The 173,419-nt window shown below is 41.2% G+C and carries 148 protein-coding genes, 2 tRNA genes and 1 rRNA gene; 75 read left to right on the top strand and 76 right to left on the bottom strand.

All coding sequences use genetic code 11. The features are described from left to right. Positions 1–191: 191 nt before the first annotated feature. The 3 genes from AC1F2U_RS13350 to AC1F2U_RS13360 all read right to left on the bottom strand — a co-directional run bounded on the left by AC1F2U_RS13350 (position 192) and on the right by AC1F2U_RS13360 (position 1,990). Entirely contained in the window at positions 192–569 is a 378-nt protein-coding gene (locus tag AC1F2U_RS13350; protein ID WP_480261550.1) for a hypothetical protein, read from the bottom strand. Between the two features lie 55 nt (positions 570–624). Next, positions 625–1,401, bottom strand: coding sequence for a CFI-box-CTERM domain-containing protein (locus AC1F2U_RS13355; RefSeq protein WP_480261551.1), 777 nt, complete (start codon positions 1,399–1,401; stop codon positions 625–627). Between the two features lie 466 nt (positions 1,402–1,867). Further along, the gene (locus tag AC1F2U_RS13360) at positions 1,868–1,990 is read right to left on the bottom strand and encodes a hypothetical protein (RefSeq protein WP_480261552.1); all 123 of its coding nucleotides are present in this window, start codon (positions 1,988–1,990) and stop codon (positions 1,868–1,870) included. Between the two features lie 128 nt (positions 1,991–2,118). Here AC1F2U_RS13360 and ilvC point away from each other — a divergent pair, with 128 nt between their 5' ends. Continuing rightward, on the top strand, positions 2,119–3,114 hold the full coding sequence (gene ilvC, locus AC1F2U_RS13365; RefSeq protein ID WP_480261553.1) for a ketol-acid reductoisomerase: 996 nt from the start codon (positions 2,119–2,121) through the stop codon (positions 3,112–3,114). Positions 3,115–3,223: 109 nt separating this feature from the next. Here the strand turns inward: ilvC and AC1F2U_RS13370 are convergent, their stop codons facing one another. From AC1F2U_RS13370 to ovoA, 5 genes are all read right to left on the bottom strand, one after another. Continuing rightward, positions 3,224–3,706, bottom strand: a complete 483-nt coding sequence (locus AC1F2U_RS13370; protein ID WP_480261554.1) for an SET domain-containing protein — start codon at positions 3,704–3,706, stop codon at positions 3,224–3,226. Positions 3,707–3,794: 88 nt separating this feature from the next. Next, positions 3,795–4,640: a DMT family transporter gene (locus tag AC1F2U_RS13375; RefSeq protein WP_480261555.1), complete on the bottom strand. Its 846-nt coding sequence runs from the start codon at positions 4,638–4,640 to the stop codon at positions 3,795–3,797. A 200-nt stretch (positions 4,641–4,840) separates the two neighbouring features. Then, entirely contained in the window at positions 4,841–4,978 is a 138-nt protein-coding gene (locus AC1F2U_RS13380) for a hypothetical protein (RefSeq protein WP_480261556.1), read from the bottom strand. 290 nt (positions 4,979–5,268) lie between these two features. Continuing rightward, a complete protein-coding gene (locus AC1F2U_RS13385; RefSeq protein ID WP_480261557.1) occupies positions 5,269–6,120 on the bottom strand; it encodes a sterol desaturase family protein in 852 nt (283 codons plus the stop codon). A gap of 38 nt (positions 6,121–6,158) precedes the next feature. Then, the gene (ovoA, locus tag AC1F2U_RS13390) at positions 6,159–7,496 is read right to left on the bottom strand and encodes a 5-histidylcysteine sulfoxide synthase (RefSeq protein WP_480261558.1); all 1,338 of its coding nucleotides are present in this window, start codon (positions 7,494–7,496) and stop codon (positions 6,159–6,161) included. A 531-nt stretch (positions 7,497–8,027) separates the two neighbouring features. Between ovoA and AC1F2U_RS13395 the strand changes: the two genes are divergently transcribed. Further along, entirely contained in the window at positions 8,028–9,044 is a 1,017-nt protein-coding gene (locus AC1F2U_RS13395) for a glycerophosphodiester phosphodiesterase (protein WP_480261559.1), read from the top strand. A 35-nt stretch (positions 9,045–9,079) separates the two neighbouring features. Further along, complete coding sequence (locus AC1F2U_RS13400) at positions 9,080–10,255, top strand: DUF3466 family protein (RefSeq protein WP_480261560.1); 1,176 nt, start codon at positions 9,080–9,082, stop codon at positions 10,253–10,255. A 153-nt stretch (positions 10,256–10,408) separates the two neighbouring features. On the opposite strand, the gene AC1F2U_RS13405 is transcribed toward AC1F2U_RS13400, so the two are convergent. From AC1F2U_RS13405 to AC1F2U_RS13420, 4 genes are all read right to left on the bottom strand, one after another. Further along, positions 10,409–11,104, bottom strand: a complete 696-nt coding sequence (locus AC1F2U_RS13405) for a class I SAM-dependent methyltransferase (RefSeq protein WP_480261561.1) — start codon at positions 11,102–11,104, stop codon at positions 10,409–10,411. Between the two features lie 217 nt (positions 11,105–11,321). Then, positions 11,322–12,419 (bottom strand): iron-containing redox enzyme family protein, encoded by a 1,098-nt coding sequence (locus AC1F2U_RS13410; RefSeq protein ID WP_480261562.1) that lies wholly within the window; start codon positions 12,417–12,419, stop codon positions 11,322–11,324. A gap of 234 nt (positions 12,420–12,653) precedes the next feature. Beyond that, positions 12,654–14,492, bottom strand: a complete 1,839-nt coding sequence (locus tag AC1F2U_RS13415; RefSeq protein ID WP_480261563.1) for a peptidoglycan D,D-transpeptidase FtsI family protein — start codon at positions 14,490–14,492, stop codon at positions 12,654–12,656. Positions 14,493–14,636: 144 nt separating this feature from the next. Further along, complete coding sequence (locus AC1F2U_RS13420) at positions 14,637–15,317, bottom strand: hypothetical protein (RefSeq protein WP_480261564.1); 681 nt, start codon at positions 15,315–15,317, stop codon at positions 14,637–14,639. A 489-nt stretch (positions 15,318–15,806) separates the two neighbouring features. Between AC1F2U_RS13420 and AC1F2U_RS13425 the strand changes: the two genes are divergently transcribed. The 5 genes from AC1F2U_RS13425 to AC1F2U_RS13445 all read left to right on the top strand — a co-directional run bounded on the left by AC1F2U_RS13425 (position 15,807) and on the right by AC1F2U_RS13445 (position 24,613). After that, complete coding sequence (locus AC1F2U_RS13425; protein WP_480261565.1) at positions 15,807–16,022, top strand: hypothetical protein; 216 nt, start codon at positions 15,807–15,809, stop codon at positions 16,020–16,022. A gap of 515 nt (positions 16,023–16,537) precedes the next feature. Beyond that, positions 16,538–16,870, top strand: coding sequence for a hypothetical protein (locus tag AC1F2U_RS13430; RefSeq protein ID WP_480261566.1), 333 nt, complete (start codon positions 16,538–16,540; stop codon positions 16,868–16,870). A gap of 303 nt (positions 16,871–17,173) precedes the next feature. Beyond that, the gene (gene glgB, locus AC1F2U_RS13435) at positions 17,174–19,465 is read left to right on the top strand and encodes a 1,4-alpha-glucan branching enzyme (protein WP_480261567.1); all 2,292 of its coding nucleotides are present in this window, start codon (positions 17,174–17,176) and stop codon (positions 19,463–19,465) included. A 509-nt stretch (positions 19,466–19,974) separates the two neighbouring features. Further along, positions 19,975–22,011 carry an NAD-dependent DNA ligase LigA gene (ligA, locus tag AC1F2U_RS13440; RefSeq protein WP_480261568.1) on the top strand — a complete coding sequence of 679 codons (2,037 nt, stop codon included), beginning with the start codon at positions 19,975–19,977 and terminating at the stop codon, positions 22,009–22,011. A 454-nt stretch (positions 22,012–22,465) separates the two neighbouring features. Beyond that, positions 22,466–24,613: a hypothetical protein gene (locus tag AC1F2U_RS13445; protein WP_480261569.1), complete on the top strand. Its 2,148-nt coding sequence runs from the start codon at positions 22,466–22,468 to the stop codon at positions 24,611–24,613. Between the two features lie 362 nt (positions 24,614–24,975). Here AC1F2U_RS13445 and AC1F2U_RS13450 read toward each other — a convergent pair whose 3' ends face one another. The 5 genes from AC1F2U_RS13450 to AC1F2U_RS13470 all read right to left on the bottom strand — a co-directional run bounded on the left by AC1F2U_RS13450 (position 24,976) and on the right by AC1F2U_RS13470 (position 31,845). Continuing rightward, positions 24,976–25,752: a hypothetical protein gene (locus AC1F2U_RS13450; RefSeq protein ID WP_480261570.1), complete on the bottom strand. Its 777-nt coding sequence runs from the start codon at positions 25,750–25,752 to the stop codon at positions 24,976–24,978. A 104-nt stretch (positions 25,753–25,856) separates the two neighbouring features. Next, a complete protein-coding gene (gene glgP, locus AC1F2U_RS13455; protein WP_480261571.1) occupies positions 25,857–28,070 on the bottom strand; it encodes an alpha-glucan family phosphorylase in 2,214 nt (737 codons plus the stop codon). A 636-nt stretch (positions 28,071–28,706) separates the two neighbouring features. Beyond that, positions 28,707–29,090 (bottom strand): type II toxin-antitoxin system RelE/ParE family toxin, encoded by a 384-nt coding sequence (locus AC1F2U_RS13460; protein ID WP_480261572.1) that lies wholly within the window; start codon positions 29,088–29,090, stop codon positions 28,707–28,709. Beyond that, positions 29,087–29,317, bottom strand: a complete 231-nt coding sequence (locus tag AC1F2U_RS13465) for an addiction module protein (protein WP_480261573.1) — start codon at positions 29,315–29,317, stop codon at positions 29,087–29,089. The genes AC1F2U_RS13460 and AC1F2U_RS13465 overlap by 4 nt, the downstream gene beginning before the upstream one ends. A gap of 77 nt (positions 29,318–29,394) precedes the next feature. Then, positions 29,395–31,845 (bottom strand): hypothetical protein, encoded by a 2,451-nt coding sequence (locus tag AC1F2U_RS13470; RefSeq protein ID WP_480261574.1) that lies wholly within the window; start codon positions 31,843–31,845, stop codon positions 29,395–29,397. Positions 31,846–31,929: 84 nt separating this feature from the next. Here AC1F2U_RS13470 and AC1F2U_RS13475 point away from each other — a divergent pair, with 84 nt between their 5' ends. Next, a complete protein-coding gene (locus tag AC1F2U_RS13475) occupies positions 31,930–32,346 on the top strand; it encodes an ABC transporter substrate-binding protein (protein WP_480261575.1) in 417 nt (138 codons plus the stop codon). Between the two features lie 158 nt (positions 32,347–32,504). Here the strand turns inward: AC1F2U_RS13475 and AC1F2U_RS13480 are convergent, their stop codons facing one another. Then, positions 32,505–33,242, bottom strand: coding sequence for an SDR family oxidoreductase (locus AC1F2U_RS13480; protein ID WP_480261576.1), 738 nt, complete (start codon positions 33,240–33,242; stop codon positions 32,505–32,507). A 220-nt stretch (positions 33,243–33,462) separates the two neighbouring features. Next, on the bottom strand, positions 33,463–34,128 hold the full coding sequence (locus AC1F2U_RS13485) for a phosphoribosyltransferase (protein ID WP_480261577.1): 666 nt from the start codon (positions 34,126–34,128) through the stop codon (positions 33,463–33,465). A gap of 802 nt (positions 34,129–34,930) precedes the next feature. Here AC1F2U_RS13485 and AC1F2U_RS13490 point away from each other — a divergent pair. Further along, positions 34,931–35,434, top strand: a complete 504-nt coding sequence (locus tag AC1F2U_RS13490) for a hypothetical protein (protein ID WP_480261578.1) — start codon at positions 34,931–34,933, stop codon at positions 35,432–35,434. A gap of 381 nt (positions 35,435–35,815) precedes the next feature. On the opposite strand, the gene AC1F2U_RS13495 is transcribed toward AC1F2U_RS13490, so the two are convergent. The 5 genes from AC1F2U_RS13495 to lepA all read right to left on the bottom strand — a co-directional run bounded on the left by AC1F2U_RS13495 (position 35,816) and on the right by lepA (position 45,605). Next, the gene (locus AC1F2U_RS13495; RefSeq protein WP_480261579.1) at positions 35,816–36,865 is read right to left on the bottom strand and encodes a cyanophycinase; all 1,050 of its coding nucleotides are present in this window, start codon (positions 36,863–36,865) and stop codon (positions 35,816–35,818) included. 331 nt (positions 36,866–37,196) lie between these two features. Continuing rightward, the gene (locus AC1F2U_RS13500) at positions 37,197–39,062 is read right to left on the bottom strand and encodes an alpha-amylase family glycosyl hydrolase (RefSeq protein WP_480261580.1); all 1,866 of its coding nucleotides are present in this window, start codon (positions 39,060–39,062) and stop codon (positions 37,197–37,199) included. Between the two features lie 286 nt (positions 39,063–39,348). Then, entirely contained in the window at positions 39,349–40,536 is a 1,188-nt protein-coding gene (locus AC1F2U_RS13505) for a glycosyltransferase family 4 protein (RefSeq protein WP_480261581.1), read from the bottom strand. A gap of 194 nt (positions 40,537–40,730) precedes the next feature. Continuing rightward, the gene (locus AC1F2U_RS13510) at positions 40,731–43,406 is read right to left on the bottom strand and encodes a PAS domain S-box protein (protein WP_480261582.1); all 2,676 of its coding nucleotides are present in this window, start codon (positions 43,404–43,406) and stop codon (positions 40,731–40,733) included. Positions 43,407–43,793: 387 nt separating this feature from the next. Continuing rightward, positions 43,794–45,605: a translation elongation factor 4 gene (lepA, locus tag AC1F2U_RS13515; RefSeq protein WP_334843968.1), complete on the bottom strand. Its 1,812-nt coding sequence runs from the start codon at positions 45,603–45,605 to the stop codon at positions 43,794–43,796. A 579-nt stretch (positions 45,606–46,184) separates the two neighbouring features. Between lepA and AC1F2U_RS13520 the strand changes: the two genes are divergently transcribed. The 4 genes from AC1F2U_RS13520 to AC1F2U_RS13535 all read left to right on the top strand — a co-directional run bounded on the left by AC1F2U_RS13520 (position 46,185) and on the right by AC1F2U_RS13535 (position 51,426). Beyond that, positions 46,185–46,421 (top strand): hypothetical protein, encoded by a 237-nt coding sequence (locus tag AC1F2U_RS13520; RefSeq protein ID WP_480261583.1) that lies wholly within the window; start codon positions 46,185–46,187, stop codon positions 46,419–46,421. Positions 46,422–46,600: 179 nt separating this feature from the next. Further along, the gene (locus AC1F2U_RS13525) at positions 46,601–48,364 is read left to right on the top strand and encodes a sensor histidine kinase (RefSeq protein WP_480261584.1); all 1,764 of its coding nucleotides are present in this window, start codon (positions 46,601–46,603) and stop codon (positions 48,362–48,364) included. A gap of 518 nt (positions 48,365–48,882) precedes the next feature. Then, entirely contained in the window at positions 48,883–49,113 is a 231-nt protein-coding gene (locus AC1F2U_RS13530; protein WP_012408256.1) for a NifU family protein, read from the top strand. A 78-nt stretch (positions 49,114–49,191) separates the two neighbouring features. Further along, positions 49,192–51,426, top strand: a complete 2,235-nt coding sequence (locus tag AC1F2U_RS13535; RefSeq protein WP_480261585.1) for a glycoside hydrolase family 57 protein — start codon at positions 49,192–49,194, stop codon at positions 51,424–51,426. A 396-nt stretch (positions 51,427–51,822) separates the two neighbouring features. Here the strand turns inward: AC1F2U_RS13535 and AC1F2U_RS13540 are convergent. Continuing rightward, a tRNA-Ser gene (locus AC1F2U_RS13540) sits at positions 51,823–51,907 on the bottom strand. 106 nt (positions 51,908–52,013) lie between these two features. Here AC1F2U_RS13540 and AC1F2U_RS13545 point away from each other — a divergent pair. The 7 genes from AC1F2U_RS13545 to AC1F2U_RS13575 all read left to right on the top strand — a co-directional run bounded on the left by AC1F2U_RS13545 (position 52,014) and on the right by AC1F2U_RS13575 (position 57,343). Continuing rightward, the gene (locus AC1F2U_RS13545; RefSeq protein ID WP_334928644.1) at positions 52,014–52,382 is read left to right on the top strand and encodes a 2Fe-2S iron-sulfur cluster-binding protein; all 369 of its coding nucleotides are present in this window, start codon (positions 52,014–52,016) and stop codon (positions 52,380–52,382) included. 67 nt (positions 52,383–52,449) lie between these two features. Next, on the top strand, positions 52,450–52,995 hold the full coding sequence (locus AC1F2U_RS13550; RefSeq protein WP_480261678.1) for a thermonuclease family protein: 546 nt from the start codon (positions 52,450–52,452) through the stop codon (positions 52,993–52,995). Positions 52,996–53,081: 86 nt separating this feature from the next. After that, positions 53,082–53,909, top strand: coding sequence for an inositol monophosphatase family protein (locus tag AC1F2U_RS13555; RefSeq protein ID WP_480261586.1), 828 nt, complete (start codon positions 53,082–53,084; stop codon positions 53,907–53,909). A gap of 74 nt (positions 53,910–53,983) precedes the next feature. Then, on the top strand, positions 53,984–54,940 hold the full coding sequence (locus AC1F2U_RS13560) for a J domain-containing protein (RefSeq protein ID WP_480261587.1): 957 nt from the start codon (positions 53,984–53,986) through the stop codon (positions 54,938–54,940). After that, complete coding sequence (locus AC1F2U_RS13565; RefSeq protein ID WP_480261588.1) at positions 54,940–56,154, top strand: ATP phosphoribosyltransferase regulatory subunit; 1,215 nt, start codon at positions 54,940–54,942, stop codon at positions 56,152–56,154. Before AC1F2U_RS13560 ends, AC1F2U_RS13565 begins: the two co-directional genes overlap by 1 nt. A 158-nt stretch (positions 56,155–56,312) precedes the next feature. Then, positions 56,313–56,537, top strand: coding sequence for an indolepyruvate ferredoxin oxidoreductase subunit alpha (locus tag AC1F2U_RS13570; protein ID WP_334728522.1), 225 nt, complete (start codon positions 56,313–56,315; stop codon positions 56,535–56,537). Positions 56,538–56,614: 77 nt separating this feature from the next. Next, entirely contained in the window at positions 56,615–57,343 is a 729-nt protein-coding gene (locus AC1F2U_RS13575; protein WP_334843948.1) for an ABC transporter ATP-binding protein, read from the top strand. A 372-nt stretch (positions 57,344–57,715) separates the two neighbouring features. On the opposite strand, the gene AC1F2U_RS13580 is transcribed toward AC1F2U_RS13575, so the two are convergent. After that, the gene (locus AC1F2U_RS13580) at positions 57,716–59,248 is read right to left on the bottom strand and encodes a SagB/ThcOx family dehydrogenase (protein ID WP_480261589.1); all 1,533 of its coding nucleotides are present in this window, start codon (positions 59,246–59,248) and stop codon (positions 57,716–57,718) included. Positions 59,249–59,557: 309 nt separating this feature from the next. Between AC1F2U_RS13580 and AC1F2U_RS13585 the strand changes: the two genes are divergently transcribed. After that, positions 59,558–60,406, top strand: coding sequence for an alpha/beta fold hydrolase (locus tag AC1F2U_RS13585; RefSeq protein ID WP_480261679.1), 849 nt, complete (start codon positions 59,558–59,560; stop codon positions 60,404–60,406). Between the two features lie 119 nt (positions 60,407–60,525). On the opposite strand, the gene AC1F2U_RS13590 is transcribed toward AC1F2U_RS13585, so the two are convergent. Continuing rightward, positions 60,526–60,696, bottom strand: coding sequence for a hypothetical protein (locus AC1F2U_RS13590; protein ID WP_480261684.1), 171 nt, complete (start codon positions 60,694–60,696; stop codon positions 60,526–60,528). Here AC1F2U_RS13590 and AC1F2U_RS13595 point away from each other — a divergent pair. Both AC1F2U_RS13595 and AC1F2U_RS13600 read left to right on the top strand, forming a co-directional pair. Then, positions 60,631–62,331 carry a protein kinase domain-containing protein gene (locus tag AC1F2U_RS13595; RefSeq protein WP_480261680.1) on the top strand — a complete coding sequence of 567 codons (1,701 nt, stop codon included), beginning with the start codon at positions 60,631–60,633 and terminating at the stop codon, positions 62,329–62,331. The two genes, AC1F2U_RS13590 and AC1F2U_RS13595, sit on opposite strands and share 66 nt — an antisense overlap. A 252-nt stretch (positions 62,332–62,583) precedes the next feature. Continuing rightward, positions 62,584–62,898: a YkvA family protein gene (locus AC1F2U_RS13600; protein ID WP_480261590.1), complete on the top strand. Its 315-nt coding sequence runs from the start codon at positions 62,584–62,586 to the stop codon at positions 62,896–62,898. Between the two features lie 104 nt (positions 62,899–63,002). On the opposite strand, the gene AC1F2U_RS13605 is transcribed toward AC1F2U_RS13600, so the two are convergent. Next, a complete protein-coding gene (locus tag AC1F2U_RS13605) occupies positions 63,003–63,380 on the bottom strand; it encodes a GxxExxY protein (protein ID WP_194047259.1) in 378 nt (125 codons plus the stop codon). 41 nt (positions 63,381–63,421) lie between these two features. Beyond that, positions 63,422–66,628, bottom strand: a complete 3,207-nt coding sequence (locus AC1F2U_RS13610; protein WP_480261591.1) for a phosphorylase b kinase regulatory subunit alpha/beta — start codon at positions 66,626–66,628, stop codon at positions 63,422–63,424. 1,373 nt (positions 66,629–68,001) lie between these two features. On the opposite strand from AC1F2U_RS13610, the gene AC1F2U_RS13615 reads away from it, so the two are divergent. Then, positions 68,002–69,123, top strand: a complete 1,122-nt coding sequence (locus tag AC1F2U_RS13615; RefSeq protein WP_480261592.1) for a glycosyltransferase — start codon at positions 68,002–68,004, stop codon at positions 69,121–69,123. Between the two features lie 554 nt (positions 69,124–69,677). Continuing rightward, positions 69,678–71,030 carry a magnesium transporter gene (gene mgtE, locus AC1F2U_RS13620; protein WP_480261593.1) on the top strand — a complete coding sequence of 451 codons (1,353 nt, stop codon included), beginning with the start codon at positions 69,678–69,680 and terminating at the stop codon, positions 71,028–71,030. Positions 71,031–71,116: 86 nt separating this feature from the next. Here mgtE and AC1F2U_RS13625 read toward each other — a convergent pair whose 3' ends face one another. After that, on the bottom strand, positions 71,117–71,335 hold the full coding sequence (locus tag AC1F2U_RS13625; RefSeq protein ID WP_480261594.1) for a hypothetical protein: 219 nt from the start codon (positions 71,333–71,335) through the stop codon (positions 71,117–71,119). Here AC1F2U_RS13625 and AC1F2U_RS13630 point away from each other — a divergent pair. Next, positions 71,309–72,322 carry an aspartate carbamoyltransferase catalytic subunit gene (locus tag AC1F2U_RS13630; protein ID WP_480261595.1) on the top strand — a complete coding sequence of 338 codons (1,014 nt, stop codon included), beginning with the start codon at positions 71,309–71,311 and terminating at the stop codon, positions 72,320–72,322. The two genes, AC1F2U_RS13625 and AC1F2U_RS13630, sit on opposite strands and share 27 nt — an antisense overlap. A gap of 172 nt (positions 72,323–72,494) precedes the next feature. Continuing rightward, complete coding sequence (locus AC1F2U_RS13635; protein ID WP_480261596.1) at positions 72,495–72,935, top strand: pentapeptide repeat-containing protein; 441 nt, start codon at positions 72,495–72,497, stop codon at positions 72,933–72,935. Between the two features lie 65 nt (positions 72,936–73,000). On the opposite strand, the gene AC1F2U_RS13640 is transcribed toward AC1F2U_RS13635, so the two are convergent. The 7 genes from AC1F2U_RS13640 to AC1F2U_RS13670 all read right to left on the bottom strand — a co-directional run bounded on the left by AC1F2U_RS13640 (position 73,001) and on the right by AC1F2U_RS13670 (position 81,406). Continuing rightward, a complete protein-coding gene (locus AC1F2U_RS13640; protein WP_480261597.1) occupies positions 73,001–74,341 on the bottom strand; it encodes a TldD/PmbA family protein in 1,341 nt (446 codons plus the stop codon). Positions 74,342–74,473: 132 nt separating this feature from the next. Further along, positions 74,474–75,946 carry a TldD/PmbA family protein gene (locus tag AC1F2U_RS13645; protein ID WP_480261598.1) on the bottom strand — a complete coding sequence of 491 codons (1,473 nt, stop codon included), beginning with the start codon at positions 75,944–75,946 and terminating at the stop codon, positions 74,474–74,476. Between the two features lie 310 nt (positions 75,947–76,256). After that, positions 76,257–77,081, bottom strand: a complete 825-nt coding sequence (locus AC1F2U_RS13650) for a glycosyltransferase family 2 protein (protein WP_480261599.1) — start codon at positions 77,079–77,081, stop codon at positions 76,257–76,259. Between the two features lie 45 nt (positions 77,082–77,126). Then, entirely contained in the window at positions 77,127–78,431 is a 1,305-nt protein-coding gene (locus tag AC1F2U_RS13655; RefSeq protein ID WP_480261600.1) for an NAD(P)/FAD-dependent oxidoreductase, read from the bottom strand. 81 nt (positions 78,432–78,512) lie between these two features. Then, positions 78,513–78,869: an EamA family transporter gene (locus tag AC1F2U_RS13660; RefSeq protein WP_480261601.1), complete on the bottom strand. Its 357-nt coding sequence runs from the start codon at positions 78,867–78,869 to the stop codon at positions 78,513–78,515. Between the two features lie 18 nt (positions 78,870–78,887). Then, complete coding sequence (locus AC1F2U_RS13665) at positions 78,888–79,277, bottom strand: EamA family transporter (RefSeq protein ID WP_480261602.1); 390 nt, start codon at positions 79,275–79,277, stop codon at positions 78,888–78,890. Between the two features lie 1,910 nt (positions 79,278–81,187). Next, positions 81,188–81,406, bottom strand: coding sequence for a hypothetical protein (locus AC1F2U_RS13670; protein WP_480261603.1), 219 nt, complete (start codon positions 81,404–81,406; stop codon positions 81,188–81,190). Between the two features lie 536 nt (positions 81,407–81,942). On the opposite strand from AC1F2U_RS13670, the gene AC1F2U_RS13675 reads away from it, so the two are divergent. The 4 genes from AC1F2U_RS13675 to AC1F2U_RS13690 all read left to right on the top strand — a co-directional run bounded on the left by AC1F2U_RS13675 (position 81,943) and on the right by AC1F2U_RS13690 (position 85,450). After that, complete coding sequence (locus AC1F2U_RS13675; protein ID WP_480261604.1) at positions 81,943–84,102, top strand: Tex family protein; 2,160 nt, start codon at positions 81,943–81,945, stop codon at positions 84,100–84,102. A gap of 13 nt (positions 84,103–84,115) precedes the next feature. Beyond that, complete coding sequence (locus AC1F2U_RS13680; RefSeq protein WP_480261605.1) at positions 84,116–84,469, top strand: 2Fe-2S iron-sulfur cluster-binding protein; 354 nt, start codon at positions 84,116–84,118, stop codon at positions 84,467–84,469. 263 nt (positions 84,470–84,732) lie between these two features. Further along, entirely contained in the window at positions 84,733–85,128 is a 396-nt protein-coding gene (locus tag AC1F2U_RS13685; protein ID WP_335187480.1) for a phage holin family protein, read from the top strand. Between the two features lie 130 nt (positions 85,129–85,258). Further along, positions 85,259–85,450, top strand: a complete 192-nt coding sequence (locus AC1F2U_RS13690; protein ID WP_100898558.1) for a YqaE/Pmp3 family membrane protein — start codon at positions 85,259–85,261, stop codon at positions 85,448–85,450. A 446-nt stretch (positions 85,451–85,896) separates the two neighbouring features. Here the strand turns inward: AC1F2U_RS13690 and AC1F2U_RS13695 are convergent, their stop codons facing one another. Beyond that, positions 85,897–86,697, bottom strand: a complete 801-nt coding sequence (locus AC1F2U_RS13695; RefSeq protein WP_480261606.1) for a histidine kinase — start codon at positions 86,695–86,697, stop codon at positions 85,897–85,899. Positions 86,698–86,888: 191 nt separating this feature from the next. On the opposite strand from AC1F2U_RS13695, the gene AC1F2U_RS13700 reads away from it, so the two are divergent. From AC1F2U_RS13700 to AC1F2U_RS13710, 3 genes are all read left to right on the top strand, one after another. Then, entirely contained in the window at positions 86,889–87,113 is a 225-nt protein-coding gene (locus AC1F2U_RS13700) for a hypothetical protein (RefSeq protein WP_480261607.1), read from the top strand. Between the two features lie 55 nt (positions 87,114–87,168). Further along, the gene (gene petJ, locus AC1F2U_RS13705; protein ID WP_480261608.1) at positions 87,169–87,504 is read left to right on the top strand and encodes a cytochrome c6 PetJ; all 336 of its coding nucleotides are present in this window, start codon (positions 87,169–87,171) and stop codon (positions 87,502–87,504) included. 111 nt (positions 87,505–87,615) lie between these two features. Continuing rightward, a complete protein-coding gene (locus AC1F2U_RS13710; protein ID WP_480261609.1) occupies positions 87,616–88,635 on the top strand; it encodes an aldo/keto reductase in 1,020 nt (339 codons plus the stop codon). A gap of 366 nt (positions 88,636–89,001) precedes the next feature. Here the strand turns inward: AC1F2U_RS13710 and AC1F2U_RS13715 are convergent, their stop codons facing one another. Together AC1F2U_RS13715 and AC1F2U_RS13720 are read right to left on the bottom strand one after the other, a co-directional pair. Next, the gene (locus tag AC1F2U_RS13715; protein WP_480261610.1) at positions 89,002–89,328 is read right to left on the bottom strand and encodes a hypothetical protein; all 327 of its coding nucleotides are present in this window, start codon (positions 89,326–89,328) and stop codon (positions 89,002–89,004) included. A gap of 45 nt (positions 89,329–89,373) precedes the next feature. Then, positions 89,374–89,847, bottom strand: a complete 474-nt coding sequence (locus AC1F2U_RS13720; protein ID WP_480261611.1) for a DUF4385 domain-containing protein — start codon at positions 89,845–89,847, stop codon at positions 89,374–89,376. A 75-nt stretch (positions 89,848–89,922) separates the two neighbouring features. On the opposite strand from AC1F2U_RS13720, the gene AC1F2U_RS13725 reads away from it, so the two are divergent. From AC1F2U_RS13725 to AC1F2U_RS13735, 3 genes are all read left to right on the top strand, one after another. Then, positions 89,923–90,390 (top strand): VOC family protein, encoded by a 468-nt coding sequence (locus AC1F2U_RS13725; protein ID WP_480261612.1) that lies wholly within the window; start codon positions 89,923–89,925, stop codon positions 90,388–90,390. A gap of 36 nt (positions 90,391–90,426) precedes the next feature. Next, a complete protein-coding gene (locus AC1F2U_RS13730; RefSeq protein ID WP_480261613.1) occupies positions 90,427–91,005 on the top strand; it encodes a Uma2 family endonuclease in 579 nt (192 codons plus the stop codon). 79 nt (positions 91,006–91,084) lie between these two features. After that, positions 91,085–91,381 (top strand): hypothetical protein, encoded by a 297-nt coding sequence (locus tag AC1F2U_RS13735; protein WP_480261614.1) that lies wholly within the window; start codon positions 91,085–91,087, stop codon positions 91,379–91,381. 38 nt (positions 91,382–91,419) lie between these two features. Here AC1F2U_RS13735 and AC1F2U_RS13740 read toward each other — a convergent pair whose 3' ends face one another. Continuing rightward, the gene (locus AC1F2U_RS13740; RefSeq protein WP_480261615.1) at positions 91,420–92,133 is read right to left on the bottom strand and encodes a Uma2 family endonuclease; all 714 of its coding nucleotides are present in this window, start codon (positions 92,131–92,133) and stop codon (positions 91,420–91,422) included. 65 nt (positions 92,134–92,198) lie between these two features. Continuing rightward, positions 92,199–92,948, bottom strand: a complete 750-nt coding sequence (locus AC1F2U_RS13745) for a class I SAM-dependent methyltransferase (RefSeq protein ID WP_480261616.1) — start codon at positions 92,946–92,948, stop codon at positions 92,199–92,201. A 6-nt stretch (positions 92,949–92,954) separates the two neighbouring features. On the opposite strand from AC1F2U_RS13745, the gene AC1F2U_RS13750 reads away from it, so the two are divergent. Together AC1F2U_RS13750 and AC1F2U_RS13755 are read left to right on the top strand one after the other, a co-directional pair. Next, the gene (locus tag AC1F2U_RS13750; RefSeq protein ID WP_480261617.1) at positions 92,955–93,773 is read left to right on the top strand and encodes a class I SAM-dependent methyltransferase; all 819 of its coding nucleotides are present in this window, start codon (positions 92,955–92,957) and stop codon (positions 93,771–93,773) included. A 177-nt stretch (positions 93,774–93,950) separates the two neighbouring features. Then, entirely contained in the window at positions 93,951–96,215 is a 2,265-nt protein-coding gene (locus AC1F2U_RS13755; RefSeq protein ID WP_480261618.1) for a cation:proton antiporter domain-containing protein, read from the top strand. A 301-nt stretch (positions 96,216–96,516) separates the two neighbouring features. Here the strand turns inward: AC1F2U_RS13755 and AC1F2U_RS13760 are convergent, their stop codons facing one another. The 6 genes from AC1F2U_RS13760 to AC1F2U_RS13785 form a co-directional block, all read right to left on the bottom strand. Further along, the gene (locus tag AC1F2U_RS13760; protein WP_480261619.1) at positions 96,517–97,929 is read right to left on the bottom strand and encodes a TolC family protein; all 1,413 of its coding nucleotides are present in this window, start codon (positions 97,927–97,929) and stop codon (positions 96,517–96,519) included. Between the two features lie 117 nt (positions 97,930–98,046). Further along, positions 98,047–98,718, bottom strand: a complete 672-nt coding sequence (locus AC1F2U_RS13765; RefSeq protein WP_292725985.1) for an ABC transporter ATP-binding protein — start codon at positions 98,716–98,718, stop codon at positions 98,047–98,049. Positions 98,719–98,755: 37 nt separating this feature from the next. Beyond that, positions 98,756–100,036, bottom strand: coding sequence for an ABC transporter permease (locus AC1F2U_RS13770; protein WP_480261620.1), 1,281 nt, complete (start codon positions 100,034–100,036; stop codon positions 98,756–98,758). Positions 100,037–100,058: 22 nt separating this feature from the next. Further along, entirely contained in the window at positions 100,059–101,678 is a 1,620-nt protein-coding gene (locus AC1F2U_RS13775) for an efflux RND transporter periplasmic adaptor subunit (RefSeq protein WP_480261681.1), read from the bottom strand. 100 nt (positions 101,679–101,778) lie between these two features. Further along, positions 101,779–102,309, bottom strand: a complete 531-nt coding sequence (locus AC1F2U_RS13780; RefSeq protein WP_480261621.1) for a hypothetical protein — start codon at positions 102,307–102,309, stop codon at positions 101,779–101,781. Between the two features lie 383 nt (positions 102,310–102,692). Beyond that, positions 102,693–103,313, bottom strand: a complete 621-nt coding sequence (locus AC1F2U_RS13785; RefSeq protein WP_480261622.1) for a TetR/AcrR family transcriptional regulator — start codon at positions 103,311–103,313, stop codon at positions 102,693–102,695. 145 nt (positions 103,314–103,458) lie between these two features. Here AC1F2U_RS13785 and AC1F2U_RS13790 point away from each other — a divergent pair, with 145 nt between their 5' ends. Continuing rightward, on the top strand, positions 103,459–104,352 hold the full coding sequence (locus tag AC1F2U_RS13790) for a tetratricopeptide repeat protein (RefSeq protein ID WP_480261623.1): 894 nt from the start codon (positions 103,459–103,461) through the stop codon (positions 104,350–104,352). Between the two features lie 218 nt (positions 104,353–104,570). Here AC1F2U_RS13790 and AC1F2U_RS13795 read toward each other — a convergent pair whose 3' ends face one another. Further along, on the bottom strand, positions 104,571–104,975 hold the full coding sequence (locus AC1F2U_RS13795) for a response regulator (protein WP_289796406.1): 405 nt from the start codon (positions 104,973–104,975) through the stop codon (positions 104,571–104,573). A 285-nt stretch (positions 104,976–105,260) separates the two neighbouring features. Here AC1F2U_RS13795 and gyrA point away from each other — a divergent pair, with 285 nt between their 5' ends. The 4 genes from gyrA to AC1F2U_RS13815 all read left to right on the top strand — a co-directional run bounded on the left by gyrA (position 105,261) and on the right by AC1F2U_RS13815 (position 108,725). Further along, entirely contained in the window at positions 105,261–107,771 is a 2,511-nt protein-coding gene (gene gyrA, locus AC1F2U_RS13800; RefSeq protein WP_480261624.1) for a DNA gyrase subunit A, read from the top strand. A 9-nt stretch (positions 107,772–107,780) separates the two neighbouring features. Continuing rightward, positions 107,781–108,029: a hypothetical protein gene (locus AC1F2U_RS13805; protein ID WP_480261625.1), complete on the top strand. Its 249-nt coding sequence runs from the start codon at positions 107,781–107,783 to the stop codon at positions 108,027–108,029. An 11-nt stretch (positions 108,030–108,040) separates the two neighbouring features. Continuing rightward, the gene (locus AC1F2U_RS13810) at positions 108,041–108,232 is read left to right on the top strand and encodes a GNAT family N-acetyltransferase (protein WP_480261626.1); all 192 of its coding nucleotides are present in this window, start codon (positions 108,041–108,043) and stop codon (positions 108,230–108,232) included. A gap of 307 nt (positions 108,233–108,539) precedes the next feature. Continuing rightward, the gene (locus AC1F2U_RS13815) at positions 108,540–108,725 is read left to right on the top strand and encodes a chlorophyll a/b-binding protein (RefSeq protein ID WP_322669477.1); all 186 of its coding nucleotides are present in this window, start codon (positions 108,540–108,542) and stop codon (positions 108,723–108,725) included. Between the two features lie 144 nt (positions 108,726–108,869). Here AC1F2U_RS13815 and rpoD read toward each other — a convergent pair whose 3' ends face one another. Next, a complete protein-coding gene (rpoD, locus tag AC1F2U_RS13820; protein ID WP_322669476.1) occupies positions 108,870–110,039 on the bottom strand; it encodes an RNA polymerase sigma factor RpoD in 1,170 nt (389 codons plus the stop codon). A gap of 889 nt (positions 110,040–110,928) precedes the next feature. On the opposite strand from rpoD, the gene AC1F2U_RS13825 reads away from it, so the two are divergent. After that, the gene (locus tag AC1F2U_RS13825; RefSeq protein ID WP_480261627.1) at positions 110,929–111,111 is read left to right on the top strand and encodes a hypothetical protein; all 183 of its coding nucleotides are present in this window, start codon (positions 110,929–110,931) and stop codon (positions 111,109–111,111) included. 450 nt (positions 111,112–111,561) lie between these two features. On the opposite strand, the gene AC1F2U_RS13830 is transcribed toward AC1F2U_RS13825, so the two are convergent. Beyond that, a complete protein-coding gene (locus tag AC1F2U_RS13830) occupies positions 111,562–112,191 on the bottom strand; it encodes a fasciclin domain-containing protein (protein ID WP_480261628.1) in 630 nt (209 codons plus the stop codon). Between the two features lie 297 nt (positions 112,192–112,488). Continuing rightward, entirely contained in the window at positions 112,489–114,426 is a 1,938-nt protein-coding gene (gyrB, locus tag AC1F2U_RS13835) for a DNA topoisomerase (ATP-hydrolyzing) subunit B (RefSeq protein ID WP_480261629.1), read from the bottom strand. A 251-nt stretch (positions 114,427–114,677) separates the two neighbouring features. On the opposite strand from gyrB, the gene miaA reads away from it, so the two are divergent. Further along, positions 114,678–115,580, top strand: a complete 903-nt coding sequence (miaA, locus tag AC1F2U_RS13840; RefSeq protein WP_480261630.1) for a tRNA (adenosine(37)-N6)-dimethylallyltransferase MiaA — start codon at positions 114,678–114,680, stop codon at positions 115,578–115,580. A gap of 60 nt (positions 115,581–115,640) precedes the next feature. On the opposite strand, the gene AC1F2U_RS13845 is transcribed toward miaA, so the two are convergent. Further along, positions 115,641–116,327, bottom strand: coding sequence for a Uma2 family endonuclease (locus tag AC1F2U_RS13845; RefSeq protein WP_480261631.1), 687 nt, complete (start codon positions 116,325–116,327; stop codon positions 115,641–115,643). 132 nt (positions 116,328–116,459) lie between these two features. Between AC1F2U_RS13845 and AC1F2U_RS13850 the strand changes: the two genes are divergently transcribed. From AC1F2U_RS13850 to AC1F2U_RS13880, 7 genes are all read left to right on the top strand, one after another. Continuing rightward, positions 116,460–117,524: a protein kinase domain-containing protein gene (locus tag AC1F2U_RS13850; protein WP_480261632.1), complete on the top strand. Its 1,065-nt coding sequence runs from the start codon at positions 116,460–116,462 to the stop codon at positions 117,522–117,524. A gap of 66 nt (positions 117,525–117,590) precedes the next feature. Further along, positions 117,591–117,722, top strand: a complete 132-nt coding sequence (locus AC1F2U_RS13855) for a hypothetical protein (protein ID WP_480261682.1) — start codon at positions 117,591–117,593, stop codon at positions 117,720–117,722. Between the two features lie 329 nt (positions 117,723–118,051). Then, entirely contained in the window at positions 118,052–119,524 is a 1,473-nt protein-coding gene (gene glcD / locus AC1F2U_RS13860; RefSeq protein WP_480261633.1) for a glycolate oxidase subunit GlcD, read from the top strand. 238 nt (positions 119,525–119,762) lie between these two features. Continuing rightward, complete coding sequence (locus AC1F2U_RS13865) at positions 119,763–121,001, top strand: glycoside hydrolase family 10-like protein (protein ID WP_480261634.1); 1,239 nt, start codon at positions 119,763–119,765, stop codon at positions 120,999–121,001. Next, positions 121,001–121,564, top strand: a complete 564-nt coding sequence (locus tag AC1F2U_RS13870) for a hypothetical protein (RefSeq protein ID WP_480261635.1) — start codon at positions 121,001–121,003, stop codon at positions 121,562–121,564. Before AC1F2U_RS13865 ends, AC1F2U_RS13870 begins: the two co-directional genes overlap by 1 nt. 340 nt (positions 121,565–121,904) lie before the next feature. Next, the gene (locus AC1F2U_RS13875; protein ID WP_480261636.1) at positions 121,905–124,154 is read left to right on the top strand and encodes a GAF domain-containing protein; all 2,250 of its coding nucleotides are present in this window, start codon (positions 121,905–121,907) and stop codon (positions 124,152–124,154) included. Positions 124,155–124,217: 63 nt separating this feature from the next. After that, positions 124,218–124,289: transfer RNA gene (locus tag AC1F2U_RS13880), tRNA-Lys, on the top strand. A gap of 1,339 nt (positions 124,290–125,628) precedes the next feature. On the opposite strand, the gene cas12k is transcribed toward AC1F2U_RS13880, so the two are convergent. Then, a complete protein-coding gene (cas12k, locus tag AC1F2U_RS13885; protein ID WP_480261637.1) occupies positions 125,629–127,566 on the bottom strand; it encodes a type V CRISPR-associated protein Cas12k in 1,938 nt (645 codons plus the stop codon). Positions 127,567–127,643: 77 nt separating this feature from the next. Between cas12k and AC1F2U_RS13890 the strand changes: the two genes are divergently transcribed. The 7 genes from AC1F2U_RS13890 to AC1F2U_RS13920 all read left to right on the top strand — a co-directional run bounded on the left by AC1F2U_RS13890 (position 127,644) and on the right by AC1F2U_RS13920 (position 132,418). Further along, positions 127,644–128,072, top strand: coding sequence for a MerR family transcriptional regulator (locus AC1F2U_RS13890; RefSeq protein ID WP_480261638.1), 429 nt, complete (start codon positions 127,644–127,646; stop codon positions 128,070–128,072). 86 nt (positions 128,073–128,158) lie between these two features. Beyond that, the gene (locus tag AC1F2U_RS13895; protein WP_480261639.1) at positions 128,159–129,694 is read left to right on the top strand and encodes a type I restriction-modification system subunit M; all 1,536 of its coding nucleotides are present in this window, start codon (positions 128,159–128,161) and stop codon (positions 129,692–129,694) included. After that, positions 129,694–130,137: a hypothetical protein gene (locus AC1F2U_RS13900; protein WP_480261640.1), complete on the top strand. Its 444-nt coding sequence runs from the start codon at positions 129,694–129,696 to the stop codon at positions 130,135–130,137. Before AC1F2U_RS13895 ends, AC1F2U_RS13900 begins: the two co-directional genes overlap by 1 nt. Positions 130,138–130,363: 226 nt before the next feature. After that, on the top strand, positions 130,364–130,663 hold the full coding sequence (locus tag AC1F2U_RS13905; RefSeq protein ID WP_334856330.1) for a type II toxin-antitoxin system RelE/ParE family toxin: 300 nt from the start codon (positions 130,364–130,366) through the stop codon (positions 130,661–130,663). Between the two features lie 25 nt (positions 130,664–130,688). Continuing rightward, positions 130,689–131,771: a HigA family addiction module antitoxin gene (locus tag AC1F2U_RS13910; RefSeq protein ID WP_480261641.1), complete on the top strand. Its 1,083-nt coding sequence runs from the start codon at positions 130,689–130,691 to the stop codon at positions 131,769–131,771. A gap of 25 nt (positions 131,772–131,796) precedes the next feature. Next, a complete protein-coding gene (gene darG / locus AC1F2U_RS13915) occupies positions 131,797–132,267 on the top strand; it encodes a type II toxin-antitoxin system antitoxin DNA ADP-ribosyl glycohydrolase DarG (RefSeq protein WP_480261642.1) in 471 nt (156 codons plus the stop codon). Further along, positions 132,236–132,418, top strand: a complete 183-nt coding sequence (locus AC1F2U_RS13920; RefSeq protein WP_480261643.1) for a hypothetical protein — start codon at positions 132,236–132,238, stop codon at positions 132,416–132,418. The genes darG and AC1F2U_RS13920 overlap by 32 nt, the downstream gene beginning before the upstream one ends. Positions 132,419–132,440: 22 nt before the next feature. Here the strand turns inward: AC1F2U_RS13920 and AC1F2U_RS13925 are convergent, their stop codons facing one another. Next, positions 132,441–133,265 carry a hypothetical protein gene (locus tag AC1F2U_RS13925; protein WP_480261644.1) on the bottom strand — a complete coding sequence of 275 codons (825 nt, stop codon included), beginning with the start codon at positions 133,263–133,265 and terminating at the stop codon, positions 132,441–132,443. A 211-nt stretch (positions 133,266–133,476) separates the two neighbouring features. Between AC1F2U_RS13925 and AC1F2U_RS13930 the strand changes: the two genes are divergently transcribed. After that, entirely contained in the window at positions 133,477–136,656 is a 3,180-nt protein-coding gene (locus tag AC1F2U_RS13930) for a type I restriction endonuclease subunit R (protein ID WP_480261645.1), read from the top strand. Next, positions 136,653–137,351, top strand: coding sequence for a M48 family metallopeptidase (locus AC1F2U_RS13935; RefSeq protein ID WP_480261646.1), 699 nt, complete (start codon positions 136,653–136,655; stop codon positions 137,349–137,351). Before AC1F2U_RS13930 ends, AC1F2U_RS13935 begins: the two co-directional genes overlap by 4 nt. On the opposite strand, the gene AC1F2U_RS13940 is transcribed toward AC1F2U_RS13935, so the two are convergent. From AC1F2U_RS13940 to AC1F2U_RS13970, 7 genes are all read right to left on the bottom strand, one after another. Next, a complete protein-coding gene (locus AC1F2U_RS13940) occupies positions 137,348–137,497 on the bottom strand; it encodes a hypothetical protein (protein ID WP_480261647.1) in 150 nt (49 codons plus the stop codon). The genes AC1F2U_RS13935 and AC1F2U_RS13940 overlap by 4 nt on opposite strands. A gap of 34 nt (positions 137,498–137,531) precedes the next feature. Then, positions 137,532–138,629, bottom strand: a complete 1,098-nt coding sequence (locus AC1F2U_RS13945) for a tetratricopeptide repeat protein (RefSeq protein ID WP_480261648.1) — start codon at positions 138,627–138,629, stop codon at positions 137,532–137,534. A 53-nt stretch (positions 138,630–138,682) separates the two neighbouring features. Then, on the bottom strand, positions 138,683–140,002 hold the full coding sequence (locus AC1F2U_RS13950) for a tetratricopeptide repeat protein (RefSeq protein ID WP_480261649.1): 1,320 nt from the start codon (positions 140,000–140,002) through the stop codon (positions 138,683–138,685). Positions 140,003–140,089: 87 nt separating this feature from the next. After that, entirely contained in the window at positions 140,090–142,288 is a 2,199-nt protein-coding gene (locus tag AC1F2U_RS13955; RefSeq protein WP_480261650.1) for a CHAT domain-containing protein, read from the bottom strand. Positions 142,289–142,348: 60 nt separating this feature from the next. Then, on the bottom strand, positions 142,349–144,646 hold the full coding sequence (locus tag AC1F2U_RS13960) for a caspase family protein (RefSeq protein ID WP_480261651.1): 2,298 nt from the start codon (positions 144,644–144,646) through the stop codon (positions 142,349–142,351). A 244-nt stretch (positions 144,647–144,890) separates the two neighbouring features. Next, positions 144,891–147,917 (bottom strand): CHAT domain-containing protein, encoded by a 3,027-nt coding sequence (locus tag AC1F2U_RS13965; RefSeq protein ID WP_480261652.1) that lies wholly within the window; start codon positions 147,915–147,917, stop codon positions 144,891–144,893. Between the two features lie 193 nt (positions 147,918–148,110). Beyond that, positions 148,111–150,789, bottom strand: coding sequence for a CHAT domain-containing protein (locus AC1F2U_RS13970; RefSeq protein WP_480261653.1), 2,679 nt, complete (start codon positions 150,787–150,789; stop codon positions 148,111–148,113). Positions 150,790–151,105: 316 nt separating this feature from the next. On the opposite strand from AC1F2U_RS13970, the gene AC1F2U_RS13975 reads away from it, so the two are divergent. Both AC1F2U_RS13975 and AC1F2U_RS13980 read left to right on the top strand, forming a co-directional pair. After that, positions 151,106–151,390, top strand: coding sequence for a type II toxin-antitoxin system RelE/ParE family toxin (locus AC1F2U_RS13975; RefSeq protein ID WP_480261654.1), 285 nt, complete (start codon positions 151,106–151,108; stop codon positions 151,388–151,390). A 14-nt stretch (positions 151,391–151,404) separates the two neighbouring features. After that, entirely contained in the window at positions 151,405–151,713 is a 309-nt protein-coding gene (locus AC1F2U_RS13980; RefSeq protein WP_480261655.1) for a HigA family addiction module antitoxin, read from the top strand. A gap of 138 nt (positions 151,714–151,851) precedes the next feature. Here AC1F2U_RS13980 and AC1F2U_RS13985 read toward each other — a convergent pair whose 3' ends face one another. Beyond that, positions 151,852–152,028, bottom strand: coding sequence for a ribbon-helix-helix domain-containing protein (locus tag AC1F2U_RS13985; protein ID WP_480261656.1), 177 nt, complete (start codon positions 152,026–152,028; stop codon positions 151,852–151,854). Between the two features lie 172 nt (positions 152,029–152,200). Here AC1F2U_RS13985 and AC1F2U_RS13990 point away from each other — a divergent pair, with 172 nt between their 5' ends. The 3 genes from AC1F2U_RS13990 to AC1F2U_RS14000 all read left to right on the top strand — a co-directional run bounded on the left by AC1F2U_RS13990 (position 152,201) and on the right by AC1F2U_RS14000 (position 153,361). Further along, positions 152,201–152,713 (top strand): hypothetical protein, encoded by a 513-nt coding sequence (locus tag AC1F2U_RS13990; RefSeq protein WP_480261657.1) that lies wholly within the window; start codon positions 152,201–152,203, stop codon positions 152,711–152,713. Beyond that, positions 152,706–153,011, top strand: a complete 306-nt coding sequence (locus tag AC1F2U_RS13995; RefSeq protein WP_480261658.1) for a helix-turn-helix domain-containing protein — start codon at positions 152,706–152,708, stop codon at positions 153,009–153,011. The genes AC1F2U_RS13990 and AC1F2U_RS13995 overlap by 8 nt, the downstream gene beginning before the upstream one ends. A 152-nt stretch (positions 153,012–153,163) precedes the next feature. Beyond that, positions 153,164–153,361 carry a hypothetical protein gene (locus AC1F2U_RS14000; protein WP_480261659.1) on the top strand — a complete coding sequence of 66 codons (198 nt, stop codon included), beginning with the start codon at positions 153,164–153,166 and terminating at the stop codon, positions 153,359–153,361. Between the two features lie 32 nt (positions 153,362–153,393). Here AC1F2U_RS14000 and AC1F2U_RS14005 read toward each other — a convergent pair whose 3' ends face one another. From AC1F2U_RS14005 to petH, 5 genes are all read right to left on the bottom strand, one after another. Continuing rightward, a complete protein-coding gene (locus AC1F2U_RS14005) occupies positions 153,394–153,897 on the bottom strand; it encodes a TniQ family protein (RefSeq protein ID WP_480261660.1) in 504 nt (167 codons plus the stop codon). Further along, positions 153,897–154,733 (bottom strand): TniB family NTP-binding protein, encoded by an 837-nt coding sequence (locus tag AC1F2U_RS14010; protein WP_480261661.1) that lies wholly within the window; start codon positions 154,731–154,733, stop codon positions 153,897–153,899. The genes AC1F2U_RS14005 and AC1F2U_RS14010 overlap by 1 nt, the downstream gene beginning before the upstream one ends. 3 nt (positions 154,734–154,736) lie before the next feature. Next, positions 154,737–156,320, bottom strand: coding sequence for a transposase (locus AC1F2U_RS14015; RefSeq protein WP_480261662.1), 1,584 nt, complete (start codon positions 156,318–156,320; stop codon positions 154,737–154,739). Positions 156,321–156,414: 94 nt separating this feature from the next. Further along, a complete protein-coding gene (locus tag AC1F2U_RS14020) occupies positions 156,415–157,701 on the bottom strand; it encodes a homoserine dehydrogenase (RefSeq protein WP_480261663.1) in 1,287 nt (428 codons plus the stop codon). Between the two features lie 142 nt (positions 157,702–157,843). Continuing rightward, on the bottom strand, positions 157,844–159,190 hold the full coding sequence (petH, locus tag AC1F2U_RS14025) for a ferredoxin--NADP reductase (RefSeq protein WP_480261683.1): 1,347 nt from the start codon (positions 159,188–159,190) through the stop codon (positions 157,844–157,846). A gap of 1,208 nt (positions 159,191–160,398) precedes the next feature. Between petH and AC1F2U_RS14030 the strand changes: the two genes are divergently transcribed. Both AC1F2U_RS14030 and metK read left to right on the top strand, forming a co-directional pair. Next, entirely contained in the window at positions 160,399–161,403 is a 1,005-nt protein-coding gene (locus AC1F2U_RS14030) for a phosphoribulokinase (RefSeq protein WP_194044767.1), read from the top strand. A 261-nt stretch (positions 161,404–161,664) separates the two neighbouring features. Further along, a complete protein-coding gene (gene metK, locus AC1F2U_RS14035; RefSeq protein WP_480261664.1) occupies positions 161,665–162,939 on the top strand; it encodes a methionine adenosyltransferase in 1,275 nt (424 codons plus the stop codon). A 205-nt stretch (positions 162,940–163,144) separates the two neighbouring features. On the opposite strand, the gene AC1F2U_RS14040 is transcribed toward metK, so the two are convergent. Both AC1F2U_RS14040 and AC1F2U_RS14045 read right to left on the bottom strand, forming a co-directional pair. Beyond that, a complete protein-coding gene (locus tag AC1F2U_RS14040) occupies positions 163,145–164,329 on the bottom strand; it encodes an anion transporter (protein ID WP_480261665.1) in 1,185 nt (394 codons plus the stop codon). 36 nt (positions 164,330–164,365) lie between these two features. After that, positions 164,366–164,530 carry a hypothetical protein gene (locus AC1F2U_RS14045; protein ID WP_480261666.1) on the bottom strand — a complete coding sequence of 55 codons (165 nt, stop codon included), beginning with the start codon at positions 164,528–164,530 and terminating at the stop codon, positions 164,366–164,368. 227 nt (positions 164,531–164,757) lie between these two features. Between AC1F2U_RS14045 and AC1F2U_RS14050 the strand changes: the two genes are divergently transcribed. Further along, complete coding sequence (locus tag AC1F2U_RS14050; RefSeq protein WP_480261667.1) at positions 164,758–165,615, top strand: sulfite exporter TauE/SafE family protein; 858 nt, start codon at positions 164,758–164,760, stop codon at positions 165,613–165,615. A gap of 236 nt (positions 165,616–165,851) precedes the next feature. On the opposite strand, the gene AC1F2U_RS14055 is transcribed toward AC1F2U_RS14050, so the two are convergent. Together AC1F2U_RS14055 and AC1F2U_RS14060 are read right to left on the bottom strand one after the other, a co-directional pair. After that, on the bottom strand, positions 165,852–166,307 hold the full coding sequence (locus tag AC1F2U_RS14055) for a pentapeptide repeat-containing protein (protein ID WP_480261668.1): 456 nt from the start codon (positions 166,305–166,307) through the stop codon (positions 165,852–165,854). Between the two features lie 306 nt (positions 166,308–166,613). Then, positions 166,614–167,477 carry an alpha/beta fold hydrolase gene (locus AC1F2U_RS14060; RefSeq protein WP_480261669.1) on the bottom strand — a complete coding sequence of 288 codons (864 nt, stop codon included), beginning with the start codon at positions 167,475–167,477 and terminating at the stop codon, positions 166,614–166,616. A 208-nt stretch (positions 167,478–167,685) separates the two neighbouring features. Between AC1F2U_RS14060 and AC1F2U_RS14065 the strand changes: the two genes are divergently transcribed. The 3 genes from AC1F2U_RS14065 to AC1F2U_RS14075 are packed head-to-tail and all read left to right on the top strand — an operon-like array spanning position 167,686 to position 170,133. Further along, positions 167,686–168,504 (top strand): DUF1206 domain-containing protein, encoded by an 819-nt coding sequence (locus AC1F2U_RS14065; protein WP_480261670.1) that lies wholly within the window; start codon positions 167,686–167,688, stop codon positions 168,502–168,504. Positions 168,505–168,537: 33 nt separating this feature from the next. Then, a complete protein-coding gene (locus AC1F2U_RS14070; protein WP_480261671.1) occupies positions 168,538–169,692 on the top strand; it encodes a glycoside hydrolase family 10-like protein in 1,155 nt (384 codons plus the stop codon). 12 nt (positions 169,693–169,704) lie between these two features. Continuing rightward, the gene (locus tag AC1F2U_RS14075; protein ID WP_480261672.1) at positions 169,705–170,133 is read left to right on the top strand and encodes a C6orf136 family protein; all 429 of its coding nucleotides are present in this window, start codon (positions 169,705–169,707) and stop codon (positions 170,131–170,133) included. A gap of 221 nt (positions 170,134–170,354) precedes the next feature. Here the strand turns inward: AC1F2U_RS14075 and AC1F2U_RS14080 are convergent, their stop codons facing one another. Beyond that, complete coding sequence (locus AC1F2U_RS14080; RefSeq protein ID WP_480261673.1) at positions 170,355–170,627, bottom strand: hypothetical protein; 273 nt, start codon at positions 170,625–170,627, stop codon at positions 170,355–170,357. Between the two features lie 496 nt (positions 170,628–171,123). Between AC1F2U_RS14080 and AC1F2U_RS14085 the strand changes: the two genes are divergently transcribed. Next, positions 171,124–171,585: a DUF7980 family protein gene (locus AC1F2U_RS14085; protein ID WP_480261674.1), complete on the top strand. Its 462-nt coding sequence runs from the start codon at positions 171,124–171,126 to the stop codon at positions 171,583–171,585. A gap of 166 nt (positions 171,586–171,751) precedes the next feature. Here AC1F2U_RS14085 and AC1F2U_RS14090 read toward each other — a convergent pair whose 3' ends face one another. The 3 genes from AC1F2U_RS14090 to rrf all read right to left on the bottom strand — a co-directional run bounded on the left by AC1F2U_RS14090 (position 171,752) and on the right by rrf (position 173,409). Next, positions 171,752–172,561 carry a prohibitin family protein gene (locus tag AC1F2U_RS14090; protein WP_480261675.1) on the bottom strand — a complete coding sequence of 270 codons (810 nt, stop codon included), beginning with the start codon at positions 172,559–172,561 and terminating at the stop codon, positions 171,752–171,754. 201 nt (positions 172,562–172,762) lie between these two features. Further along, positions 172,763–172,963 carry a hypothetical protein gene (locus AC1F2U_RS14095; protein ID WP_480261676.1) on the bottom strand — a complete coding sequence of 67 codons (201 nt, stop codon included), beginning with the start codon at positions 172,961–172,963 and terminating at the stop codon, positions 172,763–172,765. 328 nt (positions 172,964–173,291) lie between these two features. Beyond that, a 5S ribosomal RNA gene (gene rrf, locus AC1F2U_RS14100) occupies positions 173,292–173,409 on the bottom strand. Between the last annotated feature and the right edge of the window lie 10 nt (positions 173,410–173,419).

A 173,419-nucleotide genomic window follows, 5' to 3' on the forward strand; every position in this document is an offset into this window, starting at 1 on the left:
TATCTTAAGCAGAAACAATAGATACTAAAATACAGGTTATTTGTAAAACAGCTTTACCTACGAGTACGCCGTGACGGTTGCGCTCGAATCGCTGTGATAGCTATGCCAACAGGCTAAAAACTAACTAAGGAGAAATGGAAAATGACTATAAGTTTTAGACAATAAGATTTACTTTATAAATAGTCTCTAACTTACACTAAAATTTCTCTCAACTTACTAAACAACTTCTCTGACTTACTTGATATTAAAGCGTTTATTAGCTGCTTTATAATTTCCCTGTCAGGTGATTCCAAAATAATGTTGACTATGTATTGATTATTTCGTACAACTGTTTTCTGAATATCTAATACTTGTGCTGTAAACGAGAAGGTTTGTTTTCCTATTTCTATTCCTTCCTGATGTTCATTTATAACACTAGTCTTCCAGTTTTCAATGTTTACAACATCACCCTTCTCTAATTGAGGATTAAAGTTATAAGTATCTATAAGTAAGTATCCACCCTCTTCTGTATCACTTAAATTAATCTTTAAGCAAAGTTGATAGTACATTTGAGTAATAATCTTATTCATGATTTAACTTCTAAATAAACAATCACTTATTTTATATTTTTAAAAACACAATTTCTTAGATTTTTCTCAGAAATCTCGCAAAATTAGATAGTAAATTTCTACACATGATCTGTAGACTTTTATTTCTTTTCACATATTTAGCTAGCCTTGGCCCTATCTTGTAATATAAAGCAACTAAAAATGTTCCGAAAGAATTACTGAGCAATACACTATCTCTAAAGTTTCTAAAAGTATCTAAATCAGGGTGTTCTGTAGATGAATAAGCTGCTGTGGCAATAAAGCAATCTCCTTGCTGTGAATTAGTAGTCTGTGAATTGGTAGTCTGTGAATTAGTAGTCTGTGAATTGGCAGTCTGTGAATTGGTAGTCTGTAAATTAGTAGTTTGTGAATTAGTAGTTTGCGAATTAGTGCTTACATTTGTAAGATTTTTATGAGAAGAATTCTTACTCTTATAAATATCCCTAAGTCGAGAAACATCTGGATCATTTTCTAGTACAAATTTAGCTTCATAACTACCTAATTGTTCAGCTTTAATGAGGTCTTGAATAAAGGTATTTTCTTTCTCTAAACTAATATTCTTATCCCCATACTCTTGAATTACTTGAGATCCACGAGCAATCATATTCATAAATAATTGGCTACATGATGCTCTACCAAAATATGCTTCTGCCAAGTATGGATCTACCTCAATAGCTTTTGAGCATAGTTCAAAAGCCTTGATTGCTCTTTTCCAATCAGCATAAGAATAAGAAGGATTTGTTAAAGAAATCAGTGATAATACCCCTTGTGATTGTAGGATGTACTCTTTTGCTTGGCTTTTGCTATAAGTCATATACTTTCGAGTAATTTTAGGTTGATTATCCTCTATCTCTCACATTGCACCAACCGTAGATACCCGTAAAAAGCAGATAAACAAGCCTTTGGTAGTGTAGAATTTATTCATGGTATCCGTCGTCTTAAATGACAGCATATATAGCTGCTTCACTCATTTTTGGGAGACGCGATAAATAGCCTCTTATGAGTTGGAGACCCACAGGTATCTGCTCAATGTTGGGTTAACTGTGAACGCAGGGTTCTCCCCAATACGTAGTAATCGCTGGAGCGAAAACCAAAGAGTCTTTTGTCGATGCTGGTTGGCAAATATACTTAGCTCGATTTTCTATAGCCAGTATTCTGTCGGTATCCCTAAACGTAGAGTGGTACTATCATTTCCCTTTGTTCCAAAAGTTCGGACAAACCAATCTGAATTTCCCGTCCCTGATGAAATAATGCACGCGCTGCTTTTTCTACCATTCTTGCTAGTTCAGCACCATTACAGTTGATGGTTTTGTTGAGAATAATCCGCCATTCTTTCTCGGTAAGGCGATCGCCACCATTGCAGTATCGCTCATCAACTTGGCCTTTTTCTCGATTATTGCCATCGTAAACACTCCCCCTGAGTTCAAACGGATAAATTTAATGGTTGACAGTTAATCTGTGGTTACTCAATTTGAGGTACAATCGTAAGCCTGCGAATTAATGACGATGCTTGCTGACAGGAGATGCTTCTATGGCCCGGATGTACTATGACGAAGATGCCAATTTAGACCTTTTGGCTGGAAAAACTATTGCTATCATCGGCTATGGTTCTCAAGGTCATGCCCACGCTCTCAATCTCAAAGATAGTGGTTTGAATGTGATTGTGGGACTATATCCGGGTAGTAAGTCAGTAGCAAAAGCTGAAGCTGCTGGGTTAACTGTGAAGAATGTCGCAGATGCTGCCAATGCTGCTGACTTTATCATGATTTTGTTACCTGATGAAGTCCAAAAAACGATTTACAAAAACGAGATTGAACCAAATCTGCAAGAAGGGAATGTGTTAGCCTTTGCCCACGGCTTCAATATTCACTTTGGGCAAGTTGTACCACCGGCTAACGTAGATGTGGTGATGGTAGCACCAAAAGGGCCGGGGCATTTGGTACGGCGGACTTATGAACAGGGTGAAGGTGTACCAGCGCTGTTTGCAGTTTATCAAGATGCCAGTGGTCAGGCACGCGATCGCGCCATGTCTTATGCTAAAGGTATCGGTGGTACTCGCGCCGGTGTTCTCGAAACTACTTTCCGCGAAGAAACTGAAACCGATTTATTTGGCGAACAAGCGGTATTGTGCGGTGGTTTGAGTGCTTTAATCAAAGCCGGATTTGAAACTTTGGTAGAAGCTGGTTATCAACCAGAATTGGCTTATTTTGAATGTCTGCATGAAGTCAAGCTGATTGTTGACTTGGTTGTGGAAGGTGGTTTAGCCAAAATGCGCGACAGCATTTCTAACACGGCTGAATATGGCGATTATACGCGTGGCCCGCGGATTGTCACCCAACAAACCAAAGCTGAAATGCAGAAGATTCTCAGCGAAATTCAATCTGGGCAATTTGCACGAGAATTCGTTCTCGAAAACCAATCTGGTAAACCAGGATTTACCGCCATGCGTCGTAAAGAAGCTGAACACAAAATTGAGGAAGTTGGTAAAGATTTACGCGCTATGTTTAGCTGGTTGAAAAAGGCTTAAGCAAAAAAATAACATCAGACATCTCCAAAAAAAGTAGAGACGTAGCACTGGTTACGTCTCGACAAGGGTTCTGGTTACGGCATATTTAATTTCTGGAGATGTCTAAACATTATTTGCTTTGAGTTTTGAGATAATCTGCAACGTACTCTCCGTAGCGATCGCGCAGTATTTGTTCCCGGAATTTGAATCCTAATGTTTTTCCTCGACAAGATGGAGATTCGCACAAGCACCCGAAGACAACAATTAATTCATATTCAGTGGTTTCATAGTCCCAGGTAATTTCTTCATCTGCTTCGATATCGCACAAAGCAACGAAGTCATATCCTCCAAACTGATTGTTCCTTACCCCAGTATTTGGATTACAAGAATGGTTAATAATCCAAGAAGGCTCATCTAGGTGGACATGTAAATTAAAATCCATCTGAAATGTATACATTGTTCGTTCAGGAACTGCTTCAATTTGCATACCCACCACGACAGTTTCCCCTTGGACAAATTTTTTGCTAGCAAATACTCCTCGTCCTTTTGCTGTTTCCTGAATCGTGACATGAGAATTGAGCTTTGCAGCTGAAATCGACTCCACTGTAGTCATAGATAAAAACCCACTATGTTTTAATTTCTTGCAACTTCCAAGTTTCAAACTTGGCTTAGTTAAATTTCACTTTCGAGGTAACAGTCCGTTAACCGCTCTGTACCTCAACTTTTCCTTCCGGCTCAATCTTTTGAGAGCTTTGGCTTAGAACCAGAGCAACTAAGACAAGAATCGCGCCAATTAAACCGCGTATTCCCAGATGTTCTCCAAGTAGCCAAAACGAGAAAATTGTGGCGAACAATGGCTCAAGTGTAAAAAGTAAAGCAGCTTCGTCAGATGAAACCCATTGCTGTGCCATTGTTTGAAGCCAGATGACAGCAGCAGTCGCCAACAGCCCTAAGTAGAGAATCGCTCCCCAGTGCTGGCGAATTACTTCAAATTGGTTAAAGATTTGTGTGTTACTCCAGAGTACCCCTACCGTTGCAATGAACAAAAGTTGAACGCTAGTAAGTGTTAAAGTCGGGTGACGGGGCGCAGCTCGCTCTAGGAAAAGTATGTAGGCTGCATAGACAAAAGCATCAACGAACATCAACAGATCGCCAATTCCTACTTCTCCCCCTTCCCAAAACATCACACCAATGCCAATTACAGCTACTCCAGCAGCTAGGAAAGTTCTCAACAGTACGCGCTGACCACTAAGCCATTCTAGTAGCGGGACGATGAGCGTGTTCAAACTGGCAATGAATACCGCTCGGTTTGCTGGTATAGTCTTGAGTGCAATTGTTTCTATAGCTAAGTAAAAGAAAAGCAAAAGCCCTAGTACTGTACCATCACGAAGTAAAAGTTTATTAAGATTACGTAAATTTAGGGTAAAAAATGCTGCGGCAATGATAAAGCGGCTGGCAATCAATACACTGGGTGAAAGGTTACTAACGATGTCTTTAGTCAATGGAAAAGTTGTAGCACCGATTACATTAACAAGGATAAGTAGCATTATTCCTTTGAAACGCAACGTATTTTCAGATTGCATTAAAGTAATTGATTGAATAATGTTTCTTTACATCCATAGAGAATGCGATCGCATAAATAATATTGGTTTTCCGTCCTGTCCGTACCTTCAGAATCTAAGCATCTTAGTTGGCGAAGTTCTAGTAACTCAATTTTCATAATTTCATATCTTTTTCCACATTGCAATTAAAAAGTAAAGGAAGCTCGTATTAATCCAATCAAAATTGGATTGTTAGCTGTCTTATATTCAGGATTTGTAATCACTAAAAATCCGGGATTAACAAAAACTATATCATTAAATGGGTAGCAACTAGATAATTCCAAATGTAAGGAAGCATCTCAAACGCGGCGTTTGATAATATCATTTTTTGTCATTTTAAGAAGTATCCTAAAGACAAAATTTAATTGATTGCCTAATTTGCCCAAATCTGCTAACAATGCCGTAATTACTCAACTCCAGATATTTGCATGAGAACTGTGAGAGCCATTGACTAATAGTCTCTGCCAATTAGTTGTGTATATATAGGGCATAGGGCTTCTAGAACGCCGCCCTCAATCCCCTAAGACTTTTGTATAATTACGAAATGCTATAGTAGATTTTTTATTTAGTTGAATTATATTTTTTCAGTGTCATTATTAATAGATGACTTAATAGTTATATAATCGATAAAAGTCATAGGAAACATAATTCCCGGCTTCTTGGTAGGAGGATTCAGTGTGTTGAATACTCTGTCCCAAAATGCCTGAATGCCATAGTTTCCATTAAAGCAAGTGTGATGAAGATCGTGGAAATCTGATGGAATGAAAAATATTGACAAAGAACTATGACCTTCTAAGTTGTAAGCATTGCCTATAACGCTCCATGCACACAGTTGAGTGATGTCATATCCAAATATAAAAATAGGCAAAACATCAGCGATGGCAACAATAATATATTCAACCAAACTCTTGTGTCCAGCAACAAAACTTGATGAGTCACGAAACTCATGATGTTTAAGATGGATTTTCTGCAAAAATCTTGTGTGTAAGAGTCGATGAGCAACATAAAAACAGAAATCAGCAGCAACTATTCTCATCAAGAACCATCCAAGATTTAGGAGTAAGCTATTTCCTCTATGAACCTCTGGAGCTAGATATAGAATTATTAATGCTGACAGAAAAGCTTTAATTTCTCCTGTAATGATGCCTTTTACAGTAAAGGAAGGAAATGCTTGATTTTTGACTTTCTTAACCCTTGCCGTCAGTTTATCTCTTAAAACATCGTTACTTTTGATTCCTTTTTCAATGAAAATGCCAATACTATAAAATGAGATAGAACCAAGGAACCAGTATAACAGCACCTCCGTTATAAAGTCGATCTCGATATTGTTTAAAAGCAAAGAGAATATCTGCTGAACAATCGTACAACTAATAGCAATCTTGAAATAGAATTCGAGATCAGAACAGAAATTCAAAATCTTTTGCATCTCTGTAACCTTATAGTATGTGACTGAGGCATATTCTGTTAATGTTTAATATCTTGAACAATCCGAAAACCAGCGTGCTGATAAAAATTTGGACGGAACCAGTTGCGGTAATATTTTAAAGCTTCTGTACCATTAGTTATCCAACATCCTCCTAACATCATTTGATGTTGATCGTCAAAAAATATCGCAGAATTATCTTCATAAAGGAAATGAGGCTGATACCCTGGAAGAGGGTTTAAGTTATTACTCAACCATTCCCAAACATTCCCACGCAAATCATACAATCCCGAAGAGCTTTTGGCTGTTTCTAACATCCCAACGGGACTAGGGGAACCAAATTTTAAATTGAGATTATAATTTTCTACATCATCTAATAAACTATTACCATAAGTTGCTAAATGGTATTCTGCTTCACTCATTAAACGAGTATCTTTCCCTTGCCAACGACAATAAGCTATTGCTTCATAATGATTGACTTCCACAGGCCAATCTAGGGGTAAGTCAATTTCATCAAACATAGCTCGATATTTGTAGCTACCGTTTTCATGTAACCAAAATTTAGGGCATTGAATACCGTATCGAGTTTTCCAATTCCAAGAGTCTTCATCCCAATATTCTTGATTTTCGTAGCCACCAGCCTTAACAAAATAGATAAAATCAGCATTGGTAATCAGATATTTACTGGCTAAAAAAGGTGCAACTTCAACAATGCGATCGCCATAATCAATATCCCATCCATAAGTTGAATCATCTAAGGCTTTACCAAGTTTTACTACCCCGCCAGCAACTTCGATCGTCTCGTTCTGAGGAGTGTAACCATTAAAAGGGGCATATTGCCAATTTTGAGGACGTTTCACTCTCTCAATTGGCAATTGGCGAATTAACATCGAAGAAGTTTCAATGTGGATACGCTGGTGTTCCATCCCCATCATTAAAGCCCAAAGGGGATGATTGGGATGAATTGGCAGAGTAATTGGGGTGGTTTTAATTACTTCAGAAATTACAGAATATGCTTGTTCTCGATACTCCCAAGTCTGTGCAACTTGCGGCCATTCCAAATGAGCGATCGCTGCATTCAACTCCTCTGGTTTTTCTGGATCGACTCCAATTTCAAACAAAATTTCATACTCTGGATTGAGGCGTTTTTCTAATAACCCCACCTGAATTAATTTATTGATGTAGAAAACAGGCGAATGTCCCAGATAAAAAATTAGAGGATTTCTCAAAGGGTCAGGATTGAGATAAAATGTCTCTTCCCCAACTAGACTTTTCAATAATATATCTTCCAGTTGCCAAGCATTCTCAAAGTAATTGAGGATCGCTTGGTTGTTACAACTATCAAGTTTTGGAGGTTGAGCAGATTGTAGACTATTCACGATCTAATTCCTATTAGCGAACAATGAAACAAATTAATTATCTATAAATCCGATTTGATTTCTGAATTTACTTGCATAGGTAAGGAACACGGAAGAAAAAAATAGATATATACTGAGTTTTTTGAAAAGACAAATATTAATCCTATAGGATGTGTTAAACACAATAGGATTAAAGGAGGGATCAAATAAGATTCTTAAATATGACAGATTTATTATTTAATAGCAATACTTATTGTTCGATATTAGTTTTTCAAATATTACTAAAACTTTATCGATTTAGTGTAGTAATGCCGTAGGTTTGAATAATTAAACTATCAGCCAACAAATAATTCAGTGGGAATGAACATAACTATATTATTAAATGTAAAGACTCTTGAAACTATTACTAATGAAAAATTACAACTATCTAAAGAGAGTTTTATTTGTTTTAACTTATTTAAAATTAAGTGAAAAATAGTTGTAGGTTGAGTAGCAAAGCCCTCACTAGAAACCTTTAATTGTTTACGTTGTCCTACTTAGGTGAGTAAAGTAATGACTACAACATTGCAAGATACATCTCCAATTATCATTGCACACCGAGGTGCTAGCGGCTATCGTCCAGAACATACTTTAGCTGCTTATGAATTAGCGATGCCTACGGCGGGCTGCGCCTACGCACTTGGGGCTGATTATATTGAACCTGATTTAGTTTCCACTAAAGATGGTATTTTAATTGCTCGTCACGAAAATGAGATTTCTGAAACCACCGACGTTGCAAGCCATTCAGAATTTGCTCATCTGCAAACCACTAAAATAATTGATGGCGAAACAAAAACTGGCTGGTTTACTGAAGACTTTACCCTAAAAGAACTGAAAACACTACGAGCTAAAGAGCGAATTCCCCAACTGCGATCGCAAAATACCGCCTATGATGGACTTTTTGAAATCCCTACACTGCAAGAAATTATCGATTTAGTCAAGGTTAAAAGTGGCGAAATTAATCGCACAATTGGCATTTACCCGGAAACTAAGCACCCAACTTACTTTCAATCTATTGGGTTAGCCTTAGAAGCACCCCTACTTGCAACTTTAACAGCCAACGGTTATCAAGGAGCTAACGCACCTGTTTTCATTCAGTCTTTTGAAGTAGGTAATTTACAAGATTTATCCACAAAGACTGATTTACCTTTAGTGCAATTGCTGAATAACAGCGGTAAACCTTATGATTTTGTCGTTAGCGGCTGCGATCGCACCTATACAGATTTAGTCACCGCATCAGGTTTAAAAGAAATTGCCAAATATGCACAAGCGATTGGAATTCATAAAAATTTACTGGTTCCCAGAGACAACAATGGTAAATTGCGATCGCCTACATCTTTAGTAATAGATGCTCATGCGGCTGGTTTGCTGGTTCATGTCTGGACTTTCCGCAATGAAGACTGTTTTTTGCCACTGGATTTTCAAGGAAATCCCCAAGGCGAATATGAACTATTTTTCAGCTTAGGTGTTGATGGCGTATTTAGCGATTACCCAGATACGGCAGCTTGCCACCCTACAGTTCAGTGGTAATTTGGTAGGGGAATAGAAAATCACGGCAAGGTAACATGGTTTTACTTAAGTGGAAATCCTGTATAACAGCAATAACCTTCACTGCAATCAGTCTGACTGCATCCAAGTCCGCATTGGCGGTATCTTTATACTCAGTTACTGACTTAGGCAATCTTACAGAAGAAGCCTACAGTTATGCTACAGACATTAATGACTCAGGTGAAGTAGCGATTAATTCTTTGGACAGTTCTTTTTTTTACAGTAATGGTTCGCTCAAAAAAATTAGTCCGTTGCCTGGCGATAATGTACTTGCAGTGAGTGGTATCAATAACTTGGGGCAAGTAGTCGGTAATTCCATTGGTAAGACCGACAGTGATAATAACGTCTTTATTTACAGTGATGGAATAACGCAAAATATCGGTCTTAAAGGCATTCCTTATGCTATCAATGACTCAGGTGAGGTAGTTGGCGGTACAACTGGTGGCGGTATATTTCCAAAACTTGCCTTTCCCAACGGAGCCGCTTTCCAATACAGCAATGGTACGACGACTATTATTAACAATAATTTAAAAGAAAATTATGTTGCCTATGGCATAAATAATCTAAGCCAGGTAGTTGGCATTTTCGGTTCTTCCGGCCGAGCCTTTTTATCCGACAAGGGTATAATCACTAATCTCGGTACCCTCCCTGGTGACAGATACAGTCAAGCAAACGATATTAATGACTCAGGACAAGTAGTTGGTAGTTCGGGACTTACTGGCGTAAATGATACTCGTGCTTTTCTGTACAGTTCCAGCATAGGACTCCAAGACCTCGGTAGGTTACATCCTACAGATTTGTTTAGTGCTGGTTTGGGAATCAATAATTTAGGTCAAGTAGTCGGGTTTTCTGGCACTAACAATAACTTTTTTGCCGCAGATGGCAACGGTTTGCGGGCTTTTCTTTATAGTGATAACACTCTGTACGACTTAAATAAGCTGATTGCTCCTGGTTCAGAGGGTGGCTTTACCTTAACAGCTGCATCTGCCATTAATAATAATGGACAAATTGTCGGTCGTGGTGCAGTTAATGGTGAATTACACGCCTTCCTGTTGACACCAATCTCATCTGTTTCTATAGCTGAACCAACTTCAGGTGTTCCTATTTTGTCGTTCGGCGCTGGTGTAATTTTATTTACAGCACTTAAGCGCAAACCTCACTCTAAAAGTGCAGCCATACAACAAAGAAGTTAACGCAATAACTTCAAGCAGACAAAATGATTATTTGGGAATTTGGATTTATAAAAATGCTCGTTGAAAATCTTTGAGGATATGTCTCGAAGCGTGGCTTAGAGACACATCTGTACTTTATGCAAGGGATAACATCACTTAAGTTGTTCTTTATTTTCACAAACTAGTCATCACCTGAGCTAATTGATTAGATAAATCAATTACAGACTCCTGGGATTTTTTAAATAAAACTCCAGCTAAAAAATAATAATCGCCAGAATAAAATGCCATCTGATTTTTTTGAAGTTTTTCGATGTGCTTCTTCACCTTGGGGTCAGAGCTATAGTAGCCGAACTGCAAAGGTAACACCATGAAGTTTTGAACATAATAACCATTTTGTTTTGCTATGTTCAATGTATTGATTGGATTAGAAAAGCTAGATATTAAAACCAATACATTTTCATAACCTAACGATAAAAGCTCATTGGTAACTGTGGCTCCATCTACACCCCCAAATAAAAGTGGCATATAAATATCGTTATCTGGTGCGGGGAGATAGGGCGGATTAGCTACAAGATACTCGGCGTCGGGTTGAGAAGAATTAAACAAAGACGAATTGTGGATGATGTATTTATTAGTGAGATTGTATTCATCAATGGTTGAATTTGCAACTTTCCATGCAGAAGTATTTAATTCAAATCCCTGGATGACACCATCAAAGTTGTTTCTTAATAAAGAATTAATTACAGGGCTACCATCTCCTGAGCCAAACTCCACAATAGATTCAGAATTTTTACAATTTCTGATCACAAAGCTTTCTAAGCAGTTTGAGTAGAAATTAGATTCTTCAGGGCAAAAAAAGATATCTTTCATTTGATTGCACTTCCAGGTTTAAGGTATAATCAATGTAATAGATGGTTGTTTGTTACCTTGTATGCAGGCAATAAAAACTCTTCCTTTAGCAAAGGATTGCTAAAGAAATCTGAGCGCAAGTGGATTAGCAATAAAATGATTTAAGGATGTCAAATTAAAAGGCTAATAATAACTTGCTATTTTTGATTTTTTAGATTGCTGATACGAATAAGGCGGCTTATTCTGCTTCGCGTATCGATCGCACAACAGCCGTCCCCGCGCGATCGCTCATGCGTTTTTGCAGGTCGTATCCAAGCAGCAATTCCCATGCATCATTGGGATATCGTTCTGCTAATGACAAAGCCACATCATCTAACATCCAACGTCCGTGGCGTTCATCTTCCCTGATGTGCAGTTCCCAATAACCCACCGCGACTTCTGAGAGTAAGAGTCGTTGCGCCGCCACCAGATAATTTTTGTAAATCGCAGGGCCAGCCACTTCAAAATAGGTCAACCCACCGCTGTAACGCAAGAAATAGCGTTTGCGCTCAGTCACCAGAAAGTTATAATTTGTCGAAGCCAACACTTCCCAAGGTACTAAATCGAAATATGCCTCTGGTTCAGTGTTCATGCCAAATTCAGCCAGCATTTGGGCAAAAAATGTTGAGTGCTTGCGAGATAAACGACCATTGCCATATTCTTCTATTAGTACTCGCATCAGCGTACACTGCACTTCATTAGCAGCACCACCCAAAATGCGGGAAAGATGACTAGCTTCAACCAAGCCATCAAAGGAGCCGATCGCTAGCAAGTGACGATAACCAGCTTCAGTCATATCCTCACGAATGTAGCGGCTACTCTCCGACAAAGGCGGATTTAAATCAGCAGATGCACGCTCAATTAAAGCTTGTTTTACATCCAATTCTTGCAGTGCAGCCACATCGAATTCTGCTAATTCCCACTGTTGCCAAGCAGCTTCAATTTGGTCGCGGCATGAGCGCAAATACAGCGATCGCTCATTGTTATAATGCCGCAAATCGTCGTACCAAAACAGCTTTAGCCGATTAATACGATAAAGTATCCGTTGGAGAAAACGTTGAGCCTGTCGATCGGAGCGATCGTTTCCATAAGCAGCCCCAATTGCCATAGAGAGCGCCTGTTCAAACTCACTGGCTATTGAAGGTTTTGCATCCAGTTGACGATCCAAATCATCCATTGCTAGCAGTTCTATAAATTGCTCCTCAGCACGGTCGTATTTGGTAATTGTCCTTTCTTTAGTTTGCGTGCTATTTTTCGCAGCCTCAGTCTTAGGAAATATAACTAAATTGCTTTGCATGGAATCTTCGGTACTTTGGAAAAGTGAGAAATTACTTTCACCTCTAATATCTAGGTTTCCACACCAGTAGCTTTCTGTACCTCTTTCCCTGGTTATAAAGAAAAATTAAGTTTCTAAGAAATGGGGAATGGGGAATGGGGAAGAGGGGCAGAGGGGCAGAGGGGCAGAGGGGCAGAGGGGCAGAGGGGAAAGACTTACTGCTCCCCTGCTCCCCTGCTCCCCTGCTCCCCTGCCCTACGGCACTCCCTTCTGTTGCTCGATTGCCTTACTGGGCGGAATCTGCTCAAGAGGAATCAGTGCTTCGATCACCGACTTCACAATTGGCGCGGCGACAGTAGAACCATACGCACTTTCTCCTTTTGGCTCATCCACCAGTGCAAACACTACATAGCGAGGAGATTCCACGGGTAAAATAGCCACGAAACTGGTCATTCTCGCACCCTTGATATATCCGCCATTGGGACTAGCTTTTTGGGCTGTACCCGTTTTACCAGCTATGCGATATCCTGGAATTTGTGCCGGCTTACCGCTGCCTTGAGTAACAACAGTTTCCATCATTTCCACAACCTTTTGAGTTGTTGCGGTTGAGAAAATTTGCCGGGGGATAGTATGAGTGGGTGAATCATGCATCTGCCCTTTGCTATCAATCAACCCGCGAACTACATGGGGTGTAACCAACTTACCGCCATTAGCTAAAGCACCGTGCATTTGCACTAGCTGTAAGGGTGTCATGGAAAAGCCTTGTCCAAAGGAAGTAGTAGCTGGTTCAATTGGCGAAGCGATAAATTCTTCTTGACTTTTGAGCCGTCCCCCAACCTCAAAAGGTAAATCTGTATCAACTTTTTGTCCTAGCCCCAAGCGTTCTAACCAGTTGTAGTAAATTGAAGGCTTTAAACGTTGGATAATTTGCACCATGCCAATATTGCTAGAATATTGCAAAATCTGAGCAATGCTGATGCGCCCATTACCATTATTCATCGCATTTTTGATGGTGTAATTAGCGACTCGAATCGAACCGGAGTCATTAAACATATCATCTGGTTTGATGATGCCATTTTCCAGAGCAATCGCCACATTCAAAGGCTTAAAAGTCGATCCCGGTTCATAAAGATCCGCTACTGTCCAGTTTTTAAATAGTGAAATATCAGATTTAGCATATTCATTAGGATTATAAGTAGGCTGAGAAACGAGGGCGAGTAAGGAACCATCCAATGCATCCATGACAATTACCGCTCCCCGTTTGGCGGCAAACTTCTCCATCTGTTGTTTGAGCGCAATCCGAGCAATTCGTTGCAGACGGCTATCGATAGTCAGTTGTAATCGCAAATCATCAAAATGCAAAAAACCTTCGGGCGCCCGATCAGGCATTAAGGCCCCATTTCCCGACCGACTGAGCCGCACCGTTTGCACAGGACGTTCTAGCAACTTCTCTTGAGAGTATTCCACACCAGCTTGACCGCGGCGGTCAATGTTTACGTAGCCCACCACATCAGCAACCAAATCGTCTGGCGGATAATATCGGGAGTATTTTTGAGCCCACTCCAAGCCATTTAAGCGCAAAGAAATGACGCGATCGATAATTTCTTCTGGTAAAGCTGGCGCAAGTATAATTCCGCTTCTTTTGCTTTGAAAAGTTTTCACCAATTCAGCAGTATCTTTTGCCAAAATTGGGGCAAGTCGCTCTGCCATATCTTCATTAGACTTATCAAACAGCTTGGGATGAGCGTACAAAGTATATACAGGGCGGTCAATAGCCAACAGATCGCTATTGCGATCTACCACTGGGCGACGGGGCATAAAAGGTCGCACATTCACCATTTGCTGGTTGCGTGCATACTCAGTTAACTTTGGCCCCTTGACAATTTGTAGATTATACAAGTTAATAGCCAACCCCAACCCTGATGCCATTAATACGCCCCAAACGATGAACAGTCGGGACTTAGTGTTGGATGTTTGGTCTTGCATACTAGACGCTAATTTTCCTAAAAGCCCTCGTTTCTCACCCTTGTGTCGCCCTGTAAATTTTGGATTCCGAAACTTTCTGAATTTTGTTTTGCTTGGTGACTTCTGCATTGGGTTTGTCCTTTGTCCTCTCTTACAAAGTTCTGATCGGAGGAAACCTCCGCTCAGACTTTGCGCTTTGTCTGTTGCCTTTTGTGATTAACCAGAAGTCTCAGTCCTAATGACTAATGACAAATGACAAATGACTCTTAGGGATTAGTATCCCAGTGGCGAAAGTGTTTGCGGTTGAGTTTCAGAATTTGGTGTTGTGTTTGGCGATGCTGACTTAGGACTTTGAGATGCTGGAGGCAAGAAAATCATTCCTTCAGGAGTTGGCGATACCAGCCCTGCTGTTGGTTGTTCTGCTTCATTAGCCATTTTATTTTTTAGCGTCGCGTTGGTTGTCGTTAGCAGCCGTTCATGACGTTGGAGGCTTTGCAGTCTGCGATATGACTGACCCCAAAGTTCTTGAGAATAGACTGTCCAACCATAAACAGCAAGTGTCGATGCTACTAACAAGAACGCCACAACTGACGAATAACGATGAAAGGTATACAAGCGCAGCAACCACAAAGGTGCAGTTCCAGAATTAGGCATTGTGGGAAGTCCAAGAAAACCTTCCCCCGGATTCTTTTGATTCGCATTCAACTGCTCGTTGAGATTTGGTAATTGTTGTCTACCCAACTCTTTCACCGATTTAGCTATAACTGCCTTATTTGTGGGAGAAACCGCTAAATTTTTCGAGGAACGCTGTTGTCTGGGAGACGATACTGGTGTAGAAGCGCTCCGTGCTGCTGACTCCATAGGCGCAGAGCGTCGCCTTCCTAAAGAAAGGATAGAATCTCGCCGGAACCAATTACCCCTTGTAGAAACAGTAGATTTACGAGCAACTACCATAAATTTTTAAATTTTTTTAGATGGAAAATACTGCACTTAGATTGATTGTCTGTTTTACTCAGGTTTAAATCACCTTCTGTGCAATCAGCACACATAACAGACTATACCTTTTAACTTTTCTGATAGGTAGCTGTATCAATGTTTGCATCCCCTAGATATGCAATGTTTGCAATCAGCGATTAGAAACTGGACAGCTTACCCTTTAGGTATCGCACCTAAAGTATGGCAACGTCAGGTAGCCAGATGCAATACTCTGTGAAAAAAATAAAATTTTTTGCTATCATAGCTCCGTTTGCTAAATAAGTTGGTATTTTCGTTTTGCTCCTGAGTTAAGAGAAACTAATCAGGATACGTAATTCCAAAAACAATACCCCAAAGGATTGTTTTTTTTAAGTATGTAATCTCGCAGAATTTAAAAAAAGCAATAAATACGGTATCGTATTCAACAGGCGAAAAATTGTTCTAGCCACAATTGGTGAAAGAGGAGTTATGAAAACAAAAATCTTTGGTTTTGCTCTAATGTTAAGTCTGGCTACAATTCTTGGGGCCTGTGAAGGTGGTGGTGGTGATGGTGCTGGTACTGCTACTCCAGCCGCTACAGGTGAACCAACTGATGCACCTGCTGTTAAGACTACTCCAGCCGCTACCCCCGCAGCGACTCCCGCAACGACTCCCGCAGCGACTACTCCTGCTAAACCTAAATAAGGCATCTTAAACTTTAGTTTAAATCGTGCCCAGAACTACTTAGTGACAGCATTCCTCACTACATAGCTCGAAATATCGCTCGAATTAATTGGGTTCACGAAAAAACCTCATTTTTATGCTGGTTTATCAGAGCCGAGAGTTTGCTCAAATATCAACTAAGTAGGGCAGGAAGTAGAGGACACTGGTAAAGAGGGTTATGTCCTCTACCAAGTGTCCTTCTGAAAGTCCTGCCCGCTCAAACCTTGTTCTCAGTCCAAGGGAGTTGAGTTAATCTAAGCTATTTTGTAGGTAAAAACTTATCTCATTTGGCATTTTAAATTACTTATACTACTGAGTTGTGAGAGGGTAAAATTAATTTATCGCGATCGCTGGCAATTGCTCTTGAGCATTCCTGTAGTCTATTCCGTATCAGGAAAGACTTGGTAATCTCCCTTGATGTTGCCAGATTTTTATTGGGAAAATTTGGGCATAGGAAAAACAGATTTTCATCCTGCGTTGTGAACGTAGTTCAAAAGATGAGGAGAGTTAAAACGAGAAAATCTATAAAATTACTGAGCTTAATAGTAATTAGTGCAACCTCGATTGCCTTAAGTAGCTATTGGAGATCGGCAGCAATAGCATTACCGCCACCAGAGGATACACCAGAAGAAATATTACGGACAAAGATTATTATAGAAGCGCGATCGCCTATTGATGGAAAATCCCTAACAGCTGCCGAGTATATTCAATTGCAAGCCCAGCTGCAAGAAGTCCCGCCACCAAAACTAGACCCCAAAATTCGAGAACAGATTTTCTTGCTTCGTATACGTAAAACCTTACTCCAGTTTTTCCCATTTTTAAATTTTTGATACATTAGTCATTAGTCATTTGTCATTTGTCATTCATCCTCTGCCCAATACCCCTCAATAGTGCCAGTTATGTTAGCGGATAGTTAGGGTTTAGCCCGTGCTGAGTTCTGAGTAAAGAAGTAAGATTCCCTAATCAGCACTCGGAACCCAGAACTGTTTTGCCCTATGCCCAACGCCTCATGCTCAATACCCCATTCTGATGTAGGATAACGGTGGCGACAAAATTGCAAATAAATGTAAAGAATATATATAGATATTAAAAAGTAGATTTAGTCAATCACATTATTTCACTTAGGTAGCTTCATGTCCATGACCACGATCGCCCCTGAACAGGTTAACAGCATCGTTTGGAATCAGCATAACGATCCCTTTGAAATACTAGGTTCTCATCCCATAGAACAAGACGGCAAAACTGTCTGGGCTGTGCGCGCCTACTTACCAAATGCAAGTGCAGCATGGGTCGTTCTTCCAGAACAACGTAAAGAATACCCAATGCAAACAGTGCATCATCCGCACTTCTTTGAATGCACGATAGACACTCCAGAACTGGCAAACTACCAATTACGGATTAAAGAAGGGGAACATGAGCGAGTCATTTATGACCCTTACGCTTTCCGTTCTCCCAACTTGACAGACTTTGACTTGCATTTGTTTAGTGAAGGCAACCATCACCGAATATACGAAAAACTGGGAGCGCACCCCACGGTAATCGGCGGCGTTAAAGGCGTTTATTTTGCCGTTTGGGCACCCAATGCTCGCAACGTTTCATTGCTGGGAGATTTTAATCTCTGGGATGGACGTAAAAACCAAATGCGTAAAGGCCCCACCGGAATTTGGGAATTATTTATTCCTGAAATTGGTGTGGGAGAGCATTACAAATATGAAATCAAAAATTTTGAAGGACACATTTACGAAAAATCCGATCCCTATGGTTTCCAGCAAGAAGTCCGCCCGAAAACGGCATCCATTGTCACTGATTTAGATGCTTACAGTTGGAGTGATGAAGACTGGATGGAAAAGCGGCGTCGCACTGAACCCCTAACTCAGCCAGTTTCAGTTTACGAAGTGCATTTAGGCTCTTGGTTACACGCTTCAAGTGCAGAACCAGCTAAACTTCCCAATGGTGAAACTGAACCAGTAGTTGTCGTTTCTGGACTAAAGCCGGGCGCACGCTTCCTTACCTACCGGGAACTGGCTGACCGACTCATTCCTTATGTCAAAGAATTAGGATACACCCACATAGAAATGCTGCCCATTGCGGAGCATCCCTTTGATGGTTCTTGGGGTTATCAAGTAACTGGTTACTATGCCCCTACCTCGCGTTTTGGCAGACCCGAAGATTTCATGTATTTTGTTGACAAATGTCACGAAAATGATATAGGGGTAATTGTAGATTGGGTTCCTGGTCACTTCCCCAAAGATGGACATGGTTTAGCTTTCTTTGATGGTAGCCACCTATATGAACACGCTGACCCCCGCAAAGGCGAACATAAAGGATGGGGTACTTTGGTGTTCAATTACGGTCGCCATGAAGTCAGTAATTTCTTAGCAGCAAATGCCCTCTTCTGGTTCGATAAATACCATATTGACGGGATTCGTGTCGATGCTGTTGCCTCGATGCTCTACAATGATTATTGCCGCGAGCCAGGAGAATGGCTGCCCAATCAGTACGGCGGCAGAGAAAACCTAGAAGCAGCAGATTTTTTGCGTCAGGTAAATAACATTATTTTTAGCTATTTCCCCGGCATTCTCTCAATTGCGGAAGAATCTACTTCCTGGCCAATGGTATCTTGGCCTACCTACACAGGCGGACTGGGCTTTAACTTGAAGTGGGATATGGGCTGGATGCACGATATGCTGGATTACTTCAGCATGGACCCTTGGTTCCGCCAGTTCCACCAAAACAATATCACTTTTAGTATGTGGTATAACCACAGCGAGAACTTCATGCTGGCTCTGTCTCACGATGAAGTGGTGCATGGCAAGAGCAATATCATCGGCAAAATGCCGGGGGATACATGGCAGAAGTTAGCTAATGTGCGTTGTTTATTTAGCTATATGTTTGCTCACCCAGGTAAGAAAACCATGTTTATGAGCATGGAGTTTGGGCAATGGAGTGAGTGGAATGATTGGGCTGATTTGGAGTGGCATTTATTGCAACATGAAGCCCACCAACAGTTAAAAACGTTTTTCCGGGAATTGAACCATCTCTACCGTTCTGAACCAGTCTTGTATACCCAGGATTTTGCTGAACCGGGGTTTGAGTGGATTGATTGTAGCGATAACCGCCATAGTGTAGTTTCCTTTATGCGTCGTGACAAGGATTCTGATGATTTTGCGATCGTCATTTGCAATTTTACACCACAACCCCATTCTCACTACCGCATTGGTGTACCGCAAAAGGGATTTTATACCGAGTTGTTCAATAGTGATGCGCGTCAGTATGGCGGCAGCAATATGGGCAACTTAGGTGGTAAATGGACGGATGATTGGTCTTTGCACAGTCGTCCTTATTCGCTGGATTTATGTTTGCCACCTTTGGGTGTGTTGATTCTCAAGTTGGATAAGAAGAAGACTGCTGAGGTAATCGGATAACAGTTAAGGGTGGGCAATGCCCCACCCGACACAAAATTTTGCCTATTCACAGCTACTCAACCACTTCTTTAATAGACATTTGGTGAAATTGAATATGCGTTATTCTAAACTCTTGTAGAGAGGTAGCATTGCTACGTCTCTACATTCTTTTGTATCGCGATTTCTTAACTAGCGATCGCTCCACATTTACCTGTGGAATTATACTTAGTACTCAGGGCAAACGCACTACTGAAGGCTGACAGTAGCTAGTTGCTAAGTAATAATAAATCTATCTGTAGATAGATCCACTTTGGATGATGTTTGAATTTTTTCCTCTTGCTACAATTTCCCTATTCTAATCAGACAAAGTTTCGTGCCACTATCGCCCTATCGAAGTATTGGGTAGCGGAGGATGCCGAGGGCTTTGGTGAAACTTATGTAGCTTTATATATGGCTGAAAAGCCAAAATTTTGTATAGTACAAATGTATGATTTTTTAGTCCTAATCCTAGATATTTTATAATAATTCTAATGACACAGATTAAGCCGGAAGTAAAGCGCACAGAAGAATTGCGCCAATTATTGCAACAAGCAAGCTTCGCTTATTACGTCCTAGATGCTCCAATCATGGAGGATGCAGTCTATGACCAGTTATATCGAGAATTGCAACAACTGGAAACTCAATACCCAGAGTTGACAGCACCCGATAGTCCGACTCAGCGCGTGGGTGAGAGACCGGCAACGCAGTTTACCTCGGTGCGGCACAATATCCCCTTGTACAGTCTGGAGAATGCATTCAATATTCATGAGTTGCAAGGGTGGGATCAGCGTTGGCGGCGACAAGTACCGAAAATAGATTCAGTAGAATATGTCACTGAACTTAAAATTGATGGTTCTGCTTTGGCTCTTACCTACCAAGATGGCATTCTAGTTAGAGGGACAACTAGGGGTGATGGGGTGACGGGTGAAGATATCACTCAAAATGTGCGAACAATTCGCTCAATTCCCTTACGTTTGAATTTTGAAGGGTTAGAAATTCTCGAAAGAGTGGAAGTGCGAGGCGAGGCGTTTTTGCCTTTAGAAGTATTTAAACAAATCAACGAGGAAAGGCAAAAAGCCAGCGAGCAATTATTTGCCAATCCCCGTAATGCCGCAGCTGGTACACTCAGGCAACTAGATTCCCGCATTGTTGCTAAACGGCGGTTAGATTTCTTTGGCTACACCCTACACATTCCTGGTAGAGATGACACCAGTATTGCGAATACCCAATGGGAAGCGTTGGAGTTATTGGAAAAGATGGGTTTTCGAGTCAACCCCAACCACAAACTGTGTGCCTCGATCGCAGAAGTGGCAAAATATTATGAATATTGGGACACGGAACGGCTGAATTTACCCTACATGACTGATGGGGTAGTAGTGAAGTTGAATTCTTTTAAACTTCAGGAACAGCTAGGGTTTACGCAGAAATTCCCCCGGTGGGCGATCGCTTTAAAGTACCCAGCCGAAGAAGCACCTACCCGTGTAGAAAATATTGCTGTCAATGTGGGACGAACGGGCGCGTTAACGCCATTAGCTGAAATGCGCCCGGTGCAACTGGCGGGAACAACAGTTTCCCGCGCGACTTTACATAATAGCGATCGCATTACTCAATTAGATATCCGCATTGGCGATACTGTCATTGTCCGCAAAGCTGGAGAAATCATCCCAGAAGTGCTGAGGGTAATCAAAGAACTCCGTCCTGCTGACACCGAACCCTTCGTCATGCCTACCCATTGCCCAGTCTGCGGTCAACCTGTGGTGCGAGAATCAGGTGAGGCGGTGACTCGGTGCGTCAATGCTTCCTGTGCGGCAATTCTCAAAGGTTCCATCGAACATTGGGTAAGTCGTGATGCTTTGGATATTAAAGGTATGGGCGAAAAGTTGGTATATCAACTCGTTGATAAAGGTTTGGTGCATTCCGTTGCCGATTTATATGAGTTGACAGCAGAGAAATTATCTGAATTGGAAAGGATGGGGAAAAAGTCGGCAGAGAAATTGATTGATGCGATCGCTCAATCAAAAAATCAACCTTGGTCAAGGGTATTGTATGGTTTAGGTATCCGTCACGTTGGCAGTGTAAATGCTCAATTGTTGACTCAGAAATATTTCGCTGTAGACCAGTTAGCTACGGCAAAGCAATCAGATATTGAAGGCATTTACGGTATTGGTGCTGAAATTGCCCAATCAGTATACCAATGGTTTCGGATTGATGCTAACCAAAAATTGATAGAACGCTTACAAGCAGAAGGATTGCAATTAACTGCCCCAGAGGAAACAAAAATAGTTGGGGATGGTAATCAAAAGTTCGCAGGTAAAAGTTTTGTAATTACGGGAACATTGCCAACCTTGAAACGAGATGAAGCGAAGGCTTTGATTCAAAAATATGGAGGAAAAGTAACTGATTCAGTGAGTAAAAAAACAGATTATTTAGTGTTAGGAGAAGATGCCGGTTCCAAGTTAGATAAAGCAATTTCCTTGGGAATTACGCAGTTAAGTGAGGTGCAATTGTTGGAGATGCTTGAAGATTGAAATCAGGTAAACGCCTGGAAAGCTACATATTTAGCGAACGAATCCAGGCGATTAAGCCAGACCCGATCGATTAGCCCAAAAGCATAACCGCTCCAACCTGCATTATTTACTTGGGTGATAAAATCTGCTTATGCTTTATATTTTTTAGACTCTGGTATCAATACATATTTAGCACTCCTTAATACTTAACTAAATATAACTTCATAATCACCTTTGCGGAATTTTGATCTGTTCTTATGTATCAAAATGTATTGGCTTATATCTTGCTCCTAGAGCGAGTCTACAAGCGTTTTGATTCTGACCGGAGTGACTGGAGGCAGAGCGTCTCCGGCTCCGCTCCTGAATTGTTACTCTTGAATTCTTCTTCAATCTCATTTATCTGAAAGCTGGGTGCAAGATTTAAGCCAATATCAACAAAAACAATTAAATTTTTGTACATTTACAGAGATTTGTTATGAACAAAAGACAACAGGTTTTTAACGGTATTGTCTTGTGGTTGGGACTAGCATTCCTGATTTTAATACTACAAAATTTCTACAGTGTATTGCAATACATTTTTTTTCTGCGAGTACCTATAATTGTTGGTTTATTGCTGTTATTCTTGCCAACAATTTCAGTAAATACTGGTTTATCAGCGATGTTAAAAAACTTATTTGTACTTCGCACTTCTAATCAGTTGGTTTTAGTTATTGGAGGTGCAGTTTTAGCAGGACTGGCTACGATACAAGTTTTCGATATCATCTTATATAATTCCCATCTTCGTTTTGATGTACCTCAGCAGCAAAAAATTCCAGAATTTCTTCAATATTTAATCGCTATTATCTTAAGTCTTCCGATTGCCATAAAGGCGATTCAGCTTTCTAAAAAAGAAATAGAAGAAGCAGATCGTAGCTGGGAAGGTTGGAGAATTATATTTGGTATTATTGTAGGAGCTTTATTGCTAATAACAAATTACTTTAACAATAAGTTTTTGCAATCAAATCAGTTTTTCAAACAGGTTTTCTTGAAAATAATTTATTTTTTGCCAGAAAGAATACAAAGAGGTTATGTAGATGTAAATGGTAATTTATCTTACGGAATTGCTGCAATAACAGTATTTTCCATTTTTCTATTAATTGTTTACGGATTAGGTTATTTTATCTTGAAACCTCGCCCAAACAGAAAAAGATTTGAAGCTCCTGCTCTTTTTTATATTACTCTCATTTTGTCAGTTATTGTAGTCTGGATAGGAGGAATTTCTTACTTTGTTGATGTGTCTCGCATTCCTACATTGTTATTATTTTTAGCAATTTCATCTGTTTCTTATGCTATTTTCAAGGTAGACCATTTTTACAAAATATACTCAAAAGATAACTGGCTCAAACCAACAGAAGAAAAGTGGATTAATGTTATCTCTCAACGTCTGAAAAATCAACCAACTGAAGATAAAACTTTAGTAGTAGTTTGTGCTAGTGGTGGAGGTATTCAAGCATCTGGATGGACAGCTAAAGTTTTAACTGGTTTACACCAAGAACTTGGATCTAAATTTACCAAAGCTATTGGTTGGATAAGCTCAGTTTCTGGTGGTTCTGTCGGAACAATGTTTTATTTGGATAGATTTGGAGATCGGGGTTATCCAGAAGAAAATCAATTAAAACAGATTTTTAAAAGTGCTACAGAAGATAGTTTGGATGCTACAGGCTGGGGATTCGCTTATCCAGATTTACTTCGTTTTATTGGTTTACCTTTTGTCTTACCAAAAGAGAAAGAGAAAAATACTACAACTGAGCAAGACCGTGGTACTGCTATCGAAATAGATTGGAAAGGGGAAATGAAAAATCCCGATGCAAGTTTAGGTAGCTGGAGCGATAAAATTGACCAAGGAATTATTCCTATTCCGATTTTTAATGCAACTTTAGTTGAAGATGGGAGGCGTTTTTTAGTTAGTCCAATGACTTTTAGCCTGCATAAGGATTGCAAATCTATAGATTTTAATACCCTTTATCCAGAATATGATATTGATGTGACGACAGCCGCTAGATTATCTGCCACTTTTCCTTATGTATCTCCTGTGTGTCGTCCTAGCCAAGACACTAGATGGAATTATCATATAGGTGATGGTGGTTATTTCGACAACTTTGGTATTGGTACTACCATAGATTTACTGAATCAACTCTTAGAATCTGAGCAATCTCACCAAATTAAAAAAGTTATTTTAATCCAAATAAATGCTTTTCCTGATGATGAGAATCCCCAAAAAGAAAAAGGCGCTCCGGGATGGCAGATGGAAGTTATTGGTTCATTGCTGGCTTTATTAAATGTTCGTAGTGATACACAGAACGAAGGCAATACATTAAATATAGAACTTTTGACAGACAAGTATAAATGTGGCTACAAGCATGATGAGCAGGAAAAAGTGCAGCAATTTTTCAAAGATAAATCTTGTCAAAAAGGAATAGAAATTATGCATATTCCCATTAAATTTCCTCGTGGTAAAATTAATCCTCCACTTTCTTGGCAGTTAACTCAAGAACAAAAAGAAGCTATTCAAAATGCATGGCAAGAGTGGAAAACAACCAACTCCAATTATATTTCTGAACTCAAAAAAATATTTCCAGAGTAATAAGTATTCATTCAGATAATAAAATAGGATTTTTAGAGGTTGTTTGAAAAGTCCTCTTCTTAATAGCAAAACGTTCTAGATCCCCCTAAATCCCCCTTAAAAAGGGGGACTTTGATTCCGGTTCCCCCCTTAAAAAGGGGGGCTAGGGGGGAGCAGCTAGTGCCTAAAATCACAGCCAACCACTTTTCAAACATCCTCTTATAACAATCCTATTTTATTTGTGAAAAGTGTAAATCGTAGATCCCTGACTTCGAAAAATTTGTCGGGGATATTGTTTCTCAATAATTATCTGATTGTGCAAAATAAACTAGTTTATTTTGCACAATCAGATAATTATTGTAAGGACAATTCATGAATTGCATCTACTCAAACAAGGGCAAGTTATTCGGGTCAATACCCTGAGATTGTAAGTACGCAATCAGTCGTTCTTTTTGCTGGCGTTCTTGTTCGGCGCGTTGACGTTCTTGTTCGGCGCGTTGGCGTTCTTGTTCAATCTGTTCTACAGCCCACGGTAACAAGTTACCATCTCGATCCCACCAGCGCAACCAATAACCAGTGCGACCTTCTTTTGTTCCTTGCCAAGTTCCTAAAAATAAGCCCATTACATCAATCCAATGACGACCATTTTCGTCAGGTTGCTTTAACTCATAGCGTTTATTTTCCAGTTGATAATATTCTAATAAACCGCCATAAGGTTCAAAAATTATGTAGATGGGAATTTGCAAAATTTGCTCGTAGAAAAACCATTTTCCTGGTGGATAAGTTCGCTTGACTGAATATTCTCCACCCTCAGTATCGGATAAAAATTCGATAGCGATCGCCGGAATATCTCCTTCTAAATTGGGTGTATAACTTTTGCGATTACCCACCACTTCATTAACCGATGGCACATAAACCCAGTCTAGTGCTTTGGCAATAAATTGCTCGTTGACTGTCGCACAAAGACCAAAGTTTGAAGCTATCAACATCTGAGGTTGAATGAATCCACTGATTTCTAGGCTTTCACGCAAAGCACCAGCCAAAAGTGGCTGACCGGTATTCTCCACTGGTTCATCCTCTAGTTGAAAATCTTTGGGCAAGGCTTCCCAAGAGATTACCAGTTCTATTGGTGATTTAGCTTGGCTGAGTTGGGTTGCCATAAACACAGCATGAATTTATTCTCGATCTTATCGCAAGCGATACTAGGAGCAAAAAAAGGGGCAGAAAACCCGCCCCTCTATTTAACCAGGAAACTAAAAATGCTCTAAAGCAGTACTTTAGCTAAAATTGGTTCCACACTCTTAGAAATTTCTGGGACATACACCTGTGAAACGTAGTCGGCAATCATTCTGTCGGTGTTGAATAACGGCGCATTTGTCTTAATGGATGTTTTCATCATCTGCACCCAACGATGGGGAATACCTTGGGCATCTTGGTCATAGTATAGAGGAACGATTTCTTCTTCTAACAGCTGATAAAGCGATCGCGAATCAATCCGATCTTGCAATTCTTGATCGCTAGTATTAGCATCTTCACCAATTGCCCAACCGTTAATTCCTTTACCATCTGGCCCTGCTTGGTAGCCTTCGCACCACCAGCCATCTAAAACGCTGCAATTAAGACCGCCGTTGAAGCAGACTTTTTGCCCACTCGTACCAGACGCTTCCAAAGGACGACGGGGATTATTCAACCAAACATCCACACCTTGCACCAATTTTTGACCAGTGTAAATGTCGTAATCTTCAATAAAGGCAACTCGGTTGATAATCCCGGAATTGTGACACCACTCCATCAAGCGCTGAATAATCCGCTTACCTTCTTCATCGGCTGGGTGCGCTTTACCTGCAAAGATAATTTGTACTGGACGTTGAGCATTATCAAAAATCTTCAGTGCGCGTTCGGCATCGCGCAAAATCAGATCCCCGCGTTTATAAGGGCTGAAGCGTCTGGCAAATCCAATGGTCAATACATTGGGATCGAGTAATTTTTCTGTTGCTTGAATGAGTTCATGATTTTCGCCACGCAACTCCCGTGATTTCTTCACCTTATAACGGGTGAAGGCAATCAATCGTTCTTTGAGAATGAGATGCCGCGACCACAATTCCTCGTCGGGAATCTCATCAACTTTAGCCCACATTTTGGGATCGACGGCGCGACTTTTCCAGTCTTCTCCCAAATATTGGTCATATAAGTCACCTAACAAGGGTGCAGTCCAAGTGGGTGCATGAACGCCATTGGTAATGTAACCAATTGGTACTTTATCTTCTGATCGCTGCGGATAGAGAACTGTCCACATTTTACGAGAAACTTGACCGTGCAATTCACTCACGCCATTGCAAGCACGAGACATCCGCAATGCTAAAACGGTCATCCCAAAGGGTTCCCAAGGATCGCCCAATCGCCTTGCACCCAATGCCAAAAATTGCTCGCGGGAAAGTCGCAATTGCGGCCAATAGCTGGCAAAGAAGGAATCTATTAAATCGGGTGAGAAGACATCATGACCGGCGGGAACGGGGGTATGGGTGGTGAATACGCAACTGTTCCGCACCTTGGCTTCGATGTCGTAGAAGGATTTCCCAGTCCGCTCAATTTCTACCCGCGCAACTTCTAAGGTGCAGAATGCAGCGTGTCCTTCGTTGAGGTGATAGACAGAAGGTTCAATTCCCAAGGCGTGTAGGGCGCGAACACCACCAATTCCCAAAACGACTTCTTGGGCGATGCGGGTTTCCAAGTTACCGCCGTATAAGTGTCCCGTCAACCAACGGTCAATGGGATCGTTATCGTTGCGATCGCTATCTAATAAATATAAGGTGACTCGTCCAACTTGCACTCGCCAGATTTGCACTTTCACAACCCGCTGGCGAACTTGTAACTCGATAGTCACCGATTCCCCTTGCTCATTTTTAATCAACTCCAGGGGCATGTGGCCAAAGGGATTGTCAATATAATAATCTTCTTGCCAACCTTGGCGGTTCAAGCGTTGCCGAAAATAACCTTGGCGATATAACAAACCAACACCAACCAACGGCACGCCTAAATCTGATGATGATTTCAAGTGATCCCCGGCGAGAATTCCTAAGCCGCCAGAGTAGACGGGTAGAGATTCATGGATGCCAAATTCGGCGCAAAAGTAAGCAATAGGATGCAATGCAGATACTTGCGGTGCAACTCGACTGACCCAAGTATCTTGCTGGTTGATGTATTGGTCAAACTCACGCGCGAGGGCGGATATCTGCTTTATGTAAAATGGGTCTTCTGCTAATTGCGTCAGACGCTCATAAGTTGCCGACTCTAAAATCGCTACTGGATTATGTCCACAGCGTTCCCATTCTTGGGGATCGATTGTTTGGAATAGGGAGATGCGATCGCCACTCCAGCTCCACCAGTAGTTATAAGCCAAATCTGCTAAACGCTTGAGCGGTGAAGGTAACTTTTCACTCAAGTGTCGTGCTGCGGTGATTGCACTGCTATTAGCCATACTAAATCTAAGTCCTCGCGCTTAACTTTTTCTCTATGTATCGGGAACTGTGGAAGAAGCAAGGGAACAGGGAGCAAGGGAGAAGAGTTTTCCCTTTTGCACCCCGCTCCGATGCTTCTTTTCCATGCCCAGTCCCTTTTATTTACTCTTCAGGTTTATAACACCGGAGCCTTCACTTGCTGAATTCTCCCCCTGAAGTTGGAACAGTCTCTCGACATCAAACCTTATCCAAGTAAATGGTTTGTATTGTTTTCGTCTTCTAAAAATTATCTCTACTTTTGGACAGATTTAATATTTTTTTCTATCAAATTCGTTGACATTATTTTACTTTTTTTATTTTATTGTAAATATTTATTTATATTTTTACAATCAGCAACTAAAGTTATTTATATGTCTTGATAATAGTCAATTTTTAACTACAGCTATTTGCATCATAATAATGCTTTTTATCCGACAATCACAGCAATCATGCCGTTATTCACGATAAAACTCATATCTATTAACGAATAATTAAAAATCGATTATAAAGTGGCAAAATATGTATCTGAAGATTCACTTTTTGTAAAAATTTGCATCATACGATACCCAAAATTCTTTTGGGCGGCTAAAGCATTAAATTTAGGAATAACCAGCCTTTTAGCTATTTAAACTCATAGTTTGGCATACTAAGTTAATAAAGAGCCACAAAATTATTAGTGCGATCAACGTATTTTTATTAAATTTCAATATTTCTTTGTTTCCAGTAATTCGGTTTGCGCTTACCATGCGCAATCGCAATAACCAAATCACTTCTTCAAGCACCGTATAAAAAATCAGATAGGGAAAACGTTGAATAGCATAACGACGTATTCCTTCAATCTTGTGTGGAGTTCCTAAATAGGGGGTTTGCTGAATTTTAAGAATAACTTTTTCCACTTCAGATAGTAAATCTAGCCCAAAGCCTACTTTTTGAGCTTCATAATAAGCTATTGCAGCATCAAGCTCCTTCCGAGCTTCAGTGTGGATAACAATAAACTTCACGAATATTTTTCTCGTAACTCAGAAAAAACTTGAGATGATGGTTCTCCAATAGCTGTTTTGCGATTAATATCCTCCAACCGTTGGGTTAATTCCGTATCCCAAGCAGTTTCTAGATTATCATCTATACCCTCATCTAGAGAATGAATTAAAAAGTAGGCAATTTCAGCGCGTTCTTTTGCAGAAAGCTGAGAAAGTTCGAGTTTAAGTTTTTCCGCAATTTCACTCATGCTTTGGAGTCTCCCCAACAATTGTAATTATAGGCTCAACTATTCAATCGTAACATCGACGTTGCCCCCCGTTTGTCCTATTCCTTGGTAGCAAACCATTGTAGGGGCAAAAATTTCATAATATTAGTTACACTTTTTAAAGTTTTTAATTCTGGGATATCTGGTTTTAATTGTTCTGCGATCGCTAATTTTGGTTCAGCTTGTGTAGGTTGAAAATTATATAAATAAACAAAAGCTAAATAAATCCATGTGTAAGGATTTTGAGCATCATATTTAGTTAATTCTTTTAAATTTTGGATTAATTCCGGGACTTGGCGCTGTAAAAGTTGTGATAAGACTAAAGTGTAACGCCAATTTAAATTATTTGGCTCTGTTTGCAAATAATAATTAGCCGCAAAATCAATTTGTTTTAAATAATCCTGAGTAGGATCGTATTGATTGAAATGAGCTATCTGCACAAATATATTCTTTAATTTACCCTGTTGTAACTCTTGTGCTAGCTGTGAAGTTCGGGTAATTAAATCTAAAGCTGGCGATTTTTCTACTGTTCCTACATCTGTCACATTTACAGTAGTATCTGGAATATTTAAAGATGTAGCTTTGTTGTTTCTTCTATCTAAATATAGTGCTGATAGCTGATATTTTCCTAGTGGTAATGTTTTAGGAATAAATGTAGCTAAAGCTTCTTTCACCCGGAAACTTCCTTCAGGATGACATTTTATGCCACAGTATAAATTACCCAAGCCAATGGCATGATCGTGATACCAAGATGATTGGTCATTTTGCCATTTTAACAGTAATATCCCATTTTGCAGATCATTCCATGAACCTGTTATTTCATAATTTACAGGGTTGTTTTTATCCAAAATTAACTGCTGAGAAATCGCTACTTTTTCTAGACTAATTGCAGACTCGTTATTATTTATTTTTTCAACAACTACAGGAGGATTTTTGCAGTTATATAATCGCATTTTATCTTTTTGAGGTAATATCCAATCGCCCTGTAATTTCAAATCATTAGAAGATTCGACTAAAGATTTGAATTTCCGTTTAGTCTCTCCACTTTCTCCAGGTTTATATGGTTCATTATCTCTAGTAATATACCAACAAAAATATTGTAAATCTTGCTCTATCTGAGACAATTTGGTTGTTAATTTTCTGCCAGATACGCGGAAATCTGCTAATGTCCCAAAATAATTTAAAGTATACTCATTTATCTGCGGTGTAGAAACAGGAATTACCCCTAAATTCGACCTTAAATATAAATTGGTTTCGGTGATTTTGTGTATCAGTTTCTCCAGAGGATATTCTTTAGCATCATTATTAGGTAAATGTCTACCACCCCATGCTTGAATTAGGGGTAATGGAAACAAATTGTTTAGTAAAACTATGCAACTTAATACTAAAGTGGCTAATCTCAGTCTATCAAAATATATATTTTCAACTAAATTGAATAAATCCGCCAATATTAAACTAATTATCGGAAAGCATGGCAGAATAAATCTAATGTCTTTATTTGTGCCCAAAGAACAAATTATATAGCTACTTACTAAGGTAACTAATAACCACATTCGAGCCGATTTATGGAGATTTTCTGAAATTAAATTAGTAGTAAATTTATATTTAATCAGATAAACCAATAAAATGCCAATACTCGCACATAATATTGGTAAACCAACGGTTTCTGGGATCATTTGTGGATAGTATAACCACCCAGCAATAGTTGTGGGAGAAGGATCGCCTTCCCTTTTTCCAACTTGGTTAGCATTTAATGCTGATGTAATAATTGTTAACCAATTTAAGCCATACCAAAAACTACAAATTAACCAAGCTATTATCAACGATGAGCAAGTTTGAATTAGTTTGATAAATCTACGTTTTCTTATAATATTAATTAATACCCAAATACTAGGAACTAAAATAAAAATAAAACCTGTAGGTTTAGCCAATAAGATTAAACCTATTCCAACGCCCAATAGGATAGTTAACGCCCATGAGAAAAACCCAATATAACTATCTTTCCAAATTGTTAAGACTGTAAAAGTTACTGTAACAATTGCCGTCAAACCATAATCTAATAAATAATCTGTCCGAATAATTCCTAAAATAGGAAATAACACACAAAATATGCTGGCAGTTATGCTGATTTTTCGATTGTTAAATAAAAAATTACCTAAATGATATACTGAAACTATAATCATTGCAGTATACAATAAGTTGACCAAACTTGCTTGGTCATATCCACGACCAAACAACATTAAAAATGGGACAGTGCAAATATATACAAAAGGAGCGCGATAACTTGGAGTTAATTCCCACAGAGATAACCACCAATCTCCTGAGAAGATATTGAAGTTTTGAAAAATTTTATAATGATGTAATGCTGTAGCTAAATGTGCGCTTTGATCGAAGGCTGGAATCGAGTCATCTAACAAAAACCAAGCTCTATCTATAGCTAGTGTGATCAGCCAAATTATTAAGAGGATAGTATAATCTTTTCGATGTTGAGAAGAGTCAAAATCACTCATATTTATTCGATCAAAAACAAAGTTTAACCAATTATATATCTGTCATGTATCGACGTTTTACTAATAGCAAAATAAATATGTGTAGTGAAAAACTATACTGCTCCCAAAGGTCAAGCGATTCTAGTACCGGAAGATTCGCCGATTCAGACGCTGGCAGACCTAAAGGGTAAAAAGATCGCTTTTGACAAAGGCTCAAGTGCCCATTATGTGCTTGTGCGATCGCTGGCAAAAGTCGGCCTCGATTTTAGTGACATTAAACCAGTTTTTTTGACACAACCGGAGGCGCTGTCCCGATTCTGCGGAGGTGAAATCGATGCTTGGGTGCATTTGTTCCCCTACACAGCTACTCTTGCCCGAAGCGCTTACCCAAGGCGATCGATTGCAGATTTAGAGAGCATATTTGGTGACAAAGCCTCCCTGGAAGTTCCGACTTATTACTACGCGATTCCAGAGCTAGATGGAACCTACAATTTGCAGACTAAGCAAAACTGGATTTATTAATCTGAACACTGACAATTTATACAGCTTTACCTAAAATAGTTACGTTTTTAAACGCAGAGGGACGCTAAGGAAAGCGCAGAGGTACACAGAGTTTTTTTAAGTGAGATTGTATTCTCACTCGTGTGTTCAAGATATCGTCTGGTTATCTGAGCCGAAATTTAAAGTTCTTGACGTGTCGGACGGATGATGATTTCATTCACATCAACATCACTGGGTTGCTCTATGGCGTATGCGATCGCACGGGCAATGGCATCTGCATCAATGGCGATCTCATAAAGTTGATTAATTCCTGCTGCTGTGTCTTTATCGGTAATCGTGGTAGTCAGTTCGGTGGCAACGGCTCCTGGTGAGATATTAGTCGAACGGATTTCACCATTTGACTCTAACCGCAGCCCCTCAGAAATCGCTCGCACTGCGTACTTAGTAGCACAGTAAACTGCTGACCCCGCAAACACCTTATGTCCGGCCACTGATGATAGGTTAATGACGTGACCAGACTTTTGCTGACGCATAATCGGCAACACGGCAGCAATCCCATAGAGAACGCCCTTAATGTTGATATCGATCATCCGATCCCATTCCTCTACCTTTACTTGGTCGAGGGGAGAAAGCGGCATCAATCCGGCATTATTGATTAGCACGTCGATCCGGCTGTATGTACTCAAAGTTTCCTTCGCTAAAGCTTCCACTTGGGCGCGATCTGCTACATCCGTTACTTGATAGGTTGCAGTCCCTCCTGATTTAGCGATCGCTCCAACCAAATCTTTGAGCCGATCTTCGCGTCTGGCAGCCAGCATCAGTTTGGCTCCACTAGCAGCAAGTCGCTTCGCAGTTGCCTCGCCTAACCCACTGCTGGCTCCGGTGATGATTACCACTTTGTTTTCAATTTCAGACATATTTATTCCTGGGGATTATTGAGTATGGCTCGTGAAACATCGGGTGCTGTTTCAGATGAACTCAGTATTATTTAACCATATCAACTAGTTTGTATACTCGATTGACGTTTTTGTATCGACAACATCACTAATCCGAACCGCTATCATCACGCCGTTTGATTTCTGTGCCGTTAAAATTTCAGTTGGTGAGTTGAGACCATCTCATAAACTTAATCTTTATCTACATACCAAGAGGTATTGCTTCACCGTTATTTGCCGCTTTTGCGAGTAAGTCACAGACTTCTTCATCGCTCGTTTGAGGAAAGCTCTCGTACCAAAGACCAACGCTCTGGAAAGGGTTGGGTCTGGAGATGCAAACGATTTCGTCAACCTCAGTTTCTAACTCTTGGCAAGTTTCAGGTGCGGCCACAGGCACAGCGATCGCAATCTGAGCAGGTTGCTGTTTTCGCACAGTTACAACAGCAGCCCACATCGTTGCACCGGTTGCTAAACCATCATCTACCAAGATGACTGTGCGTCCTTTCAAATCTCTTAAGGGGCGATTTCCCCGATAAAGCCGTTCCCGCCGCTCTAACTCCCGTTCTTCTTGCACCGCAACCCTGGCAATTACTTCATCGGATATCTTCACCAGGTTGATAATATATTTATTGACTATCCGCACACCACCAGAAGCGATCGCTCCCATCGCTAGTTCTTCTCGATCGGGTACACCCAATTTACGTACCACTAAAACATCTAAGGGAGCATTTAACGTTTTGGCAACTTCAAAAGCAACGGGGACACCACCCCTTGGTAGCCCTAATACCAGAACATCTGGGTCATTAGCATAAGCGGTTAACTCCTTAGCCAAAAGTTGACCCGCAAACCTCCGATCTTTAAATAGCATGATGTGATATTCCTAATTGGTTTCCAAAAAATTAAATAAATATTTACAATTGTTATTGGCAATCAACTTCAAAAAATGTAGCAATTGAGCAAATTCCGAACTTGTTGTGATAGTTCAGATGTTCTAAAACGATCTTAGAAAGCTAAATATTCCCTGTCCTCCACTAACGGAGCGACAATCTTCAATCTACAGTTCTATCAAACGGATGAGTTAGCTTTAATGCAACAAGATTTCTGCATCTTCTGTTGAGACTATTTTACTACTTCCGACTCAATATCCCTCGCCAAATGGCTTGCTGAGAAGACCCTGTGACGTGGTTAACTCTCGCTGTAGGGGGTTTACTGCTCTAGGTAACTGGTGTTAGCGTGAAGCCAAGTAATAGGGCGATCGCAAAAGAAGGGTGACATGGAAAACCTAATGTTTAAGTAGGGGTGCATTTGAAAACTGCTATAAGTTTTGCCACTTGCTAACATTTACTGTTAGACTTTTACCGAGTATTTTTTTTACTTTAAAATAGAAAAATACTTAATTAATTGTTAGCAGATGCAAAAATCTATGAAAATCCAGTAATAATGCAATTGTTAATTCTTCGCGTGTCCCCTGTTGCAGACCTTGTGTTGATATTATCTTTACATTCTCCCTAAATTGTGAACATGAGATAATGCAGCATCTGGTTGTTGGTTATATAATGCTTAATATTACAGAGAAAAGTCATCAAAGTTACCCGATTAACACTTTTGAATAAAAATTAATAGGGTAGAATCACTGAATATGCTTGAAAATCAAAAGAAGGGTGTTTTTAATGATCGGCTTAACCAATTCAGAAAACGGCACAGTTAGCAGCACAGCAGCTACTAAGAGACTGGCAAGGGCGATGATGGTTTCTGGTGGACAGTTTTCACTATTATTGGCTTGTTGTAACTGCGTTCAGAAGCAGGAGCAAGTGCTGAATTTACTAACAGAATTTTCATCAGCAGATATCCACGAAATTTTGCTCTCACCTACTGATGATAAATTATACACAGCCATTAAAAGTAAAATTGGTACTACTCAACCCGAAGCTTTGATAGTACGAGGCTTAGAATCTGTAGTGGCAATTAACCAACTGATTATCAGTACCAATATCATGCGAGATGAGTTTCGGAAACAGTTTCAGTTTCCCTTGGTGTTGTGGGTCAATGATGAAATTCTGCGTAAGCTAGTCTGGCTAGCACCCGATTTTAAAGACTGGGCAGCTAGTACTATTAGATTTGATGTACCGAATAATCAGTTAATTGAATCCGAACAACAACCTATCAGCGCCTAATATTGCTCGAAATTACTTTCAAAATCTTATATATGCTAGGTTGAGCCGAGCAAAAGCGAAGCTCAGTTTATGTCACATGCTTTTCTAAAATTACTTTTATTTAACCCTCTCTGACACAAGTGAGCTAAAAGCTCCTGGAAGTTATTTTCAAAATTAGAATATAGTCAAAATTAAGGGTTATAACAATTAAAAATTAGACCTGCCTTGAAAATAAGTCAGGTCTTATTGATTGTTTTGTTATCAGCGTGCCGACGATAAAATGAACTATTTTACTAATATTTAAGTGCTTCAATGTTCATCTCATCGTCACCCTTACTTACAATTTTCTCGCTAACCATCGTGACAAATCCCGTTTGAAATAGGCTGAATCAGCCCTCCCACTCAATAGGGATTTGAATCAATCCGTCCCCTTTTGACACTCCTGAGATAGTACCCAGAAGTTGGTCTATTTCTTAAGTTGAAGGTGTCGCCACTGCGAACTTTCCAAATTTTGTAATTGGAAAAGGTCAAAGGCTTTCGAGGTTCGCATACTTCTGGCAGATGATTGCCAAGTACAAAGTATGCTGCACCCCTACCCATAACTTTCACCAAACCGTTTTTATCCACAAGAACCGATGTACTTTCACTAACTGCTATACCTAAAACACTGCTAGATACACCATCCTTAATTTGACGGGCAATGAAAGTCATAATTCGACCCATTCTTTCCCGTCTGTCGAAGTGTGTATCTACGATAGTTCCCTTCAAATTACTCCAATTGAAAAAGCTGTAAGTAAAAGTAATGTCTCGGTAGGGATCTTCGAGTGCGTCTCTAGTTTCAATGCCTTTTTCGGAAGAAGCGCAAGCATCATAGACACAATCACTTTGGATCATTGCACCCGCACTAGTGCCACCAATACCACCTCCCTTAAGGTAAACTGACTTCACGGCAGCCTCAAGCTTGGTATCTTTCCAGTTGCGGATATATTGACATTGATCCCCGCCAGCAAAGAAAACTACATCAGCATTTCGGATTTTTTCATAAATCTCAGCTTTATTTGCCTCTTGTCTATCCCGAACCAGAAGAGTTTCCACAAAATTTACGCCCTTCATGGCATAAATTAGCCGATTGTAATCGTGATTACCATTAGTGCGAAGAACTACAACATTAACTTTAGTGCTGGAGTTACTACCTCCCCTAACTTGGTTAATCATCCACTGGATAGCATCATCGACATCGGGGCCTCCTCCACCCAAACTCAGGACTGGGCCCGCTAAGGAGGGACGGACATCAAAGGAAGGAGAGGTGGAGGGGCGAACATCAACAGTATCACCCAGGAAGAAGCGTCTCCAGCTTTCAATAAAACGGTTTATTAGGAAGGTTCCCATCTTCAACAACTTGATTCCTGTACTTTTCAAGCGCCTTGCTATGCTTGGGAATGCCTTTGTCATACTAAACTTCTAGAGCAAACTGCAATTATTGCTAGGCTGTGACGCATTTTAATTGCTTATTTATTCGTGAAATTTGTCCTTTGTCATTAGTCATTTATCAGTTGTTGTGAATAACCAATTGACTTAGGACAGTCTTAACGAAAAATGTGCAATTTAGACGCGCACTAGCTTAACTGTGGCACTAGATCGGGTAGAATTTCCAGCGTACAGGTCTTGTACTGTTTGTTAACGCAAAATAACGCAGAGCGATCGCTAATTCTCTGCGTTACTGTGCAAAAATCTCTACATTGCTTGTAGCGTTTAATTCTGGGCAGATGAAACCTAAAATAGATTAGGTATTGGTTGTCACTGTCCAGATGCTTCCGTAGTTACTGGGAATAGTTACCCAATATTCTGAATAACTGGGAACGTCGATTAAATTGTTTTCACCATTTAGTTCTTCTTGATAATTGCCAGCAATTGGGAACCAGAAGGGTACACTTTGATCGCGATCGCTAAAGTTAAGTGCTACTAGGCTAAACTTGTTACCATGTTTGCGCGAGAATAGCAGTACATTTTTGGAATGATAGCGGTCATAATCGTTGTAAAAGAAATGGTCGCCTTCCGTAAACTGCGGTTGCTGACTACGCAGTTTAATCAACTTGCGTACTAAGGAAAGTACGCTCTTACCAATGGGATCGTAAAAATAATCCCATCGTACAGGTCGAAGCAACATCACTCTACCAAAACCTTGTTCTGGCAGGAAATAGTTTTCACCAAATTCCTGACCTTGCCACAGTAGCGGAATCCCTTTACCAGTAAAAATCCCAATTAGGTAAGGCTGGACTTTATACCATAAGTCACGATTACCTTCTTTTAATAAATCATTATCGCGGGCGATCGTATCAAAGTTACAAACAAAGCGGGAGTGGTCATGATTTTCTAGATATTGCAGTGCTGTTTTAGCAATTTTGTCACCATTGTTTGTAATCTCTGAAGGATAGCCATCCAGACCAAGTTTAAAGCCAAGATTAGCTAAATCACCTTTATTTCCATGAGCTACACTTTCAGCTGCCCCAAAAGTTTCATTTTGCCAGGTAGAGTTGGTATAAGTTTGTTCGAGAATCTCCTTTGGTCCTTCTAATTGTTCAGCACACTGAATCAAATTGATCGTGTCATCGTTTGTGTCATTGTTAAAGAATCTCTGCCAATACTCGCCAGTTTGTCTCTTTTGTTTGACTGTTTTGTAAGTGTTAAAAACTAAATTAGCGTAACCAACTCCTGTAGAACCATCCCAGTAATTGGGTACGCAGTCATAGCGAAAACCATCGACATGATAAACCTCTAACCAGTGATAATTAACTGTATAGAAAAAGTCTTGGGTAAACTTGCGATTATAGTCTGTACTTTCGCCAAATAAATCTTTAGCAAATGTCCCCATAAAAGGATTATCACGATACCCTAGTTTTCTGTAAACATAAGAGTATGGAAAACTATCACCAGTATGACCATAAACGGCATCTACAATTACAGCAATGTTGTTTTGATGTGCCGCATCAATTAAACTTTGTAAATCTTTTCTTTTACCAAATCGTTCATCTACACCAAAATAGCCAATTGGTAAAAAACCCCAATCTACTGTTAAGGCTACATTGGAGAGTGGCATGATTTCGAGACAATTAACTCCCAAATCTGCTAAATAGCCGAGTTTTTCAATTGTTCCATCAATATTGCCGCCGAATTCATCAATCATCAATTCGTAGAGAACAATATCTTTTAAATTTGGAGTTTTCCAGGTTTTTTCTTTCTGGCTCCACTCATATTGTTGATAGCCAAGTGTGAAAGCAGATAATTTACCCACACCAAATTCTCTGGCAAAAGGGTCAATAATCCAATCTATTTCTCCTTGATTGGGATTTTGTAAGCAATAGCGGTAAACATATCTACCTGGTTCTCCCCATGCAGATTTGGCACTGGGTTTTGATTGAGTTTTGATATCTATTTGAGTTGACCAATAATCACCATACTCTGAGTCGATAGAATGCTTGAGTTCAAATTCTAAGGGTTGAATATCTTGGAGAAATTGATCTTTTTCGTGGATAATTTTAATTATTAGCCGATTTCCATCCTTTTGAGAAACCCAAGGTAGAAATAGTCCAAAATCAACAATACCGTTGGCTTCTCTAGCTCCTAGTTTATCCAAAGGAAGCAGTTTCATATCGTCATCCTTGATGAATTAGCTTTTTCTAGTGTTGCTGATTTCGGAATTCTAAAAATACAGCATAATTCAGGAGTAAAACACGCTTTATAGCTGGCTAACAGATTTAGCTTGTGTACCTTACCAACTTGAAATATGCTGTAATATCTAAAACCAGATTAAATTTGCACTACTTCAGAAATTGCAGCAGTACCAGCTATAAACTTATCAAAGGTTGATTAAGGATTTATGCAAGTTCAAATAAAATTTTAGATCCCCAACTTCTTGAAGAAATCGGGGATTTATATTACCACGGTATTTGCGATCGCTCTTGTACGACTTGCTGATATACTTGCTCGGTTTGCTTGGCTAATTTCGGCCAGCTAAAGCGTCGCTCTAAATCCTCATAAGCGTTATCCACCAGCCATTGGCGATAATCTGGATTTTTCAACACTTCCAAAATTCCCCAAGCTAACGAATCGGGATTGTTCACCCAAGTGACAATGCCTGTTTTGGTATGTTGCACCACTTCTGGAAAACCACCAGTATCAGAAACTACTACAGGTACACGCGAAGCGAAGCTTTCTAAAGCTACAATCCCAAAGGGTTCGTAAAGACTCGGAAAAACGGCGCAGTCGGCGACAGTTTGAAATTTATCTAAGTATTCATCGGAGAGAAAACCGGTAAAATAGCAATGATGCCAAATTCCTAAATCCCAGGCTTGGCGCTTGAGATGGTCGGTATTGCCGCCACCAACGATTACAAATTTAACGTTACCTCCCATTTCTGAAAGGATTTTGGGTGCAGCATTAAGTAATATAGGTACACCTTTTTCGTAGGTCATCCGACCGAGGTAGTAAACTATTTTCTCTTCGTCTGCGGCAAATTGGCGGCGAAAATCCAGAGCATGAAAATCGATGTGATGCTGTTTCTTTTCGGCTCGGATACCGTTATAAATGACATCGATTTTGTTCCAAGGACTGTAGAGCGCTCGTTCTACTTCTTGGCGCATATAGTCGCTACAAACAATAATCCGCCACGCATTGTAAGCTAACAAGGTTTCTTTGCCATTTATATAACCTTGGATATCTGTGTGAATCCCGTTATAGCGTCCGTATTCAGTAGCATGAATTGTGGCAATTAGTGGTATTTTAAAATTATGCTTGAGAGCGATCGCAGCATCTCCAACTAACCAATCATGGGCATGAATTAAATCAAAAGGCCCTTCTTCTAAAATCAATTTACCACCGTGATCTCCCATACTCAAGTTGAGATTCACTACCCAGTGGAAAAAGTCGTTACTATATGCCACTGGCACTCGATGTATCTTTACTCCTTCAACAACCTCATACATCGATGCGTGACCAAACTCAGCTGTAATCAGGTGGATTTCATGTCCTAGCTTTACCAGTTCTGGGTACAACTCCGCCACATGTCGCGCAATTCCCCCAATAATCCTTGGTGGAAACTCCCAACTCAGTACCAGTATCTTCATCTACTAGACTCCCCGACACTTTATAAATATCTAACAAACTACATTTACCTAAAAATACAAGTCTGGCCAATGCAGTGAGTACTTTTACTAAAATTCTTAGATTTATCAAAGGTTATCAACTTTAGGCTAAGGATAGGAAGCAAAGTATAGTAATAATTCATAATTAGAACAATTGAGCCTCTCGCAACCAGGTGTCAAGAAGGGATAACGACGGAAACGGCATGAACGCGATCGCGTCCTTGCTGTTTGGCTAGATAAAGTGCTTTGTCTGCTGCATTAATCAAGTCTGGCGGCGAAATTTCCGAATTTGGCACAATGCTAACAACACCTAGACTAACGGTAACACGATCGCACACGTGAGATTGAGTATGAGGAATGGCTAAGTCCCGCACTGCTTGTCGAATAGTTTGAGCTACATAGATTGCTCCTTGAATCTCTGTATTAGGCAGAATGATAGCAAATTCTTCTCCACCGTAACGAGCGACTAAATCGGCTGGACGCTTAACAATATTTTTGAGGGCACTTGCTAATTGCCGCAAACAATCATCCCCTCCTAAATGACCATAAGTATCATTGTAAAGTTTAAAAAAATCGACATCGAACAAAATTAAAGACAGTGAAAGTTGCTCGCGTTTGAGTCGCTGCCATTCAGCTTCAAGATACTCATCAAATCGGCGGCGATTGGCTATTTGAGTCAAACCATCTAGGGTAGCTAATCTTTGTAATTCTTCATTGGCAGCTTGCACTTGCTGGTAAAGTACTGATTGATGAATAGCGATCGCTACTTGACTAGCCAATTGCTGCAACAAATTCACTTCAAATGCTTGCCAATAACGAGGTGCGGTACACTGGTGAGCAATAAGTAAACCCCACAGATGCTCTTCATTCAAAATCGGCACTATTATAGCCGCCTTAACTTGATAGAGTTGTAATAACTCAAAAAGATCGGCTGAAAAATCAGATTCCTGAATATTATGGAAGACTTTAGGTAATCCTTGGTAATAGTTGCTAAAATCTTGTTTGAGCGAAAATGGGTGCATTGTCAGTTCTAATCTCTGAGGATAGTCATCACCCACTGATTCCGCCGCAAAATTCCCACTTCCGTCAGATTCTAACTGATAGATAGCTACGGAATCTGAACCTAAACACTGGCGAATACTATTTACTGTTGTATTCAGAACCTCCTCCAAATTCAGTGATTGCCGAATCTGTTGAGTTACTTCAGTAATTAGCCGTTCTCCCTCGGCCTGTTGTCGCAGCATCACTTCGGCTTGTTTGCGAGTGCTAATATCTTCTACCGAGCCAAGAATCTGCGTTGGAGTGCTGTTAGCATCTCTGGCAAATACGACTTCTCGTGTATGCAGCCAACGCCATTCTCCATTTTTGTGTCGGAATCGGTATTCAGTGGAAAGTACTTCATTGTCGTTCAGGTTGACGAAGCGATTCGCTATGTTATAGCAGAGGTGTCGGTCGTCTGGATGAAAGCAATTTATCAACCACTGCGGATCTGCGTTACAAAATTCCTCTGGAGAGTAGCCTAAAATAGCCACACTTTTCTCATTAAGATAAATACTTGTTCCTTGTAAGAGGTCAAACAAATACAAAATATGCGGTACGGTATTAGCAACCTTTTGTAGAAAGTCTTGACTGGAGCGCAATGCCTCTTCAGCTTTGTGGCGTTCCTGAAGCGCGACTTTATATTCAGTAATATCTCGTCCCTCTGAGATCAGTAGGGTAATATGCCCGGTTTGATCGAGTATAGGACGCAGTGAGAAATCAATCGCGATCGCTTGACCATCTCGACCTAAAATCTCAACTTCATAGCGAATAAATTCACCATTAGCAGCAGCTGCGATCGCAGTTTTTAATTGCTCTTGGGTATTTGGAGAGGTTGTCCACCACTTTGCTTCCCAAAAAGGCTTGCCAACTACTTCTTCTCGATTAATCCCAGCAAAGTCTAGTGCTGTTTGGTTGGCTTCTAATACAATTCCATTTGGCTGAAGCAATCCGATAAACTGAATGGTTTGATTGAAGATCGCCCGGAATTTTTGCTCATTTTCACTTAAAGCTTGTTCTACCAGTTTGCGGTCAGTTATATCTCGTCCAACAGATTGAAGTTCTACAAGCATCCCCAGTCGATCAAATATTCCTCGAACAATCCACTGCGTCCACCGCACCCCTTCGCAAGCTACGACACGATTTTCAATAGTGATAACGGGATTTTCTAAGCTAATGGAATTTACCAGACTAAACACACGTTCCCGATCTTCTTCAAACACAACAGGTTCGTAGTGCTGGCCGATAATTTTGTCTCGCTCCAGTCCAAAAAATCGACAGTAAGCTTCATTAACAAAGGTAAAAGTACCATCTGGTAAGCCTCTAGCAATCAATTCTGTTTGGTCTTCGAGGATGGTACGATAAAGTTCTTCGCTCTCTTGTGCTTGTTTGCGTAAACAAAGCTCGTCATAGACATCGCTAATATCAAATACTAAACCCTGAAGTAGCTGAGTTTGTCCATCGGCACAAAAAACGAGATTGGCTTGATTTCGTACCCAAATTATTCTGCCATCGCGCCTAATCATCCGATACTCAATCCTCAAAGGCTCTCCGGTAGCGATTGTAGTGTTTATAGCTTGCCAAAGGCGATCGCGATCGTTTGGATGAGTGTAATCTAACCAACTATTAAAGAAATCAAACTTCCAATCTTCGGGAGCAATGCCCAATAATTGTTGCAGTTGTGGACTAATATAAGCAACTTTTGTAGTGTTATTAATCGGTGAGACATAAACAACGCCCGGAATTTTTTCTACCAGAGTGCGATACTTTTGCTCTACCTCAGAAAGTTGTTCTTCTGCCTGCTTGTGACTCATGATGTTTTGAATTTCTAGAATAAACGATTATTTTTCTGTTAGAAATCCCGCATTAGAGACACACTTAAGGATAGTTGAGCCAACAGCGAGTCAGTGTGGCTTTATTGAAAGCTAAACCTGCCAGCAGCATACTGAAACTCCTACACTTAAGGCTGCTGTTTCCAGCCTTTGTAATTAAAATTAACGGATGTTGAAAAAGAATACAGAATTCAAAATTCAGAATTCAGAACAAGAAAACTGTAGTGGGGGACTAAAAGGCAGAGGGGCAGAGGAGAAAGACTTACTGCAACTTCTCCCCTGCCCCCTTGCTCCCCTGCTCCCTTGCCTCTTTCTCAGATGCGGACTTGCTACCGCTGCGCTATCCGCCACTCTGACTCCTGAATTCTATTAGTTTTGATCCAAGCGCAGTACTGCCATAAAAGCTTCCTGGGGTACATCTACAGTACCTACAGATTTCATCCGCTTTTTACCTTTTGCTTGCTTCTGCAAAAGTTTTTTCTTCCGACTGATGTCACCACCGTAGCATTTGGCTAACACATCTTTGCGCAAAGCGGGGATGTGTTCGCTGGCAATAACTTTACTGCCAATAGATGCCTGAATTGGCACTTTGAATTGATGGCGGGGAATTAGTTCTTTGAGTTTTTCTGCCATTGCCCGCCCGACGTTGTAAGCTTTATCTCGATGCACAATCATTGCCAAGGAATCCACAGGATCGCCGTTAATCATGATATCCAGCTTCACCAGAGGATTTTCACGGTAGCCAATAATGTGATATTCCATACTGGCATAACCGCGCGATCGCGATTTCATCTGGTCAAAAAAGTCAGTTACAACTTCCGCTAAGGGTAGTTCATAAGTAAGCGTGGTTCGTCCTTGGGCGAGATATTTCATATCCTTAAAGATACCCCGGCGATTTTGTGACAACTCCATCAAGCTGCCAACATAAGTTTCCGGGGTAATCATCTCTACTTGCACGTAGGGTTCTTCAATTCTTTCGCGATCGTTGGGAGAAGGTAAACGGCTAGGATTATCGATGTACAGTTCCTCACCTTTTAAGGTAATCACCTTATAAACCACCGAGGGCGCTGTAATGATTAAATCTAGGTTATACTCGCGCTCTAGACGTTCTTGAACAATTTCCATGTGTAGCAAACCTAAGAACCCGCAACGGAAACCAAACCCCATCGCGCTCGAAGTTTCGGGTTCGTAATGCAGCGCTGCGTCGTTGAGTTCCAGCTTTTCCAAGGCTTCCCGCAAATCTTCAAATTGATCGGCATCAATGGGGAACATCCCGCAAAAAACCATTGGGTTCGCTTCTGCGTAACCTGGTAAGGGTGACTCCGCTTTCGCCTTACTAAGGGTAATTGTGTCTCCTACCCGTGCATCAGCTACAGCTTTAATTGCCGCTCCCAAATAGCCTACTTCCCCAGCGTGCAGTTCATCAACTTGCTTTTGAGTCGGAGAAAGAACACCTAACTCATCAATTTCAAATTCTTTACCAGACGCCATTAAATGGATGCGATCGCCTTTTTTCACAGTGCCATCCATCACCCGGAAATAGACAATTACTCCCCGGTAACTGTCATAATAGCTATCAAATATTAACGCCCGTAAGCGTTCATTTATCGTATTTGGCGGTGGCGGTATCCGCTCGACAACTGCTTCTAAAATCTCATTAATCCCAATTCCTTCTTTAGCAGAAGCCAGAATCGCCCCACTGCAATCTAGACCGATAATTTCTTCAATTTCGCCAATTACCCGTTCTGGTTCAGCCCCCGGCAAATCAATTTTATTCAAAACTGGAATAATTTCCAGGTTACTCTCTAACGCTAAATATACATTCGCCAAAGTTTGCGCCTCCACACCTTGGGACGCATCTACTACCAATAGCGCTCCTTCGCAAGCAACAAGAGAGCGGGAGACTTCATAAGAGAAATCCACATGCCCCGGAGTATCAATCAAGTTCAGCACATACTGCTGACCATCTTTAGCTGTGTAGTTCATCCGGGCAGCTTGCAGCTTAATCGTAATGCCGCGCTCCCGTTCCAAATCCATATTGTCGAGAAACTGTTCCTTCATCTGTCGGTCTTCAACAGTGCCAGTAGCTTGTAGCAAGCGATCGGCGAGGGTTGATTTCCCGTGGTCGATGTGAGCAATAATACAAAAATTGCGAATGCGAACTGCGGGAACGTCAGTCATATACTATCTTTGCCTTAGCAGCAACCAAAGTTAAAAGGGCAATTTACTTAATGTATTTTAATGCTTTCTTAGCCAAGACGCTCTGCTTTTAGTGCTGAGTTCCGAGTTCTGAGTGCTGAGTGGGGCAGAGGGGAGAATAACTCTTAACTCCTAACTGTTAACTCCTAACTCTTAACTTAGCACTCAGCACTCCCTTCACCCCATCTTTAACTTTCGATCTAAATAGGTGGACATTTAAGAATATTATGAAAGTCTATTTGTCGCTGCTAGTATTCAACAGCTAGGAGCGTACAATAAATGTAAATAAGTACATCTAGGGATCGTGTAGGGATCGCGGGCAATTGCGACTGCTAATTGCCCATAATCGCCGATCTATCAGCAAAATTTCTAGAGCCATTGTCTAGTCAGTTATATGAAAAATGCGATTTAAAACTTAAAGCTGTTACTTTGGTGCTATTTCAGGGAAGTATTTAACTGTGCCCTTGAAAATTTTTCAGCGAATTAGCCCAAATAATGAATATAACTACTTTACAAAGCTTTAGACAAAACCAATTCAAAGAATTCAGAGTATATAAACCTATGAATATGAGAGAGAAAACTACCGAAGCGGAAAATACACCAGCCGATAAGGTAGAAATTGCTGTCCGCTTAGACTCCGAGTTACTAAAGCAAATTCAGCATCTCACCAATGACCCAAGTAAAGTAATTGAAGTAGCGATTCGCCAGTGGTTACGGGGTGAACTCCTTAGAGATGACGAACTAACGCGTACACCTGTGCGTACCCCTGTTCCTCCTCGCGGTGAATGGAACGATTAACGCCATTGCCATTATTTAACTGTCAATGCAAGTTAAAAAAAGTAAAGTTTGCCAATCTGGTTTTCAAAACACCAAAAAATACCCCATAAAACACAAAAAAGCTGTAAAAATTTATGTATAAATTTCAGCGGCTTTAGTAAAATTACGGTCGGATACCCTTTGTCTATCCAACTCAATTAATGACTATTACTGCCAATTCCCAATTGTCAAATGTATTTTCCCAAAATCTGGAATCTATTACCAGTAAGACTGATGGCTCATTAGCAACTCTAGGAGCCGAGTTAGTTTATACGCAAGATGGGGCAGGGCGCTATCTGACCTTTTGTTGGCAGTACAGCGAACTCTTGGGGTTAAATACTGAAAAAATAGTTGACGAGCTGAACCAGACTCAAACCTTTGTCCCAGTCGATAAGGTTAGTTATTTGGAACGATTGCACCGAATTTTGACAAATTTGGTGCCAGAAAGGTTTCAATGTTGGTTTAGCTATCAGAAAGAATTATTTGAGTTGGACTTAACGATTAGTCCGATTATGCCGAGTTTGGGAACCACTGCCACTACCGTTTTAGTGATGGGACGCTTAGTACAAGCGACACTCAACAAAAAACAAGCGCGCGTGGCATCAAAAACGCCCACACAAATAGAGTTGGCTTTGCGATCGCAGCAACACCAAAAATTGGTAAATCGCATTACCAGAAATATTCGCCGGACATTAGATTTAGATATTATTTGGCAGCAAACAGTTGACAGTCTGGGGAAAGCACTGCGGCTAGAACGCTGCATTATTTGTCCTTATCAGCCCTCAAGCTCAAAAGTGCAGGTGAAAGCTGAGTATCGCCAGCCAGAACTCAAATCAATGCTTGGCTTAGATATAGATATAGCTTCTGAGCCTGCCTTTGCTCAAGCCTTGGCAACCCTAGAACCAGTTACGATGGAAGTGCCTGGATACAAAGAGTCTGGGCGGCAGAAAACTTTAGTAGTTGCGACTTGCTATCAAGACCAAGCTAATGGATTGGTTGCCTTGAATTGGCAAGATGAATGCTATACATTAACAGAATCGGAATTAGAACTGGCAAAAGAAGCAGCAGATCAATTGGGAACTGCGATCGCTCATGCAACTTTATATGAAGAATTAGAAATAGCGCGTCAAAAAGCCGAAGAAGCTTCCCGTCTCAAGAGCGAGTTTCTGGCTAATGTATCCCATGAAATTCGTACCCCCCTCAACGGTATGATTGGCTTTTTGAAGCTGATTTTAGAAGGGATGGCAGATGACCCAGAAGAACAAAATCAGTTTTTGACGGAAGCTCATCAGTTATCGATACATCTGCTGAATATCATCAACGATATTTTGGACATTGCCAAAATCGAAGCCGGTAAAATGGAGCTAGCTTACGCTCCAGTCAAGCTAGATGAGCTATTCAGTCATGTAGAAGGTTTTATGCGTCCCCAAGCAGAAATGAGAAACCTCAGCTTTCGGATGCAAATGCCTGCTACCTCAGATGAAATCATTGTCCAAAGCAACTACCAGCGGTTGCTACAAGTAATGATCAATTTAGTAGGTAATGCGATCAAATTTACCCATGAGGGTGGCGTTACCGTCAGCGCCGATTTAGTACTCAAAAAGGCTAACTTTCAAGATCAGCAATTTCCTGGCATGGTGAGAGTACGTGTGGCAGACACTGGTATTGGTGTTTCCTTAGATAAACAAGATAAACTGTTTCAATTATTCTCTCAAGTGGATGGCTCCCGCACTCGCCAGTACGGCGGCACAGGTTTGGGACTGGCAATATCCCAAAAGCTGGTGGAGGCAATGGGCGGCGAGGTACATTTTTATAGTTTGGGCGAAGGACTTGGCTCAACAGTCACATTCACTGTGCCACTATATCAACAACCAGTTATGGTTTCGTCTAATGATAGCGACTCAACAAGTAGTGCTGAATGTTGAGTAATGAGTGCTGAGTGCTGAGTTTGGATACGTGGTAATACTGGGTTTTGAGTTTTCAACTTTAAAGTTTTTTAGTAATTATTATTTAATTACCATATTGGGTATAGGGCAAAACAGTTCCGAGTTCTGAGTAAGTAATCTTACTCATTACTTATTACTCAGCACTCATTACTCAGCACTCTTGAGGGGCATTAGGAAAAAACCTACCTTGTCCTCACCTGCTTGTGTTCTCTTCAGTACTTTAAAGGCTAAAGTAGAGTAGGAGGGCTTGCACGAGAAATTGTTCAGCTAATCTAATATCAAGTTGCTAAAACCAGCAGTGCTTTAGTCAAAAGTCATAAAAAACTGACGCCTGACAATCTAGTGGCAATTAGATTTAGGATCGATTTAACAAAGCTGGAAAATAAAACTTTGGATAATGGTTAATGAGTAAGGGTGCATTGGTTACAGGGATCGTTATTATTCAATGCCCCATGCCCCATTCCCCATGCCCATCCCTAACTTAGCAGGTCTAAACTATGGAACTCACAATTGACAACGTTGAAACAGTCTTAGATGAAATGCGCCCTTATCTCATGTCTGATGGCGGCAACGTGGAACTCGTAGAACTCGATGGCCCCGTTGTAAAACTGCGCCTGCAAGGTGCTTGTGGTTCTTGTCCCAGTTCTGCAATGACCCTGAGAATGGGTATTGAGCGCCGCCTTAAGGAAATGATTCCCGAAATTGCAGAAATTGAGCAAGTGGTGTAAAAGTTAGGAGTTAGAAGTTAGGAGTTATGAGTTTTCAATTAACTCCTAACTCCTCATTCTTAACTCCTAACTATTTCTATGTCCCATCCTCTCTACATTGCTTTTATCTGGCATCAACATCAGCCGCTGTACAAGTCCCCTGGCAGCGGCGTTTCGCTATCTCAGAGTCAGCAGTACCGTCTTCCCTGGGTACGTTTGCATGGAACTAAAGATTATTTGGATTTGGTATTGCTTTTAGAGCGATATCCTAAGTTACACCAAACGGTAAATTTAGTTCCATCGTTGATATTGCAACTCGAAGATTATATTGCTGGCACTGCTTTTGACCCTTACCTCACAGCCAGCTTGACACCGGATGAGCAACTCACCCAGCAACAGCGTGAATTTATTATCCAACACTTTTTCGATGCCAATCACCATACCCTGATCGATCCGCATCCCCGCTATGCCGAGTTGTACCAGCAAAGGCAGGATAAGGGGCAAGCTTGGTGTTTAGCAAATTGGGAATTGCCAGACTATGGCGATTTGCTAGCTTGGCACAATTTGGCATGGATCGATCCGCTGTTTTGGGATGACCCGGAAATTGCTGCTTGGTTAAAAAAAGGACGGAATTTTACTTTAAGCGATCGCCAGCGCATTTATTCTAAACAGCGAGAAATTCTCAGTCGGATTATCCCTCAACATCGGAAAATGCAGGAGGCGGGGCAGCTAGAAGTTACCACCACGCCTTACACTCATCCAATTTTACCCTTGCTAGCTGATACTAATTCTGGTCGGGTAGCTGTGCCCAATATGACACTACCAAAGCAACGCTTTGAGTGGGCAGAAGATATTCCCCGCCACTTACGGAAAGCTTGGGACTTTTATAAAGACCGCTTTGGACAGATACCTCGTGGTTTGTGGCCTTCGGAACAATCAGTAAGTCCGGCAATACTTCCAGATATTATTAACCAAGGTTTTAAGTGGATATGCTCAGATGAAGCCGTCTTAGGATGGACGCTGAAACACTTTTTTCATCGAGATGGGGCGGGGAATGTGGAGCAACCAGAATTGTTGTATCGTCCCTATCGCCTGCAAACCGCCGAAGGTGACTTGTCAATTGTGTTTCGCGATCACAGATTATCAGACTTGATTGGCTTTACTTATAGTGCTATGCCTGCAAAAAAGGCAGCAGCAGATTTAGTGGGACATTTGCAAGCGATCGCTAAAATGCAAAGAGATAGTCAAAGCGAACAACCTTGGCTAGTTACAATCGCTTTGGATGGGGAGAATTGCTGGGAATTTTATCCCGAAGATGGCAAACCCTTCCTAGAAGCTTTATATCAAAGCTTAAGCGATGAACCCCGCCTCAAACTCGTCACTGTCTCCGAATTTTTGGAAGAATTTCCAGCCACAGTCACCATCCCCGGAGGGCAACTACATAGCGGTTCTTGGGTAGATGGCAGTTTCACCACTTGGATCGGCGATCCCGCCAAAAATCGTGCATGGGATTATTTGACAGAAGCAAGAAAAATGCTCGCAAGTCATCCCGAAGCGACGGAAGAAAACAATCCCGAAGCGTGGGAAGCATTGTATGCCGCAGAGGGTTCCGACTGGTTCTGGTGGTTTGGTGCAGGACACTCCTCAAATCAGGATGCCATTTTTGATCGGTTGTTTCGAGAACATCTGTTTGGCATTTACAAGGCATTAAACGAACCTGTACCGCCCTATCTCAAGCAACCAGTAGAAATCCATGCAGCACAGGCAAACCACGCCCCACAAGGATTTATTCATCCCGTCATCGATGGTAAGGGTGATGAGCAAGATTGGGATAAAGCTGGACGTATAGAAATCGGCGGGGCGCGGGGGACGATGCATAACAGTAGTGTTATCCAGCGACTTTGGTACGGGGTAGATCACTTAAATTTCTATTTGCGGCTAGATTTTAAAAGTGGCGCTGCACCAGGACGGGATTTGCCAACAGAATTGAATTTGCTGTGGTTCTATCCAGAAAAAACAATGGTCAATAGTCCAGTACCCTTGGCAGATGTACCAGATGCAGCCCCACTGAATTACCTTTTCCACCATCTTTTAGAAGTTAACTTGTTGACGCAATCGATTCAGTTTCGGGAAGCGGGAGACAATCATCAATGGCATCCCCGTTTCAGTCGCGCTCAAGTAGCTTTAAATAGTTGTTTAGAGTTGGCAGTACCGTGGGCAGACTTGCAAGTTCCGCCAGATTATCCTTTGCGTCTGATTTTGGTGCTTGCAGATGAAGGGCGTTTTTCCAACTATTTGCCAGAAAATGCTTTGATTCCCATTGAGGTGCCTTAACATTTAATATTCTTGGTGTTATACCATTTCACGAAATACCTATTAGGGGCGTACATCTGTCATTGGTGTCAACTTAACGTGAAAGCCAGCCTAGAAGAAGCTTTTAGATATTGTCTCGTTCGTCTCGTTCCCAGTCGGAGACTGGGAATGCCGTCCTAGAGGAGAGGCTCCGCCTCCCTTGCTGGCGGCAGAGCCGCAATTGAAGTGCATTTCCAACCAGAGGCTGGAAACTAGGTTTTAAAGGAGTTTCAGCTTAAGTTGACACTAATGTACAGATGTATGCCCCTAAAGATGATTCATTGCGTTGCAAAGATTCTTGAAAATCATATTTAATTTTTTTAGTTTTAAATATATTTGGCTATATTCAAACTATATATTTAGACTAAGCTTTGAGAACGGAGAGGGGGGGATTCGAACCCCCGTTAAGTTTCCCTAAACAGACTTTCCAGGTCTGCGCCTTAAACCGCTCGGCCACCTCTCCAGGTGTCACAAGTTACGATCATACTATAAAATCCTAGAAAATGCAAAGATAAAGAAAGATATTCTAGATTGAATCTGATAGTCCTAATCCCAAAACGCAAATCCAGATGTCCCGTACATACACAATTAAAGTTCGCGATCGCGCCACTGACAAAACATACACCCTAGAAGTGCCAGAAGACCGCTACATCCTGCACACTGGCGAAAAACAAGGGGTGGAACTACCGTTTTCCTGTCGCAACGGGGCTTGCACTGCTTGTGCTGTGAGAGTGTTATCAGGAGAAATTTACCAACCAGAGGCGATCGGCTTGTCGCCAGATTTACGTCGGCAAGGTTATGCCTTGTTGTGTGTGAGTTACCCCCGTTCTGACTTGGAAGTGGAGACGCAAGATGAAGATGAAGTCTACGAACTCCAGTTTGGACGCTATTTTGCTAGGGGAAAAGTTAAAGCGGGTTTACCCTTAGATGAGGAATGAAGAAGAATTCAGGAGTCAGAATTCAGGATTCTGTCTCGATAAACAATTCAAAATCACCGAATTTCTGATGCCTGTAAATTTTGGTGACTGGTTACGAAAAATAGCCATTTTGGCTTGCTTATTGCTCTTGGTGAGTTGCCAAGGCAAGAACCAGCTGCCAAACAATGAAGCCCAGGTGAAAGTAGCGCGGGTAGTTAGTGGGCAAAGTTTGGAAGTGTTAGGCATGGCTGAACAACCAAATTTGATTTCCCAAGTGCGGTTAGTGGGTGTTGATGCACCAGATTTGCGACAACGCCCTTGGGGGGAAGCAGCAAAAGAACAGTTAGAGAATCTAATTGGTGGTGTAGAACAATCGGTAACGCTGGAGTTTGATTTAGAAGCAAAAGACAAAATCGGGCGAACTCTAGCTTATGTGTGGAAAAATAAGGTGTTGTTGAATGAAGAATTAGTCAAACAAGGAAATGCGATGTTTGTGGGGCGATCGCCTAACCATAAGTATGACCAGCGTTTAGAACGTGCCCAACAATGGGCTAGACTCATGGGGCAAGGAATCTGGAATCCAGAAAAACCCATGCACCTTACTCCCGCCGAGTTTCGCCGCCAAAATCTTTAATTAGTGCTGAGTGCTGAGGGGGAGAGTGGGGGAGTGATGAAGTGAAGTAGAAGAATTAATAACCAATGACAAATGACAAATGACAAATGACAAATGACAAATTTACAAATTTACAAATTTTTCTAGATATTGCTACAGAAGCAGCCTTAGCTGCTGGTGCTATTTTGCAAGGTTACTTGGGTAAGTTAGAAGACGCAATTATTGAAAAAGGACGCCCTGGTGATTTAGTCACGGCTGCTGATAAAGCTTCAGAAGAGTTGATTTTAGAAATTTTGCGTTGCCACTTTCCCCAGCACTCGATCCTCGCTGAAGAATCAGGGAAATTAGGTAATCAACAGAATGAGTACCTCTGGGCAATAGATCCTTTAGATGGCACAACCAACTACGCTCATCAATACCCATTTTTCGCCGTTTCCATCGGGCTATTAATTAATGGCGTTCCCCAAGTCGGTGTAATTTATGACCCATTTCACAATGAGCTATTCCGTGCTGCTGCTGGCTTAGGGGCAACGCGTAACCGTCAGCCCATCAAGGTTTCAGTAACATCTGAACTGAGTAAAAGCTTACTAGTAACAGGATTTGCCTACGATCGCCGCGAAACCTCTGATAACAACTACGCCGAATTTTGTCACCTCACCCATCTTACCCAAGGAGTTAGACGTAGCGGTTCGGCATCGCTAGATTTGGCTTATGTTGCCTGTGGACGTGTCGATGGTTACTGGGAACGGGGACTTTCTCCTTGGGATATTGCCGCTGGGATAATTTTAGTACAAGAAACTGGGGGCAAAATCACCGCCTATGATGGCACTGCTGTCAAAATTGAGTCAGGTAGAATTCTTGCCACAAATAGTTATATTCACGACTCCCTCAGTAACGAACTTTTACGGGTTCCACCACTGTCAGCTTGGGTGTAGCAGATGGGGGCTTTCTCTACTACTTTGGGTACACTAAAAGCAATCTAACTGCTCCTTTGGTGCAAAAACTCTATATGTCTTTCAAAATAGATCGTGGACTATTTAAATATGATTTCATAGATCATCACGCAGTCCTGTGCGTTCCAGTTGATGCGGATGTCAAAGAGATTCGCAAACGCTATCTCCAAGTCGCCCGTCGTTTGCACCCAGACAGTAGTCTTACTGAAACTGCTGCTCAAAAACATCTCGGTAACGAATTGTTATCAAAGCTAGTTAACCCAGCTTACGAAAAACTTGCTGGCGATCGCACTCGCACTGAATATATTCTAATTTTGTCGCAAATTGGCAAGCGTCTGGTACAGGAATCGACTTCGGTAACTCTAAACACCGACTTGGCTAAACAGTTAGTTGAGGCAGGTAATATCGATCATTTTTATAAAACTGCGATCGCGAAACTAGCCCAAACTCAATATGATTCTTTAGAACAAGCGCAGCAAGTCATTGCCCAAGCTAGTGAGTTGAATCTAGTGTATTTAATGCGGAGTGCGGGTAAATCATCCGCAGCGCCGCCACTTGCTCAACCCAAAGTCCAATCAGGCACGCCTCAGCCAAATACATCAAAAAATACACCACCAGCACCAACACCAGCCCCACCAAAAGAAGACTTAATTGTAGAACAGTATATTCGTCGCGCTCAATCTTTGATTGACAAAAACCAATTTGCCCCAGCCAAAGTAGAGTTGCAAGAGGCGCTGAAGCTAGAACCAAAAAATAGTCGCTGTCATAGCTTAATTGCAATGGTGTATTTGAAGCAAAATCAGCTAAAAATGGCCAAAATCCACTTTGACAACGCTCTAAAATTAGATCCCAGTGACGAAACGGCTCTACAATGGAAACCTAAAATAGATAAGGCTTTAGGACAACAACCCAACGATCAGAAGGTGACTTCATCCCCCAATAATGGAGATAAGCAACCAGAGAAATCTGGTAGTGGTTTGTTCGGTGGTTTGTTTGGTGGGAAGAAAAAATAATGGTGTATCAACCAGCAGCGGGAGCCAGGGATTTATTGCCCTTGGATGTGGAGAAAAAACGCTGGATTGAAGATCGGTTACAGCAGGTGTTTCATCGCTGGGGATATCACAGGATTATCACCTCGACTTTAGAACGGATGGATACCTTGATGGCGGGGGAAGCAATCCAGCGCCAGATGGTGATTCAACTACAACAAAATGGCGAAGATGATGAATTAGGGCTACGTCCAGAATTAACAGCATCTATTGCTCGTACTGTCGTGACTCGGATGGCTGGTGTCACTTATCCACAACGGTTGTATTACAACGCCAATGTGTTTCGCCGCACTTGGGAAAGTAGGCATAATCGCCAGCAAGAGTTTTATCAAGCTGGGGTGGAATTGTTAGGTACTGGTGGATTGCTGGCTAATGCCGAAGTCCTGCTGTTAGTAGCAGATTGTTTAGCAGCATTGGGTTTGCAGGGATGGCATTTAATTTTAGGTGAGGCGGGAATTACCCGATCGCTCCTGAGTGCCTTTCCTGCTAATTTACAAGATCGAGTTCGCAGTGCGATCGCTCATCTTGACCGCATCACCATAGATAATTTACCCCTAAGTGACAAACTGCGCGATCGCGCCCAAATCATCATGGATTTGCGTGGTCCAAGTGCAGACGTGTTGCAAAAAGTTAGTAGTCTAGATTTAGATGAAGAACAGCGAGAGGCAGTAAATAACCTCAAATCCCTAGTAGAATTACTAGAATCAGAGAAAAAATTTCCGTTAATCCTCGACCTCAGCCTGATCCAAACCATAGATTACTACACTGGTATCGTCTTTGAAGTTGTCAACGATACCGAATCCCAAGCCAGAGTTTTAGGGCGTGGTGGTCGCTATGACCAGCTTTTGGGGCTATATCATCCTCAAGGAGAAAACATTCCCGGAATTGGTTTTGGACTAAGTATCGAAGATTTATACCAAGTTCTGTTGTCTACCCAGCAATTACCACAGGAAACTCCAGCGACTGACTGGTTGGTAGCACCAGAGACAGCTAGTGCTAACGCCGCCGCCTTTGTATACGCGCAAAAACTCAGAGATTCTACTGATTTAGTGCGAGTAGAAATTGACTTAGGGGGAAGAGATGCAGAGGCGATTCGCCAATATGCAAGCGATCGCGGCATTGCCCAAATTGCCTGGATCAAAGCTGATGGTTCACCAAAAATTGAACCATTGCGTTAGTGGGTATAGGGAGTGAGGCAGAGGGGCAGAGGGGAAAGACTTACTGCAACTTCTCCCCTGCCCCCCTGCCCCCCTGCTCCCCTGCTCCCCTGCCCCCCTGCTCTCCCCTCCCCTGCTAGTCTAGAAATAGCCGATACAGAAAAGAGGGAATCGAGAACATGCCGCATACAATTGTTACAGAAGTCTGTGAAGGCGTTGCTGACTGCGTAGATGCTTGTCCAGTAGCTTGTATTCATGATGGCCCAGGCAAAAATACCAAGGGAACTGATTGGTACTGGATTGACTTTGCCACTTGCATCGACTGTGGTATCTGTCTCCAAGTTTGCCCTGTAGAAGGGGCAATTCTTCCAGAAGAACGACCAGAGTTGCAAAAAACTCCGTAATAGTCCATAGTCAACAGTCAATAGTCAATAGTTATGTTTGACTTGACTGTTGACCAATGACAAATGACAAATGACCAATGACTAATGACTATTTATTAGAAGTTCAAAATGTTCACGCTGGATACATCAAAGATGTAGATATCCTGCAAGGTGTGAATTTTCAGGTTGCACCAGGGGAATTGGTGACAGTGATTGGCCCCAACGGTGCAGGTAAATCTACTTTGGCAAAAGCAATTTTTGGGCTTTTGATCCCCCACACAGGCACAATTACCTTCAAAGGTGAAAATATCGTGGGGTTAAAGTCCAATCAAATTGTCCAACGAGGAATGTGCTACGTACCGCAAATCGCCAATGTTTTCCCTTCTCTGAGTGTTGAAGAGAACTTGGAGATGGGTGCTTTTGTGCTTAACGTTCCCCTAAAACCAATTAAAGATAGAATATTTACTATGTTTCCTAGACTAAGCGATCGCCGTCGTCAACGTGCTGGTACTCTCTCTGGAGGAGAACGCCAGATGCTAGCGATGGGCAAAGCTTTGATGTTGGAACCTGGTTTGCTGATTTTAGATGAGCCATCTGCTGCTTTGTCGCCGATTTTGGTGACACAAGTGTTCGAGCAGATTAAACAAATTAATCAGGCAGGTACTGCGATCGTATTAGTAGAACAAAATGCCCGTAAAGCTTTAGAGATGGCTAATCGTGGATATGTATTAGAATCGGGACGTGATGCGATCTCCGGCCCTGGTGAAGAATTGTTGAATGACCCGAAAGTGGGTGAGCTATATCTGGGAGCAGGTAAGAGACATTAACCCTTTTGAATCACTCTTGCCCCATTCAACATAACACCAGCTTAATATCGGAGCTTCACCAGTCTATAGCGATGACTAGGTTGGGCTGCGCCGACGCTATCTATAACTAATACAAAAGCCATAACACTACCTGCCACTACCGCGACCGTCGTTTTCGATGCTCAAAGAATTCTCCCTAATAATCCGTTTCTAATCACATCTACAGCTAGTCGAGAGGCAAAACAGGACATTCATTCAGGAAAAACTGAGTAAAACGTAAATTACCCGGATTTACCAAAATTCCATTCGCATTTGTAGCCCCGTAAGCTTGCACAGAGACGTAAAGGACAGAGAAAGAAACTCTCTAGACTCTCGGCGTCTCTGGGATTATTTTTATCTTGGGCGTCCCAATGTAGTGATATATAAAACAGCTTCATCAGCAGGAATACTCAAAACTTCATTTACTTGGTCGTCAAAGAATCCACCGATACCACTGACGCCTACATTTAGGTGCATTGCTGCTAAATTCAGGCGTTGTCCCAAATGACCGGCATCCATGTGCAAGTAACGGTAAACGCGATCGCCATATTGTGCGATCGCAGCTTTCAAGTCGGCTGTATGAAATAACACCGCTGCTGCATCCCGTCCCAATTCTTGTCCCAAACAGAGAAAATGTAACTCTCGCCGAAAGTTTTTAAACCGGATTTGGCGTAATTCTTGGGCTTTAGGCGCGTAATAGTAACAACCCGCCTCCAGTCCTTTGACTCCGCAAACAGCAATAAATGTTTCGATTAAATTTAGATCGAAGTAGTCTGGAGAAATATCTAAGCTTTGGTCGATGTAATTTTGCGGTTGGTAAGTGAAATCGAGTAAACTTTTCAATTCATCGAAGCTTAAATCATCACCATTGTAAGCGCGGGTAGAGCGTCGCTTATACATAGTGGTTTCCAGTTCTGATAGTTTTTGTCCCCAGTTTATAGGTGCGGTGTTGGTGGGAATTTTTAAACAGAAAGGAAAATTGTATTTATCCTCTAAAGATTTTTCTTGTTTAATAGTTGGTAGATTAAGATTACCAGTTACACCTGATTGGATCTGGGTGTGTCGATGGAAATATGTTAGTAGTTCGCCATCAGGGATTTGAGGATAACTGGTTTCGGTGGCGGAAGGTAAAGCAGTACATCCCAATGGCAAATTTTGATTCACATCTAACAAGTCTGCCAGAGGTAAGACAGCGATCGCACCTTCTTGTTGCGGATCGACATAAAGCAGATCGTTGACTGATTCATCCACAAAGCCGCCGATTAAATGGGGGCGATAATCAGTAACCGCACCAGCTAACTCGATATTGCCCAACAGATGTCCCGTATCCAGAAAAATCCGCCGATAAGCCCGATCTTCATAGCGCCAAGCAGAACGGTAGAAAACCGCAGTCACAATAATTGCTAATTGGGTATTTTCTAAAGAAGGATGCCAGAAACAAGCTGCTTGGAGAGTTTGCCAAACATCACTTTCCCAATAATGCATGAGAGAATGAGTTCGACACTGGTAGTTATATAGACCAGGCGGCAATAACGACGTACCACGGGAAACCACATACACTTCAGCAGGGTATAGTCCGCCTGCACTGGGAGCAGCGCGTAAATACACTGCACTACCCATAGAAGGCATTTTCGCCGTCAATCCATAACTGCGAAACAATAGCCGTGAAAGTCTTTGCCACCATTGAGCATCTGGATTATTAGCATAAGCCTCTGCTCTTTCTTGGATATAGGGTTTGAGATCAAAAGTAGAGCCAATTTTGTACTCTTTGAAGGGCACTGGCTGTTTAGTCCAGTCTAACCGCTGACTTTTGGAAGCAAGAGTCTCAGGGTTGTATTTAGTCCGTTCGTGATAATGCTGGGCAATCGATTGGTGTAATTCTGGCATAGTACTTTTAATATCCTTGGGGCATCCTTTTCTTGATCTTGGCATTCATTAGCCTCATTATTTCGTGTCAATTGGTACAATCCTCAGAGTCATAAAGTGGTAAATGGTAACAATTGGATTTGTCATTAGTCATTAGTCATTAGTCATTGGTCATTTGTCATTTGTCATTGGTCATTAATTATCCTCCCCTGCCCCCCTGCTCCTCTGCTCCCCTGCTCCTCGGTAACAGAGCGTAGCCGAAGTGCTGCTCCCCATCTTCTTCCGCAGTACTATATAAACGCAAAACTATCTAAGCCTGGATGTGCAATGATGCCTGTACGTCAAACTTTATCAAAGCCTGAGATCCAACTTTCTTATTTAGAATGGAATCAAGGTCAAGAACCTTTACTGCTGTTACATGGCTTAGGCGATCATGCTCTGGTGTGGTCTAGTTTAGGAGATTACTTGGCGGGAGACTACCACATAGTTGCGCCAGATATGCGCGGACATGGCCAAAGTAGTAAACCAAAGATAGATTATAGCTTTGAGAGTGCGATCGCAGACCTTGAAGCACTCATGGATAGTCTTGGATGGACTTTTGCCCATATTGTAAGTCACTCCTGGACAGGCAAATTAGCTGCTATCTGGGCAAGGCAAAATCCAAAGCGTTTACGGAGTATAATTCTCGTCGATCCGATTTTTATCTGGAAAATGCCCAGCCTTCTCAGGGTAACTTTCCCAATGTTATATCGCTTCTTGCCTTTTCTTAAAAGCATGGGGCCCTTTGCCAATCAGGAAGAAGCCGAACAGCAAGCACGGCAATTAAAGCAATATCAAGGATGGAGTTCCTTACAGCAGCAAGTCTTCCAAGCAGGAATAGAACAAAAACCCGATGGGACTTGGGGCAGCAAATTTACCATAGCCGCCCGCGACGGCATTTTTGAGGCAGTGATGCAAGTGCCCGGTTTTACAATTCCCCTTGACACCCCTGCCCTATTCGTCCAGCCAAAACAAGGGCTGAACCGCCAAAATTGGCAAATTCAACCCTACAAAACCTATCTTCAAAACTTACGTATCTGCCAAGTTCCCGGCAATCATTGGCCATTTTTGACACAACCAGAGGCATTTAACCAAACTGTGGCAGCTTTCTTGGCAGAACACAGATCAAAAATCTCATGATTATTAGACGGGATTAGTCATACAGCAACAGAAGAATTAATAGGAGCGATGTCTAGGGGGATTGGGCATCCCTTCGGCTACGTTCAGGGCAAGTGGGCATAAGAGGCACAGGGGAAAACTTACTGCAATTTCTCCCCTGCTCCCCTGCTCCCCTGCTTCCCTGCTCCCCTGCTCCCTGCTTCCCCACTCCCCACTCCCCTGTTATGAGCCTTTGTATCAACCCTATTTGCCCTAAACCAAATCACCCGAATAATCATCAAAACCGCTTTTGTCAAAGTTGTGGTTCCCATCTAGAATTGCTAGGGCGTTATCGGGTGACATGCCTGTTGAGTGACAAAACAGGTTTTAGTAAAGTTTATGAGGCATACGAGCAAGATACCCCCAAAATTCTCAAGATACTCAAAGAAGATTTATCAGGCGACGCCAAAGCAGTAGAACTATTTCAACAAGAAGTAACCGTGTTGGGACAATTCAAGCATCCCGGAATTCCCAAAGAAGATAGTTACTTCCAGTATCAAACTCGAAATGGTTTAGTGTTGCATTGCATTGCAATGGAAAAAATCGATGGCTACAACTTAGAACAGTGGCTACAGCAGCAAGATAGCCCCATATCCCAAGAACAAGCCATAGACTGGTTAAGACAGTTGATAAAAATTTTAGATGTAGTACATAGCAAACAGTACCTACATCGAGATATTAAGCCATCTAATATCATGATTAGATCCCCCCTTGAGCAGGATTGGGGGAATCTAGTACTGATTGATTTTGGCACCGCCAGTGAAATTAATAAAACCTACCAAGACCAACTAAGCAATGGCGACAAGATGACAGCACTTATGTCATCTGGCTACAGCGCCCCAGAACAAATGAATGGTCAAGCAGTACCGCAGTCAGATTTCTTTGCTTTGGGACGCACTTTTGTATTTTTGCTGACAGGACACCATCCTTTGGAGATGTATGATGTCCAGCAAAATTTGTTGCACTGGCAAAATCATGCTACCCATATTTCACCCTTACTATTGAATTTAATTGATTGGCTAACAGCATCAGATATAGAACAACGTCCTGCCAGTACTCAAGAAATTTTGCATTCCCTAGAAGAAATAGAAAATCAATTAACAGATACGACTCCAACAAATAGTAATATCTTAGAATCTGCTAACCTTGAACATTTAACTGTAGATATTAATAACAACTCATTACCTCCAAATAAGCAACCAGAAAAAGTGCCGATATTAGCATTTTTTGCAGTTCTATTAGTAATATTAGGATTACTTAGTATAATGGCTTTAGCCACGCAAAAATCAGATTTTTCTAAAACATCTTCTTACAGACAATATCCAGAAAAAAAAGGTAATATTGATTACTTTGCTTATCAAGAAGGTAGGGATAGTCAGGGAAGGATAGCTGAATTCAATATAGCGGTTTTATCACTAAAATATAAATGGCTTTTAGGTAGCAACTTTCAAATTAAATCCAATAATGAAATTATTAGTATTGACCTTTTAAAGTTAAATTTAGAACAAGAAGGTATAGAGAATATAATGGAAGCTCCCAATGAGATTATCTCTGTTGGTACAGCTTCTTGCAAAGGTGATAGATTAATTCAAGAACGTGTGGCTTTAGAACGTTCAAAACAAATACAACTTTTGGCTAAAAAATTATTTATTAATACACCAAGTGTCAAAAGTTATCGCTTATTGAATTTGGGTCAATTTCAACGGAGTGATTGTCAGGCAAATCAGGATTTAACGACATATCAGACAAGTGTGATAATTATTGGTGTTAAAAGAGAATCATCAGGTGTCATTATTGACGAGGCGCTACGGAATAGGTTAGAAAAGAAGCCTTTTGCTGATTTTAAATTAGAAGATTATTCTTTGGGATCTGCACAGAAGTTTAAGACTATACCGGGCAATTTATAAAATCTCTAGCAAAGTAAAAAAATCAGTCTATAGGCATATCTCTTATGGCTAGAGCAGCAGATATCAGCACTCATCGATTAATCAGCCCTATAAACAAACAACTTTCGCCTGTTTGGGATGAACCCGCTACCTACTTATTTGTCTTTGTTGACAGATTACTAGTAGCGTCTTCCAGACTAACTAGGACGGTTATTCGCACCGTGAGTTTTTAGCATAATTTGCCAAAATAAAAGATAACCGGAGGTTCAAAATATGAAATTTTCAATCCAATCACTTTACACCTGGTATCGCAGTGTGCTTCGTAACCCCAAGTACCGTTGGTGGGTAATTTTAGGAACGTTGGTCTATTTGGTCAGCCCATTTGATGTTCTTCCAGATTTTATACCCGTTGTGGGACAGATTGATGATGTTTTCCTTTTGACTCTGTTAGTTAGTGAAGTGTCTGGGCTAGTTATTGAGGGTTGGAAAGCTCGTAAGGGTGATGTGGGTACTGAAGTACCTAATACTACTGAGGGTTCTACCTCTAGTCGAAGCACTATTGATGTTGATGCTGTTTCTGTTAAGTAGTTTTAATAAAACCCCTGCTTTTGGAATCGGAGGTGGGGGATATTTTTTTTCAACGCAAAGGGGCGCGGAGGGAAGCGCGGAGGTTCGCGGAGGATGAGAGGGAGTTAGAGGTTGTTGGCTACGCGTTTGATACCTTCTTTGAGGTGGAGGACGTTAAAGTTGAGGAGAAGACCTAGTTTGCAGTTTGCGAGTTTGAGATAGGTTAGGAGTTGAACGGAGTGAATTGGGTGGAAGGACTCTACAGATTTAATCTCTACAATTACTTGGTTTTCGACAATCAAATCTAATCGATAAACACATTCCAATTGCACATCTTGATAAACTAAGGGCAATGGAATTTGCTTACCAACATTCAATCCGGCTTTCTTCAACTCATAATCCAAGCACTCCTCATAAGCCGACTCCAATAAACCAGGCCCCAAAGCAGTATGCACCCTCATCGCACAACCAATAATCACCCCACTCAACTCATTCTCTCTCATCCTCTGCGTTCCTCTGCGCTTCCCTTTGCGATCCTTTGCGTTTAAAAATCCTTCACAAATTCCGTCAAGAATCTAAACGCCTTCAAAATATAACTAGCGCAATCTCTAGGAGAAGTATTGTAAAACGATCGCCACGCACTCGCTTTATCCTCGTCATAGCGATCGCTGCGATGATTATGATTCTCTAACCATGCCAATCGCACCGCATGGCCGATTAACACATCCAACACGATATATTCTTCAATTTGCAACTTGGGATTATTGGCAGCGATCGCTGCTAATTCTATTAATGCTTCAATATTAACTTGGCGGTATTCTGTAGCTTCGATTTTATTCAGCAAATGCTCAACCAACAGAGCAAAATTCCTTTCCCCAGCTGTCATTTCCGACAGCATTATCTCGCTATCTAAACGATTGCGCCGCTCTAGTTTATCGCCAATTACTAGACCCTTGCAATGTTGCATTAATAGCCAAACTTGCTTAAAAAATTCTTTTGGTACGCGCCCCGTCGCACCTTCAGCTTGACGAAACCGCCGCCAACCACCCGGCGGAACTTCTATACCTTCGGCGATTCCTGGTAATACCACCCAAGCAATATCACTTTCTTTTTGTTTGACGTGCAGTGATTCTTGCTGGCGCAACAGGTTACTCATGCCAGTATATCCAGTTAATACCTGACGCAAGCGCATTTTCACTTCAAAGGGTGAAAGTTGCATTAAGTAATCGTAAGCTTCATCTTGAGTAACATGCAATTCCCGCGCTAGTTCGCTGGTTATTAACAGGATGAGATAGCCGACTCTCAGCGTTAGTAGTCCCTGAAATAGTTCGGGTTCGGAGCGAATTAAGATACCAACATAGATTAAAATCTCTTGAGTGAGGACGCGATCGCGGATATCTTCACGACAAAAATGGTTAATTTTATCGGCAATTTCATCGTGGGACATGGGTACGGTAATCAAGGACGCTTCGCTGTAAGCTTTACCCACAGCAATTTGCTTACCTCGCACCAAAATACTCGTTACTGCATCTGATAGGCTGATATCAACCATTTGCCGTAATCCCGCAGCCCGACGCACTACTGCCCAAATGCCTAAATCTCCAGCTTTGGTATAAACTTCATCAAGCAAATCGCCTACTGTGACAGGATATCCTGGCCCACCATATCCTGTATCAAATTTCATTCCCTGCAAACGAGTTAAAGTTTGCAATAACTCAATTTGCTCGTAAATATTCTCTGATGCACGCAAATAAGAAAGTAATAATCCGAAGTTGGTTTCATACTCCATTTGAAATTCTTGAGTATGTCCTAAGCGCCAGTTTTTATCAGGATGATAAGCTAGATAATAGCAACGTGGACTAGCATTTTTTACTGGCGATCGCGAAAATTCTGCATTTGGTAAAAAATCAATTCTTTGAATTCCGGCTGTTAGCATTAGCTGATTTAGCCGCCCTAATTTCACCCGCACGCCGTTACAAACACCATCTTTGAGTTCTTGCATCAGTTCTAGTAATGCTTCAGAACCACTTTCTAACATGGTGTGCGTCAACATTAAAGTCAGAGTTGGACGCCCTAAATCGCTCCAATATTTTTGGATGTAAGCTAGTTCGCTTCTAATTTGATCCAGCAAAAAATGGTAATCAAGAGTTAAGTAGAACTGTTGGGAGTCAGAAAATGAAGGCAAAAATACAATTGTTTCACCACGAATTCGAAAGATTCTAGATGTTGTTAAACTCCGCAGTCGTCGCACTGGGCGGCCAGTTAAACCAAGTTTGTCGTTACGTCCAATTTGGGTATAAATAGCTGAAAATTCTCCAGCTTTTCTCACTTGAATCGGTTCAACTTGGGTAGGCGTTTGTGCTTCGATTCCGTGAACTTCTAGTTTTTTCTGTAAATCTTCATCTTCTGCTAATAAAGCAATTTGTACCAATGCCTCGCGCTGTTTCCCCACACACAAATGTCTTCCCAAAGGGTCGATATCACCAACCGCGATTAAACCTTCACTCAACATTTCGCTGAGAAAATATAAACTTTGTGCCCATACCAAAGGAATATTTTCATTGGGTAAACGTGGTTGCGTTTGAGGTGCTAACTTTTCTGCCTCTATGTTTTCTGCGGGAACATAATAAAGTTCTGGCAATAAATGCAAGCCGTTTTGTTCTATGAGTAATGATTCTAAAAGATTTTGGTATTTTTTAACTTGTTCTTGTTCGCCGCGAAATAATCCATCTAGAACTAAATAAGTGAAAAATAACGGCCATTCGCATTCAATATGCTCAAATTGCTTGAGTTCCCACGGTTCGTAGTGCAAGCGCTGATGATCTTCTAAAACGGTTTGGTGTCCATCACGCAGAAAGCGTTTGCAGCCGTATTTACCTGCGAGTTTATTAATAATATCGTTTAAAGTGCGATCGCGTAACTCCAAATCTTCCACTGCAAAGGCAGGATAACTAATAATACTTAACAGCGCCGCATCAATTTCTTTAGAACCAGATTCCCTCGGTAATAAAGATTCTAGAGTGATCCGGGCGCGGGCGATTTCATCTGGTAGCACATGAATTACCGATGCTTGACTACCACGCACACCAAACAAATCCAGTCCGTTGATAGCTTCTAAAGCAGCTTTTGCCATGCCTACAGAACTGGCATTTAACTCAGCACTACCACGATTAATTTTATTCCCACGTTCCCAAATGCCGTAATCTGGTGTGCGGTAAGCTCGTCCAATGTAGTAAACTAAATTTTGGACGAAATTGACTTCATCAATTGTATAAATTATTGGCAATCCTGCTGCCGTCATTTGCGCCAATATCAGCAAAAATATAGATGTGGCATCAAGTTGCAAATGTCCCCATTCATCATCACCAACAACAATGTCACCCGTTGCGGTATTATATTTAGCGTGCAGTCCATCTAGTAGGGACTGAGTATGTTTAAATGTCTCTACTTTATGAGCCTGTCGCATCATCGCAAATAGCAACCCGCGCATCAGTTTAATGACACTGTGTTCTAATTCATAGGTGCGTCCTTTGTCGTCGTCAATCTTGCGGTATGCAAGCCCTAAACCCCAAACTGCCAAAATGCTGTAAACGTTGTCTCGCACCCAGGCATCAGTATAATCGCCGTGGGCTGTAATCGCTGTGCTTGCAGGTAGTAAACCCGTAATTGGATTTTGACGAGTCAGGATAATCGTTTTGATTTGCTGGTAGTAATAGTCCAGGCGAGTTAGCAATTTGGTAGATGTTTTCATGGTTTGGTTCAGAACAACTTGCAAAATTTGACCCCTTAAAGGAGTGGGTTTCTTGCACTTGGGCTATGGAGAATGGGACATTGAGATGGGATTTTGTACCGTAGAGCATACGGAAACGTAAATCTTCTCTAGAAATCTCGATCTCTGCGTGGGTGGAAAAATCCCTCCAAGTAAGTCGAGTCTTAGAAAGAGGAACTCTCAAGAGTGGTCTTGGGAATCCACTATTGATTGGGTGTACTAAATCATATCGTGTCTGATTGAACAATACCTTCGCCAATTTACGAGGGTGAGTTGGTATATTAACTCCCTTGTCTCTTGGGTTCAGTAAAAACAATAAGTCCTAAAAATTCCTTCAAGGTTTCCCGCAAGCTTTTTTACGTATCACCTTCACGGGTATTGGGTTTGACCCTCCAAGCTACTTTGTCAGCTAAACACCCATGTATCAGTCTTTTTGCCATTTTTGCCAAAATTTTTGTAGGCTCTTATTTTGGCAAACGTACTGATTGAAGACTTATCATTAAGATCGCTGAGGTGAGGGCTTTTTGGGCTTTGTGCATAGATTCGGGAATTATAACTAATTAGCCGAACATAATATTCAGTGCTGGGATGATGTCAAAAAATCAAGAGTGCCTAACTCCTAAGGATGAGCTTATGGTAGTCTAAACTAAATCATTACTCCGAGGTTATGCTTATGCTGGTATAAACTAAATCATTTTTTTATAAAAATATTTATTAAATAAATATAATTTTAATGTAAATATGTTTTAATATTGATGTGTTTATGTTAAATATTCAGCAAATAATTGCAGTCAAGAAAGGGAGGTTATCCTCAAACCAATCAAGTTTAATAAAAAATAGGGCTTATAGACTTTACAAATAAATCATTTTGTGCATTTACAATATCAAGACCTCGGTTCAGCCTTTTACAAAGCATATAAAGCATATTTTATTAGTTGCGTAGGCGAGCATTTACCGCAGGCATCGCAATAGAAGCCTTGAAAAGCATAGTTGCTATTTTGCCTTCTCTGTCAATGCCTAAGTCATAAAAAATTAATCAGTTTGTTGACATAATAAATATCCTAGTTTGCTTTATTAGAATCTAAGATATTTACTAAATAATAGTTTAATGAAAAATTATTATTTCACTTACTAACATAAATAATTAAAGCTCTGATTTAGACTAGTATTAACTTGAAAAAATTACAAATTGGTATTGTTATTGCTATTGTGAATAAATCAGATAACTGCGATTTTATATAAAATAGCAGTAGGTAAAACCAAGGGCGTAAATATATAAAGAACTTAAAATTTTTTTAGCCAACATCTTGTTCATTTTTCGGAAAAAAATATTAATTTTAAATAGGAGTAACACAATGAAAACAGTTGGGATGTATCGTCGAGCTTATCCAAGAGTATCAGAAACTTTTATCGGAGAACAAGCCCATAATTTACAAACATACAAACCGTTATTTCTGACTTGTAAACTATTAGAAGAAATTCCTTTTGACAATATTGCTATTAGTAATAATGACCAATGGAAAATTAAGCAATTATTTCATATACTTTCTGCTTCACCAAATATGTTTGGAAAAGAGGCTGAACTAAAAAATTTAAAATTAATTCACGCACATTTTGGGCCAGATGGTATTTACGCAATGCGATTGGCAGAGAAATTAAATATTCCTTTCATCGTTACATTTTACGGTTTTGATATCACAGTTTCACGTCGCTCTATGTGGCTGTCAGGTAATCCAGCATTCTATCAATTTCTTTTACATGAAGAAGAATTAAAACAAAAAACATCTAAATTTATTGCTTTTTCTAGTTTTTTGTATAAAAAGATGATTGAATATGGTTATCCTGAAGATAAAATTATTAAACTAAATAGTGGTATAGATTTAGAAAAATTTGCTCCAGCCAGTGAATCAAAAGGTGAAAGATATATTTTATGTGTAGGCAGACATACTGAAAAAAAAGGAATTGATACCCTATTAAAAGCCTTTGCCCGGATTGCCAGTAAGCATCCAGATGTGTCAGTTATCCAAATTGGAAATGGCACAATGACTGAAAACTTTAAAAGTCTAGCAGATGAGCTTGGTATTAGTAATAGAGTCAATTTTATGGGGGCAAAACCTTATGAAGTGATTCAAAAAACCATGAGAAATGCAGAAGTATTTTCTCTACCCAGCCAAACAGCAAAAAATGGTGATAGCGAAGGTTTACCCCTTTCAATATTGGAAGCCGCCGCTTCTGGTTTACCAATAGCCTCTACCTGGCATAGCGCTATCCCTGATGCTATTTTAGATGGAGAAACTGGCTTTTTAGTTGATGAAAAAGACGATCGATCTCTCGCGGAAAAATTAGATATTCTTTTATCCGATCGGGCTTTAGCTAAAAGTATGGGTAAAAAAGGACGAGAGTTTATCTGCGAAAATTTTGATATTCACAAGCAAACTGCCAAGCTAGAAGCTATTTATGATTTAGTAATCAGTTAACGACACTCAAGTAATACCAATTCTTTATTAAGACGCATAGAAAGAACCCCACCGCCTACGCCACCTCCCCGATGCTTTGGGCAGGTTGGGAGGGGTGAAAATAATGTGTACACTTCGCATAAAATTGGTATAAGAGTATCTCAATTTAGATTACTGAACTTCAAGTATTTGTTAATAGGCAGAAGTTTTTTAATCCCTTGTTTGCAGACGACTCTCCTTTTTTTACGCATCCGTATGCTTATTTATTCGCGATCGCCAGATATCACAGATTTTATCAGTAGAAAAATTTACTCTGATTACAGAATAATTCCTCAAAAATCAGGGTAGTAAGCTCAAAAATGCACGTAAAGCTACTAAAGATATAAAATTTTCTCAGGATCTACCGGACAGTGCTGTTCCGGGTTAGGATGATGACTAGCAATGCTTTGATTTAGCTATCGATATTGATTTGTTGAAATTTTATGGACCATAGTCCACAAGATGGCAGTATCAACCTCCTCTGAGCTGTGGTGAGGAAGTCTCCCAGCGCGGGGGAGACTTAGGAGATATATATCATGCTCACAGAAGATATTCGTGATTTGTTGACTGATACTACCGATTTAAACCAGTTGAAATGGGATTTAAATCGCTTGCAACCTGTGGATGTGGGAGACTACATTACACAATTGCCCGAACAACAACGGGCGATCGCATTCCGTTTACTCAATAAAGGTCAGGCAATTGATGTATTTGAATATCTGCCGACAGAGGTGCAGGAAGAACTAATTAATTCTCTGCATGATGTCCAGGTAGTGCATCTTGTAGAAGAGATGAGTCCCGACGAACGGGCAGAATTATTTGATGAACTACCTGCTGGGGTAATTAAACGGCTATTGCAAGAACTGAGTCCAGAACAAAGGCAAGCAACAGCAACGATTCTCGGCTATCCAGAAGGTACTGCTGGGCGGGTGATGACAACCGAATATGTCCGGTTGCGACAAGGTTTGACTGTCGGTGAAGCCTTGAGCAAGATCCGCCGTCAGGACGAAGACAAGGAGTCGATTTACTACGCCTACGTCACAGATGACAACCGGACGCTGGTGAGAGTAGTTTCACTACGGCAATTGCTGTTTACCTTTCCCGATGTTTTCATTAAAGATATTGCTAGCGATCGCGTCATCAAAGTGAAAACTGAAACTCCTCAGGAAGAAGTGGCGCGAATTATGCAGCGCTACGACTTAATCGCGATCCCCGTAGTCGATCGAGAAGACCGATTGGTGGGCATTGTCACCATTGATGATGTCATGGATATTTTGGAAGAGGAAGCCACAGAAGATATCCAAAAACTAGCGGGTGTGAGTGGTGATGAAGTTGCCTTATCCTCTCCCTTACTCACCATTCGCAATCGCTTACCTTGGCTATTGGGGATCATGGCTCTGTATATTGGTGCAGCCAGTGCGATCGCCCCTTTTCAATCTGTAATCGCCGCAGTGCCAGTTCTAGCAGTCATCATGCCGATTTTTTCTAACACTGGTGGTACTGTCGGTATTCAATCATTAACGGTGACAATTCGAGGCTTGGGAGTAGGAGAGGTAACACCCAAAGATACCTTAAAAATTCTCCGCAAGGAACTTCTAGCTGGTTTAGGTACAGCCCTAGCTTTGGCCACAACCATGATCCTACTTTCCTTAATTTGGGCGCAACCCCAAGAGCGATGGGTGGCTTTAATTGCCGGAATGGTAATGGCAACTAATACAATTGTAGCTGTCACACTCGGCACTTTACTGCCAATGGGTTTGACACGGCTGAAGCTTGACCCTGCCTTGGTTAGTGGTCCATTAGTGACTACAATGCTAGATACAATCGGGTTTTTAACATTCCTCAGCCTAATTTCTCTAGCTTTAAACGTTTTCCATTTACCAGCATGAAGGGATTGGGCATTGGGCAAAAGAGGCAGAGGGGCAAAGGGGCAGAGGAGCAGAGGGGAAGACTTAGGTGATTTCTGACAAAGAATCTACCCAGGTTGACGAGTTTCGACTTCGCTCAACTCTCGATTCTTTAGTTGGTTGAGCGAAGTCGAAACCAACGGCAGCGGTAGATTTATTAACGGAAATTGCCTTACTGCTACTTCTCCTCTGCTCCCCTGCTCCTCTGCTCCCCTGCTCCCCTGCTCCCCTGCTCCCCTTGTCCCCACTCCCCAAATTCTATGCCTACTACTACCTGGAATCGTCATCACATTCTTTCCCTAGCTGACTTTACTACCACTGAATACGATACAGTTTTGCAAACTGCTGCCAGCTTTCAAGAAGTGCTATCACGGCGGACAAAAAAAGTACCAACCTTGCAGGGACAGGTGGTGGCGAATTTATTTTTTGAATCGTCTACGCGCACCCGCAGCAGTTTTGAACTCGCTGCCAAACGCTTAAGTGCAGATACCCTGAACTTCGCCGCCGCCACATCTTCTATGACTAAAGGAGAAACAATTCTCGACACGGCGAAAACCTATTTGGCGATGGGAACTGATATTATGGTAGTCCGCCATCGAGAGGCAGGAGTAGCAAACGCGATCGCGGCTGAAATGGATCGTCTAAGTGTACGAGTTAGCGTCCTCAATGCTGGTGATGGTCAACATGAACATCCTTCCCAAGCACTGCTAGATTTATTTACCATAACTACTCTAATTGACCCAGATCATCCGCGACTGGAACTTTTAAAGGGGAAAAAGATTGCCATTATTGGGGATATTCTCCATTCTCGCGTAGCGCGATCGAATATTTGGAGTTTAATTGCCAGTGGTGCCGAAGTGCATCTGGCAGCACCGCCAACCCTTTTACCTAAATTCTTTGCCGAGTTTATCTCGGAGGAAGTAGAAGGCAGAAATTATTCCCCCAATCCCCAACTTTTTCTACACTGGCAGCTAGAACCAGCTTTGCAGAATGCAGATTTTGTCATGACTTTACGTCTGCAAAAAGAACGGATGACGGCTCATTTGCTGCCAAGTTTGCGAGAATATCATCAACTGTTTGGCATTACACGCACAAAACTGGAACTTTGTAAATCTAACGTCAAAGTTTTGCATCCAGGCCCAGTCAACCGTGGTGTTGAAATTAGTTCTGAATTGATGGATGACCCAGAATTTAGTCTCATTCAATCACAAGTTACTAGCGGTGTTGCTGTTCGGATGGCACTGTTGTACCTATTAGGTAGCGGCAAGGCTTAATATAATTTCAGTTTGAAATTTACTCCCATCGGACTACCTAACGGAAAAATACCTAGTCTCATAGAAAATATATGTTCCTCCGATCGCATGAGGACAGAATTCTGTAATCTTGGCACACTGGTATCGTAGAAGATCAGAATTTCATGACTTCTAGAAGTGTCCGAGGTAAATTATGAAACGAATTTTTTTGACGGCAGCAGCCATACTCAGCACGCTATCTTTAGCTGCTCCCATTCCCGTCAAAGCAGAAAATTCCGCCCCTGTCCGCCGCTTGTTAGAAACTAGAGAATGTTCGGGATGCAATCTAGCAGGAGCTAACCTCAAAGGCGCTCATCTAATCGGTGCTGACTTGAGAAATGCAAATTTAAAAGGAGCTAATCTCGAAGGTGCTAACTTAGAAGGTGCAGATTTAACTGGAGCTAATTTAAAGTCTGCTAATCTTACACAAGCATTTGTTAGCGATACGATGTTAAATAATGCCAATCTTACCAACGTGAATTTGAGTAATTCCCGTTTATATAATAGTGACGTAGATGGCGCTGTTTTAGCTGGTGTTGATTTAAGTGGTGCTGATGTATTTAATACTGCCATTAGCATTGGTGGTGAATACTAATGCTCGGTCATGATTTCAAAGTGCAGAGTTAAGAGTTAAACTCTTAACTCTGCACTTCCTAAGTTTTATTCGCCGGTAATTGATAGTTCATTAACCCAGATTTTCGGGCAAACTCCCCCTGGCGTTAACTCTGGCTCTTTTTCTACATAAATAATTGACTTCAAAAGTTCCAAGAAATCGCCAGCAACAGTTGCTGACTCAATACTCGTTCTTACTCCCTTATTAACTAGCCAACCATCAAACGGCAAAGAAAAGGAACCTTGCAAGGATTTAACTCCAGCATGGAGAGCTTGTAAATCATCAATAAAAATCACATTTTCAGCAGTTTCTAAGCTCAACTCTTGCTCAGGAGTTACTGTTGAAAATACGTGATAAAAATTTGGACTAACGCTGACTTTTGCGCCAATACTAGCATTACCCGTTGGCTGGGCATTTAACCTTTTAGCAGTGCCAGCACTGTGGAGAAAGCTTGTTAAAACGCCATTTTCAATCAGCGAAACCTGACGAGTAGGAGTTCCTTCACCATCGAAAGTTTCTGCACCTACGTTAGCTGGGTGAAGTGCATCATCAACAACTGAAAGCAGAGGAGAAGCTATTTGCTTACCTAAATCATCAGGAGTAGATAGACTTTGATTGTCTAAAATACTTTGGGCATTGAACAAGTTAGAAAAAGCACCCAACAGACTTAAGAAAGCTTCCGCAGAGAAAACAACTCGATATTTACCAGTTTTGATTTTTTCATAATTCAAGTGACTGATAGTTTTATCGGCGGTTTCTTTGATGCAACCATTAATATCTAGATTATCTAAACTCTGGTTGATTCTATAAGCGCCTGCACTGCGAGGTTTTTTCCCTTCTTCCTCAGTTTTGCTGTAAAGATAAACTGATGCTAAGGAGTGAGATTCAGTTCTCACCGCACCGTCGCTATTAAGATAAAATCTGTCAATATCTCTTTGAGACAAACCATTATAAGGTACACCTTTAATTGCTGGGTGAGCTGCCAGTAATTCTTTTTCAGCTATCAACAATTTTTCTATAAGTTCAGCAACAGGTGCTTGAGGTGCCTTATGCAGAGGTTTACTTGGAATCGGAACAGTCGCCTCTGGACTAAAATCAGGGACATTTTCTTTAACACCAAAGAAACTGGCTTCATAAGCAGTTTTCAAAGCTAATTCCAGTCCCTTGGGGTCTACATCTGTGGTGCTGGTGACACCCATCGTATTATCTTCATTCCACACACGAACAGTAACACCAGAGCGGTTTGAAGCTTTGACTTGTTTTGGCTCACCTTGGTCTACTTGCACGTTAGTGTCATCTACTGTTGAGCCGTAAATGTCGAATTTCTTAATACCAAGCTTATCAGCATTGTCCTTGGCAGAATTTGCAATTTCATTTATATTCGGCATAGTCAATTTTTAGATTTTGGATTTTCTTGCTCCCTACTTCAGACTGGGAGTGTAATGATAGAAGGCTTCTGCCTCCTAGATAAAATAGCCACCAGGAAGGCGTTTCCAGGTAGAACCTGGAATTTGATAAAGTTATCTTCCACCTACGGTAATAGAATCAACCTTGATGTGGGGTTGTCCTACCGTGGTGTAAATACTGCCACTGACGGAACCACAAAAGCCTGGTGCAATTTCCAAATCTTGAGAACACATGGAAATTTTATTCATGATTTCCTTGGCTTCACCAATGAGAATTGCTCCCTTTAGCGGTTTGGTGATTTTGCCATTTTCAATCAAATAAGCTTCATCAACACTAAAGTTAAATTGGCCTGTAGCACCAACGCTACCACCACCCATTTTTTTACAGTAAATACCTTTATCAACAGAGGCAAATAATTCATCATTGCTATATTCGCCAGAATCAATATAAGTATTACGCATCCGGCTAGCAGCGGCATAAGTATAATTTTGGCGGCGTCCACTTCCAGTTCTGGGGTGTCCGGTGCGTGAGGAACCTGTTCTATCTGCTAAGAAGTTTTTCAGAACGCCTTTTTCAATTAAGAGGGTTCTTTGAGCCGGCATACCTTCGTCATCCATGTCAATTGTCCCGAAGGCATTTTCAGAGCGCCCTTCATCCCAGGCTGTCAAACTTTCGTGGGCAATTTTTTCGCCTTTTTTGTCAGCAAAGGGTGTGGTATTACGTTCAATTTGAGTGGTTTCGAGTAAGTGTCCGCAAGCTTCGTGGAAGATTACGCCGCCAAAGTGATTGGCCATAATGATGGGATAAGTACCCGATTCCACGTAATCTGCGTAGAGCATTTTTCCAGCCGATTCTGATATTTTCTCGGCGGCTTGTTGAGAATCCCAAGTTCTCAAGAAGTTGGCATCACTAGTGTTACCCGCGCGATCGCCAATTGAGGTACGATTAGCACCATCAGCACACAACAGGTTAAATCCTACTGACTGCGTGAGGCGAATATCACGTGCAAAAGTCCCGTCACTAGCGGCGATTAAAACTTCTTGCCAATCTCGGAAATAGGTAGCACGGCGCGATTGAACGTGGCTAGCTTTTTGCTTCAGGTGGGCTGTACCATCTAGGAGAATTTCTCCCATTTCTCGGATGGAGCTACACACTGGTAGCCATGCATCTTTACCTCTTTTGGTAGCGTAATCTCTCAGTAATTCTAGGTTTATTTCTGGGATGAAAGCCTTAGCAGTGGGTAGTTGCAATCCCAAGATAGAAAGACCTTTTTCTAAGGCTGCTTTCAAACCGGAAAAAGAAAGGTCATTGGTGCTAACGTAGCAGTCAGCTTTACCGCGAAAGACTCTGACTCCCGCGCCTGTAGACAGACTGGGTGAAATACTCGTGATAGCGTCATCTTCTGCAAGAGAACTAATATAGTTGCGACGCTCTAAAAATAATTCGATGAAGTCAGCACCAGCGGCGCGTCCTAGTCCCAGAAGGGTAGCCAGGGGGGCTTCCCAGGTTTCATCGAAACGCTCTGGTGTGGAGGAATATTGGAGAGTGGGAAGTTGATTCGAGAGAAGTAGCGTACTTGTAAGCATGGGGTAGCCTCGTCTGCTGGCGTAGTTCAGAGATTTGACTGAAAAATCCTGGTGTGTTCAGTCTAACAAATGAGCAAAAGCCACAGTTGCTAGAAAAACGTGTGGATTTCCCTCCCCTTTTACAACGCTTTGGCAAATCCGCCCACAGACTAGAAATTTGGAGCTATTTTACGAATAACTCAGAAGTCAGAATACAAAAGCGGAGCAAGGAAAGCTCCGCTTTTGTATAAGTGTAGAATAAAATACAGTTATATTTATGTATTTACTGGCACTCTTCTCAACTAAAGAATCCAGACTTTTCTTCTCAGGTTTATTTACGGTTTGCCATTCTCAGTGGAATTCTGAGTGTTTCTTGCTGTTTGAAAGTCTGACCTAAATTGGAAGTCTGCTCTGTTGATACTAGATTCTTAAACAAAAGCTTTAGCGTTCGAGTAATAGTTTTAAGAATTTTCATTTTGCTAGCAGTCGGCTTTTCATCGTATCTCAAAACCATTGGAATTTCTACGATTTTTGGTTTGAGGGCTTTGGCTTTCAACAGTAAATCTATCATGCAAGCAAATCCACTTTCAGTGAATAGATTTTCCCCATAATACATGTCTAGTTTACTGAGGAAAGTACGGTTATACAGTCTGTAACCACAAGTGTAGTCTTTTACGCCTGGTACACGGGCGGCAATTCTGAAAAGCCAGCTGGCTCCGTAACTCATCAGCTCTCTAAATTTTGATAAGCCGATGACTTTAGAACCTTTTCGATATCTAGACGCGATCGCAATATCATAGCTACCAGCTATCATAGTGTCATACATTTTTATTAATAGCTCTGGTGGTTGAGTATTATCACAATCCATCGCAGCTAAAAAATCACCTTCTTTGGAAATTTCCAAGAAAGTTGTAAAACCTGTTTTAATTGCTTGACCTAAACCAGCATTTTTGGGATGTTGGACTAATTTTAGTAATATACCTAGTGATTGAGATTCATCTATTGCAGTCTGAGCAGTTTTATCGCTACTGCCATCATCGACAAGAATCAATTCTATCTCTATATTAAATATTTGCTGCAATGTTTGAAACTTTTTGAACAAGGGTCGAATTGATTCTTGCTCGTTATATGCGGGTAAAAGAACAAAAAGACTCATAAAGACCTCGTGTGATTTTTAAAATAAAGTGTGATTACTCAAATTTCAAGAATTCAATAATGCTGATTTTTTGAGAAATTCATCGACTTGTCGAACTACTGCGTTGTTGTTGACGCTATCATTGACCAATTGTGAGGTGTTGACGACGAAAAAATCATCATTTTCAGTAGTCACTTTGGGAACAAGACTGGAATAATTTAAAACTTGTAGTGGCTGTACTTTAATCGCTCGATTAATATGTGCTGCCACAATGTCATCTGCTTTGAGTTCTGGAAACATTAAACGTATACCTTGGAAAAATATTGGACGTAATTCGTCATCTGGTTGTTTTAACAACGGGTCAGTGGAAAGGATATATTTTGGTAGGAATGTAATGTGATACCCTGCTGTCTCTTGTAAAGAAACTAAGTTACTCATACCGATAACTCCGGTAAAAGGAATATTTTTATCGGCAATATTCACTACGTAATAAGGAACTAGAGGCTTACGAGTAATCAGTACCATGCAGATTACACCCAGGTATTCTACTGTTTCAGTAGTGTCTGCAACTTTCACCAGTTCCCTCGCAGCAACCTGTTGCAAAATATTAACTGGCCCAGTAAAGATGACTTTATCAAAATGCTCTTTTTTACCCTGAGATTCTACCCACATTCCACCCCCTGGATGAGGTGCAATATATTCAACTGCAACACCTTTGTGGATATTACCTCCAGCCGCATAAATTAATTTTTCTACATGGTCAAAAACAGTTTTATAACCGCCAGAGACATAACCAAGTTGTTCTTTATTTAATGAAGAATCACGTGCTGAAAATAGTCGTTTGATATAAGCCCAGATAAAAACTGCTGATATTCGCTTATAGTTTTCTCCTAATTTTGATAAAAGCAAAGGTTTCCAGAGCTTTTCGTATGTATTTTTACCACCAAGTTTTAATAGCCAATCTTCAACTAAAATCTTCTCTAAGCGCCGCCAGTTATTAAGGCGCGAACCATATAGTAGAGTAAAAGCTAATCTGATTTTACCTAAAAGTCCAAATAGAGGAAAACGCAGAAATTCTATACTATTACTAATAGAATAAAACTTTCTATTGTCATAAAAGCCTGTTAAACTTCGATGCCAACGCAGTTTATCTCCAAGACCAATATCTCTGATAAAATTTATTAAGTGAGTATCAGAAGGTAGGATGACGTGATAAAAGCGATCCCAGGTAAATAATCCGTAATCATGATAGGTAGTAAGTCCACCAAGCTGCTTATTACTATCAAAGACAGTGACTTGATGTCCTTGATGTGAAAGACGTTGAGCTAATACTAGCCCAGTTATACCTCCGCCAACGATACCTATATTCATAAATTAAATTTAGATTTTGTGAAAATGTTTTAGAGGATGATGTTCGGAAACTGTTAATATTAATAATCTGATAATAAAAGATTAATGTACAACTAGAATTACGCCAGTTATAATAACGGAAATTCCTAACCATTGGCTAAACATAACCTCTTCTTTTAAAAGATGGTGAGAAGCAATGGGTACAAATGCATACATTAATCCTAAAACTGGAAAGGCTTGACTTAAAGGAATTGTCCGCAATACATAAAGCCACAATATAGTCATAAATGTATAGCAGATAAACCAAATTAAAAAATAACGAGATAATAAGAGATTTTTGAGAGAGCCGCTTTCTCCTTTATTAGAGTTAGAGATGTAAAGTCCATATTTGAGTGAGAGTTGAGCAGTTGTTCCAAACAAAACAACAAGCATTAAATTTAACCAAGTAAAAATACCCATTTTTAACTTTTCAAATAATTATCTAAATTTGAGCTTTTTTATGGGGTTAACTACTAAAAGAACACCCAAAAAGATAGTGATTACTCCTACTATTCGAGTTAACGTAATCACCTCATGAAAAAAGTAGTATGAGCCGAAAAGTATCCCGACATAATTTAAACTCGTCAGTGGATAAGCAATACTCAATTTTACAGATCGCAGAGCCAATATCCAATTTACTATTCCTAAACAATAGACAGTAATAGCTAATGATAATTTTTGAAGAAAATCCCAAGTAAAGACTCCCTCATTTGTATAAATCATGGCATTCTTCATTAGCAGTTGTCCACAGATACTAAGTAAAATACTTACAAATAAAATAATATAAGGGGTTATTTTAAAGTTTGAACTTTCTGACATGGATTTCATAGTACTTTGCCTTAATCAAGATAGTAGGTATGAACCTGATAGTAAAAAACCAGTCATTTTAAACGTTTCATATCTCGGCAACACTTTTCTACAATTCGATCTCCACTTCAGTAAATAGACAACAAAATTAGGAAGGCTATGTTAAAGTGACTGATATCAAAATGATCTTTGAAGCTCATGCCTTAGAGTTAAAAACTAAATACTATGCAATATTCCTGGATGGTTGCTCTATCATGGCAACGTTCGATATGATTGGTAGTAAAGCACGCTCAATTGTTTGACTGGATTATACTCTCAACCAAACCAGTTTATTGCTTGGTAATTAGCACAATCAATTTAGAGTTTGCCTAACTGTGAATTACAGATATTTTCTGTGATACCCAGGTTTGCTCTAACACTATTTTTAGCGCGATCGCGATAATCTAATAGTGGATGCAGACATAGAGAAGGTTGAGAACTTTGTCACAAATTCTCTATACATACACAAAGTTTGCAATGTGCGTAGGTGTAGCCCGCACTTCTCTACGAGACGCTCGGCGTAGCTTGCTTCCACGAAGTGGTACGATAAGCTTAGTGACCATCGTAGACATCGCTGATGTTGAACTCTGATTCCACCCACATATTCAACAGATGCACCTAAATCAAAATGGATTAGCAGAATTTTTGATTAATCCATTCATTAACTTTCTATCAGTTGTATCCTGCTGTAGAAATCTTTTGAAGATACTATTGATATTCTCAAGCTATAAAACCTAGTTGGATTGAGAAATATTCTCTATTTGCTCCAAAAAAGTGGATTAATGTACTGACATATCATAAAATTTCTCCCGGCTCACAGACATATCTGTAATCTTGGCTGGCAATTAAGCCGATTTATAAAAGTAAAAGTTTTTACTCAAATTGAGTATGTATACGTGCTCTTTTTGGGCATGGGAACACAAGAAGTAATATAAGTCTGACTGGCTGCGTAAATCAATAGAGAGATAAATCAATCTACACTACAGTAATACGCTTTACAGGTTTATGGGGAATTTTAGTGAATGTCCAAATGGAGCTTTTTTACAAAACAACTAATGCAAACTAGACTTGGCTAATCAACTTTAAATTGAGATTGCTTGCATTGAATTTGAGATATTTCTACACTATCTAGTATTAGGTTTGCTTGACTTTTCCGCCTAATTTTATTTAAATAAGCTTTTTCCTCCAAATTTATTGCTACATGTAATTACTTACTAGAATACCACGAGAAAGGCATGTTGCAAATTTATCGCTATACTTTATCAAAAATTTATCTACTGACAAATGCATTTAAACAAAAACTTCATAAAATAAAAATCTCCCTCTCTCCCTCTATTATGAGTTTTTGCCTTGGAAATTTGTACATTTATGAAGTAATTTATGGTAATAAACTTTTATAAGCAAAGAGTTAGTATTAGACTTGATAAATGCAAAGCTAAAAAGCCAATGTTGACCCAAGGAAAATTGAAATTCGAACAAGACTACTTGCGCTGATAATATCACACAATGTTACACTAAATTACAGCCTGAATTTTTAGATGATAATCGAGAGTTTGAATTGGTTTTTATGTCTTCACAAAAATATTCATCTAAATTTACATATTTCAGATAGAGTTAGTACTCTGCCAATTTCCTTCGCTGGGTAGAGGCTTTTTTATTATTTGGATTGATTATCCTCATAGAAGTCTGTTGGTAATAATGATTAACAATCCAAACTGAATCTGCCAAGATACTAATGCTTGATTTTATATCAAGCTAATCGCTGCAAAGTATGCAATTTCAATAGTACTCTTTTTGAACAAGCAGGCAGTAGCTCAAACAGTACATAGTGGTATAAAGAAAAACAATGCTAAGTTTACTTGGCTGGATAGAGGTTTCTTTAGGTTGTTTTCCTATTGTTTGGACTCATTATCCTGCAAAAGTCTGTTGGTAATGACAAAGACAATGATTAATAATCCAAACTGAATCTGCCAAGGTGCTAATACTAAACTTAAAATAAAGCTAATGGCTGCGAATACACCTGCAAGATATGCTATTTCATCAGTACTCTTTTTGAACAAGTAGCCTGTAGCTAAAGCAGTACATAGTGGTATCAAGAAAAACAAAAGCATTTTACTAACCTCTGAACTAAAGGTTGTAGTGTTTTTAGAACAAATTTTTTGGAAGTGTGGTTAATCTTACATCCAATAAGGTTTTGGCTACAACAGTCTAGCGAAATAAATATTATAGAAAATCAAGATTACGCAAGGTTGTATTTTATGCCAATTGGAATAATTATTGCAATAGATGAAGCGCCAAAAGCTTGACAACTCTTTTTTCTGTGTTTAAGTGTGTGCGTAGCAAGCTTTGAAGTTTTGTACAAGATGCTACAAGATATTATGTAGTCTTTAGTAACAGACAATTCCTGTGGGTGATGCTACTTTTGTCCTTCTCCTGAATCAGCCAAGCTGCGCTGTGCTAGACAAATTCTCATTCATCTACGCGGATTGAAAGGGTTATAAAACTTGCGTAGGTGGGTTTTGTCTATTTCGCCAATTACACTCTTGCGAGCAATCATCTGGTAAATTAGCTTAAAACTTTGGCCTTGCGCCAGGATAAGGATCTAGCATATTACCTTTAGAAGTAGCATTTTCATTTTAGACACCTAATGCTGAACATTCCTCAAATACTGGCAACTGAAATAAACCTCAAATCCCATCAGGTGCAAAACGCGCTGGAACTTTTGGCGGAGGGTGCAACAATTCCCTTTATTGCACGTTACCGCAAAGAACGTACCGATGAGATGAATGAAGTGCAACTACGCGAACTGGCCGATCGATATACTTATTTAACAGAACTGGAAGAACGAAAATCGGTGATTTTAAGTGCGATCGCCCAACAAGGTAAACTCACAAATGAACTCAAAGCTAAAATCTCATCCTGCTTACAAAAAACCGAACTTGAGGATTTATATCTACCCTATCGCCCAAAACGACGCACCCGCGCCACTATCGCCAGAGAAAAAGGACTCGAACCATTAGCAGAGTTCATCAAGTCGTTAAATGTCAAAAATGGTGCCATTGCATCCTTAGAGTCAGAAGCGGCTAAGTATATTTCGGAAACGCAGGGAGTAAAAACAGCAGAAGAAGCACTCAAAGGTGCTGCTGATATTTTGGCGGAAGAAGTAGCTGAAAAAGCTGAGTTACGCGCGTATATCCGCGACTATCTTTTAGAAGAAGGGGTATTTGTCTCCCGCATCAAAGATGATTATCCTGAAGGTACAACCAAATTTGAGATGTACCGTAACTATCAAATTAAGGTAAAAAATATTGCACCACACAATATGCTGGCGTTGTGTCGAGGTGAAACTGAGAAAGTATTAAGCTTTGAAATTGCTTTCGATGAGGATACGATACTTTACTATCTTGAGTCGAAAGAAATCAAAACCAAAGTACGGACAATTCGAGATTTTTATCAGGCGATGCTGAAGGATGCATTCAATCGTTTGATGAAAGTCTCTCTTATGGGAGAGGTAATTTCTGATAAAAAAGTTTACGCAGACATAGAATCAATTAAGACATTTGAAACTAATCTGCGAGAGTTGCTGCTATCTGCACCAGCAGGAATGAAACCAACCCTGGCGATAGACCCTGGATTTAGAACTGGGTGTAAAGTAGCTGTTCTCGACCAAACGGGGAAATTTTTGGAATACCAAGCGGTTTTTCCCCACCAAGCGGCTGAACAGCGACTCAAAGCTGCACAAACTGTCAAAAATCTGATTGAAAAGCACAAAATTGAGTTAATTGCCATCGGTAACGGTACAGCGTCCCGCGAGACAGAGGAATTTGTCACGCAAGTATTGCAAAATATAGAACGCAAACCAGTTAAGGTGATGGTGAATGAATCTGGTGCATCTATATATTCTGCTAGTATTGTAGCGCTAGAAGAGTTTCCCGATTTAGACGTTACCGTGCGCGGTGCGATTAGCATCGGTCGCCGTTTGCAAGACCCCTTAGCGGAACTCGTGAAAATCGATCCCAAATCCATTGGTGTGGGACAATATCAGCACGATGTCGATCAGAAGTTGTTGAAAAAGAAATTGGATGACACTGTAGAAAGCTGTGTGAACTACGTCGGCGTAGACTTAAACACCGCCTCCAAAGAACTTCTGACATCCGTCTCTGGGATTACGGCAACAGTTGCCAATAACATTGTCGCCTATCGCAACCAGAATGGAGCCTTTAAAAATCGCCGACAACTTTTAAAAGTTCCGAAGCTAGGGCCAAAAGCCTATGAACAAGCGGCGGGTTTTCTGCGAATTCGCGGCGGTGATAACCCATTGGATAATACAGCAGTGCATCCAGAAAGTTATTCTGTAGTAGAAGCGATCGCATCCGATCTAAATGTGCCATTAAATCAGGTAACACAAATTGCCGAAAAACTCAAAAAGACCAACCTGAAGAAATATGTTACCGATAGCGTCGGCGAACCCACACTGCGCGATATCCTCAGCGAACTAGAAAAACCAGGCAGAGATCCTCGTGCTGAGTTTAAGTATGCCACCTTCAGAGAAGGAATTAAGGAAATCAGGGACTTAAATGTGGGAATGGAACTAGAGGGAATTGTGACGAACGTCGCCAATTTCGGTGCTTTTGTTGATATCGGCGTACATCAAGATGGCTTGGTGCATATATCCCAACTTGCTGATAGATTTGTAGACGATCCCAACAAAATTGTCAAAGTTGGACAAGTAGTCAAAGTGCAGGTGTTAGAAATCAACGAGAAACTCAAACGGATTAGTTTGTCGATGAAAGCAGTTAAACAATAATTAGAAACAGCAGATGGCAGTTTATCAAGTTCGATTTATCAATCCTACACTTGGGTTAGATCGCACCATTCCAGTACCAGACGATCAATATATTCTAGATATGGCGGAAGATGCTGGTATCCGCCTACCATCTGGGTGCAAACAAGGCGAATGTTCTGCCTGTGTCGCCAAACTCATTAGCGGTGAAGTCGATCAAAGCGAGCAAAAATTTCTGCGTCCAAGCGAAGTACAGGCTGGTTATGTTGTTACTTGTGTAACTTACCCTTTGTCTGATTGCACTTTAGAAACCCATCAAGAACAAATCTTGTATAAATCAGCCCTTTACTATCAGCCTGAGTCTGAAAAATCTAAGCGATCGCAATACTAATCAGTTAAGAAGATTTGTAGGTTGGGTTGTAGGTAGTGAAACCCGACAAAACGGTGAAAATGTTGGGTTTCGTTCCTCAACCCAACCTACCTCAGAGTACTTTTTTAAGTAAGACCTACGCAGTATTAAAAGCGCTATCTTTTTCTCAATGATCGGCCTAACGATAGAAGGAAATTCTATCTTGCAAGAGAGGTTAAAACCTAGCAGATAGTTGAAGATGAGATAAGAAGTTACAAAAAATCTTTAGTGATTAGGTAAGAAAAATGTTAACACCATTATTAACCGCCCTAGCTACAGCTTTGAGCCTGTTGATTGTTGATTTAGTTGTTCCAGGCGTTAATATTGCTAATTTTCCCGCAGCTATAATTGCTGCTTTAGTAATTGGTCTAATTAACGGTTCAGTTAAACCAGTTTTGTCTGCTCTTTCTCTACCACTTAACTTTCTATCATTTGGAGCATTTTCGCTCGTCGTCAACGGTTTGTGTTTCTGGTTAGCAGCAGTCCTAGTTCCTGGGTTCGCAGTTCGCGGAATTATTGGTTTCCTTCTTGGGCCAGTGATTCTAACTTTTGCTAACACCTTCATTAACAACTACTTTGTTGAAAGAAATCTGTTAACCAGTAGTGGCGAAAAAACCCAAGGTGAATTACCTTCTAGATAAGTATTATAAGGAGTAGAAAGACCAATCTTTTCACGTCTCTACTCCAAAGAAAATATCCGAAAGTGGATTTCCTAATTCGGTATATTCACCAGAATGTAATTAAAGAAACTCACAAAATCACGGCAAAATCATGAAATTAGTTCGTTTTCTTCTAGGTTTATTAGTGCCTCCTTTAGGCGTTTTTCTGACTGTTGGAATTGGCCCAACTCTGTTTATTAACATCTTGCTCACAGTTTTAGGTTGGCTACCCGGTAGTATTCATGCAATTTGGGTTATTGCCAAGCATGATGAACAACTGAATAGAGAAGGCAATATTTACTAATAGGCAAGATGAAGTTTAGGGAATCTTAAGTAGGGTGCGTTATGGTTTAAGCCGTAACGCACCATTTTAGTTTCTAGTAGAATTAGAAGTTATAAGACCTAAACCCCTTACCGAAGCGTGAAGGCCAGGGTGGTTTCATACAACCAGAAAAAAACTAAAACTGAGTTTCAAAACCTCTCCCCGAAACGGGGAGAGGGGTGAAAGGCCAAAGAAATCAAAATTTATGTATTTTTCTTTTTTCGTATGAAACCACCCTGCTTTTTAAGGGGAATTTAGGGGTATCTAAAAAGTTATGGGGCAAAACTAGTAGTTTGAAAATACGTCCTAACGCACCCTAAAAAAGCTGAGTCTTTAATAATTCTACAAATACATTTTTAGGGACACGGCAATGCCGTGTCCCTATTAAAATTCTATATGTATCAGAGTTTTGTGAAAAGCAGTCTACTCTACTTATGAATAGTTTCCCGCTCTTTAGTAGCAGGTTCCTTATCTTTGAATAAGTCAGCCGCCGTTAAGAGTAACTCTCTCAATGTTTGTTTGATTTGGCGCTCTTTTCTGGCTAGAGATGTACCAGCTTCACCCAGTTTATCTTCTAACTGCGATCGCTTCTGTTCTACCTGTACAGCCATCGATTCTGCTTGGGGACGAGCCTTATCGTACCAGTGTTTAGCCTCATCTAGATAATCTTGAACTTCCATATTCCGCCCACCATAGCGTGCAGCCATATTAGCTCGGACAATGGCTAGCTGCGCTTGCAGTTGCGCGTAACGTTTCTTTAACAATCCTACTTCTTCACTATCTTTAATAGCATTGACAGCAGAATCAATGGCAGTTTTGGTACTAGCTGGTTTTTCCTTACCCGTCTCTTCAATTTCTGCCAGAATTACATCAACCTCTTGTTGGAGTTGTTCTTCTTCACCATCCAATTGAGCCTGTAGCCGCTTAATATCTGTTTGAGTTTTAGCAATGTTCTCGTGTCTTTGACTATTAATTCCTTCCAGCGCTCCTTCAATGGAAGCTGTCACTTCATCTTTTAGTTCGCTGCCTTTTTCTTGAAAGTTTTCAATTACAGCAGAAACTGCATCTTTCACAATGCTGCGAACTTCAGTAGAACCTTGTTTAAACTCAGAAGCTACTTGAGAAACTGCGGATTTTACTATTTCTCGAATCCGCTCAGTTCTTAATTGTCCAGTTTCTTTTGCTTGTTGCAGGTCGGCTTGAATTTGTTGCTTGATATTGTTAGGCATTTTCAACTCTTGGGATTTAACTAATTTGGATAAAATTTTCTAGAAATGTTCCTACATCCATATTATGGCGTAGCCCGAACTGGCTCGGTACTTCCTTTAGATAGAAAATTGTAGTTCCAAAGAGGTGATGTGTAAGATGTTGCCCATTTGTGAGATGATGAATATTTATTGGTAGTAATTGGGAGTGAAATATGTGGCAAGTAAATATTAGTTGTTCTGATGATGCCTGGAAAATATATGGTGTTGATTTTAAAGCGATCGCAGAAAAATATCAAGGTGAATTGATTGGTTCAAAAAAAATGCCAGATGGTACGCGCATCATGTCTTATAAAATTGAGGATGTTAGTGATGCAGAGTCTTTTCAAGAAGATTGTGCAAATTTTGCTGGATTTACAACTGACTTTGAATCCCTTTAGTATTGCTTCTGATACTTATGCCTACAACTAGTATGTCCAAACCTGGAGAAGTTAATTGAAGAAACTACTTACATTAGTATTAGTAACGTTTTTGTTATTAATCAGTACTTTTACTTTGCCTGTTAGTGCAGCAGACACTGTTAACGGCGAACAAATATTTAGTGTTCATTGTGCTGGTTGTCATATCAACGGTAGCAACATCATCAGGCGTGGTAAAAATCTCAAAAAGCAAGCCCTGAAAAAGTATGGTATGGATTCAATAGAGGCAGTTACATCTATAGTTACCAATGGTAAAAATAATATGTCAGCCTACAAAGAGCGTCTCACTGAACAGCAAATTCAAGAAGTTGCTGCTTACGTTCTCGAACAAGCTGAAAAAGGCTGGCGTTAAAAAGTTAGGAGTTGGGAGTGACAAGTTAGGAATTAAGAATTATCAGTTATGATTTATCTATTAGTAATTGTGAAGTCTTCCCATTCCTAACTTTTCACTCATAAATTGAAAATGAACTTACCCGCAGCTAGTCGTCTCCAATTTACTCCCGATTTGAACATCTGCCGTATATTAAATGGGATGTGGCAAGTATCCGGCGGACACGGACAGATCAATCCCCAAGCCGCTATTGAGACTATGTTCAAATATGTAGATGCTGGCTTTACCACTTGGGATTTAGCAGATCATTATGGCCCTGCGGAAGACTTTATTGGTGAGTTTCGCTGTCAACTAATTGATACTCGTGGTAAAGATGCTTTATCTCAGGTGCAAGCCTTTACAAAGTGGGTACCTCGTCCTGGTAAAATGACGAAAAAACTCGTTGAGGAAAATATTGATATTTCCCTGAGAAGAATGAATGTGCAATCGTTAGATTTGATGCAATTTCACTGGTGGGAATATCAGGATAAAAATTACCTGGATGCCCTCAAATATCTGGCAGAACTTCAGACTGAGGGTAAAATTAAGCATCTAGGTTTAACTAATTTTGACACGGAAAACTTGAAGATTATTACCGAAGCAGGCATCAAGATCGTTTCTAACCAAGTGCAATTTTCGCTTATTGACCGCCGTCCTGAAGTTAATATGGTGGAGTTTTGTCAGCAGCATGACATAAAGCTTTTTAGTTACGGTACGCTGTGCGGCGGTTTGTTATCAGAAAACTATTTGGGTAAACCGGAACCGCGAGGATTTGATCTCTCCACTGCTAGTTTGAAAAAATATAAAAATATGATTGATGCTTGGGGTGGTTGGCAATTATTTAAAGAGTTGCTGGCTATCCTGAAGGAAATTGCTAATAAGCATAGGGTAAGTATTTCCAATGTGGCAGTGCGTTACATTTTAGATCGGCCAACTGTGGGCGGTGTGATAGTTGGTGCCAGACTTGGTGTCTCTGAACATATAGAAGATAACGCCAAAGTATTTAGTTTTAGTTTAGATGAAGACGATCGCGATCGCATCAATGCAGTATCTCGCCAATCACGCGATTTGTACCAGCTTATCGGCGATTGCGGCGACGAATATCGGCGATAATTTCGGGAAAAAGGTGATAATACGGTGAAGGTTACTGTGGAAACCACTGCTGCAAACCATCTGCTTAAACTTTACCTTCGCCCTCAGCTAGGGTGTACACACAAGTCATCAGTTTTATCCTAATACGCTTGGGATAAGGCAGAAACCTCTCATGTAGAGACGCGATTTATCGCGTCTAAAAAACTGACACGTTAGAGAGACAAGGGTAAATCGCCGTCTCTACAAAGAATGGACTCGTCAATTACTCTGCCGTAAAAGCAAATACCGCCCTTAATGCTTCTGAGCGAAGAGTCGGATAGATCGCTTAAGCAACTATAATTATTGCTGGATTACTGAGTGAGGAAATGCGATCGCGTTAATCTTAAATTAATTGGCGACAATGTAAAAAGTTTCTGCAATCAGTCCTCTTGACTCATTTACGAAGCTCAGAGGTTCATTCACGAAGCTAAAAAGTTCATCAACGAAGCTCAGAGGTTCATCAACGAAGCTCAGAGGTTCATTCACGAAGCTCAAAGGTTCATCGACGAAGCTCAGAGGTTCATTCACGAAGCTAAAAGGTTCATCGACAAAGCTCAGAGGTTCAGCGACGAAGCTCAGAGGTTCATCAACGAAGCTCAGAGGTTCAGCGACGAAGCTCAGAGGTTCATCAACGAAGCTCAAAGGTTCAGCGACGAAGCTCAGAGGTTCATTCACGTAACACACTCTCCGAAAGCCGCTCAATTGAAAGTTAATAGTGCTTTACTCTAGCTCATACATCTGCTTATGTTTAGCTAAAAGCTGGAGATATCTCTCATTTGTCTTTGCTTCTACCCACTTGGCTTTAAATATTGCTGCTGATTCCGCTTTAACTGGGTCTACTTCATACGGAAGAATCTCTTTTTTGGAATCTGAATCTTCCGAATTTTGTTTATACTTCCTGCCGCTTTTATGATTAGCATAACGGCGAGAGCGAGTATAACCCATTTGGATAAATTTTCGTGCCATATCTGCGCCGACAAAATCATCTTTCTCTAAATAATCAAGAAAAAGCTCGTAGATTTTTTCACTCGACTCTCTAGCAATCTCAGGAGTTTTGAACCGCCAGTAGGGAAGGATTTCTGATTTGTATGGTTCTACCAAAAGTACACCCTGTTCACCCTTACCAACACGATAGAGTTCAGGATGTTGGCGAAAATCAATAATTTTAAAGTCTAAAGAATAATCAAAAGCCATGATAGATTTTTATTAGAAATAGTAAACTTTAAAAAAAAGTTCAACTTCTATCTAAGTATTGAGATTTATTTGATTATGCTATCTAGCACCCAATCTGTGAACAGTGTCCTTGCGCCAGGAAATCTGCGTAAAGTGCATCACATTGCCCTCAACGTTAAGGATATGCAAGCTTCCCGCTACTTTTATGGCACAATCCTGGGTTTGCATGAACTCACAGGCGACGAAGTACCCGCAACGCTAGTGGAACTTGTCGCATCTGGGAAAGTAGCCAACTTCATCACCCCGGATGGTACAATCCTGGATTTATTTGGGGAACCAGAATTATCACCACCAAATCCAGACCCCGAAAAGACTTTCACTAGGGCTTACCATCTCGCCTTTGACATCGATCCGCAGTTATTCGATCGCGCGGTGACAGTAATTAGAGAAAATAAAATAGCGATCGCACATGGCCCAGTTACTCGTCCTACTGGTAGAGGAGTGTATTTTTACGATCCAGATGGCTTTATGATTGAAATTCGTTGCGATCCAGAAGTCCATTAAATAATTATTTGTCAGCAAAAAACGGGAAATACTTCTATGACAGCACTGACATTAAACCTTAATTCAATTCTTAAACTGACAAGAGAGCAGTTTTATCAGCTGTGTGAAGAAAACCCCGATTTACAACTAGAACGCAATGCCCAAGGAGAACTAGTCATAATGCCACCGACGGGAGGAGAAACTGGAAGAAGTAATGTTAATTTAATTTTGCAATTAGCATCATGGAATGAACAAAATCAACTAGGCGAAGTTTTTGATTCTTCCACTGGATTTACTTTACCAAATGGTGCCGATCGTTCTCCTGATGTTTCGTGGGTTGAAAAATCTCGTTGGGATAGTTTGACAAAAGAACAAAGAGAAAAATTTATTCCTTTCTGTCCTAATTTTGCGATTGAAATAATGTCGTCATCTGACGCTTTGAAAAAAGTTCAAGAGAAAATGTATGAGTATATGTCAAATGGGTGTCGTTTAGGTTGGCTAATAAATCGAAAAAAACAGGAAGTAGAAATTTATCGTCCTGAACAAGATGTGGAAGTTTTAAAATCACCTCAAACTATTTCTGGAGAAAGTGTTTTACCTGGTTTTGTACTAAATCTGACAAAAATTTGGAGTTGAAAAATTCAGAATTCAGGAGCGTCTCCGGCTCCACTCCTGACTACTGCCCTAGCTCTTAACAAACCCTACTTAATTTACTATGGCCGCTAAAATCACGGAAATATTTAAAGTAATTGAAGACACGCTCGCAAAACCACCAATTCCACACGAACCATACAAGCAATCATTGAAAGCTTGGGCGATGTATTGTTTGCGAGACAAAGGTTTTATAGTCGCTTATGCTCAAAATGCCGACTTTGCCATTGAAAGAAAACGTGAAGAAAAGCTATATTTCAAAGTTTCAAACAGCCCCGATGATTTAGATAATTCTCTTAACTGGATTGTTTGGGATAGTGTAACCAAAAGCGCCAGTCTCATTCCCCAAAAAATAGACTGATGCCAAAATAGTCATCAAATCTTTCCCTGATTCTGTAACTATTCTGACTCCTGAATTTTGACTTCTGAATTCTGATTAGACAACTGCTGCACAAATATTTGATGTTCTAGTGAATTTAATCCCAACTGCAACACAGTCAATACTTGTTGCATATTGCCAGCAATTAAATCGGACATTGATAGCCACAAACCAGGGAAAACTTGACTTTTGATAATTCCATCTGCGTCCACTTCTAAGGATATATATTCTCCTTGTTGCAGGCTAAACCAATCTAATTGGTTTTCAAATATTTGCCAAACAATATATTCTTTTACCCCATTCCGACCATAAACTTTTTTCTTATCATGTAAATCAATAGCAACACTGCTAGCTGCTATCTCTATTACGAGTTCTGGCGCACCTTCGATGTAGTCATCACCACTCAAACGAGATTGTCCTTGAGCTATTGGTGTGATTAATAGCACTCCATCTGGTTGCGGTTCATTGTCTCGATCTAAGCGGACTGTTGGCTCAATTCCTAATCTCACACCAGGGGTTGATGCTTCATAAACTCCCAACCAAGTGATTGTATGACCATGTGGTTCAGCATGACTTTCAAAGCGTAATGGGGATGCCAAGTATACAACTCCTTCAATTAATTCTGCCTTTTGATGATGGGGCATTGCTTGATATCGCCGTTCAAATTCGTAGCGAGTGAGGCGATCGCCATTTTCTAAATGAGGAATTCGCTGCTTGAATGATAGGTTGACCATTATTTTCCGCTCTGGCAAGGAGTCTTACTTTATTATGGCTTGAAACCTGAATTACGAATTACGAATTACGAATTAGTGTTGGGTTTCTCAAACACAATTAAATGCTGTTTAGGTAACAAGTTTTTGGTTTCACGCCAAACCAAACCAACAGCTTGCATTTCTTTGCGGACTTGCTTTTGAGTCATTTTGTGCAGACCTTTTATCAGAATAAAGGGATTTTCACCTCGGTACTCAACCAGCACTACCCGACCACCTGGTTTAAGTGCTTTGACAATTCCTTGCATCACTTCTTGAGGATACTCAAGTTCATGGTAGGCATCTACCATCAACGCCAAATCGATACTTTCAGATGGTAAGTTGGGGTCAGTAAAAGTGGCTAAAACAGGCTCAACATTAGTGATATTTTTCTCTTTTTTAAATAACTCAATGATTTCTAACATTTCTGGTTGAACATCTACAGCTAACACCTTACCTGTTGTTAATAACGGCGCGATGCGAAAGCTTAAGTAACCTGTACCAGCGCCAATATCTGCCACCACATCATTAGGTTTCAGATTGAGGAGGCTGGCTACCTGACTTGGCTGTTCTTCTCGCTCTCGGCTGGGACGTTCTAGCCAGCCAGCGCCCGTGTATCCCATAACTTGGGCAATTTCGCGCCCCATGTAGTATTTGCCGATACCATCTGGACTATGGATTATTCGTTGTTCGTAAACAGTACTAGATGAAGTTACGGCTTGTGCTGTCAGGGTTGGATTCAGCAGCAAGCAACTCAATATCACAATAAAAGTTACTATAAAGTGGAGAAAATTTAACATTTGGTTATGACCGATCTAGATAATTATAAACAGCAACTAAGAGAATTTTATGGTAGTAGAACGACTTATGACCATGAAAAAGATACTCGCCATCCTCTAGAAGCCAAGCTTCTCATTGAATTTGTACCGCTAAATTTGGGACAGAAAATCCTTGATGTGGCGACGGGAACAGGTTTAGTTGCGATACCCGCCGCTGAAAAAGTTGGTTCAGATGGCTCTGTAATTGGGATTGACATGACTCCTGGAATGTTGCATCAAGCAAGACTCAAGATTGCAGCAGCAAGATTACAAAACATCGAGTTGATTGAGGGAGATGCAGAGTATTTAAACTTTAGTGATAGTAGTTTTGATGTTGTCTTTTGCTGTGAGGCAATTGTACTTTTTCCTGATATCCTTGCTATTTTGCAAAAGTGGTATCGCTACTTGAAAACAGGAGGGTATGTGGCATTTACCTGTCCTCCCGAAACTGCTATTATGGCATCTCTTCACCAGAGGATCTACGCTAGGGTTTTAGGTGTATCGCTACCACATATCCTTGAACCACTGGGAACTCCAGAAAAATGTCGAAATTTGCTCAATCAGGCAGGTTTTAGAGATATCGAAATTAAGATCGAACCATCAGGACGTTATCGCCAGCTTAGGGATAGCAGATTATCTGAGACAGTCATTAAGATAAATTTGAAAGGTAATCCCCTGTTGTCAACATTATCACCAGAACAATTAAATCAGTTACAAGTTGAGTACAAAGCAGAAATTGAGAAACTAGCAACCGATCGAGGTATTTGGGAAGACACTACAAAGTTCTTTGTTCGCGCTCAAAAATAAGTTGATGAGCAAAGCTTTGTTCCTGAACTGACAGCTTCGGGCGATCGCGCATGATAATCTTGCGGTTAATAATAACAATGACAGTTTAAGCTTCTAGACCGGTGTGTAAGTAAACATTTTCAGGATTTACTTGAACAGCCCCTTTAAAAATTTGTAATCCAACCTTTGGACGCTTATATGCAAAACCTGTCCCTAATGTTAGTGCCTGTACTCGCTGCCCAGAAAGCAGCAGGTGACGGTTTAATTAAACCTCTCGGTCATCACGAGCTGCTGTTGGTGCTGGTACAGCTATCACTATTGCTTCTCGTAGCGCGGGGATTAGGTGAGTTGATGCGCCGGATTAACCTACCGCCTGTTGTTGGAGAATTACTGGCGGGTGTGCTGCTTGGCCCTTCTCTATTTGGTTTACTTCTTCCCGACTTACAGGCGCACATCTTTCCCAAAAGTCAAGAACAGTCTAATTTACTTTCGGTGATTTCTTGGTTAGGCGTGTTATTTTTGCTGATTGTGACTGGGTTGGAGACGGATCTCAAGCTGATTCTTCGTAAGGGTAAAACGGCTCTTTTGATTTCACTGGGCGGAATTATTATCCCGTTTATCACCGGATTTGGACTGGGTTGGCTATTGCCAGATAATTTTTTAGCCGACCCAGAAAAGCGATTGGTATTCAGTCTGTTTATCGCCACAGCAATGAGTATTTCAGCAGTACCAGTGATTGCAAAGGTGCTGATGGACTTAAACCTGATTCGCCGTGACATTGGTCAAGTCACCTTAGCTGCTGGGATGACTGACGACACCATCGGCTGGATTTTACTTTCTGTGGTTTCAGGTTTAGCTAGTAGCGGCAAATTTGACCTGGGGACAATTTTTCATTCTGTAAGCGCGGCTATATTATTTTTAGCGATCGCCTTTACAATTGGGCGTACCATTGTAGACCAGATTTTGCGCTGGGTTGATGACTATGTTGGTGGAATCGCCGCGAGTATGTCGGTTGTGCTGATTCTTTCGCTCTCGGCAGCAGCACTTACCCACGCATTAGGTCTAGAAGCAGCATTAGGTGCTTTCGTGCTGGGGATTCTAGCGGGTCAATCCCGCCGCTTTAGCAATGAAGCTGGACACATGTTAGAAGTCTTCACAGCAGCCTTTCTAGCGCCAATTTTCTTTGCCTCAGCTGGCTTGAAAGTTAATTTACTCGCTCTGTTAGTCCCTCAAACATTGATATTTGGCTTGATTGTTCTCGCTGTCGCCTGTGTTGGCAAATTTACAGGTGCTTACCTTGGTTCTCGTGCGGGCGGCTTGAGTCATTGGGAAGGTTTGGCGATGGGTTCCGGGATGAATGCTCGCGGGGCGATGGAAATTGTCGTTGCCACCATTGGTTTATCTTTGGGAGTGCTGAATCCCCAGATGTACTCGATTATTGTTATGGTGGCGATCGTCACTTCCCTAATGGCTCCACCCCTGCTGCGCTGGTGTTTGTCGAAGGTGGTTATGGGTGAAGAGGAAGCTCGACGTTTGGAACAAGAAGAACAGGATAGCCGTAGCTTTATCAAGCAGATTCACCGTATCTTAATACCTACTAGTGGTGGCCCCAACATCCAACTGGCGGCGCAACTAGTCGGTTACATGGCTCACCAAAACTCGATAGAAGTTACATCTCTATATGCCCTGAGTGATAAGCAACCTCAAAGCAAAGCCCGCCGGATGGAAGCGACGCAGGTTAAAGATACTGCCGCAGACCTTGCTCTGGCTGCTGTGACTGAGGAAATGCAGCTACCTGCTGATACCACCTTGCAAACAAAAACGGAGTCGGGGCGTAATAAAGCGGAGGTAATTTTGAATGAAGCAAACAAAAACTATGACTTGATTGTACTGGGAGCTTCGGAACAGATCCGCCCCCAGAAAGCATTGTTTAATTTGCTTGTCGATCGGGTTGTTCAAGAAGCGCCTTGTGCAACGATGGTGGTAAAGTCGCACCTACCCCAATCGAAAGGCGAGATATGCAAAATTCCTCAACAACAACTCAAAAAGATTTTGGTGCCAACGGTGGGGACAGAATATAGTAAAAATGCTGTAGAGATCGCAAGTACGATCGCAGCTCAAACCGGAGCATTAGTAACGATCGTTAACGTGATTAATTTGCCACAGGTTGAGTATATTCTTTACGAACAGCGATCGCTAGCTCCAGTGAAGGAAATTGCTCACGATATGCTCGAACAGCAAGCAGAAATTGCCCGCAATCTGGGTGCTGATGTCAAAACCTATATTCTTCAAGGAACCAGCCCAGAAAGAGAAATCCTCAAGTTTGCCAAAACCCAGGAAGTTGACCTAATTATTTTAGGGAGTAATATCCGCATGGTTACGGGTCGCGTTTTCTTCGGTCATAGAGTCGATGCAATTCTGAGTAAAGCTCATTGCCCAGTAGCAGTAATTACTGTGCCATAAGAGTGCTAAGTGCTAAGTATAAACCCAGTCGATCTAAAGCTTTGAGCAATCAACACTGTCCTAATACCAATTGGAAAAAAGAATGCGACAAGTAGATCATTTGTAGAGACGCGATGAATCGCGTCTTTACCTAAGAATATGTTGCAATCATTAATTGAATTGGTATAACATATCAAACTACAGCTATACATTTATTTGATAGACATTGCAAAAAAGAATGTAGAGATGTAGCAGTGCTACTTCTCTACAAGGGTTGTTGATAACGCATATTTAATTTCACGAGATATCTAATGATTTGGTCTTAGCGCGAAGCTCTGGATGTTACCGATCTTTGTAAATTAGCTAGAGCGCGATTGTAATCCAAAATAGCTGCGACGCGATTACCTTCTGCTCTTGTCAGGTCATTTTCAGCATCAATTACCTCTGTTTGAGTACCCACACCAGCTTGAAACCTCAACCTTGCTAAATTCAGAGCTTCTCTTGCTTGATTTAAAGCCACACTAGAAGTCTGCACATTATTTAAATTGGATTGCAATTGAGCATAATACTGTTCTACATCAAAGCGAATTTGGTCGCGCTGGCTAGCAAATTGAGTCTCTGCGATCGCAATATTAGCTCTCGACTGAGCCGCCCTTGCTCTTGCTGCTCCCCCTTCAAATAAAGTTAGATTTCCTTGAAGTCCTACTGAATAGCCATCAGTAATGCTCGCGCCATCATTATACCGATCTAGCAGATTGTAGTTGCCTACCAAACTAACTTGCGGCCCTAGCTGTGAAAGTGCCTGCCGTCGCTGTTGCTCGTAAATATTACGTTGTCCCAAATACTGTTGCAACTCTGGACGATTTTGAAACGCTTGGACAATACTTTGTTCTACCGTCTGCGACCAAAGACCTGCTAATTGTACGGGATCTGAGGCACTGATATCAGATGACTGCGATAAACTTAACAACGTGGCAAGCTGACGACGGGCTATTTGCTGTTGTGAGATCGCATTAGTAAGTAGTTGTTGGGCGTTTGCTAAATTCACCTGAGCTTGCAGCACATCGAACCGCGTCCCCACTCCAGCCTGTTCTCTAGCTTGAGTATCCCGTAAACTAGCCTGGGCATTGATCACAGCAGACTGATTAATTCTGACTTGTTGATCTGCTTGTTGCAAATCGTAGTATTGAGTTGTGGCATTCAAGCTAATTGTCAAAGCTTGACTTTCAACATTTAATTCATCTACCCGTAGCTGTTCTTCTGCGGCTCGGATAGTCGCTAGTGTGTTCCCAGAACTATAGAGATTATAATTCAGTTGTGCTGAACCATTGAAAGAGGTGCTGGCTTGAGATGAATTGTTACTAAAACCATTACCATTATTAGTCACACTACTATTTATTCCCAAAGTCGGAAATAAGGCAGCTTGAGACTCGCGTAGTGCCGAACGACTGCGTTCTAGCTGTAATATAGCTACTTGTAAGTCTCGATTGTTGCGTTTTGCGAGTTCTAAAGCTTGTGCCAAACTGATTGGTACAGTTCCCTGAATCCTTACTTCCTCCGGTTTAGTCGGAAATTGCAGAGGATTGGGGCTGGGGTTGAGGCGATCGGGAACTTGTACAGAGCTTGAAGAATTCTGTGCTTTTGGCGGAGTTGCTGCACTTGCTGCATTTGGAAGAAGAATCGCGAATGCGACAGTAACCCAGGTAAAATGCACGAATAATAAGCTGAAATTCATAATCTAGATATAGTAATTAATTAGGTTTTTTTGAGGATATAATCAAAAGTTTTCATCCTGATTGACCTACAGAGATTTAAATCTTAAATTCTTCCTCCAAGGGTTAATCTTAACAAATTAGCCGACAATCAAACCATCCTGAACTCGGATAATCCTTTGGGTTTGAGCAGCAATATCAGGTTCATGAGTGACAATCACAATTGTGATCCCTTGGTTATTAAGTTCAGTCAGTAAACTCATTACCTCATGGGAGGTTTCAGTATCTAAAGCTCCTGTTGGCTCATCTGCCAAAACTAATGCAGGTCGGTTGACCAAAGCACGAGCGATCGCTACCCGTTGTTGTTGTCCGCCAGAGAGTTGACTGGGACGGTTAGCGATGCGTCCCCCTAATCCTACCTTTTCTAAAGCTTCTAATGCCCTTTCCCGGCGTTTTGGCTTGGGTAAGTTAGCGTAAACCATTGGCAACATAACATTTTCCAACGCTGTCGCCCGCGCCAATAGGTTAAATTGTTGGAACACAAAACCTATCCTTTGGTTGCGAATATAGGCTAATTCATCATCATCAAAAGTCGTCAGGTTTCTGCCTTCAAAAATATAGTCTCCAGTTGTGGGACGATCAAGACATCCCAAAATATTCATCAGCGTAGATTTACCCGAACCTGACGCACCCATAATCGAGACATATTCCCCTTCCTCAATAGAGAGTTCAATTCCCTTGAGTATGGGAACACTAACTTCTCCTAAGTAGTAGGTTTTAGTAATAGATTCCATCCAAATCATGGTTGGCATAAGAATTACGAATTACGAATTACGAATTACGAATTATTTAGTCACTTCTCAAAGCATTGATTGGATCTAATTTAGATGCGTTTCGTGCTGGAATCACGCCAGCGATTAAGCCAACGGTTAACGAGAGTACAAAGCCAGCAACAATCGACAAGAAAGAAATTACAAAGGGAAATTTGAAAACGTTTGCAGCCACAAAGGCTAATAAAACACCAGTCACCATCCCAATACCTCCGCCGACAATAGAAATCACTATCGCTTCCGCTAAAAATTGATTGAGAATGGCTGAATTAGTGGCTCCTACCGCTTTGCGAATCCCGATTTCTCGCGTCCGCTCAACCACAGAAACTAGCATAATGTTAGCAATACCAATACCACCAACCACTAGAGAAATTCCTGCGATCGCTACCACCATGACTGTAAATAAACCCACAATACTAGTAAAGGTACTAACAATATCAGCTTGATTAGTCAGCCGAAAATCATCAGCTTGTGGCGGATAAATGTTATGACGCAGCCGTAAAAGATTGGTAACTTGAAACTGAGCGGCTTCTAACTCTTCCTGATTAGCGCCTTTGACTAGAATTCCATTTACAGAAACACCTACCAGAGCATTGTTCCCAACCAGTCTTTTCGACATACTAGTTAGAGGAATAAAAATCTGGTCATCTCGATCCATCGGCCCCTGAGCGCCTTTAGGTTCCATCACCCCAATCACTTCATAAGCCTCTCCTTGAATCCGAATTTTCTCGCCGATCGGATTTTCACCCTGTCCAAAGAGTGTTTTTTGAACTGTAGGGCCAAGAATGGCAAACTGTGCGGCAGTATCTAGTTCTTCCTGAGTAAAATATCTCCCTTGTTGGGGGTGAGTATTTCTGACTTCTGGGTAGTTCAAATCAGTGCCATAAATGGTTGTTGAGGTGTTCTGTCCTGCATAGACAACTTGAGCAGTCCGTTGGAGATAAGCAGAAACCATCTGTGCTGATGGCGCTTGTGTAGCGATCGCCTTTGCATCTTCCCAGGTCAAGGTACTGCTAGAACCTACTCCTTGACGGACATTCCCGCTTCTTGCTGCACCCGCTAAGATTTGGATCACATCTGTACCCAATGCTTGGATCTGTTGCTCAACCCCTTTTTGCACTCCCTGACCGACAGAAGTAATGGCAATAACTGAAGAAATCCCAATAATCACGCCCAACATAGTTAGACCTGTGCGTAATTTGTTACTCCACAGAGTCTCTGCCGCCATTGTCAATATTTCCAGCAATGGTACTGTGCGGGTATTCTTAACTTTGTAAAAGCCCTTAAATCTCTTAAACATAATGTTCTATTTAAAACTAACTTTAAGGGGAACCACTGCCTTGAGAACGACCGCCACCGCCAGAACTGCCGCCGGAACGACCTCCGCCGCCACCTGCTCCTCTTCCGCCGCCACCACCACCGGCTCCTCCACCTCCACCTAGACCAGGGAAAACTCCTCCTCTTGGTGTTGATTGCGGACGCGATCCTGGTGGGAAACTGAGCAATACCCTTTCGTCTCCTGTCAATCCAGACTTAACTTCGGTAAAGTTATTCGCGGTGACGCCAGTCTCAATGCGAGTGAACACAGGTCTGTTATTTTTTCCTTGCACAAACACGCCTGTGGCATTTTCTTGGCGTACCACCGAGGCTGTTGGCACTACTAAAACATTTTGAACCTGACCGACTTGAAAATCTACTTCTGCATTCATCCCAGACCGCAGTAGTCTTTGAGGGTCTGAAAGTGATACTCTCACTTCAAAACTGGTGACGTTTTGCTCTACTATTGCTTGGGCAGCAATTTGGCTGACTTTACCTTCAAAGGTCTTTCCTGGGTAGGCATCTGCTTTAATCGAGACTTTTTGACCAAGGCTGATTTTGGAAATATTTGTTTCCGCTAAATTGGCGACAACTTCATTTGTAGAAGCTAGAGACAAGATTGAAGAAGAAGAAGAAGAAGCTACTTCACTACTGGCAGTTGTGGGTGTCACGAAAGCGCCGGGATCGGCATATTTCTTTGTCACCACACCATCAAAGGGTGCGCGAATAATCGTGTCATTGATTTCGGCTTGGATGTTTTGCAGCGAACCACGAGCCGATGTTACCTGGGCGCGCGCTGCATTAATATCTTCTTGGCGCGTTCCGGCTTTCAAAAGTGCTAAAGCTTGCTGTCTCTGCTTCACTACAGCTCGTGCTTGCTCAACGTCTTCGGGACGCGATCCGGCTTTTTGCAGAGCCAGTGCTTGCTGTGCTTCATTTACATTAGCTTGGGCGCTATCGCGATTGGAGCGGTTTTGGTTGAGAGTCTGAAGGGAAATACCACCTGCATTGTAAAGTTGCTGATTGCGAGCAAAATCATCTTCTGCTTGGCGAAGGGCGGCTTGAGCGCTTTGCAAGCGTGCCTGTGCTTGGGCAATATCTTGAGAGCGATTACCTGCGATCGCTTTTTGCAAATTCGCTTCGGCTTCGTCTAATGCTCCCTGTGATTGGGCAATATCTTGAGGACGATTACCTGCGATCGCTTTTTGCAAATTCGCCTCGGCTTGTGCCAATTGTCCTTGTGCAGAGGTAAGTTGCCCCCGCAGGTTGGAATCATCCATGTAAGCGACAATCTGTCCTTGTTTGACGATATCTCCTTCTTTCGCCAACAGGCTTTTCAAGATGCCGGAATTTTTCGGGCTAAGGTTGATTGACCGCTCAGGCTTCACCGTTCCGTTCGCTGTAACTGTAATTGTTAAACTCTGCCTTTCTACAGGTCTTGTCAGCACCCGACGGCTGGCTTGTTGACGGGGAGCAACCGTTACTTGGTAATAAACGGCATAGCCAATTCCACCCAAAAGGCAAAGAGCAATTAGCCAAGAGAGCCAATTACGTCTGCCCTTTTTTTTCTTTACCTCTGGAACTAAAACTGATGAATCTACGGTATTTGGTGTATCAATTTTCATATCCATTTTGTCTATAAGGAACGGCTACCGAGCTAGTTATTCACGGCTAAAACTATAGCCTGGTAGCCTAATACTGACAATGATTTTGATCTTTTAGTGTTTAAAGGTTTATTTGCAGTACTAATCCACTAGGAAGTCTGAAGTAATCATCACGCACTCTCACTAATCTCCCAGCAGGAACAATTTCCTGATTGGGAAGCAGAATATCCCCGTTAGGAAGTCTGAAGTAACCTCGATCGCGCAGTCTGACTATGGATCTAGCAGGAATAATTTGCCCATTGGGATATCTGATATCACCATTACCAAGTCTGACTACTCTGCTATTAAATTGGTTGTCACGATTCCAATTGTCCCGATCTCTAGGGTTTCTGACTTCTACAGGATAGGGTCTGCGATCGCGGTTCCGATTATCCCTGTCTCTATTTCTGACTTCTCTAGAATTGGATCTGCTGTCGCGGTTCCAATTATCTCTGTCTCTAGAATTGGATCTGCCGTCACGATCCCAATCGCGATCGCGATCGCCACCAACGTAGACTTTCGTCTGGGCACTTGCAGGCGCAGTCAAGAGAGTAGGAACAATTATCAGGGCAGCAGCAGCTAAGACTATCGATATACGGTTTGGTTTCAACATGAAATTGACTCCTTATTTGTATTAAATTTCTAGTTTGCTGAAGTTTGAATTCAGCAATCTTTAGAGAGTTGTTTTTGTTTTGGCATTAAGGTATTTAATATTTACCTCGTCGTATAAATTCATACATAATAATTATCGATCGAAAAGTTGAAACCGATGTATGACGAAAGTCACTAGTAATTCCAGGCTGATGTATGACCAAAGTCATCAGTTTTTTAAGTAGGGATTGAGAAATTAAGATCCTAATCTCTAACTCCTATAAAAGTTTTTATGTATTTGCACCACATCTGTCTTAGGGGCGCAAGGTCTTGCGTCCCTAAGGCGTATTTTATTTACTTGAAAATAGCTGTAATACCTAATTCCCCACTCCCTATACTCCCTATTTAATCTTGGCTTGGTACAATTCCTTGCCAGACAATATCCACAAGACTCTGAACAAATACTTCTGTGACACGATCTTCAGAATTTAATGGTAATTCGATAGTTGATATACTGGCTTGAGACGATATCTGCTCTACAAAAACGTAGTTCATCAGCGATCCTAGTAAAACATGAGCCACTGTCTGGGGATCGCAAGGGCGGAGCCGACCAAGGTCGATCTCACGCTCTAGGAAAGCAGTCAGTGCTTTTACATCTTGCATAGGTCTTGATTCTTTATCTCCAAATTCTGGGAGCGCATTTCCTCGCGATCGCAGCATTACGATCAGAGGCAAAACCTGACGATGGAATTCCATAATCTGGAGACAAACCTCGATTAGGTTTTCTTTGAGATCGCCTTTACCAGAAAGAGATTCCAACTCGCTCACCCAAGCGGGTTTTTCTGGAATTCCCATCGCCGCAAAAAATAATTCTTCTTTCGTTGAGAATCGCTTAAAAATTGAAGCTTCAGAAATACCAGCTTGTTGAGCAATTTCTAAGGTTGAAGCACCAAATCCTTGTTGTAGGAAAACCTGACGAGCTGCTTCTAAGATTTGCTGATTGGTGATTCTGGATGTACGAGCCATAAATAAGTAAGTGCTTACTTATTTATATATTGGTTTGATTATCGGGATGTCAAGAACTAATGACATAAGATTTTGCTACCGCCAACAGCGCAGATCGTTTAAGCTAGCTGAAAGATTCTTTGATTAGTGGCTTAAAGGCGGTAGTGTGCCTAAACATGTTCGTTTGATTTCTCTTTTAATGGTGTGTAGTTTATGGAGTATGCCAAAAGCCGCTAACGCGCAGGCATTAATACCCCATACATTGCAACTAGATGCGACAAAGTTAGAAAAGCAGGGGTTGAGCTTGGCACAAGAGGCGGCTCAACTAGCTCAGTTTCAACAGGTTGACTTAGCTTTGCCACGAGCGCGACTGGCTAGTCAACTGGCTCCTGGGAATGATAAAGTGTGGTTGCTGTTAGGTGGATTGCAACTGCAAACGAAAGAGTTTGATAGCGCGATCGCTAGTCTGAAAAAAGCACAATCTATCAACCCTAAAAATGGTGATATTCTGTTTGCTTTAGGTTCAGCTAATTTTCAGCAGAAAAATTACCAGGCTGCTGTTGTCAATTATCAAGATGGTTTGAAATTAAAACCCAACGATCCAGAGGGTTTATTTGATTTGGGTAATGCTTACTATTTGCTGGGTAAATTGCCAGATGCGATCGCACAGTACGATAAAGCCGTCTCCCAAGATAAAAAATTCTGGCCGGCGCTCAACAACATTGGCTTAATCAACTACGAGCAGGGTAATATCCCGGAAGCGATTAAGCGATGGCAATCTGCTGTAACCCTTGAAAAACAAGCGGCAGAACCTTTATTGGCCTTGGCAGTGGCACTATATACTAAAGGCGATCGCCAACAAGGACTAACCTTGGGAGAAGCTGCACTCCGTATCGATTCGCGCTATGCTAATTTGAATTTCCTCAAAGAAAATCTCTGGGGCGATCGTCTACTGTCTGATACGAAAAAATTCCTAGAATTACCACGTATTCAAGCAGCTATACAGCAACCAGCAAACTCATCATCAGCGCCTACGCCTAGAAAACAGCCTACTCAATAAGAGCAGGGGAGCGGGGGAGCAGGGGAGCAGGGGAGCGGGGGAGCAGGGGAGCAGAGGAGCAGAGGGGAAAGAGGTAATTTTTTTTCTTCCTATTCCCTATTCTCCATTCCCCACTTGCCTAATAGTACCTTTTCGTAGTACATCTATACTAGATAAATACAGGAACTATTGCCCAAAAACATTGGCGGGCGAGTATTCCTGAAATAAGTCTTTAATTCTCAGTTTTCGTCTGTGGGTAGAAGTGCGATGATTTGGTCAACGAACTGTTGATGGTCAACAACTGGCTTAGAAATGTAGCCATCAGCACCGCTTTGCTTGAGAAAGTTCTCGCGATCGCCTTCCATAGCATGTGCTGTCACCAGAATCACAGGTAAGTTTGCTGTTTTTGGATCGGATTTTAACATTTGTGTAATCTTAATTCCATCAACAGACTTGCCTTGGTAAACACTTCTGGAGAGAGAAACATCCATCAAAATCAGGTCGGCTTCTCCTGATTGGGCAATTTTGATGACTTCTTCGACATTTTCAGTGTGTTTTACACCCAAGCCACCACGCTTGGACAAAATTTTGGAAAAAACACGAGCATTAATTAGATCGTCTTCGACAATTAAAACAGTTTTCATGAGAATTTTAGTTATAGAGGTGAGGAGATTCAAGAATTCCAGAATACAAAATTAAAGATTTGCAATCATGGTAAGTATCATAGCTACTAAGTTTATGTAGATTATACTCGTGTGCATCCTTTTTAATAGTCAATGTGCATCTTCGTCATCAAGGATGATACTACTGCTTTTTCTTCTGTGACTATCAAAATTTTGTTATGAATCTCATTTCATCCGTTATGCTGTGGTTGCCGCAGTGTTGAGTTCCATCGGTTTTTGTGTAGTTAAATTTCAGGGAAAAAACTCATGGCAAAACAGTTAAACCTTCTCTCAACGGGACAGGTAATTCCAACAGCCCTGCACACCGAGATGCAACGGTCTTATCTCGAATATGCCATGAGCGTGATTGTCGGGCGAGCGCTACCAGACGTGCGTGATGGCTTAAAACCAGTGCATCGGCGCATTTTGTATGCAATGCACGAACTCGGTTTAGTACCAGATAGACCCTATCGAAAATGTGCCCGTGTAGTGGGTGATGTGTTGGGTAAATACCATCCTCACGGCGACCAATCAGTTTATGATGCTTTAGTCAGACTGGTGCAGGATTTTTCTAGCCGCTATCCCTTGCTGGCAGGACATGGTAACTTTGGCAGTGTCGATAATGACCCGCCAGCAGCGATGCGTTACACAGAAACGCGCCTTGCACCTATCAGCCATGAGGGAATGCTGACAGAAATTGGTGAAGAAACTGTGGAATTTGTCGGGAACTTTGATAATTCCCAGCAAGAACCAACGGTGTTACCTGCTCAGTTGCCGTTTCTGTTACTTAATGGCTGTTCTGGTATTGCCGTGGGAATGGCGACAAATGTACCACCCCACAATTTGGGGGAAGTTGTCGATGGGTTAATTGCTTTAATCGACAACCCAGATTTGCCAGATGAAAAATTATTTGAGCTAATTCCAGGGCCAGATTTTCCCACTGGTGGGGAAATAGTTGGTGAAGCTGGAATTCGGGAAGCATATACCACAGGTAAAGGTGGAATTCTAGTGCGGGGAGTCGCAACTCTGGAGGAGATTCCAGCCACGAGGGGAAGCAAGCGACGGACAGCAATTATCATTACAGAATTGCCTTATCAAGTGAATAAAGCTGCCTGGATTGAGAAGGTAGCAGACTTAGTAAATCAAGGACGCTTGCAAGGAATTTCCGATCTTCGAGATGAGAGCGATCGCGAAGGGATGCGGGTGGTAATTGAACTCAAACGCGATACCAATCCCCAAGAAGTTCTCCAGAATTTATATCACCAAACTGCTTTACAAATGACTTTTGGGGCGATTCTGCTGGCAATAGTCGATGGACAACCCCGCCAGTTAAGTTTGCGCCAACTGTTGCAGGAGTTTTTGAGATTCCGAGAAGAGACGCTGAACCGTCGCTACAATTACGAGTTGGGTAAGGCTCAAAGTCGCGTGCATTTGGTGGAAGGTTTGCTGAAAGCGCTGTCTAATTTGGATGAGGTAATTCAAATTTTGCGCCAAGCTCCCGATGGGAGTACGGCAAAAATTAACCTTTGTAGCCGACTGGATTTGAGTGAGGTACAGGGAGATGCAATTCTAGCTATGCCGTTGCGTCGCCTCACTAGTTTAGAACAGCAAAATTTGCAGCAAGAATTTGAGCAGATCAGCGAACAAATTAGTTTATTGGAGCAATTACTAAATGATCGCCGCGAATTATTGAAGGCGCTGAAAAAAGATTTGCGATCGCTCAAGCGCAAGTACAACGATCCCCGGCGGACGAAAATTGGAGAGGAGCAGAAATCTAGGGCGGAGGAGCAGAAGAGCAGAGGGGCAGAGGGGCAGAGGGGCAGAGGGGCAGAGGAGGAGGAATTTAAATCTTCGGAACCAGTGGAAGAAGCGATTTTAGAATTTACCCAACGGGGTTATGTTCGCCGCACTCAGCCATCTGGGAGAAAGTCAAAAGCTGAAAATGGTCTACACGATAATGACTTTATTATCCAAACTGTGTTGACCGACACAGGGAAAGACTTGCTAATACTAACTGGTGGTGGCAAAGTGTATCCGGTGAATGTGGGAGAAATTCCGCCAACGACTGGGCGTTCTCCACGGGGAAAACCTTTGATTACCATGCTCAGTAATACTGCTCAAGGCGCTCAAGAAGCTGTAGTCAGCCGCTTTTTACTACCGGAAAATCTCGAAACTAGGCAGATGATTCTCCTAACAAAACAGGGAAGAATTAAGCGTCTATCTCTGGAAGAATTTGCTAACCTGACTCGGCGCGGCATCACAATTTTGAAGCTCAAAGATGATGATGAATTGTCATTTACCCAATTCACCGCTCCAGGGGCGCATCTAATTTTAGCTAGTTCTGGTGGACGAATGTTGCGCTTTGCAGTCAATGATGAACAATTACCGATCATGGGTCGCGCAGCAATGGGTTTACAAGCATTTCGATTATTGAAAAATCAGCAAATGGTTGGCTGTGTCACTGTCGGTAAAGATGACCAATTACTGCTAGTTACTCAAGAAGGGTATGCCAAGCGGATGGCTGCAAGTCAGTTACGAGCAGCTAATCGCGGCGATTTAGGGACGCAAGCGCTGAAATTTGCTAGCAAAACTGACAACTTAGCTGGTATGGTGATGGCGATCGCATCTGGCGAGATAGCTTTAGTAACGAATAAGGAGCGGGTCGTGCGGATACCTGTGGAAACAGTGCCGCTCTTAGGTAGGGATGTCAAAGGTGAAAGCATCCTCCAACTCAACCGCGATGAAAAAATCATCACCGTGGCGGAAGTGCGATCGTAAATTAGGGTGATGTTCAACTTGCGACAAGCGAACTTGCAGGATTTAGAGGCGCTAATCCAATTGCGTCTCGAACTCCTGCGGGAGGTTGGCGAGATTAAAGGTAATTCTGACATCGCAAATTTAGCAGAAGCGACTCGAAAATATCTTGGCGAAAAAATGCCATCGGGTGAGTTTTTAGCTTGGGTAGCGGAAGTGGATAGTCAAATTGTTGCCACTAGCGGCAACGACCCCCTTACAACGGCAATCTCTCAGGCTTAGAAGCCTACGTTATGAACGTTTATACAATTCCGATGTGGCGAGGACAGGGAATTGCAACAGCATTATTAAAGGAAATTATTAACTTTGTGAGATCAACTGAGGCAAAACGCCTCTGGCTTCATGCCACTGAGGATGGTAAACGTATCTACGAGAAGCTTGGTTTGGTCTCGACTTCAAAAGAAATGGAAATTTTCTGGTACTAACTTAAATTATCAATATTTTTTTTATTTTAAAAGGCGAAATATATTAAAAATCAAGCAATTCAACTAAAACAATTGATAATTATTTTCAATAGATGATATTGTTTATAAAGCTAAAAGTTTAACTAACATTTCTTCTACATTAGTAAATCTCACTGAAGGCTGAGGTTTTAATACGTATAAATAGCTATTTATATTTATGTCAAGAACTGGAAACAAAAGTATAAAAAATGTTGCTTTTATGAAAATATTTGTTATATTAGTTTACATAAGGCAATAAAGCTTAAAAATTGGATTTGGAGTTCTAACCATGACAAATGCAACCACAACAAAAGTCACTACTCCCATAATTGAAGATCGTAACGCTTGGCGTTGGGGCTTTACTCCACAAGCAGAAATTTGGAACGGTCGCTTGGCAATGATTGGCTTTTTAGCAGCCGTTTTGGTTGAGCTTTTTTCTGGTCAAGGCTTTCTACATTTTTGGGGCATCCTATAATAAGTTTTGATATTTAAGATGACCTATAAATAAAAAAACCTGGAGTGCTTAATTCACTACCAGGTTTTTTATTTGTTTTGTCATTTGTTAGTTGTCATTTGTCATTTGTTTATTCACTAATGACCAATGACTAATGACTAATTACTACCGAATATATTCTTTGAGAACGCTGTTACGATTTGGGTGGCGTAACTTGCGGAGTGCCTTCGCCTCAATTTGACGAATCCGTTCGCGGGTGACGTTGAAAATCTGTCCGATTTCCTCAAGGGTCTTCATCCGACCATCATCCAAGCCGTAACGCAGTCTGAGAACATCGCGTTCGCGTGGACTGAGACTGTCGAGGACTTTTTCAAGGTCTTCGCGCAGAAGATTTTTGGAAACTTGGTCTTCTGGTGTCTCACCATCGGATTCAATAAAATCGCCCAATCGAGAATCTTCTTCTTTACCAATTGGCGTTTCTAATGAGATAGGTAACTGGGCAGATTTCGCAATGAACCGCAACTTCTCAATGGTCATTTCCATCCGAGTAGCGATTTCTTCTTCAGTGGGTTTGCGACCCATTTCTTGAGATAGTAACTTGGTAGTTTTCTTAATCCGAGAAATAGTTTCGTAAAGGTGAACTGGAAGACGAATTGTGCGGGATTGATCTGCGATCGCACGGGTGATTGCTTGACGAATCCACCATGTAGCGTATGTAGAAAACTTATAACCTTTTTCGTGGTCAAACTTTTCAGCGGCACGAATCAAACCGAGACTGCCTTCCTGAATTAAGTCCTGGAACGACAAACCACGATTCATGTATTTCTTAGCAATTGAAACTACAAGACGGAGGTTAGATTGTACCATCTTGTCTTTCGCCCGACGACCAACATGGAGGCGATAACGAAAGGCTGGTAGTGGCAGTTGTACTGCTTCTGCCCATTCACTATCTCGAGGATCGCGATCTAATTGCTCCGAGAGTCTTTCGCGTACTCTCTCTAATTCCAGCAAATCGGCTATTTTCCGCGCCAATTCAATTTCTTCGTCTGCCCGCAACAGACGAATTCTACCAATTTCTTGCAAGTAAAGCCGAATTGAATCTTCTGTATAATGCTTTTTCTTGCTTTGTGTCCGACGACGCGATTTAGCGGCTTTTCCAGACTTTGCGTCGTCCTCATCAGACTGAGGCTCTAAAAATTCCTCGTCACCTTCATCTACGATCAGCAAGTCCTCTTCATCGTCTATTAAGAGTTCTTCTAACTCGAGCTCAGGCTGATTCATTATTTCTAGGTCAGGCTGATATATGCTTTCGAGTACGTTGTTAGCCTGGTTCATGCCGCGTTCCTCATGCTCCTTGCAGAATCAATTACTCAAGATGTGTTTGCTGCTCTTTTAAACGAGCCAATTGCCAACCGAAAATAAGCTTTTTGGCAGATTTGCCAGAGATATTTTCGGAGGTTTTAGACCTCCGGTAGGAGGGTTTTTACTTTAGTTTAAGCAACTACTAAAGGTGACTTGCTCACTTTAGTAAATGTTATATGTGTTGCTATCACATATTGCTTTCAACTAACTGGTCAATAGAAAGACTCGCCTTTATCAAAAAATTTGCCACTCTATACAAATGAGTTCATACTGTTGGCAGATTTTTGTATAAAGACTCTTCCGATTGTAGCCTGTTTCACAGAAATTGCACTCTTTTTGTGTATTAATCATGAATTCATTAAGCAACTTTTAGCTACTTTCACCAAAAAGACATTGAAAACGGGATTTATACCCTGAAATTTTTTCTTTACTTTTCGGAATTGCAGTGACGCTCTTATTACATTACGAAGTAAGTACGTTTGCTCCTGCCGAATTTCATGTATTTTACACAACATTAATTACTGAGAAAGAGTGCATTATATGTTAACTCAGACTATTCGTCTTAACCTACCCATTTTTACATTTCCTTCATAAATTAAGCATCCCTTAGACTAAAACGGGTATTGTCCTTGGGTAAATACAACAACGGTGGTGCTTGCCTGAAAGCAGTTAACCTTCTGCGTACTAACTACCTTAACTGAGGAGTTGAGGCGGTGACAGAATCGACCCGATCGCAGATCGATTTAGGTTTACTAATTCGGTCTTATTCACACGTTAGCGCACTGTGGTGATTTCAGCCCTATGAAACTTGACAAACTTTTTTTATTGTATACAAGGATATTTTAATCAATTCAAAAACAATTTGTCCTGCGAACTTGCCAATTTTGTCTTACTCTTAGGCAAAAGTACATTAGATACATACAAGACGATCGCGATCGCCACAGCACTACATGAAGATATTAACAAGTTTTCAGCCTTATGGTGTGTACTTTCAACAACTATTACCTCAAACACAGAGAACCCAGCAGATTACCTGATGATTTAGTTACAAAGATTTTTTGCGTAAACCAATTGTAAATTTAAATACTTTTATTTCGGTAATTTTCTGTCATCTTATGATGAGAAATCCTCAAAATACTTATTAATTGCTGTTGGATAGATGATATTTAGTTATTTCCTTAAAGCATAACAAATGTGTTTCTAGCTGGTGGTTCAAATTAATCAGCGAGTCAGAGCAAAGAGTATTATCTGGACTAACTTTCCAATAAAGTTGGTAGTTTTGCTAACAATCAAGTATTGATTGTTTCGACAATATTGACAATTGGTAAATTATATGGTTTAAAAAGCAAGTAAAAAATGAAATATTTGTAGTTTCTGTAGTAAAAGCTATCACCTTATGACAAGTCAACTTAATTTTTTTATTGATTATTAGAGATTAATTCAAAATCACAGTGGCTTTCAAAGTTGAAAACTGGAGACTATGAACTTTGCAGAACTAGCGTGGTGTTGGGGTGGTGTTTAGACTTGCAGGAAAATTAGGTGGCACAAGTACCCGGTCAACGACATGAACGATGCCGTTGCTAGCTGGGATGTCTGGCTGAGTCACCTTAGCGTTGTTGACTGTGATTGAGTTGCTGGCACGATCGACTGCGATTTTAACGGGACTACCCTCAACTGTTTTAACTTCTCCAGATGTCAATTGCTGCGAGGTAATTCCTCCAGGTATGACGTGGTAGGACAGAAGCTTGACTAATTGTTGTTTGTTCGCTGGTTGTAAGAGTTGGTCTAGAGTAGCTTTTGGTAAAGCAGAGAAAGCAGCGTCAGTAGGTGCAAATACTGTATAAGGGCCTGGTGTAGCCAATTGTTCAGTTAATCCGGCAGCTTGCACTGCTTGGATGAGAGTTTTAAACTGTCCTTGACTAGCTGCTGACTTTGCCAATTCTGCTAAATTTTGGGTGGCAATAGTGGGAGTAGGAGTTGGCGTGACGGGCGGGACAGTTGTTGAAGGGACAGTTGCTGTAGGAGTTTCTACAACAGGTTGAGCGCAGGCAGACAGAGCAACTAAGCTACCGATGCCAATAATATTGAACAATGCTTTTTCTACTATGCCTTTGCTCGCTTTCATAGCTTTGTGTAGAATCCAGTTAAATAAGGAATTATTAACAATAGTTAATGAATTTGTGAATATAGTCACTCATCTAACGACATAATTTGTAGTGGTAAAAATATTAATACAACAAATTTATAAATTACATAGTTTGCCATCAGCCAAAAGAGGTAGTTTTTACAAAATTTTTGGATATAAAGTTTTTAGTAAAATCTGTTGCAGGAATGTCAAGCAATATTTCAAAGTTAAAGATCCCCAATTTCTGCGGTAAATCGGGGATCTTAAATTTTTACGACTGATTTAGGACTGTTGAGATTAGATATCTAAATCGGTGAAGTTGAGTTTAGAGCCATAGGTTTCGATAAATTCTCGTCTGGGTGCGACCCGATCGCCCATTAAAATTGTGAAGATGCGATCGGCTTCGGCAGCGTCCTCAATTTCGACTTGCTTCATTTTGCGGGTTTCTGGGTTCATTGTGGTGTCCCAGAGTTGTTGCGGCATCATTTCACCCAAACCTTTGAAGCGTTGGATGGTATAGTTGGCGTTAGCAGGGAATTTAGCGATCGCTTGATTTTTTTCGCGATCGCTATAGCAATACTCATGATTACGTCCCCGTTCTACTTTAAACAGTGGGGGACAAGCAATATAAATAAAGCCTTGTTCGATGAGCGATCGCTGATATCGATAGAAGAATGTTAACAACAAAGTCCGAATGTGCGCTCCATCTACGTCAGCATCCGTCATGATCACTATCCGGTGATAGCGTAGTTGAGTGGAATCGAATTCGTCACCTTTAACACCTAAACCAAGTGCTGTAATTAACGATTGAACTTCGTTATTTTTATAGATTTTAGCGTCGTCGGTTTTTTCAATGTTAAGAATTTTACCGCGTAGAGGCAAAATCGCTTGAGTGCGGCGATCGCGTCCTTGTTTAGCACTCCCACCTGCTGAATCCCCTTCCACAATGAATATCTCAGATTCGCTAGGGTCACGAGAACTACAATCTGCCAATTTACCAGGTAATGGCGAAGATTCTAGTACGGATTTGCGGCGAACTAATTCCCGTGCATGACGCGCTGCTTCTGCGGCTTTGAAAGCTTGGATAGCTTTATCTAAAATTGAGTCGGCGATCGCAGGATGAAATTCTAGATATTCGGTGAGAACTTCTCCCACCAGAGAATCGACAATCCCGCGAACTTCGGTGTTACCGAGTTTAGTTTTGGTTTGTCCTTCAAATTCTGGATCTGGGACTTTAACGGAGATTACCGCAGTCAAACCTTCGCGGACGTGTTCGCCACTGAGGTTAGGTTCATTCTCTTTAATTTTATTGCGCTTGCGAGCGATCGCATTTAATGTTCGCGTCAGAACCGCCTTCAAGCCTTCTAAGTGCGTACCACCATCCACAGTACGAATATTGTTGGCAAAACCTAGAACATTATCCGTGTAAGCATCAGTACACCACTGTAATGAAACTTCCACTTGTACGTTGTTCCGTTCGCCCTGCACATAGATAATTTCTTCATGCAGTGGTTGCTTCTCGCGGTTCATGTACGCGATATATTCTTTAATGCCACCCTTGTAATTGTAAGATTCTACTTTCGGTGTATCGCTTTTTAGTAGTTCTAAACGGTGGTCAGTAAAGGTAATTTTGACACCTGCATTCAGATACGCCAATTCCCGTAGGCGACCTGATAAAGTGATGTAATCAAACTCAATGCTAGTTGTAAAGATTTGAGTATCTGGCTTAAAGGTGACAGAAGTTCCAGTTCTAGCTTCTTTGTAAGGCTTGGTTTGCAGTTCGGTAACTGGGATACCGCGTTCGTAGCGTTGGAGATGAACTTTTTTATCTCGCCAAACTGTAACTTCTACAACTTCAGATAGGGCATTAACAACAGAAATACCAACCCCGTGCAATCCTCCAGAAACTTTGTAACCACCGCCGCCAAACTTACCACCGGCGTGTAGTACCGTCATTACAGTTTCCAAAGCCGATTTTCCGGTGCGCGAGTGAGTATCGACGGGAATACCGCGACCATCATCTGTTACAGTCACCGAACCATCAGCGTTGATATCCACTTCTATATGAGTGCAATGACCCGCCAAAGCCTCATCGATTGAATTGTCCACCACCTCGTAAACTAAATGGTGGAGTCCTCGCGGTCCAGTGGTACCGATGTACATTCCTGGTCTTTTGCGGACGGCTTCCAGACCTTCCAGAACTTGAATCTGATCGGCACTGTAACTGCTCGTCATGTAAACTCTCCTGATGCGTGGGGTTGAAATCGCCGAAAGGCAAATAAAAGTAAAAACACTCCAAAATTGTAACACAAAAGCCTTGCTGGCGTCTGTAGGGCATTTTCAAGAGAAGTTTATACTGGGGTTGCAGTACCGTGCAAGAGGGGCAAAGGAGCAGAGGGGCATGGGAGCAGGGGGAGTAGCGGGAGAAAGAATAACCAATACCTTAACCCAATGCCCCATAAAAAATGACTAATGACTAATGACTAATGACTAAATTAATTGTGATTTGTGGGGCAACAGCAACGGGTAAATCGGGTTTGGCTTTGGCTTTGGCAATGCGCTTGGGTTCTGTAATTCTTAGTGCTGATTCTCGTCAAGTTTACCGTGAGTTTGATATTGGGACGGCGAAACCAACTGTAGCTGAACAAAAATTGGTGCCGCACTATCTAATAGATATCTGCGATCCAACAGACATGATGACAGTAGCAGACTATCAGGAACAAACACAAGCTTTAATTGCTTCTGTTGGTATTACACCATTATTTTTAGTTGGTGGCACTGGTTTATACATCCGTTCTATTGTCCAAGGGATGAAAATTCCCAGAGTTGCACCACAAAAGGAATTGCGATCGCAGTTTGAATCTCTCGGTCAAACTCAACTCTACGCCATGTTACAACAAGTTGACCCCGTTGCAGCACAAAAGATTCATGGGAATGATTTAGTGCGAACTTTAAGAGCCTTAGAGGTATTTTACGTGACTGGGCATCCAATTTCGGAACAGCAAGGGGAGAATCCACCGAATTATCCAATTTTGCAAATTGGCTTAGATTGCGATGTTGAAAGGTTGGCTGCTCGTATTCAACAGCGTACTGAACAGATGATAGCAAATGGTTTGGTCGCTGAAGTGGAGTATCTTTGTCAAAAATATGGCGCTGATTTGTCTTTGTTGAATACTTTGGGATATCAAGAAATTAAACAATATTTGGCTGGGGATATTTCCTTAGATGAAGCGAAAGAGTTAATAGTTTTGCATACACGGCAATTTGCCAAGCGACAACGCACTTGGTTTCGTGCATATCCACAAATTGAATGGTTTGATTCAGACGAGCCTAATTTATTAGAGAAGGTTTGGCATCGGATAAATGAATTTATAAGTTTAACAAGTTAATGATATTTTCTTACTCATACAAAGACGCAAAGTTTTTTTTGCGTCTTTACAGCAAGTATCCTAAAGAGTGTCGGGATCTACGCCCATAGATCGTAGTCTATCTGCTAGCATTTGGGCGCGTTGTTCGGCTAGGGAAGCGCGTTCATCTCCAGTCGATAAAACATTACCATCTTGGTAGCACCAGCGTAACCAACGATCTTGTCTGCCTTCAAATTCACCTTCCCACAAAGTCACGCCTAAACCAACCTGTTCTAACCAATTTTCGGAAGTTTCAAAGTAGCGCCTTCCTCTGAGTTCATAAATGCGTAGTACTTTTTCTCCTAATTGCTGGTTTGGGTCATATACGATGTAGTAACTAGCGCGCATATGTTCATAAATTTCCAGTTTTTTGCCCAGTTCATCACCTTCTTTATTTGAGACAATTTCGAGTACAACTTCGGGAGGTTTGCCAAAACGCCAAACCATATAACAACGATTTTGTTTTTCCCACCAATTTTGAGGTACTTGAACATCAAAGCTGAGGAAGATATCGGGTACAATTGCCGATTGACCGTCTGTATGGTAAATACCGACATTAGCTGCTGCTAAAAACGTCTGCTGCTGTAGAGTACTGTAAAGAGAGCCAACCAAGAGACGTTGTTGTTTTTCTGAAGCAAAATTGTCCACAGGTGTATCATTTTCAGTGACTAGCTGGTTGGCATCTGGCACATAGTAATCATCATCATTGGTTAGAACTTGCTGAACCATGATTTTATCCAGTATTTGAGAGCGTTATTTCTAGGTTAGTTGATTGGGGATGAGAGAGTGCGTAGTAGTTTACCTACAATAACGGTTAGGTTGTGTCAAAATCTACAGATAAAGGTCTGTAGCATTAGCATAATGATTGGATACATACTGCGACAGCGTTACAAAATTATCCAAAAACTAGGAGCGGGTGGTTTTGGGGAAACCTATTTGGCTGAATACCCACAGGATTTACCTGTCAGCCCCAAGTATAAATGTGTCATTAAACGGCTGACCAGACCCCCGACACCACACTTAGATACAGAAGAAAGGTTTAAGAAAGAAGCAGCAATTCTGTTCAAATTGGGTAAAGAACATCCGCAAATTCCTGAACTGTATGACTTCTTCGAGGAAAATAGAGAATTTTATATTGTCCAGGAATTCATTGAAGGGCATGACCTGAGTAACGAAATTATTTCAGGAAAACCGTGGAGTGAAGCTGATGTAATTCAACTTTTACAAGAAATTTTGGAGGTGTTAGCTTTTGTCCATCAACATAATGTGATTCACCGAGATATTAAGCCATTGAATTTGATGCGGCGATATTTAGATAATAAGCTTGTCCTCATTGACTTTGGAGCAATCAAAGAAATAAGCACATTTAAAGTCAATATTCAAGGGCAAATCAGCAGCACAATCACCATTGGCACTCGTGATTATATGCCAAGTGAGCAATGGGAAGGGCATCCTCAGCTTTGCAGTGATATATATGCTTTAGGAATGACAGCAATCCAAGCTTTGACTGGATTAACGCCACAACAACTACCAAAGTCTGAGACTTTAGAACTAAGATGGCACGATTATGTTCAAATTAACGATGGACTAGCCAATTTTTTAACAAAAATGGTACAACGTGATTTCCGCCAGCGATACAAAAATGCAGATGAGGCATTGCAAGCTTTAAAACTGGCTTTATTCAATCCACAATCATCTGTTACCTCAGTAAGAATGCAAGCTCTCAAGCTAGCTCAACTAAGAATAAAATCCACTGTCTCTTCACCCAAATCTCGTTTCGCAAACCTAGCTCAACTAGCTTTACAATTATCTGTTGCCTCACTAAAGTTGGTCAAAATTGGTGGCAAGTATGGTTATGTTGACCAGACAGGAAAGTTAGTTATTCAAGCGCAGTTTGACATAGCTCGCGACTTTTCTGAAGGATGAACAGCAGTTAATATTGGTGGAAGGGAGAGCTTATTTGGTGATGGAAGTGGTGGCAAGTAGGGCTATATTGACAAAAGGGGTTCTTGGGTAATTAAGCCTATGTTTAACATGGCTTATTCTTTGAGGGATGGGCAAGCAAAGGTCGAAATTGGTGGGCAAGAGCGGATTATCGACAACACAGGCATGTTTATTGATTAATAGTTTGTCAAGCTTTAAGCACTAATTTGCAATTGATATGATTATCATTTATTGATATCGCTTAAATGCATATCCTCCATTAATAAATACAAGTGATGCGATCGCCTTCGATACACCCATCCGAATTATTAGTCAAGATGAGTGAGTGCGATCGCACTTACTCTACATCAAATGCGTAGACGCATTAGCGAAGCGGTAGCGACGAAGGAGCGTCAGCGGCTTGTCGTCAGACATCGCCTTTTACTCACTTTTGACTGCTATTCTTGCAACAATAGTAATTACAGCTATACTAACCAGCCTGCAACATCTACCTTGAATTTGAAAAAACTATGCTTACCCAAGATAAAAAACAACGCAACTGGAAGCCCATTCTCAAAGCATTCGAGGCTGTTCTTGGCAAAAATGGTGTGGTGCAACGCCGCGAAGAACTCATTACCTATGAATGCGATGGTTTAACTGGTTATCGCCAACGTCCCGCTGTGGTAGTATTACCCAGAACTACAGAACAAGTTGCCCAAGTGGTGAAGATATGCAATCAATATTCTATACCTTTCATAGCACGCGGCTCTGGTACTGGTCTGTCTGGCGGCGCTTTACCAGTAGAAGATTCTATTTTAATTGTTACCTCATTAATGCGGCAAATCCTCAGCATTGATTTAGAAAATCAACGGACAGTTGTACAACCAGGGGTGATTAATAGTTGGGTAACACAAGCTGTTAGTGGTGCTGGATTTTACTACGCTCCTGACCCTTCTAGTCAAATTATTTGCTCTATTGGGGGCAATATTGCGGAAAATTCTGGTGGCGTACATTGTCTTAAATACGGTGTTACTACTAACCACGTTTTAGGATTAAAAATTGTCACGCCAGAAGGCGAAATTATTGATTTAGGCGGACAAATTCCAGAAATGCCTGGTTATGATTTAACAGGTGTTTTTGTTGGTTCTGAAGGCACTTTAGGGATTGCTACAGAAATTACTTTGCGAATTCTTAAAAGTGCAGAATCAATTTGTGTACTATTAGCAGATTTTACTAGTATTGAAGCTGCCGGGGCAACTGTTTCTGACATCATCAGTGCCGGAATTATTCCTGGTGGCATGGAAATGATGGATAATTTTAGCATCAATGCAGTTGAAGATGTTGTCGCAACGAATTGTTATCCCCGCGATGCTACTGCTATTTTACTAATAGAAATTGACGGTTTAGAAGTAGAAGTCGCAGGGAATAAGCAGCGAGTTACCGAAATTTGTAAAAAGAATGGTGCGCGGAATGTCACTTCTGCTACTGATCCAGAAACTCGTTTGAAATTATGGAAAGGACGCAAAGCTGCTTTTGCTGCGGCTGGACATTTAAGCCCAGATTATTATGTGCAAGATGGTGTAATTCCCCGGACTCAGTTGCCTTATGTTTTACATGAAATTGAGGCATTAAGTGAACAATACGGTTATCGTGTTGCTAATGTATTTCATGCTGGCGATGGCAATCTTCATCCGCTAATTCTTTATGATAATTCTGTGCATGGAGCATTAGAGCAAGTAGAAGAAATGGGTGGAAAAATTCTTAAACTTTGTGTCCAAGTTGGTGGTAGTATTTCTGGTGAACATGGCATCGGTGCAGAGAAAAGGTGCTATATGCCACAGATGTTTAGCCAAGTTGATTTAGAAACTATGCAATGGGTGCGGCAAGTTTTTAATCCTAAAGGGTTAGCAAATCCTGAAAAGATATTCCCCACACCACGAACTTGTGGTGAAGCAGCAAATGCATCGGTACTCAAACAATTTGAAGGTGTGGAAAGATTTTAATAATAAAGAATTCAGGAGTCAGAATTCAGGAGTTTGGAGTTTGGATTCATAAGTTATTAGGTTTGGGTATCGTTAAGTATATTCATAACCAAAACTGGCTCCGTATTATTTCAACTATTCTGACTCCTGACTTCAGAATTCTGAATTCTTAATCATCATTTCTTTACATCATCCGGAGGATTACAACTTTATTTTGTAGTTATATATATATTCCGATCGCACTAGGTCACGCTTACAAATGAATCGGGTTGCTCGCCGTTGTGTTGCTTACTTGCTGTGTTTGGGATTAGTAGTCGCTTTAACAGGTTTTTTACCCTCTTCACTGCCAGTTTACTCCCAAAAAACCAGTCCTTTAACTACAGAAATTCGCGGCGTTTGGCTTACTAATGTTGCTAGTGGTGTACTATTTGTTCCTTGGGGTATTAACCGTGCCATAAATCAATTATCGACTCTCAACTTTAATACGATTTATCCTGTAGTTTGGAACCGAGGACATACTTTTTATAAGAGTACTGTAGCCAAAATAACTACAGGTTCAGAAACTCAACCTTTCCTTAACTTCATGCACGGAGGACAGGATGTTTTAGCAAAAATAGTAACACTTGCCAGAAATAAAGATTTGAGAGTCATTCCCTGGTTTGAATACGGATTCATGACGCCGCATTATTCACAATTAGCCAGGCGTTATCCTGACTGGTTGACAATTGGGCAAGAAGGTATTAACTCTATTCAAGATGCTCCACCAGAAGAAATCGACAATCTTTTAATCACTAAACAAGCTTGGTTGAATCCCTTACATCCACAAGTACAAGAGTTTATCCAAGGGTTAATTTTAGAAGTAGTCAGGGATTATGATGTGGATGGTATTCAACTTGATGACCATTTTGGGATGCCTGTACACTTCGGCTACGATCGCTTCACTATAGAACTCTACCAGCAAGAACATCAAGGCAAAAGTCCCCCTACTGACCCTTTTAACCCAGAATGGATGCGGTGGCGGGCAGATAAAATTACCGATTTCATGGCAGAAATCTATCAAGCCGTGAAGGCAGTTAAGCCCAAAATCAAAATATCTCTGTCTCCCAATTATCAAGCTTTTGCTTATAAATACTATTTGCAAGATTGGGAAAATTGGGTAAAAAAAGGTTTAGTGAATGAGTTAATTTTGCAGGTGTATCGGAATGACAAAAAGTCTTTTATCGCTCAACTAGAACTACCATCTATAAAATTGGCTCAAAGTCTAATTCCTGTAGGTATTGGGATATCAACAGGAACGGTAGGTAATCCGGTAAAAATGGCACAAGTTAGAGAACAGGTTCAGGTAGTGCGCGATCGCAATTTTGATGGTATCTCCTTTTTCTACTGGGAGAGTCTGTGGGGTTACATCGTACCAGAATCACCCCAACAGCGACGCAAAGGTTTTTTTGAGATGTTTAATGCAAAAACTGTCAGACTATTACAAACAAAGAAACTTTGATGCCATTCCCGCCTGAAAATACTAGATTTGGCTTTACATTGCTGTGGACTTTAGCTACTTTTGGCGGATTTTTATTGAGTTTACTCTTTATTGAAGTCGGCGAAAAGCCAGATATTGGGGTGGTAGAGGCGGCTATTGGCGGATTTGCGATCGCACTTCCTCAAGGTTGTCTACTCAAAGAACCTATGTATTGTATCAGATGGATTTTGTCAAGTCTTTTGGGTTGGAGTATTATTACTGCGATCGGTATTGGTGCTGTGGGTTGGATTGTACCTAGCACTCAGATTCTTCCCCTAAGAATGCTGTCAGGGGCGGTTTATGGAGCATTTGGCGGCTTGGGGATTGGATTGGCACAATGGTTAGCAATTCCCCAGCCTGTAGCGTGGCGATGGATATTTGTCTCTGCGGCAAGTTGGGCGGTTGCTGTCCCCGTGGGTTCTGCTGTCGGGATGATCTGGCGCTACTTAACCCATTTATTTTTAGGCGAAGTCATCGGATTAGGCATCACTTGGCTGCTAGTTGGTATCCTCACGGGAATCAATGCTCACAAATTGCGATTATAAGTTGCCACAGACGCGAGCGCATTTTTATTAAGAATTATAAAATTAATTGATTTATACTGAAGTTTGCACTTAGATATATGCAAGAATCTTGAAAAACCGTTAAAAAATTTCACTAAGTTTGCCCTAACCTGCAAATGTATTTTCACCTTCAAAAAGCAGGATTTTGTTAAGCTGACTCCTATTAGCTTTCCTAGATTTCTGACAAGAAGTAGAGAAAGATCAAAATTTCGATGAGCAACAGCTGACAATACTTTGCTATAGGCGCTAAAGTGCATCTACTACAAGCTTAACGACAAGAGAGCGCCTAGAAGAGTCAGTAATACAAGACAGGGACTCTCGCATGAATATAAATCCAGTGGAATCAACTATGGAGTTGACAAAATTATCGCCACCTCAAATTCTTTTCGGCACAGAATTAGATGAAAAAAGTAGTAGCGAACAGTTTCTACTCAGCATGTACGATTCTGTACAGGCATCAATATTTGTAGTTGATGTTTTGGAGGATGGAGATTTTCAATATGTGGCACTTAATCCCACTCATGAACGGTGGATAGGGATTCGCTCAGACGATCTCCGGGGCAAAAAACCAGAAGATATCCTCTCTGCTATTGATGCTGCAAAGGTGCGTCAGCATTATGCTGACTGTGTAAGCTTCGGCACAACTATTTCTTACGAACAATGTTTGCAATTCCAGGGAGTTCCTACTTGGTGGAGTACGACTCTCACGCCACTAAAGGATGCTAACTCCAAGGTTTATCGATTGATTGGTACTAGTAGCAATATTACCCCTGCCAAGGAAGCAGAGCAAGCAGTTGGACTCCAGGTTAAACGAGAGCAACTGCTAGAAGCGATCGCTGGACGGATTCACCAATCTGTAGAATTAGAGACAATTCTGCATCAGACTACAATTGAACTGCGGCAGTTTTTGAATTGCGATCGCGTGTTGATTTATCGCTTTGAGGCTGATGGTAGTGGAATAATCATTGCCGAATCAACTGTAGTTACCAGCGATCCCTTATTGGGCAAAAACATCACCGATCCCTGCTTCAGTGGCAAACATCCAAAACACTACGGACAAGGTTGCATTCAAGTTGTCGAAGATATTTATGCAGCCGGTTTGCATCCTTGCCATATAGATTTACTGGCATCTTTGCACATAAGAGCCAATCTCGTCGTGCCGATTTTCCAAGAGCAAGATATGTGGGGGCTATTGATTGCCCAGCATTGCCGTGAATCGCGTCAATGGCAGCAAACAGAAACTGACTTACTCAAGCAGTTAACAACTCAAATCGGCATTGCAGTCCAACAGGCAGAACTTCATCAGCAACTCCAGGATCTCAAAGCCAAGATGGAGTTACAGAAGCAAAAGCACATCAGTCAGTTGCAACAGGTGCGAAACTTTGAAGCCTTGGTGCGACGCATGACAGAACAAATCCGCGACAGTCTGGATCAAACTCAGGTATTGCAGACACTTACCCAGGAATTAGCAAAGTTATTAAACCTTGAGCGGTGCCAAATTGAACTCTACAGTAGCTGTCAAACTCTAGTTACTATTACTTACGAATACAGTATTGATTTACCTCAATGTCAAGGATTAACCAAACAGATTGCAGACCATCTTGAAGTTTATCAGCCGCTGTTGCAAAAACAACCATTGCAATTTTTGGAAATTGTACCGGGATGGGAACCAAAGTTGCTAGTTATGTCCCAGATGGCTTGTCCAATTTTTGATACTCAAGGGATTTTGGGAAATATTTGGTTAACAAGGCCATCACAAGAGGCTTTTGACGAATTTGAAATTGAGCTAATGCAGCAGGTAGCAAATGAATGTGCGATCGCTATTCGTCAAGCCCAGCTTTACAAACAAAACCAGGCACAGGTAAAAGAACTAGAAAAAAGCGATCGGCTCAAAAACCAATTTCTCAGAACTTTATCCCAAGAACTGCGGACACCAATAACCAGCATTAGCCTTGCAGTCCAAACTCTCGAAAGTGTCCTCACACCAGCAGAAATATCAGAGATAGAAATAGTGCCGCAACTCTTGCAGATTCTGCATAACGAGTGTGGACGAGAAAGCAAGTTAATTAACGACCTACTCACCCTCACATATCTCGAAGCCGAACCCGATCCCCCAACCTTGATTGCCATTGACTTTCAAAGCTGGCTTCACCCCATTATCGAGTCTTTTCGAGACCTCACCAACTGCCAGCGACAGCAGTTAAACCTGAGTGTCGATCGCGCGCTGCCGCCTTTGGAGACAGATATTACTGATTTGGAGCGGATTGTCACCGAGCTGCTCAACCATGCCTGCAAATACACCCCTGCCGGGGAAGCGATCGCAGTCTCTGCTCATTTTATCGGGGATACAGTCGAGCTTAATATTACCAATTCGGGAATAGAGCTTACCAGCAATGAACTCTCGCGGATTTTTGAACCTTTCTATCACCTTTCCAAACACGATCCTTGGAAACATAGCGGCACAGGGCTGGAATTGGCATTAGTGCAGAAAATGGTCAGACATTTAGGTGGCTCGATTTATGTAGAGAGTGCAGCAGGTGAAACCACCTTCACCGTCAAATTCCCCTTTTAATTACTTTTTTGGGCATAGCACTAGCTAAATTGTCAGAGGTTATGCTACGATTGTTATTCGTGTGGGTGACTAGCTCAACGGTAGAGCAGTAGACTCTTAATCTATTGGTTGCGGGTTCGATTCCCTCGTCACCCATCCTTTCTAGACTTCCTGTACATTCACTAATTATTTGTCACTGTTAACAGATTAATGTCATTTTTAACTAATTAATGTCATTGTTAACAGATTAATATCCTCTTTGAGAAATTAATGGCAATTTTAGAGAACTAGGATGTAACTTTCCTATAATATTATTCCACCTATATCTCACTTTTAGGTGATTGCGATACTTTAAAAAAAACCGCCTAGAATGCTTTTGCAAGATACCCACAGTTGGCGATTGCAGGAAGAATCCATAACGTCCTGTACGTTTAATCTCACCTTGTTAGAAAATATTCTTTTGTCCAAAACATTTACGACCAATAGATTAAGAGTCCTTTCAACCCACCTTTTTTAACAAAACTTCTGTAGCTAATCTGAAAAATAAGATATAAATTTTTTAACCCATCTCTATCCGAAGGGTTGTTGAAATCGGTCTTCACTTCCCAATCCGATTGTGAATGACTTTATTTCAACCCGTCTCAAGCTAGAAGGGGTGTTGAAACTGTGATGGGCAAGGTAATGACTGGTGGTAGTATGTTAACTTTCAACCTGCCTGTAGCTGAGAGGGGTGTTGAAACTACAAGCAAGTCATACTATTCCTTACAGTTAACTTTTGGCTTTCATACCCGCCTCTAGCTGTGAGGGGTGTTGAAACAACGACTAACTCCCAAAGATGCGATCCGCAAAGTAAACTTTCAACCCGCCTCTAGCTGGGAGGGGTGTTCAAACTCGGTCATAATCTAAATTGGAATTTCAAAGAACCTTTCAACCCGCCTCTAGCTGGGAGGGGTGTTGAAACCAGGCTTCCACTCTTTGAGGTAAAGATCGTAAATCATCTTTCAACCCGCCTCTAGCTGGGAGGGGTGTTGAAACTCTGCGCTTCAAACCCTTGATTTACCAATAGTTATGAAGGCATTTTTGTCACGTCTCCCAAAATCGCCTGTCAGTTAACACTTAAAAAAGTAAATCAACTGACACCTTAAAGGCTATAAACCTCATTAAACAAGCGATTTAAACTTTTGGCAGCAACCCCAGGAAAATCGCTCCCGCTTTAACATGCCAAAAAATAATTAAGGTGGGTTCCTCCTTGGTCGGAGGTGATTCAGTAGCCACCACTGCGGTAAACCCGCACCTCTATTACTGGGGGCGCACCTTATTCCTGTCCGCAAGGGACAGCAGCATCAAGGTGGGCAGCTACCAGGGTCAGAAAGCAAGACTATTTGACAACAGTCAAACTAACCCAAATTTACACAGCACAGAGGCTTGTAACAAGCATGAACTGCGGCGCTGTTGAATTTTCTTATTTTATTGTCAAGGTTCGGTGTTTTGTCAATCAGTTTATTTTGCGGGAATAGTAAGCTGCGATCGCTAATTCTTTCGCTTTCTCCTGCGGGCTTCCTCTAACTGACTGTTTTGCCTCCTCTACAACAATTCCAGCTTTTTTTGCTTGATTTTGAATGCTTGTAATCAATCTGCCATAACTCCACTGATGAACACTAACTCGATACTGTTTGGCATACTTTTTTTGAACTTCTATTAAGTCTGATTTTTGTTCAGCTTTGGCTTGAACCTCACTTTGAACTTGTTCTCGCATATCGCCCAACTTAGGGAGGACAATACTACCAGCTTTATATGTTTGTGCGATCGCTAGAATTTCTTTAGCTATCAATCTGTCTACATACTGCCCTAACTCTGATTCTCCCAATTGATTTGGTGCAGCAAGTGTTTGAGCTATTTGGCGTTGATGAGATAAACAGTGTTTTTGTTGTCGCTGTCTATTAAGCAGTCTGTAATTATCACCAAGTATTTGTTTAATACTCCGGTGGATAAGCACTTTACCTGTAGAGCCATCAACAACTGCTACTGTTGTAGGCTTTTCTAGACCAAAGCTAACACCAACAAGAATATGAGATTGACCTTTATATAAAGGCTTGTTGGGACGAGGAAAAGGGTTATTAATTCTGGCTAATGTGGAGTTTTTCCTTTTTATATAAGCTAGCTGTTTGTCATTGAGGTCGTCCTTGGCTTTAATTTTGGTGAGAATTTTAGCAATTTCTTCTGCTTTTTCTTCTCTGACTAGGTCTGTTCCTTCATCTGTCCACAGACGAGTATCTACAGAACAGTAGAGAATTAAATGGTTAACATCCCAAGGTTCGCCTTTGCCTTCCTCTTCCTGCCAAGCAATAAGTCCACTTCGGAGAGTGAATAGGCTACTGGAGTGCTGTTTTTTACCGATTCGTTTGATTTGCTGGTCTTCATAGAAACGTTGAAACCAATGGAGTTGACGAGAGTCGCAATATATTTGGAAAGTATGTTCACTAAAACCATTGAATTTTACACAGATACGCCCATCTTTGTTTTTGAACCAAGTCATATCTTCATTGGTCTCAAAAGCAACTGGAAAAGGTACTCTACTAGGTTTTTTTAATAAATTGTCTTGCCATGATTTCGCCTCAGCTTCATTGCTAGGAACTTTTTGAGTGGCAATAATGAGAGTTTCTAGCCATTTCGTATCGGTTAAATCTCTTCCTTTAGGAATTCGAGCAGCTAGCTGTTCCGTGAGACGTTCAATTTGAATTTCTACTTTGCGCCGACGCTGGGCAAACTTTTTTAGGTCTTCTTCTTTCTCACTCACTTTGCATCTATTTTTAAGCAAATAGCTGATAGCGCAACGATTTACGTTATCTTCTGTGTTGCTGTAAGCCTCAAATAGGCTCTTGGAGACAGTGCGATCGCGTAGCGTCTGCTCCGCGCAATCGCTATCCGAATCTTTTGATTTTTTAGTTTTTTGCCGTTTCTTTCTTTTGGCTGGTTGTGGTTCAACCGTATCTGACTGGGGTGTAACTTGAGCCAGAATTTCAGCAGCTTTGAGACGAAGACTTTCTAAATTAACACCACTGGCTTCTACTAATTCGATATCACTTTTGAGCATTTCCAACCAGCGATTTTTACCGTCCAGTTGGTATTGCAACTTTTTCATCAGTGCTAACAAAGATTTGTAGATGTAATTAACTCTATTGATCGCACTCGTGTAAAACCGTCCTGGTTGACCAATAAACCGAGAGTCGGTTTTGAGTACTGCACACAGTTGCTTGACTATCCCAGTAGGTATTTTTCCCTTTTGTCGCCAGGTTTCAAAGTCAGGATCTTGAGCTACTTGAAGGAGTAATTCATTAATCAGTGGAGTGTTTTTATCTGCCATGAGCTTCCATAGCTGTTGGCGAGTTACAACACTAGCGACAAGACGACACTGAATCGTGTTTTGACTCATCGATTTTAAATTTAAAAACATATTATGTTCAATAATACCATATATGTTTAGTAAAATTTCCTGCATAAAATGATTTCATGCAGGAAATTTTTTTTACGAGTAAACAAGCTGCTGAAATCACAGGCTGCACTCTGCGCCAGCTCCAATACTGGCGAGAAAAGGGTGTAGTTATGCCTGTTATCGGTGAGACTGGAATAGGGCGTAGTATTTATTACTCAAAGCCGAATTTGATCGAACTGGCAGCAATGTTATATTTTTTGTCTATGGGGCTAAATTTTGATGTTGCTAATACTACGCTTAAAACATTGAAAGACAAGGAACCAGAATTATTTGAATCTGGTAAAGGTACGCGGTGGATGCTCCAACGAGACAATCACAAGCGATCGCTCGAACTTGTAGAGTTTGAATTAGAACAAGCGATCGCCCAAATAAAAACAGGTCAACCTGTAATTCCAGTATGGTTGGATACCATACACGAGCGTATAGCCAGCAAATTGAAAGATTAGACTTCAGCAATTTGGAAGTGTGTTGGAGTGTCTCTCAACAAGAGATATACTGGCAAAGCATTAGTGTCGCAATCTCAGCATCTACTATGGGCAAACTCACGCTGCCGCAACTAGAACGTCATCTTTTTTCTGCTGCTGATATTCTGCGGGGAAAAATGGACGCTTCGGACTTCAAAGAATACATCTTCGGGATGCTTTTTTTAAAACGCGCCTCGGATGTATTTGAGCCGCAGTATGAGCAGATTTTGCAGCAGAATTTGCAAAGGGGACGGACACAAGAAGAAGCAAACATGAGGGCAGAAAACCCCACCACTTACAAAGAAACTTTTTTTGTACCAGAAAAAGCGCGGTGGGCATATATTCGTGATGAGCTACATAAAAACGTCGGACAAGGGCTAAATGATGCTTTAACGGCATTTGAAGAAAGTAACGAAGCGCTGACAGGTGTATTAAAACATATTGATTTTAATCGTCAAGCCGGTAAAAATCGGATTCCTGATGTCAAGTTGCGCGAACTGATTAAACACTTCAATAAATATCGTTTACGAAATGAGGATTTTGTATTTCCTGATTTGCTGGGTGCGGCTTACGAGTACCTGATTAAAGAGTTTGCAGATTCAGCCGGGAAAAAAGGGGGCGAGTTTTATACGCCGCGTGAAGTAGTGCAGCTGATGGTGCGTCTGTTAAAACCTCAACCTGGGATGTCAGTTTACGATCCCTGTTGTGGTTCTGGGGGAATGTTAATTCAGTCCAAGCAATATGTAGAAGAATGCGGTCGTGATGCCAGAAATTTAGCACTATACGGTCAGGATAATAACGGCGGCGTATGGGCAATTTGCAAAATTAATATGCTGCTGCACGGCATTCGAGATGCAGATATACATAATGATGATACTCTGTTTAATCCCTTGCATATTGCTGACGGTGAACTAATCCGCTTTGACAGAGTAATCAGTAATCCGCCTTTTTCTCAAAACTATAGCCGCGAGGGAATGCAATTTTCTGGACGCTTTACGCATGGTTATTGTCCTGAGACGGGTAAAAAAGCAGATTTGATGTTTGCCCAGCATATGTTAGCTGTTCTCAAAACTGATGGGTTGATGGCGACGGTAATGCCGCATGGGGTGCTGTTTCGCGGCGGAGAAGAAAAGAAAATTCGGGAGAGTTTTATTAAACACGATCAATTAGAGGCGGTGATTGGCTTACCACCCAATTTGTTTTATGGCACAGGTATCCCCGCCTGTATTTTAGTTATGTGTCCACAAGGGGCGAAACCAGTTGAACGCCAGGGAAAAGTTTTGTTTATTAATGCTGATGCTGAATATTATGCAGGTCGCGCTCAAAATTATTTGCGTCCTGAACATATCGAAAAGATTTCCTGGGTGTTTAAAAATTTTGTGGCTTTGCCTGGATATTCGGCAGTAGTAACTAAGGAAAAATTGGCAGAAGAAGATTACAACTGTAATATCCGCCGCTATGCTGCTAATGCGCCATCACCAGAACCACAAGATGTAAAAGCGCATTTATTTGGGGGAATACCCAAGGCTGAGGTCGAAGCGAAGCGTGAATTATTAGCAGCACATGGGTTTGACCCCAGTAGGATTTTGGCGGAGAAGAATTAGTGGATTATTTAGATTTTATTTCTGCGATTAATGAAAGAGGGCAGATTAAAAGTTTTATAGAATCTGATGCTGGTGTTCAGCAGCAAGAACGCAAACTTTATAGTATGTTTATTGATTGGTGGCTAATACACTCGGCTAGTTTGAGTGAGTTGCCTAAAACTAAAAAGGTGATGGAACTCCGCGCTGAGTTTTTTAGTTCTTTTGTGGATAGCTTGGAACCTGTGAGATTACTTGACCGCTTTAAAGTAGCGGGTGTGGTTGCTAGTTGGTGGAATGAACAGAGGTATGAACTCAGAACTTTATCAGAGTCAGATTTTGGTGGTTTGGTTGATAGTTGGGTAAATACGATTAAAGATGCTTTAGAGCAAGATGATGACGATAAGAAAAAGCAGGCAAAATTTGACCTGCCCTTAGCTTACTGTTATAGTATATTTGTACTATAGATAGTAGATGATGAGGTTCAAGCAAGGTATGTGGTTAGAGGAAAATGTCGAAACCCTTGACAGTATTAGGTTTGCACTAACTTTCAAGATAGTCTGACAATCTTTACAAACTGCTTAAAATTCTTATCACATTAAGATTTAAAATTAAATTATCAGTGATTCACCCCAAAGCTGAATTTAGCCGTAGTATAATGCAGAATCCGCTGCATTTACCTTGGGGGGAGCTTTGCGTTTTTATTTCAAAAAAAAGAAACTCGAAGCACTTTACACAGAAGAAAAAGATGCTCATAAATATCCAGGTGTGGTTGATGACTTTTTTGAAGTCATGGCGATTATTGATGCTGCTGTCGATGAGCGAGAATTATATGCTCTAAAAGGGTTGAGATTTGAGAAACTCAAAGGTAAACGAGGAAAACAAGGACAACGTTCCTTACGTTTAAATGACCAGTGGCGTCTAATCGTGACAGTGGATGAGGATGAACAGGGACATTACCTCACAATAATCGATATCGAAGATTACCACTAACCGGAGCAGCAGGGGAGACAGCAATATGAGCCAAAAGCTAACACCAGCGAGAGTACCAACACCAGGAAAAATTTTAAGTAGAGAATTAGAAGCGCGTGGCTGGACACAGAAAGATTTAGCAGAAATTATGGGTCGTCCAGTTCAAACCATCAACGAAATTATCCGGGGAAGTAAGCAAATTACACCAGAAACAGCTATCGAACTCTCCCAAGCTTTGGGGACTTCTCCTGAGTTCTGGACAAACCTTGAGGCAAAATATCGTCTTCATCTAGCGGGAAAAGAAAAAAATGAGCAAGATATAGCTCGTAAAAGTCGATTGTATACAATAGCCCCTATCTCCGAACTCATCAAGAATAGGTGGATTCAAGCAACAGATTCGATTGATGAATTAGAACAGCAAGTCTGTAATTATCTCGGAATCTCGTCTTTAAATGAAATACCCCAATTAGCAGTTAACTTTCGTTGTTCCGAGCATAGAGAGCCAGAAGAAACCTCTCGGATAGCTTGGGTAAAACGAGTTGAGTATCGTGCCAAACAACAAACAGTTGCTAATTTTGACCGCAAGCAACTAGAAGTTGCTATCCCTGAAATTCTTGCTTGTGCTGAACAAGTAGAAACTATTGTGCGGATTCCTAAATTGCTAGCAGATTTAGGAGTACATTTTGTAATCGTGCCTCATCTAAAAAAAACCTATCTCGATGGTGCAGCTTATTACTTGAACGATAAACCAATTATTGCCTTGACATTGAGATATGACCGGATTGACTCATTTTGGTTTACTCTTATGCATGAGTTAGCACATATTGTTTTAGGGCATCAAGGGATTTATTTAGATAACTTAGATGCTTTAGAAGACAATGACAAAGAGAAAGAAGCTGATAAAGAAGCTGCTAACTGGTTGATAGAACCTCAAGCCTTTAAGGTTTTTGTTTCCGGAATTAAAAAATACTTCTCTCGTCAAGCAATTGAAGAATTTGCTTACACTCATCGCAGATATCCAGGGATCATTCTTGGTCGTTTACAGCATGACAAATTAGTTGACCATAAAAACTTGAGACCGTTACTCGTGAAAGTCAGCCCTCTGTTGGAAAATTGGATTGATAACTAGGTTGACATAGTTGGTTAACATAAATATGTTTGAATTTAAGCAAGGCAACCTATTAGAAGAAAAAGCAGAAGCTCTAGTTAACACTGTTAATTGTGTTGGTGTCATGGGCAAAGGGATTGCCTTGCAATTCAAGCAAGCTTATCCTGAAAACTTCCGCCACTATGAGAAAGCCTGTAAAGCTAGTGAAGTCCAGCCAGGGCGGATGTTTACCGTAGCAACAGGTAGCTTATTAAACCCCAGATATATTATCAACTTCCCCACAAAGCGCCATTGGAGAAATAATTCAAAGATAGAAGATATTAAAAGTGGACTGGTGGCTTTGGTGCAACAAGTACAGCGATTAGATATTACATCAATTGCAATGCCAGCTTTAGGATGCGGTAATGGTGGCTTGAATTGGGCTGATGTTAAGCCACTGATAGAATCAGCCTTTGCCCAAATACCAGATGTACAGGTAATTATTTTTGAGCCGTTATCCCAAACTAGCACAAGATAGTGAGCAGGCGATCGTGCTGGTACACGAATGGAGCGATGCCTGCGGCAACCCCTTCGGTGTACGCAAGCGCAAGCTATTTAAGCCTGAACATATTTGCAAAGTTTGGCAGCATTTGTATGAGCAAAACTGGTTGATTTCCACAGAGATGTAATAAAAATATATCGGCTTAAGAATTAGTTTTTGGTTTTCTTGGATTTGGAAACTGCGTAAACAGAATCATTTGCAGTTCGTCCTAACATAAGAAAGTTATCAACTCCAGTACAGTCTTCAGGAAATGTAGAGGTCTTTATTGGACGCAAATCAATTTGCACGTTTGCCTTATCACTAGGGCAAAGCTGATTAAACTTGTGTAAACTTAATAATCCTTCATAGCTGGGAAGTTGATGAGTAATTAAAAAAGCAATAGGATAAAATTTAATCATATTGAAAAAGCCAGGTAATTGAAAGTTTCCTCTTACGGCTGGCATTCCAAAATCTCTCAATATACTAATTTTCTCATAAGGATAAACCCAATAAAAAATATGTACATCATTAGGAATTGGCAATGAATTATCCAAGATGCAAGGTCTTATGAGCGTGTCTATCACTACTTCATCGGTTTGTGTTTTTGCTGCGAGAAGATGACCTAAAACAGAGCGCATAATTGCATTTGGATAGCATTCAACCTCAAAATAATTTGGCAAAGTCAAACTACTCTCGACAAAGCCTTCAATTTTCTGGCTAAATTCACCTAAAGCCCAATCGTATCTATTACCTAATTTATTATTGCAATCGCTGCATATCGTTTTATAAGTCACTCCATTTTGAGAAATTCTAGGACGAAATGAACGGTCTCCTGTCATTTCAGATAAAAGCTTATAAATGAATATATTTTTAGCTGGAGGACAAGCTTTAGGAGGCACATGGTCTTCCGATAATTCTTTCTCTAGTTGACAGATATTACAAATTCGGTCTTTCTTTTTAAACTTTTCAACAATCGATTGTTTGGAATTTTTCATAATACTAATTAGATCCGGTAATAACTATGCTCAGTGTGTTTGATTAGTTATAGCTCCACTATAAGCACTTTTATTAGTACATTTTTACTATAAATTTTTAACTGTAAAAAAACAAACGGATGTTATAAAGGTTAAATAACTAGCTAAAAATGATACCTGCCATTTGTGATATAAAAGTAAAAATACTTAACTACTGCCCAAAAACAAAATAATGCCAGAAAGCCCAGAATTTACCCATGTAGAAAAACCAACTATTGATCAACTCATCAGCATGGGTTGGCATTATATGGAAGGTAACTGGAATGATCCTCAAGTTACCGAACGCGAAAACTTCAAGCAAGTTCTACTAACAGAACGGCTCAAAGCCTCCATCAAACGCATTAACCTGGATGACAACGGCAACCCTTGGCTAGATGATATACAAGTTCAAACCGCAGTCAGTCAGTTAGAACGCCTGGGCGCAAACAGATTAATGGAGGCTAACCAAGCCGCCACAGAATTCCTACTCAAAGGAACTACTGTTTTAGGGCAGGACGGCAAACAGCACACCGTTCATTTTATTGAATTTGACCCTGAACATTGCCATCGCAACGATTTTCTCGCCATCAATCAATACCGAGTAGACCCGCCTTGGGCAACAGGTAATCGGGGGTTTATCGTCCCAGACATGGTACTACTTGTTAACGGCATTCCTTTAGTAGTGATTGAATGTAAAAGTCCCAATTTAGATAACCCAATAACTGAAGCAATTCAAGACTTATTGAAATATTCCAACCAACGGGGTAGCAGTCAACCAGAAGGTGCAGAAAAATTATTCCACTACAATCTGCTGATGATAGCAGCCTCTAGAGGACGGGCAACAGCCGGAACCATCGGCGCAAATTATGAACATTATGTTGACTGGAAAGATACCATTCCCAGTCCCCAAGCGGAAATTGCTGCACAATTAGGCGTTTCTGAATTAAATTCTCGCCAAACCCTCATCGCCGGGATGTTGAAACCAGCTAATTTGATCGACATCCTGCATAATTTCACTCTATTTAAAACCAGTGGCGATCGCACTATCAAAATTGTCCCCCGTTACCAGCAATATCGCGCAGTTTACAAAGCACTGCACCGACTTCAACACAATCAAACCCGCGCCGAACATGGCACAGATGACCAACGCGGTGGCATTATCTGGCATACCCAAGGTTCCGGTAAAAGCCTGACAATGGTTTATCTAATTCGGAAAATTCGCACTATCCTAGAATTACGCCGCTTTAAAATTGTTGTTGTCACCGATCGCCGCGACTTAGAAAAACAACTTGCAGATACCGCCGTCCTCACTGGGGAACCATTGCAAAAGGCTAAAAACGTCAAAAAGCTAGAACAATACTTGCAACAACCAGGCGCTGGCTTAGTCTTCGGAATGATTCAGAAATTTCAAAGTGGGGAAGATTCTGATGAAGAAGCAGAAATAGAACCAATTCCGAAAAACCTCAATCCTTCGGAAAATATTTTAGTGCTAATTGACGAAGCACACCGTTCTCACGCCAAAACCCTCCACACCAATTTATTAGAAGCCTTACCTAACTGTGTCCGTATCGGCTTTACTGGTACACCGATTGTCAAAGCTGCCAAAAAAACCACCCTGCAAATTTTTGGTTCATTTATCGACGAATACAATATCCGCCAATCCCAAGAAGATAAAGTCACTTTGCCCATTGTCTACGAAGGATTAGAAGCTAGAGGTACTGTAACCCAAGGTGATGACCTCGACAAACTTTTTGAAATTATCTTTGCTGATAAAACCCCAGAAGAACGGGCGCAAATTAAAGCCAAGTACGCAACTAAAACTCAAGTTGGCGAAGCACGCGAATTAATTAAAGCCAAAGCTAAAAGTATGCTGCGTCATTATCTTGAGCGCATTTTAGCAGGAGGCTTTAAGGCGCAAGTAGTCGCCTCTACCCGTCTCGCCGCCGTCCGTTACCAAGAGGCGTTTGTGGAAGCGCAACGGGAAATAGTACAGCAGCTAGAACACCGCGCCCCCCTTCTGCAAAGTCTCAATACGGAGACTTTAGAATCGCTTGATGCCGAAACTCGTTTTTTTGCTCAAGCACTCCCACATCTTGAAACGATACGCAAGCTAGAATTTGCTACTATCATCTCTGGTGATAAAGGAGATGACGGTAGTTGGAAAAAGTGGACAGATAAAAGTCAACAGGAAATTAATATTGAGAAATTTAAAAAGTCTTTAGACCAAGATAGTTTAGCAATTTTAATCGTAAAGAAGATGCTGTTAACGGGTTTTGATGCTCCGTTAGAACAAGTCTTATATTTAGACAGGTCGCTAAAAGAATACGAATTGCTGCAAGCGATCGCTCGTGTTAACCGAGTGTATGATGATAAAAAAACAGAAGGTTTAGTGGTCGATTATTACGGCGTTGATATCGCTGCTGCACTCTCGGTTTATGAGAATCTGGATACAGAATCTGCCTGGTTTGATATTCGTGCAGAATTGCCAAATTTGCGCGAAAAACACCAGCAAGTTATTGCTCTATTTACTAAAAATGGCTGCACAATTGATGATGTAAATGCTTGTGTAGACTTGCTCATAGATGAACGCCTCAGAGTTGAATTTAACGACTGTTTCAAAGACTTTCTCAACACTCTCGATACAATACTGCCGCGTTCAGAAGCACGTCAGCCCTATAATTTTGTTCGAGATGCCAAAAAGTTAGGCTTTATTAAAAAAGCTGTTGCTGACCTCTACAGAGATGAAAAACTTAACATCGTTAGCGCCAAAGAGAAAGTTAGAGCATTAATAGACCAATATATTGAATCGCAAGGTATTGACCCAAAAGTGCCACCGACTGATATCATGTCACTGGATTTTAAAACCCATGTCCAGCGCCATCGCTCGATTAAAGCACAAGCCGCAGAAATGGAATTCGCTGCCCGTCATCATATCAGCATAAATTATGAAGAAGACCCAGTTTACTACAAAAATTTAAGTGAAAAACTAACAGAAATTCTGGAATCTTTAGCTGATAACTGGGAAGAAAAAGTTGAAGCTTTGCGGAAATATATAGAACAAATCCAAACTACCCGTACTACGGATGAGACTGGATTAGATCCTAAAACTCAAATGCCATTTCTCAATATTTTAGGTGAATATTCCCACAAACAGCTCCCCGAACTTGCTCAAGCAACTGTGGAAATTGTCGAACATATCCGCCAAGAAGTACGACGGGTAAATTGGGGTAGCCAAATAGTCCAAGAGGATTTAAGAAGGTGGATAGCAGGCTACTTGGACGATCGTGATTTAGTGAGTTACAACCAACTCGAAGAAGTTGCGGATAAATTAGTCCAACTAGCTAGGAGGAATCGTGATAATTTAATGGCATGACAAGCATCACCTTTGGCGACCTAAGTTTTGAAATTCGCCACAGTTCCAAACGCCGCACTGTAGGTATTACCGTCGAACGTGATGGTAAATTAGTCTTAGCTTCTCCCCCAGAAGTACCAATAGAAACATTAGAAAGAATTGTCAGCGAGAAACGTTACTGGATTTACAGTAAACTTTTAAAAAAAGAGTCATTAAATCCACCAGCGAGTGTTAAAGAATACGTATCAGGTGAAGGTTTTTATTATCTAGGACGTAGCTATCGCCTCAAAGTAGTAGAGCAAGTTCAACAGCAGCCATCGCTGAGACTATATCAAAGCCGCTTTGAGCTACAACGCCTAGCCCAAGCTCAAGGTCGAGAATACTTTATTCAGTGGTATCGGGAACACCTTCAGCCAATTGTAGAACAACAAATTGGCACACTGATTAAACAAGTTGCTACTTCGCCTCGTTCAGTACAAGTACGTGAGTTAGGGAATCGTTGGGGTTCTTGCGGACACAAAGGGGATTTATCTTTTCACTGGCGAGTAGCAATGCTACCACGAACGATGATTGAGTATTTGGCAGTTCATGAACTGGTGCATCTAATTGAACCGGATCACAGCACTGCATTTTGGCATAGGGTGGAGCGTATTTTACCAGATTATCTGGAGCGAAAGCAGTGGTTAGCTGAGAATGGGGCAATTTATAACCTTTAGAAAAATAATAAGAGCGATCGCATTTTTATAAGAGTCATCAAACAGTTTTTACAATTTGGTATGGTTTTCTCGTAGAAGCTACCAGCGATCGCCTCATGCATTACGTAAGCTGATTGTTTCAGCAGGGACAAGGAAGACGGATTCATGGAGCGATCGCACCAAAAGTTTGAGTAAGAGAGGCTATTGTTGTTGTAGGCTTTCTATTTGCTGCTGTAAAAAATTGGCACGTCTACTATCACCTAACAAAGTGTATCCATTCTTAGCTTGAGAATACCAACTTATAGCCTGCTTATTATCATCTGTTGCAGCATAGACTTCCCCTAAAGCGAATTGGGCTAATATCTTCTCTTCTAAATCTTCATCACTTTTGGCAAGTTTGATTGCTGCCAAATAATTGTCCACTGCTTTTTGGGCTAATCCAGTTTGCCAGTAAATATCTCCCAAGGAGCGATAAATGATTGTTGATCGCTTACCTTTTTTTACTAAAGTTTCTAAAGTTGCGATCGCATCTGCACTCAAGTTATAGCTTTTGAAGGTATCAGTAGTTAGACCATAGGCTTGAATTGCATCTTGCGGTAAAGTATAGCGGCTGTAAAGATTTGCCAGCATTAGAGCAGTTACTTGTTCATTTAATCCTAATTTAGTTATTTTAGTTACTTCAGATTGGATAGCTGCTGCCTCAGATTTACGTAGCACTCTAAAATCGAGGTTAGAAGTGCCTTCGTCCTGAGATGTTTTGCCATTATTGGCTTTAATAACTAATGAATAGTTTGTTCCTGGTTGTAATCGAGGTAAGCCAGGATAAACTAGAGAATTGTTTTTGACCTGCTTTTGCCACACTATTCCTGTGGGACTGTGCAAAGTTACCGTATATTGCGTAGCTTTAGGTATAGCATTCCAACGGAAAGTAGGAGTGCTGCTCAACAGTAGAGTATGGCGAGGGGTAATTAAGTAGGGAATTAGAGGATTATTACCGCCTAAAGTCCCCGCGGGTGCAGGTGCTTTAGATATAATTGCTTGCCAAACAGGACAGATTGTTTTTAAACCTGATTGAACGCCTACAGGAACAAATGGTTTGGAGAGATTAGGGCAAACAACTCTCACCCTGACACCTTTATCAGGCTTGATCTGATCTCCCTGATTTAATTCTGTTCCCACAGAAACAAGTCGAAAATTTGACCAATCAGGGCGCTTGAGGAATACTTTACCTGTTGAGGAGTCAATTCTAGCTGAGTAGACGGTGGCTGCTTGACCTTGGGCGATTGCAGTTTTTGTCATCCCCAATACTACTGCACTTAATACTAATATTTTGCAAGTTAGATTTAAGCTACTCATTTCTTATTCTCCTGTTCTGCCAAGCGTTTTTGAGCAGTAATTACCCAACCATCTTCATCAGTACTAGAAGCAATATCAGCGTATTGAATGCAAGTTTCCCATTCTTTTAAAGCGCCTTTTTTATCCTTTTGGGCTTCCATGACTTGTGCTAATAGACAGTAAGGGGACGCAATATTTTTTGTGACTTTGGCAGATATTTGTAGGTCAATCGCCTCTAGTAGTTTGGCTTCTGCATCAGGATAATTGCCCTGCATTAGCCTTGCCCAACCTAAATTCTTCAGTAAAGCGTATTTAGCTTCTGTACTAGGCTTTAACTTGTGTTCATCAGCTAATACTTTTAACAGCAAATTCACCGCAGGAGGATAGTTTTTGTTGAGAATGTAAAGACGAGATAGATTATTGATGGCATCGGGAATATTATCTTGCGCTGCAATTTGGTACTCGGTACGAGCAAGATCCAGTCTTTGTAGTTCTTCGTAAATTACACCTAAGCGAAAGTGAGCCAGGGCGTCATCAGGATTGAGCTTGATCGCTCGCTGATAGTTCCGTTCAGCACTTCCTAAATCATGTTCTACAAAGTTTTTGTAGCCCCAGTTCCTATACAGGATAGCAATTTGTGGCAGAGATAACCGCAGACCTAACAAGCCAATTACTAATAGAAGTGAGAAACCCGCGCTAATTTCCTGCCAAAATCGCTCTGGTATTTTCAACCTGTTAAGAGTGCGTTTGTAGGACTCCTGTCCTGCTAGGGTAAGTGCTCCACCAGCAGTTAGCAATGTCAAAATGCTTTGTGTACTTACTGCCAGTGCGCCTAGTGTATCAGGCCCACCTGTGAGGAAACGAGATGAGATGTCTCCGACTAAACCAAGAGAAATAGTTAGCGAAGATATAGAAACGGCGCTCCAAAACCAATCAAGCTGATCCCAAAATTTATGAGGCTTTCTTTCAGGTTGTAATGACCACCACCACGCTTCTTTGGGAGGATTGAAGCTGGTTTGCCAGTCAATGGTATCGCGGATAGTCGCGATCGCTGTAGCATTGTCTTTGAGTATCTTGTCTAGTTGAGCGATCGCTGCTAAACTCTCTCCAGATGTCTGCATAGTATCTGCCAGTGCTGCCTGTACTTCGTCTCGTGCTGTGAACACTTCTAAAATTTGTGTGCGTGTAAGTTGCTGTTTTACTTCTTCTGGTTGAGTTGGTTGAGCAGCATCTGCGATTAGATGATTGGGATCTGTAGATGCATCAATAGTAGTCTTAAGTTGCTCAACAGCTGTTTGATAACGTTTTATTGCCTGTTGCAGGCGAGAATCAGTCATAAGCAGATAAAAACAGAGAGTGTTATTAATTTTGGTTCACCAATAAGAGTGAATGCTGCCTAATCCTTTGGACTCATCTTCATCACTTTACTCTGATTCACCAATTAAGGTAAATGCTGCCCATTTTTTAGGATTTTTTGGATACTTTTGCATTGTAGTTAACATTGCTTGTCGCAGTGCTTGGGCTTTGTTGAGATGACGTTCTTGCATATTTCGGTAGAATTCAATCATTAATTCTGCGGTTGATACATCATTCACTGCCCATAGAGAAACAAGAACACTAGGAATACCAGCAGTCATAAATCCACGGGATAATCCGATGATTCCTTCACCTGTGATTTGTCCTCTGGCTGTATCACAAGCACTCAGAACAACTAAATCGGCTGCCATCTCTGGCATATTCTGTATATCACTTGTTGTCATAAAACCTGAATTATTAGAAGATGGTGCCAGTGCGATCGCACCAGGCCCATCCTCACTGAAAACTTCCAGTAATCCATGTGTTGCTAGATGAATCAATCTTACCCCTGTAATTAAATGATTCACTTGTGCAACCGTTGCTTTATCACCTATTAAAGCTTGCACCTTAAAGAAATTAGCAACCGCTTGAGCTTCTTGTTCTGCACCTAATAAACTAGGCAAACGCTCAGACTTTTGCCCTTGAATACTGGAAAATTCTGGCATTGTAGGGTTGCCCACAACAAGTGCTGGTTTAATGAAATCATGAAGCTCATTCTGTCTTTCCCGAACACGCTGTCTTAGCTTATGTGTAAGAGATAGCGAGCGAATAGAAGGTGCAATAGATATTGTGTTTTTTTCGATTAAATATTGTCCATGTTCGTCTTGCAAGGCAGCAAACGGAACTAGCGTTAAGCTCCGATGTGGAATGAAAATAACTTTTTTATTAGCATCACGAGGTAGTAGCTCGGCAATTGGTTGAATTAAAAGCTGATATAGCTGATGTAGCTGAGTTAATTGTTGTGTATCATCGATAGGCTCAATGCTGATGGACGAGCTTCGACCTCTTACACCCATAGCCTCTCGGCTATCAATTAACACTTGGGCTAATGGTTTTTTCAACAACTTCAAATCAACTTCTCGAAAATCAACTTTCCCAGTTGGCTGAATCACCCAAATAAATAATTTTGTAGGTTTGGGGAGCAAATTCTCAAGAGATAGTTCTTGAATTTGTATAAACTGTTTGGCAGTTGACGCACCAGATGAAAAGGCATTTGTTTCATCATCTCGATACTGATTGCTATCTACAATATCTTCATAAATAATCGAGTACTCAACTAACGTGCTATTTTGCAGACGAGCAACCTGCTGTAGTTCCTTTAATGTTACTGGTTTACTACCTAGTTCTTGCTGAGAAAATTCAGAAAGTCGAAAACCCAAATCGTCAATCAGGGCAATCGTCCTTACTTGCTCAGATGCTGTCAAAGCTTGGTTTTTTTGCTTTAATTTGACTAGAATAGATTGCAGATAGCTATAAGTTAGAGCCTGCTGCTCTCCAATATCAAATATCTTTAAACGTACAGCATCGCTTCTAGATAGAAAATCAACCTGCTGCTTTTGATCTTCTCTTTGCGTCTTTTTCCAGAGTTCGCTCCAGACTTTTCCAGAAGATCGTAATGTTTTTTCTGCATTTGGTAAATCACCCAATTTCTCCAAAGTCCATCCCAGTTTTGTTAAAGTTCTGGCTTGAGCAATCAATAGACCTCTTTCCTGCTTGGGAACGATGAACGGTGGTATTCCGTTTTGCTCTGTTGGAAGTTCGGCAATAATCGTCGCTTTCTTATATTGCTGAGTTGCAGCAGTATAGTTACCTGATTTAACATAGTCATCGCCTAAATCCATGAGCATTTGCCAACCTGCCAAATTCAGATCGAATTCGCCATTCCATCCTTGAAAGACGGTCAGTTCGTCAGTAGGTAGTGTAGACAGAATTTGCTCGCGTTGCTCTTTTGCCTTAACGGGAAAAGATTTCTCCAAATTGTCTAAGGCTGTATTTAGATGCTTGAGGACAAGGATTGTAGATTTGCGATCGCCTAATCGTTGCGATATCTGCATCGCCTGCTTCAAGGATTGAATTGCTGGCTCAAATTGCTGAAGTGCGATCTGTTCTAGCCCTTGCTTCAATAGCCTGTCCGTTTCAGCGTTTGTTTGATTCTGTTGGGGCTGTGTCAACCCTGGCAAAGGAGTCAATAAACTAGTTGTCAGGAAAACCAGAAGTGCTGAGAAGCAAGCAACATTAAGCTTGAGCCACGAAAATTTAAATCGCATACTACATTTAAATGCAAAAGTGAATATTCATTCTTAGCAATGACCCAACCGATTGACTTACTAAGATGGCAAGATTTCAAATGTAATCGATAGTGCAGCCATCTGCTGTGTGTCTATTTGGCTGGTTCCATCAACTCGCGTTATGCCTGCACCACGAGTACCTTCGTCGAGATCGTTTAGTAAACTGACAATTGCCTCATCTGGTTTTTTATCTAAATTCACAGGTATTCCCCGTTGGCTATCTGATTCTGCTGCAAGTGCCTGCAATAACTCAATCGCCTTTTTGAAAGGTGTCGTACTGGCAATTACTAGTACTTCCGCGACACCAGGCTCACCAGCAATCCTAAATTTATACAATTCGCCGCGATCTGGGTCGGGGACTTGAATTTGTTGCCCTGCGGCAATGGGAGGAGCATCTTCATTTCCCGGTAGCGGTGAGAGAACTAACAACTCGCCATCTACACTGATGAGCAGCACACTGATGTAGAGATCGTGAGGTTCGTTATTCTGAACTAAAAAGCGGACTAAGGTTCCAGCTGTAATGCGTTGGACATTAGATGAGCGAGTGGTTTGTCCTCGACTACGACTCAGGGGTGCAACAGTTGCTCCTCTGACCGTAAATGCTTCTGCCTGAATAGCACCGCCATCCACTGTTTCCATTGCAGCGGCCACACTCAATTTTGAAGAGGTTGTATTTAAAGTCAGTTTTACCAAGCGTGCGGCTAATAAAGATTTGAGTTTTGCCTTCAAGCGATTACTTACTGCCTCAGATACACGTTCTCCAGCAGAACCATCAGAACCAGGAATTAGATCGGCTGCTGGAGAAAACAGGGCAATACTGCCAACTTCAGGTAACTTTTTAATATTCAATTTTTGTAACTGCTTGACATACTCCTGTGTCACTCGTCCCAGGATGTAATTTATATCTGGCTGATTAGCTGATACAGGCTCAATTCGTTTGTTAATTGCCCTAAGTGCCCGTCGTGCTGATTCTATATCTTGCCCTAACGATGAATCTAGTCCAATTCGCAAAGTCAGGTCATTGGGAATTGCCCGCGATCGCTCTTGCAATAATGCACCAGCTGCGATCGCCGCTCCTCTAGTTGTCGTCTGGATCAGTTTGCCTTGTGCTTTAAGTTGCTGTCGTGACTCGATTTTTACTTGCCCTTGTTCTCGCCCTTGATTATCTACCACTGTAAAGGTTGCACCTCGTCCAAAGGCTTTTAAACTCCGAGGATCTATCCCGCCTAAAAACAAATCAATTTGATTTCCTTGTACTTTAGTAACTACTGCTTCGGCTGGTATGTTTTTTCGATTGGTAAAGTAAACTATTTGCTTGTCGTTATTACTTCCCTGTTTGACGTTAAATTCTGGTTGTTGCACAACGCCGGATGTAGGGAAATATTCTTGCAGTATTCTTTGGGTTGTGGCGATCGCACTTAGCATTACCCGATCAACTGACTCAGAGGATGTTTGTTGCCAAAGATAGCGACTGAGTATATAAGTAAAAATACCAACAGGCGTATCAGCAAAGCTCGTATCAATGGCTGACTGATCTCGTCTAGCAGCAGCAAGCATGACTCCTTTCGGTACACCTTGTTGACGCAATTTAACAAAGTCTGAGTTTGTCAACTTCAGCCGAGACATCAATTGTTTTTGAAATTCTTGTTCTTCGGTACTTGCTAAAAGCTGGATTTTGGAATCTTTAATACGCAATAATTCTTGATCGCCGGGACGCGATCGCACTGTCAAAATTCCTTTTCTTGCACCACCTGAGTAACAACTATCCAGCACAAAGGTAACGTTTTCTGTGTTGATAGCTTGCATTAATAACCACAAGGTATGTCCAGTAATATCATTAACCTTACCTCCTTTATTGGGATATCCAGGTGGGAGGGAACTATTAATCGGTACAATCGTGCTGACTCGTTCATCGGCAAAAACTTTATCTGGATCGGCAACTTGAGAACCATGTCCAGAGTAGTGAAATATTGCTACATCTCCAGGCTGTGCCCATTTAATTAGATGATCTTCAAAAGCCTGTAAGATATTTTTACGGGTTGCTTCTTGGTCGTGTAGGATGCGAATATCATCAGATTGAAAGCCAAACAGATTAATCAAAAGTTCTTTCTGGATTTGAGTATCATTGACAGCCCCTTCCAGTGGATACCATTGAAAATCATTTACTTTTAGGTAATCATTAATGCCTACTAATAAAGCCCTTTTGCGGGGAGTATTTTGGGCTAAAACTTGGCCATAGCGAACAGCTTGCTGCTCGATTTCTAATTGGCTAATCCCAAGAGTGGCTAAAGCTGAACCAGCGAACTGCAAAAACTGACGACGCTTGATGATTGACATAGCCTACTCTTTTCCCCACATCCCCAAGATAGATAAATTTTGATTCGCTGATGAAAATTATCATCTGCATATACGTATTAATACAGAAATAGTCAGAAAATTGAGTGTGTTGAAATAATTTGTAGTATTGAAAATGAAACAAAGATTACAACGCTATTACCAATATTTATAGACAAATAAAGCTGCCATCAGGTTGAGCAAAAAATGCTGTCTAGAGTCATCAATTTGGTATCGGTTTTAGATATTACTCTGCCTCGCCAATAAGGGTAAATGCTGCCCAGTCTTTGGGATTTGGATGATTTTCCATAGTTTTGAGCATTGCTTGGCGTAATGCTTGAGCTTTATCTAACTTGCGCTCTCGCCAGTTACGATAAAACTCAGTCATCAACTCAGCCGTGGGTGCATCGGGTACAGACCACAACGAAACAATAACACTGGGTGTACCTGCGGTAATTAAGGAACGAGATAGACCAATTACACCATCACCAGTGATTTGACCTCGCCCAGTATCGCAAGCACTCAGGACAATTAAATCAGCATTTAGTTTCAAGTCTAAAATTTCATCGGCGGTAAGTAAGCCATCGTTGAGTTTACCATTACCAGATGGAGCAAGGGCGATCGCCCCAGGTACGCCTAATCCTTTAAAATCATCTAATAACCCATGCGTTGCTAAATGAATTATCCTAGCTTGCGATAGCTTGGGTAACATTTTGGCTTTTATAGCTTGATTGCCTGTAAATGCCTTAGTTTTAAATAGTTTGGCAATTTCATTTGCTTCCTGTTCTGCACCTGCTAAGTTAGACAATTGCTGAGGTGGATCGCCAAGTTTTGTTGTGACTTTAGGCATTGTAGGATTACCCACAACCAATGCTGCTTGCAAATCTGTGGGGTGTGGCTTGAGCTTTTGTTCATGGGTTAAATTGAGAACTTGAATCGCAGGTGCAGTAAGAAGGGTATGTTTTTCAATCAAATACTTACCATTAACATCTTGTAAGGCGGGAAAGGGAACTAGAAACAGTTGACCTTGAGGAATGAAGATGACGTGAGAGTTCGGATCTTTGGGGAGAATGTCAGCAATGGGATCAATTAGCAATTTGTGTAATTGCTGTAATTGTTGTTTCTGCTCTGCTACATCAACTACAGATTCTATCTTGATGCTTGCACGTCCTCTAATGCCAATGGACTCACGGCTGTTAGTAACAAGTTTTGCTAGAGAAGTGTCTAAAGATTTTTTGAGGTCAACTGAGCGAAACTCTACCTCACCTGTAGGCTGAACAACCCAAATGTAAAGGTCTTTATCGGAAACAATGGAGTATTCAACCACAGAAGCATTTTGCATCTCGGCAATTTGTTTGATTTGCTCAAGATTGATGTTGAATTTTTTTTGCCGTGATTCAGGATTCTGCTTTTGCGAATCGGGGGATAACTTGGATGCTAATAATTCAATAAATGCTTTCGCTCGTCCCCTTTCAGCTATTTCTAGTGCCTGGTTTGTCTTATTTTGAGCAACCAAGGCTCTTTGCAGATGTCGGTAAGTAAATTCTTGAGTTTCAAAGATGGAGATTTTATTTTGATCAGTTAATCCAGGTCGCAGAGATTCCAAAATTTCAACGGCAGCTAGTAGGTTTCTTTCAGCATCGGCGTACTGTTTCAAATTATAGTAAGTTGTCCCTCTATTATTGAGGGTAGTGCCAACACCTGCGCGATCGCCGATTTGTTGACGAATGGCTAAAGCTTGCTGATAGTACCCCAAAGCCTTGGAGTACTCTCCCAGACGGTTGTAAACTAAGCCAATATTGTTGAGGATTGTGCCAACGACTGAGCGATCGCCGATTTGTTTCTTAATGTCTAAAGCTTGCTGAAAGTACTCCAAGGCTTTGGGGTACTGTCCCAGAGTGTCGTAAATTTCGCCAATGTTGTTGAGGGTTGTGCCAACGCCAGAGCGATCGCCAATTTGTTTGCGAATGGCTAATCCTTGCTGATAGTACTCCAAGGCTTTGGGGTACTGTCCTAGAGTGTCGTAAATTCCGCCAATGTTGTTGAGGGTTGTGCTTTCACCTCTCGCATCACCGATTTGTTTTTTAATGTCTAAAGCTTGCTGATAGTACTCCAAGGCTTTGGGGTACTGTCCCAGAGTGTCGTAAATATAGCCAATGTTGTTGAGGGTTGTGCCAACGCCTAAGCGATCCCCGATTTGTTTAAAAATGGCTAAAGCTTGCTGGTAGTACTCCAAGACTTTGGGGTACTGTCCGAGTCTGGAATAGATTCCGCCAATGTTGTTGAGGGTTGTGCCAACGCCAGAGCGATCGCCGATTTGTTTAAAAATGTCTAAAGCTTGCTGGTAGTACTCCAAGGCTTTGGGGTACTGTCCGAGTCTGGAGTAAATTCCGCCAATGTTGTTGAGGGTTGTGCCAACGCCAGAGCGATCGCCGATTTGTTGACGAATGCCTAAAGCTTGCTGATAGTACTCCAAGGCTTTGGGGTACTTTCCCAGACTGTCGTAAACTAAGCCAATATTGTTGAGGGTTGTGCCAACGCCAGAGCGATCGCCGATTTGTTGACGAATGCCTAAAGCTTGCTGATAGTACTCCAAGGCTTTGGGGTACTCTCCTAGACTGTCGTAAATTCCGCCAATGTTGTTGAGGCTAAAGCCTTCACCTCTTGCATCGCCGATTTGTTGACGAATGTCTAAAGCTTGCTGATAGTACTCCAAGGCTTTGGGGTACTCTCCCAGAGTATCGTAAATATAGCCAATGTTGTTGAGGCTAAAGCCTTCACCTCTTGCATCGCCGATTTGTTTGCGAATGGCTAATCCTTGCTGAAAGTAATCCAACGCTTTGGGGTACTGACTTAAATTGTTGTAAGATAATCCAATATCGTTAAGCGTTATGGCTTCTTGAGTGCGATCGCCTACTTCCCTGCGAATTACCAAAGCTTGCTCATAAAATGCGATCGCTTGGGAAAACTTAGCCTGAGTATAATAAATATCACCAATACTGTAAAAAGTATCACCTTCACCCTTGCGGTTTTTAGCTTGTCGATACAAAGTCAAGGCTTTTTCAAATGCCTCTAGTGCTGCTGGAAACTGGTTTTCCTCTAGTTTCTGTTTCCCTTCTGTTAACAGTTTATCTGCCTCATTTTTTGGATTTTCAGTAGTTTGTGCCTGTGCCGAAGTCTGGTTTGCAACAAATCCAAAATCTCCTGTGACAGCAAATGACAACACCAGAGTTACAAGCATAACTCTCAAACGCTCTACACCATTTAAAAGCATATTGTCAACCTAATAATTTTATATGCACGCAAACTCTAGGGAAAAATACAAGATTTAAAGCAGAATTTACGGAAAATTTATTAAATAAGCTTTTAACTAAGAATTTATTGCTAAATCAACTTAAAGCAAAATCTATGTTAGCGACTCTCGAAATCGCAATATGTAGGTTGAGGTACGAATTGCGAATTACGAATTACAATCCGTTACCAATTAAAATAAATGGTGCCCAGTAGTAAGGATGACTGAGGCGATCGCTGACATTTGATGGTAAGGCTTCGATTTCAATACTGCTCCCGCGTTGTTTGCTTTCAGTATTTTTGCTAGTATTAATCAAAGCTATTTGTGCCTGTCTTAAAGCTTCGGCTTTGGTAAAAGTACCTTGTTTGAGTTTGGCGTAAAAGACATCCATTAAAGCTTGAGTACCACCATCATTAACTGACCACAAAGAAGCGATCGCAGCTCTTGCTCCGGCATTTTGCATCAAGTAGCCAAACCCCAAAATCTCTTCGCCATTGCCTAATGTTCCGCCTAATCCTGTTTCACAAGCACTCAAAACGACTAAATCAACGTTGGTTAAAAACCAAGTGTCTTGGATGTTGCGTAAAGTGATGCGATCGCCATTCCCAAATAAAATAAATGAATCTTCTGGTAAACCCGGAACAAAAGCCGCATGAGTTGCAAAATGTACCACTGAGTTTTGATTCATCTGGGGAATTGTCGCTGTGGTGCTAAAGTCTTTATCTAACAGTTTGGTTGTGCCAGAAATAGCTGCTTCCAGACTGGCAACTTCTTTACCAGCAAAAGGTAGCCCAGTCAAGTTAAAGTGTTGATTACCTAATTGAAATTCATAATGCCCTTGAGTAAAAGCACCTGCCAAAACTTTTAGATGTGGTTGCGGTTTTGTAGTAAAGTCAGTTAAGGATGCAGCCGTAATATTATTTACCCGCAAACGTTCTATTAACCATTGTTTACCATCGTACAGAGCTGCTAAAGGAATGTAACGCAGTTGCCCATCGGGAGCATAAATAATAGTTTTGGCATCTGTTTTTTGCAAATCATTTTCTATAGGTTTGATTAACCAGTCATATAGTTGTTTTGCTGGTTTTTTCGCATCCATGTTATGATTCTGCAAAGCACTGCGAAAGTTGACAATTGCTTGGTTCAATTCTTGCCGCTTGACAGGTACAGTACGCCGGATGGGTGGTGAACCAGGTGTTACTAAAATTAGTTCTAAACGGTCTTCCAAAATTAAAGGATACAGCAGGACGGCATTTTGTTCTAATCGCTTCAGGTCATCAGCAATGTTTCTCAATCGTTGCAAACTGACGTTTTCGTCTTTAGCAGTTTGGCGTAATTGTTGCACACTGGCAACCACATCTGGACGACGGGTAAATTCTTCAAACATTTTGACGATTTGCCCTTGCTGGTTCGTAAGTTTAGCAAGACGTTGTTTTTGTGTAGAAGTTTGTTGAGGATAGGGAATCTTTTGCAGTTCGGTAAGTTCTTTGCCGATTTCAATTGCCTGATTTAAAAGCTGATTGTAGCTGTCAGAAATTTTTTGTTCTGGCGGCAGATTATCTAGTCCCTGTTGTGTCTGCTGATTACCCCGGACATTGCGGAGGTATTCTTGCAGTTCTTGTACTTTTAGCAAATCTAAAACTTGTTGCGCTTCAAGTACGCGGTCTTTTTGTAGTAATAAATCAGCAAGACGGCGATAGGTAAATGCAACGGTTTTTGTATATGATTCCTGTTGTTCTTTGGGTAGCACTTGCAAATCTTGCCGAATCGTTTCTATAACATTGACAGATTGCTTGAAGAAAACAATTGCCAATTCCGGTTGTTTTTGTGTATCTAGAAGATAACCAATGTTGTTGAGTGTTGTGCCTTCCATAGAGCGAGCGCCGATTTGTTTAATAATCGCTAAAGCTTGCTGATAGTAATCCAAGGCTTTGGGGTACTGTCCGAGACTTCGGTAAATCTCGCCAATGTTGTTGAGCGTTGTGCCTTCCATAGCGCGATCGCCGATTTGTTTAATAATCGCTAAAGCTTGCTGATAGTAATCCAAGGCTTTGGGGTACTGTCCGAGACTGGAGTAAATTAAGCCAATGTTGTTGAGCGTTGTGCCTTCCATAGAGCGATCGCCGATTTGTTTAATAATCGCTAAAGCTTGCTGATAGTAATCCAAGGCTTTGGGGTACTGTCCGAGACTGGAGTAAATTAAGCCAATGTTGTTGAGCGTTCTGCCAACACCAGAGCGATCGCCGATTTGTTTACGAATGGCTAAAGCTTGCTGATAGTACTCCAAGGCTTTGGGGTACTGTCCGAGACTGGAGTAAATAGAGCCAATGGTGTTGAGCGTTGTGCCAACACCAGAGCGATCGCCGATTTGTTTACTAATCGCTAAAGCTTGCTGATAGTACTCCAAGGCTTTGGGGTACTGGCTTAATTTCCTGTAAGATAAGCCGATATCATTGAGTGTTGTGGCTTCTTGAGTGCGATCTTTTAGTTTCCTACGAATTACCAAAGCTTGCTGATAAAACTCAATTGCTTGGGAAAATTTATCTTGATCATAGTAAACATCGCCAATGCTGTAGAGAGTATCACCTTCACCCTTGCGGTTTTTAGCTTGTCGATACAAAGTCAAGGCTTTTTCAAATGCCTCTAGTGCTGCTTGAAATTGGTTTTGCTTTAGTTTTTGTTTACCCTCTTTTAGCAGTCTATCTGCCTCATCTTTTGGATTTTGAGCAGTTTGTGCCTGTGCCAAAGTTAGGTTTGCAACCGCTGCAACAGCTTTGAGTTCTCCCGTGACAGCAAACGACAACAGTAGAGTTACAAGCATGACTCTCAAGCGCTCGACACTACTTAGAAGCATTATGTCAACTTAATAATTTGATGTATCCGCAAATTCTATGAAATAAACACAAGACTTCGAGCATAATTTTCGGAAATTTATTAAATCAGCTTCTAATTCGGTATTTCTTGCTAAACTACGTCATTAAAATCTGGCTGCGAGGGATAAGAACAAACGTCAAACTCCATAAAAAAATTGACTTGCTCTAAAATTCAGAGGAACTTGCACAGCCTTTGCCCAAGCAAATACAAGTTTACAGGTTGAAGGGGAAAGTAAAAATCTATCACTTGACAATGTATACTAACGTTCGACGATAGTAAGGCGAAACGATAGTATTGTGATTGTCAGTTTCAAATCTGAAGAGACAAAGCTAATTTTTGAAGGCTTCATATCTCCTCAATACCCGCCCAATATCCAGAAAACTGCTTTACGAAAACTGCTTATCCTTGATGCAGCAACATCAATTAATGACTTGCGTGTTCCACCTGGAAATCGCTTAGAAAAGCTAGTTGGCGATAGAATTGGGCAGTACAGTATTCGTATTAACGATCAATGGCAAATCTACTTTGTTTGGACAAATGAAAACAATGCTTCGGAAATTGAAATAGTCGATTACCACTAAGTATAAAAATCATTATGAATAACAACCGTCTGCCAAACATCCATCCTGGCGAAATCCTGCAACTAGAATTCTTGCAATCTTTGAATATCACACCTTATCGATTAAGCAAAGATATAGGTGTAAGTCAAACACGAATTAGCGAAATTGTACAAGGAAAGCGTAGTATTACAGCAGATACAGCCTTGCGTCTATCGCGCTATTTTGGGAACAGCGCTCAGTTTTGGTTGAATTTACAAACGCAATACGATTTACGTCAAGCTCTCGAAGTAAATGCAGAAATTTACAATCAAATTCCTCAACTTCCGTTTAATGATGTAGCCTGAACTTATTTTCAGATACCGAAACTACTTATTTTGTAAAGATTTTTATTTAACCATTATTTTCTATTGATGTAATTTCCTGATATTTTTCTCAAAACTTAATTGGTTTACAGGTGATATCTAAGGGCAAGCAGCTACGCCTCATTTACCCTTCTCCTGAGTAGGCAAAATTATCCCTTCCGCCTGCGCTTGTTTAACAGCTCGTTTCAGAATTAACACTGCCATTTGCGACAAAGAACGCTCCTCTGCATCCGCCAGTTGTTGCAGAGCTTCCTTGTCTTCTTCTTCCATGTAAATACTTACTACAACTTTCCCCATGTGACTATCATCAACTTAGTTATGTGTTTCTATATTAAATCACTAAAAACACATAAATAAAAATAAAATATCATTAAAATTATGTATAATTACTGATAAGTCAAAAGCCAGCGCTCAACTTTTGCAGGGAAGACGCTGACTTTTGGCCCCCTCTATACAGGAGACATATTCCATGTTAAAGCCTGTTTGCTACAAAACAGATGAACACAGAAGTTATCTACAAGCTTTAGATGACTTCGGAATAACTCAACTATTGGCAAAACTCAGCGATTATGGTGAGCAGCAAGAACAAGAAACTTTAGCGGCGGTGTTGATTTCTCACCTAACCCAGAGCATCAATGCTGAACTAATAGCTAATTATTTGAGTGCAATTGCTAAAAATCGCCAAGATTTATTTCCAGAGTTGACTAACCAGAAACTTTCTGTTGATTTACCCGACGATTTTCCTGATACAGCCAAAATACCCCGCTTTTTGTACGGCGATAGATTACGCTGGCTTAGTTCTGACACCGACTGGGGAATTGCGATCGGCAGATTTTACAGCTTTGCCCCACATCTTTGCTGCTGGAGTTGGTGCTACCTAATTTGGTTAAGCAAAGACAGCCTCAGTGCAGCTTGGATATCTGCCGATATCGCTTGGGAGGAGGACTTAGAACCACTGGAAGGAGAGCCAGTATATGACTAATCCCCGCCCTCTACAAGAACGCGAGCAAAACCTGATTGACTTTTACAGCCATTGTCAACTAGGGATGACACCCAATAAATTTTATACCAAATGGGACGTTAATCATGAGGCGATCGCTCGAATTTGCTCTCGTTCACTTTCAACTGTTCGGCGCTGGTTCTCTAAAGGGCGCAACTACCGCCGTCCCATGCCTTCCGATTTACGCCATCTTGCCCTGATGGATTTGCTGCTAGAAGGCTTTGAGGAGATTCCTGAAGGACTTTTAAACAAGCTCTGTTTAAGTAACCAGAGTAAATAGAGATTAAAAGTCAACAAATTTCAATATCATTCTGACATTTTTTACCAGCCACTCTCACAGTAGAGTGGCTTTTGTCTAGGAAATTTTGTGAGCAAGTAAGCTTTAACTACTCAAGTAATCAGCTAAATCACAAGTATTGTCAGGAGGTTTTTGTGAGCTACATTGACAAACTTCATCCTTGGTGTATCGTCCGTCATTTCCCCAGTATGCAACACCAAATTGTTGCTCGTTTTCGTCGTCGAAGCGATGCAGAAGCCCATTCACAAGCACTGCGCCGACTTATACCAAGTGCGACTTTTACAATTATATTTAATCTGGAAGTGGTGCAGTTAGACAGAATCACTCTCTAGTTAGGACATTCGAGAAATTAAAATACTAGTATTTAATAATACTTCTGGTGTGTTGCCATATCAGCAAACGTCATAAAACACCTTTGACACCAACCATCCACCCATAACGCTGGAAACTTAAATCTTGCGCCACAGTTGGGACATTCTGAAAGCAAGCTTAACTTGTGGCGATCGCATCTCAGTGTCACCTTCAACTGCCATTCAATCTTGTGACAGGGCGACTCGGTATAACAAGCAGCACATAACCGAATCGGCTCCATTTTCATTCCCATCCCAACAGGTGGTAACATCTGCACTAATCTATCGACATCAACCCCCACAACCTTAGCCAATGCTTCCAACTGCTGGCGAGATGGTGGGGGATTAAACCGAAACTTTTCCCATCGTGCGATCGCACCCCCAAGTCCTGCTGCCTTACCTAACCCAGTAGGGGTTAAATCATTTGCCTGTCGAAAGCGTCCCAAAAAATGACTTAGGCTTTCTCCTTGATATGGTTGAACTCTAAACAGCCAAGGCTTAATATTTTCCACTTCCATCACTTGTACTCAGCAGCTACTTCCTTCAAAGTTTCCAAGTCAATTTTTTGCAGTCCTTTTTTTAAAGCCCGAATTGCAGTCTCTCGGAGAATCATATCCATCAAACCGATATAACCTCCAGTTGCTTCCCCTAATGTCTTCAACATCGTCTTACTCGAAAGGTTGGAGGCAACTGGCAATCTCAGTATTTGTTTCTCCCAAATATCCACCGTTCGCTTAAAATCTTCCCCTGACATCTTTCCAAAACGGTGACAAGACCGAAAACGGTTGTAAACCTGCTCATCCCGCTTAATCACTGCATCTAAGCGGTCAGTTCCTACCAAAATCACTGCTATTTCCAACCTGTCAAAAATATCACGCACTTCCGCAAAAGTTTTCGGCTTAAAGCGATCGGCTTCATCAATAATCAACATCTCCACGCCGCAACCTTTAAGAACCCGTAGTGTTCTATCTCGAATTTCTGCCACTGTTCCTTTAGTTACTTGATATTTCAAATGCTCCATAATTACCCCAAAGAATTCCTTAGCACCGCACTCCTGGGGAATTTGGATATAAGCCACAGGTACAGTTGGGGGTTTTCCTGCAACTTGAGAGGGTTTATTCCTAAGCCTATAGGCATCACAACCCATTGTTTTACCAGTTCTCGACTCACCTACCACACGCCCAGATTGTCTTGATTGGCGCTTTCCTTCCAACCAATCATGCAGAATTTGCACTTGTTCAAGTGGGACAAAACCTTTACGATTTAATCGTTGAATCTCCGCCTGTAATTTTTCACTATTAACGGGAATATCACCCAATTGTTGGGCGACTGCTTGGGCTTCTTTTGAAGTCATTTTCTAAAATCCGTAATCTTCACGCATTTGTTCGTAATCAAAAACTTCCGGCATCTCAGGCTCAGGTTCGCTATCAATAGATACTGCCTCTACTGATTCCTCCGGCTCAACAGGTATAAGTTGTTTAGATTTTTTGACCTCAGCCTGTTCTACTTTCTGACGCCCTTTTTTGGTTTTCTTTTGAGTTTGGAATGTTTCGCGTTCTCTAACTTCAGCCAAAATTGAGCGATTACTCACAGCTTTACCCGCTTCTCTGACCTTGCGGCTGCTAGCTTTTGCTTCATCTAGAGATAGTTCTTCTGTCTCCAAATCTTGAGCATAAGCACGAGCAATAAATACCTCTTTATCCCCTTCTATGCGATAAACCAAAATTGTTGTGATGTCTCTAGGGTCATATCGCAACACAACACTTTCTCCCGCATAACCCGCTAAGAGTTCACCTCGATACATCAAGTTTTCAAATTGCAGATATCCCCCGCGTTGAATTTGTCGCCGTGTTTGCTTCATTAAGCAAATATCCAAATCCCTCTCGGAAAGTAAATCGGGTGCTGCAATTAAACCAGATTCCCAGCGTTGAAATCTTGTCTGGTCGCCCATTCGAGCATCAAGTCGCTGGTTATAGTTATCAACGATGTAACGCACCAACATTTGCTCTAACTGCCGCAACGTTAAGCAAGCTTCTTTCTCCGCTTCCTCTGGTCGCTCTTGAACGTTTGAACCTGTATATCCTTGTAAAGTTGAGAATAATTCTGTATTTAGAGTTTTAAACGGACGCTCAACACTACCACCTTCAGATGGGCGATCGCGCAAATGACAAACAAACCCTAACTGCACTCCTATTTGCTGCAAATGGTTGGAACGAAAATCTTTACCCCCATCCGTATAAAAGTGTTGCGGTAAACCAGAAGTACCCCATTCTTCATTAAGCCCATATTCCGAACCATATTGCTTGGGCAAAATTGCATGACGTAACGCCAAAGCTACAACTTGAGAACTTGGTGCATCGTAGCCCAAGTTAATCCCCATAATGCAGCGTGAATAACTATCAATAACCGTTGTTAACCAAGGACGACTAAGAATTTTGCCATGCTGGTCTACTAATAAAACATCAATAAGGGTGTGGTCGCACTGCCAAACTTGGTTACTATGTTCTATTTGCAAGTCTTTTCCATCACGGGTTTTCATTGATAAGCGCGAACCACGCCAACCCGGACTGCGAATACTTTTAGCTTGCTCAATTTTATCTATTAATGGTTGCAAAATTCGGTAAACCGTCATGTGGGAAGGAGGCTTAACTCCCAGTTCGTCTGCTCTTGCCTTCACTCTAATAAATACCTGCTGGCGAGTCATCCTTTTACTTCCCTTATTACCCTCCTTATAAGTTTTCAATACAAACTCTTGCCAGTCTTCATCAACTCGATGCTTCCCTTTATCCATCCGTTGATTTTGCGCCAGTCCAGCCAAACCTTCCTGTTCCCATTTATCTACCAGCCGTCGCACTGTACGTACTGATTTACCAAGCTTTTCTGCCGCTTCCTTGAGCTTTTGAGTATATGTAGTGCGATCGCTATTTTCTAAAAGATGCAATAAATCGCCGTCAAGACGAAAGACTGATTATTGTAGAGACGGCGATTCATCGCGTCTATTGCCTTAACCGAACAGTATTGACTCGCAACTAATCTCAAAGTACACGTAGTAAGCTGGGAATGCTTTCGATCGCTGATAAATTCTGAATTTCTGCCAAAGCTTGCCTAAAATTGCCTTCCCGCACATCATGGGTAACAACCACAATCTCTGCAAGTTCCCCTTGAAAGCCTGTTTGGACAATTGACTCTAAGCTAACGCCATAGTTGCCAAAGCAAGTACCCAATTTACCGATAACTCCAGGTTGGTCATTAGTGAGAAAACGGGCGTAAAATCGAGTTATCAATTCTGCCATCGGCGCAATTTGGCAGTATTCCTGATGCCCACAAGTTAATAAGGGATTTGCAACTGCTGTATTGGTTTTGAGGACAGCAACTAAATTCAAAATATCTGATGTCACAGCACTGGCAGTTGCACCAGCACCAGCACCGGGGCCAAAAAACATTACTTGTCCAATTGGTTCTCCTTCCACAAGAATGGCATTGTAAACGCCGTTGATGCTAGCCAAAGGGTGGGCTTGAGGCACTAAGGTAGGATGAACTCTGACGGAGAGATGAGATGAGGGAGTATCACGTTTAGCGATCGCTAACAATTTAATCACAAATCCCAATTTTTCGGCGTAGGCAATATCTGTTTTGCTCACTTGCCGAATGCCCTCAGTATAAACATCTTGTAGGTTGATGCGTCCACCAAAGCTTAATGATGCCAGAATAGCAATTTTATCGGCTGCGTCTAAGCCATCTACATCAGCAGTGGGGTCAGCCTCAGCATAACCCAATCGCTGGGCATCAGCTAAGACATCATTGAAGTTACTGCCTTCTGTTTGCATCCGTGTCAGGATGTAGTTTGTTGTACCGTTAACAATACCCGTTACAGTATGAATTCGGTTAACACTTAAAGATTGCTTTAGGGGTTGAATCACCGGAATACCACCACCCACAGCGGCTTCTAACATGACGTATACGCCTGCTTGATTGGCAGTTGTGAAAATTTCCGTTCCGAAGCGGGCGATCGCTGCTTTATTGGCGGTGACTACATGCTTACCATTACTTAAAGCTTTGAGAATAAGCGATCGCGTCGGCTCCAGTCCACCCATCACCTCGACAACTATATCTACCGCCGGATCGTTGACAATAGATTCTAAATCTGTAGTTACTACTTCCGTAGACAATTCTACTGCACGGGGTTTATCTAGCGATCGCACTCCCACCCGATAAATTTCTATCTCTTGCAACAATGGGTGACGCCCAGCGCTATCTTGCAACAACTGCACTGTTCCCGTTCCCACGGTGCCTAATCCCAGTATTCCTAGTTTCACACCCATTTTGCACCCAATTTCACCAATAACAATTGTAGGTAGAGCGTTTGCCCTACCTACTGATTATCCTGCTTCCTTTGTCATTTGTCCTTTGTCCTTCGTCCTTTGTCTAAAACTAATGACTAATGACCAATGACTAATGACCAAATTAGTAAGTTTCTACGTGCCAGCGATGAGCTTTCTTGAGTTGCTTCTGGTAATCACTCCAGGTTACGCCTTCTTTTGCAGCAGCAGTAGTTAAAGCTGCATCAATACCTTCTTCCATACCTCGCAAACCGCAGATGTATGTGTGAGTTTTTTCGTTTTTAATCAACTGCCACAATTCATCAGCATGTTCTGCTACGCGGTCTTGGATGTACATTCTACCGCCTTGAGGATTTTTTTGTTCCCGGCTAATGGCAGGAGTCAGGCGGAAGTTATCGGGATATTTTTGTTCAATTTCTTCCAGTTCTTCCTTATATAAAAGGTTTGGAGTTGTCGGCACGCCAAATATTAGCCAAGAGAATCCTTTAAATTGGTACTCTGGGTTAGCTGCTCTTTCCGCATCTTTAAACTGACGCCACAGATAAGCCCGCATCGGCGCAATACCTGTTCCGGTTGCCATCATGATGACATTAGCATCAGGGTCATCGGGTAACAACATTTCCTTACCCACAGGCCCTGTAATTTTTACCTCTTCCCCTGGCTTGAGGAAACACAGGTGTGTGGAGCAAACACCGTAGACTGTTTCGCTAGTTTCCGGGTGCTTGTATTCCAACTGGCGGACGCATAATGATACTGTCTTATCATCCACATCATCGCCATGACGAGTTGAGGCGATGGAATAGAGTCTAAGTTTTTCTGGCTTACCGTTCTTGTCTAATCCTGGTGGAATAATCCCAATACTTTGACCTTCTATATACTTCAAATCCCCGGCGGAAATGTCAAATTTAAGGTGTTGAACAATACCAATACCACCTTCTTTGACTAGCGGTTCATTAGATACTACCTTGCCAATAAACGGAGCATTGGGACGGTAAGTATTAACAGGAACGTCACCGTGGTCTTTTTTGGCTTTCGCTTGAGTCATGGTGTTGCCTTTCTTGTCCTTGTTCTTGAGCTGTTCTTCAGCTGATGATTTTGCGAAGCCTTTGGCTTCACTACCAGCATTTACAGGTGTGGCTTTACCATTCCCTTCACTGTCAGCAGTTTCCCCAGATGTCGCTAACTCGCTGACAACGCTTGTAGCATTCCCAAGTGAGGCTTTACCATTAACTGGCTCTAGAGCAGTTACGGGTTGGATGCTAACAATTGTGCCGCCTAGACGAGTGATACGTCGCATTTCTTGATTCATGCGGTTGTAAGGCACTCTGATGAACACACTGCCACTTTTCCGAATTGGGTAGTTAGTTTGATCGGTTTCTTCACTCTGACGCAAACCCACTACTTCATAAAGGAAGATGCGGCTACCTAATTCTGTGTTGGCAGCACCCTCAACAGCACCTTGATTGTACATTCGTTCTACCACTCCGATAATTTACTTAACCGTTTTTCAAAAAAAACTATTCCCATCCCATGCCAGCTTTAGTTTACCGGATTTTCGTTTCACAAAACTGGAGAAAGAAGGAAAAACGGCATCATTAAATTAATGCCTTGCTAAGTACACTCACCAAAGACATGCAGGCATAGCAAAAAACACACCTGTTCACCTTCTAAGGTAAAGGATAAGTCTTGTGGAGAATGTTAATAATGAATCAATTTAATCTTTTTTTCGTTAACTACCACCCCCATTAGGGAGATAGCTTTTGACCTTAGTACCCTATGAGCAACTCACAATAGTAGATATTCTCGGAGGGCTACTTCGATCGGTGGAAGCTACCGCTCAGTTTACCTCCAAAAGCTTCCCTTGTGCTTGCTTACTCCAGGGGTTTAAATCGGATAATGTTAAGAAAGGAAGGTTTTCTTCCGATTGGTTTTACTTCTCCAAATCTACTACTCTTCTGGAATGTGGTTAGCTATCTTCATTACCTATCTATGGACAATTACATAACTAGGATAACTCTAGCCACAAATATCGCGAGATAGACAATCATAATTTAAGCAACTGTAATTAGTTTCACTTGATGTGAAAAATCTGTCAACCTTTTATCAGTACTTTGCCATAACGTCAACGCTTCTATATGAGCATATCCATAAATTTACATCCAAGAATTTGAGTAATGCAAGTTGTTTCCTCATTCGTTGGATAGATTTTTGCTTTGAATATATTAAGTATTGTCGAGTAGGAATTAGAATTTAGGAAAATTAGAAAATTTGCAGCAATAATAAATTATACCTTATACTCTTGATTCTATAGAGTCACAAGTAGCAGACTGGTAAAGGTGCAACACTTATGGGCAGTAACGATCCCCATTTTTAAATTAATAACTAAATTAACAAAAAAATGATTGAGGAACCACGTTAATTCTTCTTGACAGCAATCTTGTATGGGATACCCCCTTCTGTTAAAATCAAATATATCACTAGGATTAAATACTTACCGGCACCAACATTCAGGCTAGTCCGACGAGTAGCAACTTAATTACTTTGTTGTCTACCCGCTTGGTGTCTTATAGATGTGCTAGGTAGCAAGAACGCAGGATAAACCAAAGGGGTAAACTCCTGGCTTCAGAATCTGCTGTGTGAAAAATTATTGACACAACTTTAGTATTTTAGAGGAGATTTATGACAAGTAAGCCGGAACGCGTGGTACTGATTGGAGTAGCCGGAGACTCTGGTTGCGGTAAATCTACGTTTTTGCGTCGTTTGATCGATTTGTTTGGTGAAGATTTAATGACAGTCATCTGCTTGGATGACTATCACTCCCTGGATCGCAAACAGCGGAAAGAAACGGGGATAACGGCACTAGACCCCAGGGCGAACAATTTTGACCTAATGTATGAGCAAATTAAAGCGCTCAAAAGTGGTCAAGCGATTGATAAGCCGATTTACAACCACGAAACCGGCTTGATCGATCCGCCAGAGCGGATAGAGCCGAATCATATTATAGTTGTTGAAGGGCTGCATCCTTTATATGATGAGCGGGTGCGATCGCTAATCGACTTCAGTGTTTATTTTGACATTAGCGATGAGGTCAAAATTGCCTGGAAAATCCAGCGAGATATGGCTGAACGCGGTCATCGCTACGAAGATGTGTTAGCGCAAATCAATTCCCGCAAACCTGACTTTGATAAATTTATCGAACCACAAAGAGAATTTGCTGATGTGGTTCTCCAGGTATTGCCCACAAACTTGATCAAAAATGACACCGAACGTAGAGTCTTACGGGTACGTATGCTCCAGCGGGAAGGTAAGGAAGGCTTCGATCCAACCTACTTATTTGATGAAGGGTCAACAATCAATTGGACTCCCTGTGGACGCAAGCTGACCTGTTCTTATCCTGGTATGCAACTGTACTACGGTTCAGATGTTTACTACGGCCGCTATGTCTCCGTACTAGAGGTGGATGGTCAATTTGACAATTTGGAAGAAGTCATTTATATCGAAACCCATCTCAGCAATACATCCACAAAATATCAGGGTGAATTGACTCACTTGTTACTCCAGCACCGCGAGTATCCAGGTTCCAATAATGGAACTGGCTTCTTCCAAGTGCTTACAGGTTTGAAGATGCGTGCTGCTTATGAGCGGTTGACAGCTACGGAAGCAAAGTTAGCGATTCAGGTTTAAAGCAGCAGTGTTTGTGTCAAAGCTTATGGGGGCGCTTCCGGGTGCCCCCTTTTTTTGTGTTATTAAATACATTTTAGCTGCAAAATAATTAGCATACATTTATCTTACTTACGGATATTTACCTTATAGTTAGTGGTTTTTATCAATATCAAGAAGATACTAACGACTGAAGTATAAATATTGTTATGATTTCATAAATTAGTAGTTGAACTAAATATTCACATTTAGTCAACGAAAAAACTCTCGATGGAGGAATTTCCTTTGTCTCGTCGATATCTATTTACCTCTGAATCAGTCACCGAAGGTCATCCAGATAAAATCTGCGATCAGATTTCTGATACTATTCTAGATGCCCTATTGACACAAGACCCTAGCAGTCGTGTCGCCGCTGAAGTAGTAGTTAATACTGGTTTGGTGCTAATCACTGGTGAAATAACCACCAAAGCTAATGTAAATTTCGTCAATCTTGCCCGGAAGAAAATTGCCGAAATTGGTTATACCAATGCTGACAATGGCTTTTCTGCTAACAGCACCAGCGTTCTGCTGGCTTTAGACGAACAATCACCCGATATCGCCCAAGGCGTTAACACCGCCCAAGAAACCCGCGAACAAGATAGTGATGAACAATTCGACAAAATTGGCGCGGGCGATCAAGGTATAATGTTTGGCTTTGCCAGCAACGAAACACCAGAACTGATGCCCTTACCCATCAGTCTCGCCCACCGCATTGCTCGCCGATTGGCAGCAGTCCGTAAAACAGGTGAATTGTCATACCTGCGTCCTGACGGTAAAACCCAAGTAACTGTAGTCTACGAAGATGGACGCCCCGTAGGTATTGATACGATTCTAATTTCCACCCAGCATACAGCCAGTATTGGGGAAATTACGGATGAGGCAGCGGTACAAGCCAAAATTAAACAAGACCTCTGGTCAGCAGTGGTCGAACCTGTTTTTGGCGACATTGACGTTAAACCTAATGATGAAACACGTTTTTTAGTCAACCCCACTGGCAAATTTGTCGTTGGTGGCCCTCAAGGAGACTCTGGTCTGACAGGACGGAAAATAATCGTTGATACCTACGGTGGTTATTCACGACATGGTGGCGGCGCTTTTTCTGGCAAAGACCCCACGAAAGTAGACCGTTCTGCTGCTTATGCGGCTCGCTATGTAGCGAAAAATATTGTCGCTGCTGGGTTGGCAGAAAAAGTTGAAATCCAGCTATCTTATGCTATTGGTGTAGCACGACCTACAAGTATCCTAGTGGATACCTTTGGTACTGGCAAAGTGGATGAAGAAACCTTACTGGAATTAATCAACAAACACTTTGAACTGCGTCCAGCAGGGATTATCCATACCTTCAACTTACGGAACTTACCAAGTGAACGAGGCGGACGTTTTTATCAGGACGTCGCGGCTTACGGTCATTTTGGGCGGGCTGATTTAGACTTGCCTTGGGAACAGACCGATAAAGCCGAATTGTTGAAGCAAGCAGCGAATGAGTCACTTTCGGCAGTAGTTGCTCAGGCACTGACTTAGACTTATACGCTACTGTAAAAACTTAGTTTATCTACGTGAAGGTATTGGCAACTTGACAAGTTACCAATACCCTTATTTTTTAGTAATCACCTGAATATCGAAAAATAAAACAGGAGTCAGAATTTAGAATTCAGAAGACTCTACTCATGTTGGTTCAGCGTACCGAAGACTTGTTAACAAATGACCAATGACAAATGACAAATGACTAAATCCAAAAATAAGTCAGGATGAGAGTCAGGACAGTCAATGGTAAACCAAAACGTAAATGTTCCCAGAATGATAACTGATAACCAAGTTTTGCAACAGCCTCAGCAACAATTAAATTAGCAACTGAACCTAACAAAGTTAGATTACCTGCTAAGGTAGATCCTGCTGCTAATAGTAACCAGGTTTTTGTATCTGGATGGGGAAGTAAATGTTGTAGTAATAATACTGCTGGAACATTAGAAACTAAATTTGAAAGCAGAGCAGTAATTCCTAATATGCTCAAGGGAGTATAAACTAAACCGCTAAATAAATTCAATATTCCTAATTTTTGTACTCCAGCAGTAACAATAAATAGTCCAGAGAACATCACCAATAAATCCCAATCTACTTTATTTAAAACTCGTTGCGGCTTGATTCGCCTCGTAATAAACAGTAAACTGGCAGCTACCAGTGTTGCTTGGGCTGGGGGTATGCCAATTAAGAATGCAATTAATAATCCTCCTGTTATCAATAGGCTTTTAGTAAGCAACGGTTTAAATATGCGGTAACGCACGGGGGTTACACTCGGACAAGACTTAGTAGAACGGACATCAGGATAAAGCCACCACAATAACGCAATTTGGATCGACAAACTTACTAATGCGATAGGAGTCAATGCTTTCGCAAAATCGAGATAGCTGATACCAGAGAAGGAACCAATCAAAATATTTTGCGGATTACCACTTAAGGTAGCCACTGAACCCAGATTAGTTGCTCCCGCTAAAGCAAGTAAGTAAGGAATCGGATTGAGGTTCAAAGTTTGGGTTAAACCAAGAACCAAAGGAGTCAAAATTAGAGCGATAGTATCATTCAGAAAAAAAGCCGAGAGAATTCCACTGCCGAAAGTTAAAACAATTAGCAAACCCAAAGGGCTGCGGGTAAAGTGTGTAACTGTATCAAGGGTTAGTTGAAAAAAACCAGCGTAAGCTAAGTTTGTGCTGATTACCATCATGCCAAACAGGAAAATCAGCGTTTTATAGTCTATCGCTTGCCATGCTTCTTTGAGGTCTAATACCCCGAATGCCATCAGCAAAGATGCACCAACTAAAGCAATACTGGCTCGGTTCATCCGCAAACCAGGTAGATATCCTAAACCCAAACCGATATAAGTCAGTCCAATGATGATGTATCTGAAAACAATCATGATTTCGCTAGATGCTTTTGATTTGATACTTTTCTATTAACTCCTGATTTTTGTTTGAGGTACACAGAACCAAAAAATTGTTAAAGCCACAGCTGGGTAGGCATAGCCCGCCGCAGGCATCGCTGCTAGAATCAAAAAACCAACATTGTAACCAGCACCAACAACAATGGTAGTGTTGAGCATCCCTTGGCTAACATTCAAGTGTCCCTACATTTAGTCAAATAAGTTACCATTAACACGGGAATCACACCAAAAATCCAGCCTTGCGCGCAATAAATTAACCTGCTAAAGCAGCGAGAGTTGCAGCTAGCAGATTACCTGCATGGTTAAATGCTTAATTACAACCTAACGCCTATCTAATCCTCTTTTGTCCTAATAAATCCTGATATATATAGCTTTGACGAGAAAAGCACCTAAGCAGGAAATTAATGAAAAAGAATAATGCGTCTGCACTGAAGCCTACAACTACAAGCTTGCAAGTTCGTCGTTTCCGATTATCCTTTCTTTACGCCGTGCCAATTGGGGTGTTAGGTGGGCTGATTGGCTTAGGAGGTGCAGAGTTTCGTCTGCCAGTCCTTGCTGGCAGATTGAACTATTCAGTGCAGCAGGCCATACCTTTGAACCTAGCCGTCAGCTTGATTACGATCGCTGCTTCTCTGACAATCCGGGGCAGTACGCTTTCTTTGAGTCAAGTTATTCTATTACTTCCTGTGGTTTTCTCCTTGATAACTGGAGCGGTTATCACAGCCTTTTTCGGGGCAGCGATCGCAGGAAGGCTCTCAAACGAACAGCTTGAGCGCATCATCTTAACGTTATTAGTAGTGATTGGTATTGCCTTAATAGTCGAGGGTTTTCTACCTCAACAAATACCAGCTTTTTTACCGCCTGCTTTAAGTTGGCGTATTCCAGCAGGTATTTTATTTGGTCTAGCAATTGGGCTAGTAAGCAGTTTACTTGGGGTTGCAGGAGGTGAAGTAATCATCCCAACACTTGTTTTCGCTTTTGGTGCAGATATTAAAACAGCAGGTACAGCCAGTCTTATCGTTAGCTTACCAACTGTACTGGTAGGGATTATCAAATATGCTAGTCGAGGTGCATTTACAGATCGTACAGTCTTGAGCAATACTATAGCGCCTATGGGAGTTGGTTCGGTGATTGGAGCCATAATTGGAGGAATGCTTGTCGGTATTGTTCCACCAAGGATACTAAAGGTAACACTAGGGATAATCTTGAATATATCCGCGTTTCGGGTCTTTCATAAAGTAAAGTCCTCTGACGGTAAATAACAAAGCTTTTCAGATTTTGATTGCACTTTTTTGTGTCGATGTCAGCGCGATCGCAAAAAGAAACCCCCTCTGCTTTTACCATAGTAAAGTGATTACAAGGCAGAGGGGTTTCATTTTTATTAATATTTTTGTAGAGGCAGGTTTTAAGGATAATTCTGGTAAAAAACTAGTTTATTTGATTTAAAACCCGCCGAAACCTATATTGTATTGATTTCTACCTGTTTACTCAGTTGAGTCTATTTCCAATCGGGAATTTCAGCGTCTTCTCCACCAATCCCGATTCCAGTGTTAAATATTTCTGCATCAGTAAGATTTAGATCGTTCATTGATGCCTGATACACATTAGAATCGTGAATCGTAGCACGAGTAAAATTTACTCTGTTGAGATTGACTTGCTTCAAATTCACATTACTTACATAAGCGGATGTTAGGTTAGCACCTGCCAAGTTTGCACCTGTTAAGTCAGCACCTTCGAGGTTAGCTCCTACAAGGTTAGCTTCTTGAAGCTTCGAGCCTCTCAAGTCAGCACCAATTAAATGAGCGCCACTAAGGTTAGCTCCTGATAGATCGCACTTAACACATTCCCCAGTTGAAAGCAGCTTTTGTAAATCCTGTGGATTCTCGGCTCTAACCGAGCTAGCGAAAAACAGGGGAGTTGCTAAGGCCATGGCCGCTAATAGCTGGAGTTTCATAAATTTTCCCCCTTAATAATCAAGTTGCGTCCGTTCTGTCCCTCACAACTCTATTATCTCACTAAACTTCGTGAGGTCAATCTCTCTTGTGACAATCTATCTCCAGACAAGTTTGTTGCGAGCTGAAACACAAATAAAAGTGATGTCAAAAATACCATTAATTTCGGATTTATGGCGGTTTTTACCAAAAATTCCGGAAAAGCTACCAGTATTAAATTACTATTAAATCTTTTTAAAAGTAAAAAATGGCGCTACTTGCTATAGCTAGTTAAAGAAGTATTTATACTTATTAATTGATGGTTTAGCTTAAGTCCTCAGAAATTGTTGCATATACTCATTAACCAATTCCGGCTGTTCTTGCTGCACCCAATGTCCACAATTAGGAATGTACTTGATTTGAAAATCCCTGACATAAGCTGCGGTATCGTAGGTTAGTTCCTTGCCAAGTGCAGGGTCATTTTCTCCCCAAATCATCAGTGTTGGCACTTCCAGAATGTCCCAATTTGGATTTACCATTCTTTGTTGAAAAATATTGCGGTAGTAGTTCAACGTTGCTGTGAGAGCACCGCGTTTTGCAGCAGCATTTTTATAAGCGTCAATATCCGCTTTGGTGAAAGCACTCTTGTTAACTGCCATACTTTTAAAAGTTGTTTCAATAGCTTGGTAGTCTGAAGATTGTAAAAGTAATTCTGGTATCCACGGTAGTTGAAACAAGAATACGTAGTTGCTACGTACCAACTGTTGGGGAGTGCGTAACCCTTGGGCAAATTTGGCCGGATGAGGCAGGTTAAGGATAATTAATCGTTCTAACATTTCGGGGTGAGTGTATGCAAAATTCCAAGCGATCGCACCTCCCCAATCATGTCCAACTAATACACATTTTTGGTAGCCTAATCCTTTAATTAGTCCCTCAACATCTTTAATAAACTCATCCATTACATAAGCTGATTGCTCATTTGGTTTATCACTATCGTTGTAGCCACGCAAGTCAAGGGCAACGACTTTAAAATTTTGGGCAAATTCTGGTATTTGATGCCGCCAAGAGTACCAAAACTCAGGAAAGCCATGCAACATCAACATTAAAGGGCCTTCACCTTGGGTAACGTAGTGTAGTTTTACCCCATTGCTAGTTAGATATTCGTGTTTCCAAGAACTTTCTATTAGAGACATAATTAATTCAGATTCAGCATTAAAAAATACTAAACAGTAATACTGTACTTAACAAATGTAATATTGTTTCGAGTAGCCTCACATCTATTAAAAGACAGTATTAAAATAGTGATTTTTTGTAAAAATATTAGACAATTTATCTTACGGTAGATGTAAATCGTGGGTTAATTTTGGTAAAAGTTAGATATAATAATTCTCTCCAACTACCATGACACAACAGTTGACAAACCATGCTTCATTGTGGGTTGAGCGACTGGGACGATTTGGCTATGTTTCCAAGGGAGTAGTTTACGGTATAGTTGGACTACTGGCAGCACAGGTGGCTTTTGGCAGGGGTGGTAGAACAACTGATACCCAAGGCGCTCTCCAAACAATCGTTAACCAGCCATTTGGTAAATTTTTGCTGGCTCTAGTTGCAATTGGCTTGATTGGATACGTAATCTGGCGTTTTGTACAGGCAATTAAAGACCCAGAAAATAAAGGTAATGATGCCAAAGGTTTGGCAGTACGAATTGGTTACGCAGTTAATGGCTTGATTTATGCAAGTTTAGCCTTAAGCGCTGTGCAAATCGTTATGGGTACAGGCAGTGGTAAAAATAGTAGTGATTCTACTGAAGATTCGACAGCACGTTTGCTTTCTCAACCCTTTGGTCAATGGTTAGTTGGAACTGTAGGGGCGTTTGTAATTGCTCTAGGTTTCTATCAGTTTTATCAAGCTTTTAGTGGCAAATTTCGTAAAGAACTCAATTTAACTGAGTTAAGCAACACACAAGCCCAATGGGTAATGAGGATTTCCAGATTTGGTTTAGCGGCACGGGGTATAGTATTTTGTATTATCGGTTGGTTTTTAATTGAAGCGGCAAGGCAATCGAACGCCGCTACCGCAGAAGGTTTGGATGAAGTATTACAGACGCTAGCGCAACAGCCTAACGGAGCATGGCTTTTGGGTATTGTGGCACTAGGTTTAGTTGCCTATGGGATTTACACAATAATACAAGCGCGGTATCGTCGGCTAGTCAATGTTTAGATGGTCCAGTGCCGAGAATTTCAATTTATAGAAATGGCAATAATAGAAACCCGTGGTATTTGGCTGACTACTACTGATAGTAAAGTTCTCAGGTCAAAGCAACGCATTGCTGAAGCGATGGATTTCTTGGCCGATACAGGATTTAATGTGGTGTTTCCCGTTGTTTGGAATAAGGCAGTAACTCTGTATCCTAGTCAAACAATGCAGCAGACATTTGGAGTCGAAATTGACCCTATGTCTGTAGGCCGCGACCCTTTAGAAGAGGTGATAATTGAGGCGCGGCGAGTTGGGTTGAAAGTTATTCCTTGGTTTGAATACGGTTTTGCCAGTTCCTACAATTTGAATGGCGGTGTACTTTTACAGAAAAAACCGGAATGGGCTGCGCGCGATCGCAACGGCAATTTACTGGAAAAAAACGGCTTTGAGTGGTTGAATGCACTCGACTCACAGGTGCAAGAATTTTTCTTGAACTTGGTGCTGGAAGTTGTAAAGAATTATGATGTGGATGGTGTTCAAGGAGACGATCGCTTGCCAGCCTTACCTTGTGAAGGTGGTTATGATGAGGCAACTGTCACTCGCTATCGCCAGGAATTCGATCGCAATCCGCCACAGAACCCCAAGGATAGGCAATGGTTACAGTGGCGTGCAGATATTCTCACTGACTTTTTGGTGCGTCTCTACCGAGAGGTAAAAGCGGTGAATCCTAATTTGCTAGTAGCGATCGCACCTAATATCCATGATTGGGCATTCCAGGAATATCTGCAAGACTCGCCTGAATGGCTGAAGCGGGGAATAGTTGATATGATTCAGCCGCAGATTTATCGCCGTGACTTTAGGAGTTATCAGGCGATCGCTGATAAACTGGTAAACCAGCAGTTCACTGAAGCGACTTTACCGAAGTTAGCACCGGGAATTCTAATGAAGCTTGGCTCTTACAGCATTAGTCCAGAATATCTGGTGCAGGCAATTGAATACAATCGTCAACTTGGCATTCAAGGAGAGGTATTCTTTTTTTACGAAGGTTTGCGCGAGAATAACAACACTCTTGCTAAAGTTTTGCGAAATGGGCCTTATGTTAAGTCTGCATTATTTCCCACTCTTTCAGATTTAAATGCAGGTGGTATGAGTAACAAGAGAACATCTTCACTTTGGCCAGGAGTGGAAAATTTGTTAAAAAAGATTTTTTAAAGGAAAAGGCGCATGGAATATAAATTGCCAGTGGAAAAGGTAATTAATACTTTAAAAAAAGATTTACCGACACTTTTTGAAAAAGATATTTCTTATGACATCTATACACAGGATATCTATTTTAAAGACCCGGTGAATACATTCAAATACAAATTTAACTATCGCATTATATTTTGGACTTTACGATTTCATGCTCGGCTATTTTTTACTCAAATTTACTTTGATGTGCATGAAATTTCTCAGTCAGCCGAAAACACGATTTTAGCAAAATGGACGGTGCGGGGAGTGTTACGCGTTCCCTGGAAAGCAGGGTTGCTTTTTAATGGCTATTCAACGTATAAACTCAATCAAGATAGTTTAATATACGAGCATATCGACACCTGGGATAGAAAGCCAGGAGAGATTTTACGGCAGTTTTGGCAAAGGGAAGGAGATATTTAGTTAGCTATTATATATATCATTGAAAGACTAGTAGGGTCCGTTACGGAGTTTGGCCAAACATACTCTACTAGTCTATGAATAGTGCTGAGTTCCGTTAGTGGTAGCGGTGCGTTTGGCGCGTACCTCCTAATAAGAATAGCTTAACCTCATCACGATAAAGCTGTACTTTATCTCCTCCTCAAAATATTAAGATGCAGACAGAAAAACTTATTTTTAGCTTATTACGAACCTTGCAAAAGGTCATTAATTGAACTTATACTCTGTTTTATTTGTTCTGTCAGAGCAGTTCTTAAGAAGTCCAGGTTTACTGTTGACAAATTGATTAGCCCTAAAGCATATAATAGGCTCGAAAGACCAATAAATAAAGCCAAAAATCTCCCAAAACAACCAGGATTTATTTCAATGAAAGCTAATTTAGATTGCCCGATAACAGCAATCGTTATAAAAACAATTCCTACTATTAAAAAGGTGCTGTTTGGAGTTAAATCTGTCATTTTTCGATTAAGCTGACTCAGCACTTTTATTGTAGCTACTATTAGTTCAAATTTCTACTCCTGCTATATGCAAAAACATAAAAATTTTGCAACTCAACATTTATCCTAACCTAATAAGGCTCTAGCTATTGTAGTATCGGTGTTGTAACTTATCGTGTGCTATAATATATAAAGATATATTTTGATTTTAAAACTTATTGAGCAATAAATAGCGTTGATTGTCTCAATTGTGTATAAATTTTTCTATCTCACTCAGATATTTTAGAAAAAACCTAGATTCTGCAAGAAGCGAACTAACTAATGTGTCTCTGGCAGAAATTCAGATATGTGAAGTTGCAGTTGATTTAAACTCAATTTTGCTTCTTACGATTTTGCTGAGACTATGCAGTGGTAAAAGTTTCAACATCAAAAAGCCAAAATTTCATCACTCGTGTACTAGACGTTGATTTAGTTTATATATTAAACTACACTAAGACGAGAGGAATAGTGGATTTTTATGGAAAGCGTCCAAAACGTTAGTCAAGAGTTGAATGGAACAAAAGACACAGCACTAGAGCAACTACAAAAGTCTACTCCAGTAGAGTTCAAAAAAGATATTTTCAAAAAACTCAGAGGTGGATTTTTTGTAGTACTAGGATATTTATTATCACCACTATGTTGGTGGAATGACTTACTATTCAATCTGCCAATAGCTTATGGGTTTGGGTATGCATGTAGTTTACTTTCCCCAAAATTGCTTCTACCTTGTTCAATTATTGGATACTGGCTCTCTAACATTGTGGGAATTCTCTTGATGCAATTCGGTTCTAAGGACATTTTTCAAAAAGAACCTAAAGAGCATAACCTCAAAAAAGAATTGTTCACAGGTCTAATTTCTTCAACACTTTATACCCTGTTAATTATGCTATTGATACAGTTGAAGATTCTTGATTCTCCTATTTTATTTTCCAATAGTTAATTTAGTTTATCACTTTTCTACAAAGGAATCGATAGTATGGATGCACAGATGTGCATCCATACTATGTATATATAGTATGGAAGAGTTACGAACAAAAAAACCTGACTTATTGAAGAAATCGGGGTTCTGAGTCTCTTGATGGAGAGCAAGTCAGCGAGCAAGAAGATCAATTTTCATCAAATTTTAAAAATTCACTTAAATTCAACAATTTTGGAGCCTCCTTACTTACAATTAATGGCAGCTTACCATTCCATTTTTCTATTGCTTGCCTTTGCAGAATTTCTGGAGTTAAACCATCACGTAATAATCTGTGTGCCTCAGCCTCTCCTTTGGCTAAATTAACTTTTGCTTCAGCCTCTTTTGTTGCTTTCAGTGCTATAAACTCTGCTCGTTTTGCTTCTTGTTCAGCAATCTGCTTCGCCTCCACCGCCTCACCAAACCGTTCTGAAAAATGGACATGAACTAAAGAAATATCATCAACTGCAACGTGATAGCTACCCAGCCGTGTGGACAATGCATTATCTACTCCACTCTTGACTTCTCCTCGTTTAGTAATAATTTCTTCGGCAGTATACTTTGCCATTACTGCTTTCAGTACTTCTTCAACTGCTGGATTAATAATCCGAATAACTACATTTTGTTCATCTCCAATCTCTTGAAAAATGGCATTTGCTTCTTGGGGGATAATATGCCAATTGAGAGCTACATCAGCGAAAACATTTTGTAAATCTTTGGAAGAAGCCTCAGCAGAAATTTCCTGTTTTTGGACTCTAATACTCAACTTTGTCACAGTATTGACTACAGGAATAATTAAGTGAAGTCCTTCTCCTAATATCTGGTTTTGTACTTCGCCAAATTTCATTAATACACCACGTTCTCCTGCATTTACAATCACACAAGGTGTGAGGAAGAGAGTTATCAGGAACAAAAGAGCGGTCAGTTTACCGGCACTGTTGAAATTTGTAATTTTTATCATCTGTGTGAATCATGTATGCATCTTGCATAGAGACACATATTTAGGAGCTATGGGCTTCTTTCCGTCATGATTTTAGCTCGACTTTATCCAAAATTAAGAACATTCTCGACTTAATAGCAACTGCCCATTATTCAGGTTGATGGTTGCTTGTTCTTGGTTGGGGTCTTTATTTGGGCTGCGGGTGTTGGTCTTGAGAGAAGCTTAGTGGTCTAGGTTAATACAATCAGCGTTGATGACCATCATACCTGCGTGACCTGTTTCTGTATTTGTTACAGATACTTTACCTCCGTTACAGACAAGTAACTGAGGCGTGTTAATGTCTCCTGCATTCACAGTTGGGTTTGGGTTAATAGCAGCAGTCAAACCAGTAATAAACGCAATGTCAGCAAACCTAGTAATCATTTACACGCTACGATGAGCATTTACAGCCAGATTCCCCGCGTTCCCTGTTAAGCCTTGATTGGCAGAAATACTCAATTTGCTCAAAGAACTATTAAGCAGACGTACCGTACCAATCAGCTCCTCAGCTCCACGCTACCACTTGCATTGACAGTCAAATTTCCTCCCTTGCCTGCACCACAAGGGGAGGAGAAGACATGACAGGCGATAAACGTTTAACCCAACCGAATACCGTATAAAAGTGTTGTGTGGCATTAGTAGCGCAATTCAAAATACACAAAAAGCCCCAGGCTGTATGAGCGTGGGGCTTTTTGTTTGTATGAGTAATGAATCCTGGCATCGAGCTATTTTTGCGTAGGGCAACCCCTAAACTATCGTTGCCGCAGCAGCGTTTCACCTCTGAGTTCGGGAAGGGTTCAGTGTGGTTCCACCGCGCAATAGACACCAGGAAAAATTGTT

Source organism: Nostoc sp. LEGE 12454, from assembly GCF_056620565.1.

Excerpts from the sequence above, each read along its gene's own strand:
- AC1F2U_RS13350 (WP_480261550.1), bottom strand. The coding sequence starts at position 569 with ATGAATAAGATTATTACTCAAATGTACTATCAACTTTGCTTAAAGATT.
- AC1F2U_RS13355 (WP_480261551.1), bottom strand. The coding sequence starts at position 1,401 with ATGACTTATAGCAAAAGCCAAGCAAAAGAGTACATCCTACAATCACAA.
- AC1F2U_RS13360 (WP_480261552.1), bottom strand. The coding sequence starts at position 1,990 with ATGGCAATAATCGAGAAAAAGGCCAAGTTGATGAGCGATACTGCAATG.
- ilvC (WP_480261553.1), top strand. The coding sequence starts at position 2,119 with ATGGCCCGGATGTACTATGACGAAGATGCCAATTTAGACCTTTTGGCT.
- AC1F2U_RS13370 (WP_480261554.1), bottom strand. The coding sequence starts at position 3,706 with ATGACTACAGTGGAGTCGATTTCAGCTGCAAAGCTCAATTCTCATGTC.
- AC1F2U_RS13375 (WP_480261555.1), bottom strand. The coding sequence starts at position 4,640 with ATGCTACTTATCCTTGTTAATGTAATCGGTGCTACAACTTTTCCATTG.
- AC1F2U_RS13385 (WP_480261557.1), bottom strand. The coding sequence starts at position 6,120 with ATGCAAAAGATTTTGAATTTCTGTTCTGATCTCGAATTCTATTTCAAG.
- AC1F2U_RS13395 (WP_480261559.1), top strand. The coding sequence starts at position 8,028 with ATGACTACAACATTGCAAGATACATCTCCAATTATCATTGCACACCGA.
- AC1F2U_RS13400 (WP_480261560.1), top strand. The coding sequence starts at position 9,080 with ATGGTTTTACTTAAGTGGAAATCCTGTATAACAGCAATAACCTTCACT.
- AC1F2U_RS13405 (WP_480261561.1), bottom strand. The coding sequence starts at position 11,104 with ATGAAAGATATCTTTTTTTGCCCTGAAGAATCTAATTTCTACTCAAAC.
- AC1F2U_RS13410 (WP_480261562.1), bottom strand. The coding sequence starts at position 12,419 with ATGCAAAGCAATTTAGTTATATTTCCTAAGACTGAGGCTGCGAAAAAT.
- AC1F2U_RS13415 (WP_480261563.1), bottom strand. The coding sequence starts at position 14,492 with ATGCAGAAGTCACCAAGCAAAACAAAATTCAGAAAGTTTCGGAATCCA.
- AC1F2U_RS13420 (WP_480261564.1), bottom strand. The coding sequence starts at position 15,317 with ATGGTAGTTGCTCGTAAATCTACTGTTTCTACAAGGGGTAATTGGTTC.
- AC1F2U_RS13425 (WP_480261565.1), top strand. The coding sequence starts at position 15,807 with ATGAAAACAAAAATCTTTGGTTTTGCTCTAATGTTAAGTCTGGCTACA.
- AC1F2U_RS13430 (WP_480261566.1), top strand. The coding sequence starts at position 16,538 with ATGAGGAGAGTTAAAACGAGAAAATCTATAAAATTACTGAGCTTAATA.
- glgB (WP_480261567.1), top strand. The coding sequence starts at position 17,174 with ATGTCCATGACCACGATCGCCCCTGAACAGGTTAACAGCATCGTTTGG.
- ligA (WP_480261568.1), top strand. The coding sequence starts at position 19,975 with ATGACACAGATTAAGCCGGAAGTAAAGCGCACAGAAGAATTGCGCCAA.
- AC1F2U_RS13445 (WP_480261569.1), top strand. The coding sequence starts at position 22,466 with ATGAACAAAAGACAACAGGTTTTTAACGGTATTGTCTTGTGGTTGGGA.
- AC1F2U_RS13450 (WP_480261570.1), bottom strand. The coding sequence starts at position 25,752 with ATGGCAACCCAACTCAGCCAAGCTAAATCACCAATAGAACTGGTAATC.
- glgP (WP_480261571.1), bottom strand. The coding sequence starts at position 28,070 with ATGGCTAATAGCAGTGCAATCACCGCAGCACGACACTTGAGTGAAAAG.
- AC1F2U_RS13465 (WP_480261573.1), bottom strand. The coding sequence starts at position 29,317 with ATGAGTGAAATTGCGGAAAAACTTAAACTCGAACTTTCTCAGCTTTCT.
- AC1F2U_RS13470 (WP_480261574.1), bottom strand. The coding sequence starts at position 31,845 with ATGAGTGATTTTGACTCTTCTCAACATCGAAAAGATTATACTATCCTC.
- AC1F2U_RS13480 (WP_480261576.1), bottom strand. The coding sequence starts at position 33,242 with ATGTCTGAAATTGAAAACAAAGTGGTAATCATCACCGGAGCCAGCAGT.
- AC1F2U_RS13485 (WP_480261577.1), bottom strand. The coding sequence starts at position 34,128 with ATGCTATTTAAAGATCGGAGGTTTGCGGGTCAACTTTTGGCTAAGGAG.
- AC1F2U_RS13490 (WP_480261578.1), top strand. The coding sequence starts at position 34,931 with ATGATCGGCTTAACCAATTCAGAAAACGGCACAGTTAGCAGCACAGCA.
- AC1F2U_RS13495 (WP_480261579.1), bottom strand. The coding sequence starts at position 36,865 with ATGACAAAGGCATTCCCAAGCATAGCAAGGCGCTTGAAAAGTACAGGA.
- AC1F2U_RS13500 (WP_480261580.1), bottom strand. The coding sequence starts at position 39,062 with ATGAAACTGCTTCCTTTGGATAAACTAGGAGCTAGAGAAGCCAACGGT.
- AC1F2U_RS13505 (WP_480261581.1), bottom strand. The coding sequence starts at position 40,536 with ATGAAGATACTGGTACTGAGTTGGGAGTTTCCACCAAGGATTATTGGG.
- AC1F2U_RS13510 (WP_480261582.1), bottom strand. The coding sequence starts at position 43,406 with ATGAGTCACAAGCAGGCAGAAGAACAACTTTCTGAGGTAGAGCAAAAG.
- lepA (WP_334843968.1), bottom strand. The coding sequence starts at position 45,605 with ATGACTGACGTTCCCGCAGTTCGCATTCGCAATTTTTGTATTATTGCT.
- AC1F2U_RS13520 (WP_480261583.1), top strand. The coding sequence starts at position 46,185 with ATGAATATGAGAGAGAAAACTACCGAAGCGGAAAATACACCAGCCGAT.
- AC1F2U_RS13525 (WP_480261584.1), top strand. The coding sequence starts at position 46,601 with ATGACTATTACTGCCAATTCCCAATTGTCAAATGTATTTTCCCAAAAT.
- AC1F2U_RS13530 (WP_012408256.1), top strand. The coding sequence starts at position 48,883 with ATGGAACTCACAATTGACAACGTTGAAACAGTCTTAGATGAAATGCGC.
- AC1F2U_RS13535 (WP_480261585.1), top strand. The coding sequence starts at position 49,192 with ATGTCCCATCCTCTCTACATTGCTTTTATCTGGCATCAACATCAGCCG.
- AC1F2U_RS13545 (WP_334928644.1), top strand. The coding sequence starts at position 52,014 with ATGTCCCGTACATACACAATTAAAGTTCGCGATCGCGCCACTGACAAA.
- AC1F2U_RS13550 (WP_480261678.1), top strand. The coding sequence starts at position 52,450 with ATGCCTGTAAATTTTGGTGACTGGTTACGAAAAATAGCCATTTTGGCT.
- AC1F2U_RS13555 (WP_480261586.1), top strand. The coding sequence starts at position 53,082 with ATGACAAATGACAAATTTACAAATTTACAAATTTTTCTAGATATTGCT.
- AC1F2U_RS13560 (WP_480261587.1), top strand. The coding sequence starts at position 53,984 with ATGTCTTTCAAAATAGATCGTGGACTATTTAAATATGATTTCATAGAT.
- AC1F2U_RS13565 (WP_480261588.1), top strand. The coding sequence starts at position 54,940 with ATGGTGTATCAACCAGCAGCGGGAGCCAGGGATTTATTGCCCTTGGAT.
- AC1F2U_RS13570 (WP_334728522.1), top strand. The coding sequence starts at position 56,313 with ATGCCGCATACAATTGTTACAGAAGTCTGTGAAGGCGTTGCTGACTGC.
- AC1F2U_RS13575 (WP_334843948.1), top strand. The coding sequence starts at position 56,615 with ATGACTAATGACTATTTATTAGAAGTTCAAAATGTTCACGCTGGATAC.
- AC1F2U_RS13580 (WP_480261589.1), bottom strand. The coding sequence starts at position 59,248 with ATGCCAGAATTACACCAATCGATTGCCCAGCATTATCACGAACGGACT.
- AC1F2U_RS13585 (WP_480261679.1), top strand. The coding sequence starts at position 59,558 with ATGCCTGTACGTCAAACTTTATCAAAGCCTGAGATCCAACTTTCTTAT.
- AC1F2U_RS13590 (WP_480261684.1), bottom strand. The coding sequence starts at position 60,696 with ATGGGAACCACAACTTTGACAAAAGCGGTTTTGATGATTATTCGGGTG.
- AC1F2U_RS13600 (WP_480261590.1), top strand. The coding sequence starts at position 62,584 with ATGAAATTTTCAATCCAATCACTTTACACCTGGTATCGCAGTGTGCTT.
- AC1F2U_RS13605 (WP_194047259.1), bottom strand. The coding sequence starts at position 63,380 with ATGAGAGAGAATGAGTTGAGTGGGGTGATTATTGGTTGTGCGATGAGG.
- AC1F2U_RS13610 (WP_480261591.1), bottom strand. The coding sequence starts at position 66,628 with ATGAAAACATCTACCAAATTGCTAACTCGCCTGGACTATTACTACCAG.
- AC1F2U_RS13615 (WP_480261592.1), top strand. The coding sequence starts at position 68,002 with ATGAAAACAGTTGGGATGTATCGTCGAGCTTATCCAAGAGTATCAGAA.
- mgtE (WP_480261593.1), top strand. The coding sequence starts at position 69,678 with ATGCTCACAGAAGATATTCGTGATTTGTTGACTGATACTACCGATTTA.
- AC1F2U_RS13630 (WP_480261595.1), top strand. The coding sequence starts at position 71,309 with ATGCCTACTACTACCTGGAATCGTCATCACATTCTTTCCCTAGCTGAC.
- AC1F2U_RS13625 (WP_480261594.1), bottom strand. The coding sequence starts at position 71,335 with ATGACGATTCCAGGTAGTAGTAGGCATAGAATTTGGGGAGTGGGGACA.
- AC1F2U_RS13635 (WP_480261596.1), top strand. The coding sequence starts at position 72,495 with ATGAAACGAATTTTTTTGACGGCAGCAGCCATACTCAGCACGCTATCT.
- AC1F2U_RS13640 (WP_480261597.1), bottom strand. The coding sequence starts at position 74,341 with ATGCCGAATATAAATGAAATTGCAAATTCTGCCAAGGACAATGCTGAT.
- AC1F2U_RS13645 (WP_480261598.1), bottom strand. The coding sequence starts at position 75,946 with ATGCTTACAAGTACGCTACTTCTCTCGAATCAACTTCCCACTCTCCAA.
- AC1F2U_RS13650 (WP_480261599.1), bottom strand. The coding sequence starts at position 77,081 with ATGAGTCTTTTTGTTCTTTTACCCGCATATAACGAGCAAGAATCAATT.
- AC1F2U_RS13655 (WP_480261600.1), bottom strand. The coding sequence starts at position 78,431 with ATGAATATAGGTATCGTTGGCGGAGGTATAACTGGGCTAGTATTAGCT.
- AC1F2U_RS13660 (WP_480261601.1), bottom strand. The coding sequence starts at position 78,869 with ATGGGTATTTTTACTTGGTTAAATTTAATGCTTGTTGTTTTGTTTGGA.
- AC1F2U_RS13665 (WP_480261602.1), bottom strand. The coding sequence starts at position 79,277 with ATGAAATCCATGTCAGAAAGTTCAAACTTTAAAATAACCCCTTATATT.
- AC1F2U_RS13670 (WP_480261603.1), bottom strand. The coding sequence starts at position 81,406 with ATGCTTTTGTTTTTCTTGATACCACTATGTACTGCTTTAGCTACAGGC.
- AC1F2U_RS13675 (WP_480261604.1), top strand. The coding sequence starts at position 81,943 with ATGCTGAACATTCCTCAAATACTGGCAACTGAAATAAACCTCAAATCC.
- AC1F2U_RS13680 (WP_480261605.1), top strand. The coding sequence starts at position 84,116 with ATGGCAGTTTATCAAGTTCGATTTATCAATCCTACACTTGGGTTAGAT.
- AC1F2U_RS13685 (WP_335187480.1), top strand. The coding sequence starts at position 84,733 with ATGTTAACACCATTATTAACCGCCCTAGCTACAGCTTTGAGCCTGTTG.
- AC1F2U_RS13690 (WP_100898558.1), top strand. The coding sequence starts at position 85,259 with ATGAAATTAGTTCGTTTTCTTCTAGGTTTATTAGTGCCTCCTTTAGGC.
- AC1F2U_RS13695 (WP_480261606.1), bottom strand. The coding sequence starts at position 86,697 with ATGCCTAACAATATCAAGCAACAAATTCAAGCCGACCTGCAACAAGCA.
- AC1F2U_RS13700 (WP_480261607.1), top strand. The coding sequence starts at position 86,889 with ATGTGGCAAGTAAATATTAGTTGTTCTGATGATGCCTGGAAAATATAT.
- AC1F2U_RS13710 (WP_480261609.1), top strand. The coding sequence starts at position 87,616 with ATGAACTTACCCGCAGCTAGTCGTCTCCAATTTACTCCCGATTTGAAC.
- AC1F2U_RS13720 (WP_480261611.1), bottom strand. The coding sequence starts at position 89,847 with ATGGCTTTTGATTATTCTTTAGACTTTAAAATTATTGATTTTCGCCAA.
- AC1F2U_RS13725 (WP_480261612.1), top strand. The coding sequence starts at position 89,923 with ATGCTATCTAGCACCCAATCTGTGAACAGTGTCCTTGCGCCAGGAAAT.
- AC1F2U_RS13730 (WP_480261613.1), top strand. The coding sequence starts at position 90,427 with ATGACAGCACTGACATTAAACCTTAATTCAATTCTTAAACTGACAAGA.
- AC1F2U_RS13735 (WP_480261614.1), top strand. The coding sequence starts at position 91,085 with ATGGCCGCTAAAATCACGGAAATATTTAAAGTAATTGAAGACACGCTC.
- AC1F2U_RS13740 (WP_480261615.1), bottom strand. The coding sequence starts at position 92,133 with ATGGTCAACCTATCATTCAAGCAGCGAATTCCTCATTTAGAAAATGGC.
- AC1F2U_RS13745 (WP_480261616.1), bottom strand. The coding sequence starts at position 92,948 with ATGTTAAATTTTCTCCACTTTATAGTAACTTTTATTGTGATATTGAGT.
- AC1F2U_RS13750 (WP_480261617.1), top strand. The coding sequence starts at position 92,955 with ATGACCGATCTAGATAATTATAAACAGCAACTAAGAGAATTTTATGGT.
- AC1F2U_RS13755 (WP_480261618.1), top strand. The coding sequence starts at position 93,951 with ATGCAAAACCTGTCCCTAATGTTAGTGCCTGTACTCGCTGCCCAGAAA.
- AC1F2U_RS13760 (WP_480261619.1), bottom strand. The coding sequence starts at position 97,929 with ATGAATTTCAGCTTATTATTCGTGCATTTTACCTGGGTTACTGTCGCA.
- AC1F2U_RS13765 (WP_292725985.1), bottom strand. The coding sequence starts at position 98,718 with ATGCCAACCATGATTTGGATGGAATCTATTACTAAAACCTACTACTTA.
- AC1F2U_RS13770 (WP_480261620.1), bottom strand. The coding sequence starts at position 100,036 with ATGTTTAAGAGATTTAAGGGCTTTTACAAAGTTAAGAATACCCGCACA.
- AC1F2U_RS13775 (WP_480261681.1), bottom strand. The coding sequence starts at position 101,678 with ATGAAAATTGATACACCAAATACCGTAGATTCATCAGTTTTAGTTCCA.
- AC1F2U_RS13780 (WP_480261621.1), bottom strand. The coding sequence starts at position 102,309 with ATGTTGAAACCAAACCGTATATCGATAGTCTTAGCTGCTGCTGCCCTG.
- AC1F2U_RS13785 (WP_480261622.1), bottom strand. The coding sequence starts at position 103,313 with ATGGCTCGTACATCCAGAATCACCAATCAGCAAATCTTAGAAGCAGCT.
- AC1F2U_RS13795 (WP_289796406.1), bottom strand. The coding sequence starts at position 104,975 with ATGAAAACTGTTTTAATTGTCGAAGACGATCTAATTAATGCTCGTGTT.
- gyrA (WP_480261624.1), top strand. The coding sequence starts at position 105,261 with ATGGCAAAACAGTTAAACCTTCTCTCAACGGGACAGGTAATTCCAACA.
- AC1F2U_RS13805 (WP_480261625.1), top strand. The coding sequence starts at position 107,781 with ATGTTCAACTTGCGACAAGCGAACTTGCAGGATTTAGAGGCGCTAATC.
- AC1F2U_RS13810 (WP_480261626.1), top strand. The coding sequence starts at position 108,041 with ATGAACGTTTATACAATTCCGATGTGGCGAGGACAGGGAATTGCAACA.
- AC1F2U_RS13815 (WP_322669477.1), top strand. The coding sequence starts at position 108,540 with ATGACAAATGCAACCACAACAAAAGTCACTACTCCCATAATTGAAGAT.
- rpoD (WP_322669476.1), bottom strand. The coding sequence starts at position 110,039 with ATGAACCAGGCTAACAACGTACTCGAAAGCATATATCAGCCTGACCTA.
- AC1F2U_RS13830 (WP_480261628.1), bottom strand. The coding sequence starts at position 112,191 with ATGAAAGCGAGCAAAGGCATAGTAGAAAAAGCATTGTTCAATATTATT.
- gyrB (WP_480261629.1), bottom strand. The coding sequence starts at position 114,426 with ATGACGAGCAGTTACAGTGCCGATCAGATTCAAGTTCTGGAAGGTCTG.
- miaA (WP_480261630.1), top strand. The coding sequence starts at position 114,678 with ATGACTAAATTAATTGTGATTTGTGGGGCAACAGCAACGGGTAAATCG.
- AC1F2U_RS13845 (WP_480261631.1), bottom strand. The coding sequence starts at position 116,327 with ATGGTTCAGCAAGTTCTAACCAATGATGATGATTACTATGTGCCAGAT.
- AC1F2U_RS13850 (WP_480261632.1), top strand. The coding sequence starts at position 116,460 with ATGATTGGATACATACTGCGACAGCGTTACAAAATTATCCAAAAACTA.
- glcD (WP_480261633.1), top strand. The coding sequence starts at position 118,052 with ATGCTTACCCAAGATAAAAAACAACGCAACTGGAAGCCCATTCTCAAA.
- AC1F2U_RS13865 (WP_480261634.1), top strand. The coding sequence starts at position 119,763 with ATGAATCGGGTTGCTCGCCGTTGTGTTGCTTACTTGCTGTGTTTGGGA.
- AC1F2U_RS13870 (WP_480261635.1), top strand. The coding sequence starts at position 121,001 with ATGCCATTCCCGCCTGAAAATACTAGATTTGGCTTTACATTGCTGTGG.
- AC1F2U_RS13875 (WP_480261636.1), top strand. The coding sequence starts at position 121,905 with ATGAATATAAATCCAGTGGAATCAACTATGGAGTTGACAAAATTATCG.
- cas12k (WP_480261637.1), bottom strand. The coding sequence starts at position 127,566 with ATGAGTCAAAACACGATTCAGTGTCGTCTTGTCGCTAGTGTTGTAACT.
- AC1F2U_RS13890 (WP_480261638.1), top strand. The coding sequence starts at position 127,644 with ATGCAGGAAATTTTTTTTACGAGTAAACAAGCTGCTGAAATCACAGGC.
- AC1F2U_RS13895 (WP_480261639.1), top strand. The coding sequence starts at position 128,159 with ATGGGCAAACTCACGCTGCCGCAACTAGAACGTCATCTTTTTTCTGCT.
- AC1F2U_RS13910 (WP_480261641.1), top strand. The coding sequence starts at position 130,689 with ATGAGCCAAAAGCTAACACCAGCGAGAGTACCAACACCAGGAAAAATT.
- darG (WP_480261642.1), top strand. The coding sequence starts at position 131,797 with ATGTTTGAATTTAAGCAAGGCAACCTATTAGAAGAAAAAGCAGAAGCT.
- AC1F2U_RS13925 (WP_480261644.1), bottom strand. The coding sequence starts at position 133,265 with ATGAAAAATTCCAAACAATCGATTGTTGAAAAGTTTAAAAAGAAAGAC.
- AC1F2U_RS13930 (WP_480261645.1), top strand. The coding sequence starts at position 133,477 with ATGCCAGAAAGCCCAGAATTTACCCATGTAGAAAAACCAACTATTGAT.
- AC1F2U_RS13935 (WP_480261646.1), top strand. The coding sequence starts at position 136,653 with ATGACAAGCATCACCTTTGGCGACCTAAGTTTTGAAATTCGCCACAGT.
- AC1F2U_RS13940 (WP_480261647.1), bottom strand. The coding sequence starts at position 137,497 with ATGAATCCGTCTTCCTTGTCCCTGCTGAAACAATCAGCTTACGTAATG.
- AC1F2U_RS13945 (WP_480261648.1), bottom strand. The coding sequence starts at position 138,629 with ATGACAAAAACTGCAATCGCCCAAGGTCAAGCAGCCACCGTCTACTCA.
- AC1F2U_RS13950 (WP_480261649.1), bottom strand. The coding sequence starts at position 140,002 with ATGACTGATTCTCGCCTGCAACAGGCAATAAAACGTTATCAAACAGCT.
- AC1F2U_RS13955 (WP_480261650.1), bottom strand. The coding sequence starts at position 142,288 with ATGCGATTTAAATTTTCGTGGCTCAAGCTTAATGTTGCTTGCTTCTCA.
- AC1F2U_RS13960 (WP_480261651.1), bottom strand. The coding sequence starts at position 144,646 with ATGTCAATCATCAAGCGTCGTCAGTTTTTGCAGTTCGCTGGTTCAGCT.
- AC1F2U_RS13965 (WP_480261652.1), bottom strand. The coding sequence starts at position 147,917 with ATGCTTTTAAATGGTGTAGAGCGTTTGAGAGTTATGCTTGTAACTCTG.
- AC1F2U_RS13970 (WP_480261653.1), bottom strand. The coding sequence starts at position 150,789 with ATGCTTCTAAGTAGTGTCGAGCGCTTGAGAGTCATGCTTGTAACTCTA.
- AC1F2U_RS13980 (WP_480261655.1), top strand. The coding sequence starts at position 151,405 with ATGAATAACAACCGTCTGCCAAACATCCATCCTGGCGAAATCCTGCAA.
- AC1F2U_RS13985 (WP_480261656.1), bottom strand. The coding sequence starts at position 152,028 with ATGGGGAAAGTTGTAGTAAGTATTTACATGGAAGAAGAAGACAAGGAA.
- AC1F2U_RS13990 (WP_480261657.1), top strand. The coding sequence starts at position 152,201 with ATGTTAAAGCCTGTTTGCTACAAAACAGATGAACACAGAAGTTATCTA.
- AC1F2U_RS13995 (WP_480261658.1), top strand. The coding sequence starts at position 152,706 with ATGACTAATCCCCGCCCTCTACAAGAACGCGAGCAAAACCTGATTGAC.
- AC1F2U_RS14005 (WP_480261660.1), bottom strand. The coding sequence starts at position 153,897 with ATGGAAGTGGAAAATATTAAGCCTTGGCTGTTTAGAGTTCAACCATAT.
- AC1F2U_RS14010 (WP_480261661.1), bottom strand. The coding sequence starts at position 154,733 with ATGACTTCAAAAGAAGCCCAAGCAGTCGCCCAACAATTGGGTGATATT.
- AC1F2U_RS14020 (WP_480261663.1), bottom strand. The coding sequence starts at position 157,701 with ATGGGTGTGAAACTAGGAATACTGGGATTAGGCACCGTGGGAACGGGA.
- petH (WP_480261683.1), bottom strand. The coding sequence starts at position 159,190 with ATGTACAATCAAGGTGCTGTTGAGGGTGCTGCCAACACAGAATTAGGT.
- AC1F2U_RS14030 (WP_194044767.1), top strand. The coding sequence starts at position 160,399 with ATGACAAGTAAGCCGGAACGCGTGGTACTGATTGGAGTAGCCGGAGAC.
- AC1F2U_RS14040 (WP_480261665.1), bottom strand. The coding sequence starts at position 164,329 with ATGATTGTTTTCAGATACATCATCATTGGACTGACTTATATCGGTTTG.
- AC1F2U_RS14050 (WP_480261667.1), top strand. The coding sequence starts at position 164,758 with ATGAAAAAGAATAATGCGTCTGCACTGAAGCCTACAACTACAAGCTTG.
- AC1F2U_RS14055 (WP_480261668.1), bottom strand. The coding sequence starts at position 166,307 with ATGAAACTCCAGCTATTAGCGGCCATGGCCTTAGCAACTCCCCTGTTT.
- AC1F2U_RS14060 (WP_480261669.1), bottom strand. The coding sequence starts at position 167,477 with ATGTCTCTAATAGAAAGTTCTTGGAAACACGAATATCTAACTAGCAAT.
- AC1F2U_RS14065 (WP_480261670.1), top strand. The coding sequence starts at position 167,686 with ATGACACAACAGTTGACAAACCATGCTTCATTGTGGGTTGAGCGACTG.
- AC1F2U_RS14070 (WP_480261671.1), top strand. The coding sequence starts at position 168,538 with ATGGCAATAATAGAAACCCGTGGTATTTGGCTGACTACTACTGATAGT.
- AC1F2U_RS14075 (WP_480261672.1), top strand. The coding sequence starts at position 169,705 with ATGGAATATAAATTGCCAGTGGAAAAGGTAATTAATACTTTAAAAAAA.
- AC1F2U_RS14080 (WP_480261673.1), bottom strand. The coding sequence starts at position 170,627 with ATGACAGATTTAACTCCAAACAGCACCTTTTTAATAGTAGGAATTGTT.
- AC1F2U_RS14085 (WP_480261674.1), top strand. The coding sequence starts at position 171,124 with ATGGAAAGCGTCCAAAACGTTAGTCAAGAGTTGAATGGAACAAAAGAC.
- AC1F2U_RS14090 (WP_480261675.1), bottom strand. The coding sequence starts at position 172,561 with ATGATAAAAATTACAAATTTCAACAGTGCCGGTAAACTGACCGCTCTT.
- AC1F2U_RS14095 (WP_480261676.1), bottom strand. The coding sequence starts at position 172,963 with ATGATTACTAGGTTTGCTGACATTGCGTTTATTACTGGTTTGACTGCT.